The organism is Pseudoxanthomonas fibrivorans (genome assembly GCF_041464125.1).
Lineage (GTDB): Bacteria > Pseudomonadota > Gammaproteobacteria > Xanthomonadales > Xanthomonadaceae > Pseudoxanthomonas.
In genome coordinates this window covers 393,577-614,029 of the sequence record NZ_JBGNUG010000002.1, presented here as the reverse complement: position 1 = coordinate 614,029, position 220,453 = coordinate 393,577, and the positions used below count along the sequence as shown (strand labels likewise).

At 71.7% G+C, this 220,453-nt stretch carries 198 protein-coding genes, 5 tRNA genes, 2 pseudogenes and 1 riboswitch (1 of these 206 cut by a window edge); of the genes and pseudogenes, 83 read left to right on the top strand and 122 right to left on the bottom strand.

The genetic code is table 11. The features are described 5' to 3' along the window. Window positions 1-175: 175 nt before the first annotated feature. The 11 genes from ACA089_RS16275 to ACA089_RS16225 all read right to left on the bottom strand — a co-directional run bounded on the left by ACA089_RS16275 (window position 176) and on the right by ACA089_RS16225 (window position 7,596). Window positions 176-251: transfer RNA gene (locus ACA089_RS16275), tRNA-Thr, on the bottom strand. A gap of 40 nt (window positions 252-291) precedes the next feature. Continuing rightward, window positions 292-365: transfer RNA gene (locus ACA089_RS16270), tRNA-Gly, on the bottom strand. Between the two features lie 61 nt (window positions 366-426). Further along, window positions 427-512, bottom strand: a tRNA-Tyr gene (locus ACA089_RS16265). A gap of 113 nt (window positions 513-625) precedes the next feature. Further along, on the bottom strand, window positions 626-1,717 hold the full coding sequence (gene ychF / locus ACA089_RS16260; RefSeq protein ID WP_372018923.1) for a redox-regulated ATPase YchF: 1,092 nt from the start codon (window positions 1,715-1,717) through the stop codon (window positions 626-628). Window positions 1,718-1,787: 70 nt separating this feature from the next. Then, entirely contained in the window at window positions 1,788-2,369 is a 582-nt protein-coding gene (gene pth / locus ACA089_RS16255) for an aminoacyl-tRNA hydrolase (RefSeq protein WP_372018921.1), read from the bottom strand. A gap of 51 nt (window positions 2,370-2,420) precedes the next feature. Beyond that, on the bottom strand, window positions 2,421-3,041 hold the full coding sequence (locus ACA089_RS16250) for a 50S ribosomal protein L25/general stress protein Ctc (RefSeq protein WP_372018919.1): 621 nt from the start codon (window positions 3,039-3,041) through the stop codon (window positions 2,421-2,423). Window positions 3,042-3,216: 175 nt separating this feature from the next. Beyond that, window positions 3,217-4,176: a ribose-phosphate diphosphokinase gene (locus tag ACA089_RS16245; protein ID WP_372018996.1), complete on the bottom strand. Its 960-nt coding sequence runs from the start codon at window positions 4,174-4,176 to the stop codon at window positions 3,217-3,219. Between the two features lie 117 nt (window positions 4,177-4,293). Continuing rightward, window positions 4,294-4,370 (bottom strand) — tRNA-Gln (locus ACA089_RS16240). A gap of 3 nt (window positions 4,371-4,373) precedes the next feature. Beyond that, entirely contained in the window at window positions 4,374-5,237 is an 864-nt protein-coding gene (gene ispE / locus ACA089_RS16235; protein ID WP_372018916.1) for a 4-(cytidine 5'-diphospho)-2-C-methyl-D-erythritol kinase, read from the bottom strand. Continuing rightward, entirely contained in the window at window positions 5,234-5,860 is a 627-nt protein-coding gene (gene lolB / locus ACA089_RS16230; RefSeq protein ID WP_372018915.1) for a lipoprotein insertase outer membrane protein LolB, read from the bottom strand. Before lolB ends, ispE begins: the two co-directional genes overlap by 4 nt. After that, a complete protein-coding gene (locus ACA089_RS16225; protein WP_372018912.1) occupies window positions 5,857-7,596 on the bottom strand; it encodes a tetratricopeptide repeat protein in 1,740 nt (579 codons plus the stop codon). Before ACA089_RS16225 ends, lolB begins: the two co-directional genes overlap by 4 nt. A gap of 65 nt (window positions 7,597-7,661) precedes the next feature. Between ACA089_RS16225 and hemA the strand changes: the two genes are divergently transcribed. The 4 genes from hemA to ppk2 are packed head-to-tail and all read left to right on the top strand — an operon-like array spanning window position 7,662 to window position 11,461. After that, the gene (hemA, locus tag ACA089_RS16220) at window positions 7,662-8,966 is read left to right on the top strand and encodes a glutamyl-tRNA reductase (protein ID WP_372018909.1); all 1,305 of its coding nucleotides are present in this window, start codon (window positions 7,662-7,664) and stop codon (window positions 8,964-8,966) included. Beyond that, window positions 8,944-10,026 carry a peptide chain release factor 1 gene (gene prfA, locus ACA089_RS16215; RefSeq protein WP_372018906.1) on the top strand — a complete coding sequence of 361 codons (1,083 nt, stop codon included), beginning with the start codon at window positions 8,944-8,946 and terminating at the stop codon, window positions 10,024-10,026. Before hemA ends, prfA begins: the two co-directional genes overlap by 23 nt. A 58-nt stretch (window positions 10,027-10,084) precedes the next feature. Then, complete coding sequence (gene moaB, locus ACA089_RS16210; RefSeq protein ID WP_372018905.1) at window positions 10,085-10,603, top strand: molybdenum cofactor biosynthesis protein B; 519 nt, start codon at window positions 10,085-10,087, stop codon at window positions 10,601-10,603. A 27-nt stretch (window positions 10,604-10,630) separates the two neighbouring features. Beyond that, a complete protein-coding gene (gene ppk2 / locus ACA089_RS16205) occupies window positions 10,631-11,461 on the top strand; it encodes a polyphosphate kinase 2 (RefSeq protein WP_372018902.1) in 831 nt (276 codons plus the stop codon). Between the two features lies 1 nt (window position 11,462). Here the strand turns inward: ppk2 and ACA089_RS16200 are convergent, their stop codons facing one another. The 3 genes from ACA089_RS16200 to ACA089_RS16190 are packed head-to-tail and all read right to left on the bottom strand — an operon-like array spanning window position 11,463 to window position 13,607. Further along, a complete protein-coding gene (locus tag ACA089_RS16200; RefSeq protein WP_372018899.1) occupies window positions 11,463-11,741 on the bottom strand; it encodes an acylphosphatase in 279 nt (92 codons plus the stop codon). Further along, window positions 11,738-12,325, bottom strand: a complete 588-nt coding sequence (locus ACA089_RS16195; RefSeq protein ID WP_372018897.1) for a TlpA family protein disulfide reductase — start codon at window positions 12,323-12,325, stop codon at window positions 11,738-11,740. Before ACA089_RS16195 ends, ACA089_RS16200 begins: the two co-directional genes overlap by 4 nt. Before the next feature lies 1 nt (window position 12,326). Continuing rightward, entirely contained in the window at window positions 12,327-13,607 is a 1,281-nt protein-coding gene (locus ACA089_RS16190) for a YihY family inner membrane protein (RefSeq protein ID WP_372018895.1), read from the bottom strand. A 78-nt stretch (window positions 13,608-13,685) separates the two neighbouring features. Here ACA089_RS16190 and wrbA point away from each other — a divergent pair, with 78 nt between their 5' ends. From wrbA to ACA089_RS16170, 4 genes are all read left to right on the top strand, one after another. Further along, window positions 13,686-14,279 (top strand): NAD(P)H:quinone oxidoreductase, encoded by a 594-nt coding sequence (gene wrbA, locus ACA089_RS16185; protein ID WP_372018893.1) that lies wholly within the window; start codon window positions 13,686-13,688, stop codon window positions 14,277-14,279. Beyond that, window positions 14,279-14,617, top strand: coding sequence for a DUF2069 domain-containing protein (locus ACA089_RS16180; protein ID WP_372018890.1), 339 nt, complete (start codon window positions 14,279-14,281; stop codon window positions 14,615-14,617). The genes wrbA and ACA089_RS16180 overlap by 1 nt, the downstream gene beginning before the upstream one ends. A gap of 148 nt (window positions 14,618-14,765) precedes the next feature. Beyond that, the gene (locus tag ACA089_RS16175; protein ID WP_372018887.1) at window positions 14,766-15,251 is read left to right on the top strand and encodes an asparaginase domain-containing protein; all 486 of its coding nucleotides are present in this window, start codon (window positions 14,766-14,768) and stop codon (window positions 15,249-15,251) included. Window positions 15,252-15,261: 10 nt separating this feature from the next. Further along, a complete protein-coding gene (locus tag ACA089_RS16170) occupies window positions 15,262-15,738 on the top strand; it encodes an aminoacyl-tRNA deacylase (RefSeq protein ID WP_372018884.1) in 477 nt (158 codons plus the stop codon). A 22-nt stretch (window positions 15,739-15,760) separates the two neighbouring features. Here the strand turns inward: ACA089_RS16170 and sufT are convergent, their stop codons facing one another. Next, complete coding sequence (sufT, locus tag ACA089_RS16165; protein WP_372018883.1) at window positions 15,761-16,312, bottom strand: putative Fe-S cluster assembly protein SufT; 552 nt, start codon at window positions 16,310-16,312, stop codon at window positions 15,761-15,763. 120 nt (window positions 16,313-16,432) lie between these two features. Between sufT and ACA089_RS16160 the strand changes: the two genes are divergently transcribed. Beyond that, window positions 16,433-16,861 carry a hypothetical protein gene (locus ACA089_RS16160; RefSeq protein WP_372018880.1) on the top strand — a complete coding sequence of 143 codons (429 nt, stop codon included), beginning with the start codon at window positions 16,433-16,435 and terminating at the stop codon, window positions 16,859-16,861. 27 nt (window positions 16,862-16,888) lie between these two features. On the opposite strand, the gene ACA089_RS16155 is transcribed toward ACA089_RS16160, so the two are convergent. The 3 genes from ACA089_RS16155 to ACA089_RS16145 are packed head-to-tail and all read right to left on the bottom strand — an operon-like array spanning window position 16,889 to window position 19,124. Further along, a complete protein-coding gene (locus ACA089_RS16155) occupies window positions 16,889-18,322 on the bottom strand; it encodes an NAD(P)(+) transhydrogenase (Re/Si-specific) subunit beta (protein ID WP_372018879.1) in 1,434 nt (477 codons plus the stop codon). Continuing rightward, window positions 18,319-18,819, bottom strand: a complete 501-nt coding sequence (locus ACA089_RS16150; RefSeq protein ID WP_372018877.1) for a hypothetical protein — start codon at window positions 18,817-18,819, stop codon at window positions 18,319-18,321. The genes ACA089_RS16155 and ACA089_RS16150 overlap by 4 nt, the downstream gene beginning before the upstream one ends. Continuing rightward, window positions 18,816-19,124, bottom strand: a complete 309-nt coding sequence (locus tag ACA089_RS16145; RefSeq protein WP_372018875.1) for an NAD(P) transhydrogenase subunit alpha part 2 — start codon at window positions 19,122-19,124, stop codon at window positions 18,816-18,818. The genes ACA089_RS16150 and ACA089_RS16145 overlap by 4 nt, the downstream gene beginning before the upstream one ends. Window positions 19,125-19,351: 227 nt before the next feature. On the opposite strand from ACA089_RS16145, the gene ACA089_RS16140 reads away from it, so the two are divergent. The 3 genes from ACA089_RS16140 to ACA089_RS16130 are packed head-to-tail and all read left to right on the top strand — an operon-like array spanning window position 19,352 to window position 20,743. Continuing rightward, window positions 19,352-19,921, top strand: coding sequence for an RNA polymerase sigma factor (locus ACA089_RS16140; RefSeq protein ID WP_372018873.1), 570 nt, complete (start codon window positions 19,352-19,354; stop codon window positions 19,919-19,921). Then, a complete protein-coding gene (locus ACA089_RS16135; protein WP_372018872.1) occupies window positions 19,918-20,289 on the top strand; it encodes a hypothetical protein in 372 nt (123 codons plus the stop codon). The genes ACA089_RS16140 and ACA089_RS16135 overlap by 4 nt, the downstream gene beginning before the upstream one ends. Before the next feature lie 4 nt (window positions 20,290-20,293). Beyond that, on the top strand, window positions 20,294-20,743 hold the full coding sequence (locus ACA089_RS16130) for a DUF3106 domain-containing protein (RefSeq protein WP_372018870.1): 450 nt from the start codon (window positions 20,294-20,296) through the stop codon (window positions 20,741-20,743). 41 nt (window positions 20,744-20,784) lie between these two features. Here ACA089_RS16130 and ACA089_RS16125 read toward each other — a convergent pair whose 3' ends face one another. From ACA089_RS16125 to ACA089_RS16115, 3 genes are all read right to left on the bottom strand, one after another. Beyond that, window positions 20,785-21,891: an NAD(P) transhydrogenase subunit alpha gene (locus ACA089_RS16125; protein ID WP_372018867.1), complete on the bottom strand. Its 1,107-nt coding sequence runs from the start codon at window positions 21,889-21,891 to the stop codon at window positions 20,785-20,787. Between the two features lie 120 nt (window positions 21,892-22,011). Next, on the bottom strand, window positions 22,012-24,330 hold the full coding sequence (locus tag ACA089_RS16120) for a DUF1631 domain-containing protein (RefSeq protein ID WP_372018865.1): 2,319 nt from the start codon (window positions 24,328-24,330) through the stop codon (window positions 22,012-22,014). Window positions 24,331-24,472: 142 nt separating this feature from the next. Further along, entirely contained in the window at window positions 24,473-26,671 is a 2,199-nt protein-coding gene (locus ACA089_RS16115; RefSeq protein ID WP_372018862.1) for a DUF1631 family protein, read from the bottom strand. A 135-nt stretch (window positions 26,672-26,806) separates the two neighbouring features. Here ACA089_RS16115 and ACA089_RS16110 point away from each other — a divergent pair, with 135 nt between their 5' ends. From ACA089_RS16110 to ACA089_RS16090, 5 genes are all read left to right on the top strand, one after another. Then, a complete protein-coding gene (locus tag ACA089_RS16110) occupies window positions 26,807-27,382 on the top strand; it encodes a nitroreductase family protein (RefSeq protein ID WP_372018861.1) in 576 nt (191 codons plus the stop codon). Beyond that, window positions 27,382-28,347, top strand: a complete 966-nt coding sequence (locus tag ACA089_RS16105) for a 5'-3' exonuclease (protein WP_372018859.1) — start codon at window positions 27,382-27,384, stop codon at window positions 28,345-28,347. Before ACA089_RS16110 ends, ACA089_RS16105 begins: the two co-directional genes overlap by 1 nt. Before the next feature lie 9 nt (window positions 28,348-28,356). Then, the gene (locus ACA089_RS16100) at window positions 28,357-28,917 is read left to right on the top strand and encodes an NUDIX hydrolase (protein WP_372018857.1); all 561 of its coding nucleotides are present in this window, start codon (window positions 28,357-28,359) and stop codon (window positions 28,915-28,917) included. Continuing rightward, the gene (locus ACA089_RS16095; protein WP_372018854.1) at window positions 28,895-29,698 is read left to right on the top strand and encodes an N-formylglutamate amidohydrolase; all 804 of its coding nucleotides are present in this window, start codon (window positions 28,895-28,897) and stop codon (window positions 29,696-29,698) included. Before ACA089_RS16100 ends, ACA089_RS16095 begins: the two co-directional genes overlap by 23 nt. 114 nt (window positions 29,699-29,812) lie before the next feature. Continuing rightward, the gene (locus tag ACA089_RS16090; RefSeq protein ID WP_372018851.1) at window positions 29,813-30,523 is read left to right on the top strand and encodes a DUF2242 domain-containing protein; all 711 of its coding nucleotides are present in this window, start codon (window positions 29,813-29,815) and stop codon (window positions 30,521-30,523) included. Window positions 30,524-30,556: 33 nt separating this feature from the next. On the opposite strand, the gene pip is transcribed toward ACA089_RS16090, so the two are convergent. Then, the gene (gene pip, locus ACA089_RS16085) at window positions 30,557-31,498 is read right to left on the bottom strand and encodes a prolyl aminopeptidase (RefSeq protein WP_372018849.1); all 942 of its coding nucleotides are present in this window, start codon (window positions 31,496-31,498) and stop codon (window positions 30,557-30,559) included. Window positions 31,499-31,565: 67 nt separating this feature from the next. After that, window positions 31,566-32,402 (bottom strand): peptide chain release factor N(5)-glutamine methyltransferase, encoded by an 837-nt coding sequence (prmC, locus tag ACA089_RS16080; protein WP_372018847.1) that lies wholly within the window; start codon window positions 32,400-32,402, stop codon window positions 31,566-31,568. A 186-nt stretch (window positions 32,403-32,588) separates the two neighbouring features. On the opposite strand from prmC, the gene ahpC reads away from it, so the two are divergent. The 4 genes from ahpC (at window position 32,589) to rnk (ending at window position 36,646) form a co-directional block, all read left to right on the top strand. Next, window positions 32,589-33,152: an alkyl hydroperoxide reductase subunit C gene (gene ahpC / locus ACA089_RS16075; protein ID WP_372018844.1), complete on the top strand. Its 564-nt coding sequence runs from the start codon at window positions 32,589-32,591 to the stop codon at window positions 33,150-33,152. Between the two features lie 235 nt (window positions 33,153-33,387). After that, window positions 33,388-34,977 (top strand): alkyl hydroperoxide reductase subunit F, encoded by a 1,590-nt coding sequence (gene ahpF, locus ACA089_RS16070; RefSeq protein ID WP_372018841.1) that lies wholly within the window; start codon window positions 33,388-33,390, stop codon window positions 34,975-34,977. A gap of 123 nt (window positions 34,978-35,100) precedes the next feature. Then, the gene (gene oxyR, locus ACA089_RS16065) at window positions 35,101-36,066 is read left to right on the top strand and encodes a DNA-binding transcriptional regulator OxyR (RefSeq protein ID WP_372018838.1); all 966 of its coding nucleotides are present in this window, start codon (window positions 35,101-35,103) and stop codon (window positions 36,064-36,066) included. Between the two features lie 148 nt (window positions 36,067-36,214). Continuing rightward, a complete protein-coding gene (gene rnk / locus ACA089_RS16060) occupies window positions 36,215-36,646 on the top strand; it encodes a nucleoside diphosphate kinase regulator (RefSeq protein ID WP_372018835.1) in 432 nt (143 codons plus the stop codon). 110 nt (window positions 36,647-36,756) lie between these two features. Here rnk and ACA089_RS16055 read toward each other — a convergent pair whose 3' ends face one another. The 4 genes from ACA089_RS16055 to gap all read right to left on the bottom strand — a co-directional run bounded on the left by ACA089_RS16055 (window position 36,757) and on the right by gap (window position 43,573). Then, on the bottom strand, window positions 36,757-37,947 hold the full coding sequence (locus tag ACA089_RS16055; RefSeq protein ID WP_372018832.1) for a phosphoglycerate kinase: 1,191 nt from the start codon (window positions 37,945-37,947) through the stop codon (window positions 36,757-36,759). Between the two features lie 120 nt (window positions 37,948-38,067). Then, window positions 38,068-39,444, bottom strand: a complete 1,377-nt coding sequence (locus tag ACA089_RS16050; RefSeq protein ID WP_372018828.1) for a DUF3999 domain-containing protein — start codon at window positions 39,442-39,444, stop codon at window positions 38,068-38,070. A 25-nt stretch (window positions 39,445-39,469) separates the two neighbouring features. After that, complete coding sequence (locus ACA089_RS16045; RefSeq protein ID WP_372018993.1) at window positions 39,470-42,256, bottom strand: DUF2339 domain-containing protein; 2,787 nt, start codon at window positions 42,254-42,256, stop codon at window positions 39,470-39,472. A 312-nt stretch (window positions 42,257-42,568) separates the two neighbouring features. Further along, on the bottom strand, window positions 42,569-43,573 hold the full coding sequence (gap, locus tag ACA089_RS16040; protein ID WP_372018826.1) for a type I glyceraldehyde-3-phosphate dehydrogenase: 1,005 nt from the start codon (window positions 43,571-43,573) through the stop codon (window positions 42,569-42,571). A gap of 192 nt (window positions 43,574-43,765) precedes the next feature. Here gap and ACA089_RS16035 point away from each other — a divergent pair, with 192 nt between their 5' ends. The 5 genes from ACA089_RS16035 to modC are packed head-to-tail and all read left to right on the top strand — an operon-like array spanning window position 43,766 to window position 47,492. After that, complete coding sequence (locus ACA089_RS16035) at window positions 43,766-44,389, top strand: OmpW/AlkL family protein (RefSeq protein ID WP_372018824.1); 624 nt, start codon at window positions 43,766-43,768, stop codon at window positions 44,387-44,389. 53 nt (window positions 44,390-44,442) lie between these two features. Then, window positions 44,443-45,291, top strand: coding sequence for a S1/P1 nuclease (locus ACA089_RS16030; RefSeq protein ID WP_372018822.1), 849 nt, complete (start codon window positions 44,443-44,445; stop codon window positions 45,289-45,291). 44 nt (window positions 45,292-45,335) lie between these two features. Further along, entirely contained in the window at window positions 45,336-46,118 is a 783-nt protein-coding gene (gene modA, locus ACA089_RS16025) for a molybdate ABC transporter substrate-binding protein (protein ID WP_372018819.1), read from the top strand. Window positions 46,119-46,129: 11 nt separating this feature from the next. Continuing rightward, the gene (gene modB / locus ACA089_RS16020) at window positions 46,130-46,825 is read left to right on the top strand and encodes a molybdate ABC transporter permease subunit (RefSeq protein WP_372018816.1); all 696 of its coding nucleotides are present in this window, start codon (window positions 46,130-46,132) and stop codon (window positions 46,823-46,825) included. Window positions 46,826-46,877: 52 nt separating this feature from the next. After that, window positions 46,878-47,492, top strand: a complete 615-nt coding sequence (gene modC, locus ACA089_RS16015) for a molybdenum ABC transporter ATP-binding protein (protein WP_372018812.1) — start codon at window positions 46,878-46,880, stop codon at window positions 47,490-47,492. 5 nt (window positions 47,493-47,497) lie between these two features. Here modC and ACA089_RS16010 read toward each other — a convergent pair whose 3' ends face one another. Genes ACA089_RS16010 through ACA089_RS16000 form a run of 3 tightly spaced genes read right to left on the bottom strand, consistent with a single transcriptional unit; the run spans window position 47,498 to window position 50,239 of the window. Beyond that, on the bottom strand, window positions 47,498-48,028 hold the full coding sequence (locus ACA089_RS16010) for an energy transducer TonB (RefSeq protein WP_372018809.1): 531 nt from the start codon (window positions 48,026-48,028) through the stop codon (window positions 47,498-47,500). Then, window positions 48,025-49,827: a TonB family protein gene (locus ACA089_RS16005; protein ID WP_372018807.1), complete on the bottom strand. Its 1,803-nt coding sequence runs from the start codon at window positions 49,825-49,827 to the stop codon at window positions 48,025-48,027. Before ACA089_RS16005 ends, ACA089_RS16010 begins: the two co-directional genes overlap by 4 nt. Further along, window positions 49,817-50,239, bottom strand: coding sequence for a BlaI/MecI/CopY family transcriptional regulator (locus ACA089_RS16000; protein ID WP_372018804.1), 423 nt, complete (start codon window positions 50,237-50,239; stop codon window positions 49,817-49,819). Before ACA089_RS16000 ends, ACA089_RS16005 begins: the two co-directional genes overlap by 11 nt. A gap of 104 nt (window positions 50,240-50,343) precedes the next feature. On the opposite strand from ACA089_RS16000, the gene ACA089_RS15995 reads away from it, so the two are divergent. The 4 genes from ACA089_RS15995 (at window position 50,344) to ACA089_RS15980 (ending at window position 54,435) form a co-directional block, all read left to right on the top strand. Beyond that, window positions 50,344-52,296, top strand: coding sequence for an acetyl-CoA hydrolase/transferase C-terminal domain-containing protein (locus ACA089_RS15995; protein ID WP_372018801.1), 1,953 nt, complete (start codon window positions 50,344-50,346; stop codon window positions 52,294-52,296). Between the two features lie 53 nt (window positions 52,297-52,349). Further along, on the top strand, window positions 52,350-52,661 hold the full coding sequence (locus tag ACA089_RS15990) for a BolA family protein (RefSeq protein ID WP_372018800.1): 312 nt from the start codon (window positions 52,350-52,352) through the stop codon (window positions 52,659-52,661). A 117-nt stretch (window positions 52,662-52,778) separates the two neighbouring features. Next, the gene (locus ACA089_RS15985) at window positions 52,779-53,747 is read left to right on the top strand and encodes a L,D-transpeptidase family protein (RefSeq protein ID WP_372018797.1); all 969 of its coding nucleotides are present in this window, start codon (window positions 52,779-52,781) and stop codon (window positions 53,745-53,747) included. Window positions 53,748-53,751: 4 nt separating this feature from the next. Continuing rightward, window positions 53,752-54,435 carry a M23 family metallopeptidase gene (locus ACA089_RS15980; RefSeq protein ID WP_372018795.1) on the top strand — a complete coding sequence of 228 codons (684 nt, stop codon included), beginning with the start codon at window positions 53,752-53,754 and terminating at the stop codon, window positions 54,433-54,435. A gap of 73 nt (window positions 54,436-54,508) precedes the next feature. On the opposite strand, the gene tkt is transcribed toward ACA089_RS15980, so the two are convergent. The 13 genes from tkt to ACA089_RS15915 form a co-directional block, all read right to left on the bottom strand. After that, window positions 54,509-56,509 (bottom strand): transketolase, encoded by a 2,001-nt coding sequence (gene tkt, locus ACA089_RS15975; RefSeq protein WP_372018792.1) that lies wholly within the window; start codon window positions 56,507-56,509, stop codon window positions 54,509-54,511. Window positions 56,510-56,642: 133 nt separating this feature from the next. Beyond that, window positions 56,643-57,956 (bottom strand): dicarboxylate/amino acid:cation symporter, encoded by a 1,314-nt coding sequence (locus tag ACA089_RS15970; protein WP_372018790.1) that lies wholly within the window; start codon window positions 57,954-57,956, stop codon window positions 56,643-56,645. A gap of 54 nt (window positions 57,957-58,010) precedes the next feature. Next, window positions 58,011-59,684, bottom strand: a complete 1,674-nt coding sequence (locus ACA089_RS15965) for a protein BatD (protein ID WP_372018787.1) — start codon at window positions 59,682-59,684, stop codon at window positions 58,011-58,013. Beyond that, on the bottom strand, window positions 59,681-61,444 hold the full coding sequence (locus tag ACA089_RS15960; protein ID WP_372018784.1) for a VWA domain-containing protein: 1,764 nt from the start codon (window positions 61,442-61,444) through the stop codon (window positions 59,681-59,683). Before ACA089_RS15960 ends, ACA089_RS15965 begins: the two co-directional genes overlap by 4 nt. Further along, window positions 61,441-62,457, bottom strand: coding sequence for a vWA domain-containing protein (locus tag ACA089_RS15955; RefSeq protein WP_372018781.1), 1,017 nt, complete (start codon window positions 62,455-62,457; stop codon window positions 61,441-61,443). The genes ACA089_RS15960 and ACA089_RS15955 overlap by 4 nt, the downstream gene beginning before the upstream one ends. After that, window positions 62,454-62,906, bottom strand: coding sequence for a DUF4381 family protein (locus tag ACA089_RS15950; protein WP_372018778.1), 453 nt, complete (start codon window positions 62,904-62,906; stop codon window positions 62,454-62,456). Before ACA089_RS15950 ends, ACA089_RS15955 begins: the two co-directional genes overlap by 4 nt. A gap of 8 nt (window positions 62,907-62,914) precedes the next feature. Then, complete coding sequence (locus tag ACA089_RS15945; RefSeq protein WP_372018775.1) at window positions 62,915-63,880, bottom strand: DUF58 domain-containing protein; 966 nt, start codon at window positions 63,878-63,880, stop codon at window positions 62,915-62,917. Next, window positions 63,877-64,884 carry an AAA family ATPase gene (locus tag ACA089_RS15940; protein ID WP_372018773.1) on the bottom strand — a complete coding sequence of 336 codons (1,008 nt, stop codon included), beginning with the start codon at window positions 64,882-64,884 and terminating at the stop codon, window positions 63,877-63,879. Before ACA089_RS15940 ends, ACA089_RS15945 begins: the two co-directional genes overlap by 4 nt. A 98-nt stretch (window positions 64,885-64,982) precedes the next feature. After that, the gene (locus ACA089_RS15935) at window positions 64,983-66,887 is read right to left on the bottom strand and encodes a type IV pilus secretin PilQ (protein ID WP_372018770.1); all 1,905 of its coding nucleotides are present in this window, start codon (window positions 66,885-66,887) and stop codon (window positions 64,983-64,985) included. A gap of 15 nt (window positions 66,888-66,902) precedes the next feature. Then, window positions 66,903-67,445, bottom strand: a complete 543-nt coding sequence (locus ACA089_RS15930) for a pilus assembly protein PilP (protein ID WP_372018991.1) — start codon at window positions 67,443-67,445, stop codon at window positions 66,903-66,905. Between the two features lie 2 nt (window positions 67,446-67,447). After that, the gene (locus ACA089_RS15925) at window positions 67,448-68,128 is read right to left on the bottom strand and encodes a type IV pilus inner membrane component PilO (protein ID WP_372018767.1); all 681 of its coding nucleotides are present in this window, start codon (window positions 68,126-68,128) and stop codon (window positions 67,448-67,450) included. Then, the gene (locus ACA089_RS15920) at window positions 68,125-68,931 is read right to left on the bottom strand and encodes a PilN domain-containing protein (RefSeq protein ID WP_372018765.1); all 807 of its coding nucleotides are present in this window, start codon (window positions 68,929-68,931) and stop codon (window positions 68,125-68,127) included. The genes ACA089_RS15925 and ACA089_RS15920 overlap by 4 nt, the downstream gene beginning before the upstream one ends. Beyond that, on the bottom strand, window positions 68,931-69,989 hold the full coding sequence (locus ACA089_RS15915; RefSeq protein ID WP_372018762.1) for a pilus assembly protein PilM: 1,059 nt from the start codon (window positions 69,987-69,989) through the stop codon (window positions 68,931-68,933). The genes ACA089_RS15920 and ACA089_RS15915 overlap by 1 nt, the downstream gene beginning before the upstream one ends. A gap of 220 nt (window positions 69,990-70,209) precedes the next feature. On the opposite strand from ACA089_RS15915, the gene ACA089_RS15910 reads away from it, so the two are divergent. Further along, window positions 70,210-72,675 (top strand): penicillin-binding protein 1A, encoded by a 2,466-nt coding sequence (locus ACA089_RS15910; protein WP_372018759.1) that lies wholly within the window; start codon window positions 70,210-70,212, stop codon window positions 72,673-72,675. Window positions 72,676-72,765: 90 nt separating this feature from the next. Continuing rightward, entirely contained in the window at window positions 72,766-73,413 is a 648-nt protein-coding gene (locus ACA089_RS15905) for a hypothetical protein (protein ID WP_372018756.1), read from the top strand. Window positions 73,414-73,520: 107 nt separating this feature from the next. Here the strand turns inward: ACA089_RS15905 and ACA089_RS15900 are convergent, their stop codons facing one another. The 7 genes from ACA089_RS15900 to ACA089_RS15870 form a co-directional block, all read right to left on the bottom strand. Then, window positions 73,521-74,810, bottom strand: coding sequence for a citrate synthase (locus tag ACA089_RS15900; protein ID WP_372018753.1), 1,290 nt, complete (start codon window positions 74,808-74,810; stop codon window positions 73,521-73,523). 260 nt (window positions 74,811-75,070) lie between these two features. Continuing rightward, window positions 75,071-75,319 carry a type B 50S ribosomal protein L31 gene (locus ACA089_RS15895; protein ID WP_372018751.1) on the bottom strand — a complete coding sequence of 83 codons (249 nt, stop codon included), beginning with the start codon at window positions 75,317-75,319 and terminating at the stop codon, window positions 75,071-75,073. A gap of 86 nt (window positions 75,320-75,405) precedes the next feature. Next, complete coding sequence (locus tag ACA089_RS15890; RefSeq protein WP_372018748.1) at window positions 75,406-76,347, bottom strand: nucleoside hydrolase; 942 nt, start codon at window positions 76,345-76,347, stop codon at window positions 75,406-75,408. 103 nt (window positions 76,348-76,450) lie between these two features. Further along, complete coding sequence (recG, locus tag ACA089_RS15885; protein ID WP_372018745.1) at window positions 76,451-78,586, bottom strand: ATP-dependent DNA helicase RecG; 2,136 nt, start codon at window positions 78,584-78,586, stop codon at window positions 76,451-76,453. Between the two features lie 46 nt (window positions 78,587-78,632). Then, the gene (locus ACA089_RS15880; protein ID WP_372018743.1) at window positions 78,633-79,013 is read right to left on the bottom strand and encodes a RidA family protein; all 381 of its coding nucleotides are present in this window, start codon (window positions 79,011-79,013) and stop codon (window positions 78,633-78,635) included. 77 nt (window positions 79,014-79,090) lie between these two features. Further along, a complete protein-coding gene (locus ACA089_RS15875; protein ID WP_372018741.1) occupies window positions 79,091-81,262 on the bottom strand; it encodes a RelA/SpoT family protein in 2,172 nt (723 codons plus the stop codon). Between the two features lie 94 nt (window positions 81,263-81,356). After that, a complete protein-coding gene (locus ACA089_RS15870) occupies window positions 81,357-83,534 on the bottom strand; it encodes a RelA/SpoT family protein (protein WP_372018738.1) in 2,178 nt (725 codons plus the stop codon). Between the two features lie 53 nt (window positions 83,535-83,587). Between ACA089_RS15870 and ACA089_RS15865 the strand changes: the two genes are divergently transcribed. Next, window positions 83,588-84,142: a hypothetical protein gene (locus tag ACA089_RS15865; protein WP_372018737.1), complete on the top strand. Its 555-nt coding sequence runs from the start codon at window positions 83,588-83,590 to the stop codon at window positions 84,140-84,142. A 24-nt stretch (window positions 84,143-84,166) separates the two neighbouring features. Here ACA089_RS15865 and hrpA read toward each other — a convergent pair whose 3' ends face one another. Beyond that, window positions 84,167-88,384: an ATP-dependent RNA helicase HrpA gene (hrpA, locus tag ACA089_RS15860; protein WP_372018734.1), complete on the bottom strand. Its 4,218-nt coding sequence runs from the start codon at window positions 88,382-88,384 to the stop codon at window positions 84,167-84,169. A 100-nt stretch (window positions 88,385-88,484) separates the two neighbouring features. Between hrpA and ACA089_RS15855 the strand changes: the two genes are divergently transcribed. Then, window positions 88,485-89,054 carry a Dps family protein gene (locus ACA089_RS15855; RefSeq protein WP_372018731.1) on the top strand — a complete coding sequence of 190 codons (570 nt, stop codon included), beginning with the start codon at window positions 88,485-88,487 and terminating at the stop codon, window positions 89,052-89,054. Window positions 89,055-89,163: 109 nt separating this feature from the next. On the opposite strand, the gene clpB is transcribed toward ACA089_RS15855, so the two are convergent. After that, window positions 89,164-91,749 (bottom strand): ATP-dependent chaperone ClpB, encoded by a 2,586-nt coding sequence (clpB, locus tag ACA089_RS15850; RefSeq protein ID WP_372018728.1) that lies wholly within the window; start codon window positions 91,747-91,749, stop codon window positions 89,164-89,166. Between the two features lie 134 nt (window positions 91,750-91,883). Here clpB and ACA089_RS15845 point away from each other — a divergent pair, with 134 nt between their 5' ends. Then, window positions 91,884-92,183 carry a GIY-YIG nuclease family protein gene (locus ACA089_RS15845; RefSeq protein WP_372018726.1) on the top strand — a complete coding sequence of 100 codons (300 nt, stop codon included), beginning with the start codon at window positions 91,884-91,886 and terminating at the stop codon, window positions 92,181-92,183. A 26-nt stretch (window positions 92,184-92,209) separates the two neighbouring features. Next, entirely contained in the window at window positions 92,210-93,400 is a 1,191-nt protein-coding gene (locus ACA089_RS15840; protein ID WP_372018723.1) for a saccharopine dehydrogenase family protein, read from the top strand. Here the strand turns inward: ACA089_RS15840 and ACA089_RS15835 are convergent. The 6 genes and pseudogenes from ACA089_RS15835 to ACA089_RS15810 form a co-directional block, all read right to left on the bottom strand. Continuing rightward, window positions 93,396-93,846 (bottom strand): annotated as a pseudogene (locus ACA089_RS15835) (thiol-disulfide oxidoreductase DCC family protein); the annotation flags it as partial. The gene ACA089_RS15840 and the pseudogene ACA089_RS15835 overlap by 5 nt on opposite strands. Further along, window positions 93,788-94,174 carry a DUF4166 domain-containing protein gene (locus ACA089_RS15830; RefSeq protein WP_372018721.1) on the bottom strand — a complete coding sequence of 129 codons (387 nt, stop codon included), beginning with the start codon at window positions 94,172-94,174 and terminating at the stop codon, window positions 93,788-93,790. The pseudogene ACA089_RS15835 and the gene ACA089_RS15830, both read right to left, overlap by 59 nt. A 57-nt stretch (window positions 94,175-94,231) precedes the next feature. Then, entirely contained in the window at window positions 94,232-94,381 is a 150-nt protein-coding gene (locus tag ACA089_RS15825; RefSeq protein WP_372018719.1) for a hypothetical protein, read from the bottom strand. Between the two features lie 128 nt (window positions 94,382-94,509). Continuing rightward, window positions 94,510-96,093, bottom strand: coding sequence for a SulP family inorganic anion transporter (locus ACA089_RS15820; protein WP_372018717.1), 1,584 nt, complete (start codon window positions 96,091-96,093; stop codon window positions 94,510-94,512). Between the two features lie 74 nt (window positions 96,094-96,167). Then, on the bottom strand, window positions 96,168-98,432 hold the full coding sequence (locus ACA089_RS15815; protein WP_372018714.1) for a TonB-dependent receptor: 2,265 nt from the start codon (window positions 98,430-98,432) through the stop codon (window positions 96,168-96,170). 87 nt (window positions 98,433-98,519) lie between these two features. Beyond that, entirely contained in the window at window positions 98,520-98,984 is a 465-nt protein-coding gene (locus ACA089_RS15810; RefSeq protein WP_372018711.1) for a DUF3574 domain-containing protein, read from the bottom strand. Between the two features lie 136 nt (window positions 98,985-99,120). Between ACA089_RS15810 and otsB the strand changes: the two genes are divergently transcribed. From otsB to otsA, 3 genes are all read left to right on the top strand, one after another. Next, entirely contained in the window at window positions 99,121-99,894 is a 774-nt protein-coding gene (otsB, locus tag ACA089_RS15805) for a trehalose-phosphatase (RefSeq protein ID WP_372018708.1), read from the top strand. Between the two features lie 61 nt (window positions 99,895-99,955). Then, window positions 99,956-101,737, top strand: coding sequence for a glycoside hydrolase family 15 protein (locus tag ACA089_RS15800; RefSeq protein WP_372018988.1), 1,782 nt, complete (start codon window positions 99,956-99,958; stop codon window positions 101,735-101,737). Then, the gene (gene otsA / locus ACA089_RS15795) at window positions 101,734-103,101 is read left to right on the top strand and encodes an alpha,alpha-trehalose-phosphate synthase (UDP-forming) (RefSeq protein ID WP_372018705.1); all 1,368 of its coding nucleotides are present in this window, start codon (window positions 101,734-101,736) and stop codon (window positions 103,099-103,101) included. Before ACA089_RS15800 ends, otsA begins: the two co-directional genes overlap by 4 nt. 19 nt (window positions 103,102-103,120) lie before the next feature. Here the strand turns inward: otsA and pgeF are convergent, their stop codons facing one another. Together pgeF and rluD are read right to left on the bottom strand one after the other, a co-directional pair. After that, window positions 103,121-103,912 (bottom strand): peptidoglycan editing factor PgeF, encoded by a 792-nt coding sequence (gene pgeF, locus ACA089_RS15790; protein WP_372018702.1) that lies wholly within the window; start codon window positions 103,910-103,912, stop codon window positions 103,121-103,123. A gap of 7 nt (window positions 103,913-103,919) precedes the next feature. Next, window positions 103,920-104,900, bottom strand: coding sequence for a 23S rRNA pseudouridine(1911/1915/1917) synthase RluD (gene rluD / locus ACA089_RS15785; protein WP_372018700.1), 981 nt, complete (start codon window positions 104,898-104,900; stop codon window positions 103,920-103,922). Between the two features lie 101 nt (window positions 104,901-105,001). On the opposite strand from rluD, the gene ACA089_RS15780 reads away from it, so the two are divergent. Continuing rightward, complete coding sequence (locus ACA089_RS15780; protein WP_372018698.1) at window positions 105,002-105,877, top strand: outer membrane protein assembly factor BamD; 876 nt, start codon at window positions 105,002-105,004, stop codon at window positions 105,875-105,877. Window positions 105,878-105,946: 69 nt separating this feature from the next. Here the strand turns inward: ACA089_RS15780 and ACA089_RS15775 are convergent, their stop codons facing one another. The 6 genes from ACA089_RS15775 to sucC all read right to left on the bottom strand — a co-directional run bounded on the left by ACA089_RS15775 (window position 105,947) and on the right by sucC (window position 114,502). Further along, window positions 105,947-107,584 (bottom strand): NAD+ synthase, encoded by a 1,638-nt coding sequence (locus ACA089_RS15775; RefSeq protein WP_372018696.1) that lies wholly within the window; start codon window positions 107,582-107,584, stop codon window positions 105,947-105,949. A gap of 69 nt (window positions 107,585-107,653) precedes the next feature. Beyond that, window positions 107,654-108,316 (bottom strand): hypothetical protein, encoded by a 663-nt coding sequence (locus tag ACA089_RS15770; RefSeq protein WP_372018693.1) that lies wholly within the window; start codon window positions 108,314-108,316, stop codon window positions 107,654-107,656. A gap of 18 nt (window positions 108,317-108,334) precedes the next feature. Next, window positions 108,335-108,865, bottom strand: coding sequence for an RNA polymerase sigma factor (locus ACA089_RS15765; protein ID WP_372018690.1), 531 nt, complete (start codon window positions 108,863-108,865; stop codon window positions 108,335-108,337). Window positions 108,866-108,989: 124 nt separating this feature from the next. Next, on the bottom strand, window positions 108,990-111,893 hold the full coding sequence (locus ACA089_RS15760) for a TonB-dependent receptor plug domain-containing protein (protein ID WP_372018688.1): 2,904 nt from the start codon (window positions 111,891-111,893) through the stop codon (window positions 108,990-108,992). A 484-nt stretch (window positions 111,894-112,377) separates the two neighbouring features. Continuing rightward, window positions 112,378-113,253: a succinate--CoA ligase subunit alpha gene (gene sucD, locus ACA089_RS15755; protein WP_372018687.1), complete on the bottom strand. Its 876-nt coding sequence runs from the start codon at window positions 113,251-113,253 to the stop codon at window positions 112,378-112,380. 85 nt (window positions 113,254-113,338) lie between these two features. Beyond that, complete coding sequence (sucC, locus tag ACA089_RS15750; RefSeq protein WP_372018684.1) at window positions 113,339-114,502, bottom strand: ADP-forming succinate--CoA ligase subunit beta; 1,164 nt, start codon at window positions 114,500-114,502, stop codon at window positions 113,339-113,341. Between the two features lie 212 nt (window positions 114,503-114,714). On the opposite strand from sucC, the gene ACA089_RS15745 reads away from it, so the two are divergent. The 5 genes from ACA089_RS15745 (at window position 114,715) to ACA089_RS15725 (ending at window position 119,947) form a co-directional block, all read left to right on the top strand. Beyond that, window positions 114,715-116,316 carry a sensor histidine kinase gene (locus ACA089_RS15745; RefSeq protein ID WP_372018681.1) on the top strand — a complete coding sequence of 534 codons (1,602 nt, stop codon included), beginning with the start codon at window positions 114,715-114,717 and terminating at the stop codon, window positions 116,314-116,316. Between the two features lie 49 nt (window positions 116,317-116,365). Then, entirely contained in the window at window positions 116,366-117,766 is a 1,401-nt protein-coding gene (locus ACA089_RS15740) for a sigma-54-dependent transcriptional regulator (RefSeq protein WP_372018679.1), read from the top strand. A 76-nt stretch (window positions 117,767-117,842) separates the two neighbouring features. Continuing rightward, the gene (gene rsmA, locus ACA089_RS15735; protein ID WP_372018677.1) at window positions 117,843-118,622 is read left to right on the top strand and encodes a 16S rRNA (adenine(1518)-N(6)/adenine(1519)-N(6))-dimethyltransferase RsmA; all 780 of its coding nucleotides are present in this window, start codon (window positions 117,843-117,845) and stop codon (window positions 118,620-118,622) included. A 79-nt stretch (window positions 118,623-118,701) separates the two neighbouring features. Further along, a complete protein-coding gene (apaG, locus tag ACA089_RS15730; RefSeq protein WP_372018675.1) occupies window positions 118,702-119,085 on the top strand; it encodes a Co2+/Mg2+ efflux protein ApaG in 384 nt (127 codons plus the stop codon). Between the two features lie 10 nt (window positions 119,086-119,095). Then, the gene (locus ACA089_RS15725) at window positions 119,096-119,947 is read left to right on the top strand and encodes a symmetrical bis(5'-nucleosyl)-tetraphosphatase (protein ID WP_372018673.1); all 852 of its coding nucleotides are present in this window, start codon (window positions 119,096-119,098) and stop codon (window positions 119,945-119,947) included. Between the two features lie 13 nt (window positions 119,948-119,960). Here the strand turns inward: ACA089_RS15725 and ACA089_RS15720 are convergent, their stop codons facing one another. The 14 genes from ACA089_RS15720 to mrcB all read right to left on the bottom strand — a co-directional run bounded on the left by ACA089_RS15720 (window position 119,961) and on the right by mrcB (window position 132,706). Then, window positions 119,961-120,458, bottom strand: a complete 498-nt coding sequence (locus ACA089_RS15720) for a dihydrofolate reductase (RefSeq protein ID WP_372018985.1) — start codon at window positions 120,456-120,458, stop codon at window positions 119,961-119,963. 8 nt (window positions 120,459-120,466) lie between these two features. Further along, on the bottom strand, window positions 120,467-121,261 hold the full coding sequence (locus tag ACA089_RS15715; protein ID WP_372018671.1) for a thymidylate synthase: 795 nt from the start codon (window positions 121,259-121,261) through the stop codon (window positions 120,467-120,469). Beyond that, on the bottom strand, window positions 121,258-122,151 hold the full coding sequence (gene lgt / locus ACA089_RS15710) for a prolipoprotein diacylglyceryl transferase (RefSeq protein WP_372018670.1): 894 nt from the start codon (window positions 122,149-122,151) through the stop codon (window positions 121,258-121,260). The genes ACA089_RS15715 and lgt overlap by 4 nt, the downstream gene beginning before the upstream one ends. Window positions 122,152-122,237: 86 nt before the next feature. After that, window positions 122,238-122,723 carry a TPM domain-containing protein gene (locus tag ACA089_RS15705; RefSeq protein WP_372018668.1) on the bottom strand — a complete coding sequence of 162 codons (486 nt, stop codon included), beginning with the start codon at window positions 122,721-122,723 and terminating at the stop codon, window positions 122,238-122,240. 5 nt (window positions 122,724-122,728) lie between these two features. Continuing rightward, window positions 122,729-123,646 (bottom strand): TPM domain-containing protein, encoded by a 918-nt coding sequence (locus ACA089_RS15700; protein WP_372018665.1) that lies wholly within the window; start codon window positions 123,644-123,646, stop codon window positions 122,729-122,731. 13 nt (window positions 123,647-123,659) lie between these two features. After that, window positions 123,660-124,328, bottom strand: a complete 669-nt coding sequence (locus ACA089_RS15695; RefSeq protein ID WP_372018663.1) for a LemA family protein — start codon at window positions 124,326-124,328, stop codon at window positions 123,660-123,662. Window positions 124,329-124,462: 134 nt separating this feature from the next. Next, window positions 124,463-125,212 (bottom strand): TerC family protein, encoded by a 750-nt coding sequence (locus ACA089_RS15690; protein ID WP_372018661.1) that lies wholly within the window; start codon window positions 125,210-125,212, stop codon window positions 124,463-124,465. Window positions 125,213-125,240: 28 nt separating this feature from the next. Then, window positions 125,241-125,621: a diacylglycerol kinase gene (locus tag ACA089_RS15685; protein WP_372018659.1), complete on the bottom strand. Its 381-nt coding sequence runs from the start codon at window positions 125,619-125,621 to the stop codon at window positions 125,241-125,243. A gap of 189 nt (window positions 125,622-125,810) precedes the next feature. Further along, window positions 125,811-126,191, bottom strand: coding sequence for a VOC family protein (locus tag ACA089_RS15680; protein WP_372018657.1), 381 nt, complete (start codon window positions 126,189-126,191; stop codon window positions 125,811-125,813). Window positions 126,192-126,278: 87 nt separating this feature from the next. Beyond that, the gene (locus ACA089_RS15675; RefSeq protein WP_372018654.1) at window positions 126,279-126,881 is read right to left on the bottom strand and encodes an RNA polymerase sigma factor; all 603 of its coding nucleotides are present in this window, start codon (window positions 126,879-126,881) and stop codon (window positions 126,279-126,281) included. Between the two features lie 8 nt (window positions 126,882-126,889). Continuing rightward, a complete protein-coding gene (tsaB, locus tag ACA089_RS15670; protein WP_372018651.1) occupies window positions 126,890-127,597 on the bottom strand; it encodes a tRNA (adenosine(37)-N6)-threonylcarbamoyltransferase complex dimerization subunit type 1 TsaB in 708 nt (235 codons plus the stop codon). 55 nt (window positions 127,598-127,652) lie between these two features. Then, window positions 127,653-129,692, bottom strand: a complete 2,040-nt coding sequence (locus tag ACA089_RS15665; protein WP_372018648.1) for an ATP-dependent DNA helicase — start codon at window positions 129,690-129,692, stop codon at window positions 127,653-127,655. Window positions 129,693-129,752: 60 nt separating this feature from the next. Further along, complete coding sequence (locus ACA089_RS15660) at window positions 129,753-130,271, bottom strand: hypothetical protein (RefSeq protein ID WP_372018646.1); 519 nt, start codon at window positions 130,269-130,271, stop codon at window positions 129,753-129,755. Window positions 130,272-130,279: 8 nt separating this feature from the next. Then, window positions 130,280-132,706 (bottom strand): penicillin-binding protein 1B, encoded by a 2,427-nt coding sequence (gene mrcB / locus ACA089_RS15655; protein ID WP_372018644.1) that lies wholly within the window; start codon window positions 132,704-132,706, stop codon window positions 130,280-130,282. A gap of 98 nt (window positions 132,707-132,804) precedes the next feature. On the opposite strand from mrcB, the gene ACA089_RS15650 reads away from it, so the two are divergent. Continuing rightward, on the top strand, window positions 132,805-134,913 hold the full coding sequence (locus tag ACA089_RS15650) for a glycosyltransferase (RefSeq protein WP_372018642.1): 2,109 nt from the start codon (window positions 132,805-132,807) through the stop codon (window positions 134,911-134,913). A 9-nt stretch (window positions 134,914-134,922) separates the two neighbouring features. Here the strand turns inward: ACA089_RS15650 and ACA089_RS15645 are convergent, their stop codons facing one another. The 4 genes from ACA089_RS15645 to ACA089_RS15630 all read right to left on the bottom strand — a co-directional run bounded on the left by ACA089_RS15645 (window position 134,923) and on the right by ACA089_RS15630 (window position 138,516). Next, window positions 134,923-136,338 carry a hypothetical protein gene (locus ACA089_RS15645; protein ID WP_372018639.1) on the bottom strand — a complete coding sequence of 472 codons (1,416 nt, stop codon included), beginning with the start codon at window positions 136,336-136,338 and terminating at the stop codon, window positions 134,923-134,925. Window positions 136,339-136,569: 231 nt separating this feature from the next. Further along, a complete protein-coding gene (gene rpoZ / locus ACA089_RS15640; RefSeq protein WP_162378582.1) occupies window positions 136,570-136,869 on the bottom strand; it encodes a DNA-directed RNA polymerase subunit omega in 300 nt (99 codons plus the stop codon). Between the two features lie 166 nt (window positions 136,870-137,035). Further along, the gene (gene gmk, locus ACA089_RS15635) at window positions 137,036-137,650 is read right to left on the bottom strand and encodes a guanylate kinase (protein ID WP_372018983.1); all 615 of its coding nucleotides are present in this window, start codon (window positions 137,648-137,650) and stop codon (window positions 137,036-137,038) included. A 5-nt stretch (window positions 137,651-137,655) separates the two neighbouring features. Further along, complete coding sequence (locus ACA089_RS15630) at window positions 137,656-138,516, bottom strand: YicC/YloC family endoribonuclease (protein ID WP_372018636.1); 861 nt, start codon at window positions 138,514-138,516, stop codon at window positions 137,656-137,658. Between the two features lie 127 nt (window positions 138,517-138,643). Here ACA089_RS15630 and rph point away from each other — a divergent pair, with 127 nt between their 5' ends. The 6 genes from rph (at window position 138,644) to pepQ (ending at window position 145,396) form a co-directional block, all read left to right on the top strand. Continuing rightward, on the top strand, window positions 138,644-139,372 hold the full coding sequence (gene rph, locus ACA089_RS15625; RefSeq protein WP_372018633.1) for a ribonuclease PH: 729 nt from the start codon (window positions 138,644-138,646) through the stop codon (window positions 139,370-139,372). Window positions 139,373-139,398: 26 nt separating this feature from the next. Beyond that, window positions 139,399-140,007 carry an RdgB/HAM1 family non-canonical purine NTP pyrophosphatase gene (gene rdgB / locus ACA089_RS15620; RefSeq protein ID WP_372018630.1) on the top strand — a complete coding sequence of 203 codons (609 nt, stop codon included), beginning with the start codon at window positions 139,399-139,401 and terminating at the stop codon, window positions 140,005-140,007. 52 nt (window positions 140,008-140,059) lie between these two features. Continuing rightward, entirely contained in the window at window positions 140,060-141,217 is a 1,158-nt protein-coding gene (gene hemW / locus ACA089_RS15615; RefSeq protein ID WP_372018627.1) for a radical SAM family heme chaperone HemW, read from the top strand. A gap of 84 nt (window positions 141,218-141,301) precedes the next feature. Further along, complete coding sequence (locus ACA089_RS15610) at window positions 141,302-143,653, top strand: DUF1631 domain-containing protein (RefSeq protein ID WP_372018624.1); 2,352 nt, start codon at window positions 141,302-141,304, stop codon at window positions 143,651-143,653. Further along, on the top strand, window positions 143,650-144,000 hold the full coding sequence (locus ACA089_RS15605; protein ID WP_372018621.1) for a PilZ domain-containing protein: 351 nt from the start codon (window positions 143,650-143,652) through the stop codon (window positions 143,998-144,000). The genes ACA089_RS15610 and ACA089_RS15605 overlap by 4 nt, the downstream gene beginning before the upstream one ends. 70 nt (window positions 144,001-144,070) lie before the next feature. Beyond that, a complete protein-coding gene (pepQ, locus tag ACA089_RS15600; protein WP_372018618.1) occupies window positions 144,071-145,396 on the top strand; it encodes a Xaa-Pro dipeptidase in 1,326 nt (441 codons plus the stop codon). Window positions 145,397-145,477: 81 nt separating this feature from the next. On the opposite strand, the gene ACA089_RS15595 is transcribed toward pepQ, so the two are convergent. Then, window positions 145,478-146,080, bottom strand: coding sequence for a TetR/AcrR family transcriptional regulator (locus ACA089_RS15595; RefSeq protein WP_372018615.1), 603 nt, complete (start codon window positions 146,078-146,080; stop codon window positions 145,478-145,480). A 152-nt stretch (window positions 146,081-146,232) separates the two neighbouring features. Here ACA089_RS15595 and ACA089_RS15590 point away from each other — a divergent pair, with 152 nt between their 5' ends. The 4 genes from ACA089_RS15590 (at window position 146,233) to ACA089_RS15575 (ending at window position 150,646) form a co-directional block, all read left to right on the top strand. Then, on the top strand, window positions 146,233-147,177 hold the full coding sequence (locus tag ACA089_RS15590; RefSeq protein ID WP_372018612.1) for an alpha/beta fold hydrolase: 945 nt from the start codon (window positions 146,233-146,235) through the stop codon (window positions 147,175-147,177). Further along, window positions 147,174-149,645, top strand: a complete 2,472-nt coding sequence (locus ACA089_RS15585; protein ID WP_372018609.1) for an acyl-CoA dehydrogenase — start codon at window positions 147,174-147,176, stop codon at window positions 149,643-149,645. The genes ACA089_RS15590 and ACA089_RS15585 overlap by 4 nt, the downstream gene beginning before the upstream one ends. Before the next feature lie 123 nt (window positions 149,646-149,768). Continuing rightward, window positions 149,769-150,248 carry a hotdog fold domain-containing protein gene (locus ACA089_RS15580; protein WP_372018607.1) on the top strand — a complete coding sequence of 160 codons (480 nt, stop codon included), beginning with the start codon at window positions 149,769-149,771 and terminating at the stop codon, window positions 150,246-150,248. Between the two features lie 17 nt (window positions 150,249-150,265). Further along, complete coding sequence (locus ACA089_RS15575; RefSeq protein ID WP_372018605.1) at window positions 150,266-150,646, top strand: hypothetical protein; 381 nt, start codon at window positions 150,266-150,268, stop codon at window positions 150,644-150,646. Between the two features lie 4 nt (window positions 150,647-150,650). Here ACA089_RS15575 and ACA089_RS15570 read toward each other — a convergent pair whose 3' ends face one another. After that, complete coding sequence (locus ACA089_RS15570; protein WP_372018603.1) at window positions 150,651-152,012, bottom strand: NTP/NDP exchange transporter; 1,362 nt, start codon at window positions 152,010-152,012, stop codon at window positions 150,651-150,653. A gap of 221 nt (window positions 152,013-152,233) precedes the next feature. Here ACA089_RS15570 and ACA089_RS15565 point away from each other — a divergent pair, with 221 nt between their 5' ends. Further along, window positions 152,234-153,823, top strand: coding sequence for a GMC family oxidoreductase (locus ACA089_RS15565; protein ID WP_372018600.1), 1,590 nt, complete (start codon window positions 152,234-152,236; stop codon window positions 153,821-153,823). Window positions 153,824-153,838: 15 nt separating this feature from the next. On the opposite strand, the gene ACA089_RS15560 is transcribed toward ACA089_RS15565, so the two are convergent. Continuing rightward, window positions 153,839-155,731, bottom strand: coding sequence for a M48 family metallopeptidase (locus ACA089_RS15560; RefSeq protein WP_372018597.1), 1,893 nt, complete (start codon window positions 155,729-155,731; stop codon window positions 153,839-153,841). A gap of 52 nt (window positions 155,732-155,783) precedes the next feature. Continuing rightward, window positions 155,784-156,386 (bottom strand): LemA family protein, encoded by a 603-nt coding sequence (locus tag ACA089_RS15555; protein ID WP_372018595.1) that lies wholly within the window; start codon window positions 156,384-156,386, stop codon window positions 155,784-155,786. A 158-nt stretch (window positions 156,387-156,544) separates the two neighbouring features. Here ACA089_RS15555 and ACA089_RS15550 point away from each other — a divergent pair, with 158 nt between their 5' ends. Beyond that, window positions 156,545-157,840 (top strand): serine hydrolase domain-containing protein, encoded by a 1,296-nt coding sequence (locus ACA089_RS15550; protein ID WP_372018980.1) that lies wholly within the window; start codon window positions 156,545-156,547, stop codon window positions 157,838-157,840. 145 nt (window positions 157,841-157,985) lie between these two features. On the opposite strand, the gene ACA089_RS15545 is transcribed toward ACA089_RS15550, so the two are convergent. From ACA089_RS15545 to ACA089_RS15520, 6 genes are all read right to left on the bottom strand, one after another. Further along, on the bottom strand, window positions 157,986-158,423 hold the full coding sequence (locus tag ACA089_RS15545; protein ID WP_372018592.1) for a hypothetical protein: 438 nt from the start codon (window positions 158,421-158,423) through the stop codon (window positions 157,986-157,988). A gap of 855 nt (window positions 158,424-159,278) precedes the next feature. Then, window positions 159,279-159,674, bottom strand: coding sequence for a glycine cleavage system protein GcvH (gene gcvH / locus ACA089_RS15540; protein ID WP_372018589.1), 396 nt, complete (start codon window positions 159,672-159,674; stop codon window positions 159,279-159,281). Window positions 159,675-159,776: 102 nt separating this feature from the next. Further along, window positions 159,777-160,883 (bottom strand): glycine cleavage system aminomethyltransferase GcvT, encoded by a 1,107-nt coding sequence (gcvT, locus tag ACA089_RS15535; protein WP_372018586.1) that lies wholly within the window; start codon window positions 160,881-160,883, stop codon window positions 159,777-159,779. 44 nt (window positions 160,884-160,927) lie between these two features. Continuing rightward, window positions 160,928-161,566: a cation transporter gene (locus ACA089_RS15530; RefSeq protein ID WP_372018584.1), complete on the bottom strand. Its 639-nt coding sequence runs from the start codon at window positions 161,564-161,566 to the stop codon at window positions 160,928-160,930. Window positions 161,567-161,591: 25 nt separating this feature from the next. Next, window positions 161,592-162,023, bottom strand: a complete 432-nt coding sequence (locus ACA089_RS15525; protein WP_372018582.1) for an NfeD family protein — start codon at window positions 162,021-162,023, stop codon at window positions 161,592-161,594. A 3-nt stretch (window positions 162,024-162,026) separates the two neighbouring features. Further along, window positions 162,027-162,992: an SPFH domain-containing protein gene (locus tag ACA089_RS15520; protein WP_372018580.1), complete on the bottom strand. Its 966-nt coding sequence runs from the start codon at window positions 162,990-162,992 to the stop codon at window positions 162,027-162,029. Between the two features lie 150 nt (window positions 162,993-163,142). On the opposite strand from ACA089_RS15520, the gene ACA089_RS15515 reads away from it, so the two are divergent. The 3 genes from ACA089_RS15515 to ACA089_RS15505 are packed head-to-tail and all read left to right on the top strand — an operon-like array spanning window position 163,143 to window position 165,519. Continuing rightward, a complete protein-coding gene (locus tag ACA089_RS15515) occupies window positions 163,143-163,793 on the top strand; it encodes an RNA polymerase sigma factor (RefSeq protein ID WP_372018578.1) in 651 nt (216 codons plus the stop codon). After that, on the top strand, window positions 163,786-164,478 hold the full coding sequence (locus ACA089_RS15510; protein ID WP_372018576.1) for a hypothetical protein: 693 nt from the start codon (window positions 163,786-163,788) through the stop codon (window positions 164,476-164,478). Before ACA089_RS15515 ends, ACA089_RS15510 begins: the two co-directional genes overlap by 8 nt. Before the next feature lie 21 nt (window positions 164,479-164,499). Then, window positions 164,500-165,519 (top strand): PDZ domain-containing protein, encoded by a 1,020-nt coding sequence (locus ACA089_RS15505; protein ID WP_372018573.1) that lies wholly within the window; start codon window positions 164,500-164,502, stop codon window positions 165,517-165,519. A 98-nt stretch (window positions 165,520-165,617) separates the two neighbouring features. Here the strand turns inward: ACA089_RS15505 and ACA089_RS15500 are convergent, their stop codons facing one another. The 4 genes and pseudogenes from ACA089_RS15500 to ACA089_RS15485 form a co-directional block, all read right to left on the bottom strand. After that, window positions 165,618-165,920, bottom strand: coding sequence for a hypothetical protein (locus ACA089_RS15500; protein WP_372018570.1), 303 nt, complete (start codon window positions 165,918-165,920; stop codon window positions 165,618-165,620). Between the two features lie 127 nt (window positions 165,921-166,047). Further along, window positions 166,048-166,338: pseudogene (locus ACA089_RS15495) on the bottom strand (DUF6607 family protein); the annotation flags it as partial. A 15-nt stretch (window positions 166,339-166,353) separates the two neighbouring features. After that, window positions 166,354-166,545 (bottom strand): hemin uptake protein HemP, encoded by a 192-nt coding sequence (hemP, locus tag ACA089_RS15490; protein ID WP_372018567.1) that lies wholly within the window; start codon window positions 166,543-166,545, stop codon window positions 166,354-166,356. 73 nt (window positions 166,546-166,618) lie between these two features. Beyond that, entirely contained in the window at window positions 166,619-167,593 is a 975-nt protein-coding gene (locus tag ACA089_RS15485) for an aldo/keto reductase (RefSeq protein WP_372018565.1), read from the bottom strand. A gap of 190 nt (window positions 167,594-167,783) precedes the next feature. Between ACA089_RS15485 and ACA089_RS15480 the strand changes: the two genes are divergently transcribed. The 4 genes from ACA089_RS15480 (at window position 167,784) to ACA089_RS15465 (ending at window position 171,650) form a co-directional block, all read left to right on the top strand. Continuing rightward, the gene (locus tag ACA089_RS15480) at window positions 167,784-169,082 is read left to right on the top strand and encodes a NupC/NupG family nucleoside CNT transporter (protein ID WP_372018561.1); all 1,299 of its coding nucleotides are present in this window, start codon (window positions 167,784-167,786) and stop codon (window positions 169,080-169,082) included. Window positions 169,083-169,163: 81 nt separating this feature from the next. Further along, entirely contained in the window at window positions 169,164-170,129 is a 966-nt protein-coding gene (locus tag ACA089_RS15475; protein ID WP_372018558.1) for a ribokinase, read from the top strand. An 8-nt stretch (window positions 170,130-170,137) separates the two neighbouring features. Next, entirely contained in the window at window positions 170,138-171,136 is a 999-nt protein-coding gene (dusB, locus tag ACA089_RS15470) for a tRNA dihydrouridine synthase DusB (protein WP_372018555.1), read from the top strand. A gap of 172 nt (window positions 171,137-171,308) precedes the next feature. Beyond that, window positions 171,309-171,650, top strand: a complete 342-nt coding sequence (locus ACA089_RS15465; protein WP_372018552.1) for a hypothetical protein — start codon at window positions 171,309-171,311, stop codon at window positions 171,648-171,650. Window positions 171,651-171,661: 11 nt separating this feature from the next. On the opposite strand, the gene ACA089_RS15460 is transcribed toward ACA089_RS15465, so the two are convergent. Continuing rightward, on the bottom strand, window positions 171,662-172,711 hold the full coding sequence (locus ACA089_RS15460; RefSeq protein WP_372018549.1) for a metal-dependent hydrolase: 1,050 nt from the start codon (window positions 172,709-172,711) through the stop codon (window positions 171,662-171,664). A 65-nt stretch (window positions 172,712-172,776) separates the two neighbouring features. After that, window positions 172,777-173,598 carry a UDP-2,3-diacylglucosamine diphosphatase gene (locus ACA089_RS15455; RefSeq protein WP_372018546.1) on the bottom strand — a complete coding sequence of 274 codons (822 nt, stop codon included), beginning with the start codon at window positions 173,596-173,598 and terminating at the stop codon, window positions 172,777-172,779. A gap of 375 nt (window positions 173,599-173,973) precedes the next feature. Here ACA089_RS15455 and metK point away from each other — a divergent pair, with 375 nt between their 5' ends. After that, window positions 173,974-175,194: a methionine adenosyltransferase gene (gene metK, locus ACA089_RS15450; protein WP_372018543.1), complete on the top strand. Its 1,221-nt coding sequence runs from the start codon at window positions 173,974-173,976 to the stop codon at window positions 175,192-175,194. A 92-nt stretch (window positions 175,195-175,286) separates the two neighbouring features. Here the strand turns inward: metK and ppc are convergent, their stop codons facing one another. Next, entirely contained in the window at window positions 175,287-178,016 is a 2,730-nt protein-coding gene (ppc, locus tag ACA089_RS15445) for a phosphoenolpyruvate carboxylase (RefSeq protein ID WP_372018541.1), read from the bottom strand. Window positions 178,017-178,157: 141 nt separating this feature from the next. Then, window positions 178,158-180,596 (bottom strand): prolyl oligopeptidase family serine peptidase, encoded by a 2,439-nt coding sequence (locus tag ACA089_RS15440; RefSeq protein ID WP_372018977.1) that lies wholly within the window; start codon window positions 180,594-180,596, stop codon window positions 178,158-178,160. 254 nt (window positions 180,597-180,850) lie between these two features. Continuing rightward, window positions 180,851-180,975, top strand: a riboswitch (S-adenosyl-L-homocysteine riboswitch). Between the two features lie 35 nt (window positions 180,976-181,010). On the opposite strand from ACA089_RS15440, the gene ahcY reads away from it, so the two are divergent. Beyond that, complete coding sequence (gene ahcY, locus ACA089_RS15435; RefSeq protein ID WP_372018539.1) at window positions 181,011-182,453, top strand: adenosylhomocysteinase; 1,443 nt, start codon at window positions 181,011-181,013, stop codon at window positions 182,451-182,453. Window positions 182,454-182,539: 86 nt separating this feature from the next. Here ahcY and ACA089_RS15430 read toward each other — a convergent pair whose 3' ends face one another. From ACA089_RS15430 to ACA089_RS15420, 3 genes are all read right to left on the bottom strand, one after another. Continuing rightward, entirely contained in the window at window positions 182,540-183,253 is a 714-nt protein-coding gene (locus ACA089_RS15430) for a hypothetical protein (protein WP_372018536.1), read from the bottom strand. A 159-nt stretch (window positions 183,254-183,412) separates the two neighbouring features. Further along, window positions 183,413-183,970 carry a DUF3228 family protein gene (locus tag ACA089_RS15425; RefSeq protein ID WP_372018533.1) on the bottom strand — a complete coding sequence of 186 codons (558 nt, stop codon included), beginning with the start codon at window positions 183,968-183,970 and terminating at the stop codon, window positions 183,413-183,415. Between the two features lie 30 nt (window positions 183,971-184,000). Further along, complete coding sequence (locus tag ACA089_RS15420) at window positions 184,001-185,542, bottom strand: methyltransferase regulatory domain-containing protein (RefSeq protein ID WP_372018530.1); 1,542 nt, start codon at window positions 185,540-185,542, stop codon at window positions 184,001-184,003. Between the two features lie 140 nt (window positions 185,543-185,682). Here ACA089_RS15420 and metF point away from each other — a divergent pair, with 140 nt between their 5' ends. Genes metF through ACA089_RS15405 form a run of 3 tightly spaced genes read left to right on the top strand, consistent with a single transcriptional unit; the run spans window position 185,683 to window position 188,235 of the window. Beyond that, complete coding sequence (gene metF / locus ACA089_RS15415; RefSeq protein ID WP_372018527.1) at window positions 185,683-186,504, top strand: methylenetetrahydrofolate reductase [NAD(P)H]; 822 nt, start codon at window positions 185,683-185,685, stop codon at window positions 186,502-186,504. A 45-nt stretch (window positions 186,505-186,549) separates the two neighbouring features. Further along, the gene (locus tag ACA089_RS15410; protein ID WP_372018525.1) at window positions 186,550-187,263 is read left to right on the top strand and encodes a hypothetical protein; all 714 of its coding nucleotides are present in this window, start codon (window positions 186,550-186,552) and stop codon (window positions 187,261-187,263) included. A gap of 60 nt (window positions 187,264-187,323) precedes the next feature. Beyond that, the gene (locus tag ACA089_RS15405) at window positions 187,324-188,235 is read left to right on the top strand and encodes a branched-chain amino acid transaminase (protein WP_372018522.1); all 912 of its coding nucleotides are present in this window, start codon (window positions 187,324-187,326) and stop codon (window positions 188,233-188,235) included. 4 nt (window positions 188,236-188,239) lie between these two features. Here the strand turns inward: ACA089_RS15405 and ACA089_RS15400 are convergent, their stop codons facing one another. The 6 genes from ACA089_RS15400 to ACA089_RS15375 form a co-directional block, all read right to left on the bottom strand. Then, complete coding sequence (locus tag ACA089_RS15400; RefSeq protein WP_372018520.1) at window positions 188,240-189,604, bottom strand: sensor histidine kinase; 1,365 nt, start codon at window positions 189,602-189,604, stop codon at window positions 188,240-188,242. Then, entirely contained in the window at window positions 189,591-190,274 is a 684-nt protein-coding gene (locus ACA089_RS15395) for a response regulator transcription factor (RefSeq protein ID WP_372018519.1), read from the bottom strand. Before ACA089_RS15395 ends, ACA089_RS15400 begins: the two co-directional genes overlap by 14 nt. A gap of 18 nt (window positions 190,275-190,292) precedes the next feature. After that, window positions 190,293-190,784 carry a hypothetical protein gene (locus ACA089_RS15390; RefSeq protein WP_372018516.1) on the bottom strand — a complete coding sequence of 164 codons (492 nt, stop codon included), beginning with the start codon at window positions 190,782-190,784 and terminating at the stop codon, window positions 190,293-190,295. A 299-nt stretch (window positions 190,785-191,083) separates the two neighbouring features. Beyond that, complete coding sequence (gene rimK, locus ACA089_RS15385; RefSeq protein WP_372018513.1) at window positions 191,084-191,974, bottom strand: 30S ribosomal protein S6--L-glutamate ligase; 891 nt, start codon at window positions 191,972-191,974, stop codon at window positions 191,084-191,086. Between the two features lie 75 nt (window positions 191,975-192,049). Continuing rightward, window positions 192,050-192,123: transfer RNA gene (locus tag ACA089_RS15380), tRNA-Gly, on the bottom strand. Window positions 192,124-192,190: 67 nt separating this feature from the next. Further along, the gene (locus tag ACA089_RS15375; protein ID WP_372018511.1) at window positions 192,191-193,990 is read right to left on the bottom strand and encodes an autotransporter outer membrane beta-barrel domain-containing protein; all 1,800 of its coding nucleotides are present in this window, start codon (window positions 193,988-193,990) and stop codon (window positions 192,191-192,193) included. Between the two features lie 133 nt (window positions 193,991-194,123). Here ACA089_RS15375 and thiS point away from each other — a divergent pair, with 133 nt between their 5' ends. From thiS to ACA089_RS15355, 4 genes are all read left to right on the top strand, one after another. Next, the gene (thiS, locus tag ACA089_RS15370; protein WP_372018508.1) at window positions 194,124-194,324 is read left to right on the top strand and encodes a sulfur carrier protein ThiS; all 201 of its coding nucleotides are present in this window, start codon (window positions 194,124-194,126) and stop codon (window positions 194,322-194,324) included. 62 nt (window positions 194,325-194,386) lie between these two features. Beyond that, complete coding sequence (locus ACA089_RS15365; RefSeq protein ID WP_372018505.1) at window positions 194,387-195,181, top strand: thiazole synthase; 795 nt, start codon at window positions 194,387-194,389, stop codon at window positions 195,179-195,181. Window positions 195,182-195,189: 8 nt separating this feature from the next. Next, on the top strand, window positions 195,190-195,954 hold the full coding sequence (trmB, locus tag ACA089_RS15360; RefSeq protein WP_372018502.1) for a tRNA (guanosine(46)-N7)-methyltransferase TrmB: 765 nt from the start codon (window positions 195,190-195,192) through the stop codon (window positions 195,952-195,954). A 91-nt stretch (window positions 195,955-196,045) separates the two neighbouring features. Then, window positions 196,046-197,905, top strand: a complete 1,860-nt coding sequence (locus ACA089_RS15355; RefSeq protein ID WP_372018498.1) for an SLC13 family permease — start codon at window positions 196,046-196,048, stop codon at window positions 197,903-197,905. Between the two features lie 9 nt (window positions 197,906-197,914). On the opposite strand, the gene ACA089_RS15350 is transcribed toward ACA089_RS15355, so the two are convergent. Then, window positions 197,915-198,271 carry a Rieske (2Fe-2S) protein gene (locus ACA089_RS15350; RefSeq protein WP_372018495.1) on the bottom strand — a complete coding sequence of 119 codons (357 nt, stop codon included), beginning with the start codon at window positions 198,269-198,271 and terminating at the stop codon, window positions 197,915-197,917. 69 nt (window positions 198,272-198,340) lie between these two features. Here ACA089_RS15350 and ACA089_RS15345 point away from each other — a divergent pair, with 69 nt between their 5' ends. From ACA089_RS15345 to ACA089_RS15325, 5 genes are all read left to right on the top strand, one after another. Next, window positions 198,341-198,625, top strand: a complete 285-nt coding sequence (locus ACA089_RS15345; RefSeq protein WP_372018492.1) for a hypothetical protein — start codon at window positions 198,341-198,343, stop codon at window positions 198,623-198,625. 69 nt (window positions 198,626-198,694) lie between these two features. After that, the gene (locus ACA089_RS15340) at window positions 198,695-199,408 is read left to right on the top strand and encodes a fumarylacetoacetate hydrolase family protein (protein WP_372018489.1); all 714 of its coding nucleotides are present in this window, start codon (window positions 198,695-198,697) and stop codon (window positions 199,406-199,408) included. A 71-nt stretch (window positions 199,409-199,479) separates the two neighbouring features. Further along, on the top strand, window positions 199,480-199,884 hold the full coding sequence (mscL, locus tag ACA089_RS15335; RefSeq protein WP_372018487.1) for a large-conductance mechanosensitive channel protein MscL: 405 nt from the start codon (window positions 199,480-199,482) through the stop codon (window positions 199,882-199,884). An 87-nt stretch (window positions 199,885-199,971) separates the two neighbouring features. Beyond that, entirely contained in the window at window positions 199,972-201,384 is a 1,413-nt protein-coding gene (locus ACA089_RS15330) for a M28 family peptidase (protein ID WP_372018485.1), read from the top strand. 107 nt (window positions 201,385-201,491) lie between these two features. Further along, window positions 201,492-203,525: a glycoside hydrolase family 97 protein gene (locus ACA089_RS15325; protein ID WP_372018483.1), complete on the top strand. Its 2,034-nt coding sequence runs from the start codon at window positions 201,492-201,494 to the stop codon at window positions 203,523-203,525. 17 nt (window positions 203,526-203,542) lie between these two features. On the opposite strand, the gene ACA089_RS15320 is transcribed toward ACA089_RS15325, so the two are convergent. The 8 genes from ACA089_RS15320 to cysD all read right to left on the bottom strand — a co-directional run bounded on the left by ACA089_RS15320 (window position 203,543) and on the right by cysD (window position 214,612). Beyond that, complete coding sequence (locus ACA089_RS15320) at window positions 203,543-204,346, bottom strand: class I SAM-dependent methyltransferase (RefSeq protein WP_372018482.1); 804 nt, start codon at window positions 204,344-204,346, stop codon at window positions 203,543-203,545. Next, complete coding sequence (locus ACA089_RS15315; protein ID WP_372018479.1) at window positions 204,343-205,278, bottom strand: TrmH family RNA methyltransferase; 936 nt, start codon at window positions 205,276-205,278, stop codon at window positions 204,343-204,345. The genes ACA089_RS15320 and ACA089_RS15315 overlap by 4 nt, the downstream gene beginning before the upstream one ends. A gap of 1 nt (window position 205,279) precedes the next feature. Then, a complete protein-coding gene (locus ACA089_RS15310) occupies window positions 205,280-206,779 on the bottom strand; it encodes an alanine/glycine:cation symporter family protein (protein ID WP_372018476.1) in 1,500 nt (499 codons plus the stop codon). A 108-nt stretch (window positions 206,780-206,887) separates the two neighbouring features. Next, a complete protein-coding gene (locus ACA089_RS15305; RefSeq protein ID WP_372018474.1) occupies window positions 206,888-207,439 on the bottom strand; it encodes a GNAT family N-acetyltransferase in 552 nt (183 codons plus the stop codon). Further along, window positions 207,432-210,566 carry an efflux RND transporter permease subunit gene (locus ACA089_RS15300; RefSeq protein ID WP_372018473.1) on the bottom strand — a complete coding sequence of 1,045 codons (3,135 nt, stop codon included), beginning with the start codon at window positions 210,564-210,566 and terminating at the stop codon, window positions 207,432-207,434. Before ACA089_RS15300 ends, ACA089_RS15305 begins: the two co-directional genes overlap by 8 nt. A 3-nt stretch (window positions 210,567-210,569) precedes the next feature. Beyond that, on the bottom strand, window positions 210,570-211,667 hold the full coding sequence (locus ACA089_RS15295) for an efflux RND transporter periplasmic adaptor subunit (RefSeq protein ID WP_372018470.1): 1,098 nt from the start codon (window positions 211,665-211,667) through the stop codon (window positions 210,570-210,572). Between the two features lie 114 nt (window positions 211,668-211,781). Continuing rightward, a complete protein-coding gene (gene cysN / locus ACA089_RS15290) occupies window positions 211,782-213,701 on the bottom strand; it encodes a sulfate adenylyltransferase subunit CysN (RefSeq protein WP_372018469.1) in 1,920 nt (639 codons plus the stop codon). Then, complete coding sequence (cysD, locus tag ACA089_RS15285; RefSeq protein WP_372018468.1) at window positions 213,701-214,612, bottom strand: sulfate adenylyltransferase subunit CysD; 912 nt, start codon at window positions 214,610-214,612, stop codon at window positions 213,701-213,703. The genes cysN and cysD overlap by 1 nt, the downstream gene beginning before the upstream one ends. A 230-nt stretch (window positions 214,613-214,842) precedes the next feature. Between cysD and ACA089_RS15280 the strand changes: the two genes are divergently transcribed. From ACA089_RS15280 to ACA089_RS15270, 3 genes are read left to right on the top strand one after another with little or no spacing between them, the layout of a single operon-like run. Continuing rightward, complete coding sequence (locus ACA089_RS15280) at window positions 214,843-216,696, top strand: assimilatory sulfite reductase (NADPH) flavoprotein subunit (RefSeq protein ID WP_372018465.1); 1,854 nt, start codon at window positions 214,843-214,845, stop codon at window positions 216,694-216,696. Window positions 216,697-216,734: 38 nt separating this feature from the next. Continuing rightward, window positions 216,735-218,459, top strand: coding sequence for an assimilatory sulfite reductase (NADPH) hemoprotein subunit (cysI, locus tag ACA089_RS15275; RefSeq protein ID WP_372018463.1), 1,725 nt, complete (start codon window positions 216,735-216,737; stop codon window positions 218,457-218,459). 36 nt (window positions 218,460-218,495) lie between these two features. Next, the gene (locus ACA089_RS15270; protein WP_372018461.1) at window positions 218,496-219,239 is read left to right on the top strand and encodes a phosphoadenylyl-sulfate reductase; all 744 of its coding nucleotides are present in this window, start codon (window positions 218,496-218,498) and stop codon (window positions 219,237-219,239) included. Window positions 219,240-219,329: 90 nt separating this feature from the next. Here ACA089_RS15270 and ACA089_RS15265 read toward each other — a convergent pair whose 3' ends face one another. Beyond that, complete coding sequence (locus ACA089_RS15265) at window positions 219,330-219,713, bottom strand: DUF6165 family protein (protein ID WP_372018459.1); 384 nt, start codon at window positions 219,711-219,713, stop codon at window positions 219,330-219,332. A gap of 109 nt (window positions 219,714-219,822) precedes the next feature. On the opposite strand from ACA089_RS15265, the gene ACA089_RS15260 reads away from it, so the two are divergent. After that, complete coding sequence (locus tag ACA089_RS15260; protein WP_372018457.1) at window positions 219,823-220,356, top strand: hypothetical protein; 534 nt, start codon at window positions 219,823-219,825, stop codon at window positions 220,354-220,356. Between the two features lie 21 nt (window positions 220,357-220,377). On the opposite strand, the gene ACA089_RS15255 is transcribed toward ACA089_RS15260, so the two are convergent. Next, window positions 220,378-220,453 carry the end of a LysR family transcriptional regulator gene (locus tag ACA089_RS15255; protein WP_372018456.1) on the bottom strand. It continues 908 nt past the right edge of the window, so 76 of the gene's 984 nt are visible here — the last part of the coding sequence; its start codon lies beyond the right edge, outside the window; it ends in the stop codon at window positions 220,378-220,380.

Here is a 220,453-nt window from a genome sequence, read left to right as displayed (position 1 = left end):
CTTGCCGTGGTCAACGTGACCGATCGTGCCCACATTCACGTGCGGCTTGGTGCGCTCGAACTTACCCTTGGCCATGGCTGCCTATCTCGCTGACGGTTGTAGATGGATTGCTGCGGTTCTTGGTGTAGCACCCCGCTCATGGGAGCCGGGCTGTAGCGGACGGATCCGCCGAAGATGGTGCTCACGAAAGGAATCGAACCTTCGACCTCCTCCTTACCAAGGAGGTGCTCTACCGACTGAGCTACGTGAGCGTGAAGCCTGTTACTGCACGGAACAACCTGGGCGGTGCAATGGAGCGGGAGACGGGAATCGAACCCGCACCATCAGCTTGGAAGGCTGAGGTTCTACCATTGAACTACTCCCGCGAGGGGAACCGCTTCCCGGCCTGACGCTCCGGGCCTTGCCTTGCTGTTGCCGCTTTGAAACTGGTGGAGGGAGGTGGATTCGAACCACCGAAGGCGTAAGCCAGCAGATTTACAGTCTGCCCCCGTTGGCCGCTTGGGTATCCCTCCGGGACCTGCCACCGCGACCCGTACAACCGAAACGTACGACCGGGGTGAAACAGCCCGCAATTCTGACCATCCCCGCCGCGGCTGTCAACGTTCCGGCGGTGACTTTTTCCGGATCAGACGTTGAAGCGGAAATGGAGGACGTCGCCCTCCTGCACCCGGTACTCCTTGCCCTCCAGGCGCATGCGCCCGGCCTCGCGCGACCCGGCCTCGCCCCGGTAGCGGATGAAGTCGTCGAAGGCGATGGTTTCGGCGCGGATGAAGCCCTTCTCGAAATCGGTGTGGATGACCGCCGCCGCCTGCGGCGCGGTGGCGCCGGCCTTGACCGTCCACGCCCGGACCTCCTTGACGCCCGCGGTGAAGTACGTCTGCAGCCCGAGCAGGCGGTAGGCCGCTCGGATCACGCGGTTCAGGCCGGGCTCCTCGAGGCCGAGGTCGGCCAGGAAGGCGTCACGGTCGGCGTCGTCCAGCTGCGCCAGCTCCTCCTCGATGGCCGCCGATACCGGCACCACCTCGGCCCCCTCGGCCGCCGCCCGCGCCCTGACCGCCTCGAGCAGCGGATTGTCGTGGAAGCCGTCTTCCAGCACGTTGGCCACGTACATGACCGGCTTGAGGGTCAGCAGGAACAGGTCGCGGACCAGGGCCCGCTCCTCGTCGTCCAGCCCCAGCGCACGGCCGGGCCTGCCCTCGCTCAGGCCGGCATGCAGCTTCTGCAGCACGGGCTTGCGCGCGATCGCGTCCTTTTCGCCGGCCTTGGCCGACCGTTCGGCGCGGTTCAACGCCTTTTCCACGCTATCCAGGTCGGCCAGGGCGAGCTCGGTATCGATCGTTTCGATGTCCGAGATCGGATCGACGTTGCCCGCGACATGGATGATGTCCGGATGGTCGAAGCAACGCACCACATGCGAAATCGCGTCCACCTCGCGGATGTGGGCCAGGAACTTGTTGCCCAGCCCCTCGCCGCTGGCGGCGCCCGCGACGAGGCCGGCGATGTCGACGAACTCGACCGCCGTGGCCACCACCTTTTCCGGCTTCACGATCCCGGCCAGCTGGCCCAGGCGCGGGTCCGGCACCGGCACCACGCCCACGTTCGGCTCGATCGTGCAGAACGGGAAGTTGGCCGCGGCGATACCCGCCTTGGTCAGCGCGTTGAAAAGGGTCGACTTGCCGACGTTGGGCAGGCCGACGATGCCGCATTTGATGCCCATGGGTTTCCGGTTTCACCGCAGGAGATTGGGGGCTGGGCACCGGTCGCGCCGGATCCCAGCCCGCAGCCTCCTAGGGCCTTGGCGTATGCAGGCGCTTCATGGCCTCGTTGAAGTCGCCGGCCACCGCAAGCGGCAGCGCCGCGATCGCGTCATCGATCGAGCGGTCGATCAGCACCGCATCATCCTTGCCTGCACGACCCAGCACCCAGCCGGTGACCCGGTCCTTGTGCCCGGGGTGGCCGATGCCGATCCGGAGGCGGTGGAACCTGCCATGGCCGAGATGCTGGATGGTGTCGCGCAGCCCGTTCTGGCCGCCATGCCCGCCGTCGAACTTCAACCTCGCCGTGCCCGGCGCCAGGTCGAGTTCGTCATGCACGAGCAGCGCCTGCTCCGGCTCGATCTTCCAGTAACGCAATGCCGCGGCCACCGACTTGCCCGACAGGTTCATGTACGTGGCCGGCTTCAGCAGCCAGACGCTGCGGCCACCGATGTCGACCTTCGCGGTCTCGCCGAACAGCTTCGACTCCAGGCCGAAGCGCACGCCGGCGCTCCCGGCCAGCGCGTCGACCAGGCGAAACCCGGCGTTGTGCCGGGTGTTCGCGTGTTCCGGGCCGGGATTGCCCAACCCGACGATGAGTCGAAGTTCCGCCATCGCTGACGCGGCCGACGTCCCGCCCGGAGGACCGGGCGGGAACGCAGCGCCTTACTTCTTCTCTTCGCCGCCTTCGGCCGCCGGCTCTTCCTCGACGCGGGCGTGCTTGGCGATCACCACGGCCAGGTCGTGGTCGGCGCCCAGCTTCAGCTCCGGGATTTCCACGCCGGCCGGCAGCTTCAGCGCCGACAGGTGGATGACGTCGCCGACGGCGAGGTCCGACAGGTCGACCTCGATGGCCTCCGGCAGGTCCTTGGGCAGGCACGACACGGTGACTTCGTTGAGCTCGTGGGTGATGACCACGCCCGCCGACTTGCCGGCCGGCGACTTCTCGGCGTTGACGAAGTGCAGCTGCACGGCGGCGCGCAGGACTTCGTTGTCGTTCACGCGCTGGAAGTCCAGGTGCATGACCAGCTGCTTGTACGGGTGACGCTGCATGTCGCGCAGCAGGACGCGCTGCACGTCGCCGTTGAGGCTCAGGTCCAGGATCGACGAGTAGAACCACTCGTTCTGCTGGGCCAGCCAGACCTGCTCGTGGTCGAGCTGGATGTTGACCGGGTTCAGGTCGCCACCGTAGACGATGGCCGGAATCTTGCCGTCGCGACGCAGGCGGCGGCTCGCACCCTTGCCCTCGTCCTCGCGACGCTCGACGTTGATCACATGAGTTGCCATTTCACTATCACTCTTCAGGTTTGGGGGCTGCCTCGCGGCATCCCGGATGACTCGTCCGCGACCAGACGAGCCTTGCGGTTCCCGGGGATCGGGAATCCGGAACCGGCGCTTCCGGTTCCGCATTGCCGTCCCCCGGCGGCCGGCATCCTGCCGGCGCGGGCATTCGGTCGACGACTCAGTCGACGTAGAGCGAGCTCACCGATTCGCCGAAGGCGATGCGGCGGATGGTCTCGGCCAGCAGCTCCGCCACGCTGACCTGGCGGATGCGGTTGCAGGCCCTGGCCGCCGGCGACAGCGGGATGGTGTCGGTGACCACCAGCTCGTCGAGCTGGGAGCCCGTGATGTTGTCCACCGCCGGGCCCGACAGCACCGGATGGGTGCAGTACGCGGCGACCTTGGTCGCGCCCTGCGCCTTCAGCGCGGCCGCGGCGGCGCACAGCGTGCCGGCGGTGTCGACGATGTCATCCACCAGCACGCAGGTCTTGCCGGACACGTCGCCGATGATGTTCATCACCGTGGACACGTTGGCGCGCGGGCGGCGCTTGTCGATGATCGCCAGGTCGGCATCGTCCAGGCGCTTGGCCACCGCGCGGGCGCGGACCACGCCGCCCACGTCCGGCGAGACCACGATCAGGTTCTCGGTGCCATGCGCGCGCCAGATGTCGGCCAGCAGCAGCGGCGAGGCGTAGACGTTGTCGACCGGGATGTCGAAGAAGCCCTGGATCTGGTCGGCGTGCAGGTCCACGGTCAGGACCCGGTCGGCGCCCACCGCGGTGAACATCTTCGCCGCGACCTTGGCCGTGATCGGCACGCGCGAGGAACGCAGCCGGCGGTCCTGGCGCGAATAACCGAAATACGGCACCACCGCGGTGACGCTGGCGACGCTGGCGCGCTTGAGCGCGTCGATCAGCACCAGCAGCTCCATCAGGTTCTCCGCGGCCGGCGCACAGGTCGGCTGGACGACGAAGACCTCCTGGCGGCGCACGTTCTCCTCGATCTCGACCTGGACCTCGCCATCCGAGAAGGTCGACACCAGCGCCTTGCCGGGACGCACGCCCAGTTCACGGCAGATGCTCTCGGCCAGCGCGCGGTGCGCATTGCCGGAGAAGACAAGCAGGCTGCGGTCGTCTTGCATCTTGGTCATCCCGGCGGCGACTCGGATCTGGGTGGACATCGGGGAACGCCGCGATCCGTGCGGTGTTCCGGCTGGGGTTCCCGCGCTGGATCCGCGGGCTCTGGCGAGCAGTCGCAATGGCAGGGGCGGCAGGATTCGAACCTGCGGATGCCGGGATCAAAACCCGGTGCCTTGGACCTCTTGGCGACGCCCCTGTGTCAGTTCCACGACGGGCGCGCCAGCGCACCACGCAATGGCGAATCCGACACGCCGGCGGCGACCCAGGCGCGCAACGGCCGCGGCAAGCGCGCCAGTGCTTCCTGCGCCGCGTCCGGGTGGGCGAACTCGACGAAACAACCGCTGCCGGTGCCGGTCAGGCGTGGCCGACCGATCCGCGCCAGCTCGGCGAAAACCGCCTCGACGGCCGGCTCGCGGCGGCGCAGGACCGGCTCGAACGCATTGTCGAGGACCGCTCCGGCAGCGAAGTCCGATATTTTCGCGGGCGGGGAATCCCGCGTCAAATCCGGGGACTGGAACAGCGCGGCGGTCGGCACCTGCACGCCGGGGTCGGCGAGCACGTACCAGGCGGGCGCCAGTGCCAGCGGCTGCAACCGCTCCCCCACCCCCTCGGCCCAGGCGCTGCGCCCGCGGACGAACACGGGAACGTCGGCCCCCAGGCGCAGGCCGAGGTCGGCCAGCCGGTCCTCCCCCAGGCCCAGGCCCCAGAGGCGGTCCAGTGCGCATAACACGGTGGCGGCATCGGAGGATCCACCGCCAAAGCCGCCGCCGGCCGGAACGTTCTTTTCGACGAAAATGTCCGCGCCATGACGGACGTTCGCGACCTCTTTCAAGAGGAGCGCCGCCCGGACTGCCAGATCCTGCGGGTCGTCCACGCCTGGAAGGCGATCGCCATGGCGCACGATCAGGCCGTCTGACCGGGGGCGCAGCCGGATCCGGTCGCCCCAGTCGAGCAGGCGGAACACCGTCTGCAGCTCGTGGTAGCCGTCGGCCCGGCGACCGGTGATGCGCAGGAACAGGTTGAGCTTGGCCGGGGCCGGCCAGTCGCTCCAGCCGTCGCTCACGGGCGCGCCTCCCAGCCGTCCGTGACCAGCCGGACCCGCACCCCCTCGCGGCTCGCCTGCAGCCGCCGCGGCATCTCCGGCCACCCGCCCCCGGCGGGCAGCCACTCCTGGTACTCCACCGTCCAGCCGTCCGCGTGCAGGGAGCGGAGGCGGCCATCGGGGCCGAACACCGCCGCCTCTCCCGCGCTGGACGGCAGCCCGCGCACCCACGCCGCCAAGGCGTCGACCGGGATCGGCCAGCCGGTGGCGGACTGCAGCAGGGCGCCGCCATCCGGCCCCGAGCGGGGCCCGCCCTCGAGCCCTTCCAGCGTCGCACCGCCCGGTTCGCCGGACAGTTGCCAGCTCTGCCGCGTCACCGGCGCGCTCAGGGAGATGCGGTAAGACACCCCCTGCTGGCGCCAGTCCAGCCGGCCGCTGCCACCCTTGTCGCCGACACTGACCGCGATCCGGCCCTGCATCGACCAGTCGGTCATGGCGTCGAGCTGCAGGCGGCGCGCCTCCTGGCGGGCCTGCGCCTCGGTCGCATCGATGGCCGGGCCGGGGGCACGCACCGGCGCGGTGCCGCAGCCGGCAAGCAGTCCCATGGCCAGCGCCAGGCCGGCCCGCCACGCTCCCCGGCTCACGGCGCCGGATCCTGCGCGGGCGCCGGCATCGGCAGGCCCAGCTTCTCCAGGGTCCGGCGCAGCGAGCGGTTGTCCGCGTCGAGCTTGCGCGCCTCCTCGAAATAGCGCTGCGCTTCCTCGCGGCGACCGAGGACCCAGAGCACCTCGCCCACGTGCGCGCCGATTTCCGGGTCCCTCATGAGGCCCCATGCGCGACGCAGTTCGACCAGCGCCTCTTCCTTGCGGCCGAGCCGGTACAGCACCCAGCCGTAGCTGTCGACGATGGCCGCGTTGTCCGGTTCGGCGGTGCGCGCCCGGTCGATCAGCTCGAGCGCTTCCTGGTAACGATGGGTGCGGTCGGCAAGGGTATAGCCGAGCGCATTGAGTGCGGCCACGTTCTCCGGGTCGGCCACCAGCACCTTGCGCAGGTCGGCTTCGGCGCGGTCGATCCGGTCCTGCCGCTCCCATGCCAGCGCCCGCGCGTACAGCAGCGCGCCGTCGTCGGGATAGGCGGCCAGGCCGCGCCCCAGCGCTTCGATCTCGCCCTCGGCGTTGCCCTCGCGCTGGCGCAGCTCGCCCTCGAGCAGGTAGGCGTTGCGGCGCGCCTCGTCGTCGCTGCCGGCGTCGTTCTGCAGGGCGCGGGCCTCGGCGTAGGCCTCGTCGCCGCGCCCGAGTTCGTACAGCGCCGCGGCCATGCGGATCCGCGCCTCGGACCGCTCCGGCCCACCCGGCACGCCGCGGTACCAGTCGACCGCTTCGCCCGGCCGCTTGAGGAATTCGGCGATCCGGCCGAGCAGCATGCGCCGCGCCGGATCGGGCTTGCCGCCATCGGCGGCCGACAGTTCGTCGTACAGCGCCGTCAGGGTGCCGGTGTCGTCGCTGCGCGCCAGCAACGAGGCGCGCATGCCGTAGCTCTGCGTGTTCTGCGGCCCGAGCGACATGACCCGCGCCGCCGCGCCGTAATCGGCCAGCGCCTCGTAGGCCATGGCCAGCATCGCGCGGATTTCCGGGTCGGCCCCCGCACGCGGCTCGACCTGGACCAGCATCGCCCGGGCCGCCTCGGCCTCGCCGGCCTGCTGCAGCTGGCCCGCGCGCATGACCGCCACCCGCGGCTCGCCGGGGAAGCGCCTGACCATTTCGTCGACGATGCGGGCCGCCAGCCGCGGCTGGTCCAGGCGCAGCGACAGGCGGCCGAATTCCTGCCAGGCCACCAGCTCCCCCGGGATCACGCCATCGTCGACGAGCTGCTCCATGACCCGCGCGACCACCGCCGGGTCGCGCCCTCCCGCCAGCCCCGCCAGCGCATAGCGCCAGGCGCGCGGATCGGGCGCCTGAAGCAGCTGGACCAGTTCGCGGCGGGCCTTTCGGACCTGGCCCTTGCGCAGGGCCAGCGAGGCGGAGGCCGCCTGCAGCGCCAGCGACCCGGGCGCGCGCTGGCGCCACAGCCGCAGCGCGGCCTCGGCACGGGCGTCGTCGTTGGCGAGCATCGCGATGCGGGTGGCCCGCTCGGCGGTCAGGATGTCGCCGTCGGCCTGCCGCGCGGCTTCCAGGTACCAGTGCGCGGCATCCGCCAGCTGGCCGGCCTGGAGCGCATATTCCCCGGCCATCACCTGTTCGAGGGGCACGTCCACCGCGGGCGCGGCCTGCGCCGGGGCGGCGAGCGACAGCAGGACCAGCAGCCCATGCAGGGCGCTGCGGCACTGGAAACGCGGACGCGGGCGTCCGGTTGCAGGGACGGAAAGCTCGGATTCGGGCATTGGCACCCACCGGGCCGTAAAATGGCGGCCCAAAGAAGCCAGCAGATTAACGCAAGCAACTGAACATGACGCTTTGGCTCCTCGGCCTCAACCACCAGACCGCGCCGGTCGACCTGCGCGAACGTGTGGCGTTTGCCGGCGATGCGCTGGGCCAGGCCCTGGCGTCGTTGCGGGCCCTGCCGGAAGTCTCCGAAGCCGCGCTGCTGTCGACCTGCAATCGCACCGAGGTCTATGCGGTCGCCTCCGACGGCGAGGCGCTGGCCGCCTGGCTGGACCGGCACGCGCAGGGCCTGGGGGCCTACCTGTACCGCCACCACGATGCCGATGCCGTCCGCCACCTGTTCCGCGTGGCGACCGGGCTCGATTCGATGGTGCTGGGCGAGCCGCAGATCCTCGGCCAGGTGAAGGACGCATGGGCGGCGGCCCGCGAGACCGGGGCGCTGGGGACGCGGCTGGACCGGCTGTTCCAGCAGACCTTCGCGGTCGCCAAGCGCGCGCGCACCGACACCCGCATCGGGGTCAACCCCGTGTCCGTGGCCTCGACCGCGGTGCGCCTGGCGCAGGATTCCTTCGCCAGCCTGCCGGACTCCACCGTGCTGCTGGTCGGCGCCGGCGAGACCATCGAGCTGGCGGCCCGGCACCTGGCCAAGGGCGGCGTCCGCCGCCTGCTGGTGGCCAACCGTACCCTCGCCCACGCCCAGGACCTGGCCACGCGCCATGGCGGCTATGCCCTGCCCCTGGCGGACCTGGACCGGCACCTGGCCGAAGCCGACGTCGTGTTCTCCGCCACCGCCAGCCGCGAACCGGTGCTGCGCCAGGTCCAGGTCGAGGCCGCGCTCGCGGCGCGCCGGCGCAAGCCGATGCTGCTGTTCGACCTGGCCGTGCCCCGCGACATCGAGGCCGGCGTGGCCGGCCTGGCGGATGCGTACCTGTACACCGTCGACGACCTGGAACGCGCGGTCGAGGACAACCGCCGTGGCCGCCACGAAGCGGCCGAGGCGGCCGAGGCGATCATCGACCTGCAGGTCGCCCGCTACATGGAAACGCTGCAGGCCGGCGCCCGCCAGGAGACGCTCAAGCGGCTGCGCGCCCTCGGCGACAGCACCCGCGACGAACTGCTGGCGCGCGCGCGCCAGCAACTGGCCGGCGGCCGCGATGCGGACGAGGTCCTGCAGTTCCTCGCCCACACCCTGACCAACCGCCTGCTGCATCCGCCGACCGCCGCGCTGCGCGAAGCCGCGCTGGCCGGCGACGCCGAACTGGCCCGCGCGGCCGAGCGGCTGTTCCCGGCGAAGGCGCCGTACAGCCACCCGCACGCCCCTTCCCTCCCCCCGTCCCCGCTGCCCGATGACCCCGAGCCTGCGCCGTAAGCTGGAAGCGCTGGCCGAGCGCCGCGAAGAACTGGAACGCCTGCTCGCCGATCCCGGCGTGCTGGCCGACAACGCGCGTTTCCGCGACCTCTCGCGCGAGTTCGCCCAGCTCGAGCCGGTCGCCACCGCGCTGGCCGCCGAAGCGCGGGCCAAGGCCGACCTCGCCGCCGCCGAGGCGATGCGCGGCGATCCCGAGCTGGCCGAACTGGCCGAGGAGGAGATCGCCAGTGCGCGCGGGAGGCTGGACGCGCTCGACGGCGAACTGGCCCTGCTGCTGGTGCCCAGGGACCCGCGCGACGAAGGCAACCTGTTCCTGGAAGTGCGCGCCGGCACCGGCGGCGACGAGGCGGCGATCTTCGCCGGCGACCTGTTCCGCATGTACGCGCGCTACGCCGAGCGCCAGGGCTGGAAGGTGGAGGTCGAGTCCGAGAATCCCGGCGAGCACGGCGGCCACAAGGAAATCGTGGCCCGCGTGGTCGGCCGCGGCGCGTACTCGCGGCTGAAGTTCGAGTCGGGCACGCACCGCGTGCAGCGGGTGCCGGCGACCGAGTCGCAGGGCCGCATCCACACCTCGGCGGCGACCGTGGCGATCATCCCCGAGGCCGACGAGGTCGAGGAGATCGCGATCAACCCGGCCGACCTGAAGGTCGACACGTTCCGTTCCTCCGGCGCCGGCGGCCAGCACGTCAACAAGACCGATTCGGCGATCCGCATCACCCACCTGCCGACCGGCGTGGTGGTCGAGAGCCAGACCGAGCGCAGCCAGCACGCCAACCGCGACAAGGCGATGAAGCGGCTGAAGGCGCAGCTGCTCGACGCCGAGCGCAGCCGGCAGCAGGCCGCGCAGGCCGAGTCGCGCCGGTTGCAGGTGGGAAGCGGCGACCGCAGCCAGCGGATCCGCACCTACAACTTCCCGCAGGGGCGGATCACCGACCACCGGGTCGAAGGCCTGACCCTGTACGACCTGCCCAACATCCTGGAAGGCGAGCTGGACCCGCTGGTCGTGCGCCTGCAACAGGAATACCAGGCCGACGAACTGGCGCGGCTGACGTCGGAGTAAGGCGGCGCGCGCCGGCAGGCGCCCGGCAGCGCGGCACCGGCCGGTATAGGCTATGCCCATGACCGCCGGAACCGACTTCATTCCCCTCCAGCTGTGCGTGCTGACCGTCTCGGACACGCGCACCCCCGCCAACGACAGTTCCGGCGACTACCTCGCCGGCGCGCTCGCCGATGCCGGCCACGCGGTCCACGCGCGCGCGCTGCTGCCCGACGACCGCTACCGCCTGCGCGCGATCGTCTCGCAATGGATCGCCGACCCCGCGGTCGACGGCATCCTGGTCACCGGCGGCACCGGCTTCACCGGCCGCGACTCCACGCCCGAGGCGCTGCTGCCGCTGCTGGACAAGCAGATGCCCGGCTTCGGCGAGCTGTTCCGCGCGGTCAGCGTCGCGGAGATCGGCACGTCCTCGCTGCAGTCGCGCGCCTTCGCCGGCATCGCCAACGCCACTTTCCTGTTCGCCCTGCCCGGCTCGACCTCGGCCTGCCGCACGGCGTGGGAGCAGATCATCGTCCAGCAGCTGGACGCGCGCACGAAGCCCTGCAACCTGGCGACGCTGCGGCCGCGGCTGCGCGAGTAATCCGCCCTCTGGCACCGGGAGAACGGCATGGCCGATCGCGGCAAGCACGGGAAGAAGCGCAAGGCGGCGTCCGGCGCGCTCGGCAAGGGCGAGTACAAGGATCTGCTCGACCCGCTGCAGCTGGAACTGGTGCGCATGGCCGAATGGCTGCAGGCCACCGGGCGGCGACTGGTGGTGCTGTTCGAGGGGCGCGACACCGCCGGCAAGGGCGGCGCGATCAAGGCGCTCTCCGAACACCTCAATCCGCGCCAGTGCCGCGTCGTCGCCCTGCCCAAGCCGACCGAGCGCGAAGCCACCCAGTGGTACTTCCAGCGCTACGCCGCGCACCTGCCCGCCGCCGGCGAGATGACCCTGTTCGACCGCAGCTGGTACAACCGTGCCGGCGTCGAGCGGGTGATGGGCTACTGCAGCGACGCGCAGTACCTGGCATTCCTCGAGCAGGCGCCGCGCTTCGAGCGGATGCTGGTGGACGACGGCATCCTGCTGTTCAAGTACTGGCTGTGCGTGGACCAGGCCGAACAGGAGCAGCGTTTCGCCGAACGCCAGGAGGATCCGCTCAAGGGCTGGAAGCTCTCCCCCGTCGACCTGAAGGCGCGCGCGCACTACGCGGATTACGCGCGGGCGCGCGAGGAGATGCTCGCCGCCACGCATGCCGCGCAGGCGCCGTGGACCCTGGTCGATTTCAACGACCAGCGCCGCGGCCGGCTGACCCTGATCCGCGACCTGCTGGACCGGCTGCCCGACGTGGCCGTCCCCGGCGAGCTGCCGGAACTGGCGCCGCTGCAGGGCAAGCCCCGGCGCGAGCGCTACACCGTGCTCAGGCCGATTCCGCCCTACCCGCCCGGCAAGGGCGACTGAGTCAGGCGGTCACGAAGCCGGGGGCGACATCGTCCACCACCGGCAGGGATTCGATCGCGTCGACCCGCGCCTGCGGCGGCCCCTGGCGCAGCCAGGCTTCCAGCGCCGCCAGCGCGTCCGGCGCACCGGACGCGACCACGTCCACCCGGCCGTCGGCCAGGTTGACCGCACTGCCGTCGAGCCCGAGGCGCAGCGCCTGTTCGCGCGTGGAGGCCCGGAAGAACACACCCTGCACGCGGCCGCTGACGCGCCAGCGCAGCACCGCGCGCGGCGCGCTCATTCGAGCCTGCCGCCGCCGGCCTCGACCGCGGTCTCGATGTCGTAGGCGGTCACCGGGCCGAGGAAGTGGCGCGCGACCTTGCCGTCCGGCGCCAGCAGGTAGGTCGTCGGCAGGCCGCGGGGCGTGGCGAAATCCTGCGGCGGACTCATCGGATCGAGGATGACGACCGGATACGACACCGGGTGCTCGTGCAGGAACGCGCGCATGTCCTCCACGGTGATGTCCTCGTAGGCCAGGCCGACGACCTCGATCTGCTCGCGCATGGTGTGCAGCGCGGCCAGCTCGGGCATTTCCTTCAGGCACGGCCCGCACCACGTGGCCCAGAAGTTGACCACCACCCAGCGGCCGCGATGCTTGGCCAGGTCGTACAGGCTGCCGTCCACGGCGGTGCCGGCGAAGCGCGGCACCTCCGCGGTGCGCTCGACCACGCCCGGTTGCGCCACGGGCGCGGTGCCGGCGTCCGCGGCCGGCGTCGCGGGCGCCGCTGCCGGGGCCGGAGCCGGGGCGGCAGGTTCCACCGGCGCGGCCTCGCGCTGGCAGGCGGAGAGGGCCAGCAAGGCCGGCAACAGCAGGAATAGGCGCATCTCAGGTCCCGGTAGGTTCGAGGCTTGGGGGATAAAGGTCGCCGACGCGGCGCTTGAGCGCATCGCGCAGCGGCAACCGCAGGTCGTCGAGCACCGCATGGACCGCCTTGCCCAGGTCATCGTCGCGGCACGGCAACCACGCCTCGCCGATCGGCACGCGCAGCTGGCAGGCCTCGTACAGCTCGGCCAGGGTGAGGCTGTCGAGGTCGCGCGCGAGGAGCCATTCGCCGCGCTCGTCGCGCCGCACCAGGCGGATCGCGTCGAGCTGGCACAGGAATTCCTGCAGCAGCGAATCGGTCAGCATCGGCTCGAGCGCCAGCATCTCGTTCGTGTGCAGGCCACGGCCGTCGCGCCTCGCCTGCTGGAAACGGCCGATCAGGCGCAGCAGCGCATAGCCCTCGTAGCCCTGCGGCAGGCGCATGGACGCGGGCTGGTAGCGGAAGGCGGCCATCGACGAAGCCAGCGACGCCCCGAGCAGGATCGAGACCCAGCCCAGGTAGATCCACAGCATCAGGATCGGCACCGCGGCCAGCGTACCGTACAGCTTCTGGTAGCTGCGGAAGCTGCCCAGGTAGAGCCCCAGGCCGGCCTTCACCGCCTCCAGCAGGATCACCGCGAGCAGCGCGCCGGCGAAGGCGTGCCGCCATTGCACGGTGTGGTGCGGCACCACCCGGTAGGCGACCATCACCACCGCCAGTTCGATCAGCATCGGCGTCATCCCCAGGCTCAGGTTGACCAGCCACTGGCCACCGGGAGACGCGAACACGCCGGACGCGAAGAAGCTCGCCGAGACCGACAGCGACGCGGCCGCCAGCAGCGCGCCCAGGGTCAGGACCGTCCAGTACACCAGGTAGCGCGACAGCCGCGGGCGCGCGCTCGCCACCCGCCAGATCCGGTTGAAGGTGGTTTCCACGCTGTGCAGGGTGACCAGCAGGGAAATCACCAGCGCCACGGTGCCGGCGGCGGTGAGCTCCTTGATGTTGACCTTCAGCTCGAGCAGCCTGGATTCGATCGCCCGCGCCGAACTCGGGACGAAGTTGGCGAACACGTAGTCGATGAGGTCCTGGCTGAGGCTGTCGAACACCGGGAACGCGGCCAGCACCCCGAGCACCACCACCGCCAGCGGCACCAGCGCGAAGGCGGTGGTGTAGGCCAGCGAGGCGGCGGCCTGGAACAGGTTGTCGTCGAGGAAACGGCGCCACAGGAAGCGCGCGAACGTGGCCGAGCGCGCGCGGTCGCGCACGCGTTCCCTCCACCGGGCAGCGATGTCCGCCATGCTCATCGGCGCAAGCCTACCCGATGCGCGCCCACCGCCGCATCGTCGATACTGGCAGCCCCTCGCCACCGACATGGACGGACGATGCCGGAGATCCTGGTCCTCTACTACAGCCGCGGCGGCGCGGTCGCGCGCCTGGCCCGGCAGATCGCCCGCGGGGTCGAGGAGGTGCCGGGCATGCAGGCGCGCCTGCGCAGCGTGCCGCCGGTGGCCGCGGTCACCCAGCAGGCCGCCCCCCCCGTGCCCGACGACGGCGCGCCCTACGTGCAGGCCAGCGACCTGGCCGAATGCGCCGGCCTGGCGCTGGGCAGCCCCACCCGCTTCGGCAACATGGCCGCGCCGGTGAAGCATTTCCTCGACGGCCTCGGCGCCGAATGGGCCAGCGGCACCCTCGCCGGCAAGCCGGCGGCGGTGTTCACCTCGACCGCGACCCAGCATGGCGGCCAGGAATCGACCCTGCTCACCATGCACGTGCCCTTGCTGCACCACGGCTGCCTGATCGTCGGGATCCCGTTCACCGAACCGCTGCTCAGTTCCACCCGCAGCGGTGGCACGCCCTACGGCGCCAGCCACGTGGCCGGCTCCCAGGGCGACCCGCAGCCGACCGACGAGGAAGCCGCGCTGGCCCGCGCCCTCGGCCGCCGCCTGGCCGACATCGCCGCCCGGCTGGTGCGCTGATGGCGGCCACCTCCCCGCTCCGCCTCGCCGGCGTGGCGCTGCTGGCACTGGCAGCCCTGTTCGTGGCCTGGTTCCATGACGACCGCCACGCCGTGGCCGCGCTGCTGGTGTTCGCAGTGCCGCCGCTGCTGCTGGCCGTGCCCACCCTGCGCGGCGGCCGGCGCGCGGCGTTCTGGGCCGGCGTGCTGGCGCTGTTCTGGTTCAGCCACGGGGTGATGGTCGCCTGGACGCGCCCCGGAGAAGCCCTGTTCGCCTGGGGGGAGATCGTCCTGTCGCTGCTGGTGATCGGCGCGACCAGCTGGAACGGCCTGCGCGCCCGCTTCGCCCGGCGCGGCTGAGCCGCGCGCCTGCGTACCCCGTCGCCGCGGCGGTGCCCGGCATCGCGATCGCCGATAATGCCGGCACTCCGTGGCGCGCGATGGTCCCGTCCCGCGCGCCCTTCCCCTTTCCGCACCGCGCGCCTGGCGCCGGGCAGAGGACACCGACATGGACGAACTGCTGATCGTCACCACCGGCGGCACCATCGACAAGATCTACTTCGACGACAAGTCCGACTACCAGATCGGCGAACCGCAGATCGGCACGATCCTGCGCGAACTGGGGGTGACCTTCCGCTTCAGCGTGATCCCGATCCTGCGCAAGGATTCGCTGCACATCACCGACGAGGACCGCGAACTGGTCCGCGCCACCATCGCCGCCCAGCCGACCCGCCACGTGCTGGTCACCCATGGCACCGACAGCATGGTCCAGACCGGCATGGTGCTGCGCTCGATCCCGGACAAGACCATCGTGATGACCGGCGCGCTGAGCCCGGCCCGCTTCCGCGGTTCGGATGCGGAATTCAACATCGGCTGCGCGATCGGCGCGGTGCAGTCGCTGCCGCGGGGCGTCTACATCGCCATGAACGGGCTGATCTGGGATCCGGCGAAGGTGCGCAAGAACGTGGCCGCGAACCGCTTCGAACCGGCCTGAGGCCGTCCCGGTGTCGATGGCCACCCGCGCCACCCGCATGCTCGACGGCGCGGGCGTGGCCTACCGCCTGCATCCCTACGACTACGAGGGCGACGCGGCGATCGGCAAGGGATTGCAGGCGGCCACCGCGCTGGGCCTCCCGCCGGACCGCGTACTGAAGACGCTGATGGCATGGGTCGACGCGCGAGCGGTGTGCGTGGTGATCCCGTCCGGGCGGCAGCTGCAGCCCAAGGCGCTGGCGGCGGCCTGCGAAGGCAAGGCGGCGCGGATGATGGAGGTCGTCGAAGCCGAACGACGCAGTGGCTACAGGGTCGGCGGCGTCAGCCCGTTCGGCCAGCCGCGGCCGGTGCCGGTGTGGTTCGAGCGGGACGCGATGGCGCATCCGGCTGTCTGGATCAACGCCGGCCAGCGCGGGCTGCTGCTGGAGATCGACCCGGGCGACGCGGTGCGGGTCCTGCAGGCGTCGAGCGCGGCGATCAGCCGCTGACCCGGCGGGCCCCGCGGCGGCCTCAGAACATCCCGGTTTCCAGGCGCGCGGCCTCGGACATCATGTGCCGGCCCCACGGCGGGTCGAACACCAGTTCGACGTCGGCCTCGGCGATGGTCGGGATCTGCTCGAGCTTGCTGCGCACGTCGTCGACCAGGATCTCGCCCATGCCGCAGCCGGGCGCGGTCAGGGTCATCTTCACCTCGACCATGCGCTGGCCGTCGTCGCGCGGCTTCAGGCTGGCCTCGTACACCAGGCCCAGGTCGACGATGTTGAACGGGATTTCCGGGTCGAAGCAGGTGCGCAGCTGGCGCCAGACCATCGCCTCGACCTCGTCGTCTCCGGCATCGGCCGGCAGCTCGAGCTCGGCGGGCGTCTCCTTGCCGATCGCGTCGGCGTCCTTGCCGGCGATCCGGAACAGGTTGCCCTCGACGAAGACGGTGTAGCTGCCGCCCAGGCCCTGGGTGATGTAGCCGACGCTGCCGGCCGGCAGGGTCACGGCTTCGCCCTGCGGCACCATGACGGCGGCGCAATCGCGCTCGAAACGGACGGGTTCGCTGCTGCGGGAATACATGCGGACGATATGGGGCCGTCGGACGGCGCGGACAAGGCACGGCGCCGCGGTACGGCGTGGAGGCAGGATTCTAGCCGATGCGGGCTGCGCGTATTCTTGGCGGCCCACCAGGTCCACGCCATGACACCGGTCAAGCCCCGCCCCACCCCCGCCCGGTCCACCGCGTGGCTCTGGCCGTTCATGCTGCTGCTCGGAAGCGCCACCCTGGTCGTGGCCTGGAGCTCGCTGACCCTGGCCACCGGCCGCCAGCATGGCTGGGTGGCGCTGCTGGCGGCGCTGGAAGCGGCGTGGATGCTGCGCCTGGGCGGGATGGCCGCGGGCTGGCCGCGCCGCCTGCTGGCCGCGGGCGCGACCCTGGCGATGGCCGCGGCGGTGCAGTGGCTGGCCGTGTCCGGCCACATCGGCGCGCAGATGGGCCTGGCCCCATGGGAGGCCGCGCCGAAGATGGGCGCGTTCTACGTCTGGACCCTGGCCCGGCTGGCCAACACCTGGCTGGACCTGCTGTGCATCGGCCTGGCGCCGCTGCTGGCGCTGCGGGCCGCGCGCTGAGCGCCCGCCCGCGCGCGGCGTCGCGCCTCAGTGGCCGCCGCCGTCCAGCGCCTTCAGCTCGCTGACCAGCGCGCTGGCCATCTCGGCGCCATCGCCGTAGAGCATGCGGGTGTTGTCGGCATAGAACAGCGCGTTCTCGATCCCGGCGAAGCCCGTGCCCTTGCCGCGCTTGATCACGATCGTGTTCTTCGACTCGACCACGTCCAGGATCGGCATGCCGTAGATCGGGCTGGCCGGGTCGGTCTTGGCCACCGGGTTGACCACGTCGTTGGCGCCGATCACCAGCGACACGTCGGTGTTCGGGAACTCGGGATTGATGTCGTCCATGTCGGCGATCAGGTCGTAGGGCACGCCGGCTTCGGCCAGCAGCACGTTCATGTGCCCGGGCATGCGCCCGGCGACCGGGTGGATCGCGAACTTCACCTTCACCCCGCGATCGATCAGCCGCTGCGCCAGTTCCCATATCTTGTGCTGGGCCTGGGCCACCGCCAGGCCGTAACCCGGCACGATCACCACGCGCTCGGCGTAGGCCATCATCGCGGCCACGTCGCCGGCCTCGATCGGCTTCTGCGCGCCGGTGATCTCCTGGGCCTGGCCGCCGCCGCCGAAGCTGCCGAACAGCACCCCGGTGATCGGCCGGTTCATCGCCTTGGCCATCAGCCGGGTCAGCAGGATGCCCGCCGCGCCGACCATCATGCCGGCGATGATCAGCGCCTCGTTGCCGAGCACGTAGCCTTCGAACGCCACGGCCAGGCCGGTGAATGCGTTGTACAGCGAGATCACCACCGGCATGTCCGCGCCGCCGATCGGCAGCGTCGTCAGAACGCCCAGCGCCAGCGCGACCAGGAAGAACGCGACGATCGCCCAGGGCTGCAGCGTCGCCGCCGCGACCACGCCCAGCACCACCATCGCCAGCGCGACCAGCAGGTTGAAGGCCTGCTGGCCCGGGAACACCACCCGCCGGTCGAGACGGCCGTCGAGCTTGGCCCAGGCGATGATCGAACCCGACAGCGACACCGCACCGATCGCCGAGCCGAGCACGGCGAGGGTCAGCACCACCACGCCGGGCCCGGCACCTTCCGGCGCCGGCGCTCCGCCGTGCACGAGCGCGGAGAAGCGCAGCAGTTCCACCGCGCCGATCGCCGCGGCCGAGCCGCCGCCCATGCCGTTGTACAGCGCGACCATCTGCGGCATGTCGGTGATCGCGACCTTCTTGCCGGAAATCCACGCCGCCACCGTGCCCAGCACCAGCGCCGTCACGATCAGCGGCATGTTGTGCAGGCCCGGCAGCAGGAACGTGGCCGCGGTGGCGATCAGCATGCCCCAGCCCGCCCAGTGGATGCCGCTGCGCGCGGTCGCCGGCGAGGCCATGCGCTGCAGGCCGAGCAGGAACAGCGTGGCGGCCACCAGGTAACTGGCGCCCACCAGCCAGACGCGGATGTCGAACGTGCCTTCAATCATGCTGCTTCCCCCTGGATCGCCGCGGGCCCGGCCCGCGACGGATTCCTGTCAAGTCGATGGTTCTCGAACATCTCGATCGCGGTCTTCAGCAGCCCGAACAGGCCCAGTCCCAGGCCTACCAGGCCCATCGCCAGCTGCGACCACGGCGATTCGCCGGCCAGGTACAGCCCTGCCAGGCCTCCGGCCAGGGCCAGTACCACGACCGCGGCGATGATCCCGATCGCCCAGCTGCCCTTGCGCGGGTCTTCCCACACCTTGCGCGAGAACTCGTTCTGCGTCGTCGTCGGATCCTGCAGCGAGGAGAAGCCGATCCCCACGCCGGCGTGCAGCAGGGCCAGGTTGAAGTCCCCGAAGATCGAGTCGAAGCCGTTGAAGTACGGCCTGGCCACGTAGAAGCAGGCCAGCGCGATGAACGGATACTGCAGGTAGCTCGCCGCGTGGAACAGCCGGCGCGGGCTGCGCCAGCCGGCGCCGCCTGGCGCCCGCCCGGGGCTCACTTGCCGCCGTCCCGCGCGGGCGGCTTCTTGCTGCTCTTGAACATCTCGAGCATGCGCTCGGTCACCACGTAGCCGCCGGCGGCGTTGCCGGCGCCGAGCACGACGGCGACGAAGCCGATCGCCTTCTCCAGCGTGGTGTCCGCGTGGCCGAGCACGACCATCGCGCCGATCAGGACGATGCCGTGGATGAAGTTCGAGCCGGACATCAGTGGCGTATGCAGGATCACCGGCACACGCGAGATGATCACGTGGCCGGCGATCGCCGCCAGCATGAAGATGTACAGCGCAACGAATCCGTCGGTCATGACTGCCGCTCCCCGGGGCATGGCGCCCGTGGCGATGATAACCGCGGCATGAACGGATCGCAGCCCGGTCAACCGGTTACATCCGCATGCGTTTCCAGTGGTATCGAATCGCCGGAGAGGCCCATGCACCGCAACCCGCGAGCCCCCACCACCCGGCCGGCCCGGGCGCGTCGCGCGCCGGTCGCCGGAAGCGTGGGCGGCACCCGTGCCGACGGTGCGGCTAAGCTGTGCTGGTGACCACGCCCCTGGATCCCGGCTGGGAAGCGCGCGCGACGCCCACGTGGGCGTCGCTGGACGCGTTCCTGGCCGAGGTGGGCCCGCGCGCCTTCCGCTTCGCCGAGGCCGGCCTGCGCCATCACGACGATGCGCTGGACGCGGTCCAGGACGCGATGATGAAGATGCTGGCCTACCGCGAACGTCCTGCTGGCGAATGGACGCCGCTGTTCTGGAGCATCCTGCGGCGCCGGATCATCGACCTGCAGCGCCGCGCCCGGTTCCGCCTGCGCTGGCTGCGCCCGGCGACCGACACGGCCGGGGGCGAGGACGGCGGCATCGACTGGGCCGATCCCGGCCACGGCCCGGCGCAGGCGCACGAACAGCGCCAGGCCTATGCGCGGCTGGTCCAGGCCTTGCGTGCGCTGCCCGCGCGCCAGCGCGAGGCATTCACCCTGCGCGTACTGGAGGAGCTCGACGTGGCCACCACCGCGCGGGCGATGGGCTGTTCGGAGGGTTCGGTGAAGACCCACCTGTCGCGCGCCCGTCAGGCGCTGCAATCGCAACTGGAGGACGTCCGATGACGACCGCACACGACCACCACGAATCCCTCGACCGCCATGCGCGGCAACTGCACGCCTCCGCGCTGGCGAACGTGTCGGCGCCGACGCTGGCGCGGCTGCGCGCAGCCCGGCGCGATGCCGCCACCTCCCGCCCATGGCCCGGACTCGCACCCTGGCTGGCCGGCGGGGCGATGGCCGCGGCGGTGGCGGTGGCGGTCCTCGTACAGCCCGGGGCGCCCACGACGTCGCCCGCGGCCGGGACCACCGCACCCGTGGTCGCCACGGCCGGCCCAGCGCCGGCGACCGAACCGGTCGAACCGCTGCAGGACGACCCCGGGTTCTACGTGTGGCTGGCTTCGGTCGACGCCACCGCCCTCGCAATGGAGTAAGGCCATGAAGCCGCTACGTCTCGCCGCCTGCCTGCTCGCCGCGCTCCTGCCGGCCGTGGCCCTGGCCCAGGCCACCAGCCCGCCACCCGGCGCGGCCCGGCCCGCCAGCACCACCCTGCCCGCGTGGGAGCAGCTCACGCCCGAGCAGCGCGAAGCGCTGATCGCGCCGGTGCGCGAACGCTGGAACGACTCGCCACAGGAGCGCCAGCGCATGCTCGACCACGCCCGGCGCTGGAAGTCGATGCCGCCGGAAGAGCGCGAGCGGGCGCGCCGCGGCATGCGCCGCTTCGAGGACATGACCCCGGAGCAGCGCGACAAGGCACGCGCGATCTTCGAGCAGACCCGCGACATGACCCCGGAACAGCGCCAGGCGTTCCGCGAGAACTGGCGGAAGATGACCCCGGAACAGCGGCAGGAGTGGCTGCGCACGCACCCCTCGCCGCCGCGCCCCTGACCGGCGTTTTTCGCGCGGGAGGGACGGCGAGGTCCCGGCGCTCAGGCCGCGGCGGGCGCCTGCTCCGGTGGCGCCGGCCAGGCCGTCTTCGCCAGCAGTTCGTCGCTCCAGTCGAACGACAGCGCGCCGTCCTTCAGCAGCAGCGCGACGAAGTTGTACACGTTGCGCGCGTACATCTCGCTGGCGTGCACCGCGCCCATGCTGGCCAGGTCGAGCGGCCCGGCGATCGTCACGCCGTCGCGCTCGTAGCTTTCGCCCGGCCGGGTGAGCTCGCAGTTGCCGCCGGTCTCGGCCGCCAGGTCGACGATCACGCTGCCGGGCTTCATGCCGGTGGCCATCGCCGCGGTGATGATCTTCGGTGCCGGGCGGCCTGGCACGGCCGCGGTGCAGACCACGACGTCGATCCCGCGGAGGTGGTCGGCGAGCCGGCGCTGCTGCTCCGCACGCTCCTCCTCGGTGAGCTGGCGCGCATAGCCGCCCTCGCCCGCCGCGCTCACGCCGAGGTCGAGGAACTTGCCCCCCAGCGATTCGATCTGCTCGCGCGTCTCCGGGCGCACGTCGAAGCCTTCGACCTGCGCGCCGAGCCGGCGCGCGGTGGCGATCGCCTGCAGCCCGGCCACGCCGGCACCGACGATCAGCACCTTCGAGGGACGGATGGTGCCGGCCGCGGTGGTCAGCATCGGGAAGAACCTCGGCGCCAGCTGCGCGGCGATCAGCACCGCCTTGTAGCCGGCCATGCCGGCCTGCGAGCTGAGCACGTCCATCGCCTGCGCGCGCGTGGTGCGCGGCAACCGTTCCAGCGGGAAGGCCTTGATCCCCCGCGCCTGCAGCGCGGCCGCGCGGGCCTCGTCGGCCTGGGGATGCAGCACCCCGACCAGGGTGGCGCCCTGCTTCAGTCCGGCGATGGCCTCGGCCGGTGGCGGCTGCACGCACAGCAGCAGTTCCGCGGAGGCGCGCGCCTGCGCGTCGGCCAGTCGCGCACCGGCATCCAGGTAGGCCTGGTCGGTGATGCCGGCGCCGAGCCCGGCGCCCGCCTCGACCTGGACCTGCGCGCCGGCCGCGAGCAGCTTCTTCACCGTCTCCGGCGTGGCGGCCACGCGCTTCTCGCCGCGTGCGCCTTCCTTCAGCACCAGCACATCGACCGCCATGAATCCCCTCGCCGTGGTCCGGAACGATGGCGATGCTAGCAAAACGCGCCCGCGGAACGGACGCGTGCGAATGGTTTCATGCGAATCGCTGCACCGCCCGCCACCGCGACGGGCGCGGGCTCAGTGCAGGGTCACCGGCTCCGGCGCCTGCGGCATGTCCAGGCGCTCGATCACGCCCTGCATCGCGCTGTCGAACGCGCCGTCGTCGGCCACGTGCATGCGCAGGCGACCCAGGCGCACCATCACCGCCAGCTCTTCCGGCGAGGCCACGCAGAAGCGGACGCCGCGGCGGTTGACGAACAGCAGGCGCGAGGAGATCGGGCTGATCCACGACAGCTTGCCCGCCTGCACGCGCCCGTCCTTGTCGATGAAATCCAGCCAGGTGCCGACCGGCAGCGCGCGGATGCGCTCGGCGTCGGCATTGTCGAAATCCAGGGTGTCGGTCCCGGCCACGATCTCGATCGCGCTGTGCTCGACCGGCGCCGGCTGCGGCAGCGCCACCGCCGGCAGCTCCGGCAGCGGACGCTCCATTTCCGGGCGGGCATCGGCGACCGCCTGCAAGGTGTCGTGCAGGGCGCCGATCGCGGCGTCCGCCGCGTCGCCGTGCAGGCCGACGCTGGCGAATACCTTGCGCAGTCCCGTCTGCCAGTTCTGCAGCCACAGCTTGCCGACGATGTGGCGCTGCGCCTCGGCGACCTCCTCGAGGATGCCGTCGGCAAGTTCGAGCGACTCGGTGAACACGTCGCCGACCTCGCCCTCGCGCAGCAGCGCCAGGGTGACGTGGTGCTGCCACGGGTTGCGCAGGAACTCGGCCACCGCCTGCGGCAGCGGCCGGCCGTCCAGGCGCGAGGCGAGCTCGAACTCGGCGCGGTTGCGGGCCAGCTCGAGCCGCTCCTGGCCACGCTGGATCTCGGCGGCGCGACGCTCGGTGATCTCGATCCGGCGTCGGTGCTGCTCGAGGAAGTCGCGGAATTCCTCCTCGAGGGTCATGAAGATCGCCAGGTTCTCGTTGAACTCGGCCACCAGCCGCTGGATGATCTCCTCGACCTTGGCCAGCAGCGTGCGCTCGGCCGCGCTCTCGCCCTGGTTGCCTTCGCAGGCCTCGGCCAGCGCGTTGAGCAGGCGCCGCGCCGGGTGGGTCTTCTGCACGAACATGCGGCGGTCCAGCAGCGCGACCTTCACGAACGGCACGACCAGCCGCCCGATCAGCTCGCGCGGGCGCCCGGCCAGGTCGCGCTCGTCCAGCAGGACGTCGAACAGCATGCCGACCAGGTCGATCGCGTCCTCGTCCTTGGGGTCCAGGCGGGTGCTGGAGGGATCGACGCCGAGCTGGCTGGCGTTGGACAGCACTTCGCTCTTCAGCCGCTGGGACAGGGATTCCTGCTCGTTGCCGATGGCCGCGCTCAGGGTCGCGCTGGGCGTGGCCTGCAGCAGCGAAAGCACCGACAGCATCTCGCGCTGGCTCAGGGGCCGCTGGTCGACGGCACCGCCGCCCGCGCCGGAGGCCGTGGGTTCGGCGCCCCCGCCGCGCAGTTCGCGGCTCTGCTGCAGCAGCTGGTGCAGCGCGTCCAGCAGGACACCCGGGTTGCCTGCCTGGCCGCCGGTGCCGGGGAGGCCTTCGGGAACGTCGAAACCGTGCGCCTGCATCGCGCCACGGGTTTCCTGCCAGCGCTGCATGAAGCGCGCCGCCCAGGCGGGGGAATAGTCCTCGGCCGCGTCGCCCCAGCCTTGCGCGGGCTGCAGTGGATCCTGGCCGCGCGGCCGGGCCTGGCCGCGCGCGGCGGCGGGAGCGCCGGGCAGCACGCCTTCCCGGACCAGGCGCAGGTCCAGGGCCTCGTACAGCTTGGCCACGATCGTCGTCAGGTCACGCTCGCACAGCTTGAACAGCACCAGGCGCACTTCAGGCGCCAGTTCGGAGGTGGCGAACGCCTCGTGCACGGCGACGCCGATGTGTTCGGGACCGATCGGGTTGCTGTCGGCCTCCAGTTCCAGGCCGCCGGCGATCCAGCCCAGGCGCCGGTCGAGCCGCGCCAGCACCGGCTTGCATTCGCGCAGCATCACGCTGGCCAGGTTGCGGACCGCCAGGCGCGACTCCAGTTCGTGCTCGGCGACCAGGCTCAGCGCACCGGCCTGGCTGGACAACGCGGCCTCGGCCGACAGTGGCGCGCCGACCTCCAGCGCCTGCCAGGCCAGCGACAGCTGGCCGCGGAAGCGGCTGGCGATCTCCTCGCGGCGGCGGCGCAGTTCGCGCATGCCGTCCAGGAACAGCAGCTGGGAGCCTCCGGCCCGCTCGGCCCGGTCGAACAGCACGTCGTCGTAGCGCGCCACGGACGCGGCGAACGCATCCGCCAGCGGCGGCAGGAACGCATTGCGGACCGACGCGAGCAGGCGCGGGTCACGGGCGTGGTGCTGGGTCGGGTCTTGCTGGGTCGGGCTCATGCGCGCGGCTCCGGCGCGGACACAGGGAACAGGGGACTGCGGCTCCCCATGGCCGCCCGTGCATCGTACGGTGCCCCGGGTGGGGCGACCGTGACCCAGTGGGCAGTTCCTGCCGCGCAGGGGCAATCCCGGCCCATCCCGGTCATCCGCCCGCAGCCGGCGCGTCGAGCCGGTCGACGACCGCCTGCATCGCGCTGTAGAAGGCGTCCTCGTCGCGGTGCAGCCGCAGCCGGCCCAGGCGGACCATGGCCGCCAGCTGCTCGGGCGAGGCCACGCAGAAGCGCGCGCCGCGGCGGTTCACGAACATGCGCCGGCCCGAGATCGGACTGATCCAGGACAGCTTGCCCGGCTGCACCCGGCCCAGCCGGTCCACGAAATCCAGCCAGGTTCCCAGCGGCAACGCCTCGAAGTAGTCGGCGGTATCCACGTCGAACCCAATCTGCTCCGGCGGCTCGTCGGGCAGCGGCGAGGCCTCTTCCTCGACGGTGGCCGGGCTCGGCGGCGCCGGCGGCAGCTCGGGCAGGGGCATGCCGGCGTCCTGCCGTCCACGGACCAGGTCCAGCAGGCCCGCCGAAGCTTCCGCCGCCACCGCCGGCGCCAGTCCCGCCTCGCCGTAGATGCGCTGGAGCAGCGGCCGCTGGGCTTCGAGCCCGGCCTCGTCGAGGTCCCCTGCGCCGGTGGCGGCCGCCACCAGCCGGTCCGCGACGGCATACGCGGCCGCCATTACCGGACCGTCGCTGGCGCCGTCGCGCAGCGCTGCGCGTTCCAGGTGCTGCGCCCACGGCCGGCGCAGGAACGCCTCCAGCGCCGCCGGCAACGCCCGGCCGCGCAGGCGCTCATCCAGCGCGCCGGCGGCAAGCTGGCGCGCCGCGGCGCGGCGCTCCTCGGCGCGCTGCAACTCGGCGGTGCGCCGCTCGGCGATCTCGACCCGGCGGCGGTACTGCTCGAAATAGGCGCCGAACTCGGACTCGGCCTGCAGGAACACGCCCAGGTGCTCGTCGAAGTCCTGGGCCACCCGCGCGGCGACCGCCTGCACCTGCGCGAGCAACGCCAGCTCGGCGGCGGTTTCGGCAGGATTGCCGTCGCAGGCGTCCGCCAGCATGTTGAGCAGCCGGCGCACCGGGTGGCTCTCGCGCACGAACAGGCGCGGATCCTGCAGCGCGACCTTGGCCACCGGCGCCAGCAGCTGCCCCAGCACCGGCCTCAGTTCCGGACGCAGCTGCGATTCCGAAAGCATGGCCTGGAACAGCATGGCGACCAGGTCCAATGTGTCGGCGTCGGCCGGATCCAGCCGCACCGAACGCGGGTCGACGCCCAGCCGGGCCGCATGCGCGAACACCTCCTGGCGCAGGCCGGCGCGCAGGTCGCTGGCCTGGTCGATTTCGTCGAAGCCCCCGTGGGGCCCGGTCTGCAGCAGCGACAGCGCCGACGCCAGCTCGCGCGGCGAAAGGGTCCGGGCGCCCGCGCCCGACTCTTCCCCTCCCGCCCCGCCGCGCGCGTCGCGCAGGAGCCGGTGCAGCTCGCCGGGCAGCAGTTCGTGGTCGCCACGGGCATGCACGTCGATCGCACCGCCCGCCACGGCCGCCTGCTGGCCTCCCTGCCACTGGCTGAAGAACCGGCCGATCCAGTCGTCCGTCCCGGCCTTTCCGTCCGCCTGCCCGGGGATTCCGCGGCGCCGGCTGCGCCCCTCGGGCATGTCCACGTTGCGCGCGATGGCGACCAGCTGCCGCTCCAGCGCCGCATAGAGCACGCCGACCCTCTCCACCATGCCGGGTTCGGCCAGGCGCACCGCCGCCAGCTGCGCCCGGATGGCGATCCGCGAGCCGGAGACGGCGCTGTAGACCGCCGTGCCCAGGTGTTCGGGGCCGATCGGATTGGTATCGCCGTCCAGCCGCAGCCCGCCGGCGATGAAGCCGAGGTAGCGGTCCAGCCGCATCAGTTCCGGGCGCCACTGCTGCTGGATCGCGCCGGCCAGGTTGCGCACCGCCAGCCGCACTTCGAGTTCGTTGTCCGCGACCAGGGTCAGGTCGTTGCCGCGGGCCAAAGTCCGCTCCACCGACAGCGGCCGCCCCGCCTCCAGGCCCTGCCAGGCCCTGGCCAGGTGCATGCGGAACCGGGCGACCAGCGATTCGCGCTCGCGGCGCAGCTCCTGCACCGCATCCAGGTAATCCTTCTGCAGCGCAGGCGACGCCTTGTCCGCCAGCTGGAACAGGCCGCCCCCGAGCGCGTCCAGTTCGGCGGCGAACGCATCGGACAAGGGCAGCAGGATGTCCTCCCGGACCTGGTTGAGCAGGTCCAGGTTGCGACTGGGCAGGTCGTCGGCGAAAGGCGGGGTCTGCATCGGCCTCTAGTTCAAAGGCGCGCACATGAACCGCGCGTGCAGTCCGGGTGCGTCCCGACCCCGGGGCATGCGGGGCACGGCGCCTATACTTTGGTCTTTCGGCCGGTCGTGGCCGGACTTTAGCGATCTGGGATTATGCGCACACTTTCCGGGCTACAGGCCCTCGACCAGCGCCGCTCGGTGCCCTCCCTGCAGCTCGGGGAACCGGGGCCGGACGAGGCCACCCTGCTGCGCATGCTGGCGTCCGCGGTGCGGGTACCCGACCACGGCAAGCTGGTGCCGTTCCGCTTCCTGCGCATCGCCGGCGAGGCCCGCCATGCGCTGGGCGCGTTCCTGGCGCAGCGTGCGGTCGAACGCGATCCGCAGGCGCCGCCCCAGGCGGTGGACAAGGACCGCCAGCGCTTCTCGCATGCGCCGGTGGTGGTCGCGGTCATCGCCCGGCTGCAGGCCGGGCACAAGGTGCCCGAACAGGAGCAGCTGCTGACCGCAGGCTGCGTGTGCTTCGCCCTGCTCCAGGCCGCGCAGGCCTGCGGCTTCGGCGCCCAGTGGCTGACGGCCTGGATGGCCTACGACCCCGGGGTCGCGCGCGCGCTCGGCCTCGCAGATGGCGAGCGGGTCGTGGGCTTCATCCACATCGGCACGCCACGGCAGGAGGCGCCCGAACGCGAACGACCGGACCCGGCCGCCCTGCTGTCGGACTGGACCCCGTGATGCCCGGCGACGCCACGGCCCCCGCAGCGGCACGCGCGCCGCTGCACCTGGTCGATGCCAGCCTGTACGTGTTCCGGGCCTGGCATTCGATGCCCGACGAGTTCCGCGACGCGCACGGCTGGCCGACCAACGCCGTGCACGGTTTCGCCCGCTTCCTGCTCGACCTGCTCGAACGCGAACGGCCGCGGCACATCGCCATCGCCTTCGACGAGGCGCTGGACAGCTGCTTCCGCCATCGCATCTACCCGGCCTACAAGGCCAACCGCGAGCCGGCGCCGGAAGAGCTGCGGCGCCAGTTCGCCCACTGCAAGGCGCTGTGCGCCGCGCTGGGGCTGGCGGTGCTGGCCGACCACGACTACGAAGCCGACGACCTGATCGGCAGCGCCCTGTACCGGGCCCGCCCGGCCGGCTACCGCGGCATCATCGTGTCCGCCGACAAGGACCTGTCGCAGCTGCTCGCCGACGACGACGAACAGTGGGACTACGCCCGCGCCCAGCGCTGGGGCGCGGCCGGGGTCAAGGCGCGGCACGGCGTGCACGCGCACCAGGTCGCCGACTACCTGGCGCTGACCGGCGATGCGGTCGACAACATCCCCGGCGTGGGCGGGGTGGGCGCCAAGACCGCGGCGGTGCTGCTGGGCCACTTCGGCAGCCTCGACGCGCTGCTGGAGCGGATCGACGAGGTGGCCTTCCTGCGCCTGCGCGGCGCGGCCCAGGTCGCCGTGCGCCTGCGCGAGCAGCGCGAGCACGCGCTGCTGTGGCGCCAGCTGACGACGATCGCGTGCGACGCCCCGCTGGGCTACGACGGCCCGGTCGCCGCGCGCGCCGAAGCCGACCCGGAAATGCTCGACGCGCTGGCCACGACCCTGCGTTTCGGGCCGATGACCCGGCGCCGGCTGCGCACGGCGGCCGGGCTGGACGCCGGCGCATCCGGTGACGCGCATCCGTCACCGCTTCCGGCTTAGCATCCGACCATGGCCCACGACTCCCGCAGCGACGAACCCCGCACCGTCTACGAAGGCCGCTACCAGCGCATGGTGGTGCGCGGCTCCTGGGAATACTCCGAGCGCACCCACGCCGGCGGCCTCGCGGCGATCATCATCGCCGTCACCCCGCAGGACAACGTGCTGTTCGTCGAGCAGTTCCGGGTGCCGCTGCAGGCGCGCACGATCGAGATGCCGGCCGGCCTGGTCGGCGACATCGACGCCAGCGAGTCGATCGAGCAGTCCTCCATCCGCGAGCTCGAAGAGGAAACGGGCTGGACCGCCGAGCATGCGGAAGTGCTGATGGTCGGCCCGACCTCCTCCGGCGCCAGCAGCGAAAAGATCGCCTTCGTCCGCGCCACCGGCCTGCGCAAGGTCGGCGAAGGCGGCGGCGACGCCAGCGAGGACATCACCGTGCACGAGGTCCCGCGGCCGCAGGCCGCCGCCTGGCTGGCGCGCAAGCTCGGCGAGGGCTACGAACTGGACGCCAAGCTCTGGGCCGGCCTGTGGATGATCGACCACGACCTCGATGGCAGCCCGCGTGGCGCCTGAGGCCTCCGCGCCGCCGGCGCTGCTGCAGGCCGGGGACCCGGCGCCGTTCGAGCTGCTCAATCCCGACGGCGCATCGACATGGCTGTTCGTCGTCGACCATGCCGGTCAGGCGATCCCGCGCGCGCTGGGCGACCTCGGCCTGCCACCGGGCGAGATCGACCGGCACATCGGCTGGGACATCGGCATCGCCGGCGTGGCCCGCCGGCTGGCGGCGAACCTGGATGCGTGGACCGTCCTGCAGGCGTATTCGCGGCTGGTGATCGACTGCAACCGGCCGCTGGATTCGCCGACCCTGGTGGTCGAGCGCAGCGACGGTACGGCCGTGCCGCGCAACGCGGCGCTCGAAGCGGCGGCTCGCCAGGCCCGCGTGCGCGAGATCTTCGCGCCCTACCACGCCTGCATCGCGCAGGCGCTCGACCGGCGCCAGGCCGCGGCCCGGCCGACCCTGCTGGTCACGCTGCACAGCTTCACCCCGGCGATGGGCGGGATCGCGCGCCCGTGGCACTGCGGCGTGCTCTACCACCGCGACTCGCGCCTGGCCCATGCGCTGCGCGATGCACTGCTGGCCGAGGGCGACCTCGTGGTCGGCGACAACCAGCCCTACGCGGTGAGCGACACCAGCGATTACGCGATCCCGGTCCACGGCGAGCAGCGCGGCCTGCCGCACGTGGAACTGGAGATCCGCCAGGACCTGATCGCCGACGACGCGGGCCAGCAGCTGTGGGCGCAACGGCTCGCGCGGCTGCTGCATGCGCTGGAGCCACGCTTCGTTCCAGGCTGAGCCGGGAATGAATCCGTGACCGGCGCCACTGGAAACGGTACCACCGGCGTGCGTTCACGCCCTGCCCGATCCGGCATACTCGCCCGGTTCCCCCGAATCCCCACGATCCGCACGATGCCCGCACCGCGCCCGATCCTACTGCCACTGCTGCTGGCCGCCTCGCTCGGCGGCTGCTCGATGGGTGGAAGCACCAAGCCCTCCCAGAGCGCCTACGAGGCCTTCGATTCGTCCAATACCTATTCGCGCAGCCTGGACCATTCGCCGGCGCAGGCCTGCGAGGCCGTCCGGCGCGCACTGCTGAGCCAGGGCTTCGTGGTCGGCCGCGCCGAAACCGACGTGGTCGAGGCGCGCAAGTATTTCCAGCAGGAGGAAAGCCACGAGCAGGTGGAGTTCCGGGCGGTGTGCATGCCGCAGTTGCGCGGCGACCAGCAGACCGTGGTCTTCGTCAACGCCGTGCAGGACCGCTATGCGCTGCGCAAGAGCAACACCAGCGCCAGCGTGGGCGTGAGCGCGCTGGGCTCGCTGTCGCTGCCGATCGGCTCCAGCGACGATTCGCTGGTGAAGGTCGCCAGCGAAACGCTGCAGGATCCCAACTTCTACAAGCGCTTCTTCGCCGTGCTCGACCGCTTCCTCCCGGAGGAGATCGAGCGGCCGGCCAAGCCGGCAGCCGCGACCCAGGCACAGCCGACGCTGTTCCCGGTCCTTCCGTACCCACAGCCGGTGCCGGCGGAACTCCCCCCCGAGCAGCCGGCCGCCACGGGCCTGCCCGCCGCGCCGCCGGAAGCGCCGGCCACCCCGCCCCCGCAGCCGCCTGCCGGCGGCTGAGCGACCCGCGCCGCACGACGCGGCGCGCCTGCGTCAGGCGAACGCGTGGGTCGCGCGCACCAGCGCGTCGATGTTTTCCGGCTCGAACGCCGAGTGGCCGGAGGCCGGGGTGATTTCCAGCTTCGAAGCCGGCCACGCCTTGTGCAGCTCCCAGGCGCTCTGCAGCGGGCAGACCACGTCGTAGCGGCCGTGCACGATCACGCCGGGGATGCCCGCGATCCGGTGCGCGTCGCGCAGCAGCTGGTCCTCGACCTCGAAGAAGCCGCCGTTGACGAAGTAGTGGTTCTCGATCCGGGCGAACGCCAGGGCGAACTGCGCGTCCTGGTGGCTGCTGACGAAGTCCTGGTCGACGTGGAGGAAGCTGGTCGCCCCCTCCCACACGCTCCACGCCCGGGCGGCGGCCAGCCTGACCGCTTCGTCGTCGCTGGTCAGGCGGCGGTGGAAGGCGGAGATCAGGTCATGGCGCTCCACCGGCGGGATCGCGGCGACGTAGTGCTCCCATGCGTCGGGGAACAGGCGGTTGGCGCCTTCCTGGTAGAACCACTCCAGCTCCCAGCGGCGCAGCATGAAGATGCCGCGCAGCACGAGCTCGGTCACCCGTTGCGGATGGGCCTGCGCGTAGGCCAGCGCCAGGGTCGAGCCCCAGCTGCCGCCGAACACCTGCCAGCGGTCGATGCCCAGCGTCCCGCGGAGCTTCTCGATGTCGGCGACCAGGTCCCAGGTGGTGTTGTCGACCAGGTCGGCATGCGGCCGCGAGCGGCCCGCGCCACGCTGGTCGAACAGCACGATCCGGTACTTCGCCGGATCGTGGAAGCGGCGCATCTTCGCGCTCGAACCGCCTCCCGGCCCGCCGTGGAGCAGCACGACCGGCTTGCCCTGCGGGTTGCCGCACTGCTCGTAATGCAGCTCGTGGCGGGCATCGACCTTCAGCGTGCCGGTATCGAACGGCTCGATCTCGGGATAGAGCGTGCGCATGCGCGGATCCTTGCGGCGGAAAGCGACATTGTATCGGCCGCGCCGCGGCCGATCCCGTGTCCCTTGCCTATCCCGGCAGCCGCCCGAGCGTGACCCGGTCGCGCTGCTCGAGGTCGTGCGCGGTGTGCACCTCGACCATCCCGGCCTGTTCGAGCAGGCCACGCACCGCGGCGCCCTGGTCCAGGCCGTGCTCCAGCAGCAGCCAGCCTCCCGGCACCAGGTGGCGCGGCGCGGCGGCGGTGATCGTGCGGATCGCATCGAGCCCGTCGGGGCCGGAGGACAGCGCGCGGGGCGGTTCGTGCCGGAGGTCGCCCTGCTCCAGGTGGACGTCGCCCTCGGCGATGTAGGGCGGGTTGCTGGCGATCAGGTCGAAGCGGTCGTGGCCCAGGGCCGCGGTCCAGTCGCCGCGCCGGAACCAGACATTGTCGAGCGCATGCGCCTGCGCGTTGGCCACGGCCACCGCCAGGGTCGCCTTGGCCACGTCGGTGGCCACCACCACCGCCTGCGGGCGTTCGCGGGCGATCGCCAGGGCGATCGCCCCGCTGCCGGTACCCAGGTCGGCCACCCGCGCCGGGGCGTCGGCCGGGATGCGGGCCAGTGCCAGCTCCACCAGCAGTTCGGTTTCCGGGCGCGGGATCAGGGTGTCGGGGGTGACCTGCAGGTCGAGGGTCCAGAACCCGCGGCGGCCGGTGAGGTACGCCACCGGCTCGCCGGCCTCGCGCCGGGCGACCAGCGCGCGGAAGGCCCCGGCCACCCCGGCATCCACGGGTTCCGAGCCATGGGCGAACAGCCAGGCGCGATCCCGGCCGAGCGCGTGGAGCAGGAGCGGCTCGGCGTCTTCCCGGCCGATGCGGGCGGCGGCCTCGCGCAACAGCAGGTCGGGGCGGGAGGGAGGGACGTTCATCGGCGGCCACGATGGACCAGCCAGGGCGGAGTGCCAAGCCCTGACGCAGCGCATCAAAGAGCGGCTGTTGATTTTTGATAGGCAATAGCTATCTATGCAATTCCATCAATTGATTTGATCTGTCTATCGAGGCGGCCTAGCATGGCCACCATCGATTCCACCCACCCCCAGCGAAAGGACCCCTCCATGTCCCTGATCAACACCCCGATCAAGCCGTTCAAGGCCACCGCCTTCCAGAACGGCGAGTTCATCGAAGTCACCGACGCCACCCTGAAGGGCAAGTGGTCGGTCCTGATCTTCATGCCGGCCGCCTTCACCTTCAACTGCCCGACCGAGGTCGAGGACGCCGCCAACAACTACGCCGAGTTCCAGAAGGTCGGTGCCGAGGTCTACATCGTGACCACCGACACCCACTTCTCGCACAAGGTGTGGCACGAGACCTCCCCGGCGGTGGGCAAGGCCCAGTTCCCGCTGGTCGGCGACCCGACCCACCAGCTGACGCGCGCCTTCGGCGTGCACATCGAGGAAGAAGGCCTGGCCCTGCGCGGCACCTTCATCATCAACCCGGAAGGCGTGATCAAGACGCTGGAAATCCACAGCAACGAGATCGCCCGCGACGTGTCCGAGACCCTGCGCAAGCTGAAGGCCGCGCAGTTCACCGCCGCCAACCCGGGCCAGGTGTGCCCGGCCAAGTGGAAGGAAGGCGCCCAGACCATCGCCCCGTCGCTGGATCTGGTCGGCAAGATCTAAGCGTCGTACCCGTCCTCCCCGCGCCGCGGGGAGGACACCCTCGCTCCCGCAATGGACCGCGGGAGTGGACCGGAGCCATCGCCCCACGCCGCCGCCGCTCGCGGCACGCCACGCAGGACGCGTCGGCTCCGGTCCACTCCCTCGCAAGCGGCGCCCGCAACGCGGACGCCACGGGCCCGGCTTGCCCGCATTCCGGCCCCGCCATGCCTATCCACCTCCCCCAAGGAGCCGCGCCATGTTGGATGCCAGCCTCAAGACCCAGCTCCAGGCCTACCTGGAGCGCCTCACCCGCCCGGTGCACCTGGTCGCTTCGCTCGACGACGGCGACAGCTCGGCGCAGATGCTCGCGCTGCTGCAGGACATCGAGGCGCTCTCGCCGAAGGTCAGCCTCGAGGTGCGCCGCGACGGCGCGCAGCGCACGCCGTCGTTTGCGGTGACCAGCCCTGGCCACGACATCTCGCTGGCGTTCGCCGGCCTGCCGATGGGCCACGAGTTCACCTCGCTGGTGCTGGCCCTGCTGCAGGCGGGCGGGCATCCGTCCAAGGCGGCCCCCGAGGTCATCGAGCAGGTGAAGTCGCTCGACGGCGAATACGTGTTCGAAACCTATTTCTCGCTGTCCTGCCAGAACTGCCCGGACGTGGTCCAGGCGCTGAACCTGATGGCCGTGCTCAACCCGAAGGTCAGGCACGTGGCGATCGACGGCGCGCTGTTCCAGCAGGAAGTCGAGTCGCGCCAGGTGATGTCGGTGCCGGCGGTGTTCCTCAACGGCGAGCTGTTCGCCTACGGCCGCATGGGCCTGGAGGAGATCGTCGCCAGGCTCGACACCGGTGCCGAAAAGCGCGAAGCCGAGAAGATCGCGAAGAAAGCCGCGTTCGACGTGCTCGTCGTCGGCGGCGGCCCGGCCGGCGCGGCGGCGGCGATCTACGCGGCGCGCAAGGGCATCCGCACGGGCGTGGCGGCCGAACGCTTCGGCGGCCAGGTGCTGGATACCATGGCGATCGAGAACTTCATCTCGGTGCCGCACACCGAGGGGCCGAAGCTGGCGGCGCAGCTGGAACAGCACGTGCGCGAGTACGAGGTGGACGTGATGAACCTGCAGCGCGCCACCGCGCTGGTGCCGGCCGGCGACGACGGCCTGGTCGAAATCCGGCTCGCCAGCGGCGCCTCGCTGAAGTCCAAGACCGTGGTGCTGTCCACCGGCGCGCGCTGGCGGCAGATGAACGTGCCCGGCGAGGACGAATACCGCAACAAGGGCGTGGCCTACTGCCCGCACTGCGACGGCCCGCTGTTCAAGGGCAAGCGCGTGGCGGTGATCGGCGGCGGCAACTCGGGCGTGGAGGCGGCGATCGACCTGGCCGGTATCGTGTCCCACGTCACCCTGGTCGAGTTCGACGGCAAGCTGCGCGCCGACGAGGTGCTGCAGCGCAAGCTGCGCAGCCTGCCCAACGTGCGCGTCATCACCAGCGCGCAGACCACCGAGGTCCTGGGCGACGGCCAGAAAGTCACCGGCCTGGTCTACACCGACCGCGCCGGCCACGACTCGCACCGCATCGACCTGGAAGGCGTGTTCGTCCAGATCGGCCTGCTGCCCAACACCGATTGGCTCAAGGGCACCGTCGAGCTGAGCCCGCGCGGCGAGATCGTGGTCGACGACCGCGGCCAGACCAGCGTGCCGGGCGTGTTCGCCGCCGGCGACTGCACCACCGTGCCGTACAAGCAGATCGTGATCGCGATGGGCGAAGGCTCCAAGGCCGCGCTGGCGGCGTTCGACCACCTGATCCGCAGCCCGGCGCCGAAGGCCACCGCGGTCGCGGAGGCGGCGTGAGCGTTCCGCTGCGGGTCCGGTCCCGCAGCGGCTCCGCACACACGGTAGAGTGGGCGCCACGGGCGGGCCGGCGCATCCGGCGTCCAGGCCGACCCGACGCGCATTCCGGGAGGGCGACCGGCAATGAACCTGCGTGACCTGAAGTACCTGGTGGCGCTGGCCGACCACAAGCATTTCGGCCGGGCCGCGGCGGCGTGCTACGTCAGCCAGCCCACGCTCTCGACCCAGATCCGCAAGCTCGAGGACGAACTGGGCGTGCCCCTGGTCGAGCGTGCGCCGCGCAAGGTGATGCTCACGCCCGCCGGCCGCGAGGCCGCGGAACGGGCGCGGCGAATCGTGGCCGAAGTCGAGCAGATGAAGGAAGCCGCGCGCCGCAGCCAGGATCCGGAAGCCGGCACGGTCAGGCTCGGCATCTTCCCGACCCTGGCGCCGTACCTGCTGCCGCACGTGGTGCCGCGGGTCCGCGCCCGCTTCCCGCAGCTGGAACTGCTGCTGGTGGAGGAGAAGAGCGACGAACTGCTGTCGCGCCTGCGCGAGGGCCGGCTCGACGCCGCGGTGCTCGCCCTGCCGGTGCACGACGAGCAGCTGCATGCGGAGTTCCTGTTCGAGGAGCCCTTCGTGCTGGCCGTGCCGGAAAACCATCCGCTCTCGCACCGCGACGCGCTGACGCTCGACGAACTGGCCGAGCAGCGCCTGCTGCTTCTTGAAGACGGCCACTGCCTGCGCGAGCAGGCGCTGGACGTGTGCCGCCTGTCCGGCGCGCACGAGAAGACCGAATTCCGCGCCACCAGCCTGGAGACGCTGCGGCAGATGGTCGCCGCCAACGTCGGCGTCACCCTGCTGCCCACCCTGGCGGTGAAGCCGCCGGTCGCGCGGTCGGAGAACATCCACCTGCTGCGCTTCGCCGATTCGCATCCCAGCCGCAGCATCGCCATGGTCTGGCGGCGCAGCTCGGCGATGGCGGCGTTCCTGGCCCGGCTCGCGCAGGTGTTCCGCGACCTGCCCGAAGGCCTGCTGTCCCCGGGCGAGCCGGCGGCACCACCGGTGCAACGCACCGTCGCGCCCCCGCCACGCAGCGAGTGGGGCTGAACCGGCCCCCGGCGCGGCGCCCGCCCGCGGTTGAAACACGGCCGGTTCCGGGCTACGGTTTCCCCACAAACCAGTGAACCGAGGCGGAGCGGAGACGCGCCGCCTTTTCTTCATGCGCGCGATGCGCGCCCGACCCTCGAGGAACACCATGCCTGCCCAGCCCACCAGCGGCCTGCCGCCTTCCCTGATCGTCTCCAGCCGCGACCTCGCCCGGCTCGAGGCCCTGCTCGACTCCCCGGTGCTGAGCCGCCATCCGGCCGCGCTCGCGCTGATGGACGAGCTCAACCGCGCCGAAGTCCTGCCGCCGGACCAGATTCCCCCCGACGTGGTGACGATGCATTCGCGGGTCGAATGCGAGGACGTCGCCAACGGCGAAGAACACGTGCTGACCCTGGTCTATCCCAACGAGGCCGACGTGGAGCGCGGGCGCGTGTCGGTGCTCGCCCCGGTCGGTACCGCCCTGCTCGGCCTGTCGGTCGGCCAGAGCATCGACTGGCAGGCCCCCGGCGGCCGCCCGCTCAAGCTGCGGGTCAAGTCGGTCCGCTACCAGCCCGAAGCGGCGGGCGATTTCCACCGCTGACCGCCAGACCACCGCGCCGGCCGTGCCACGAGCCGCCGCTGCGCGCGGCACCACCGAACGACAAGCGGCCCGTCACCGGGCCGCTTCGCGTTGCCGATGGATCCGCCGCGTCAGCCGCCGCGTGCCGCCAGCGCCGCCACCGCCGGCAGGGTCTTGCCCTCGAGGAATTCGAGGAAGGCGCCGCCGCCGGTGGAGATGTAGCTGACGTCCTGCTCGATGCCGAACTTGTCGACCGCCGCCAGCGTGTCGCCGCCGCCGGCGATCGAGAACGCCTTCGACCCGGCGATCGCGCGCGCCACCGCCGCGGTGCCGCCGGCGAAAGCGTCGAACTCGAACACGCCGACCGGACCGTTCCAGACCACCGTGCCGGCGTCGGCGACCAGTTGCGCGTAGCGCGCGCCGGTCTGCGGCCCGATGTCCAGGATCAGGTCGTCAGCGGCGACCTCGTCCAGCGCCTTCACCGTGGCTTCGGCATCGGCGGAGAACGCCTTGGCCACCACCACGTCGCTCGGCAGCGGGATCTCGGCGCCGCGCGCCTTGGCGTCGGCGAGGATCTTCTTCGCGGTGTCGAGCAGGTCGGGCTCGTACAGCGACTTGCCCACCGGATGGCCGAGCGCGGCGAGGAAGGTGTTGGCGATGCCGCCGCCGACGATCAGCTGGTCGACCTTGCCGACCAGGCTGGTCAGCAGTTCGAGCTTGGTCGAGACCTTGCTGCCGGCGACGATCGCCAGCAGCGGCCGCGCCGGGCTGGCCAGCGCCTTGTCCAGCGCGTCGAGCTCGGCCATCAGCAGCGGGCCGCCCGCGGCGACCGGGGCGAAGCGGATCGCGCCGTGGGTCGAGGCCTGCGCGCGGTGCGCGGTGCCGAAGGCATCCATCACGAACACATCGCACAGCGCGGCGTACTTCTTCGACAGGGCTTCGTCGTCCTTGCCCTCGCCGACGTTCATGCGGCAGTTCTCCAGCAGCACGACCTGGCCCGGCTTAACCTCGACGCCGTCGACCCAGTCGCGTACCAGCGGCACGTCCACGCCCAGCAGCTGCGACAGGCGGGCGGCGACCGGCGCCAGCGAATCGGCTTCGCTCCACACGCCTTCCTTCGGCCGACCCAGGTGCGAGGTGACCATCACCGCCGCGCCCTTCTGCAGCGCCAGCCGGATGGTGGGCACCGAGGCGGTGATGCGCTGCTCGGAGGTGATGCGGCCCGGCTGTCCGTCGACGTGCTCGATCGGCACGTTGAGGTCTTGCCGGATCAGCACGCGCTTGCCGGCGAGGTCGAGGTCGGTCATGCGGACGATGGACATGAGGCGGGCTCGTTGCGTTGGGGAGAAGTCATGGCCGCGCGGGGTGGCGCTCCGCGGCGGCGCGGACCGGCATTGTCCCGCCCATGCGCCGACGCGGCAAACCGTCCACCGCGGGACGGCTCAGTCCGCGCGCGGGCGTTGCCGCAGCAGGCTCAGGCCCAGCGCGGCCACCAGCACCGCGCCACCGACCAGCAACGCCCACAGCAGCAGGCTCTTCCAGTCGACGGTCCGCTGCGCCTGCAGCGCACGCTCGCCGGCCAGTTCCTCCGCGTCCCCGGACAGGTACGCGGGCGCGGGCTGCCAGCCGGCGCCGCGCTGGCCGCGCAGGGCGTCCAGCAGTGCGGGAATCGGCGCATCGGCGCGGCGCGCACGGGCGCTGCCCGCGGCCAGCGCATACGGCGGCGCGCCCTGGGCCAGGAACACCACCACCTCCGGCCGGTAGCCCAGGCGCAGCACCGGCTGCGCGGTGCCCACCGCACTGCCGGCGCCCAGCCGCCACTGGCGGTCGCGCACCACCATCGCCAGCGGCCGCGGATCGGAATGGCTGGCCCCGCCCGCACCGCCCACCTGGAACGCCATCCACGGCCCGGCGCGCCAGATCCACGAGGCGTCGTCGCGTTCGCGGCTGTGCAAGGTCCACTCCACCGCGTTGTTGCCGGGCAGGCGGACATCGGCGCGCTCGACCGGGAAGCGTCCGGGCAGGTCGAACTCGAAGAACTCGCGGCCGCCTTCGCTGCGGCGCCGGCCTTCGATTTCCACCCATTCCCAGCGCGCTTCCGGCGGCGGCGGCGCCAGTTCGGCCACCACCCCGCGCAGCACCGGCGCCGGGCCGGGCCGCACCGGCAGCAGCCGCAGGTAGCGGGCCTGGCCATCCAGCTCGATCCGGCCCTGGCGCAGGCGTTCGCCCCCGCGCTCGAGGTCCAGCAGGGTCGTGCCTTCGTTGAGCGTGCGCCACTGGCGCAGGTCGTTGCTGCCCTCGACCCGGTAGCGCGCCTGCAGCGACTCGCGCGGCACGTCCCAGTCCAGCAGCAGCGCGCGCACCGGTTCGCGCAGGCGGCTGGCGTCGACCAGCCACTGCCCACCGGCGGTGGAGGCCGGCGTCGACGGGCCGATGCCGGCCTCGATGCGGACGATGCCTCCCTCCGCGTCGCGCTCGGCGACCAGGCGCAGGTCGCCGCCGCCAGCAGCCGGATCCAGCGTCGGCAGCGGGAACCACGGCAACGCCAGCGTGCGCGGCGCCTGCGCCAGCGGCTGGGCCTGCGACAGCAACGCGGCGGGCAATGACTGGCCCTCCGCGTTGAACACCTCCACGTCCGCCAGCGCGGCATCGGCGGCGCTGCGGTACACCGCCTCGTCCAGCAGCACGCGATAGGCGCCGCTCTCTTCCTGGCCCAGGGTCAGCGGCCACTGCCGCGCATATTCGTCGCGCGCTCCCGCCGCGGCATCGGCCGCCACCGACAGCGACAGCACCAGGGCCAGCCAGCCTGAGATCCTCATTCCCGTCACTCCGATGCGATGGCGATCATGCATGCGACCCGGCCGGCGCCGACGTGCGCGGCGGGGCCGGCGCCAGGTAGCCGACGATCGTGCACAGCACGCCGTAAGCGATGAAGGAAACGATGCCGAGCATCCCGCCCAGGTGCTGGCGATCGACCAACAGCAGCTTGGCCAGGACCACCCCCATCAGCAGCGCGCCGGCCAGCCACAGGCCGCGGCGGCCGCGGCGCGAACCGGTGATCCAGCCGATCACGCCGAGCACGCTCCACACCACGGTCAGGCTGGTCTGGGCCAGGCTGCTGGACAGCAGGTCCGGCTCCCAGGCCACGCCGCCCCAGTGATGCACGCCGCGCAGGGTGCTCGCGCTGAGCAGCACGAACCCGACGGCGGCGACCAGGCCGATGCGCATTGGTCGCAGCGCCGGTGGCGCCGAAGGCGACCACAGCCACGCCGCGGCCAGCAGCAGGGCCAGCGAATGGACGAGCTCGGCCGGATTGAGCAGCGGCAGCCACGGCAGCGGCGAGGCCGGCGCGGCGTGGCGCAATGCCAGCAGCCAGTCCAGCGCGACCACCGCGAACGCGACGCACAGCAGCGGCGTGCGCACGGCATCCGCCAGGGCGCCGCGCGGCATCGCCAGCCAGGGCCAGCGCCACAGCGCCAGCGCGACCAGCACCAGCCACGGCCCGATGCCCAGCGCGAGATGCCAGCCCTGCGCCAGGCCGGCGTCGGTCGACCACCAGCCGGCCCACAGCGACAGCACCGTCGTCCACGCCAGCCACCAGGCGAACTGCGCCAGGCTGGCGAGCCGGCTCCCGTCCCCGCGCAGGCAGGCCAGGCTGCGCAGGCCCAGCAGCGCGAACGCGGCCCAGGCCACCAGCCCGTAGTCGCCGCCGAACGGGTGGGCGTGCGCGGCGTGCTGCACCAACGCCAGCGGCAAGGCCAGCACGAACCCGCCCGCCACGGTCCACGCCAGCGCCCGCGCCGGACGCAGGCGGTGCACTTCCGCCGCCAGCCAGGCGGTGACGATGGCGAACACCAGCAGCGCGTCCGCCCGCGCCACGGGCTCGACGAAGCGGTCGATCTCGTGGATGCCGTTTCCGCACCACCAGGCCAGGCCCCACAGGTAGAACGCGGCCGCACGCAGGCCTGCACCGTGCGGGCGTGCGGCCCACGCGCTGGCGAAGCCGGCCAGCGCGATCAGCAGCGCGCCCATCGCGGTCGGATTGAACAGCGGGCGGAGGTCGCCGCCGGCATCGTCCAGCGCCCCCACCAGCAGCGCGCACGCGGCCAGCAACTGCAGCGCGGTCCCGGAGAACACCGGCAGCGCGCGCCCCTGGCGCAGGCCGAGCCACACCAGGCCCGCGCCTTCCAGCGCGAACACGCTGGCCGTCGCCCGCGCGGTCAGGGCCAGCGGCACCGCCAGGGTGGCGAAGCCGACCGCGAGGATCGCGTGCGACTGGCCGAGCACGCGGTAGCCGGTGCGCCGGAGCAACGCCCATGCCAGCGCGGCATGGAGCGCGCCCAGGCCGAGCGCGCACAACGCCAGCGGCATGCGGCTCGCCTCCGGGTAGAGCCCATCCAGCAGGCCGGCCTGCATCGTGAAGGCCACCAGCGGCGTGCCGAACACCAGGCAGCCATCGACCAGGTCGCGCCGTCCTTCCGGCCGGCGTCGCGCGAACAGGATCGGCACCAGCAGGTAGAAGACGAAGAACAGCACCAGGAATGGCTGGGTGCTGCCGTACTTCTCCGGCGCATAGCCGGTGACGCCCCACAGCCCGCCGATGCCGAAGGTGAAGGCGAAGCCCAGCAAGTTGAGGATCCGCCACGCCTTGAACCAGGCGATCGCCACGATCGCCGCGTTGAGCACCGCGTAGTACGAGAACAGTGCCACGTGGTTGCCGCTGCCGGTGGACAACCACAGCGGGGCGAGGAAACCGGCCAGCAGCGCGAACACCGCCAGCGCCTTGGCATCCTGCAGCACCGCCAGCAGGCCCATGCCCGCCACCAGCACCACGCTCAGCGCGAACGCCGCGCCGGCCGGCAGCACGCCGTACAGCTTGAAAGCCGCGTACACGGTCAACAGCAGCACGCCGATCGCGCCGCCCTGCAGGCTCAGCGCGAACACCCGGTTGCTCTCGCGCCGGCGCCAGGCGAAGCCCAGCGCGGCCAGCGCCACCGCGGCCACGCCGGCCAGGCGCAGCTCCATCGGCACCACGAACAGGCCCTGGTCGCTGGCGTACTTGAGCAGCGCGGCCACGCCGGCCAGCAGCACCAGCATGCCGATCTTCACCGGCACGTTGCCGACGGTGAACCAGCGCTTGACCGTGCGCAGCAGCGCCGCTCCCGGATCGGGCCGGCCAGGAGGGACGTCATGGGGGCGCGGCGGCGGCGGCAAGGGAGGCGGGCCTGCCGCGTGCGTGGCGTCGGCCACCGGTGCTGCCGGTGCCACGGGACCGCGCACCGACGCTGGGGGCGCCGGCGCCGGCACCGCCGCCGGAGCGGCCGCGACCGGCAAAGGCGGCGCCGGGGATTCCGTCGCCGGGCGCTGGCGCATCAGGTCGGCCAGCGTCGGTTCCACGCCGGCGGCCGGCGCGACGGCATCCGCGAGCGGCCCGGCGGACTCCCGCGCGGGGATCGCATCCGGGCCGGGGGCACGCCCCGGCACGCCATGCCGCAGTTCGGCGAGCGCGCGCTCGAGCACGCCTACCCGTTCCTTGAGCGCCGACAGCGACAGCAGCGCCATGACCAGCAGCACCGGCATGGCCAGCATCGCCAGGCCCAGCAGCACCAGGATCCCCACCAGTCCGTCCATCCGTCCCCCGTCCGTCGTCGTCCCCGTACGTTCCGCAGCGGCCNACAGCAGCGCCATGACCAGCAGCACCGGCATGGCCAGCATCGCCAGGCCCAGCAGCACCAGGATCCCCACCAGTCCGTCCATCCGTCCCCCGTCCGTCGTCGTCCCCGTACGTTCCGCAGCGGCCGCCGGCGTCTCCCTGCCGGCGCGGTCCCGGCAGCGTCGGCGAAGCGCCGACGCTTTGCAAGGCGCGCCCGGGCGCGCCGAAACGCCTGCACCGGCGCAAAGAAAAGGGCGCCCGGGGCGCCCTTTTCGTTCACGCGTTGCCGCTTACTTCGCGGCGACGACCCGGACCATTTCCAGGCACTTGTTCGAGTAGCCCCACTCGTTGTCGTACCACGCCACCAGCTTGACGAAGGTCGGGTCGAGCTGGATGCCGGCATCGGCGTCGAAGATCGAGGTGCGGGTGTCGCCGACGAAATCGGTCGCCACCACCTTGTCCTCGGTGTAGCCCAGGATGCCCTTGAGCGCGCCTTCGCTCTGCGCCTTGATCTCGGCCTTGATCTCCTCGTAGCTGGCCGGGTTCTCGAGTTCGGCGGTCAGGTCGACCACCGACACGTCCGACGTCGGCACGCGGAAGCTCATGCCGGTCAGCTTCTTGTTCAGCGCCGGGATCACCACGCCGACCGCCTTGGCCGCGCCGGTGGACGAGGGAATGATGTTCTCCAGGATGCCGCGGCCGCCGCGCCAGTCCTTGTTGCTCGGGCCGTCGACCGTCTTCTGGGTGGCGGTGGCCGCGTGCACGGTGGTCATCAGGCCGCGCTTGATGCCCCACTTGTCGTGGATGACCTTGGCCAGCGGCGCCAGGCAGTTGGTGGTGCACGACGCGTTGGAGACGATCGCCTGGCCGGCGTAGGTCTCGTGGTTGACGCCGAACACGAACATCGGCGTGTCGTCCTTCGACGGCGCCGACAGCACGACCTTCTTCGCGCCCGCGTCCAGGTGCTTCTGCGCGGTGGCCTTGTCCAGGAACAGGCCGGTCGATTCGATGACCACTTCGGCACCGACCTCGTCCCACTTCAGGTTGGCCGGGTCGCGCTCCTGGGTCAGGCGGATCTTCCTGCCGTTGACGACCAGGGTGTTGCCCTCGACCTTCACCTCGCCCTTGAAGCGGCCGTGCACGGAGTCGTACTGCAGCATGTAGGCCAGGTAATCCGGCTCGAGCAGGTCGTTGATCGCCACGATCTCGATGTCGTCGCCGAAATTCTGCACCGCCGAACGCAGCACGTTGCGGCCGATGCGGCCGAAGCCGTTGATGCCAACCTTGATCGCCATTGCTGAGGACTCCTGACGCCGCGGCGAGCGCGGCCCGTGGTGGAAAAAAAGGACTGAACGGAACTGGAACAGGGCCGCCATTCTAGCACCGGGCCCTGCGCCGCCCCCGTCCGTCTTGACTGCAATCAAGGCGTGCCCGGGGCATGGGCCGGAAACTGGCGCCAACCTCCACGAGCCCACGAGCACTTGCCCATGAAACAGAAGCGCCTCCCCGCCCTTGTCGCCGCCAGCCTTGCCTTCGCCGCCGTCCCGGCCTTCGCCCAGTCCGCCGGCGACTGGACCGTCGGCATCGGCGTCCACCAGGTCGACCCCACGTCGGACAACGGCGCGCTGGCCGGCGGGACGCTGCCGCTGTCGATCGACAGCGACGCCAAGCCGAGCGTGACCTTCGAATACTTCGTCCGCGACAACCTCGGCATCGAGGTGCTGGGCGCGCTGCCGTTCAAGCACGAAATCGCGGTCAAGGGCGTGGGCAAGGTGGGCGAGACCAAGCACCTGCCGCCCACCTTCACCCTGCAGTACCACTTCAACAGCGCCGGCAAGGTATCGCCGCTGCTGGGCATCGGTCTGAACTACACCACCTTCTTCAGCGAGGACACCACCGGCGCGCTGGCCGGCACCGACCTCGAACTGGAGGATTCCTGGGGCTTGGCCGCCCATGCCGGCCTGGACTTCAAGGTCAGCGACCGCGGCGCGCTGCGCGTGGACGTGCGCTGGGCCGACATCGACACCAGGGTGAAGGTCGACGGCGCCAGCCTGGGCACGGCCAACATCGACCCGCTGGTCTACGGCGTCGCGTACGTGCACAACTTCTGAACCTTGCTGGCGGGCAGGGGGAGGGCTGCGGGCGGGTCGGTTAAAGTGCCGGCATGACCCCCATCCCTCCCCGTTTTCCGTCCAGCCGTCCCCTCCGGCGCCGCCCGTCTCCCTGGCTGGCGGCCCTGCTCGCGTGTTCGGTCGCGCTGCCCGCGCAGGCATGGGGCCCGCTCGGGCACCGCCTCGTCGCCCGCCTGGCCGAGGACGCGCTGACGCCGCAGGCCCGCGCCGGCATCGACCGGCTGCTGCAGGCCGAGCCGGACCCGGGCCTGGCCGGCATCGCCAGCTGGGCCGACGACTTGCGTGCCACCGACCCTGGCCTGGGCAAGCGCTCGGCGCGCTGGCATTACGTCAACATCGGCGACCCGGGTTGCGCCTTCGACGCCGACCGCGACTGCCCCGGTGGCGACTGCGTGGTCGCCGCGATCGAAACCCAGGCGCGCATCCTCGCAGACCGCAGCCTCAGCGATGCCGAACGGCGGCAGGCGCTGAAGTTCGTCGTGCACTTCGTGGGCGACGTGCACCAGCCGCTGCATGCCGGCCACGCGCACGACCGCGGCGGCAACGACTACCAGGTCAACTGGCGCGGCAAGGGCGGCAACCTGCACTCGCTGTGGGACAGCGGCATGCTCAACGCGCAGGGCCTGGACGAGGACGCGTGGCTGGCGCGGCTGCGCGCCCTGCCGGCGCCGGCCGCCGTGTCGCCGCTGCCGGCGCGCGCGCCCCAGCGGTGGGCCGAGCAGTCCTGCCGCGTGGTGGTGGCGCCCGGCTTCTATCCCGGCGGGCATGTGATCGACCAGGGCTACGTCGATGCGCACCTGCCGGTGGCCGAGGCGCAGCTGCGGCTGGCCGGCGCGCGCCTGGCCGCCACCCTCAACGCCGCGTTCGCCGCCCCGCGCTGACCCGCCCGCCCCACGCCGTACCCCGTCCCCACCGGAGAACGACGATGCCCGTGCTGAACATCCCGCTGCTCCGCCGCCTCGCGTTCGTGCTGCTTGCCGCCTTCGCGGCGGCGCCGGGGCACGCCGCCGACCGCGCGCCGCTGACCGTGTTCGCCGCAGCCAGCCTGAAGGAGTCCCTGGACGAGGCGGCGACCGCCTACACCAGGGCCACCGGCACGCCGGTGCGCGTGTCCTACGCCGCCAGTTCGGCGCTGGCGCGCCAGGTCGAGCAGGGTGCGCCGGCGCAGGTGTTCGCCTCGGCCGACATCGAATGGATGGACCACCTGCAGCGACGCGGGCTGCTCGATGCCGGCAGCCGGCATGACCTGCTCGGCAACCGGCTGGTCCTGGTCGCACCGCGCTCCGGCCCCGCCACGGTCGACCTGTCCAGGCCGGGCGCCATCGCCACCGCGCTCGGCCAGGGCCGCCTCGCCATCGGCCAGACGGCGACCGTGCCGGCCGGCAAGTACGCGCGCGCCTCGCTGGAATCGCTCGGGCAATGGGACGGCGTCAAGGGCCGGCTGGCCGAATCGGAAAGCGTGCGCGCGGCGCTGATGCTGGTGGCGCGGGGCGAGACGCCGCTCGGCATCGTCTACGCCTCCGACGCGAAGGCCGAACCGCGCGTGCGCGTGGTGGCGACCTTCCCCGAGGGCAGCCATCCGCCGATCGTGTATCCGGTGGCGGCGCTGCGCGGGGCGCCGGCGTCGGCCCGCGATTTCGTGCGCTGGCTGTCGTCGCCGGCCGCGCGCGCGATCTTCGAGCGTCGCGGCTTCGACGTGCTGGACTGAGCCCGCCCCTGATGGAGTGGTTCTCGCCCGCCGAAACGACCGCCATCGGCCTCAGCCTGAAGGTCGCCGTGGTCGCCGCGCTGGCCAGCCTGCCGTTCGGCGTGGCGGTGGCTTGGCTGCTGGCGCGCCGGCGCTTCCCCGGCAAGGCCCTGCTCGATGCGCTGGTGCACCTGCCGCTGGTGCTGCCGCCGGTGGTGATGGGCTATGCGCTGCTGGTGATGTTCGGCAACCAGGGGCCGCTCGGCCGCTGGCTGCACGACACGCTCGGCATCACCCTGGCCTTCCGCTGGACCGGCGCGGCACTGGCCTGCGCGGTGATGGGGTTCCCGCTGATGGTGCGCGCGATCCGGCTGTCGATCGAGAACGTGGACCGCCGGCTGGAACAGGCCGCCGCCACCCTCGGCGCCGCGCCCTGGCGCGTGTTCCTCACCGTGACCCTGCCGCTGGCCTGGCCGGGCCTGGTGGCCGGCGTGGCGCTGGCCTTCGCCAAGGCGCTGGGCGAGTTCGGCGCGACCATCACCTTCGTCTCCGCGATCCCGGGGGAAACCCAGACGCTGTCCTCGGCCATCTACGGCCTGATGCAGGTGCCGGGCGCCGAGGCCGGGATCTGGCGGCTGGCGGCGGTGTCGCTGCTGATCTCCCTGGGCGCGCTGCTGCTGTCGGAATGGCTGGTGCGGCGCCAGCGTCGCGCGGAGGACGAGGAATGAGCGCCGCACAGGACCGCATGGCGCGGCCACGCGCACGGGCGGGGGCCGGGCGATGCTGAGCATCGACCTGCAGCTGCGCCGCGGCGGCTTCCGGCGCCACGTGCGGATCGAGGAGCAGGCGCGCGTGGTCGCGCTGGCCGGCCCGTCCGGGGCCGGGAAGACCACCGTGCTCAATGCGATCGCCGGACTGGTGCGGCCGCAGTCGGGCCATATCCGCATCGACGAACGCGTGCTGTACGACAGCGCGCATGGCGTCGACCTGCCCGCGCACCGCCGGCGCATCGGCTACGTGTTCCAGGACGCACGGCTGTTCCCGCACCTGGACGTGCGCCGCAACCTGCGCTACGGCCGCCACGGCGGCGCGCAGGCCCGGTTCGGCTTCGAGGCGGTGGTGGAGCTGCTCGGCATCGGCCACCTGCTGGCGCGGCGCACCGCCAACCTTTCCGGCGGCGAGGCGCAGCGCGTGGCGATCGGTCGCGCCCTGCTGTCGCAGCCGGCGATCCTGCTGTTCGACGAGCCGCTCACCGCGCTCGACCAGGCGCGGCGCGAGGAACTGATCCCCTACCTGCAGCGGGTGCGCGACGAGGTGCGCCTGCCGATGCTCTACGTCAGCCACCATCCCGACGAGGTGCGGCGGCTGGCCGATGCGGTGCACGTGCTGGAGTGAGCCGCCTAGTCTGCGCGCCGCGCGGCACCCACCCGCTGGCGTCCATTGCGTACCTCGAAAGTGAAGGCATACGCCAGCGTGACCGCGACCGGCATGGCCTCCTCCACTGCACCCGCGCAGCCATTCCCGTTCCAGTCGCGGTTTCGCGTGTCCGCATCGGGATAGGTGCAGAACATCGCCGGCTGGTAATGCCATTCCGAGACCGCCGCGACTACAGTCGCCCCAAGCTGCGGCTGCACTCCGGGATCGGCGCAACCCGGATCCCGCAGCAACCTCACGTGGCGCACGACACCGGTCACATCGACGACGAAGCTCGCGCAGAGCGTGGTCGGCGGCAGTTCGCGCGGCTCGAAGGCGCCCGGAAAGCCAGGCGCCGCATTGCCTGCCGGTACCGGGAACACGAACGCCTGGTGATCCGCCAGTTCGTAGCGTGCGCTGCCTTCAGGAAGGATCAATCGCTGGTCGACGGCAGCCGTGCGGGTGGCGCAGGCCGCGAGCAGGCAGGCGAACGACGCAACCGCCAGGAAGCCCCTCATCGCGCTGCGGTGCTCTTGCGGATGCCGCAGTAGACGTCTCCGGCTTCGTCGCCAGCACTGCTGGCCCGGACGATGTCGCATGCGGCGGCCGCCACGCTGTCTTTTGGAACCCGCATCCACTGGTAATCAACGAAGTCCGTCCCGGTCACCGGCGAGGGCTTGTCGTTCGCAGGCGCGGCGGAAAACGTGATCGGGATGCGCACCCGCCCTTCAACCGGCCGACCATCCTGCATGGCCGGCTGATATACCCACTTGCGCGCCGCCGCAAGCGATACCTCGTCGAACACACCTTGCGGCTCAGCGCTCTCTATCTGTACGTCGCGCAACGTTCCATCCGCTGCCACGGTTGCCAGCAGCATCACCTTGCCGCCGATGTACTGCCTGGCCGCCTCAACCGGGTAGTGCGGCGGTGGCATGCGTTGATTGACGGTTGCCGAGGCCACAACTGGATGCTCGTCGGCTCGCGCAGGCTGGACTCCGTCCGCTGCAGCTTCGCCGGCCGGTCCGGCTTCGCCCTCCGCCAGCAGCTGGCGCATGCGCTCCTGCGTCTCCGCGCCGGCCCCGTTGACCGGCAGCACCCGGAACACCACGCGGTACACGATCGTGCCTGCGTCGTCGCGCCGCTCGATGGCGCCGGCCTCGCCGTCACGGACCAGGACTGAAGGCTGCGCGACACGCACGCCCGGATCACCCTGCTTGAGCTCGAAGCGCAGGTAGGTGGTTCCCGGCTCTTTCCCCGCCGTGGCCACCACCGTGCTCGTCCACTGATCTTCGCCGCTGCCCACTATCGAAGTCGCGGGTTCGCCCGCTGCCACTTGCTGGACGAGCAGTCCACCGGTCACTCCTCCATGGGTGGCCTGCCTGGCGATCACGAATTCACCGGTACCACCCGCAGCTGCAGGTGCATCGCCTGGCTGCGCCGCCCATGCCACGTATCCGGTCGATGCACTCAGACCTGCCGCAAACAGCAGTGCCGCCATCCAGTGCAGCGGCGTGGGCGTGGGACGCTTGAGCATGTCGATGCGCTCCTGGATCGGATGCCGCGCCTGCCAGTGGCAGCCCAGCGGAAGGGGACGTTCGTCGAAGTGGGTCTTGAGCATGGCTTCGCCGTAGTGGCGGCGTGCGCGCGGGTTGCGGGCGATCACCCACTCGTCGCAGGCCAGTTCCTGGTCCAGGCGGAAGCGGCGCAGCGCGAAAGGCAGCAGCGGGTTGAACCAGAACACACAGCACAGCGATGCGGCCAGCGCATTGACGACGAGGTCGCCGCGACGCACGTGGACGCGTTCATGCTGCAGAACGAGCGCCTGTTGCCGCGGCGAGTAGCGTCGCTCGAAATCGGCGGGCAGCAGGATGCGCGGGCGCAGCACACCGGCGACGGCAGGCAGGCCGGCGGTCGCGGTCGTCGATTCGAACAGGCCGTCGGCGCGGCGTCGCAGGGTGCCGAGGCTCCGATGGAAGCGGCGCTGCTGCAATCCCAGAAGCGCGACCGAGCCCAGCACCCCCACCAGCCATGCCAGCACCGCCAGTTCGCGCAAGCCCATGCCCACGCGTGGCTCCGACGCCGGGACCACGACCATCGCCGGTGCGACCTGCCAGGCCACGGGCAGGCCCAGCGGCACGTCAACGCCGCGCGGCAGCAGCACCGCCAGCAGCGCGGCCGGCACGCACAGCCACAACGCATAGGCGGCCGTCGCGCCCAACGTGGCGCGTACCGGCCGGCGCAGGGCCAGCACGAGCAGCAGCGCGGCGCTGCCCGCCAGCGTGGTTTCAACCAGCGGCGCGAAGAGGTCAGCGTCCATCGCGCGACTCCTCCTGATCCGCTCCGGTCTTGCCGGGTTCCCCGTCGTCCAGCTCGGATACCAGCCGCTTGAGCTCGGCGATGTCTGCCGCCGACAGCTGTCCGCGCTCGCTGAAATGCGCCACCAGCGGCGCCACGCGACCGCCGAACAGTCGCGCCAGCAGGCCTTCGCTCTGCTGCTGCACCCAGGCGTCGCGCTGCAGCACCGGCGAGTACAGGTAACGCCGGCCCTCCTTCTCGGCGCTGATCGCGCCCTTGTTGAGCAGGCGGTTGAGCAGGGTCTTGATCGTCGGCTCGGCCCAGCCCGTGCGTGGCCCCAGGGCGGCGATCACCTCCTCGGCGCTGCGCGGGCTGGCGTCCCACAGCACGTCCATGACCGTGGCTTCCGCTTCGCTGATCGGCGTGGTGTCCATGGCTTTCCGTTTACGCGTGTAAACACGGTTCGATTACACGCGTAAATTCTCAGCCTGTCAACTGGACGGCAGGCGTGCGCGGGGCGATGCCCTAAGCTCCCCGCATGGCCATCCATTTCGACGACATCGACGCAGCCCTGGACCACGTGCTGGAGCGACTGCCCGCCGATCTGCGCGTCGCCGCACCGCTGGGCCTGGGCAAGCCGCACCGCCTGCTCAACGCCCTGTATGCGCGGATCGAACCCGACCCGTCGCGTGCGCTGCACCTGTACACCGCGCTGTCCCTGGATCCGCCCTCGCCCGGCACCGGCCTGCAGGCGCGCTTCCTGCGGCCGTTCCTCGCACGCCACTTCGGCGGGGATTTCCCGCGCCTGGCCTACGTGCAGGCGATGAAACGCGACGCGCTGCCGGCGCACGTGGAAGTCGAGGAGTTCTACCTGCAGTCCGGCGCACTGCTGGACTCGGGCCAGACCCAGCAGCGCTACGCCAGCCTCAACTACACCCATGTCGCCGCGGCGCTGGCCGACCGCCGCCTGCACCTGATCGTGCAGAAGGTCGCGCGCGAGCCCGGCGGCGAACGCCTGTCGTTCTCCTGCAACACCGACCTGACCGCCGACACGGTCGACGCGCACCTGGCCCGCGGGCTTTCACGGCCGCTGATGGTGGCGGAGATCGATCCGCACCTGCCCTGGCTCGGCGGCAGCGCGGTGGCGCCCGAGGGCTTCTTCGACGTGGTCGTCGAACCGCCGGGCCCGCATCCGCACCTGTTCGGCCTGCCGCGGCAGCCGGTGACCGACGCCGACTACGCGATCGGCCTGTACGCCAGCGCCCTGGTGCGCGACGGCGGCACGCTGCAGGTCGGCATCGGCGCGCTGGCCGACGCGCTGTGCCACGCACTGGTGCTGCGGCATGCGGACAACGCCCGCTACCGCGCGGTGCTCGCCGCGCTGGACCCGGAGCTGGAGTCGCATCCGGCGGTGCGCGAGAGCGGCGGGCTGGGCCCGTTCGAGACCGGCCTGTACGGCTGCAGCGAGATGATCAACGAGGGCTTCAAGCGCCTGGTCGAGACCGGGGTGATCCGCCGCAAGGTGGCCGACGACGCGGCGCTGATGCAGCGGCTGGCCGACGGTACCGCCAACCTGGGCGACCATGCGCGGCTGGAGCGCGACGGCGAGTACCTGCACGGCGCCTTCTACCTCGGTTCGCCGGAGTTCTACGCCTGGCTGCGCGGATTGCCGGACGACCAGCGCCGCGCCATCGGCATGCGCCGGATCCACCAGGTCAACCAGCTTTACGGCAACGACGAGGGCCTGGAGCGGCTGCAGCGCCGCGATGCGCGCTTCTTCAACAGCTGCATGATGGCCACCGCGCTGGGCGCGGCGGTATCCGACGCGCTTGAGGACGGGCGCGTGGTGTCCGGCGTGGGCGGGCAGTACAACTTCGTGGCCATGGCCCATGCGTTGCCGGATGCCCGCTCGGTGCTGATGTTCCGCGCGGTGCGCGAGGCGCGCGGCCGGGCGGAGTCGAACGTGCGCTGGAACTACGGCCACACCACCATCCCGCGCCACCTGCGCGACCTCTACGTCAGCGAGTACGGCATCGCCGACCTGCGCCACGCCAGCGACGCGGACTGCATCGTGGCGATGGCCGGCATCGCCGATGCGCGCTGGCAGGCCGGGCTGCTGGCGCCGGCGCAGGCGGCACGCAAGCTGCGCGCGGGCTTCGTCGCGCCCGCGCACTGGCAACGCAACACACCGGGGCGCCTGGCGCACGCGCTGGCACCGTTCCGTCTCGACGGCACGCTGCCCGACTATCCGCTGGGCAGCGACTTCACCGCGGTCGAGCAGCGCATCGTGCGCGCGCTGGGCTGGCTCCAGGCCAGTACCGCCACGCCCGCCGGCAAGCTCCGCACCGTGCTGCGCGCCCTGGCCGGCACCGGCGCCGGCGACGAGGAGGCGCTGCGGCGCATGGAGCTGCACGCGCCCGCCGGGATCGGCGCGCGGCTCGAAGCGCGCCTGCTCGGCCTGGGCCTGCGCATGACCGCGCGCGCCCATTGATCCGGCGCCTGCGCGCCTCCAGATCATCCATCCACGCTGCACCGGAATCCGCCATGAGCACCCGCGCCGACCAGATCCGCCAGGCCCTGTCCGCCCTCCAGCCGCTGCACCTGGAGGTGACCGACGAAAGCCACATGCACAGCCGCGGGCTGGAGACGCACTACAAGGCGGTGATCGTCAGCCCGCTGTTCGAAGGCCGGCGCGCGATCCAGCGCCACCAGGCCGCATACGCGGCCATCGGTCCGCTGATGCAGCAGATCCACGCGCTTGGGCTGCACACCTACACGCCGGCGGAATGGGACGCCGATGCACAGGTACCGGATTCGCCGGCCTGCCGCGGCGGCAGCAAGCACGACCTCGGCTGAGGAGTCCGCCCGCTTTCGCGTTGCGTCGACGACGCTGAACGCCCCCGGGCGGGCCTTCACGCGGGCGCCGCGCATCATTGCGCAGCGTGGCCGCACCTCCACTGCGTGCCGATGCCCATGCGCCCTGCCCCGCTGCTGCTCGCCTTCCTGCTCGTCCCCGCCTCCGGAAGTGCACTCGCGCAGGCCGGTCCGCCGGCCACCGCAACGCTCGCCCAGGCGGCCGAGGACCGCGCCACCCGGGACGGCGAAGGCGCACTGCTGCGCCTGCAGGTGCTGCTGGACCGTGCGCGCTTCTCCCCCGGCGAGATCGACGGGCTCGAAGGCTCCAACCAGGCCCGCGCGCTGCGCGGGTTCCAGGAAGCGCGCGGCCTGCCGGTGACCGGCAAGCCTGACGCGGCGACCTGGGAAGCGCTGGACCGCGATGCGGCGCCGGTGCTGGCCGACTACACCGTCACCGCCGCCGATGTCGCCGGCCCCTATGTGACACTGCCCGACGACATGATGAAGAAGGCCGGGCTGCCGAAACTGGGCTATTCCTCGCTGATGGAAGCGCTGGGCGAACGCTTCCATGCGAGCCCCGCGCTGCTGCAGCGGCTCAACCCGGACGCCGGCCAGCCGCGTGCCGGCACGGTGCTGAAGGTGCCCGCCACCACCACGCCGGCGCCACTGCCGAAGGCGGCCAAGGTCGTCGTCGATCGCAGCGACTCGGTGCTGCGCCTGCTGGATGGCGGCGGCAAGCTGCTCGCCCAGTACCCGGCGTCGACCGGCAGCGAGCACGATCCGCTGCCGATCGGCGAGTGGAAGATCGTCGCCATCGCCCCGGATCCGACGTTCCACTACAACCCCGACCTGTTCTGGGACGCCGATCCGGCGCATGGCAAGGCCAAGCTCGCATCCGGACCGAACAACCCGGTGGGCACGGTGTGGATCGACCTGTCCAAGCCGCACTACGGCATCCATGGCACGCCCGAGCCGCGCGGCGTCGGCAAGCGCCAGTCCCACGGCTGCATCCGCCTGACCAACTGGGATGCGACCGCCGTGGCGGCCGTGATCGGCACGGACGTGCCCGTCACCCTGCAGGAATGACCGCATGCGGCTGCTGGCCGGGCTGATCCTGTGCGTGTTGCTGGCGCTGTTCGCGCTGACCCGCCTCGACGGCCGGGGCGAGCGCGCCGTGGTGCAGGTCGCGCCGACCGTCGCAGGCGCCGTGGACGGCGGGCGCGGGACGGCAGGCGTGCCGTCGGGTGAAGCGGCGCGGCCCGCCGCCGCGTCCACGCCTGTACCGGCACCGGCGCCGGCGGCCCGCCCGCCGGCCCCGGCGATGTCGACGGCCCCCGGCGCCTTGTTGATCCCCGTCCAGGGGATCGGGATCGACCAGCTGCAGGACACGTTCACCGACGCGCGCAGCGAAGGCCGGCCGCATGACGCGATCGACATCATGGCCCCGGCGGGCACGCCGGTGCTGGCGGTGGCCGACGGCACCGTCGAGAAGCTGTTCGACAGCCAGCGCGGCGGCCTGACCCTCTACCAGTTCGAGCCCAGCGGGCGACTGGCCTACTACTACGCCCACCTGGAGCGCTACGCGGACGGCATCGCCGAAGGCCAGGCCGTGCGCCGCGGGCAGGTGATCGGCTACGTGGGCTCCACCGGCAACGCCAGTCCGGAGGCGCCGCACCTGCACTTCGCGATCTTCGTGCTCGGCCCTGAACGGCGCTGGTGGGAAGGCACCGCGGTCAACCCCTATCCCGTGCTGCGCGGTGAAGGCATGCCATGACGCAGGCGCCGGAAACGCACAGGCCGGGCATTGCCCGGCCTGTGCGTGGATCGACCGCGGTGGGCAGCGCCGGTCAGAGCGCCTTGGCCGCCTCGACGACCTTCTCGGCGGTGATGCCGAAGTAGGCGTACAGCTCGCCGGCCGGCGCCGAGGCGCCGAAGCGGTCGAGCCCGACCACCGCGCCATCGAGGCCGACGTACTTGCGCCAGAAGTCGGTCACGCCCGCTTCCACGGCCACGCGCTTGCGCACGGCCTTGGGCAGGACCGACTCGCGGTAGGCCGCATCCTGGCGGTCGAACACGTCGGTCGACGGCAGCGAGACCACGCGCGTCTTCAGCCCGGCGGCATCGAGCGCCTTCTTCGCCTCCACCGCCAGCGAGACTTCCGAGCCGGTGCCGATCAGGATCACGTCGGGCGCGCCGCCCTCGGCATCGGCCAGCACGTAGCCACCGCGCTCGATCAGCCTGACCTGCTCCTCGCTGCGCGGCTGGTGCGGCAGGTTCTGGCGGCTGAACACCAGCACGCTCGGGCCGTCCTGGCGGGTGATCGCCGCCTTCCAGCTCACCGCCGACTCGACCGCGTCGCACGGGCGCCACACGTCGTTGTTAGGGATGTAGCGCAGCGACGCCAGGTGCTCGACCGGCTGGTGGGTCGGGCCGTCCTCGCCCAGGCCGATGGAGTCGTGGGTGTAGACGTGGATCACGTGCGCCGGGATCAGCGCGCTCATGCGCAGCGCGTTGCGCGCGTAGTCGCTGAACACCAGGAAGGTCGCATCGAACGGCAGGAAGCCGCCATGCAGCGCGATGCCGTTGGCGATCGCGCTCATGCCGAATTCGCGCACGCCGTAGTGGACGTAGTTGGCGTTCGGATCGACCTCGGTGACCGACTTGCTGGCCTTCCACTGGGTCAGGTTGGACGGGGCCAGGTCGGCCGAGCCGCCGATGATCTCCGGCAGCAGCGGGGCGAAGGCGCCGATCGCGTTCTGCGAGGCCTTGCGCGAGGCGATCGTCGCGCCTTCGGCCTGGACCTTGGCGATGTACTCGTCGGCGGCGGCGGCGAAGCCTTCCGGCAGCTCGCCGCGGGCGCGGCGCGCGAACTCGGCGGCCGCTGCCGGATGCTGCTGCGCGTAGCGGTCGAACAGCTGCTGCCACTGCGCCTGCTGCTGCGAGCCGGCCGCGTTGGCGCGCCAGCCGTCGTAGATCGCCTGCGGCACCTCGAACGCGGCGTGCGGCCATTCCAGCGCCTTGCGCGCGCCTTCCAGCTCGTCCTTGCCCAGCGGGGCGCCGTGCGACTCTTCCTTGCCGGCCTTGTGCGGCGCGCCGAAGCCGATGATGGTCTTGCAGCAGAGCAGGCTCGGCTTGTCGGTGACCTGCAGCGCGGCCTCGATCGCGGCCTTGATCGCCTCCGGATCGTGCCCGTCGACGTCGCGCACCACGTGCCACCCGTAGGCCTCGAAGCGCGCCGGGGTGTCGTCGGTGAACCAGTCGTGGACCTCGCCGTCGATCGAGATGCCGTTGTCGTCCCAGAACGCGGTCAGCTTGCCCAGGCCCCAGGTCCCGGCCAGCGACGCGGCCTCGTGCGACACGCCTTCCATCAGGCAGCCGTCGCCCATGAACACCCAGGTGCGGTGGTCGACGAGCGCCAGGTCGGCGGTGTTGTAGCGCTGCGCGAGCAGCTTCTCCGCCAGCGCGAAGCCGACCGCGTTGGCCAGGCCCTGGCCGAGCGGGCCGGTGGTGGTCTCGACGCCCGGGGTCTCGTGCCGTTCCGGGTGGCCGGCGGTCTTGCTGTGCAGCTGGCGGAAGCGCTTGAGTTCGTCGATCGGCAGGTCGTAGCCGCTCAGGTGCAGCAACGCGTAGTGCAGCATCGAACCGTGGCCGTTGGACAGCACGAAGCGGTCGCGGTTGGCCCAGTGCGGATCGGACGGGTTGTGCCGCAGGTAGTCGTTCCACAGCACTTCGGCGATGTCGGCCATGCCCATCGGCATGCCCGGGTGTCCGGACTTGGCGGCTTCGACCGCATCGGCGGCGAGGAAACGGATGGCGTTGGCCAGCTGGCGGCGGGTGGGCGTCGTCATGTCGGGAGGCAGGTTCGCAAGGCACCCGCGGCGGTGCGGGCCGCCCATTGTCCCATCCCTTGTCCACTCCTGTCCCGCAGTGCGGCAAAAAAAGCCGCGTGCGGACCGGGCCGCATGGTTGGCCGTGAAACGGTCAGGCGGCGGCGCGGTCCCGCATGGCGTCCGCCGACGATGCGTCCGACTCGCCGTGCGCCACCAGCGTGGCCAGGGTCAGGTCGCCGCTGACGTTGAGCGTGGTCCGGCACATGTCCAGGAAATGGTTCACGCCCAGGATCAGGCCGATGCCAATGGGGTTCACCCCGACCATCGCGCAGATCAGGGCCACCACCGGCAGCGAACCGGACGGCACGCCGGCGGTGCCGATGCCGCCGAGGATGCACACCAGCATCACCATGAACTGCTGGCCCAGGCTGAGGTCCACGCCGAAGAACTGGGCCAGGAAGATCACGGTGACGCCTTCGAACAGCGCCGTGCCGTTCTGGTTGGCGGTGGCGCCGACCGTGAGCACGAAGCGCGAGACCTTCGGCGGCAGGCCCATCCGGTCGGCCACGCGCAGCGCGGTGGGCAGGGTCGCGTTGCTGGAGGCGGTGGAGAACGCCATCACCGCCGCCTCCTGGATCTCGCGGAAGAACTTCACCGGCGAACGCCCGACCATGCGCACCGCGATCGAGTAGGTGCCGAACATGTGCAGCGCCAGCGCCAGCACGACCACGCCGACGTACGCCCCCAGCCTCACCAGCAGGTCGAAGCCGAACAGCGCGGCCAGGTTGAACATGAAGCAGAACACCGCGTACGGCGCCAGCCGGATGACCAGGTTGATGAGGGTCATCGAGATCTCGAACACGCCCTCGATCCCGCGCTTGAGCGTGGCGACCTTGTCGTCCGGGGTGAGCACCATGCCCACGCCGAACATCACCGCGAAGAACATCAGCGCCAGGATCGAGCCGTTCTCCGAGGCCGCCTGGACCACGTTGCTCGGCACGATCGACAGCAGCATGTCCATGCCGCGCGGCTGGGTGTCGACGCTGGCGACGATCTCGCGGCTGCGTTCGGCGTTCTGCGCGAGCAGCTGCTGCGCCAGCGTGGGATCGACGCCCGCGCCCGGCTTGAACGCGTTGACCAGGACCAGGCCCAGCAGCACCGCCACGCCGGACAGGACCACGGTATAGGCCAGGGTCTTCCAGCCGATCCTGCCGAGGGCGCGGATGTCGCCCATCTCGGCGATGCCCATGACCAGCGCCGAGAACAGCAGCGGCACGATCAGCATGAAGATCAGGTTGAGGAACAGGCGCGAGGCCGGCGTGGTCACCCAGGTGGTGAAGGCCTGGACCCAGTCCGCATCCGCACCCACCGTCAGGTGCACCACCAGGCCCAGCACGAGGCCCAGGCCGAAGCCCAGCCCCATCTTCCACGGCATCGGCCAGGGGCGGCGTGCGGTCGCGGTCATGCGTGGATTCCCGGAAAAAGCAGCGGGCAGCTTAGCAAACCGCCGCGCCGCGACTCAGCGTCGCGGGTACAGCGGCGGCAACGGCGCTGTCGCCACCGCGGCGGCCGGGCGCCAGCGCGGCCCGTCGCGGAACGCGGCCCGCAACGCGGCCCGCGCCGCCGCCGGCTCGCCCTCGCCGGACCACAGGGCGCGCCGCATCGCCTCCAGCGCCTGTGCCTGCGCCGGATCGTCCAGCCGCGCGATCACCGCGTCGAGGTCGGCGAGCGGCTCATCGGCCATCCGCCGGAGCAGCTGCACCGCCTCCTCGAAGCTGCCGGCATCCAGCACCCGACGCAGCGCGGCGGGATCGGGCCGGACGGACGGCAGCGGCGCTTCTCCGTCGCGCCGGGGGCGCACGCGACCGCCACGGGAGCGGAACAGCAGCGCGCCCAGCGTCAGCAGCCAGAGCAGGGCGAAGGCGGCCGCCAGCCAGGCGCAGCCGCGACCTGTTGCACCGGCCCCGGGCGGATCCACCGCGAGCGTGCCGCCCGCAGGCGCCGGCACCGGCGCGGGGGGAGCGGCGACGGCATTCGGCGGAACCGCTCCGGCCTCCACCTGCAGGCGCAGGTCCGGCAAGGCCGCCACCTGGGCGCGCCCGGCCTGCGCATCCCACCAGTCCATCCGCGGCCCGGGCACGCGCAGTTCACCGGCCCGCAGCGGCACCACCGAGTACCGGCGCACCGCGGTCAGCTGCGGTCCGCCATCGACGAAGCGCTCGGTGGTCTCCGCGCGTTCGGCGAACACCTGCGCCCCGTCCACCTGCGGCACCGGGATTTCCGGGAACTGCGCGGCGGTCGCGCCCTGGGCCACCGCTTCGACCACGATCTCGACCGCCTCGCCGCTGCGCGCCTGCGCCGGCGCGGCCACGTAGCGCAGGCGCAACCCGCGCAGCGGCAACCACGGCTGCGGGGCGCCGTCGGGCTGGGCGCGCACGTCCAGCACCACGGCGGGACCCTGCGCGGCCAGGTTGCGGTCGGTGCCGAAGAAGTCGTCGAAGAAGCCTCCGGCGCCCTGGCCACGGAAGCGGGCCGGCGGCAGCTCCAGCCGGCCGCTGCGCTCGGGCACCAGCAGGTAGCGGCGCTCGACGACCTGGTAGCGCCGGCTGCCGACCTGGCGGCTGCTCTGCACGTCGTCGCCGATCCGTTGCAGCGAGGCGCCGTCAGGCGCTTCCTGGGTCAGTTCGCCCGACAGCAGCGGCGTGGCGTAGTACAGGCGCACGGTCAGTCCCACGCTCTGCTGTACCGCGGGCGTGGGCACGTCCACCCGCGACTCGAGGAACACGTCGCCGCGCGGCACGCTCGCCTGCGCCGGCGCCACCTCGAGCCGCTGCGGGGCGGTGCGTTCGGCGCCCACCTGCAGGGCGGGGATCGCCAGGGTGCCGGTGCGTCGCGGGGTAAGCGCGACCCCGAACAGCGTGCGGTCGCCGGAAGGCGCGGCGCTGCGGTACGGGGGACCGAGCACGAAGTCGCCGTGCAGCGGCCGGTAGTCCGGCGCCACGCCGCGCTGGTCGGTCTCGATGTTGAGCGTGACCGCCTCGCCTTCGGTGGTGCTGGCGCGGTCGAGCCACGCACGCGTCTCGGCGCGTGCCAGCGGCAGCGTCGCCACCGTCGCCAGCAGGCCGGCGAACAGCCGCGCCATCCATCCGCCGGGAGCGGCAGGAACGACGGCAGGACGGACATCGAGGCTCATCGGCCCTCCTGCTGGCGACGTTCGTATTCGAGGCGAAACTTGGCGCGCAGCAGGCCGCCGGGGTCGTCGGGCACGCGCCGCAGCCAGGCTTCGCGCGCCTGCCGTTGCTCGCGGGCGTGTGCGTCCCCGGCGGCGGGGCCTGCCGGGTCCGGTTGCCCGCCTTGCTGCCGCCCGTCCTGCAATGCCTGCTGCATGCGCTGGCGCTGCTCGCGGTCGGCCTGCTCCTGCCGCGCACGCGCCTGCGCGTCCTCGGCCTGCGGCGGCGGCGTGGCCTGCGTGCCATCGCCCTGTTGCGGCGGCGGCTCCGCGGGTCGCTGCGGCGATGCGCGCCCATCCGCACCCCCGCCCTGCCCGTCCTGCGGGCTGGCGCCGCCTTCGCCGCGCGGCGGGTTCTGTCCGTCCTGGCCCTTTCCGCCCTGGCCCTGCCCGCCCTTGGGCGGCTGGCGCCGGCGCGCCTCGTCGACCACCCTGCGGTTGGCGATCGCGTCTTCCATGCCCGGCGCCTGCGCAAGCGCGCGGTCGTAGGCGGTGATCGCCTCGTCGTAGCGTCCCTGCCGCGCCAGCGCATTGCCGAGGTTGTAGGCGGCCTCTGCGCCGCGCGCGCCGGCCTCGGAAAACGCCTGCCCGGCCGCGGCGAAGTCGCCACTCCGGTACGCATCCACGCCTGCCGCGATCCGCGCTTGCGCCTGCTGGTCCGGACGGCGCCACCAGCCGCCGCCTGCGGTTTCGCCGGCCTGCGCCGGCGATGGCCACGACAGCATCACCGCCAGCGGGAGCGCGGCGAGCACCCCGGCGCCCCGGCGGAACGCCAGCGCCGCCAGCACCAGCACCGGCAGCAGCAGCCAGTAGCCCTGGTCCAGCCAGACGCGCGGGCCCGCCTCGCGTCCGGCCGCGCCTTCGGCGGAAGGATCGAGCACGCCGAGCGCGTGCAGGTCGCGGTCGTCGATCGCCAGCGTCGCATAGCGGCCCTGCCCGGCCGCGGCCAGGGCGCGCAGCGTGGCGTCCTCCCGCCGCGCCGGCTGCATCGCACCGGCACGGTCGCGGTACATGCCGCCCGCGGGCGTACCCAGTCCCAGCACCGACACGCGGTAGCCCTGGGCCGCCACGCCCGCGGCGATGCCGGTCGAGGCGGCGTCCGCCTGCCCGGTCACCAGCAGGATGTCGCCGCGCTCGAACCCCGCCTGGTGCAGCAGCGTGGCCGCGTGCGTGATCGCGCGCTCGGGACGCCGGCCATCGACCGGCATCACCTCCGGTCCCAGCGCATCGAGGAACAGCGCGATGTTGCCTGCGTCCGTGGTCAACGGGGCGACGGTGTACGCATCCTCGGCCCACGCGACCAGGCCGACTTCGCCGCCCTTGCGTTCGCGCAGCAGCGTGGCGACCTTCGCCCGGGCCTGCGCCAGGCGCGTCGGTGCCAGGTCCGGCGTCTGGATCGCCGACGACAGGTCGAGCGCGATTACCAGCGGCGCACGCGTTTCCCATTGCGGGCGCGGCTCCTGGCGCCAGCCCGGACCGGCGAGGGCCAGCACCGCCAGCAGCAGTCCCACCGAAGCACCCGCCAGGCGCAGTCCGGCGCGCCCACGCGCAGGCTCGAGCAGGTGCGGCAGCAGGTGCGCATCGACCGCATCGCGCCAGCCCTGGCGCCGGCGTCGGCGCCATGCCAGCCACAACAGCGGCAGCAGCAGCAGCGCCCACAGCCAGAGCGGGCGGTGGAAATGCAGCGCGGGAACCTGCGCCAGGCCGGCCAGCCAGCTGCTCATGCGCCGCGCCCCCGTCGTGCCAGACGCTGCAGCGGCCAAGCGACGATCGCCAGCGCCAGCGCCGCCGCCAGCGGCCAGGGATAGCGTTCGATCCGCGGACGCACCGGCGCGGCCGCCACGTCCACCGGCTCGAGCCGGTCGAGCTCGGCGTAGATGCCGGCCAGCTGCCCGGTGTCGCGCGCGCGGAAGAACCGGCCGCCGGTCATCGTCGCCACTTCGCGCAGCGTGTCCTCGTCCACTTCCTCGCCGCCCTGCACCGGGATCGGCATGCCGAACAGGGACATGCCGCCGCCACCGCCGAAGGCGATGGTATGCACGCGCACGCCCTCGGCCTGCGCAAGCTCGGCGGCCTTGAGCGGATCCAGCACGCCGGCGGTGTTGACGCCGTCGGTCAGCAGGATCAGCACGCGCTGGCCCTCGGGCTGCTCGCGCAGGCGCTTGACCGCCAGGCCGATCGCGTCGCCCAGCGCGGTCTCGCGCCCGGCCAGGCCGGCCACGCTGTCGCGCAGCTGCATCCGCACCGAGTCGCGGTCCAGGGTCAGCGGAGCGAGCATGTAGGCCCGCTGGCCGAACACCAGCAGGCCGACGCGGTCGCCCGCGCGACGCTGCAGGAAATCGGCGATCACCGACTTGGCGGCGGTCAGCCGGTCGACGACCTGGCCGCCGAGTTCCATGTCGGTCTCGCTCATGCTGCCGGACAGGTCCACGGCCAGCAGCATCTGGCGGGCCTGGTGCGGCGGAGCCTGCGCTTCGCCGAGCTGCTGCGGGCGCGCCGCGGCCGCGCACAGGCAGAGCCACGCCAGCGCTGGCAGCAGCAGCGCCGCGCGCGCGCCGGCGAGGCCCGGCGCGGCCACCGCGTCCAGCCGCCCGTCCCATGGCACCCGCAACGCCGGCTCGCTGCTGCGCCGCGGCGGCAGCAGCAGGCGCACCAGCAGCGGCAACGGCAGCAACGCCCAGGCCCACGGCCAGGCGAAGCCGGCGAAACCTTCCTGCACCGCCCACCAGCCGCTCACCTGCGGCCCTCCATCAGCTCGATGAAGCGCCGTCGCGCGAGCCGGCGCGCCGCGGCGAACGCATCGGGATCCAGCTCCGCGCGGAAGCCGCCGTCGAGCAGCAGGCGACCGGCCCCCGCCGAGAATTCCGTCCCCTGTTGCCCGTCGAGGAAGCGCAGCCAGGGCTCGCCCTCGAGCAGTTCGCTGCCGGGTCGACGCCGGCGCGCGGCGCGGCGCAGCATCGCGGACACCGCGGCCAACTGTTGCGGGGCCGTGCCCGCGGCGCTCTCCGCGTCGAACCAGCGCAACCAGCGCCGACGCCGCGCCCGGCGCCATGCCGCCCGTCCCAGCCATGCGACCAGCACGAGGAGCACGATCGCCCCCAGCCACCACCACCCCGGCGCCGGGGGCCACCACGGTGGCGACGGCGGCAGGTGCACGTCGCGCAACGGCAGCCTGGTCGGGTCCATGGGCGTGGTCAGCCTGCCGCCGGAACGGCGCCAGTGGCGAGGCCGCCGCCTGCAGGCGGCGGCGGTGCATCCGCTGCGCGCAACCAGTCACCCGCGCCGGCATCCGTGGACAGCACGCTCACCCGCCAACCCTGCGCGGGCAGCGTGCGCGCCAGCGCCCGCGCGGGCTCGACGAAGGCCTCGTTCCAGCGGGCACGCGCGCCATCGCCCTCCAGCCCCAGTTCGATCCGGCGCGTGCCGGTGCGGAACGCGAGCGTGCGCCGCGGCGGGTCGCGTTCGAGCGGGTCCTGCAGCAGGACCAGGGTGGCCTGGTGGTGCCGCGCCAGCGCGGTCCAGCGCAACGCCGGCACCGCCGCGGCGGCCGATGCATCGGCCAGCACGACCAGCTGCGCGCCGGGGCGCAGCAGCCGCTGCGCATGCTCGAGCGCGACCGCCAGCCCGGCATCCTCCTGCGGCGGGCGCGCGTACCAGCGGGCGAGCGCGTCGAGCACGCGCATCGCGCCGCGCAGTCCGCTGGCGGGAGGGATGGCCGGCTCGCCGCCGCGCAGGGCGGCGATCCGGTCGCCCGACTGCAGGGCCGACCACACCGCCACCGCCCCGGCGCGCGCGGCCTGCACCGACTTGAAGCGCACGCGGGTGCCGAAATACAGCGAGGGGGCGGTATCGGCCACGAGCAGCGTCAGCCGCTCGCGCTCGGCCTGGAACAGCTTGGTGTGGGCGCGGCCGGTCCGCGCGGTCAGGCGCCAGTCCATCCGCCGCACGTCGTCGCCGATCGCGTACTCGCGCGATTCGGCGTACTCCATGCCGCGTCCGCGCAGCGACGAGGGGGCCGGGCCGTGCACGCCGTGCCGGCCGCGTCGCGGCTGTGGCGCGCGCTGCACCTGGGCGCGCAGCGCCACCAGTTCGGCCAGCGTCGGCGCGATGCCCTCCTGCGCGGCATCGGCCACGGCAGGCGCCGGGCCGCGGGTGCTCACGGTGGCGGGACCTTTTCCAGCAGCGCCGCGACCAGCCGCTCGCCGTCCCAGCCCTCGGCCAGCGCCTCGTAGCTGGGCAACACGCGGTGGCGCAGCACGTCGGGCGCCACCGCGCGGACGTCCTCGGGGGTGACGTAGTCGCGACCGGCGAGCCAGGCGCGCGCGCGCGCGCAGCGCTCCAGCGCGATCGAACCACGCGGGCTCGCACCCCAGGCGATCCGGCGGCCGAGCGCGGCGTCGTAGCGCGCCGCGTCGCGCGAGGCCAGCACGAGCTCGACCAGGTAGCGTTCCAGCGCTGGCGCCACGTGCAGGTCGAGGATCCGTTCGCGCGCGGCGAACACCTGCGCCTGCGGCATGCGTTCGAGCGGCGAGGCCGGCGCGTGCAGCGACTGCCTGGCCCGGTCGCGCGCCAGGCGCAGGATCTCGGTTTCCATCGCCGCATCCGGGTAGCCGATGCGCACGTGCATCAGGAAGCGGTCCAGCTGCGCTTCCGGCAGCGGGAAGGTGCCTTCCTGCTCGATCGGGTTCTGCGTGGCCATCACCAGGAACAGCGGCGGCAGCGCGTAGGTATGGCGCCCCACCGTCACTTGCCGTTCGCCCATCGCCTCGAGCAGCGCGGACTGGACCTTGGCCGGCGCGCGGTTGATCTCGTCGGCCAGCAGCAGCGGATGGAACACCGGGCCGGGCTGGAATTCGAAGCGCCCCTCCTGCGGCCTCCAGACTTCGGTGCCGGTCAGGTCGGCCGGCAGCAGGTCGGGGGTGAACTGGACCCGGGCGAAATCGGCGTCCAGGTGCGCGGCCAGCGTACGGATCGCGGTGGTCTTGGCCAGGCCGGGCGCGCCTTCGACCAGCAGGTGGCCGTCGGCGAGCAGCGCGACCAGCAGGCGTTCGACCAGTGCCGCCTGGCCCACGATTTCCGCCGAGAGCTGGTCACGCAGGCGGATGAAGGCCGCATGCAGGCCGGGGCCGGCGGCGGGACTGGGAGCAGCGTCGAGAGTATCCATGTCCCGATTCTGACCGATCCGGCACGCCTGCGGTTCCCGGCGCCGGGCCCCGAAAACCGGACCCCGGAACGTGAAACGGGGCCCGAAGGCCCCGTTTCCTATCCGCGCGGCTGCCGCGCCTCGAGCATCTGAGCCTGCGGTATCCCACCGCGCTTCTCGACCCGCATGACCTTCGGGGTCAGGAAGATGAGCAGTTCGGCCTTTTCCTTCGAGCGGCTGGTCTTCTTGAAGAACGCGCCGAGGAAGGGGACGTTGCCCAGGAACGGCACCTTCGAGACGCTGTTGGCGTCGGTGAATTCGTAGACGCCACCGATCACCACCGTCTGGCCGTCGTCGACCAGCACCGCGGTGTTGATCTCGCGGGTGGCGATTTCCGGCACCTGGCCGATGCTGGTGTCGATGTAGCGCAGGACCTCGTCCTTCAGCACGTTGACGGCCATGAACACGCGGTCGTCGCTGGTGATGGTCGGGGTGACCTTGAGCTCGAGGACCACGTCCTTGAACTGCACGTTCGGGGTCGGGAACGCCTGGTTGCCGCCGCCGGTCAGGGTCACGTAACCGATCTCGCGGCCCTGGCGGATGATGGCTTCGCGCTGGTTGGAGGTCACCACGCGCGGGTTGGAGAGCACCTCGCCGCGGCCTTCCTGCTGCAGCGCGGACAGCTCGATGTCGATGGCGAAGTTCGCGCCCAGCAGGGTGTAGGCCAGCGCACCCACGTTGGCGCCGTTGGCGGTGGTCGCCGGCAGGTTGAAGTTCAGGCCGCCGGGCAGCTCGTACTCGCCGTTGTCGATGATGTTGTGCGTTTCGGTCAGCGAGCCGCTGATGGCGCGCGAGTTGTTGCCGATCTCGCGGCCCTGCACGCCGAAGCGGGCGCCCAGGTCGCGGGCGAACGAGTCGGTGGCGATGACGATGCGGCTCTCGATCAGCACCTGGTCGACCGGGCGATCGATCACGTTGATCAGCTCGCGCATCTGCGCGACCTTCTTCGGGATGTCGCTGATCATCAGGGTGTTGGTGCGCTCGTCGGCGACGATGCGGCCACGCGGCGACAGGAAACCGTTCTCCTGGTTGTTGCTGCTGCCCTGACCGCCGATGCCCTTGGCCTCGGTCAGCGCCTTGAAGATGCTCGCGGCGCTGTGATAGTTCACCTGGATGTAGTCGGTGACCAGGTCGACGCGGTTCTCCAGGTCGATGCGCGCGTCTTCCTTGGCCTTCTCGAACGCGGCCAGCTCGGGCTGCGGGGCGACCCAGATGACGCTGCCGTCACGGCGCTTGTCCAGGCCCTTGGCGCGCAGGACGATGTCCATCGCCTGGTCCCACGGCACGTTGACCAGCCGCAGGGTCACGTTGCCCTGCACGGTGTCGGACGCGACGATGTTGAGGTTGGACTCCTCGGCGATCAGCTGCAGGACGGTGCGCACCGGCACGTCCTGGAAGTTGAAGGTGACCGGACGCCCGGAGTAGCCCGGCTTGGCGACGCGGGCCTGCGCGCTGGTCACGGCGGCGCCGCTGACAGCACCGACCGCGGCCGCACCTGCGCGAGGCGTGATCTCCACGACGTACTCGTTGCCGGTCTGGTAGGCCAGCGACTCGAACTCGCCGCGGGTGGCCAGCACCAGCTGGGTACCGCCGGCGTACGGCTTGGCGTCGATGCGCTGGACCGGGGTCGCGAAGTCGGTGACGTTGAGCGGGCGCTGCAGCTCGGCCGGCAGGGTGGCGTTCGCCACGTCCACCACGACGCTGCCGTCCTGGTTGCGCAGGTCGGCGACGGCGCCTTCGCCCTCGAAGCGGAGGATCAGCCGCCCCGCGCCGCCGTCGCCTCGCTTGAAGTCGATCTGCGACACCTTGGACTTGGCGGCCGCGGGGGCGGCCGCCGGCGCGGCGGGCGTGGCCGCGACCGCGAGGAAGGGCGTGGTCAGGGCCAGCGCGAGCCCCAGGCCGCAGGCCCGGATGATCGCCGGGCGCCGACAGGTGCGCAGGCTCTGGGCATTGGAAAAGGTCATCGTGCTATCCCCTAATCATTGATCTTCGAGCGCGATGGAGGCCGGACGTTCCAGCCAGCCGCCTGCGCCATCCGGCACCAGTTCAACCAGTTCGATCTTGTCTTCGTGCACCGAGGTGACCCGGCCGTCGCTCTGCCCCAGGTATGCACCCGGGCGGATACGGTGGGTGACCCGGTCAGGCGCCATCACCAGCGCGACCAGGCCCGGACCGGTGCCGATCGTGCCGATCATGTCCAGGCTGTCCAGCGGGTACTGCTCCAGCGGTTCCTTGCGCCGGTTCGGATCGGGCCGCAGGCCCGAACCACCGTCCGGATTGCTCCAGGCGTCGCTGAACGGATCGCGCATGTCCTGCGCGGCGTACTCGAAGGTTTCGAACTGCTGCATCACCGGCAGCGGGTCCAGCGGCGGCGCCGGGCGCGCGCGCACGTCCGCCACCCACTTCTTCAGGTTCGGCGCCTCGCCCGGCGTGCTGGTCACGCTGCGGCCGCAGGCCCCGAGGCTGAGCACCAGGAGCGCGGCCCCCAGCCAGCGCAGCCCGGCGGAGCGGTCGATTGCCATGCTCATGCGCCGCCCCCCTTCTTCTTGGATCCGCCCTTCTGGCCGGCAGCGGCCTGCTCCTGCTCGGCGATTTCCATGTCATCCAGGTAACGGTAGGTCTTCACCGTGCCGGACAGTTCCAGCGCGCCGCCGCGGCTGATCCCCTTCCCGTCGCGGGGCTGGAGCTGGATGTCGTGCATGGTCAGGATGACCACGCGCGGCAACGATGCCACGCCGCTGACGAAGGCCCCGAACTGGTGGTAGTTGCCGACCATGCGCAGGGAGATCGGCTTCTCGGCGTAGAACTCCTTCGGCGTCTCCGGGCCCGGCTGGAACAGCTCGTTGGCCAGGCCGCTGGACAGCGCGGTCTGCGAGATGTCGATGATCAGGTCCGGCATCTCGGTCTTGCTCGGGAGCTGGCGCAGCATCTGCTGCAGCACCTGTTCCATCTGCGCGAGCTGCTGGCGCAGGGGCTCGAGGTTGGCCGCCTTGCCCTGCTCGCGCTCGAAGTCCGCGCGCAGGCCGCTTTCCTGGCGCTCGAGGCCGTCAAGCTCCTCGACCTTGCCGCGGATCAGCAGGAAGTAGGCGACGAGCAGGATCAGCAGCACCATGACGATGCAGAAGCCGATCTTGGCCTGCTGCGGCCAGCCGCCGATGTTGTTGAAGTCCAGATCGCTGATCTTGACCTTCTTCTTCTGGCTCATGACGCCGGCCTCCCCTCGGTCTGCGCGGCCGGTTGCTGCGGCTGGGTGGTGGTGTCGGCCGGCGGGCTGGCCGGCGCGGTGGCGGGCGCAGGCGCGGCCGGGGCTGCCGCGGGCGCGGCCTCGGCGGCCGGGGCTGCGGCAGGCGCGGCTTCGACGGCCGCGGCGGCGTCGCCCGAGGCGACGTCGGCCGTCGGCTCGATCGTGGCGGGCACTTCGCCTTCGGCGGTGGTCGCGTTGGGGTTGGCCAGCTGCACCTTCAGGCTGAAGGTGTAGGGCAGCGTCCGGCTGGCGCTGGTGACCGACGCCTTCCGCTCTTCCTTCTTGACCTCGATGATCGACAGGTCCGGCTTGGTCATCCAGCCCGAGACCTCGAGGTTGCGCATGTAGGTACTGACGCGCGCATTGGACTGGGCACTGCCACGCAGGGTCAGGACTTCGCCTTCCTGCTTGATCGAGTTCAGCGTCACGCCATCGGGAATGGTGCGGACCAGCGAATCGAACAGGTGCACCATCTGCGAACGGTTGGCCTGGAGCTCCTCGATGACCTTCTTGCGCGCCAGCAGGCGGTCCTTCTTGGCATCGAGTTCCTTGATCTCCTCGTTCTGCTTCTCGACCTTGGCGATCTCTTCCTTCAGGAACGCATTGCGGTCCTGCTGGCCGGCGATCTGACGGTCGTAGTAGAACCAGATCAGGAACGAGAGCAGCACGCCCGCCAGGGCGGCCATGCCGAGCATGCCCTGGAACTCGCGCTGGCGCTGCTTGCGGCGCTCGGCGCGCCAGGGCAGAAGATTGATTCTGGCCATCAGTCGAAGCTCCTCAGGGCCAGGCCGGTGGCGATCATCAGCGCCGGCGCATCCTGGGCGAGGGCGTGCGCCTGCACGCGCGGGCCCAGGGTCATCTGCGCCAGCGGGTTGGCCACCTGGGTCGGGACGCCCAGTTGCTCCTCCACCATTTCCGGCAGGCCGAGGATCGAGGCGCAACCGCCCGCCAGCACGACCTGGTCGACGCGGTTGAACTCGCTGCCCGCGTAGAAGAACTGGAGCAGGCGGCTGATCTGCTGGACGGTCGCTTCCTTGAAGGGTTCGAGCACCTCGACCTCGTAGGTCTCGGGCAGGCCGCCCTGGCGCTTGGCCTGGCCAGCTTCCTCGTAGGTCAGGCCGTAGCGGCGCATGACCTCGTCGGTCAGCTGCTTGCCGCCGAAGACCTGCTCGCGGCTGTAGAGGCTGCGGCCGCCGCGCAGGACGTTCAAGGTGGTCATCGTCGCGCCGATGTCCACCAGGGCGACGACGCCGTCGCGGCCCACGGGCAGCTCGTCGGCGATCAGGGCGAAGGCGTTCTCGACCGCGAAGGCCTCCACGTCCATCACCTTGGCGGTCAGCCCCCCCAGCTCCAGCGCCGATTCGCGCAGCTCGACGTTCTCCGAGCGCGACGCGGCCAGCAGCACCTGGACCATCTCCGGGTTGCTGGGCATCGGCCCGAGCACCTCGAAATCGAGGTTCACTTCCTCGATCGGGTACGGGATGTAGTTGACCGCCTCGAGCTCGACCTGGGCTTCCAGTTCGCTCTCGTCGAGCTCGGCCGGCATCGGGATGATCTTGGTGATCACAGCCGAACCCGCGACCGCGGCCGCGGCACCCTTGGCCTTGGTCCCCGAGCGGTTGACGGCGCGGCGGATGGCCTCGCCGACCGCCTCGACCTCGACGATGTTCTTCTCGACCACCGCATTGGGTGGCAACGGCTCGACCGCGTAATGCTCCACGCGGTAACGGTTGCCGCTGCGCGAAAGCTGCAGCAGCTTTACCGCAGTCGAACTGATGTCGACGCCAATGAGCGGCGACTGACTTTTCGGGATGAGCCCCACGGTTTCTCCCCTGCCGACGGGCACTTGGCTGAACTACCTGTGCCCGCGCATTAGATAACGGTTTTTTCAGGCTTGGCAACACCCCCTTATGCAGGCTGGGATGCCTGTCACGGGTGGTCTCGGCCGATGCCCCCTTGCTGTCCCCCGGACATCCCCCCTGTGGATGCCCTTGCCTCATCTATACTCTGCGGCCGCGAAATCTGCAATCGGACGTCACTCGATGCCCCGTCTCCGCCGCCTGCTGCGCTGGGCGCTGATCGCCTCCGCAGGCCTGGCCCTGCTCGCCGCCATCGGCCTGGGAACCCTCTACGTGGTGGTGTCGGCGCGGCTGCCGGAGGTGGAGTCCCTGCGTCAGGTCGAGATGCAGGAACCGCTCTACGTCTACACGTCCGACGGCCGGCTCATGGCCGTGTTCGGCGAGAACCGGCGTTACCCGGTCGCCATCGGGGAGGTGCCCGAGCGCCTGCGCCAGGCCTTCATCGCGATCGAGGACGCCCGCTTCTACGAGCATGGTGGCGTCGACTACAAGGGCGTGGCCCGTGCAGTCTGGCTGCTGGCCACCACCGACGACAAGCGCGTCCCGGGCGGCTCGACCATCACCCAGCAGGTCGCGCGCCAGTTCTTCCTCAGCTCCGAATACAGCTACCAGCGCAAGCTCGCCGAGATGCTGCTGGCGATGAAGATGGAGCGGGCGTTGAGCAAGGACGAGATCCTGGCGCTCTATCTCAACAAGAGCTTCTTCGGCAACCGCGCCTATGGCGTGGCAGCGGCCGCCGAGTACTACTACGGCAAGAAGCTGGGCGAGCTTTCGCTGGACGAGATGGCTTCGCTGGCCGGCATCCCCAAGTTCCCCTCCAGCGGCAACCCCATCAGCAATCCGGAGCGGGCCCGCATCCGCCGCGACTACATCCTGGACCGGATGGCCGAGCTGGACTTCGTCAGCGCCGCGGAGGCCGCCGCGGCCAAGGCGGTGCCGATGCACGCCACGCCGCACGAACCCCCCGTGGAAGTGTCGGCGCCCTACGTCGCGGAGATGGTCCGCCAGGAGATGATCGCCCGCTACGGGCCGGAGGCGGTCACCCGCGGCTACCACGTCACCACCACCATCCAGTCCGAACTGCAGACGGCGGCCGACCAGGCCCTGCGCGACGGCCTGCACCTCTACGACCACCGGCACGGCTGGCATGGCGTGGAGCGCCAGGCCGAGGTGGCCGGGGGCGACGACGACGCGGCCCTGGCGAAGGCCCTGTCCGGCACCCCGGCCCAGGGCGCGCTGCTGCCGGCCGTGGTCGCCGGTACCGCCGCCGACGGCAGCGCCCGCGTGGTCCTCGCCGACGCCAGCAGCGTCACCCTGCCGGCCGCCGCCTCGCGCTGGACCGGCAAGAGCCCGGCCACCCTCCTCAAGCGCGGTGACGTGGTCCGGGTCCGCCGCGGCGAGAAGGACGGCGAGTACCTGCTCGACCAGGTGCCGCGCGGCCAGTCGGCGCTGGTCTCGCTGGATGCCGACAGCGGTGCCCTGCGTGCGCTGGTGGGCGGTTACAGCTTTGCCGGCAACAAGTTCAACCGTGCCACCCAGGCCCGGCGCCAGCCCGGCTCCAGCTTTAAGCCGTTCGTCTACGCGGCGGCGTTCGAGAAGGGCTTCAACCCGGCCTCCATCGTCCTCGATGCGCCGGTGGTGTTCCGCGACCGCCGCGGCAACACCTGGTCGCCGCAGAACGACGGCGGCGGCTTCAAGGGCCCGATGCGCCTGCGCGAAGCGCTGGTGCAGTCGCGCAACCTGGTCTCGGTCCGCCTGCTGGACGCGATCGGGGTCAATTTCGCCCGCACCTACATCGCCCAGTTCGGATTCGACGAGGCGGAGCTGCCGCCGAACCTGTCGATGTCGCTGGGCACCGCTTCGCTGACGCCGCTCTCGGTCGCCCGCGGCTACGCCGTGTTCGCCAATGGCGGCTCGCGCGTGGAACCCTGGTTCATCGACGAAGTGCGCGATCGCAGCGGCCAGGTGCTGTTCAAGGAGGCGCCGGCGTTCGCCTGCCGCGGGTGCGGCGCGGTGGCAGGTGCCGCCTCCGCGGCCCAGCCGCAGGTCGTGGACGGGTTCAACTTCGGCGCGCCCGCGCCCGCCCCTTCCGCTCCAGCGCCCGCCGGATCCGCGGCCGCGCCGGCTCCGGCGCCGGCTCCCCCCACCCTGCCGCCCGACGCGAAGGTCGCCCCGCGCGCGATCGACGAACGCACCGCCTACCAGCTGGTCTCGATGATGCGCGACGTCGTCCAGCGCGGCACCGGCACCGCGGCCAAGGTCCTCGAGCGCGAGGATGTCGGTGGCAAGACCGGTTCGACCAACGACCACCGCGACGCGTGGTTCTCGGGTTTCGGCGGGCCATACGTCACCACGGTGTGGGTCGGTCGCGACGATTTCCGCTCGCTCGGCTACCGCGAGTACGGCGGCAAGGCCGCGTTGCCCATCTGGATCGACTACATGCGGGTGGCGCTGAAGGACAAGCCGATCGCCGCCAACGAGCCGCCGGCGGGCATGGTCAAGGTCTACGTCGACGGCTCGGGGCGGATGTCCACCGAGGGCGGCGGGCTGGCCGAGTTCGTCAAGGTCGAGGACCTGGAGCGGATGCACAACAACCTGGACTTCCTGGGCCCCGAGCAGAGCGACGAGGAAGCGTTCGACATCTTCTGAGGCCGGGCGTCGCAGGGGCTGCGCACGGCGTGACCGCCCCGTCACGCCGATGCGCTACAGTCGGGCCAGGCCTCGTCCGGGAATGTCGCCATGCATCGCGCCCGCCAGCATGCCGAGACCCGCACCCGCGAACGGCGCCATCGCCTGGCCCACGAGGCGGCCCGCTTGATGGCGGAGGGCGGCATCCGCGACTTCCACCAGGCCAAACTCAAGGCCGCCGCGCGGCTGGGCATCCACGACGACGCTTCGCTGCCGCGCAACCGCGAGATCGAGGACGCCCTGCGCGAGTACCAGCGCATCTTCCTCGGCGACAGCCAGGCCCGCGCCCTGAGGCAACGGCGCGAGGCCGCGGCCCGGGCGCTGGAATTCCTGGGCCCGTTCGAACCGCGGCTGGTCGGGCCGGTGCTCGACGGCACGGCCGATGCGTCCTCCCCGGTCCTGCTGCACGCCTATACCGACGACGCCGACGCGGTGGCGCGGTTCTTCGACGAACACGGCATCCCCGCCGAGTCGCGGGTGCGCCAGTTGCGCCTGGACCGGGAGCGCCGGGCGGACCTGCCGGTATGGGTGTTCAGCGCCGAGGACCTCGCCTTCGACGTCACCGTCCTGCCGCTGCATGCCCTGCGCCAGGCGCCCCTGTCGGCGGTGGACGAGCGGCCGATGCCGCGCGCCTCGCTCGCCCAGTTGCAGCGCCTGCTGGCGGAGGAAGAGATCGCCGGGTACGAGGGCGGTAGCTGACGCGGATCCGGTCATGCACCGCTCCCCACCGGCGTGCCGATGCCAGGGCCGCAGAAAAGAAACGCCCCGCGTCAGCGGGGCGTTTCGATCGGGGCCCGCCACCGCGGTCAGCGCTGGTCGACGCCCTTGTAGTCGCGCACGTCGTGGCCGGTGTAGATCTGGCGCGGACGGCCGATCTTGGCTTCCGGGTCGACCTGCTGCTCCAGCCAGTGCGCCACCCAGCCGGCGGTGCGGCCGATGGCGAACATGACGGTGAACATCTCGGTCGGGATCTTCAGCGCCTTGTAGATGATGCCGCTATAGAAATCGACGTTCGGGTACAGCTTGCGCTGGATGAAGTACTCGTCCTTCAGCGCCGCCTCTTCCAGCTTCATCGCCACTTCCAGCAGCGGGTCGTTGACGCCCAGCTCGCCGAGCACCTTGTGGGTCATCTCGCGGATGATCTTGGCGCGCGGGTCGAAGTTCTTGTAGACGCGGTGGCCGAAGCCCATCAGGCGGAAGCCGGACTCCTTGTCCTTGGCCTTGGCGATGGCGCTCTCGACCTTGTCGGGGGTGCCGATCTCCTCGAGCATCTTCAGCACCGCCTCGTTGGCGCCGCCGTGGGCCGGGCCCCACAGCGCGGTGATGCCGGCGGCAATGCACGCGTACGGGTTGGCGCCGGTCGAACCGACCAGGCGGACGGTCGAGGTCGAGGCGTTCTGCTCGTGGTCGGCGTGCAGGATGAACAGCAGGTCCAGCGCCTTGGCCACGACCGGGTTCATCTCCAGCGGCTCGCTGGGCACCTCGAACATCATGTGCAGGAAGCGGCTGACGTAATCGAGGTTGTTGCGCGGGTAGCGCGAGGGCCAGCCGATCGAATAGCGGTACGCGGCGGCGGCCAGGGTCGGCACCTTGGCGATCAGGCGGATCGCGGCCTGGCGGCGCTGCTCCGGATCGTTGAGGTCCAGGGTGTCGTGGTAGAACGCCGACAGCGAGGCGACCGTGCCGGCCAGCATGGCCATCGGGTGCGCGTCGTAGTTGAAGCCCTGCAGGAAGTTCTTCAGGGACTCGTGCATCATCGTGTGATGCGTGACCTCGTGTTCGAACTTCTGGAACTCGCCCTGCGTCGGCAGTTCGCCGTTCATCAGCAGGTAGGCCACTTCCAGGAAGCTCGAGTGCTTGGCGAGCTGCTCGATCGGGTAGCCGCGGTACAGCAGCACGCCGTTGTCGCCGTCGATGTAGGTGATGGCCGACTTGCAGCTGGCCGTGGCGGTGAAACCGGAGTCGTAGGTGAAAAGACCGGTTTCCCTGGTCAGCTTGGAAATGTCGATGCAGTCGTTGCCCAGCGTCGGCTTCAGCACCGGCAGGGCTACCGACTTGTCGCCGGCATTCAACGTGACCTGGTCGAGATTGGACACGGTGTGCGCTCCTCTGTGGGGTAGGCGTCGCGCCTCGCGCGGGTGAGGCGCTCGGAGCGGTTGCGAGGGAGTCCGCGGCCACGGCCGCGAAGCCTCGGGATTATCGCATACCCCACCGTCCAGAATCCCTTGGACGGAAGTCGCAGGTGGCGCGGCGGGCGGAATGCCGCGGCATCGCGCACAGCAGAACGGCCGCGCAAGCGCGGCCGTCCGGCGTCATCGGTACCCGTGCCGCCCGGGGGGCGGCGCGGCGACGTGGCTCAGCGCGCGTAGCGGCGCTGGAACTTGTCGATGCGGCCGCTGGTATCCATGACCTTGTGCTTGCCCGTGTAGAACGGGTGCGAGGCCGAGGAGATTTCGATCTTCACCAGCGGGTATTCATTGCCGTCTTCCCACTTCACGGTTTCCTTGGCGCCGCCGGCGAGCGTCGAGCGGGTCAGGATCTTGAAATCGGACGTGACGTCATGGAAGACGACTTCGCGGTAATCGGGGTGGATGCCGGTCTTCATGGCGTATACCGTGGACAGTTGGCGGAACAGAGCCCGGCATTCTAGCCGGGCGGCGGTGCCCGGCGCAAGACCGGGGACCGGGCGGGTCATCCGGCGGCCAGCGCGGCCTCGACCCGGGCCTCGAAGCGGGGCTGGTCGTACCGCAGCAGGATCCGGGCGTTGTCCGGCGCGCCGGTCTGCCGGTTCCAGTCCACCGCGGTGAGGCCCCGGGCCAGGCGGCCCTCCGTCTCGACCGCCAGCGGCCGCTCGACGTGCTCCAGCGCGCCGTCCGGCTCCAGCGCCCAGGCCATGGCCAGGGCGTCGGCCGAGTGCCACAGCTCGCCACGGCGGTCTTCCGACCACAGCCGGGTCTGCCGGGAGATGGCTTCGTAGAAGCGGGCGCGCGGAGCGTCCGCGGCCAGCCACGCTTCCGCGCGGCGGTGGTGGAAGCCGTGGGCGATGGTCGCCTCCCAGTCGGCGAGGTCGTACCTGGGGAATCCGGACAGGACCACATGGGCCGACTCCGGATCGAATCCGACGTTGAATTCCGCGACCGGGGTGATGTTGCCGTGCGCGGTCACCGCACCGCCCATCACCACCAGCCGGGCCACCCGCTGCGGCAGGGTGGGATCCAGCCGCAGGGCCAGCGCCAGGTTGGTCAGCGGACCCAGCGCGACCAGCAGCAGGCGGCCGGCATGCTCGTGCGACAGCCGCAGGATGGCCAGGGCCGCGTGCTCGTCGGCCGCGCGGCCGGGCGGGTCCGGGTAGCCGATATCGCCGAAACCATCGCGTCCATGCACGTGCGCCGCGTCCTCGCGCGGCACGTGCACCAGCGGCCCCCCGCAGCCGGGGAAGACCGGCACGTCCGGACGCTCGACCACCTCGCGCAGCTTCAGCGCATTGCGGACGGTGTGCGCCAGGCCGACATTGCCGGCGGCGATGGTCAGCCCGACCACCTCGTGGGCATCGGAAGCGAACGCCATCAGCAGCGCCAGCGCGTCGTCGACGCCCGGATCGGTGTCGATCAGCAGCGGGATCTTCTCAGTCATGCGCACGGGTCCGGCGATCGGGTACGGCCGGCCAGTGTCGCCATTCCCCTCGGGGAGAGCAAACCGCCGGCAGGCACGGCTCGACCGCCTCGCGTGGTGCCCCTCAGGCGCCGGCGTAGCGCGAGGCGCTGCCGATCCAGCGTGCGACCAGGCGATCGGCCACGCCGTCGTCACGTTCCAGCAGGTCGTCGGCAAGCACGCGCACCTGGGGCAGCAGGCCCGCGTCGCGGGCAAGGTCGGCGACCCGGAAGGCCGCCAGCCCGGTCTGCCGCGTGCCCAGCAGTTCGCCCGGCCCCCGCAGTTCCAGGTCCTTCTCGGCGATCAGGAAGCCGTCACCGGTCTGCCGCAGCACGTCCAGGCGCTGGCGCGCCAGCGCCGACAGCGGTGGCTGGTAGAGCAGCACGCAGGTCGATGCCGCGACGCCCCGGCCGACGCGCCCGCGCAGCTGGTGCAGCTGCGCCAGGCCCAGCCGCTCGGCGTTCTCGACGATCATCAGCGACGCGTTGGGCACGTCGACCCCGACCTCGATCACCGTGGTGGCGACCAGCAGGTCGATCGCCCCGTCCTTGAACCCGCGCATGACCGCCAGCTTCTCGGCCGCCTTCAACCGTCCATGGACCAGCGCCACGCGCACGCCGGGCAACTGCTGCGAGAGCACCTCGAACGTGCGCTCGGCCGCCTGCGCCTGCAGTTTCATGCCCTGCCCCGGCGTGCCGTCCTCGTCGGGCTCTTCGATCAGGGTGCAGACCCAGTAGGCCTGCCGGCCCTCCGCGCACGCCGCGCGGATCCGCTCGACCAGTTCCGACCGCCGCTCCGCGCTTACCGCCACCGTCTGCACCGGCGTTCGGCCCGGCGGCAGCTCGTCGATCGCCGAAACATCCAGGTCGGCATAGGCGGTCATCGCCAGCGTGCGCGGGATCGGCGTGGCGGTCATGACCAGCTGGTGCGGCACCTGGCCATGCGCCGGCCCCTTGTCGCGCAACGCCAGGCGCTGCTGCACGCCGAAGCGGTGCTGTTCGTCGACCACGACCAGCGCCAGGTCGTGGAAGGCCACGCCCTCCTGCATCAGCGCATGGGTCCCGACCACCACCTGGGCCTGCCCGGAAGCCACCTCGGCCAGTGCCTGCGCGCGTGCCTTTCCGGTGACCTTGCCGGCCAGCCAGGCCACGCGCACGCCCAGCGGCTGCAGCCAGGCGCGCAGGTTGGCCAGGTGCTGTTCGGCGAGCAGTTCGGTGGGCGCGGCCAGCGCGACCTGGCATCCGCGCTCGACCGCCAGGGTGGCCGCCAGCGCCGCCACCACCGTCTTGCCGGACCCGACGTCGCCCTGCACCAGGCGCTGCATCGGCCGCGGCTGCGACAGGTCGGCGCGCACCTGCTCGAACACGCGCCGCTGCGCGCCGGTCAGCGCGAACGGCAGCGTCGCCAGCAGCCGCGCCGCCAGCGCGCCCGGACCATCGAGCGCGCGCGCATGGAGTTGCTGCTGCGCCAGCCGGCGGCGGCGCAGGCTCAGGTGGTGGGCCAGCAGCTCTTCCAGCGCCAGGCGACGCTGTGCCGGATGGGTGCCGGCGGCGAGCGCCGCGAGGTCGGCCTCGCGCGGCGGGCGATGCAGGGTGAGCAGCGATTCGCGCAGGCCCGGCAGGCCGGCGAGCGCGGGCAGCGATGCCGGCAGCAGTTCCAGCACCGGACCGTCGGGCAACAGGTCCAGCGCCAGCCCGATCAGCCGGCGCAACGTCGCCGGCCCTACCCCGTCCACGGCGGGATAGACCGGGTCGAGCGCCTCGCCGAGCCCCGGGTCCTCGCCATCGGCGAGGACCCGGTAGCTGGGATGCACGATCTCCAGCCCGTGCTGCCCCGGCCGCGGCGTGCCGAAGCAGCGCAGCCGCACGCCCGGGCGGAACTGCGCCGCCTGCGCGGCGCGGAAGTGGAAGAACCGGAGCACCAGCGTGGCGTGCGAACCGTCGGCCACCGCCACGCGCAGCACCGGCCGGTAGCGGAAACCGCGCTCGACCGCCTCCACGGTCGCGTCGACCTGGGCCGGCACGCCGGACTGCAGCGCGCGGATCGGCGTGAGCCGGGTGCGGTCCTCGTAGCGCAGCGGCAGGTGCAGCCACAGGTCCTGGACGGTGCCCAGCCCGCGCGCCGCCAGTTTCCCGGCGACCGCCGCCCCGACCCCGCGCAGCGCCGACACCGGGGTCTCGCCGCCGGCGAACGCCGGTGCGGTGGCGCGCACGGCCTTCATGCGCGTGCGCGCCGCAACGGGATCCGGACCGCCCAGCGGTGCCGCCTCAGTCGAGGACCATGACCGCATCGGCCTCGAACGCCACGCCCTTGGGCAGGGCGGACACGCCGATGGTCGAGCGGGCCGGGAACGGGGCGCTGAAGTATTCCTGCATCACCGCGTTGACCGCCGCGAACTGGGACAGGTCGGTCAGGTACAGGCCGAGCCGCACGATCCGGTCGAGCGAGCCGCCCGCCGCCTCGGCAACCGCGCGGAGGTTGTCGAACACCTGGCGCGCCTGCGCGTCGATGTCGCCGGCGACCACCTCGCCGGTCGCCGGCACCAGCGGGATCTGCCCGGAGAAGTACACGGTCGAGCCGCTGCGCACGGCCTGCGAGTAGGGGCCGATGGCGGCCGGTGCGCGGTCGGTCTGGATGATCTGGGACATGCCGGTTCCTGGCTCGGTGGGATACGCGGATTCTAGCCGGTCCGCCCACGCGTCCCGGGAAAAACCGGCACGCCGCGCTACTGCCGGCGGACGCCCTGCACGACGCTGAGCCGGCGCAGCCGGCGGATCACCTCGGCCAGGTGGTTGCGGTCGCGCACCTGGATGGCGAACCGCAGCTGTGCCGCGTTCATGTCGCGGTCCAGGTAGTCCACCCGCTCGATGTTCGACTGGCTCTGGGCCACGGCCGCCGCCAGCTGGGCCAGCACGCCGGTGTGGTTCTCCACGTCCACGATCAGCGAGGTGTCGTAGTCGCCGGTGACGTTCGGATCCCAGTCGATCGGCACCCAGCGCTCGGGCGACTTGCGGAACTCGGCCAGGTTCGGGCAATCCATGCGATGCACGACCACGCCCTTGCCGGCGGTGTGGTAGCCCATGATCTCGTCGCCCGGGATCGGCTGGCAGCAGTTGGCGAAGCTGACCACGCCGCCTTCGGTGCCGTTGATCAGGATCTTTTCCTGCGAATGCTTGGAATGGCCGCCGCCGCGCAGTTCGGCATAGGCCATCAGCGCCTGCGCGGCCTGGCTGGGCATCCAGTTGCCCAGCGCGACCTCGGCCAGGAACGCCTCCAGCCGCGGGAACCGGTGCTCGACCAGGAACGACTCCAGCCGCTTGGAGGGCAGACGCTCCAGCGAGCTGCCCATCGCCTCCAGCGCGCGGTCGAGCATGCGGTGGCCCAGCTGCACCGCGTCCTCGTGCTCGAGCTGCTTGAGCTGGTGGCGGATGGCGGTGCGCGCCTTGCTGGTGACCACGAATTCCAGCCACTGCGGCTTGGGCGCGGCCGACTTGGCGGTGATGATCTCCACGGTCTGGCCGCTCACCAGCTTGGTCCGCAGCGGCACCAGCTTGCGGTCCACCCGCGCGGCCACCGCCCGGTTGCCGACGTCGGTGTGCACCGCATAGGCGAAGTCCAGCGCGGTGGAGTTGCGCGGAAGGGCCAGGATCCGGCCCTTGGGCGTGAACAGGTAGACCTCGTCCGGGAACAGGTCGACCTTGACGTTCTCGAGGAACTCCAGCGAGGAGCCCGCCGCGCGCTGCGATTCGATCAGTTCCACGATCCAGGCATGCGCCCGGCTCTGCGCGCTGTTGGGCGTGTCGCCGCCGTGCTTGTAGGTCCAGTGCGCGGCGATGCCGCGCTCGGCGATCAGGTCCATTTCCTCGGTGCGGATCTGGACCTCGATCGGCGACCCGTAGGGGCCGAACAGCACGGTGTGCAGCGACTGGTAGCCGTTGGCCTTGGGGATGGCGATGAAGTCGCGGAAGCGCCCGTCCAGCGGCTTGTACTGCGCGTGCACCGCGCCGAGCGAGCGGTAGCAGTCCGGCACCCCGCGCACGACCACGCGGAAACCGAACACGTCCATCACCTGGTCGAAGCTTTTGCCCTCGGCCTGCATCTTGTTGTAGATGCTCCACGGGGTCTTGATCCGGCTGACCAGGCGGTGCTCGAGCCCTTCGCGGGCCAGGCCCTGCGACAGCTGGACCTCGACCTGGGCCATCGACTCGCGCCGCACCACCGGCTGGCTGCGGATGTGCTTGTCGATGATCGCGTGTCGCCACGGATGCAGCGCGCGGAACCCCAGGTTCTGAAGTTCGGACTTGACCAGGCTCATGCCCAGCCGCTGCGCGATCGGCGCGTAGATCTCCAGCGTCTCGCGGGCGATGCGCACGCGCGCCTCGCTGCCCTGCGCGCCGAGCGTGCGCATGTTGTGCAGGCGGTCGGCCAGCTTGATCATGATCACGCGCAGGTCGCGCGACATCGCCAGCAGCATCTTGCGGAAGCTCTCGGCGGCCGCCTCCTTGCGGTCGCGGAACTTGAGCTTGTCCAGCTTGGTCACGCCCTCGACCAGGTCGGCGACGTCGCTGCCGAACTGCGAGGCGATGTCCTCGCGCCGCAACGGCGTGTCCTCGATGGTGTCGTGCAGGATCGCCGCGATCAGCGTCTCCACGTCCAGCCCCAGCTCGGCCAGCACGCCCGCCACCGCGACCGGGTGGGTGATGTAGGGCTCGCCCGACTTGCGGGTCTGGCCGGCATGGGCGGCCGCGCCCACGCGCCAGGCCTCGCGCAGCAGCGGCAGCTGCTCGCGCGGCAGGTAGGCGGCGGCGCGCTCCAGCTCGAGGACGTAGTCGGGCACGGGCTCGCCGGCGGGCGGCGGCGCGCTTTCGACTGCCTGGGCGGAATGGCCTGGGTTCATGCGGAAAGACTATTCCAGCGCCCGGTCCGCGGCAAACCGCGCGGCGCATCGATGACGGGATCGGCGGTCGATTGCCGCGCCGGCGCGGCGCCGTTCAGCCCATGCGCTGCGCGTGCTCGACGCCCGGCAGCGCATCGAGCTTGCCCAGGAGGGTGGACAGCTGGCCGTAGTCGGACACGCGCAGGCGCATGCGCAGCTGGACGCGTCCGTCCGGGCGCACATCGCTGCGGATGTCGGCCACGTGGGCGTCCTCCTGGGCGATGACCGTGGTCACGTCCTTCAGCAGCCACTTGCGGTCCACGCCGCTGACCGCCACGTCGACGTCGTAACCGCCCCCGGCGCGCCCCCATTCGACCGGCAGCACCCGCTGCGGCTGGCCCGCGGCCAGCCGCGCGAAGGCCGCGCAGTCGGCGCGGTGCACCGTCACGCCGCGCGCGCGGGTCAGGTAACCGGCGATCGGTTCGCCCGGCACCGGCTGGCAGCAGCGCGCCAGCTGCACCAGCAGGTTGCCCACGCCCTGCACGGTGAACCCCGAATCGGTCTTCTTCTTCCTGGCCTGGCGCGGCACCGGCCGGGCCGTGGCCGGTGGCGGCTGCGGCGCGGCCGCCCGCTCCAGTTCGTGCAGCGCGCGGCCGACCTGGTGCGGACCGACATCGCCGAGCGCCACCTGGATGTACAGGTCGTCGACGGTCTCGGCATGGAACTTCTTCGCCACCGGGGCCAGGTCGGCGTGGTGCAGCCCCAGGCGCTTGAGTTCGCGCTCGAGCATCTCGCGCCCGGCCTGCACGTTGCGCGAGCGGTCCAGCTTGTGGAACCAGGCGCGGACCTTGTCGCGCGAGCGGCCGCTGGCGAGGTAGCCGTTGGCCGGCAGCAGCCAGTCGCGGCGCGGATCGGGCTCCTTGCCGGTCATGATCTCGACCCGGTCGCCGCTGCGCAGGCGGTGGCCCAGCGGCACGATCCGGCCGTTGACCTTGGCGCCGCGGTAGCGGTGGCCGACCATGGTGTGCACGTGGTACGCGAAGTCCAGCGGCGTGGCGCCCTGCGGCAGGTCCACGACCTCGCCCTTCGGGGTCAGCGCGTAGACGCGCTCCTCGACCAGCTCGGCGTCCAGCGCGCCGGCCAGGCCCTCGTCGCGGCCGCCTTCCGACGCCTGTTCCAGCAGCTGGCGCATCCACGCGATCTTGCGCTCGAACGCCCGGCCCGCGCCCTTGCCGGCGGCGCTGCCGCCGGTCTCCTTGTAGCGCCAGTGCGCCGCCACGCCGAGCTCGGCCTGCTCGTGCATCTCGCGGGTCCGGATCTGGACCTCCAGCGTCCGCCCCTCCGGGCCGACCACGGCCGTGTGCAGCGAGCTGTAGCCGTTGGGCTTGGGCCTTGCGATGTAGTCGTCGAACTCGCCCGGGACCGGCGCCCACAGCGCATGGACCACGCCCAGCGCGGCGTAGCACGCGGCGACGTCGTCGACCAGCAGCCGGACCGCGCGCAGGTCGTAGAGCTTGTCCAGCGGCAGGTGCTTCTTCTGCATCTTCCGCCAGATGCTGTAGATGTGCTTGGAGCGGCCGCTGATGTCCGCGGCCAGGCCCTGCGCGCGCAGGGCCTTGTCCAGCTGCACCTTCACCGCGGCGAGGTAGCGCTCGCGGTCGGCGCGGGTCTCGTCGAGTTCGCGCGACAGGTGGCGATAGGTATCGGGCTCCAGGAACCGGAACGCGAGGTCCTCGAGCTCCCATTTCAGCTGCCAGATGCCGAGGCGGTTGGCCAGCGGGGCGTGGATGTCGCGGGTGAGCTGGGCCAGCGCGCGGCGCTCGGCCTCCGGCAGCCGGTCCGCCACCCGCAGCCGCGCGAGCTGTCGCGACAGCAGGATCGGCACCACCCGCAGGTCCTGGATGATCGCCAGCAGCAGCCGGCGCAGGCCCTCGCCGTTGCGCCCGGCCTCGCGCCCTGCATGCAGGGCCCACACCTGGTCGGCCGCGTCCTGGCCGTCGAGCAGTCCCGCGATCGCCGGATGGTCGGCGGCCAGTTCGCTGGCCGCCGCGGCACGCAGCCCGGGCAGGTCGAACAGCAGCGCGGCCACGAGCGCCGACTCGTCGACCCCGAGCGCGGCGAGCGTCCGCATCGTGTCGGCGATGACCGGCCACGGCAGGCGATGGCCGTGGCCGGTGCCCTCACGATCCCAGGCCCCCGCCAGGCGCGCACGCACCGGCGCCGGCAGGAGGTCCGCGTGCGGACCCTGCAGCAGGGCATGCAGACCATCGATGGCGGGGCGGGACACGGCCATTCCGGCGTGTGGGTTGGGACTACACTAGCGGCCTGCCCACGGGAGGAACAAGCATGCAACGTCGTCGGATGCGGGAATGGTTCGTCCTGTCCGTGGTGCTCGCGGCCGCGGCATTCGCCTCGAACGCCTCCGCCCAGTCATCCGGGCCGGCGCCGCTCCAGCAGCAGATGACCCCGGAGGAGTTCCGTGCCGCCGGCCTGCACAAGCTCAGCACGGACGAACTGGCCGCGCTGCAGCAGTGGCTGCGCAGGCAGCCGCACGCGGCGGCGGCGGCGGGCGGCGAGCTCAGCCCGACCGACGTCGAGCGCATCCGCGAGGAAGCGCGCGAACAGGGCCGCCAGGAGGTCAAGGAGAAGAACCGCGGGTTCTTCAGCTTCGACTCGGAGGAACCCATCAAGAGCACCCTGGTGGGCGAGTTCCGCGGCTTCGGCCAGGGCAGGCACTACACGCTGGCCAACGGCCAGGTCTGGGAGCAGGTCGAGCCGGCCAAGCTCAGTGGCGTCATCAAGACCGATCCGCCGGTGACCATCAGGCCGGGCCTGTTCAACACCTGGTACCTGCGCATCGACGGCTATGGCACCGCGGCCAAGGTCAGGCGGATCAAGTAAGCGGGCGCGGGGCGCGGCGCAACGTCATCCCAGCGCCGCCAGGCGCTGGGCCAGCTTCTTCGGCGACACGCCGCCGCGCGAGCCCAGTTCCTGGGCGAACAGCGACACGCGCAGTTCCTCCAGGTCCCAGCGCAGCGCCTGCCAGCCGGGCTCGTCGTCCGTGCCGCGCTCACGCGCGCCCGCCAGCGCGTCGGCGAACGGTTTCAGTTCCAGCATCCGGGCCTGGTCGCGTGCCGGGTCGCGCAGCGCGCGCTCGGCGCGCAGCGACATGCCCTTGAGCCAGCGCGGGAACTGCGCCAGCGCCTCGGCCGGCGTGTGCCGCAGGAACCCCGGATGGACCAGCCCGTCGAGCTGCATGCGCAGGTCGTCCAGGTTGCCGCTGGCCCAGCCCATCAGGGGCGCCTCGAGCTTCGGCTTCAGTTCGGCCACCGCGGCCAGGATCTGCTCGGCCAGCTGCAGGCGGGCCATCGCCTCGCCGAACAGCGCGCGCCCGGCGGCCTCGGCGCGGCGCGCGAACGCGGCGCCATCGCGGAGGTCGTCCAGCCCGTCGGCGAGCACCGCGTTGAGCGCGGCCTCGACCAGGTCGGCGCGCAGCTGTTCCTTCTCCTTCGCCTTGGCCTCCGGCCCTGGGCCGAATTGCTCGATCGCCGCGTACAGCAGGCCGAGCTTGGGCGACACCGGCAGCTGCCTGCGAGCCTGCCGCGCCTTGTCGGCCAGCGCGATCCGCAGCAGCCGCTCGACCCCGCGCGGATGCGCGGCCTCGGCCTGGGCGCGGTCGGCGAACACCCGCAGCAGCGCATGGTCGCCGGCATCGACCAGCGCGGGCCAACCCGGCACCCCCGCCTCGCCGGCCACCTGCAGCGGGATCGGCTCGACCGGGAACTCGCGCAGTTCGGCGCTCGCCGCGGCCAGGGCGCGCCCGGCCCGCGCGGCGAAGGCGCGCCCGGCGCGTTCGCCGAACTGCGCGCGCAGCGCGTCCAGGTCGCGCGATTCCGCCAGCACGCGGCCGCCCTGCGAAGGGTCTTCGCGCAGGCGCAGGTTCATCCGCAGGTGCGGTTCCAGCGCGGCCTCGTCGAAGTCCAGCGCCGCCACCTGCACGCCGGTCGCGCGCGACAGGAACCGGGCCAGCTCGCCGGTGACCGCATCGGCCGAGGGCTGCGGGAACGCCTCGAAGAACGCGCGGCCGAAGTCGGGCGCCGGCACGTAGTTGCGGCGCATGGCCTTGGGCAGGCCGCGGATCAGCCCGGCCGCCTTGTCGGCAACGAAGCCCGGCGCCAGCCAGGACAGGCGCGCCGGATCCAGCGCGTTGAGCAGCGGCAGCGGTACTTCCAGGGTCACGCCGTCGTCGGCCGCGCCCGGTTCGAAGCGGTAGTGCAGCGGCAGCCGCGCATCGCCGAGCGGCAGGTACTTCGGGAACAGGTCGTCCTGCCCGCCTTCGCCCGGCAGCAGGTCGGCCGCCGACCAGCGCAGGCCGCGCCGGTGCGCGTCGTCGAGCCGGCGGTACCACGCATCCAGGCCGGTCGCGGAGTGGATCTCGCCCGGCACCCGGTCCAGGTACCAGCGCGCCTGCCACTGCTCGTCGGCGACCAGGCCGGCGCGGCGCAGCTTGGCCTCCTCCTCGCGCGCCTGCTCCAGGGTCTTCAGGTTGGCGTCGACGAACGAGGCCTTGGTGTCGATCTCGCCGGTGACCAGCGCCTGGCGGACGAACAGCTCGTGCGCGCCGGCGGGGTCGATGCGGCCGTAATGCACCGGCCGCTTCGGCGCCAGCACCAGTCCGAACAGGCTGATCTGCTCGGAGGCCAGGACATTGCCCTGCGCGCGCGACCAGCGCGGGTCGAAATGCTTGCGCGCGAGCAGGTGCGGCAGTTCGGCGATGGCCCAGTCCGGCTCGATCGCCGCGGCGGTCAGGCCCCAGACCTTCTGCGTGTCCAGCAGGGTGGCGACCAGCACCCACGGCGGCGGCTTCCTGGCCAGCGGCGACGCCGGGAACAGCTGGAAGCGGCGCTGGCGCGGGGCCTGGTAGTCGCCCTTCTCGGTGCGGTGGCCGACCTGGGTCGGCAGGCCGGCCAGTAGCGCGCGGTGCAGCGACTGGTAGGCGGCGGCGCGTTCGCGGGCGCCGAAGCGCGAAGCGGCTTCAGGCGCAGTGCTTTTCTCCCTGGTCGCGGCCGCCTTGGCGACCGGTGCCGGCCCATTCGCGGCGCCCTTGCCGTCGCGCGCCAGGCGCGCGGCCCGGTGCAATTCGCCACGGGTCGGCCGATCGGATGCGGCGCGCTCGTCACCGGCCGGCGCGCCGGCCAGCAGCGGCAGCACCGACTGTTCGACGGCTTCCTCGCGCCAGCCCAGTTCGTCGCACAGCAGCTTGAGCTGGCGATGCAGCTCGCGCCATTCGCGCATGCGCAGGAAGCCGAGGAAGCGCTTGCCGCACCAGTCGCGCAGCTTCGACTGGGTCAGCTCTTCGTGGGCGGTATCGTAGGCCTGCCACAGGCGCAGGATGCCGACGAACTCCGAACGCGCATCGGCGAACTGCGCATGCGCGTTGTCGGCGGCCTCGCGCGCTTCCGGCGGGCGTTCGCGCGGATCCTGCACGCCGAGGAAGGCGGCGATCGGCAGCATCGCGCGCAGGCAGCCGTGGGCCTGCGCGGACACCAGCATCCGCGAGAGCTTCACGTCCACCGGCAGGCGCGCCATCTGCCGCCCGGTGGCGGTCAGGCGGCGCTGGCCATCGGCCTCCTCGATCGCGCCCAGTTCGACCAGCTGCTGCCAGCCGTCGGCGATGGCGCGCTCGTCCGGCGGTTCGAGGAACGGGAAATCCTCGATTCGCCCGAGGCCCAGGTGCAGCATGCGCAGGATCACGCCGGCCAGGCTCGAGCGGCGGATCTCCGGGTCGGTGAACTCTGGCCGCGACTGGAAATCGGCCTCGGCGTAGAGGCGGTAGCACACGCCCTCGGCGATGCGCCCGCAGCGGCCCTTGCGCTGGTTGGCGCTGGCCTGGCTGATCGGCTCCACGTGCAGGCGGTCAATCTTGGAACGCGGGCTGTAGCGCTTGATCCGCGCCTCGCCCGGATCGACCACGTAGCGGATCCGGGGCACCGTCAGCGACGTCTCGGCCACGTTGGTGGCCAGCACGATGCGCCGCTGCGGGCCGGGGTTGAACACCCGGTCCTGGTCGCGCGCCGACAGCCGCGCGTACAGCGGCAGCACCTCGGTCGAGCGGTACTGGCGCCTCTCCAGCGCACGGTGCAGGTCGCGGATCTCGCGCTCGCCGGGCAGGAACACCAGCACGTCGCCGCGCGGGTCGGCGGCGGTGATCTCGTCCATCGCGGCGGTGATTGCGGCCAGCGGATCGAGCTCGCGGGCCGCGTCGGCTTCGCGCCTGCCCCGGCCGGGCCGCGCAGCCCTGCCGGTCGCGGCCCCGGCCTGGGCAGCGGAAGCGGCTTCGTCGCCCTCGCCGCCCGGCGGCCGGTAGCGCACCTCCACCGGATAGGTGCGGCCGGCCACTTCCACCACCGGCGCGTCGTCGAAATGCCTGGAGAAGCGCGCGGTGTCGATCGTGGCCGAGGTGACGATGACCTTGAGGTCGTCGCGCCGGCGCAGCAGCTGCTTCAGGTAACCGAGCAGGAAGTCGATGTTGAGGCTGCGCTCGTGCGCCTCGTCGATGATGATCGTGTCGTACGAAGAGAGCCAGCGGTCGGAGGCGATCTCGGCCAGCAGGATGCCGTCGGTCATGAACTTGACCCGGGTGTCGGCGCCGACGTTGTCGGTGAAGCGCACCTGGTAACCGACCTGCCCGCCCAGCGGGGTCTTCAGCTCCTCGGCCACGCGCGCGGCCACCGCGCGGGCGGCGATCCGGCGCGGCTGGGTGCAGCCGATCGTGCCGGCCACGCCGCGGCCGGCGGCCAGGCACAGCTTGGGCAACTGGGTGGTCTTGCCGGAGCCGGTCTCGCCGGCCACCACCACCACCGGGTGTTCGCGGATCAGTTCGACGATGCGTTCGGCCTCGGCCGCGATCGGCAGCGCCGTGTCGACGCTCACCGCGGGCACGCTGCCGGCCCGCGCCCGGCATGCCGCGACCGATGCCTGCAGCGCCGTTTCGAACCGTCCACGCAGGTCCGCGTCGGCCGGCTTGCCGCGCCAGCGCGACCACAACCTGTGCAGCCGGCCGCGGTCGCGGCTCAGCGCCTGCCCGATCCCGTCGCGGCCGGCTTGCAGCTGCGTGCGCAGTTCCTGGGGAGTCGATTCCATCAATGCGGCCGTGTGAAACTTTGCATAACGCGTCGGGGTTTAACGTCTATTGTGACAGCCCCATCTCCCCCCTGTGGACCCACCCCCGAAGGAGCCGTTCATGGCCAAGACCAAGACCAGCAAGACGAACAAGACCAGCAAGGGCGAAGCGCCGGCCGCCAAGGCCAAGGGCATCAACCCGGTGGCGTCGACCTCGCGCATCGACATCGGCATCGCCAGCGGCGACCGCAAGGAGATCGCCGAGGGCCTGTCGCGCTACCTGTCCGACGCCTTCACCCTGTACCTGAAGACCCACAACTTCCACTGGAACGTGACCGGGCCGATGTTCAACTCGCTGCACAACATGTTCGAGCAGCAGTACACCGAGCAGTGGAACGCCCTGGACGAGGTCGCCGAGCGCACCCGCGCGCTGGGCTTCAACACCCCCGGCTCCTACGCCGAGTTCATCCGCCTGACCTCGATCCGCGAGGAGCCGGGCGCGGACGGCGTGCCGGACTGGAAGGGCATGGTCCAGCAGCTGGTCGCCGGCAACGAGGCGGTGTGCCGCACCGCGCGCGCGGTGCTCAAGACCGCCGACGACGCCGGCGACGACCCGACCGTGGACCTGCTCACCCAGCGCCTGCAGACCCACGAGAAGTACGCCTGGATGCTGCGCTCGCTGCTCGAGTGACCGCGTGCGGGGCGGCCGGAAGGCCGTGCAGTTCCGCGCCGCGACGGCCGCCTCCGGGCGGCCGTCGTCGTCTGGCGCCGCGCTACCGCCGCGCGCCCGGCTCGCCGGCTCAGCCCCTGGCGAACACCAGTTGCCCGCCGCCGGCGTCCACCCTGACCGTGTCGCCGTTGCCGAACTCGCCCGCCAGGATCTTCTGCGCCAGCGGGTTCTCGATCTGGGCCTGGATCGCGCGCTTGAGTGGCCGCGCGCCGTAGACCGGGTCGAAGCCGACGTTTCCGAGCAGCTCGAACGCCTGTTCGGACAGGTCCAGCTTCAGCCCGCGCTCGCCCAGCCGCTTCTCCAGGCCGCGCAGCTGGATCCGCGCGATCGACTTGATCTGCTGCTTGTCCAGTGGGTGGAACACGACGATGTCGTCGAGCCGGTTGATGAACTCCGGGCGGAAGTGCGCCTGGACCACGCCCATCACCGCCGCCTTCATCTGCGTGTAGGCCTCCGCGCTGCCGTCGCCGCTGAGCTCCTGGATCTGGTGCGAGCCCAGGTTGGAGGTCATCACGATGACGGTATTGCGGAAGTCGACTGTGCGGCCCTGGCCGTCGGTCAGGCGGCCGTCGTCCAGCACCTGCAGCAGGATGTTGAACACGTCCGGGTGCGCCTTCTCGACCTCGTCGAGCAGGATCAGCGAATACGGCCGGCGGCGCACCGCCTCGGTCAGGTAGCCACCCTCCTCGTAGCCGACGTAGCCGGGAGGCGCGCCGATCAGGCGGGCCACCGAGTGCTTCTCCATGAACTCGCTCATGTCGATCCGCACCATCGCGTCGGACGAATCGAACAGGAACTCGGCCAGCGACTTGCACAGTTCGGTCTTGCCCACGCCGGTGGGGCCGAGGAACAGGAACGAGCCGATCGGCCGGTTCGGGTCGGACAGCCCGGCGCGCGAACGGCGCACCGCGTCGGAGACCACCCGGATCGCCTCTTCCTGGCCGACCACGCGCCGGCCCAGGTCCGATTCCATCCGCAGCAGCTTCTCGCGCTCGCCTTCCAGCATCCGGTTGACCGGGATGCCGGTCCAGCGCGAGACCACCTCGGCGATCTCCTCGTCGGTCACCCGGTCCTGGACCAGCCTGAATTCCTTCTGCTCGGCTTCCTGAGCGGCAGCCAGCTGCTTTTCCAGCGACGGCAGCGTGCCGTACTGGATCTCGCTCATCCTGGCGTAGTCCTGGCGGCGCTGCGCGCCTTCCAGCTCCAGCCGGGCCTGTTCGATCTGCTCCTTGATCTTGGTCGCGCCCTGCAGTGCGGCCTTCTCCGACTTCCAGACCTCGTCCAGGTCGGAGAACTCGCGCCCGAGCTTGTCGATGTCGCTTTCCAGGTCGGCCAGGCGCTGCCGGCTGGCGTCGTCCTTCTCCTTCTTCAGCATCTCGCGCTGGATCTTGAGCTGGATCAGCCGGCGCTCCAGGCGGTCCAGTTCCTCGGGCTTGGAGTCGATCTCCATGCGGATGCGCGAGGCGGCCTCGTCCATTAGGTCGATGGCCTTGTCCGGCAGCTGGCGGTCGGTGATGTAGCGGTTGGACAGCGTGGCCGCGGCGACGATCGCCGGGTCGGTGATCTCCACGCCGTGGTGGACCGCGTAGCGCTCCTTCAGTCCGCGCAGGATCGCGATGGTGTCCTCGACGCTGGGCTCGCCGACGAACACCTTCTGGAAGCGGCGCTCCAGCGCGGCGTCCTTCTCGATGTACTGGCGGTACTCGTCCAGGGTGGTGGCACCGATGCAGTGCAGTTCACCCCTCGCCAGAGCAGGCTTGAGCATGTTGCCCGCGTCCATCGCGCCATCGGCCTTGCCGGCGCCGACCATGGTGTGCAGTTCGTCGATGAACAGGATGATCTGGCCTTCGTTCTTGGCCAGGTCGTTGAGCACGCCCTTCAGCCGCTCCTCGAACTCGCCGCGGAACTTGGCGCCGGCGATCAGCGCGCCCATGTCCAGCGAGAGCACGCGCTTGCCGCGCAGGCCCTCGGGCACCTCGTCGTTGATGATGCGCTGGGCGAGGCCTTCGACGATGGCGGTCTTGCCCACGCCGGGCTCGCCGATCAGCACCGGGTTGTTCTTGGTCCGCCGCTGCAGGACCTGGATCGTGCGGCGGATCTCCTCGTCGCGGCCGATCACCGGGTCGAGCTTGCCCGACTCGGCGCGCGCGGTCAGGTCGATGGTGTATTTCTCCAGCGCCTGGCGCTGGTCTTCCGCATTTTCGGACTGCACGGTCTCGCCTCCCCGGATCTTCTCGATCGCCGCCTGCACCTTCGCCTTCGTCGCGCCCGCCGCCTTCAGCGCCTGCCCGACCGGGCCGCCATCCTCGACCGCCGCCAGCACGAACCACTCGCTGGCGATGAACTGGTCGCCGGCCTGCTGGGCCAGTTTGTCGGTCAGGTTGAGCAGGCGGGTCAGGTCGTTGCCGACCGACAGGTTGCCGGCCTGGCCGGATACCTTCGGCAGCTTCTCCAGCACCTCGCCCAGGCGTTCGCGCAGCAGCGGCACGTTGACCCCGGACTGGGCGAGCAGCGGCCGGGTGCTGCCGCCGGCCTGCTCCAGCAGGGCAGTGAGCACGTGTGCCGGCTCGAGCAGGGTGTGGTCGCGGCCCACGGCCAGCGACTGCGCGTCGGCCAGCGCCTGCTGGAAACGCGAGGTGAGCTTGTCCATCCGCATCGGGGATCCCTCGTATCAGAGCGGCCGGCGGTGCCGGCAATGCTACCCAGATGAGGTTGCGAAGGGGTGTTTCAAGATGGCGTGAGATCGATGTTCAGCGGAACGGCGGCGCGGACGCGACGGATAATGCGGCGATGCCCGACGCCCGCCCCTGGTACCTCTACCTGCTGCTGTGCCGCAACGGTGCCTGGTACGCCGGCATCACCCCGGACCTGGACGCGCGCTTCCGCGCCCATGCCGCCGGCACCGGCGCCCGCTACACCCGGGCCAATCCGCCGGTGCGCCTGCTCGGCAGCCGCGCCTATCCCGACCGCGCCGCGGCCTCGCGGGCCGAATGGACGATCAAGCGGCTGCCGCGGGACCGCAAGCTGGCGTTCCTGCTGGACGGCGTGGGGGATGCGACCGGCAGCGGGCAGGCCGGCCGGGATCCGTGACGCCGGCGCGCCCGGCGGAAGCGGAGGTGGACATCGCGGCACGCGCGCAGCCTGCGCGCGACTACCATGCCGGCATGCGCATCATCGTCCTCGGCGGGTACGGCCACTTCGGCGGCCGCATCTGCCACACGCTGGCGGCCGACGGCCGGTTCGAGGTGCACGTGGCGGGACGCGACGAGGCGCGCGCACGCGCCTTCATCGCGGCCAGCGGCGACCGTGCCGGCGCGATGCGGCCGCTGCGCCTGGACGCCGGCGCCGCCGGGCTCACCGCGCGCCTGGCCGCGCTGGCGCCCGACCTGGTCATCCACACCGCCGGCCCGTTCCAGGGCGCCGGATACGGCGTCGCCCGCGCCGCGCTCGCCGCCGGCGCGCACTACGTCGACCTGGCCGATGCCCGCGACCACGTGGCCGGCTTCGCGGCGGCGCTCGACGCGCCGGCGCGCGCGGCCGGCCGGCTCGCCGTCGGCGGCGCCAGCAGCGTGCCGGGCCTCAGCGGCGCGGTGGTGCAGGCGCACCTGCACCGGTTCGCGTCGCTGCAGTCGCTGGACATCGGCATCAGTCCCGGCAACCGCACGCCGCGCGGGCTGGCCACGACCGAGGCGATCCTGGGCTATGTCGGCCGGCCGTTCCCGCTGCGGCGCGAGGGCGGCTGGCGCCGGGCGCACGGCTGGCAGTCGCTGCGCCGCGAGCGCTATCCGGGGGTGGGCGTGCGCTGGCTGGCCCGCTGCGACGTGCCGGACCTGGCGGTACTGCCGGCGCGCCATCCCGGCCTGCGCGACTGCGATTTCCGCGCCGGCCTGGAGCTGCGCCGCATGCACTTCGGCCTGTGGCTGGCGAGCTGGGCGGTGCGCGCGGGCGTGGTGCGGCGCCTGCCGGCATGGGCCGGGCCGCTGCTGCGCCTGAGCGGGCGCTGGCTCGACGAAGGTTCGGACGTGGGCGTGATGCACGTGGACATGCGCGGGACCGGCGTCGGCGACGGCCATCCCCTCGCCCTGCGCTGGCTGCTGGTGGCCCGCGGTGGCGATGGCCCGCAGATCCCCTGCACGGCGGCGATCGTGCTCGCACGGATGCTGGCGGAGGGCCGGCTCGCGGACACCGGCGCGCGCGCGTGCCTGGACCTGTTCACCCTCGACGATTACCTGGACGCGCTGCGCGGCTTCGACATCCAGGCCACCCTGCTCGGGCCGGACCCGGCACGTCGCCGGGTCGTCCGATGAAGCGGTCCTCTTCGCCGGGCCGCGGCACGCGACACGCCGGGCGCCGGCCGGACCAGCGGTAGCGGTTGCGCGCCAGCCAGCGGTACGCCATGTCGCGCAGGCGGCGGGGCAGCACGCGCGCGACGGTCGCGGCCCTCCATGCGCCGCCCAGGCCGGCAAGAACGCGCACGATCGCATCGCTGCCGGTATGCGCGCACTCGCCGTCCAGCAGCAGGAACGAGGCCGGGTCGTCGGGATCCAGGCCGTGTGCGGCCAGCAGCCCGCGTCCTGCCGGCGACTGCATCGCGGCATAGCGGTACCGCGCCTGGCGGTCGCGCGCGAGCACGAGCGATCCAGCCGTTGCACAGCACGCAGGCCGCATCGAAGACGATGACCGCGTGGCCGGCCTCAGGCACCGGCGCCGTCCAGGCGGCCCCCGCCTTCGACCGGTTCGAGCCAGCCCTCATAGCGGACCAGCGGGCCGAGCAGCGGCAACTCCGCGTCCACCCGGAACTCGTAGCGGCCCGCATGCTCGCGCTCGCGGCACTGCACCCGTCCGAACAGTGCCGCGGGCAGCGGCAGGATCCCGAGCAGGCGCACGCCGGCCACGTTCCAGTAGATGGCGCCGTCGGCGGTATGCAGGAGGAAGCGGAACTGCAACGGCCCGAGCCGTTCGCAGAGCAGGCCGCTGCGGCACTTGAGCTTCGAGGACATCGGGTGGCCGCCGAAATCGCGGCGCCAGGTCTCGCTGCGGGCATCGGCGGTGAACTCCACCCGCAGCGGCGCATCGGCCATCGCCGGCGGCAGGCCGGCGATGGCACCGCAGAAGCGCGCCAGCGGATTCGCACCGCGCTAGATGTCGACCCGGCCTGCGTACGTGGCACGCCCGCGGACCGAGTGCAGCGCGCGCAGGCTGTCGGGCAGGTTGAAGAACGGCGCGCGCAGCACCTGCTGGAACACGGTCGGCTCGATGGCGGGCGGGAGGGCGGACGGCTTGGCCATGGACGGGGCATCGTGGGATGCGGACAGGATAAGCCGCCACCCGCCGGCGGCGGCAGCCGCCCGCCGCCCCGCGGCGCCGGCCATCCGCCCCGGCCTGCCCTCTCCCCGGGCGGACCGGTCGGCCGGGGTCAGCCGCTGGCCCGCGGCTTCTGCAGCGACAGCAGCGCCAGCAGCACCGCCAGCGCGGCGTAGGCGGCGGCGAACTGCCAGGCGATCAGCTTCGGCAGCCCTTCCAGGGTCCACGGCAAGTAGATCCCGCCGCGCGGATCGACCGAATGCACGAAGCCGAACAGGGTCAGCGCCGCGGCCAGCAGCAGCACGCCGGCGGCGCGCCGCACGTGGCCGTCGACCAGCGCCACCAGCGCGGTGCCCCAGAGCATGGCGGTGATGATGAAGCCGTTGCCCAGGGTCACGATCGCGGCCAGCTCCGAGAGCCCGTGGCCGTCGCCCGCGGCATACAGCACGGCATGCTGCGCCGGGGCGATCCACGCCGGGTTGCCGAGCTTGATCGCCAGCAGGTAGGCGACCGACGGCAGGAATGCCAGCGCCACCGCCGGCGCATGCCGGCGCTCGGTGGCGTGGAACGCCTGCACGGTGATGTCCAGGCCGACGTACACGATGATCGGCGCCAGCACCGCCACCGGCAGCCACTGCACCAGCCCGGCGAGGTAGCCGAACACACCGCCGAGGCCGATGAACAGTCCCGCCAGCAGCGTGTAGCCGTGGCGCGCACCCATGTGCTTGTACGCGGGCTGGCCGATGTAGGGCGTGGTCTGGGCGACACCGCCGCAGGCACCGGCCAGCAGCGTGGCCAGCGCCTCGACCAGCAGCACGTCGCGGGTCCGGTAGTCGTCGCCGGCCGCGCGCGCGCTTTCGGCGACATTGATCCCGCCCACCACCATCAGCAGCCCGAACGGCAGCAGCAGCGGCAGGAACGGCACCGTGGCCGGCAGCCCGGCGATGAAGCCCGCGTTCGGCAGCGGCAGCGCGAACGCCAGGGTCACGCCCTGCGGCAGGCCGAAGCCGGGCATGCCCAGGCCCGCCAGGCCCAGCCCGTAATACAGCGTGGTGCCGACCAGCAGCGCGACCAGCACGCCGGGCAGGCGCACCGGCAGGCGGCCGCGCGCGACCAGCACGTACAGCAGCAGGCCGAGGGTGACCAGGCCGGCGACCGGCGAGCGCAGGGTTTCGATCAGCGGCAGGAAGCCCAGCAGCGCCAGCGCCGCGCCACCGATCGAGCCGAGCAGCGCCGCGCGCGGCACCGCGCGGGTGATCGCGTCGCCGCAGAACGACAGCACCAGCTTGAGCGTGCCCATCACCACCAGCGAGGCCATGCCCAGTTGCCAGGTGGCGATCGCCGCGGCCTGTTCGTCCATGCCCTGCTGGCGGAACGCGAGGAAGCCGGGGCCCAGCACCAGCAGCGCCATGCCGATGCTGGTCGGCGCATCCAGGCCGAGCGGCATCGCGGTGACGTCGTCGCGGCCGGTGCGCATGGCCAGGCGCCGCGCCATCGCGGTGTAGGCGAGGTTGCCGGCGAGCACCCCCAGCGCGGTGCCGGGGAACATCTTCGTGTACACGACCTCGGCCGGGAACCCGAAGATCCCGACCAGGGCCAGCGCGATGAAGCCCAGGATCGACAGGTTGTCGAGCACCAGGCCGAAAAAACCGTTGAGGTCGCCGGCGACGAACCAGCGCGGACGTGATGGCGCCATCGGCGGCTACCTGCGTTGGGGGGGAGAGACGGAGCGTCCGGCCGGCGCCCCGGGCGCCGGCCGGTATCCCGGGCTCAGAAGCTCCAGCGGAACTCGGCACCCCACGTGCGCGGCTCGTTGATGAAGCCGGTCAGGTTGTTGAAGTCGATGCCGCCGACGATCCGGGTCTGGTCGGTGATGTTGCGGCCGAACAGGGCCAGGTCGTAGGCGCCGTCGCCCCAGCCGTAACCCACGCGCAGGCCGCCTTCGACCGAGGAGCGGCCGCGGAACTCGGCCGACTCGTACAGGAAGAAGTTGACCTCGCTGCGGTAGGCCCAGTCGGTGAAGAAGTACAGCTCGCCCTCGCTGAGCGGGATGCCCCAGCGCAGGGTCAGGTTGTGGATCCACTCCGGCGCCTGCGGCAGCGAGTTGCCGTCGATCAGCGCGTAGGTGCCGCCGCCGATGGTCACGGTCGGGTCGGTCACGGTGCAGCCGCCGCCGCAGACCGCCACGGCCAGGTCCTCGTCGTCGATGCGCGTGCCGTTGTAGCTGCTGCCCCAGGTCAGCAGCAGGCCGTCGGCCAGCCACGCCTCCAGGTCCAGCTCGACGCCCTGTCCCACCGTCTTGTCGGCGTTGAGCAGGGTGGCGATGTTGGCGCCGCCGCCGACCGCGATCAGCTGCTGGTCGCTGACCTCGTAGCGGAACAGGTTGAAGCCCACGCGCGCGCGGCGGTCGAACAGGTCGGCCTTGATGCCGGTCTCGTACGAGATCACCGACTCCGAGTCGGCGGTGGACACGCCGCCGTTCGGCGCGGCGGCCGAGGCGAACAGCAGGCGACCCTGGATCGACGGTGCGCGGAAGCCCTTGGCCACGCGGCCGTAGAGGTTCACCGCCTCGTTGACCTCGTACACCGCGCTGGCGTCCCAGCTGACGTCGTCCACGTCGGTGTCGACCGTGTACGGGCCGCCCACCGGCGCCCCGAACGGCGCGCCCTCCAGCACGCTGGCCGAGAAGTCCTTCTCGTCCCTGGTGTAGCGCACGCCGCCACGCAGCTTCAGCTTGTCCGTGGCCGCGTATTCGGCCGAAGCGAACACCGCCCACGCGGTGTTCTCCTGCTCCTGCACGGCATGGCCGGCCTGCGGGTTGCCGGGCGCCAGCGAGTCGTAGTTGAAGCTGTCGATGGTCAGGTCTTCGCGGTACCAGAAGAAGCCGGCCTGCCAGTCGAAGCGGCCGCCGTAGTCCGATTCCAGGCGGAACTCCTGGGTGACCTGCTTGTGGTCCGGGATGCCGTCGGCCGACTCGGAGGCGAACGGGATGAAGCCCGGGCCGGACATGCCCGGGGGCAGGAACGCCGCGCCATAGCCGCCGTCGATGTCGCCGCGGTTGAGCGACTCCAGGGTCTCGTAGCCGGTGATCGAGTGCAGGCTCAGGTTGCCGAAGTCCCAGCGCAGGCGCGCGCTGCCGCCCCAGGTCTCCAGGTCGGAGAAGTTGACGCCGTCCAGCGCCACCTCGTCCTTGTCGAAGCCCGGCACGAAGCGGTTGCTGCCCGGCTCGATGATGTTGGCGCGGAACAGGCGCGCGGTGCCGTTGAGGTCGCGCCGGTGGAGGTTGAACAGGGCCTCGAAGGCGTCGCCCTCGTACAGGAACTGCACGCGCGCGGCCGATTCGTCGTACCCCTCGAAGCCGTCGTTCGGGCCCGGGTAGGTATTGGTCACCCAGTCGTCGCGGCGCTGGTACAGCGCCGACACACGGGCGGACCAGTTGCCGCCGAGGGCGCCACCGACCGCGCCTTCGAAGTTGACCATCGCGTCGCTCCCGTAGGCCAGCTGGGCGTAGCCGTCCAGCTCCTGCGACGGCCGTACCGAATCGAACTTGACCACGCCGGCCGGCGTGTTGCGGCCGAACAGCGTGCCCTGCGGGCCGCGCAGCACTTCCACCCGCTCGATGTCGAACACCGGGAAACCCTTCAGCAACGGGTTCTCCTGCACGACGTCGTCATACACCAGCGATACCGGCTGCGACGCGTTGAGGTCGAAGTCGGTGTTGCCCAGGCCGCGGATGTAGAAGCGCGGGAACGCGCGGCCATACGACGATTCGATGTTGAGGCTGGGCACGCGCGCCGACAGGAAGCGGATGTCGGTGCCGCCGGAGCCGAGCACGTCCAGCTTCTCGGCGTTGATGCTGGTGATGGACACCGGCACGTCCTGGATGTTCTCGACCTTGCGCTGCGCGGTGACCTGCACCGCGTCCAGGGTCGTGGCCGAGTCCTGGGCGAAGGCGGCGGGCGCGGCGAAGGTCAGGGCGATGGCGAACGCGAGGGTGGAGCGTGACGGCACGGCGAGGCGCGGCGACCGGCTCATGGCGGATGTCCTGGGCGTTGGGTGGAGGGAGGAGTTAACGATAATGCAACATCTGCCGGCCGGGCGGGCGACTGCGGGCCGGGCGCCTCAGAACGACACCTCGGCCGGCTGCAGCGACCAGAGGACGGATTCGTGGCCGGTGGCCCGCTTCCACGCGCTGCGGATCGCCTCGATGTCGGCCCGGCGCCGCGGGGTGTCCTCGTGCAGGATCACCAGCACCCGCGCACGTTGCCGCTCCGGGGCGGGCGCATCCCGGTGACGCCACTGGCCGTAGGCCTCGAACACGGTGAGGCCGTCCGGGAACCGCGGCGTGACCTCGGCGTCCAGGAAGGCACGCCAGCGCGCCGCGTCGACGGCCAGCGCCGCGGCGTCGGCGTCGGCGGCCGGTGTCGCGCCGAAATAGAGCTCGCTGCGCACCCAGCGCGTCGCCGGTACCGGGGTGGCCGCGGCCCGTGGCGGCGCATGCGCGCCAGCGGCGTGCGGGGGCGCGGAGGCGCAGGCGGCGAGCAGGAGAACCAGCAGGGGCGACAGATGGAGCAGGCGCGGCGTCATGGCGATTCCCGGCGAGGTCGGCAGCGTGTGCGGGCGCATCGCGGCCGGCAAACAACGACGGGGAATATGCTCATGCCGCGCGCCGCCGTCCACGTCCGTGAACGGGCGTCGACGACGGCCCACGTAGAATGCGCCCATGGCCGACGCGAACTCCCCACGCCCGTCGCCGCCGCCGCTCGACGACGCTTCCGCGTTGTTCCTCGACGTGGATGGCACCCTGGTCGGCTTCAGCACCGACCCCGACGCCGTGCGCGTCTCCGCCCTGGTGCTGGAGGCCCTCGGCGCCATCAGCGACCGCCTGCACGGCGCGGTCGCGCTGGTCAGCGGGCGCCCGCTGGCCCAGCTCGACGCGCTGTTCTCGCCACTGAAGCTGCCCGCCGCTGGCCTGCACGGACACGAGTTCCGCGGCGACGCGGCCGCCGCGCACGACATTCCCGAGGCCACCTCCACCTTCCTGCACGACCTGCACCGCGCGGCCACCCACCTGGCCGCCGCGCATCCCGGCGTGCTGGTCGAGGACAAGGGCGTAAGCGTGGCGCTGCACTGGCGCGCCGCGCCGCATGCCGCGGACATCGTCTCCGGCTTCGCCCGCGAGCGCCTGGCCGGGCTGGCCGGCTACCGGCTGCAGCCGGGCGACCACGTGGTCGAGTTCGTGCCCGAGGGCGCGGACAAGGGCCGCGCGGTGGAACGGATGATGGCGCGCGCACCGTTCGCCGGGCGCGTGCCGGTGTTCGTCGGCGACGACCTCACCGACGAATTCGGTTTCGCCGCCGCGCACCGCCTCGGCGGCTGGAGCGTGCTGGTCGGCGCGCGCGAACCCAGCATCGCCGGCCACGGGCTGGCAGGCATCGAAGCCGTGCAGGACTGGCTGCTGGCCAACGCACGGCGTGCGGAGGGCGCCACGCCGTAGCGCCCGCGCGCCACGGCCCGCACCGACGGACGGACGAACACACGAAGGGACAGGAATGCACATACACGAGTCGAACCTGCAACTGGGCGTGATCGGCAACGGCAGCTTCGGCGCCCTGGTCGACGGCCGTGGCCGCGTGGTCTGGGGCTGCCTGCCGGCCTTCGATGGCGACCCCGCCTTCTGCGCCCTGCTCTCGCCCAGCGAGCACGAGGGCGGCGACTTCGGCATCGAACTGGAGGACTTCGCCCGCGCCGAGCAGGCGTACGTGCCGAACACCGCCGTGCTGCGGACGGTGCTGCACGACCGGCACGGCGGCGCGGTGGAAATCCTCGACTTCGCCCCGCGCTGGCGCCAGAACGGGCGCTTCTACCGCCCGGTGTCGATCATCCGCCGGATCACGCCGCTGTCGGGCAATCCCCGCATCCGGGTGCTGGCCCGGCCACTGGCCGACTGGGGCGCCCGCGTCCCCGAGCACACCTGGGGCAGCAACCACGTGCGCTGGCTGCTGCCCGGCTTCACCCTGCGACTGACCACCGACGTGCCGGTGCGCTTCGTGCGCGAGGGCCTGCCGTTCGTGCTCAGCCACCGCCTGCACCTGGTGCTCGGCCCGGACGAGCCGCTCTCCCGCTCGATTGCCGGCTACGTCGAGGAGGCGGTCGCGCGCACGCTCGAGTACTGGCGCGAGTGGGTCCGCTACCTGTCGATCCCGCTGGAGTGGCAGGACGCGGTGATCCGCAGCGCGATCACCCTGAAGCTGTGCCAGTACGAGGACAGCGGCGCGATCATCGCGGCGATGACGACCTCGATCCCGGAGGCGCCGGGCTCCTCGCGCAACTGGGACTACCGCTACTGCTGGCTGCGCGACGCCGCCTTCGTGGTGCGCGCGCTGAACCGCCTGGGCGCGACCCGCAGCATGGAGGAATTCCTCCGCTACATCTTCAACATCGCCACCCACGACGGCACCCTGCAGCCGCTGTACGGGATCGGCTTCGAGGAAAAGCTCGAGGAACACGAGGTACCCTCGCTGGCCGGCTATCGCGGCATGGGCCCGGTGCGGCGCGGCAATCTGGCCTGGATCCAGAAGCAGCACGACGTCTATGGCAGCGTCGTGCTGGCCTCGACCCAGCTGTTCTTCGACCAGCGCCTGGTCGATCCCGGCGACGCCCACACCTTCGCCCGGCTCGAACCGCTGGGCGAGCGCGCCTTCGCCCTGCACGACGTGCCCGACGCCGGCCTGTGGGAATTCCGCGGCCGCGCCGAAGTCCACACCTATACCGCGGCGATGTGCTGGGCCGCCTGCGACCGCCTGGCCAAGATCGCGCTGCGGCTCGGCCTGGACGAACGCGCCGGCTACTGGCGCGGGCGCGCCGACACGATCCACGCCACCACCCTGGCCCGCGCCTGGCGCGAGGACGCCGGCCACTTCAGCGCCTCCTTCCAGAGCGACTACCTCGATGCCTCGCTGCTCCTGCTGGCCGACATCGGCTTCGTCGCGCCGGACGACCCGCGCTACGTCGCCACGGTCGAGGCGATCGGCCGCGAGCTGCGGCACGGCGACGGCGTGTTCCGCTACGTGGCGCCGGACGACTTCGGCACGCCCGAGACCAGCTTCACCATCTGCACGTTCTGGTACATCGACGCGCTGGCCGCGATCGGGCGCATGGACGAGGCGCGCGAGCTGTTCGAACGCGTGCTGGCCCGCCGCAACCGGCTGGGCCTGCTGTCGGAGGACATGGCATTCGAGGACGGCGAAGGCTGGGGCAACTTCCCGCAGACCTATTCGCATGTCGGACTGATCATCGCCGCGATGCGCCTGTCGCGTTCCTGGCAGGAGGCCTCGTGAGCCGGCTGGTGGTGGTGTCCAACCGGGTGGCCATCCCCGGCGAGAACCGCGCCGGCGGCCTGGCCGTGGCGTTGCAGGCGGCGCTGGGCGAGCGCGGCGGCCTGTGGTTCGGATGGAGCGGGCGGACCGTGCGCGGCGACAGCGGCGAGGTCCACGAACAGCGCGAGGGCGACATCCGCTACGTCACCGTGGACCTCAACCGCACCGACCTGGATGGCTACTACAACGGCTTCTCCAACCGCACGCTGTGGCCGCTGCTGCACTTCCGCCTGGACCTGGTCGACTACGACCGCGCCACCCGCGAGGGCTACCGCCGGGTCAACGCGCTGTTCGCCGACCGGCTGGCGCCGCTGCTGCGCGAGGACGACACGGTCTGGATCCACGACTACCACCTGATCCCGCTGGCGGCGCTGCTGCGCGAGCGCGGCATCGGCTGCAGGATCGGCTTCTTCCTGCACGTGCCGGTGCCCTCGGCCGACCTGCTGATGGCCATGCCCGACCACCAGCGGCTGATGTCCACGCTGTACGCCTACGACCTGATCGGCTTCCAGACGCGGCGCGACAAGGACCGCTTCCAGTCCTACGTGCGCCTGTACGGCGGCGGCCGGATCCTCGATGACGACGTGCTGGAGGCGCCCGGTGGCCGCCGCTTCCGCACCGGCGCGTTCCCGATCAGCATCGACACCCGGCACATCGCCCGCCAGGCGGCGTCGGCGATGGCCAAGCCGGCGGTGCGCCAGCTGCGCACCAGCCTGGAAGGACGGATGCTGGCCATCGGCGTGGACCGGCTGGACTACTCCAAGGGCCTGCCCGAGCGTTTCCACGGCTTCGAGCGCTACCTGCAGCGCCATCCCGACCAGCGCGGCAGCCTCACCTACCTGCAGATCGCCCCGGTGTCGCGCGGCGACGTCGGCGAGTACCAGCAGCTGCGCAGCCAGCTGGAACAGATCGCCGGCCATATCAACGGCGGCCACGCCGAACCGGACTGGACGCCGCTGCGCTACGTCAACCGCAATTTCCCGCACGGCACCCTGACCGGCTTCTACCGCAGCGCGCGCGTGGGGCTGGTCACGCCGCTGCGCGACGGCATGAACCTGGTGGCGAAGGAATACGTGGCAGCGCAGGACCCGCAGGACCCGGGCGTGCTGGTGCTCTCGCTGCTGGCCGGCGCCGCGCAGGAGATGACCGACGCGCTGCTGGTCAACCCGCACGACCTGGACGGCGTGGCCGACGCGATCGCCACCGCCGCGGCGATGCCGCTGGCCCGCAGGAAGGAGCGCTGGCAGGCGATGATGGAACACCTGCTGCGCCACGACATCCATGCCTGGCGGCGCGACTACCTGCACGCGCTGGAGGCGTGCTGATCCGGGTGCCGCGGAAGGATCAGGCGCGGTAGACCAGGGTGGCCATCCGCCCGGTGCGCGGGTCGCGCCGGTGGGAGTAGAAGCGCCCGGCGTCGCCGATCGTGCACAGCCCGCCGCCGTGGATCGCATCCGCGCGGACGCCCGCGGCCTGCAGGCGCCGACGTGCCAGCGCGTACAGGTCCACGCGCCAGTGCCCGGGCCGCGTGGACGCGAATGCCTCCTGCGCCGCGGGATCCCCGGCGACGAACGCCTCGCGCACCTCCGCGCCGACCTCGTAGGCCAGCGGTCCCGCGGCGGGACCCAGCCATGCCAGCAGGTGCCGGGGTGGCGTGCGCATCGCCGCGACGGTGGCCTCGAGCGCGCCGGTGGCCAGCCCGCGCCAGCCGGCATGCGCCGCGCCGACCTCGCTGCCATCGGCCGCGGCAAACACCACCGGCAGGCAGTCGGCGGTGAGGATCGCCAGCACCACGCGCGGGGTGGCGGTCACCGCCGCGTCGGCCTCCGGCTCGTCGTCGATTGCCGACGCGGACCGGGCCGGGGCCTCGAAGCGCAACACGCCGGTGCCGTGGACCTGGCGCAGCCAGTGCGGCGGCGAAGGCAGGCCGGCCAGCCGCACCAGCGCCTCGCGGTTACCGGCGACCGCCTGCGGATCGTCGCCGCTGCGCGCGCCGAGGTTGAAGGTGTCGAACGGCGCGGCCGAATGCCCGGCGCCATGGCGCACGGTGGTGAACGCCACCACGCCGGGCGGCGCGGGCCAGTCGGCGGGCAGGAGGCCGTGCGCCCCGGACGTCGCGGCGGGCATGGCGCTCATCGCCGGCTCAGCGCCGCTGGCTCTCGTCCCATGCGCGCGTGTCCTCGCGGAGCACGCGCAGCAGGTCGACCATGTCGGCCGGCACCGGCGCCGAGACGCGCACCCGTTCGCCGTGCACGGGGTGGGCGAACTCCAGGGTTTCGGCATGCAGGGCCTGGCGCCTGAATCCGCGCAGCTGGCCGGCGAGGTCGTCGCTGGCGCCCTTGGGCAGCTTCAGCGGGCCGCCGTAGAGCGGGTCGCCGACGATGGGGTGGCGCAGGTGCTGCATGTGCACGCGGATCTGGTGGGTGCGGCCGGTCTCCAGCCGGCACTCCAGCGCGGTGTGCGCGCGGAAGCGCTCGCGCAGGCGGAAGTGGGTGACCGCGTCCTTGCCGTCCTCGCGCACCGCCATGCGCAGGCGGTCGCGCGGGTGGCGGTCGATCGCCGCATTGGCGGTACCGCCGGAGACCAGCGCGCCGACCACCACGGCGAGGTACTGGCGGTGGACCTCGCGCGCGGCCAGTTGCGCCACCAGGCCGGTGTGCGCCGGCAGCGTGCGGGCCACGACCATGACCCCGCTGGTGTCCTTGTCCAGCCGATGGACGATCCCGGCGCGCGGCAGCAGCGCCAGGCCGGGGTCCCGGTGCAGCAGGGCGTTGACCAGGGTCCCGGCCGGGTTGCCCGCCCCGGGATGGACGACCAGGCCGGCCGGCTTGTCCAGCACGAACAGGTCGGCGTCCTCGTACAGGATGTCCAGCGGGATGTCCTCGGCCACCGCCTCGGTCTGGACCTCGGCCACGGCCGCCAGGGTCACCCGTTCGCCCCCGCGGACCAGGTCGCGCGGGCGAGCGGGCTGGCCGGCGAGCAGCACGTCGCCGGACTTGATCCAGGACGACAGCCGCGACCGCGAGTACTCGGGGAACAGTTCGGCCAGGACCGCGTCGAAGCGGCGGCCGGCGGCCTCGTCGGGGACGGTGGCCTGGCGGGGGGATTCGGAAGGCAGGGACATGGGGAACGCCGGTGCGGGGACGGTCCGGGCGCGGGAGTCAGTCGCCGGACAGGCCACTAGGCTATCATCGGCCCTTCCGTTTCCGCGCCGCCTGCCTTCCGATGGCCCACCGCCCCCGCTTCGCCCTCCCCGCTCCGCTGCGCCTGGCCGCCCTGCTGCTGGCGCTGGCCTTCCTGGCCACCGGCTGCGGCCGCAACAGCAAGGAAGACGCCGACGAGGGCCTCCCGGTCACCGAGCTCTACGACAAGGCGCACGGCCAGATGCAGGCCGGCAACTGGTCCGACGCGGAGAAGACCTTCAAGCGCCTCGTCGCGCAGTACCCCTACGGCCCTTACACCGAACAGGCGCTGATGGAAACGGCCTACGCGCAGTTCAAGGCCGGCAAGCACGAGGACGCGGTCGCGACCATCGACCGCTTCATCCGCACCTATCCGACCCACCGCAACATCGCCTACTTCTACTACCTGCGCGGCCTGTCCAACTCCAACCGCGACGCGGTGTTCCTGCAGCGCGTCTGGTCGCTGGACCCGGCCCGCCGCGACCTGGCCTCGCCGCAGCAGGCCTACGACGACTTCTCGCGCGTGGTCCAGCGCTACCCGAACAGCCGCTACGCCGCCGACGCCCGCCAGCGCATGGTCGAGCTGCGCGACCTGTTCGCCCGCCACGAGATGGACACCGCGCTGTACTACATGCGCCGCGGCGCGTGGCTGTCGGCGATCGGCCGCGCCCAGTACATCCTGGAGACCTACCCCCAGAGCTCGTACCAGAACGACGCCGTCGCCGTGCTGGCCGCCGCCTACACCGAGCTGGGCAACGAGACCCTTGCCGCCGACGCCCGGCGCGTGCTCCAGCTCAACGACCCGCAGCACCCGCTGCTGCACGGCGACTGGCCGGACTACCCGATGGCGATCCGCAAGCTGAATCCCTTCGCCGGCGAGGTGTCGCCGACCGGCCAGCGCAACGCGACCCGCGACTGACGGGGCCCACCCGGGCGGGTTCGAAGACAGGCGCACTCCGGTGCGCCTGTCGCGTTTCAGGCGCCGCGATCAGCCGGCAAAACCGTTGCTGATCGGATAGCGCCGCTCGCGGCCGAACGCGCGGCGCGACACCTTCGGCCCCGGCGCGGCCTGGTGGCGCTTCCACTCGCTGGTCCGCACCAGCCTCAGCACCCGGTCCACCACCTCCGCGGCGTAGCCGGCGGCGACGATCTCGTCGCGCGACTGCTCCTGGTCGACGTAGCGGTACAGGATGCCGTCCAGCACGTCGTAGGCCGGCAGCGAATCCTGGTCGGTCTGGTTGGCGCGCAGTTCGGCCGAAGGCGGCCGCGCGATCACCGCCGGCGGGATCACCGGCGCCCCGCCCACCGTGTTGCGCCACTTGGCCAGGCCGAACACCTCGGTCTTGTACAGGTCTTTCAGCGGCGCGTAGCCGCCGCACATGTCGCCGTAGATCGTGGCGTAGCCGACCGCGTACTCGCTCTTGTTGCCGGTGGTCAGCAGCAGCCCGCCGAACTTGTTGGACAGCGCCATCAGCAGCGCGCCGCGGCTGCGCGACTGCAGGTTCTCCTCGGTCGTGTCGGGCTCCTGGCCCTCGAACATCGCGTCCAGCGCCTGCAGGAAGCCGGTGAAGGCCGGCTCGATCGCGATCGTCTCCAGCTTCACCCCGAGCGCGGCGCACTGCTCGGCCGCCAGGTCGTTGGACAGGTCGGCGGTGTAGCGCGACGGCAGGCGCACCGCGGTGACGTTGGCCGCGCCCAGCGCGTCGACCGCCAGCGCCAGCACCAGCGCCGAATCGATCCCGCCGGACAGGCCCAGCCACACCTTCGAGAAGCCGTTCTTGCCGCAGTAGTCCTGGAGGCCGCGCACCACCGCGCGCCAGGCCAGCGCGTCCATGCTCTCGTCGCCATCGTCCATCCACTGCACCGGCACGAAGCGGCGGCTGGCGGCGTCGTAGTCCACGACCAGCCACTGGTCGGTGAACGCGGCCGCGGCCGGGTGCACGGTGCCGTCGCCGTCGGCCACCACCGAGGCGCCGTCGAACACCACCGCGTCCTGGCCGCCGACCAGGTTGAGGTAGGCCAGCGCCGCCCCGGACTCGCGCGTGCGCTCGGCCAGCAGCGCGTCGCGCTGGGCGTGCTTGCCGCGCTCGAACGGCGAGGCGTTGGGCACCAGCACCAGCTGCGCGCCGGCGCGCACCGTGTCGGCCAGCGGCTCGGCGAACCACAGGTCCTCGCAGACCAGCACGCCGACCGGCACGCCGCCGACCTCGAACACGCATGGCCCGCCGTCCGGGTCGACCTCGAAGTAGCGGCGCTCGTCGAACACCGCGTAGTTGGGCAGCTCGCGCTTGCGGCAGGTCTGCTCGACCCGTCCGTCGCGCAGCACGCTGGCGGCGTTGTAGAGCACGCTGCCGGCCGACTCGGGCCAGCCGACCACGGCCACGATTCCGGTCGCCGCCTTCGCCACGTCCTGCAGCGCCGCCTCGCAGGCGGCCAGGAACGACGGGCGCAGCAGCAGGTCCTCCGGCGGATAGCCGCTGATCGCCAGCTCGGGGAACAGGACCACGTCGGCACCGAACTCGTCGCGGGCCTCGGCGATCATCTCCGCGATCCGGGCCGCGTTGCGCGCCACCGCGCCGACCGGGAAGTCGAACTGGGCCATCGCGATGCGCAGGGAGTCCTTCATGGCGGCATTCCGTTCGTGGGCTGGGCCCATGATACCGGCGACGGCATCAACGGCCCGGCACGGGCGCGGTCAGTCGCGTTCCAGCTCCGCCAGTTCGTCCAGCAGCGCGCGCCCGCGGCGGATCGCGCTGCTCTCGTCGAACCCGCGCCCGTCCCGCCGCGCCGTGCGGCGGCGGCGCACGCGCCAGTTCCAGGCGTACATCGCCACCAGCCCCAGCGCGCTCACGGCCAGGCTCCACCAGATCCACGGCGGCGTGCCGGCCGCCGGGTCGACCGCGCCCAGGCCCGCGAAGGCCACCGTCACCGGCAGCCACATCACCATCCATGGCGCCCCGCACACGTTGGAATTGAAGGCGTAGAAGCACTGCAGCCGCGCCATCTGCTTCTGGATCCGCACCACCGGCGCCGAGTAGTCGATCGTCCCGGCCAGGCCGAGGGTGATGCCGGCCAGCGCCGCATGGGCCACGCCGAAGCCGTGGACCAGCACGCCGGCCCAGAACATGCCGGGCACGGCGGTATTGCGTGTCCAGCAGGCCACGCCGAGGGCGATCAGGCCGATGCCGAGCAGCGCCTGCAGGACCTGCCCCCACGTTAGCGACCGCAGGCTGTGGCGCACGCCTTCCAGCTTGCGTTCGCGCAGCAGGTGCCATTGCAGCAGTTCCTGCCGTTCCAGCTGGCGGCCCAGCACCTGCCAGGCCTGCTTGAGTTCGTCGAGTTCCATGGTGGCGTCCATTGATGGCGGGTATCCGGGTCAGTCGCGGAGGTGGTCGGCCGCGAATTCGCGCAGGCGCTGCCTGAGCCGGCCGATGCGGGTGGTGACGTTGCTCTCGCCGATGCCGAGCACCTCGGCCATCTCCCGGCCGCTGCGTTCCTCCAGGTAGAGCAGCAGCAGGGCGCGGTCGAGCGGCCCGAGCGTGGCCATGAACCGCTGCAGCACGCGCAGCCGCTCGTGGGTTTCAGGATCGAAGCCGCGCTCGTCGGCGAGCTCGTGCAGGTGGTCGTCCAGCGGCACGGCGCCGCGTTGCGGCTCGGCCTGCCCGCGCAGGAACGAGATCGCGGTGTTGAGCGCGATCCGGTACATCCAGGTCGAGAAGCTGCGCGAGGGGTCGTAGGACGGCCAGGCCCGCCACAGCTGGGCCGCGATCTCCTGGGCCAGGTCGGCGCGGTCCTCGGCGCCGCGGGCGTAGCTGCCGGCGACCTTGTGGACGATGCCGCGGTGCCGCTGCAGCAGCACGGCGAACGCCTGGTCCGGGGCTTCGGTCATGGCGGTGGCGAGGTCCATGCAGGCGCGCTTCCGTGGTCATTGTGTCCAATGCACGGGTGATTCGCACACGCAGGCGGTTTGTCACACCGGAAAAGACAACGGCCCCGGAAGGGGCCGCTGCCTTGGTCGGATGGACCGCCCGTCAGAACCGCTGCTGGTAGCTCATGTAGAAGAACCGGCCCGGGACGAGGTACTGCGCGTCGTACGAATTGGCGAACGCGTCCGAGGAGAACGGCGGATCGGTATCGAACAGGTTGCGGATGCCGAGCGTGACCTTGCCATCCCACGGGGCCGACCAGCCGGCCTGGACGTGGGTGTAGGTCACCGCCTTCAGCTCGTTCTCCGGACGACGCGAGGGAACCGCGACGACGTCGGTGGTGCCCGGCACGAACTGGTAGTCGTCGATGATCCGGTTCGGGTCCGAGCACAGGTTGACCAGGTCGAGGTAGGCCGGGTCGCGTGCGCCGAGCGCGATGGCGGTGTTGTACACGTTGTTGCAGCTCTCCTGGACCCGGCTGCGGTACTCGAACGTGATCGAGGCATCCACGGCGCCCATGCTCCATGCCGCGGTCAGGTTCGACCGCAGGCGGTGGCGCGGCGCGCCCGTCGAGGAACCCGACGGCAGGGTGCCGACGGTGTTGCCGCTGGAGATGCGGCCGTCGCCGTTCAGCTGGCCGCGCGCCGGCTCGTCCACGTCGCCGTAGTAGGACACGTAGGTGTTGTCCAGGCGGAAATGGAAGCGGCCCCAGTCGCCCGGTTCGAAGTGGTAGGACGCACCGAAGTCGAAGCCCTCGGTCTGCAGGCCGCCGACGAAGTTGCGGTTGACCGCCTGGATGCCGGAGATCTCGCCCGGGTTGCCGTTGACCGCGCCGACCTGGTCGCGCGTGATCAGCGCGCAGCTGCCCGCATTGGCCTGCAGGTAGCACTCGTTGATGATCGTCTGCGCCGTCAGGGCGCCGATCGCGTTCTCGATGACGATGTGGTACCAGTCGACGTAGGTTTCCAGGCCCTCGGCCCAGTCAGGCGAGTAGACCAGGCCGACGGTCTTGGTCTCGGAGGTCTCGGGCTTGAGGTCCGGGTTGCCGCCCGTGGTGGCGTAGGTCTGCGAGAGCTGGCTGCGGAAGCCCACCGGGACCCCGTTGGCCTGGCACTGCGACCTGACCGCGGCGCTGCCGACGAAGTTGGGGTTGTTGTTGCTGCACACGTCCTGGAAGGACGGGCGCCCCGTCGCGAAGCCCTGGTACAGCTCGGTCACCGACGGAGCACGGAAGCCCTCGCCCCACGAGCCGCGGACCAGCAGCGTGTCGCTGACCTGCCAGCGCAGGCTCACCTGCGGGTTGGTGGTGGTGCCGAAGGACGAGTAGTCGGAGTAGCGCGCGGCCAGGTTCAGCTCGAGGGCCTTGGCGAACGCCGCGTCCGCCAGGATCGGCACCTGCAGCTCCAGGTACGCCTCGTCGACGCTGTAGCTGCCTTCGGTGGGCAGGAACGGGTTGTCGCCGAGGACCAGGCCGGCCGCGGTGAGCGGATCCGGCTCGCTGGAGCCGGACTCCTTGCGATGCTCCAGGCCGAAGGCGAAGCCGGCCGTGCCCGCCGGCAGGCTGAACAGGTCGCCGCTGAGGTTGGCCACGAACGACTCGGACGTGGACTTCATCAGGTTCTTGGGATTGACCGCGATGTAGTCGTACATCTCCTGGGTGAAGCCGGCAGGGCCGCCCATGACGTTCATCGGCACGCAGTCGGCGATGATCGCGGTCGGGGTGCCGCACCGCGCCACGCCGCCGGCGTCGATGAACGAGGGACCGGTGGCCTGCGCGACGCGGGTCGAGAAGTAGAAGCCGTTCTTCGGCTGCAGCTGCTTGTTGGACGCGTAGGTGTAGCCGGCGTCCCAGTCGAAGATGCGGTCGCCGATCTCGAAGATGCCGTCGAAGGCGCCGGAGAAACGCCACGTATCCTGCTCCTGGCCGAACACGCGCGGGAAGTTCGTGGGCCGGAAGGCGCCGCCGGTGATGTTGACGCCGAACGGGTTGTAGATGCTCTGCGCCGAGATGGTCAGCGGGGACAGCGGCTGGGCCGCCAGCTGCGCGTCGCCGACGCGGTTGTTGTAGAAGACCTCGGTGCTGAAGCGGACGTCGTCGGTCAGCTCGTAGCTGGCGGTACCGAACAGCGAATAGGTGCGCTGCGGCTGGACCAGGTGGTTGTCCGGCGCGAAGTTGTAGCCGTCGGTGAGGAAATTGAACGGACGGAAATCGGCCGCGGTAGCGGTGGTGCAGCGCTGGTTCGGCAGGCAGCCCGGGCGGCTGGGGTCGAGGATGATGTTGCCGCGGCCGGTCACGGTGAAGTTGCCGTAAGGGCCGGTGGGGCTCGCGCGGCCCGGGGTCGAGACGGTCGCCGGGAAGCCGTACAGCGGCACCGCGGAGATCTCGCGGTCGCCCGCCGAGACGGCTTCCTGCTCGGTGAACGCCAGGTTGATCAGGCCCGAGAAGCGGTCGGTCGAGCCGCCCAGGGTGAAGTCGTAGGCCTCGCGCCCGCCGTCGCCGGCGTCGTACTGGCCGTAGTAGGCGTTGAACTGGGCGCCGTCGAAATCGCGGCGGGTCTGGATGTTGACCACGCCGCAGATCGCGTCGGAACCGTACAGCGCCGAGGCGCCGTCGCGCAGCACCTGGATGTTCTCCACCGCCGCCATCGGGATGGAGTTGAGGTCGACCGCGCCGCCCAGGCCGTTGTCGCTCGCCCAGCGGCGCCCGTTCACCAGCACCAGCGTGCGGTTGGAACCGCAGTTGCGCAGGCTGATGGAGGAATTGCCGCTGGTGTTGCCGTTGTTGGTGTTGAGGCTGAGCGAGGGACCGGCGACGGTCAGTTCCCGCAGCACGTCGCTGACCTGGGTCAGGCCGGTGCGATCGAGGTCCTCGCGGGTCAGCGACAGGACCGGCTGGGCCGTCTCGATGCCGGCACGCTTGATGCGCGAACCGAGCACCTCGATCTTGTCGAGCGTCTGTGTGGCCTGGGCCTCGCCGCTCTGGGCCGAGGCGACCGCGGGTGCGGCCATGGATACGGCGCCCGCGACGAGCGCATGGGAAATAGCATCCCGCAACCTGGTGGTCTTGAAATTCATCTCGCTGATCTCTCCGAATGTGGTGTTCGGTACATCCCCTGGGTTGGCCCGCCGCTTCCACCGGATGAACACACGGTGAACCCCTCGGCGCGCCAGTTTCAAACATAACTGAATGTCACAGGAAATTAAACATCCGTTAACTCCAGTGTCATAAGTCATTGGGCCCACTGGACTTCCGGCACATGCACACCCCGGATCCGGCCGTCCCTCCCGTGTTGGGCGCGCGATCTGGCCGATCGCCCCAAAGAGAAAGGCCGCCCCCAAGGCGGCCTCTGGCTGTCCTGCGTTCCGTGCTTCCGGCGCATGCCTCCCGACGGGATGCGCAGGTTCATTCCCTGCGAGCAGGCGCCACCCCCGGACGGCGCCCAAAGAAAAAGCCGCCCGGAGGCGGCTTCTTCCGTGTGCATGCCGGGGGGGATCAGCCGCCCAGGCGAGCCTTGATCGCCGCGCCCAGGTCGCCCGGCGAACGGACCGTGGTCACGCCCGCCGCTTCCATCGCGGCGAACTTGCCTTCGGCCGTGCCCTGGCCGCCCGACGCGATCGCGCCGGCGTGGCCCATGCGCTTGCCCGGAGGGGCCGACGCGCCGGCGATGAAGCCGACGACCGGCTTCTTGACGTGCTGCTTGATGTACTCGGCGCCCTCTTCCTCGGCGCTGCCGCCGATCTCGCCGACCATGATGATGCCCTCGGTCTGCGGGTCCTCGTTGAACAGCTTGAGGCAGTCGACGAAGTTCAGGCCGTTGATCGGATCGCCGCCAATACCAATACAGGTCGACTGGCCCAGGCCCACGTCGGTGGTCTGCTTGACCGCTTCGTAGGTCAGCGTGCCCGAACGCGAGACGATGCCGATCTTGCCCGGCTTGTGGATGTGGCCCGGCATGATGCCGATCTTGCACTCGCCCGGGGTGATGATGCCGGGGCAGTTCGGGCCGATCAGGGTCACGCCCTCGTAGCCCTTCAGCACGTTCTTCACGCGCAGCATGTCCAGCACCGGGATGCCCTCGGTGATGCAGACGATGACCTTGATGCCGCCGGCGGCGGCCTCGAGGATCGCGTCGGCCGCGAACGGCGGCGGCACGTAGATGACCGATGCGTCGGCGCCGGTGGCCTTGACCGCGTCGGCGACGGTGTTGAACACCGGCAGGCCGATGTGGGTCTGGCCGCCCTTGCCCGGGGTGACGCCGCCGACGACCTGGGTCCCGTACTCGACCATCTGCTCGGCGTGGAAGGTGCCCTGCTGGCCGGTGAAGCCCTGCACGATCACCTTCGTGTTCTTGTTAACGAGGACGCTCATTTTCTAATCCTTGCTCGTCGCGGGTCGCTTCCGGCGCGCCGCGTGACCGCGGCTCGACCGGTGGCGGATTCCCGCAGGAATGGGTTCAGGCGGCGACCGCGGCGACCGACTTCTTGGCGCCGTCGTTGATGTCGTCGGCGGGGATGATGGCCAGGCCGCTTTCCTTCAGCAGCTTCTTGCCTTCCTCCACGTTGGTGCCTTCCAGGCGCACGATCACCGGCACCTTGACGCCCACGTCCTTGACCGCGGCGATGATGCCCTCGGCGATCATGTCGCAGCGGACGATGCCGCCGAAGATGTTGACGAAGATCGCCTTGACCTTGTCCGAGGACAGGATCAGCTTGAACGCGGTGGTCACGCGCTCCTTGGTGGCGCCGCCGCCGACGTCGAGGAAGTTCGCCGGCTCGCCGCCGTTGAGCTTGATCACGTCCATGGTCGCCATCGCCAGGCCGGCGCCGTTGACCATGCAGCCGATGTTGCCGTCCATGGTGACGTAGTTGAGGTCGTGCTGGCTGGCCAGCACCTCGGTCTCGTCTTCCTGGCTCTTGTCGCGCATGGCGACCAGGTCGGCGTGGCGGAAGCTGGCGTTGTCGTCCGAGTTGACCTTGCCGTCCAGCGCGTACAGGTCGCCGCTGTCGAGGATGGCGAGCGGGTTGAGCTCGACCAGGGCCAAGTCCTTCTCGTTGAAGAGGCGGTACAGGCCGGTCATGATCTTGACCAGCTGGCCGGTCTGCTTGGCGTTCAGGCCCAGCGCGAAGCCGACGTCGCGCGCCTGGTACGGCTGCAGGCCTTCGACGAAATTCACGTTGAGGGTCTGGATCAGGTGCGGGGTTTCCGCCGCGACCTGCTCGATGTCCACGCCGCCTTCGGACGAGGCGATGTAGGTGATCGACTTGCTGCCGCGGTCGACCAGCACCGACAGGTAGAGTTCCTTGGCGATCTCGCCGGCTTCGGTGACCAGCACCTGGTTCACCGGCAGCGCCACGCCGCCGGACTGGTAGGTGGCCATCCTGGTGCCGAGCATGCCGATGGCGGCGTTGAACACGTCGTCGGTCGTCTTGCAGAACTTGACGCCGCCGGCCTTGCCGCGCCCGCCCGCGTGGATCTGGGCCTTGACCATCCAGGGGCCGCTGCCCAGGGCCTTGGCCGCATCGACCGCTTCAGCCGGCGTGGACGCGACGCGCCCGGCCGGGACCGGAATGCCGTAGTCGGCAAACAGTTGTTTCGCCTGGTACTCGTGGAAATTCATGCTTCACCAGTGGGGTGGGGACGGCCGCCGGGCGGGCCCTGGGTCCGGGCCGGGTGGCCGGGGGCTTGCGGGGCGGGGGCAGTATTGTCGCCGACAAGCCTGCGGCGGTGCAAAAAGCCGGCCCGGCGGGGCTTTGCGGGACCCGGCGGACGTCCGCCGGGCGCGCCAGGGACTGTGCCTATACTGGCGCCGGCCGCCACGGGAGCCATGGATTGTCCCCCCCTTCGCTCATCGAACGCCTCGAATCGATCCCCCGGCGCGAGCTCTACTTCTTCAGCCTGTACCGGGTGCTGGAAGCCGGGATCATGGCCGCGCTGGTGTTCAGCCCGGTCGCCACGGTCATCGGCGACCCCCGCAGCGCGGCCATGGGCGGGGCGGTGGCCGTGGCCTACATGGTCGCGGCCGTCGCCCTGCTGCTGCTCGGGCGCAACGAACGCTGGCTGGTGCCGCTGGTCTTCGGCGGGGCCTGCATCGACATCCTCGCCGCCACGCTCGCCACCCACGCCCTGCCCCCGGTCGCGGCCGGCATCGCGATGATGCTGCTGTTCAACGTCGCCGCCGCCGCCATGCTGCTGCCGCTGCGCTACGGCATGACCGTCGCCTGCCTGGCCAGCGTGGCGCTGGTCCTGGAATACCTGTGGTCGGCGCTGGCCGACGGCCAGCCGCCCCGGTCGCTGGCCGAGCTCACGATGTTCGTGACCAGCTACCTGGCGCTGGCCTGGCTGGGCAACCAGATCGGCCACCGCGCGCGCTCCAGCCAGCGGCTGGCCGAACAGCGCACCGCCGAAGTCGCCAACCTGGTCGAGATCAACGAGCTGATCATCCGCCGCATGCGCACCGGCGTGCTGGTGGTCGACGCCGACAACCGCATCACCCTGGCCAACGAGGCGGCATCGCTGCTGCTGGGCGATGGCGGCGAGGCCGGTGCGGCCGGCCTCAACCACGTCGCGCCCGAACTGGCGCGCCGGCTGCAGCGCTGGCGCGGCGGCTGGCAGGTGGACGACACCCCCCTGCAGCTGTTCCCCGACCAGCCCGAGGTGCAGCCGCGCTTCGCCCGCCTGCTGGCGGACAGCGACCTGACCCTGGTCTTCCTCGACGACACCACCGTCGTGTCCCGCCGCGCCGAATCGCTGACCCTGGCCGCGCTGGGGCGGTTCTCGGCCAGCCTGGCCCACGAGATCCGCAACCCGCTGGCGGCGATCAACTACGCGGTGCAGCTGCTGGAGGAGTCGCGGAACGTGGACGACGCCGACCGGCGCCTGCTGCAGATCATCCACCAGCAGTGCCTGCGCACCAACGGCATCGTCGAGAGCGTGCTCGGCCTGGCCCGGCGCGAGCGCGCCAATCCCGAGAACCTCGACCTGGGCGGCTTCGTGCGCCGCTTCGTCGACGACTACCGGCAGACCCTGTCGATCGAGACCGACAGCCTGGAGGCGATCGTCCCGGCGCAGCCGGTGCAGGCGCTGGTCGATCCCCGCCACCTGCAGCAGATCCTCACCGCGCTGGTCCACAACGCGCTCAAGTACGGGCGGATCATGGACGAGCCCTCGCGCGTGCGCCTGCGCGTGTTCCAGGACGGGCGCAATGCGTTCGTGGACGTGCTGGACCGCGGGCCGGGCATCCCCGAAGGCGTGGTCGCGCAGCTGTTCCGGCCGTTCTTCACCACGTCCGAGCACGGCACCGGGCTGGGCCTGTACATCGCCCGCGAACTGAGCCGCGCCAACCAGGCCACGCTGGACTACGTGCCGGTCCCCGGCGGCGGTGCCTGCTTCCGGGTCGGCCTGCCGGGGCCGAACACCATCCTGTCTTTGTGACGTCCGTCCCAGACTTGGCCCGGTTCCCCGACTCGGCTATCGTTCCGGCATGAGCCAAAACCGCAGTGCCCTGATCGTCGACGACGAGCGCGATATCCGCGAACTGCTGGTACTGACGCTGGGCCGGATGGGCCTGCGCGTGGACACCGCGGCCAACCTGGCGGAGGCCCGCGAGCTGCTCGCCGGCAGCCGCTACGACCTGTGCTTCACCGACATGCGCCTGCCCGACGGCAGCGGCATCGACCTGGTCGGCGAGATCTCGCGCAACTACCCGCAGACCCCGGTGGCGATGATCACCGCCTTCGGCAGCATGGACCTGGCGGTGGAGGCGCTGAAGGCCGGCGCCTTCGACTTCGTCAGCAAGCCGGTGGACATCAATGTCCTGCGCGGCCTCGTCCGGCACGCGCTGGAACTGAACAACGCCGAGCGGCCCAAGCCGCCGCCACCGCCGCCGGAGCAGGCCAGCCGCCTGCTGGGCGATTCCTCGGCGATGGCCACCCTGCGCGCGACCATCGCCAAGGTGGCCCGCAGCCAGGCCCCGGTCTACATCCTCGGCGAGTCGGGCGTCGGCAAGGAACTGGTCGCCCGCACGATCCACGAGCAGGGCGCCCGCGCGGCCGGGCCGTTCGTGCCGGTCAACTGCGGCGCGATCCCGGCCGAGCTGATGGAAAGCGAGTTCTTCGGCCACAAGAAGGGCAGCTTCACCGGGGCGCACGCCGACAAGCCGGGCCTGTTCCAGGCCGCCAGCGGCGGCACCCTGTTCCTGGACGAAGTCGCCGAACTGCCGCTGCCGATGCAGGTCAAGCTGCTGCGCGCGATCCAGGAGAAATCGGTGCGTGCGGTGGGCGCGGCCAGCGAGGTGGCCGTGGACGTGCGCATCCTCTCGGCCACCCACAAGGACCTCTCCGGCCTGGTCGCCGATGGCCGCTTCCGCCACGACCTGTACTACCGCATCAACGTGATCGAGCTGCGCGTGCCGCCGCTGCGCGAACGCACCGGCGACCTGCCGCAGCTGGCGGACGCGATCCTGCAGCGGCTGTCCGCCGGGCAGGGCCGCCCCGCGCCCGAGCTGACCGCCGCGGCCATGTCGGCCCTGGCCGGCTATGCCTTCCCCGGCAACGTGCGCGAACTGGAAAACGTGCTCGAACGGGCGCTGGCGCTGGCCGAGGGTGACCGCATCGACGCCCCGGACCTGCACCTGCCCCAGGCCGGGCCGGCGCGCACCGGTGCCGAGCCCAACGGCCAGGCGGCCCCCGCGATCCAGGCCGAAGCCGTGCTCGACATCGATCCGGGCACCGGTGCCCTGCCCTCCTATATCGAGCAGCTCGAGCGCGCGGCGATCCAGAAGGCCCTGGAAGAGAACCGCTGGAACAAGACCCGGACCGCGGCGCAGCTGGGCATCACCTTCCGCGCCCTGCGCTACAAGCTCAAGAAGCTGGGCATGGATTGAGCGGCCGGGCGGCGGCGTCCGCGCCGCCATCCGCTGCCGGGGCTCCGGCGAGGCGCGCGCCCGGCGATAATGGCGCATGAGCACCAGCCACCAGCCCAAGAAGTCCCTCGGCCAGAACTTCCTGCACGAACGCGTCTATATCGAGCGCATCGTCCAGGCGGTGGGCCCGCAACCGGGCGAGCGGGTGGTGGAGATCGGCCCGGGCCAGGGCGCGATCACCCTGCCGCTGCTGCGCCACCATGGCGCGCTGACCGTGATCGAGTTCGACCGCGACCTGATCGCCCCGCTCACCGCGATGGCCGACGGCGTCGGCGAGCTGACCATCGTCCACCGCGACGTGCTGCAGGTGGACTTCACCGCGCTGGCCGCCGGCACCCCGATCAAGCTCTGCGGCAACCTGCCCTACAACATTTCCTCGCCGATCCTGTTCCACGCGCTCGACCATGCCGCGGCGATCCGCGACATGGTCTTCATGCTGCAGAAGGAAGTCGTCGACCGGATGGGAGCCGGGCCCGGAACCAAGGTCTACGGGCGCCTGAGCGTGATGCTGCAGGCCTACTGCCAGGTGCAGCCGCTGTTCGTGGTGCCGCCCGGCGCATTCCGGCCGGCGCCGAAGGTCGATTCGGCCGTGGTGAGGCTGGTGCCGCGCGACCCGGCCGGCGTGGGCATCGAGGATCGCGCGCGCTTCGCCGAGGTGGTCCGGGCCGCCTTCGGCCAGCGCCGCAAGACCTTGCGCAACGCGCTCGCCGGCGTATGCGGCCCGGCCCAGTTCGAGGCCGCCGGCGTCGCCCCGGATGCCCGCGCCGAGCAGCTCGAGGTGGCCGCTTTCATCCGTCTGGCCAACGCCCCGGCGTAGCCGCCGCGCGGCCGCGCGCATGCGCGCGCGTGGCCGCTCGTGGTCTCGGCCCTCACGGCCTTCGCTTACACTTGCCTCCATGCAACAGGACATGCCCTACGTGATCGACGTGGACGTCGAACCGCGCTTCCTCGCCGACCAGTCGGAACCGGACGCCGGGCGCTACGTGTTCGCCTACACGATCCGCATCCGCAACCGTGGACGGGTGGCCGCGCGCCTGCTGGCGCGCCACTGGGAAATCACCGATGGCAACGGCCGCACGGAGGAAGTGCACGGCGACGGCGTGGTCGGGGAGCAGCCCTGGCTGGAACCGGGCGAGGACTACGAATACACCTCCGGCGTGGTCCTCGAGACCAGCGACGGCGCGATGCAGGGACGCTACGACATGCTGGCTGCCGACGGCACCCGCTTCGACGCCCCCATCGCCCCGTTCCTGCTGACCGCGCCGCGGACCCTGCACTGAGGCCGCCGCGATGAGCACCTGGGCCATCGGCGACCTGCAGGGCTGCTACGACGCCACCCAGCGCCTGCTGGAGGCGATCCGCTTCGATCCGGCGGCCGACACCCTGTGGTTCTGCGGCGACCTGGTCAACCGCGGCGGGCAGTCGCTGGAAACCCTGCGGCTGGTCCATTCGCTGCGCGAGCGCAGCGTGGTGGTTCTCGGCAACCACGACCTGTCGCTGCTGGCCATCGGCGAACGCGCCCCGGCCGAGAAGCGCAAGGTCAACCCGGACCTGCAGCGGGTGGTGCTGGCCGACGACGCGACCGAACTGCTGGGCTGGCTGCGCAGGCAGAAGCTGGTGCATGCCGACCGCGCACTGGGCTGGATGATGGTCCACGCCGGCCTGGCGCCGCAGTGGACCACCCAGAACGCCGAGCAGTACGCCGCCGAAATCGAGCAGCAGCTGCGCGGCGACGGTTACCGCGGGCTGCTGCGCAACATGTACGGCGACCGCCCCAACTGGTCGCCGGGACTGCGCGGGCACGACCGCTGGCGCGCGACCATCAACTGGTTCACGCGCGCGCGCTACTGCACGCCGCGCGGTCGCATCGCGATCGAGGAGAAGGGCCCGCCGGGAACCCAGGCCGCCGGCCTGTATCCGTGGTACGAGGCCCCGGGCCGGGTCGAGCGCGACCTGAAGGTCGTCTGCGGGCACTGGTCCACCCTCGGCCTGACCATCACCCAGGGCATCCATGCGATCGACACCGGCGCGGTGTGGGGCGGCAAGCTGACCGCGCTGCGCCTGGACACCGATGAACTGCACGTGGTGCAGGTGGCCGGCCGCGACGTGCAGGCGCTGCCGCCGCACCTGCGCAAGGACTAGCCGCCCCGCGCGGTCATCCGCGCGGGAAGCGGCGGTATTCGACGAAGTCGAACGCCCAGGCGTGGCGGGCATCGGCGGGATGCGCCTGCCGCGCGGCTTCGCGCCACTGCCGCCGGTCCCAGTCCGGGAAGAACGTGTCGGCGTCGACGACCACGGTATCCACTTCGGTCAGCTGCAGCACGTCGGCGCGCGGCAGGGCCAGGGCGTAGACCTCGCCTCCGCCGATCACGCACAGCTCGCCGGCCGCTTCCGCGCGCGCCACCTCGAGCGCCGCCTCCAGCGAGGCGACCGCGCGCATGCCCTCGAACGGCACCGCGCCGCTGCGGGTGAGCACCAGGTTGGTCCGGCCCGGCAGCGCGCGGCCGAGCGACTCGGCGGTCTTCCGCCCCATCAGCACCGGCTTGCCCAGGGTCAACGCCTTGAACCGCTTCAGGTCGTCCGGCAGCCGCCACGGCAGGTCGTTGCCGCGGCCGATGCCGCCACGGCGGTCGAGCGCGGCGACCAGCGACACCTCGACGCTCACACCGCCACCGGGGCCTTGATCGCCGGCAGCGGGTCGTAACCCTCGATCGCGATGTCGTCATGGGCGAACGCGAACAGGTCGGTCACCTGCGGGTTCAGCCTCAGCACCGGCAGCGCGCGCGGCGTGCGTGCCAGCTGCTCGCGCGCCTGTTCGTAGTGGTTCGAGTACAGGTGCGCGTCGCCGAGCGTGTGCACGAAGTCGCCGACTTCCAGGCCCGTCACCTGCGCGACCATGTGGGTGAGCAGTGCATAGCTGGCGATGTTGAACGGGACGCCGAGGAAGATGTCGCCGCTGCGCTGGTACAGCTGGCAGCTCAGCCGGCCGTCGGCGACGTAGAACTGGAACATGGTGTGGCACGGCATCAGCGCCATCTTCGGCAGGTCGGCCACGTTCCAGGCGCTGACGATGAGACGCCGCGAATCCGGATTGCGGCGGATCTCCTCCACGACCCAGCGGACCTGGTCGATCTCGCTGCCGTCGCTGCCGGCCCAGCGCCGCCATTGCTTGCCGTAGACCGGGCCCAGCTCGCCGTCCGCGTCGGCCCACTCGTCCCAGATGCTGACCCGGTTGTCCTTGAGGTAGGCGATGTTGGTCTCGCCCTTCAGGAACCACAGCAGCTCGTGGATGATCGAGCGCAGGTGCAGCTTCTTGGTGGTCACCAGGGGGAAGCCCTGGCGCAGGTCGAAGCGCATCTGCCAGCCGAACACGCTGCGCGTGCCGGTACCGGTACGGTCGGCCTTCTCGGTGCCGTGCTCGAGGACGTGCCCCAGCAGCTCTAGGTACTGCCTCATGGCGTCGCCCCGCGCGCCGGGGCGACGGGCTGCGGCTGCAGCACCGGCGCGGTATGCGAGCGCCACAGCAGGAACAGCCCCAGCGCGACCAGCGGCAGGCTCAGCACCTGGCCCATGGTCAGCCAGCCGAAGGCCAGGTAGCCCAGCTGCGCATCGGGCACGCGCACGAATTCGACCAGGAAGCGGAAACCGCCGTACAACAGGGCGAACATGCCCGATACCGCGTAGCGCGGGCGCGGGCGCGCCGAGAACCACCACAGCACCGCGAACATCACCAGGCCTTCGAGGAAAGCCTGGTAAAGCTGCGAGGGATGGCGCGCGAAGGCGTCCAGCGCACCGGCGTCGAACTGCGCCTTGAGCGCCGCCGGGTCCAGCCCGCGGTATGCCTCCGGCAGCCCGGTCGGGAACACCACGCCCCAGCCGGCCTCGGTGTACTTGCCCCAGAGCTCGCCGCCGACGTAGTTGCCCAGCCGGCCGAAGCCCAGCCCCGGCGGCACCAGCGGGGCGATGAAGTCCATGGTGTCGAAGAAGTGCAGCTTGCGCGCACGCGACCACAGCCAGGCGGCGACCAGCACGCCGATCAGGCCGCCATGGAAGCTCATGCCGCCGTCCCACACGCGCACGATCATCAGCGGGTCGCGCACCAGTTCGCCGAGCCCGTAGAACAGCACGTAGCCCAGGCGCCCGCCGAGGACCACGCCGAGCATCGCGTAGAACAGCAGGTCGGAGAACGCGTTGCCGTCCACGCCGGGCAGGCGGCCGGCGCGGATCCGCCGGTGGCCCAGCCACCACGCCGCGAGGAACCCGAGCAGGTACATCAGCCCGTACCAGTGCACCCGCACCGGCCCCAGCGAGATGGCGATCGGATCGATCTGGTGCAGGACGATCATTGCGCGACCCTTCGAGCGGAAGGCCTATTGTGCCCGAGCGGCATGGCACGGTGGTCGCGGGCGGCGCCCACGCCAGCCCGGGTGCGCTACAGCAGCACCGGACCGTCGGGCAGCTCGTCGCCCGCGTCGCCACCGGGCGGGAAATGCCGGGCCAGCAGGTCCGAGATCCGGGCGACGCCGTCGGCCACCGCGCGCTCGGCGTCGCCATCGGCCAGTGCGGCCGCCACCGCGCTGCAGATCTCCGCCCACTGAGCGTCCCCCACCCGCCCGTGCAGGCCGCGGTCGGCCACGATCTCGATGGCGTGGTCGGCGAGCAGCAGGTACAGCAATACGCCGTTGTTGGCGTCCGTGTCCCACACCCGCAGGCGCGCGAACACGTCCTCGGCCCTCGCCCGCGGCGTGGTGCCGGCGGCCAGCGCGGCCCAGGACAGGCCGGCCTCGACCGCGAACACCACCTCGCCGCCATGCAGCCGCTCGCCGGCGGCGACCGCCTCGCCGATGCGCGCCAGCGCCGGCGCCGGAAAGCGGCCGGCCGCCGAGGGCGCGAACAGGTGGCGGAGCCAGCGCGCCAAGGCCATCACCAGCGCCCCGAAGCGCCGCCGCCACCGGACATGCCGCCACCGCCCGACCAGCCGCCGCCACCGCCGAAGCCACCGCCTCCTCCGAAACCGCCTCCGCCCCAGCCTCCTCCGAAGCCGCCGCCGCCCCAGCCACCGCCGCGGCCGGACCGCACGTAGCGCCCCGCCTTCAGGCTCGACAGCCCGATCACCAGGCCGACCATCGCGCCGAGGCCGGCGGCGACCAGGCTGGAGGCGATCCACCAGCCGATCGCGCCGCCGGCCAGGGCGACCAGCGGGCCGCGCAGCAGCGCCGGCAGCCAGCCGAGGACCGCCCGCAACACGTTGGCGACGACGAATGCGATGAACAGCGCCGGCAACCACGCGCCACCCCGACGCTCCTCGCCCGCGCGGTGGCGGCTGACCGGCTCGGGCAGCGGTTCGCCGTCGACGAGTTTCACCAGCACCGCGGTGGCGTCCTCGATGCCGCCGCCGAAATCGCCGGCGCGGAACCTGGGCACGAGGTATTCCTGGATCACCCGGTTGGCGACCGCGTCGGGAATCGCGCCTTCCAGCCCGTAGCCGGTCTCGATCCGGACCGCGCGGTCGTCCTTGGCCACCAGCAGCAGCACGCCGTCGTCCACCCCGGCGCGGCCGAGCTTCCACGCCTCGAACACGCGCACCGCGTACTGCTCGATGCTGTCCGGTTGCGTGGTCGGTACGACCAGCACCTGCAGCTGGCTGCCCTTGCGCTGCTGCAGCGCGCGCGCCTGCGCGTCCAGCCGCTGTACCGTGGCCGCGTCGAGCGTGCCGGTGGTGTCGACCACCGGCGCGTCCAGCGGCGGAATCGCCGCCGGCGGAGCGGGCTGGGCCGACGCGGACGCAGCGCCCGCCAGCAGCAGCCACGCCGCGACCAGCCGCACGGCCAGTGCGCGCATGCCCGTCACCGGCTCAGTTGGCCGGCGCCGGCGGCGGGGGCGTCTGCTGCGGTGCCGGCGGGGGTGTCTGGGGCGCCTGCGGCGGCGTGGTGCCGAAATCGACCGCGGGCGCGCGCTGGATCTGCGCTTCGTTTTCCACGCTGAAGTTCGGCTTCTCGCGATGGCCGAAGATCTTGGCGGTGATCAGCTGCGGGAACGAGCGGATGAAGGTGTTGTAGTCCTGCACCGCGGCGATGTAGCGCCCGCGGGCCACGGTGATCCGGTTCTCGGTGCCTTCCAGCTGCGCCTGCAGGTCGCGGAAGGACTGGTCGGCCTTGAGCGTTGGATAGTTCTCGCTGACCACCAGCAGGCGCGACAGGGCCGAGGACAGCTCGCCCTGGGCGGCCTGGAACTGCTGCAGCGAGGCCGGATCGTCGGCGTTGACCTGGATCTGGCCGACGCGCGCGCGCGCCTCGGTGACGTCGGTCAGCACCTGGCTCTCGTGCGCGGCGTAGCCCTTCACCGTCGCGACCAGGTTGGGCACCAGGTCGGCGCGGCGCTGGTACTGGTTCAGCACCTCAGACCAGCCGGCCTTGACCGCCTCGTCCTTCTGCTGGATCGCGTTGTAGCCGCAGCCGGACAGCAGCATGGCGACAGCGGCGAGGAACGCGAAGGCGGCTCCCCTGCGGAGAATCCCTTGCATGGCACGGCTCCTGTGTCCGGGTGGCGCTGCCGGCCATGGCCGGCGCCGGGCCATTGCAGCACCGGCCCGGAGCCCGCGCAAGCGGTGCCGGGCCGGCGATGCGGCGCGTGCCCCGGCGATGCCGGGGCCGGGACTCAGAACTCGCCGGCGCCCGGCACGTGCCTGCGCGCGGCGTTGCGGCGCATGAACAGGTTGAGCGTCTCCACCAGCACCGAGAAGGCCATGGCGAAGTAGATGTACGGCTTCGGCACGTGGACCTCGAAGCCGTCCAGGATCAGGACCACGCCGATCAGCAGGATGAAGGCCAGCGCCAGCATCTTGATGGTCGGGTTGGCGTCGATGAAGCGGCCCAGCGGGTTGGCCGCCAGCAGCATGATGGCCACCGCCAGCAGGATCGCGAAGATCATCACCGGGATGTGCTGGGCCATGCCCACCGCGGTGATCACCGAATCCAGCGAGAACACGATGTCGATGATCGCGATCTGCACGATCACCATCCAGAACACCTGCGAGCTCTTGGTGGTGCGCGGGTCCTCGTCGTGGCCGCCGGTGATCAGCTCGCGGATCTCCATCGCGCCCTTCACCAGCAGGAACGCGCCGCCCAGGATCAGCACCAGGTCGCGGACCGAGAAGCCCATCCCGCCGATCGTGAACAGGTCGTGCTGCATGCGCGCCAGGAACGCCAGCGACACCAGCAGCGCGATGCGGGTGATGCACGCCACCGCGATGCCGAACTTGCGCGCGAAGGCGCGCTGGTGCTCGGGCAGCCGGCCGACGGCGATCGAGATGAACACCAGGTTGTCGATGCCCAGGACGATCTCCAGGGCGCTGAGGGTCACCAGGGTCAGCCAGACGTTCGGGTCGGCCAGGAATTCGAGGTTCATCGTGGATCGTTTCCTACGGTCGGTTCATTCAAAGCAGGCGGGGAAGCAGGACCAGGGCCCAGACCGCCAGCACGTTCATCATCAGCACGAACACCGCCGCCGAGCCCATGTCCTTGGCCCGGCCGGCGAGTTCGTGGTGCTCGGCGCCATAGCGCTCGATCACCGCCTCCACCGCCGAGTTCAGCAGCTCGGCCGACAGCACCAGCACCATCGAGCCGACCAGCAGCGCCCGTTCCACGCCATCGGCCCCCAGCCACAGGGCCAGCGGGGCGAGGACCACGAACAGGTAGACCTCGAGCCGGAACGAGGACTCGTGCAGCCAGGCCGCGCGCAGCCCCTGCAGCGACCAGATCGTGGCCTTTAGGATGCGGTCGGGGCGGCGCGGCAGGTGCCCGGTCTCGTCGGCCACGGGTCAGGCCCCTGCGGCGGCGTGCGCGGCCAGGCCGGCACGGGTCGTCGGGGGCGGGACGGGGGAAAGCGGCATGGCGGGGGTCGGACGGCGATGGACCGGGGATTTTGCCACATCGGCCCCGGGCCACGGCCGCGATGCCCGGAAACCACCCTGCGCGCGCGCCGCAGGCCCGCGCAGGGTGGCGGCTCAGCGCCTGCGTGGCGCATCCGCCGGCTGGTAGAGGCTGAGCAGGTTGCCGTCCGGATCGAGGAAATCGAGGGTGAGCCCGCCATCGGGGGCCTCGCTCACCGGCACCACGATTTCCACGCCCTTCGCAGCCAGCGCCTCGGCGCAGTCGTCGATCCCGCCCGGCAGGGTGAAGACGCAGACCGGGCTTTCGCCGGCGCGCGCCGCGCGCTCGATGAAGACCAGCGTCACCGCACCTGCGCGGGCGGTGGCATACGGCCCTTCATGCCCGTCCTCGACCGGTGCCACCGCCAGGCCGAGGGTGTCGCGGTAGAAGGCCACGCTGCGTGCGAGGCGCGAGACGAAGAAGACGACGGTGTCGAGGGTGCAGCCTGAAAGCATGGGAGGCTCCTGTCGGGAATGGACCACCGGCGCCGCCGGCGGGGCCCGGCGCTTCGCCGGTGCATCCATCCCGTTGCCGCCGCAGGCTCAGGCGTGACCGCCGCGGACGACGATCAGGTGCCCGTCCGGATCGTGGGTGCCCAGGGCCTGCCCGCGCAAGGCGGCCTTGAGCGCACGCCGCAAGGGGCCGAACGCCAGGTCCGCCGCGCGCACGGGGGCACGGGAGGCCGCCGCGGACACGGCGTGGCGGGCGTCGGCGTCCAGCCCTTGCAGGGCGCGTCGCAGGCGCACGATCCGCTGGCGCAGCGAAGCCGGGTCCAGCCGCAGGATCCAGCGGACCTCGCCGGCATCCAGGCCATGCAGCACCAGCACCGCCAGCCGGCGCGACGCCGGCGGGAGCGCCTGCAGGATGCGCTGCGGGGGCAATCCGGGTTCCTCGGGCATGGCCCGGTCGCGGCGGGTGCCGGCCCAGTCCGCCTCGCGGCGGCGCCGCCGCATCTCGGTCCGCGCGCGCAGCGCCGCCTGGCGACGCATCACCCCGGCCAGCCAGGCGCCGTCGGCACGCGGGTCGGTGCGTCCCTGCTCCACCGCCACCCGCAGCGTCTCCTGGACCAGGTCGGCCGCTTCGGCCGCGTTGCGCGACAGGCGACGGGCCTGGGCGAGCAGTGCCGCATAGGCGGTGCGATCCACCGCCGCCGCTACTTCGTCGCGCGCAGCGCCTGCTGCTCGGCCAGGGTGAGGGCGACGTTGTCGCGCAGGTACGCCGGCTCCACCCGTTCGGGCGCGGAGACCTCGCCGCGGGCGAAGGCCGCCGCGGCCAGTCCGGCGAGCACGCCGGCGCGGGGCAGCGCCGCCGCGTCGACGCGGACCAGCGCCGCCGCCAGCTGCCGGGCGAGCAGGCCTTCGGCGGCCGCGAACCCGGTGCCCACGCCCTGCCAGTCGCCGGGCTGGCCCGCCGGGAAGAACACCGCGTCGGGCGCGCGCACGCGTTCGGCATCCAGTGCCACCAGCGTCCCGGCCTCGCGGCGGAAGGCGCCGGCGTAGACCTCGCCCATCCGCGCATCGATCGCCGCCAGGATGCGTGTCGGCCCGTCGGCGGGCGCACCGGCGGCCAGCACCTCGAGCGTGGACACCGGCACCACCGGCCGGTCCAGCGCCAGCGCGATCCCCTGCGCCAGCGCGATCGCCAGGCGCACTCCCGTGAACGCGCCCGGGCCGCGGCCGACCGCGACCGCATCCAGCTGCGCGCGGGCCACGCCGGCTTCGGCGAGCAGCGCATCGGCCCACGGCAGTGCCAGCTCGGCATGCCGGCGCGGCGCGACCTCGAAGCGCTCGCGCACGTCGCCGTCCACGTACAGCGCGACGGAACAGGCCTCGGTGGCGGTTTCGAAGGCGAGCAGCTTCATCGGGAACGGATTCCGGCAGGCAGGCGCGCAGGGTAAACGATGGCGCGCGCCGCGCTCATCCCCCGGCGAAGAACGCCTGCACGTCCTCGATCCGCCGGGTCACGGTGAACGCGGGCAGCGACTCCATGAACACCCGGCCGTAGGGCTTGCCGGTCAGGCGCGGGTCGCACAGCACCAGCACGCCGCGGTCGGACTCGGTGCGGATCAGCCGGCCCACGCCCTGCTTGAGCGCGATCACCGCCTGCGGCAGCTGCTCGTCGCGGAACGGGTTGCCGCCGCGGCGGCGCACCGCGTCCAGCCGCGCCTCGAACACCGGATCGTCCGGCGCGGCGAACGGCAGCTTGTCGATCACCACCACGCTCAGCGCGTCGCCGGCCACGTCCACGCCCTCGCGGAACGTCGCCGAGCCCAACAGCACGCCGTTGCCCGATTCGCGGAAGCGGCGCAGCAGCTCGGCCTTGGGCGACTCGCCCTGCACGAACAGCGGCCATGGCGCGCCGCGCAGGCCCTCGGCCGCCTCGCGCAGCGCGCGGTGGGAGGCGAACAGCAGGAACGCGCGGCCATTGGACGCTTCGAGCACCGGGCGCACCGCTTCGAGCATGGCCGCGCCGAAGGTCCGCACGTTCGGTTCGGGAAGGTTGCGCGGCAGGTAGCACAGCGCCTGCCGCGGCCAGTCGAACGGACTCGGCTCGAGCAGCGTGTCCGGGTCGAACAGGCCGAGCTTGCGGCCGACGTGGGTGAAGCCGCCGCCGACGGCCAGCGTCGCCGACGTGAAGATCCAGGCCGCGTGCGAGCGCTCGCGGTGCGCGCGCAACGGCGCCGACACGTCCAGCGGCGTGCGCTGGCAGCGGAAGCCGCGCGCGCTCAGTTCGTACCAGTAGACCTCGCCGCCCTTGGCGGCCGCCGCAGCCAGCCGCGCGCGATCCAGCGAGCCTTCGGCATCCGCGCCCGCTTCGCCGGCGACCGCATCGACCAGCGCCGCCGCTTCGTCGCCCTCGAACGCGTCGGAGGCCGCGCCGCCATCGCGCCAGCGCTCGAGCCGCTCGCGCAGGTCGCGAGCGCGGGCCACGCAGGCATCGAAACCCGGCGAGGTGGTGGCCAGCGGCGCCATCGCTTCCTCGAGCGTGGCCAGCGCGTCGGCCAGGACGTCGAAACCGTCGGCCACCGCCGGCAGGGTCAGCGCGCGGTAACGCGTGCCGCGCGGCGGCAGCGCTTCCATCGACGCGCGCAGTTCGCGCAGCGCCTGCTCCAGCGCGCGCACCGGGACCTGCAGGACCGCCAGCGCACCGGTGGTCTGCTTGCACTCGGCCAGGCAGTCGCGGCCCAGCTCCTGCAGCTGGCGGCCGCCGAAGCCTTCGCCGAAGAAACTCGCGGCCAGCTCCGGCAACTGGTGCGCTTCGTCGATCACGAACGCCTGCGCGCCCGGCAGGATCTCGCCGAACCCCTCCTGCTTGAGCGCCAGGTCGGCCAGCAGCAGGTGGTGGTTGACCACGACCAGGTCGGCGGCCTGCGCGCGCTGGCGCGCCTGCACGACGAAGCACTCCTCGTAGAACGGGCATTCGCTGCCCAGGCAGTTGTCGACCGTGGAGGTGACCAGCGGCAGCAGCGGCGAGTCGTCGGGCAGGCCTTCCAGCTCGGCCATGTCGCCGAAGCGGGTGCGCCCGCCCCAGGCGACGATGCGCTGGAACTGGGTGGCCTGCTCGGGGCTGGAGAAACGCGCGTCGCCCTTGGCCTGGTTCATCCGGTACAGGCACAGGTAGTTGGCGCGGCCCTTGAGCAGCGCGCTGCGCAGGCCGACGCCCAGCGCCTCCCGTACCCGGGGCAGGTCGCGGTGGTAGAGCTGGTCCTGCAGCGCGCGGGTGCCGGTGGAGACGATGGTCTTCAGGCCCGACAGCAGCGCCGGCACCAGGTACGCATAGGTCTTGCCGGTGCCGGTGCCGGCTTCGGCCAGCAGCACTTCGCGCTGGTCGATCGCCTCGGCCACCGCCGCGGTCAGGCGCTGCTGCGCGGGACGGGCGACGAACCCCTCCACGCGCCCGGCAAGCGCGCCGCCGTCGCTGAGCGCTTCGCGGCTGGCATGGGCAAGGCGTGACATGGGACGCGGCGCGGAGCAGCGGCGCGGCATCGCATCCGCGGGGATGCGTGCCGCGGCGGGCTACATGCGCTTCAGGCCCGGAACCGTGCAGCCGGCGATCTGCACCTGGGCCGAGGCCGCGTTCTCGGCCTGCCCGCGCGCCAGCCGGGCCTGCTCGATCGTGGCCCAGTGCCGGCGGCACAGCGGACCGACCCTGGAGCCGACGTCGTAGGCCTTGCGCGACAGCGTTTCGGCGCGGTCGTACTGGCCCTGCAGCAGCGCCACCTCGGCGCGCTCCTGCAGCACCGCCGGGTCGTCGGGGACGATCAGCAGCGCCTGGTTGAGCGCGTCGGCGGCGGTGGCGGCATCGTTGGCGGCCAGTGCGCGCGCGGCCTTCGCGCGCAGGTCCTCGACCTGCGGGTCACGCAGCGGCTGCACGTCCAGCTCGGTGTCGTCCGCGCCGGCGGCCGCGTGCACGGCGGCCAGGCGCTCCTGCGCGCTCGGTCCGGGCGCCGGCGCAGCCGGCTGCACGGCAGGGCCGCAGGCGGCGAGCAACAGGCACAGTGCGGCCGCGGCGACGGAATGCGTGGGGAATTTCATGGCCGCCATTATGGCGCAGGCGGCGTCGCCGGCTGTGCAGGTTCGGCCGGCGGCGGATCGGCGGGCCTGTCGCGACCGAACAGCCGGCTCCAGAAGCCGCCACCGTCCTCGCCACCGCCTTCGACGGGGTCCGGGTAGGCGGGCGCGCAGGGCGCATAGGCCGGCGCGGCCCCGGCCACGAACGCGAACCGGCGGGCACCCGGGCAGTCGGCATCGGTGACCGACGTGCCCTGCGGCAGCACCCACTGCCAGTCCAGGCCCTTGCCGGAAACGCGCAGCGGCGCGCTCGGCAGCCGCGTGAACAGCCCGGACCAGACCCGCATCGCGCCGGTGGCGCCGTACAGGCCGGTCTGTTCGTTCTGGTCGTTGCCCATCCACACCACCGCCAGGTGGTCGCCGGTGTAGCCGGCGAACCAGCTGTCGCGGCCGTCGTTGCTGGTGCCGGTCTTGCCCGCCGGCGACAGCCTGCCGAGGCCATCGGCGAGCAGGCGGCGGCCGGTGCCGTCGCTGACCGCCTGCTGCAGGGCCACGGTCACCAGGTTGGCGGCGATCGAATCGCCCTCCTGCGCCGGCGCCGGCTCGGTGTCGTAGCGCTTGAGCAGCTTGCCCTGCGGGTCGAGCACGCCGCGCACCGCGCGCAGCGGCTGGATCTCGCCGCCCGAGGCGAGGAACTGGTAGAGCTGCGCCATCGCGTACGGGCTCTGGTCGGTCGCGCCCAGGATCAGCGACGGGTTCGGTTCGGCCTCGATCCCGGCCAGCACCTTCACCAGCTGCGCGAGCCGCTCCGGGCCGACCTGCATGCCGATCCGCACCGTGGCCTGGTTGTACGACCGGGCCAGCGCATCGACCACCCGCACCGTGCCGTGGCTGGTGTTGTCGGAATTGTCCGGCGACCAGGTCTTGCCACGCGCCAGCTGCACCGTGACCGGCGTGTCCTCGACGAAGCTCGCCAGCGAGAAGCGCTGCGGCTGGGCCAGCGCCAGCAGGTACACGTAGGGCTTGAGCAGCGAGCCGACCGGGCGCCTGGCCTCCACCGCGCGGTTGAAGCCGTGGGTGGCCGCGTCGCGGCCGCCGACCACGGCCAGCACGTCGCCGGCGTGCACGTCGGTCACCACCACGCCGGCCTGCAGCGGCGGGCGCTTGCCGGTCTGCAGCGCTTCGGCCGCGCGCGTCACCGCGCCTTCGGCATAGGCCTGCGCCGCCGGGGACATGCCGGTCAGCACGGTGAGGCCCGCGCCCTGCAGGGCGCTTTCCGGATAGTCGTTGGCCAGCTGCCGGCGGACCAGGTCGATGTAGGCGGGGAAGCGGTTGGCCGCGGCCACGCCGGGCTGCGCGGTCACGCCCAGCGGCGCCTTGCGCGCGCGCTCGTATTCGGCATCCTCGAGCAGGCCGGTGTCGTGCAGCATCGACAGCGCGATGTTGCGCCGCTCCAGCGCGCGTTCCGGGTGCCGGCGCGGGTCGTAGTAGGACGGGCCCTTCACCAGGCCGATCAGCAGCGCCATCTGCTCGGTGGTCAGGTTCCCCAGTTCGCGCCCGAACCAGAATTCCGCGCCCGAGGCCACGCCATGGATCGCCTGGCCGCCGCGCTGGCCGAGGTAGACCTGGTTGAGGTAGGTCTCCAGGATCGTGCGCTTGTCGTAGCGCGCCTCGAGGATGATCGCGTACAGGATCTCGTTGAACTTGCGCGTGTAGGTCTGCTCCTTGCCGATCCCGAGCAGGCCGCTGCGCGCCAGCTGCTGGGTCAGGGTGCTGGCGCCCTGGCGCTTCTCGCCCGCCAGCAGGTTGACCCAGACCGCGCGGGCCATGCCCGACAGGTCGATGCCGTGGTGGTGGGCGAAGTCGCGGTCCTCCACCGCCTGCAGGCCGGTGACCAGCAGTTCGGGCACCTCGTCGATCCGCACCAGCCGCCGTTCCTCCTGGCGCTGGCCGTAGAGCGTGGCGATGCGCGCCGGATCCAGCCGCGCGGCCTTGACCGCCTTGCGCGTGCCTGCTTCGCGCAGCCCGGCCACGCGGCCGCCCGACAGGGTGACCTCGAGCCGCCGCGCCGGCACCTGGCCGTCGACGTCGGAATAGCCCCGGCTGGAGATCGTGAAGCGGCCGCCCTCGGCCTTGTAGCTGCCGGGGCGCTCGCCGGCGCCGTCGTCCTGGTAGCCGGCCGCGTCCAGTTCGGTCTTCAGCGTGCGCGCATCCATCGCCAGCTGCGGGCGCAGCTGCAGCGGACGCGCGTACACGCGGGTCGGGATCTGCCACTGCAACGCGGCGAAGCGCTCGCTGACCTGGTGGTTCAGGTACAGCATGTAGGGGATCAGGAACCCGGCCGCGAGCGCGGCCGCCGCCAGTACCGCGGTCAGCAGGTGCCTGCGCCAGGCCGGCGTGGCGGTGCCGTCGTCGTCCTCGAGGTCGTCGATGTCGTCCGGTTCGTGGCGTCGGGGCACGGGGATGCGAGAATGCCGAAGTCGGCCGAGTCTAGCGCAGCCTCCCCGGGGCGCCGCGGCGGCCGTTCACCTTCCTTCAGTCGGAGTTGCGAACCGGGATGCCTTCCACGCCGCTGGCCGACGTCCGTTACTGGCTGGCGCACATGCGCGGCCTGCTGCGCCGCGGGCTGTCCAGCCTGCGCAGCCGCGGCTGGCGGGCGACGTGGGAACGGACGCTGGTGCAGCTGCGCCCACCCCCGCCGCCGCCGCGGATCCCGCTGTACCGGCCGGACGCGGGGCCGTTCGCGCCCTTCGCCGTGCCTGCGGCGCCCGCGGGCACCGCGCCGCGCGCCAGCATCGTCATCCCGGTCTACAACCACGTGGACGCGACGCTGGCGTGCCTGCGGGCGCTGGCCGCCCACCCGCCGGAAAGCGCGTGCGAGGTGATCGTGGTCGACGACGGCAGCCGCGACGCCACCGCCGAATGGATGCCGCAGGTCGAGGGCCTGCGCTACCACCGGCGTGCAGCCAACGGCGGCTTCATCGCCGCCTGCAACGACGGCGCCGCGCTGGCCCGTGGTGCGTTCGTGGTGTTCCTCAACAACGACACGATCCCGCAGCCGGGGTGGCTGGACGCGCTGCTGGACACCCTGGCCGCCCGGCCCGACGCCGGCCTGGCCGTGGCCCAGCTGCTCTATCCGGACGGACGCCTGCAGGAGTCCGGCGGCGTCGTGTTCGCCGACGGCACCGCGTGGAGCTACGGCCGCTTCGAAGCCGCCGACGATCCCCGGTACGCCTACCTGCGCGAAACCGACTACGGCTCCGGCGCGGCCCTGGCCGTTCCGCGCGCGCTGTTCGAATCGCTCGGCGGCTTCGACCCGCGCTACGCCCCCGCGTACTACGAGGACACCGACCTGGCCTTCGCGGTGCGCGCCGCCGGTAAACGGACCTGGGTCCAGCCGGCCGCGCGCGTGCTGCACGACGAGGGCACCACCGCGGGCACCGACACCGGCAGCGGGGTGAAGGCCTACCAGGCCCGCAACCGCCACGTGTTCGCCGACAAGTGGTCCGGGGCGCTGCGTGGTCGTCCCGCGCCGGGCACGGTGCCCGGTCCCGCGCTCCTGCACGCGCGCCAGCGGCGCGTGCTCGTGCTCGACGAGGCGGTGCCGCGCCCCGACCGCGACTCCGCCTCGCTGCGCCAGTTCAACCTGCTGCGCATGCTGCTCGCCGAAGGCGCGCACGTGGCCTTCCTGCCCACCCGGCTGGCCCATGCCGGCGCGGCGACCGAGGCGCTGCAGCGGATCGGCGTGGAAACCTGGTACGCGCCGTTCGCGCGTTCGGCACCGGCCTGGCTGCGCACGCACGCGCGGCGTTTCGACGTGATCGTGCTGACGCGCCACCACCTCGCCACCGCGTTCCTGCCGCTGCTGCGCCGGCACGCCCCGGGGGCGCGGCTGGTGTTCGACACGGTCGACCTGCACTACCTGCGCGAGCGGCGCGGCGCCGAGCTGGCCGCCGACGCCGCGGCGCTGCGCGCGGCAGCGGCCACGCGCCAGCGCGAACTGGCGGCGATGGCCGCCGCCGACGTGACCCTGGTGGTCAGCGCGGAGGAACGGGCGCAGCTGGCCGTCGATGCGCCGTCGGCGCGGGTGGAGCTGCTGTCCAACCTGCACGAGGTCGCCGGGCGCGGCGCGGGTTTCGACGAGCGGGTCGACCTGGTGTTCGTGGGCGGCTTCCGCCATCCGCCCAACGCCGATGCCGTGCTCTGGTTCGCGCGCGAGGTGTTCCCGCGCATCCGCCAGCGCCTGCCGCAGGTCCGCTTCCACTGCATAGGCGCCGATCCGCCGCCCGCCGTCCTGGCGCTGGCCGCCGAGCCGGGCATCGTCGTGCACGGCCATGTCCCCGACCTGGGCCCGTACATGGACGGCAGCCGCATCGCGGTCGCCCCGCTGCGGTTCGGCGCGGGGGTCAAGGGCAAGGTCAACCTGAGCATGGCCCACGGCCAGCCGGTGGTGGCCACGTCCTGCGCGGTGGAAGGCATGCACCTGGAGGACGGCGTCGACGTGGCGGTCGCCGATGACGCGGCCGCCTTCGCCGACGCGGTCGTGGCGCTCTACCAGGATCGCGAGCGCTGGCAGCGGCAGGCCGACGCCGGCCTGGACAACGTCGCGCGCCACTTTTCGCTGGAAGCGGCCGCCGCGACCGTGCGCCGCGTGTTCTTCGACTGATCGCGCCGATCAGGGGGCGCCGGCGCGTGCGCGCGACAGCCGGCGCTCCAGCTCGTCCAGCCCCTGGGTGCGCGGATCGATCCGCCGCGCCGACCCCAGCGCGCGCGATGCCGCGTCGAGTTCGCCCGCCCGCAGCCGCTCCTCGCCCACCGCCAGCCAGCGCTGCGCCAGGCGTGCTCCGGCCGGGGCCAGCGCCCGGTCCGCCGGCGCCAGCGAGCGCCACGCGTCGTGGCACTCCTGCGCGGAGCGCAGGCGGTTGCCGCGCAGGCCGTCCTCGACGCAGGCCGCGGCCGCCGCCTGCATCCGCCGCGAAGCGGCGTGCACGCGCGGATCCTGCGGCGAGATCGCCTGCGCAGCGCGCAGGCGGTCATAGGCGCTGGTGCCGGGCGGCTCGATGAGGTCGCCGGCGGCGAGGGATTCCTCGAAGGCGGCCAGCGCGGCACGCAGGGCCAATGCTCCGCCACGCCCGCCCGCCGTGGCCGGATGCAGGCGCGACTCGGCGGCCCGCGCCCGCTCGAGGTCGCGCGTCGCCGCCGCGACCTCGGCCAGGTCCGGCGCAAGCCGGCGCGCCAGGTCCAGCGCACGACCGGCCGCCTCGAAGCGGAAGTCGGCGGCCAGCCGGCGCGCGTCGCCTGCCAGGACCGACGCGGTCCGGCGGGCGCCCTCGGCAACGGCCGGGTCCTCCGGCGCGACGGCGCGCAACAGCACGAACCGCGCGCCCGCGGCGTCCGCCTCGCCGCGGGCCAGCGACCGTTGCGCGTCCCGGACCTGGTCCGACAGGGCCTGCGCATAGGCCGCCTGCAGGTCGGGCAGTTCGACGTGGCCCGGATCGTGCCGCCGGGCCGTCGCCAGCCAGTGCGCGGCGGCGGCGAGGTCGCCCGCCTGCAATGCCACCGGCACCCGTTCGAGCAGCAGCGACAAGGCGTCTTCCCGGCCCTCCAGGGCCACCGCGTCGCCGGGCACGGCCGCCAGCCATCGCGCGTACAGCGGCAGCGCGCGCTCGGGATCGCGTGCGGCGAGCGCGGCCGCGGCCCGCTTGCCCAGCGCGGCCGGATCGACATCGGCCAGCTCGACCTCACGCAGGCGCCGGGCCACCGCGTCGCGCTGCGCGCGCGGCACCTGCAGCTCGGCCGCCAGCGCCAGCCAGCGCCCGGCCTCGACCGGACGACCCGCCGCGATCGCGGCATCGGCGCGCGCGAGCGCCTGGCGTCCGACCCGCGCAAGCCCGGCGCGGGCCTCGCCGCGGTCGCTGTCGAGGGCCTGGGCCGCTTCGTATTTCTGGCGCGCCCCGCCGCCATCGGCCTGGTCGAGCCGCCCTTCCGACAGGGCCTGGTCACCCTCCGCAAGCAGCCGGTCGATCCGCGCCTGCGGCCATAGCCGGTCGGCCAGCGGTTGGCGCAGCGCGAGCAGCAGCGCCCCGAGCACCACGACTCCCAGCAGCGGCCAGCGCCAGCGGGGATGCCGGCCGGGCCGCGGCGTCGACGCAGGGCGGCGCGGGTCCACGCTCAGGACGCGATGGGAAACTTCACCGCCGCAGCTTACCGCGGGGTCGTGGAGGGACCGTCAGGCGCGGCACCTCCCCGGAAAACGCGAACGGCCCGCGCGATGGCGGGCCGTCGTAGGACTGCCTGGGCGGGGCAGCGCCCCGCGCCGGGCTCAGTCGTCGCCCTTGGACAGGTCGTCGTCGGCCACCACTTCGGCCGCGGCCCACTCCAGCGCCTCGCGCTCGGCGCGCTCGCGCTCGGCCTTCTCGACTTCGTCGATCAGGGCGTTGTCGATGGTGCGGGCGGCGATTTCGCGCAGGGCCAGCACGGTCGGCTTGTCCTCGCTCTCGCTGTTGTCCAGGGTGGCCGGCACGCCGTTGGCCAGCTGGCGGGCGCGCTTGGAGGCCATCATGACCAGTTCGAAGCGGTTGTTGACCACTTCCAGGCAATCTTCGACGGTGATACGGGCCATAGGAGTTCCAGGCGACTGCGGTCGCCGCTCGTGAAAGGGGGATCGGGCGCGGAGTGTACGCCCGCCGCGCCTGCAAGGGCAAGCGCGGAGGCTGAACAGCCCTTTTCGATCAAACAGTTAGGCGACCCCGGGCGCGTGGCGCCGGACACCGCCCGGCTGCAGTGGGCTATTCCGCGAGCAGGGCGCCGATCAGCGCGCCATGGCGGGCCTGCTGCTGCGCCTGGCGCAGCCGGCTGGCGACGAATACCGCGCACATCTCGTCCACCGCGGTGTCGAAGACCTCGTTGACGATCACGTAATCGAATTCGCCGTAGTGCGACATCTCCTCGCGCGCGGCCGCCAGCCGCTGCGCGATGACCGCCTCGCTGTCCTGGCCGCGGTGGCGCATGCGCTGTTCCAGCGCCTGCCGCGACGGCGGCAGGATGAACACGCTGACCGCATCCGGCACCTTGGCGCGCACCTGCGCCGCGCCCTGCCAGTCGATTTCCAGCAACACGTCGTGGCCGGCGGCCAGCTGCGGCTCCACCGACTGCCGGGCGGTGCCCTTCCAGTCGCCATGCACGCGGGCGTACTCGAAGAAGTCGCCGGCGTCGATCATCGACTGGAACTCGTCGGCCGAAACGAAATGGTAATGCTGCGCGTGGCGTTCGCCCGGGCGCGGCGCGCGCGAGGTGAACGAGATCGACAGGCGGATCTGCGGGTCGCGCGCCAGCACCGCGTTGACGATGCTGCTCTTGCCGGCGCCCGAGGGCGCGGCGACGACGAATAGGGTGCCTCGCATCTGGCTCATTCGATGTTCTGTACCTGTTCGCGGACCTGGTCGATCAGCACCTTGAGCTCGACCGCGGCGGACGAGGTGCGCGCATCCACCGACTTGGAGCCGAGGGTGTTGGCTTCGCGGTTGAACTCCTGCAGCAGGAAATCCAGGCGCCGGCCCACCGGCTCGCGCTGGCGCAGCACGCGGCGGATCTCGACGATGTGGCTGTCGAGGCGGTCGAGTTCCTCGTCCACGTCCAGCTTCTGCAGCCACAGCACCAGCTCCTGCTCGGCGCGGCCGGGGTCGACCGGGTGCGGCAGGTCGGCCAGGCGCGCGGCCAGCTTGGCGCGCTGGCCGTCGCGGATCGCCGGGATCAGTTCGCGCACCTGCCCGGCGATGCGCTCGATCGCGTCCACGCGCTCGGAAATGGCCGCGGCCAGCTTGGCGCCCTCGCGCTCGCGCGCGGCGACGAACTCGCCCAGCACCTCGTCGAGCAGCTCCAGTGCCTGCGCCTGCAGCGCCTCGCCATCGGCGGCGGCGACCTGCAGCACGCCCGGCAGTTGCAGCAGGTCGGTGAACTCCACCCGAAGCTGCGGGAACTTCGCATCCAGTCGCTGCGCCAGCGCGCCCAGCTGGTCCAGCAGCGCTTCGTTCACCGCCAGCGATACCGCCGACTCCGGCGCGCGCAGGCGCACGACCAGGTCGAGCTTGCCGCGCTGGACCCTGGCCGCCACCCGCTCGCGCAGCACCGGCTCGAGTGCGCGCAACTCGTCGGCCAGGCGCAGGCCGGTCTCGAGGAAGCGGTGGTTGACCGAGCGCAGCTCGCAACCCAGCAGGCCCCACGGAGTGCCGCGTTCGCCGCTGGCGAAGGCGGTCATGCTACGGATCATGCGTATTCCTGGGCGGCGGGCGCCGGTGGCAAGGCGCGAATGTTAATCTAGCCGGCCCTTCGCGGCACGCCGCCGCCCGCCGGCGGCCCATTGCGTGCCGCCGCCCTCCCCCACGGAATCCCATCGCATGACCGTCGTCCGTCCCAGTGGCCGCGCCCCCGACCAGTTGCGCGAGGTGCGCATCGAGCGCGGCTTCACCCGCCATGCCGAGGGCTCGGTGCTGGTCAGCTTCGGCGAGACCCGCGTGCTGTGCACCGCCAGCGTCGAGAACCGGGTCCCGGCCTTCCTGCGCGGCAAGGGCGAGGGCTGGGTCACCGCCGAGTACGGCATGCTGCCACGTTCCACCCATACCCGTTCCGACCGCGAGGCGGCGCGCGGCAAGCAGGGCGGGCGCACCCTGGAGATCCAGCGCCTGATCGGCCGCACCCTGCGCGCCTGCGTCGACCGTGGCGCGCTCGGCGAGCGCACCATCACCCTGGACTGCGACGTGCTTCAGGCCGACGGCGGCACCCGGACCGCCGCCATCACCGGTGCCTACGTCGCCCTGGTCGATGCGATCCGCTGGCTGCAGAAGCGGCGCGAGATCGGCCGCGACCCGGTGTTCGGCGCGGTCGCGGCGGTGTCGGTCGGCATCTACCAGGGCGTGCCGGTGCTGGACCTGGACTATGCCGAGGACAGCGCCTGCGACACCGACATGAACGTGGTGATGAACGACGGCGGCGGTTTCATCGAGCTGCAGGGCACGGCCGAAGGACATGCCTTCCGCCGCACCGAGCTCGATGCGCTGCTGGCGCTGGCCGAGCACGGCATCGGCCAGCTGCTCGCCGCCCAGCAGGCGGCGCTGGCGCAGGCCTGACGCCATGACCGCCGGGCGCGACTGACATGACCCGCCTCGTCCTGGCCAGCGGCAATGCCGGCAAGCTCGCCGAACTGCGCGCGCTGCTCGCCGACAGCGGCGCGCAGCTGCTGCCGCAGTCCGAACTGGGGATGGACGACGCGGAGGAAACCGGGCTGACGTTCGTCGAGAACGCGCTGCTCAAGGCGCGCCATGCCGCCCGCGCCACCGGCCTGCCCGCGCTGGCGGACGATTCGGGGCTGTGCGTGGATGCGCTGGGGGGCGCGCCCGGCCTGTACTCGGCCCGCTATGCCGGCGGGCACGGGGACAGCGCGGCCAACATCGCCCGGCTGCTGCGCGAACTGGAAGGCCTGAACCCGCAGTGGCGCACCGCCCACTTCTACTCGGTGATCGTGCTGCTGCGCCATGCCGAAGACCCGCAGCCGCTGGTCGCCGAAGGGGTCTGGCCGGGGCTGATCCTCGATGCGCCGCGGGGCGGCGGCGGCTTCGGCTACGACCCGGTGTTCCTGGACACCGAACACGGCCTGTCCGCCGCCGAACTCGATCCGGCGCTCAAGAACCGCATCAGCCACCGCGGCCGGGCGCTGGCCCAGCTGCGCGCACGCCTGCCGGCCGCACTGGCCGCGCTGCGCTGAGGCGCGCCGTCGCCCCCAGCCGCCCGCGCGGTGCCACGCCCGTCGATCCCGCATGACCCCTTCCCTGATCCCGCCGCCGCTGTCGCTGTACGTCCACCTGCCCTGGTGCGTGCGCAAGTGCCCGTACTGCGACTTCAATTCGCATGCGGGCAAGGGCGCGCTGCCGTTCGGCGACTACGTCGATGCGCTGGTCCGCGACTTGGAGCACGACCTGCCGCTGGTGTGGGGCCGCACCGTGCACAGCGTGTTCTTCGGCGGCGGCACGCCGAGCCTGTTCCCGCCGGAGGCGATCGACCGGATCCTGCAGGCGGCCAGCGCGCGCCTGCGGTTCGCCCCCGATGCGGAGATCACCCTGGAAGCCAACCCGGGTACCGCCGAGCACGGCCGCTTCGACGGCTACCGCGCCGCGGGCGTCAACCGGGTCAGCTTCGGCATCCAGAGCTTCGACGACGGCTGCCTGCAGCGGCTGGGCCGGATCCATGACAGCGGCGAGGCGGAGGCGGCGGTGAAGCTCGCCCAGGACGCCGGCTTCGACAACCTCAACCTGGACCTGATGTACGCCCTGCCCGGCCAGGACCTGGCCATGGCCGAGCGCGACCTCGAACGTGCCTTCGCCCTGCAGCCGGCGCACATCAGCCACTACCAGCTCACCCTGGAACCGAACACCGTCTTCTTCGCCCGGCCGCCGCAGGGGATTCCGGACGACGACGCCGCCTGGGACATCCAGGAGCGCTGCCAGGCCATGCTCGCCGCCGCCGGCTACGCCCACTACGAGACCAGCGCCTACGCGCGGCCCGGGCGGCAGTGCGCCCACAACCTCAACTACTGGCGCTACGGCGACTACCTGGGGATAGGCGCGGGCGCGCACGGCAAGATCACCCTCGGCGCCGAACAGTCGATCCTGCGGCGCTGGAAGCACAAGCACCCCGCCAGCTGGATGGCGGCCGCCGGTGGCGTGGAGGCGATCGGCGGGGACGATCGCATCGACCCGGCGCGGCGCCCGTTCGAGTACATGCTCAATGCGCTGCGCCTGGAGGAAGGCTTCGCCCTGTCCGACTTCGAATCCCGGACCGGATTGTCCCGCGACATCATCCAGCCGGCGCTGGACACCGCGCGGGAACGGGAATGGCTGTGCCTTTCGGACAGCCGCGTGGCCCCGACCGCGCTCGGCCGGCGCTTCGCCAACGACGTGATCGGCCTGTTCCTCTGACGGACGGGAAAAAACCCGGCACTGCTGTGGCCGCTCCGCCGCAAACATGCTAAATACCCGGAGACAGGGGAGCCGGGCCACCGGATGTCATCGACCGCACGTCCAACATCGAACCTCGGCGCCGCGCCGCGCACGCTCGCGGGCGCGGCGTTGCCTCCGCGCGTGCGCCACATTCTCGAGGCGGTGAACGCGCTGGCCGCGCAGACCCTGACCACCTCGCTCAACCTCGCGCTCAACGAATTCGAACGCCAGCTGTTCAAGCAGGCGGACCGGGCCCGCAGCAGCCAGCACCAGTCCGAGCACTTCGCCGAACTGCAGCGCCTGCGCCAGCACCGCGCCGACGTGGTGCCGCGCTATCTCGCCGGGCTCGAAGCCTCGCTGGCGCGCCTGCGCGAGCTGCCGGAGGCCGAACCTGCCGAGGAGCCGGCCCGGGATCCGCTGCAGTTCCAGCGGCTGACCCTGGTCGAGGACACCGACCTGGACCGCGACATCGTCCTGCGCGAGATCGGCAAGCGCGAAGCCCTGCGCGGCGGCACCCCGCTGCTGCTGCTGGGACAGCGCTTCGGCGTGCTCGCGGGTCGGCCGGCCTTCGACGCCGAGCACCTGCCGATCGGTCCGTACGCGCTGTGCCGCGTGCTGCGCGACGCCGGCGAGACGCTGCACATGAGCCTGGATGCGCAGCTGCTGCTGTACCGGGTGTTCGAACGGCAGGTGATGGAGCGCTACGGCGAGCTGGTCGAACGGCTCAACGTGCTGCTGACCCACGAGGGCATCCTGCCGGGGCTGGTGTACCTGCCGTACCGGCCGCGCACCCAGGGCCAGAGCCGCGGGCGCGGCAGCGCTCCCGGCTCGGCCGGGGCGGTCAGCCAGCGGCCGCTCACCGGCTGGCATGGCCAGGCCAGGCCCTCGGCCTGGAGTGGCGCGCTGATGGCGGGACTGGCTTCGCGCCAGCCCCAGCCCGGCGGCGAAGCACCCGGTGGCGGCGTCGCCGATGCCGCGCAGCCGCCGGCGGGCGAGCTACCCGAGCAGGCGGTATTCGCCGCCCTGCAGGGCATGCTCTCCGACCGCCGCGGCGACCTGCCCGGGATCGCCGGGCCGGCCCCGGGCGTGATCCTGCCGCTGGATGCGGTGGTCAACGTGCTGGGCGCGATGCAGGCGGCGCCCCCGCCCAAGCGTGGAACCGGGCGCCCCCGGCGCACCGTGGACGACCTGCGCCAGGTCATGCTGGCGCGCATGCGCGAGGCGCACGGCCCCGACGCGGGCCTGTCGCAGGAACACAGCGACACGTTCGAGCTGCTGGGGATGCTCTACCGCGAGATCGGCCGCGAGGTGCACGAGGATGCCCCCGCCCAGGACCTGCTGGAGAAACTGCAGGTGCCGGTGGTGCGCGCCGCGGTCCAGGACCGCAGCTTCTTCGTCCGCGACCAGCACCCGGCGCGCGAGCTGCTCAATTCGGTGGCCGAGTCCGGTGCCACCTGGCTCGCCGACGACGATGCCGATCCGCAGCTGGTCCTGCGCCTGGAGCAGGCGGTGGACAAGGTCGTCGAGGAATACAACGGCGACGAGACCGTGTTCGAGCGCGCCAACCGCGAAGTGCAGGAGCACTATCGCGCGCAGGCGCACAAGGCCGAGGTCAGCGAGCGCCGCCAGGTCGAGGCCGCGCGCGGCCGCGACCGCCTGGAGACGGCCAAGCGCAGCGCCGCGGCGGCGATCGCCGTGCGGCTGGGCGAGCGCAAGCCCCCGCAGTTCGTGCAGGCGCTGCTGAACCAGGCGTGGGCCGACGTCCTGACCCTCACCGCACTGCGCCACGGCGAGGAGTCGCCCGAATGGCGCGAGCGCGAGGAGGCGACCGCGCGGATCATCGAGATCACCTGCGCGACCGATGCGCCCTCCGATCCGGAACTGGCCACGCAGGTCGACACCGCCCTGCGCCAGGTGGGATACCACGAGGACGAGGCCAGCGCGATCGCGCGCCGGCTCTCGCGCAGCGACGACGACGAGGCGACCTCGCGCACGGAGCTGACCGCCAAGCTCAAGGCGCGCGCGCGGCTCGGCGAAGGAGACCCGAACGACGCCAAGAAGGTGAAACTGCCGCAGCGCACGGCAGACGAACAGGGCTGCTACGAGCATCTGCGCACCCTGCCGTTCGGCACATGGTTCGAGTTCGTGCACAACCAGCAGGGCGACGTGCGCCGCCAGCGCCTGTCTTGGTACAGCCCGGTCACCGACAACGCGCTGTTCGTCAACGCGCGCGGGCACAAGGTCGGCGAGCACTCGCTGGACAGCCTGGCCCGGCTGATGGCCCAGGGCCAGGCGCGGATCGTGACCGAAGACAAGGGCCGGCTGATCGACCGCGCATGGCACGCCACGCTGCGCATGCTGCGCGGGCTGACTGGCCAGGCCAACAACGGCGCGATGGGGGCCGCAAGCGCATGATCCACGACGCCCGCCGCGCGCCACGACGCCACGTCACCGAGAGCGTGCCGGTGATCGACACGATGACCGACGAAGTGATCGGCCAGCTCGGCAACCTCTCCGAGAGCGGCATGCTGCTGATCGCATCGGCATCGCTGGTGGAGGACGCCCTGTACCAGCTGCGCTTCCATCTCGGCGGGCGCGGCCTGGCCTCGCCGGTCGGCGTGGGCGTGCACCTGCTCTGGGCCGTGCCGGCCAACACGCCGGGCCAGAGCTGGTGCGGGTTCCGCTTCCTGACCATCTCCGAGGAGCAGCGCGGGGCGATCCGCGAATGGGTACGGGCCGGCGAGGAAGCACCGGCCGGCTGAAGGCGCCCGTTCAAGGAGGCGGTTCGACGGATCGGGCACACTGTGCGTTTCCGCAGCCCCGGATCCACCGATGCAGCTCCCCGACCCCGCCCCGCTCTACCCCCAGCACCTGGCCACGTTGCGCGCGCGCGCCGACGAGGCGCTGGCGCGCAGCGGCCACGACCACCTGCTGGTGGCGAGCGGCAGCCGCCATTACCAGCTGTTCGACGACCGCGACTATCCGTTCGCGGTCAACCCGCACTTCAAGCACTGGCTGCCGCTGACCCGGGTGACCGACAGCTGGCTGGTGTACACGCCCGGCCAGCGGCCGAAGGTGATCTACCTGCAGCCGTTCGACTACTGGCACGTGGTCCCGGACGCGCCGTCGGGCTGGTGGGTCGCGCACTTCGACGTGCACGTGATCCGCACGCCGGAGGAGGCACTGCCGCTGCTGCCCGGTCCGGCGGCGCGCTGCGCGATCCTCGGCGAGGCCAACGGCGCGCTCGGCGACTACGCGCCCAACAATCCCGCGGACGCGCTCGACTACCTGCACTACCAGCGCTCGTACAAGACGCCGTACGAAGTCGCGCTGATGCGGGTGGCCCAGCGCAAGGCCGCGCACGCGCACCGCGCCGCCGAGCGCGCGTTCCGTGCCGGGGCCGGCGAGTTCGACATCCACATGGCGTACTGCGAGGCGGCCCGCCAGGATGCGACCGAGGTGCCGTACCAGAACATCGTCGCGCTCAACACCCACGGTGCGGTGCTTCACTACACCGAGCTGGACCGCGATCCGCCGTCCGAATCGCTCAGCTTCCTGATCGACGCCGGCGCAAGCCACCACGGCTACGCCTCGGACATCACCCGCACCTACGCGGCCGACCGCGGCAGCGAGTTCCAGGCGATGATCGACGCCGTCGACGCCGCGCAGCAGGCGATGTGCGCCGGCGTGCGTGCCGGCGCCGACTACCGCCAGCTGCACGTCGACGCGCACCTGTCGCTGATGGGCATCCTCAAGGACTTCGGTGTGCTGAAGGTGTCGCCGGAAGCGGCGCTGGCCACGGGGGTGAGCGCGGCGTTCTTCCCCCACGGGCTGGGCCATCCGATCGGCCTGCAGGTCCACGACGTGGCCGGCTTCGCCGCCAGCGACCGCGGCGGCACGATCCCCCGCCCCGATGGCCATCCCTACCTGCGCATGACCCGCGTGCTCGAGCCGGGCATGGTGGTGACCATCGAACCGGGCCTGTACTTCATCGACATGCTGCTGGACGAGGTGAAGAAGGACGGCCACGGCGCCAGCGTCGACTGGGCGCGGGTGGACGCGTTCCGCCCCTATGGCGGCATCCGCATCGAGGACGAGGTGCTCTGCACCGGCGACGCCGCGGACAACCTGACCCGTCCGGCCTTCGCCGGCCTGTGACGCAGGGCCACCGCGCCTGCCCGGCCGCGTGCGCCGGGCGGGCGCGTGCGGGCCGACCCGCGGCGGGCCGTCCGCGCCCTGCTACACCGGAATCAGCGTATTGATCACGTGCTCGAGGTACTCCTCGAACTCCTCGTGGGTCATCTTCGGCTGGTGCGGCCGCAGCTGCAGGAAGCCGACGTACGCCGCGTAGGTGAGCCGCGCGCGGTTCTGCGCCTCGGTGCGACCGAGCCCGGCCTGGCGGAACGAGGCGGTCAGGTACTCGAGGCGACGCTGCGACACGCGCTGGATCACCGGGGCGACCGCCGGATGCTCCAGCGCCTTGAGCAGCTCGCTGTAGATGGCGTGCGGCTTGGTCTCGTGGCCGACCAGCTGGAACAGCATGCGCAGCCGCTCGCGCGGGTCCGGCACCTCCTCCAGGCTGCCGAACACCTGTTCCTGCTCGACCTCTTCCCAGCGCTCCAGCGCGGCCTGCAGCAGCGCGTCGCGCGACGGGAAGTGCCAGTAGAAGCTGCCCTTGGTGACGCCCAGGCGCCGCGCCAGCGGTTCGACCGCGACCGCGGCCACGCCCTGCTCGGCGATGACGTCCAGGGCCACCTGCGCCCAGTCGGCCGCACTCAGGCGACTGCTGCGGGCCGGGGCCGGCGAAGGGGAGGAAGGAGGTGCCGTCGGGGTCGGGTTCATGCCCGGATTTAACCATACGCCGCAGTGCGTTGCAGTACGCCGTTACGCCCGAAACCGTGCCGGATCAACCCTCCGCCGGCGTCACGCCGCGGGCGACGCCGGCCATACGCATTCGTATTGACTTTGCTGCGCCCTCATCCATACCATCTGGTATGGACCCGGCCGCCACCCTCGCTCCGCCGAACGACGCGCTGCACCTGCAGGGGGCGGGCCTGATGCTCGCCGCCAGCCGGCATGCACCCCCGGGGCAGGCCATCGCGCCATCGGTGCTGTACGCGCACGGCTTCGGCCAGACGCGCCGGGCCTGGGCCGCCACCGCGCAGGCGCTTGCCGGACACGGCCATGCCGGCCTCGCCTACGACGCGCGTGGACATGGCGGCTCGGACCGCAATGCCGAGGGCGAGCCTTACACGGGCCACCAGTTCACCGACGACCTGATCGTGCTGGCCGGCGAAATGCCGCGTCCGCCGGTGCTGGTCGCCGCGTCGATGGGCGGCTTGTTCGGGTTGCTCGCGGAATCGCGCTGGCCCGGCCTGTTCCGGGCCATGGTCCTGGTCGACATCACCCCGCGCTGGGAAACGGCCGGCGTGCAGCGCATCCTCGGCTTCATGACCGCGTTCCCGGACGGCTTCGGCTCGCTGGAACAGGCCGCCGACAGCATCGCCGCCTACCTGCCGCACCGCCGCCGCGAGGGCGGCCGCTCGCCGGACTCGCTGCGCGAGCTGCTGAGGCAAGGCCCCGACGGCCGCTGGCGCTGGCACTGGGATCCGCGGCTGGTCGACGAGCTGGCCCGCGACAGCGAACAGCACCAGGACGACATCGCCACGGCGACCCGCGGCGTGCGCTGCCCGCTGCTGCTCGTGAGCGGCGGCCGCAGCGACCTCGTATCGGAGCGCACGGTCGCCGATTTCCTCGAACTGGCCCCGCACGCGCACCACGTGCAGCTGGCCGACGCCACGCATATGCTGGCCGGGGACGACAACGACCGGTTTACCGCCACCGTGCTGGAATACCTGGCTGAACTGGACCGGACCGAGGGGACCGGCAGTTCCGCCATGCAAAGGGCGCCCGCGCCCGTCATCGGAGCAGACCCATGAGCATCGCCGCGCCTATCCTGGCCTTCCTGTTGATCGGCGGATTCGCCGCCTACCACCGGCTGCGGCTGGCCAGCTGGGCCGCGCTGCTGGCCGTGGCCCTGGTCGCCTGCTGGCTGCTGGGCGCGCACCGCCCGACCGTGGCGGTGATCGGCATCCTTTCGGCGCTGGTGGCCGTGCCGCTGCTGATCCCGGCCATCCGCAAGCCGCTGATCGTCGCGCCGCTGCTCAACGTGTTCCGCCGGATCCTGCCGCCGCTGTCGCAGACCGAGCGCATCGCGCTGGAGACCGGTTCGGTCGGCTTCGAGGGCGAGCTGTTCACCGGCGACCCGGACTGGAACACGCTGCTCAACTATCCCAAGCCGCAACTCACCGCCGAGGAGCAGGCCTTCCTCGACGGCCCGGTGGAAGAGCTGTGCAGGATGATCAACGACTGGGAAATCACCCACGTCCACGCCGACCTGCCGCCCGAGATGTGGGACTTCATCAAGAAGAACCGCTTCTTCGGCATGATCATCCCCAAGCAGTACGGCGGCCTGGGCTTCTCCGCGCTGGCCCACCACAAGGTGATCCAGAAGATCGCCTCGGTCTCCAGCGTGGTCAGCTCGACCGTGGGCGTGCCCAATTCGCTGGGCCCGGGCGAGCTGCTCAACCACTACGGCACCCAGGAGCAGAAGGACTACTACCTGCCGCGCCTGGCGATCGGCCAGGAAGTGCCGTGCTTCGGCCTGACCGGCCCGTTCGCCGGCTCGGACGCGACCTCGATTCCCGACTTCGGCATCGTCTGCAAGGGCGAGTGGAACGGCGCCAACGTGCTGGGCGTTAGGCTGACCTTCGACAAGCGCTACATCACCCTGGCGCCGGTGGCCACGCTGGTCGGCCTGGCGTTCCGCATGTACGACCCTGATGGCCTGATCGGCGACACCAAGGACATCGGCATCACCCTGGCCCTGCTGCCGCGCGAGACCCCCGGCGTGGAAATCGGCCGTCGCCACTTCCCGTTGAACTCGCCGTTCCAGAACGGCCCGATCCGCGGCCGCGACGTGTTCATCCCGCTGAGCCAGCTGATCGGCGGCGCCGAGCTGGCCGGCAAGGGCTGGAACATGCTCAACGAGTGCCTGGCGGTGGGCCGTTCGATCACCCTGCCCTCGACGGCCTCGGGCGGCGCCAAGTTCGGCGCGCGCGTGACCGGCGCCTACGCCCGCATCCGCAAGCAGTTCGGCCTGTCGGTCGGCCGCTTCGAGGGCGTGGAGGAAGCGCTGGCCCGGATCGGCGGCAAGGCCTACACGATCAGCGCGCTGTCGCAGGCCACCGCGGCGGCGGTGGACCGCGGCGACGTGCCGTCGGTGCCGTCGGCCATTGCGAAGTACCACTGCAACAACATGGGCCGCGAAGTCATCTCCGACGTGATGGACGTGATCGGTGGCAAGGGCATCATCCTGGGCCCGCGCAACTTCGCCGGCCGCAGCTGGCAGGCCGCGCCGATCGGCATCACCGTCGAAGGCGCCAACATCATGACCCGCAGCCTGCTGATCTTCGGCCAGGGCGCGATCCTGTGCCATCCGTGGGTGATGAAGGAAATGAAGGCGGCGCAGGAGCCCGACCGCGCCCTCGCGCTGGACAGCTTCGACGAGAGCCTGTCGGGCCACGTGCGCTACGGCATCTCCAACGCGTTCCGCTCGTTCTGGTTCGGCCTGACGGGGTCGAAGGTCGGCGGCGCCCCGGGCGACGACTACACCCGCCCGTTCTTCCGCAAGCTCGACCGCTACGCCGCCAACCTGGCGCTGATGGCCGACGTGTCGATGCTGCTGCTCGGCGGCAAGCTGAAGTTCAAGGAGTCGCTGTCCGGCCGCCTGGGCGACGTGCTCAGCCACCTGTACATGGCCGGCGCGGTGCTCAAGCGCTACCACGACGAGGGCACGCCGGAAGCCGACAAGCCGCTGCTGGCATGGAGCATGTACAACAGCTTCCACGTGATCGAGACCGCGCTGTCCGACGCGCTGCGCAACTTCCCGATCCGGCCGGTCGGCTGGGCGCTGTGGGCGCTGGTGTTCCCGCTCGGCCGCCGCGCCGAGGCCCCGGGCGACCGCCTCAACCACCGCGTCGCCTCGCTGCTGATGACCCCCAACGAGGCGCGCGACCGCCTGGGCGTGGGCGTGTTCCTGACCCCGTGCCCGAACAACCCGGGCGGCCGCATCGACAGCTACCTCGCCAAGGCCGTGCAGGCCGAGCCGGTGGAGCGCAAGTTCCTCAAGGCGCTCAAGACCAAGGGCATCGAGGCGCTGGAGTTCCCGGCGCAGCTGGACGAGGCCGTGGCCGAGGGCGTGATCACCGTCGAGGAGCGCAAGCTGCTGGAAGAGCTGCGGGCGCTGACCCTGGAGACGATCACCGTCGACGACTTCGACGTCCACGAGCTGCGCGCCGCCAGCTACTACGACCAGCCGCGCCCGGGCGCGCGCGAAGCGGCCTGACGGCCCGCGCGCACCACGAGCGACACAAGTGGCGGCGGGCTTCGGCCCGCCGTCTTCGCATCCGCCCCGGGGCGGATCGCGACAGGCCCGCCCGACACCCGACGCACCGACAGGACGCATCCGATGGCCAACCGCCTGCTCGACACCTGGCACCGCCTGCAGCGCTGGCCCGCCGGCGACTGGCTGTTCTCGCGCGCGGTCTGCTTCAAGGCGCCCTACTTCGCGACCATCGCCCCGCGCATCACCCGGCTCGAGCCCGGCCGCTGCGAGGCCACGATCCGCCATCGCCGCAAGGTGACCAACCACCTCGGCACCGTGCATGCGATCGCGCTGTGCAACCTGGCCGAGCTGGTCGCCGGGGTCATGACCGACGCCAGCCTGCCCGGCTCGATGCGGTGGATCCCGCGCGGCATGACCGTCGAATACCTGAAGAAGGCGAACGGTCCGATGCATGCGGTGGCCACCCCGGACGTGGCGCTGGTGGAGGCCGCCGCCGGCTATGACCTGCCGGTCGGCGTCGTGGTGCGCGACCGTGACGGCGAAACCGTGTTCCGCGCCCGCATCGCCATGTGGGTGTCGCCCAGGCCCGCCCGCAAGGGCTGAGCCGGCGCCGGGATGCCATGGCCAGCGACGTTCCGCTGCTGCTCTGCGCCCTCCACAGCTTCGGCTTCGCCGCCTTCCACCTCGCGTTCTGGAAGCTGTTCGGCTGGAAGCGCGAGCTTGCGCGGGTCGGGCTCGCCACGCGCGCGATCACCCAGATCCTCAACCTGCGACTGGCCTATGTCTTCCTGGGCGTGGGCACGCTGTGCCTGCTGTTCCCGGCGGAGCTGCGCGGCACGCCGCTGGGCCGCGCCCTGCTGTGGTTCATGGTCGTGTTCTGGGCCGGACGCACGGTCGAGCAGTTCGTGTTCCTGCGGGTCAACCATGCCGCCGTCCATGGGCTGACCGCGCTGTTCGTGCTCGGCTCGCTGCTGTTCGCCCTGCCACTGTGGCGGGCCTGAGCGGTCAGGCAGGCTCGCCGTCCACCACGGCCGCTTCGCGGCTCCCCGGCAGCTGCTTCTCGCGTCGCAGCAGCTTCACCGCGGAGAAGGTCATCAGGCTGGCGACGAGGACGCCGAAACCGAACACCGCGCCCGAGCCGAACACGGACAGCCCCTTGTGCAGCCAGACGAAGGTCAGGTCGGCGCCGCGATAGATCACCGTGTCGATCGCCGCACCGGCCTTGTAGCGCCACTCGCGCCCGACCCGGGTGTAGATGGTCTCGCGCGCCGGCTTGGCCAGCGAGAACTCGCTGGCGCGGGTGAACACCTGCACGACCGCGACCATCATCGGCAACGGCGACGCGGCCAGGACCGAGAAGCCCAGGATGATCGCGCAGCCGGGGATCAGTAGCGCCGGGGCGATGCCGAAGCGCGACATCAGCGCGCGGGTGACCAGCAGCTGCACCACCAGGGTGAGCAGGTTGACCGCCAGGTCCAGGGTCGAGAAGAACGCGGCGCGCTCCTCGGCGGTGGCGAAGGCAGTGCGCGCGATCCGGTTCTGCTCGTTGTAGAGCAGCGTGCCGATGCCCACGCCCAGCACCACCAGCAGCGCCAGCCAGCGCAGCAGCGGTTCCCGGGCGACCAGCCTCAGCCCGGCCAGGATCTGGCCGCCCATCGGCTGCTCGCCGCTGGCCAGCCCGCGCTCGCCCTCTCGCGCCACCGCGTACTGGCGCAGGCGCGCGATGCACACCACGCAGGCCACCAGCAGCGCCGCCGACACCAGCATCATGTTGGCGATGCCGACCCGTTCGACCAGGACGCGGGTCAGCACCGGCCCGAGGAACGCGCCGAGCGTGCCGGCCGCGCCGATGTAGCCGTAATAGCGCCTGGCCTCCGCGTTGCTGTAGATGTCGGCCATGAAGCTCCAGAACACCGCCACCGCGAACAGGTTGAACACGGTGATCCAGAGGATGAAGGCCAGCCCGCGGCCGGCCATGCCGCTGTCGAAGATCACGTAGAACAGCAGCAGCGTGGCGATGAAGAAGCCGTAGATCGCCGGCAGGAACACCCGCCGCGGGAACCGGCTGACCAGCCAGCCGTACACCGGCTGCAGCAGCAGCATGATCAGGAACACCGCGGTGAAGATGAACTGCAGGGTGAACTCGCCCAGGGCCACGCCGCGCTCGGCGAAGAAGCCGATGAGCGCCGGCGGGAACACCGCCTCGATGTCGCTGGAGGCCGCCATCGCCTCGCGCACCGGCCGCAGCACGTAGTAGCCGCTGAGCAGGCAGAAGAAGTACACGAACGACCACAGCAGCGGCGGCGACTCGGCCAGCGCCGAGCGGAGCCGGCCGGGCCGGGAATTAGCCGTGTCTGCGGCGGTCATGGCAAGGCGTTCCTCGGGTCATGCCGGCCGGGCGCGCAGCCCCGGCCTTGGCGCGCACGGTATCCGATGCACTGCAACATCGCCAGCCTCCGGCGCTCCTCCGGACCCCGCGGCGCAAGCGACGGTCGCGCATTGCGCCGCGGGGACTTGCGCCGAACCGCGTGCAGCCGACAGCATCCGACCGCGGCCCCACGGCACCGGCCGCCATCCATGGGGCATCCGTGTACGACTACATCGTGATCGGCGCCGGCTCGGCCGGCTGCGTGCTGGCCGCCCGCCTCAGCGAGGACCCGGCCTGCCGCGTGCTGCTGCTCGAGGCCGGCCCGAGCGACTGGAACCCCCTGATCCACATGCCCGCGGGACTGGGCCGGCTGGTCAACGACACCTCGATCAACTGGGACTACCGCACCGAACCGGAGCCGCAGCTGCTGGGGCGCCGGCTGTGGTGGCCGCGCGGCAAGGTGCTCGGCGGCTCCAGTTCGATCAACGCGATGTGCTACACCCGCGGCACGCCGGACGACTACGACGAATGGGCCCGGGCCGGCGCCGCCGGCTGGGACTGGAACGCGGTCCTGCCGTACTTCCTGCGCGCCGAAGGCAACACCCGCGGCGGCGGGACCCTGCACGGCGACCGCGGCCCGCTGTGCGTGTCCGACCTGCGCCACGTCAATCCGCTGTCGCGTGCCTTCGTCGACGCCGGCGAGCAGGCCGGCTGGCCGCGCAACGACGACTTCAACGGGCCGTCCCAGGCCGGCATCGGCCTCTACCAGGTGACCCAGCGCGATGGTGCCCGCTGCTCCGCGGCCGCCGCCTACCTGGGCCCGGCGCGCGGTCGGCCGAACCTGGTGGTGGCGACGGGGGCGCGGGTGCGCCGGATCGTGATCGAACGCGGGCGCGCCGCCGGCGTGGAGTACCTGCGGGGCCGACGGCGGCACCATGCGGCGGCGGTGGCGGACGTCCTGCTCTGCGGCGGCGCGGTCAATTCGCCGCAGCTGCTGATGCTGTCGGGCATCGGGCCGGCCGCCGAGCTGGCCCGGCACGGCATCGCGGTCGCGGCCGACCTGCCGGGCGTGGGCGGCAACCTGCAGGACCACCTCGACATCTGCACCCTTCACCACTGCCCGCCCGGGCTCAGCTACGACCGCGCCAGCGAACTGAAGATCGCATTCGACTGGTTCCTGCGCGGGCGGCGCGGCGCCGGCAGCAGCAACATCGCCGAGGCCGGCGGCTTCGTGCGGTCGGCGCTCGCCGCCGACGGCAGGCCTGACGTGCAGTTCCACTTCGTGCCGGCGATGCTCGACGACCACGGCCGCAACCGCCTGCCCGGCGACGGCTTCACCGTCCATGCCTGCTTCCTGCGCCCGCGCAGCCGCGGCCGCATCCGCCTGCGTGACGCCGATCCCGGGTCGCCGCCGCGGATCGAGGCGAACTACCTGTCCGACGCGGAAGGATTCGACCTGCGCATGATGGTGGAATGCGCGAAGCTCTCGCGCGAAGTGCTGCGACAGCCCGCGCTGGCGCGCTGGCGTGGCGCGCCGATCTTCCCGTCGCGGCCGGATCTGTCCGATGCGGAGCTGGCCGGGTTCGTCCGCGCCAAGGCCGAAACCATCTACCACCCCGTCGGCACCTGCCGGATGGGCGACGACGCGGACGCGGTGGTCGACCCGCACTTGCGCGTGCGCGGCATCGACAACCTGCGCGTGGTCGACGCCTCGGTGATGCCCAGCCTGGTGGGCGGCAACACCAACGCGCCCACGATCATGATCGCCGAGCGCGCCGCGGACCTGGTCCGCGGCCATCGCGCGGCCTGACGCGCGTCGCCGTGCTCAGCTGCGCTCGAGCAGCGCAGGCAGCGGGCAGTGCAGCACCGCGCACACCGTGCGCAGCAGCTCGGCCTCGGCCACGCTGACCCGCTGGTCCTGCGACACCGCGTCGACCAGGGCCTCGACCAGCATCTCCTTGGCCGCCGGGGCGAGCGCGTCGAGCGGCTCCCAGACCGCGTCCAGCGCCTGCACGCCCCCGGCCGGCGGCAGGTAGGGCAGGTGGTCGCGCGGCAGCACCCGCTGCAGGCCCGCCAGGTAGGCACGCTGCGCCTGCATCGGCGAGTCCGGATGCCCGGCCTGCGCCATCACCGCCAGCAGCGTGGCGAACTCCTGGCGCACGCCAGTGGCCTTGGTCCTGCCGAACCGGGCGTGCCGCCCGGGATCGAGCGCCTCGCGCACCTGCACCTGCAACAGCCGCGAGAGGCAGTACTCGAACACCGATACCCGGCCATCGGTGTGGACCATGGCGTCGATGGTGTCGAGGAAGGCGTCCAGTTCCGGCCGCGGGCGCTGGCGCAGCGTCGGGAACGCCAGCGACGCCAGCGGCAGCCGCAATGCGGGATGCAGCGCCGCCAGGCGCGGCTGGCGCAGCTCGAAGGCCTGCTGCGCCATCGCCTCGCCGCAGCGGGCCACCATCTCACTGCGCTGGCGCGAAGCCACCGCCGGGTCCGCGTCGAGCAGCAACCCGAACAGCAACGGCATCACCGCGTCGCGCTGGCGGGCCAACGCGCGCAGGTCGTCGCCGACCCCCTCGACCAGGGCGTGTGCGCGGCGGTAGTCGTCCTCCGCCGGTGCCGCCACCTGGCCGGCCACCATGGGCGGCGTGACCAGGACCGGCGCCTCCGCGGGCGGCAATGGCGGCGGCACGCCGTCGCGGGCGGCCAGGCCGAGCGCGACGTCCTCGGCCAGGCCGTCCGGTGGCGATGCCCGCCAGCGCGCTTCCAGCGCTTCCAGCTGGCGCAGATCGAAGGTCGGCTCCAGCCGGCGGATGCGCTCCACCAGCGGTGGATGCGTGGCGAACAGGCCGGACAGCGCCACCCCGGGCCCGAACAGCATGTGGCTGACCTCTTCGGCGTCGGCCCGGTCCTGCAGCTGCGAACCCGCCTGCAGTCCGCCGATCTTCTTCAGCGCGCCGGCCAGTCCGCGCGTCTGCCGGGTGAACTGCACGGCGGAGGCATCGGCGAGCAGCTCCCGCTGGCGGCTGACGCCGGCCTTGATCATGCGGCCGAAGAACACCCCGATCGCCCCCACCGCCATCGCCACCAGCGCCGCCACCAGGATCGGCATGCCGTCGCGGCTGCGGCCGAGGCGCCCGTAGATCAGCACCCGCTGGCCGACCAGGCTGAGCATCAGGATCCCGAACAGCAGCCCGATCAGGCGGATGTTCAAGCGCATGTCGCCGTTGAGCACGTGGCTGAACTCGTGCGCGATCACGCCCTGGAGTTCGTCGCGGTTGAGCCGTTCCAGCGCGCCGCGGGTCACCGCGATGGCCGCGTCCGACGGGCTGTACCCGGCGGCGAAGGCGTTGATGCCCGCCTCCTGCTCCATCACGAACAGCCGGGGCACCGGCACCCCGGAGGCGATGGCGATCTCCTCGACGACGTTGCGCAACCGCCTCAGCGCGGGGTCGGTGGTGTCCTCGGCCACCGCGGTCCCGCCCATCTGCGCGGCCACCACCGCGCCACCGCCGCGCAGCGACGCGATCCGGTAGAGCGAGCCGAGGCCGATCACGGCCAGGGTCGCGACCGTGGCGGCCAGCGTCGCCCCGACGCTGCCGGTGAGCACCACCACGACCAGGTCCACCGCGACCACGATGCCGGCCACGGCCAGGCCGAACAGCAGCACCAGCCGGCCCGAACCGCGCCGGGCGGCCGCCTGGTGTTCGAAGAAGTTCATCGCCCGCCGCTCCCCAGCGCCCGCGCCACGCCCGCCCCCGGCAGCACCGGGTTCAGAACTGGACCTTCGGTGCCTCGCGCACCTGGGCCTTGTCGGCAGGGATGTCCAGCAATGCCGCAGGGTCGAACCGGAACATGCCGGCGACGACGCTGGACGGGAAGGTCTCGCGCTTGTTGTTGTAGACCATGACTGCGTCGTTGTAGGCCTGGCGCGCGAACGCCACCCGGTTCTCGGTCGAGGACAGTTCCTCCGACAGCTGCATCATGTTCTGGTTGGCCTTGAGGTCCGGGTAGGCCTCGGCGACCGCCATCAACCGGCCCAGCACGCCGTTGAGCTGGCCCTGGCTGGCGGCAAGCTGGGCCATGGCCGCCTCGTCGCCCGGGTGCGCCTTGGCGGCGGCCAGTCCGGACTGGGCGGCCGAACGCGCCGCGATCACCGCTTCCAGCGTCTCGCGCTCGTGGCCCATGTAGGCCTTGGCGGTCTCCACCAGGTTGGGGATCAGGTCGAAGCGCCGCTGCAGCTGGACATCGATCTGGGCGAAGGCGTTCTTCCAGCCGTTGCGGCTGGTCACCAGTCCGTTGTAGATGCCCACCGCCCACAGGGCGAGGCCGGCGATGAGGGCCAAAAACACCAACAGGATCAACAAACTGCCCATTCATCTTCTCCTGGTTTGTGCGCACACGAAAACCGGCGCTAGAATCGGTCGCAGCGGTAGCTTACAGGCATCGAATCATGAAAGACGGGCGCGTCCGGCCGGCCAGGCCTCGGGGAATCCGACCGCTTACTGTGGGCTCGCTGGCATTGCTGCTGGCGATGGCCCTCCCCTCGACGGCACAGACTCCCACGCTCGCACCGGGCGCGTTGCCGCCGCCCACCCAGCCGCTGCCCTACCGGACCTACGCCAGCACCGCCGCGGTGCCGGTCGCCAGCGGTTTCGACGTCGCCCGCTTCGAAGCGCTCGCCGAACAGCTGGTCCAGGGCCAGCGCGTGCCCGGCATGGCGATGGCGATCGTGCAGAACGGCCGCATCCTCAGCGCGCGCGGCTACGGCGTCACCGACGTCAGCCGTCCGCAGCCGATCGACGCGCACACCGTGTTCCGCCTGGCCTCGCTGTCCAAGGCGTTCGCCGGGACCATGGCCGGCCTGCTGGTCAACGATGGCAGCCTGCGCTGGGACAGCAAGGTCGCCGACTACGTCCCCGGCTTCCACCTGTCCGACCCGGGGTACACCCGCCAGGTCACCGTGGCGGACATCCTCAGCCACCGGGTCGGCCTGAAGGCGCACAACGCGTTCGACCGCGACATCGAGGGCAACGCCGAGTACTACCAGGTTTCCCAGAAGCTCGGTTCGGCGGCGCTGACCTGCGCCCCGGGCCAGTGCTACGCCTACCAGAACGTCGCCTTCAGCCTGGTCGGCGACGTGGTGTTCGCCGCATCCGGCAGCTTCTACGAGCAGTCGGTGCAGCGGCGCATCTTCGAACCGCTGGGCATGAACGACGCGAGCATGGGCCTGGCCGGCATCGAGTCCAGCCCGCACTGGGCACGGCCGCACGTGCGCAGCCGCAACGGCTGGGTCTCGATCAACCCCAAGCCGACCTACTACCGCCTGCCGCCCGCCGCCGGCGTCAACGCCAGCATCAGCGACATGGCGCAGTGGCTGCTCGCCCACACCGGTCACCGTCCCGACGTGCTGCCCGCGCCGCTGCTGGCCACGCTGCACGCGCCCGTGGTGTCCACGCCCGGGGAAATGCGTTCGGGCTGGCGCCGCGACCGGGTGGACGCGGCCAGCTACGCGCTCGGCTGGCGGGTGTTCGACTACGCCGGCGAAGAAGTGGTGTTCCATGCCGGCGCGGTGCAGGGCTACCGCGGCATGACCGCGCTGCTGCCCGGGCGCGACCTGGGCATCGCGATCCTGTGGAACAGCGAAAGCTCGCTGCCCAGCGGCATGCTGCCGACGATCATCGACCGGGCGATCGGCCTGCCGGCAGAGCGCTGGCTGGACGTCGACACCGACTTCGGCGCCGACAACCTCATGGCCGACGGCACGCCGTCGCCGGAGCCTGCCGCGCGCGGCGCGTCGTCCTCCGCTTCGGTCGCTTCTCCCGACTGACGCCGGCGGGAGGCACCGCACCCGCATCCCGGCCGACCCGCGTCCGGGGTGCCGGCGCCACGGCGCTTGCGATCCCCACATAAAAAAACTCCCTCCCCGCTGGGCATCGGGGAGGGAGTCATTCGGTACGGCTATCGGGGTTTGATCAGATCAGCGGAGCCGGGGTAGCCGGCAGCGCGACCGGGGCCGCCTTCTTCTTGGCGACTTTCTTCTTGGCGGCCTTCTTGGCCGGCTTCTTGGCGGCAGCCTTCTTGGCCGGCTTCTTGGCGGCGGCCTTCTTGGCGACCTTCTTCTTGGCGACCTTCTTCACCGCCTTCTTGGCGGAGGCCTTCTTCACCGCCTTCTTGGCGGTCTTCTTAGCAGCCTTCTTGGTGGCCTTCTTGGCGACCTTCTTGGTGGCCTTCTTGGCAGCCTTCTTCGCCGGCTTCTTGGCGACCTTCTTGGCGACCTTCTTGGCCGGCTTCTTGGCGGCGGCCTTCTTGGCGACCTTCTTCACCGCCTTCTTGGCCGTGGCCTTCTTGGCGACCTTCTTCACCGCCTTCTTGGCGGCGGGTTTCTTCTTCGCAGCTTTCTTCGTTGCCATGGTTGGCTCCTCGTCAGTGAACTACGGATTGGGTAACGCCCAGTGCGAAAACCCGCGGCGGTGACCGCCGGGGGGAGTCCGTCGGCGCGATACGCACGTCGATACGGATACGGTGAGACCCGCGCATTGCGATCGCGCGGGCGGTAGATCGGGGGTTCGCTGCTTTTCTTGGAGGGAAGCGGTCCTGCTCCACCGTCTGAAGGTTCCTGGCGGATGACCGAGTTGTGCTTCGCGTTGTGGTGTTGATTCGACTCACTCGCTTCGGCAGGCAGCGTCTGCTGGGCGAAACCTAATCACGGTTTTTTTCACTGTCAACACCCGCCCGCTTTTTTTTTCCGGCCGCCGACGGCACCACCGGCGCCGGACCGCGCGCCCGGACGCACGCGCAGCGACGCGGCCGACGGCCCGGCTCGCAACCGCATTTCAATCCAGCGCGGAAAACAAGCGCTTTTCTGAAACAGCATCCGCGCACGTGCGCTCCTCGATGCGCGACGCGCGCCCGGCGCGGGCGGCGCGAACCACCCTTGGACGGCAGCGAACACGTCCAAAAAAAAATCGCGGGCGACGCTTCCGTTTCGCGTCGCACAAGCCGATTTGCGCAGAACTGCGCGAACGTTTCCCGCCTCCCGCGACGCTTCTCGCCTCCACGCGCCGTCGACATCGCGTCTGCCGGATGCCGCGCGGGGGCATCGTCCCCGCCACCCGAGCGGACCCGGCGCGGCACGCGCTCATGGCGCGAAGGCATCTGCTCATGGCCGCATCGCCGCGCCGCCGTGCCGACCTCGCGGCAACGCAGGCGCAAAAAAAAGGCCCGCCGGGTGGCGGGCCTGGTGTGCGATGGAAGGCGCGACGCGATCAGTCGTCCTCGCCCTCGATCAGCTCGGCGTAGTCGTCGGGTGAAAGCAGCTCGGCCAGCTGGTCGGCGTCGCTGGCCTCGACCACGAACAGCCAGCCTTCGCCGTAGGCGTCCTCGTTGATCGTCTCCGGCTTGTCGGCCAGGGCCGCGTTGACCTCGACGATCCGGCCGCTGACGGGGCTGTAGACGTCCGAGGCGGCCTTGACCGATTCCACGACCGCCACCGCATTGCCGGCTTCGGCGCTGTCGCCGACGTTGGGCAGCTCGACGTAGACCAGGTCGCCCAGCAGGCCCTGGGCGTGGTCGGAAATGCCCACGGTGACGCGGCCATTGCCTTCGACGCGGGCCCACTCGTGGGACTTGAGGAACTTGAGGTCGCCGGGGATCTCGCTCATGGGGGCTCCGGTCACGCGCTGGGTCTGGAATGGGTGGCTAGTTTAGCGGAGGACTCCGCCGGTCAGTAAACGCAGGCCGCGCTGCACGGCGGCCCCGCCCCGTCAGCCGAGCACGCCGGGCTGGGCCTGGCCTTCGCGCACGAACGGGAACTTCACCACGCGCACCGGCACCTCGCGGCCACGGATGTCGACGCGGACCTCACCGGGTTCGCCGGCGGGCACGCGCGCGAACGCGATCGCCTTGCCCAGCGTCGGCGAGAAGGTGCCGGAGAGGATCTCGCCCTCGCCCTGCGCGGTCAGCACCTTCTGGCCGTGGCGGAGCACGCCCTTCTCGTCCATCACCAGGCCGAGCAGCTGGCGCGGCGTGCCGGCCGCCTTCTGCGCCTCCAGCGCGGCGCGGCCGACGAAATCGCGTCCCTCGTCCAGTGCGACCGTCCACGCCAGCGCCGCTTCCCATGGCGTGGTGGACTCATCCATGTCCTGGCCGTAGAGGTTCATGCCCGCCTCCAGCCGGAGGGTGTCGCGCGCGCCCAGTCCGGCCGGCTTCACCCCGGCGGCCAGCAGCGCGTCCCAGAACGCCACCGCCTCGCTTTCGGGCAGCACGATCTCGAAGCCGTCTTCGCCGGTATAGCCGGTGCGCGCCAGGAACAGCGGCACGCCGGTACCGGTCTGCGCCTCCATCGCCGCGAAGCGCCCGAGCTTGCCCGCCCCGGCCCGGTCGGCCTCGCGCAGCAGGCCGATGACCGCGTCCCGCGCCCGTGGCCCCTGTACCGCCACCATCGCGAATTCCGGACGCTCGCGCACCTCCACGCCGAAGGCGGCGGCCTGCCGCTGGATCCAGGCCAGGTCCTTGTCGCGGGTGGCCGCATTGACCACCAGGCGGAAGAAGGTTTCGTCCAGGTAGTAGGCGATCAGGTCGTCGATCACACCCCCGCGCTCGTCCAGCATGCAGGAGTACAGCGCCTTGCCCCGCAGCTTCAGCTTGTCCACCGAGTTGGCCAGCAGGTGGCGCAGGAATTCGCGGGTCCGCTCGCCGTGCAGGTCGACCACGGTCATGTGGCTGACGTCGAACACGCCCGCTTCGCGCCGCACCAGGTGGTGCTCGTCCAGCTGCGAGCCGTAGTGGATCGGCATGTCCCAGCCGCCGAAGTCGACCATCTTGGCGCCGAGCGCGCGGTGGGTGTCGTTGAGGACGGTCTTGCGGGTCATGGCGGTCTCGCGGGAAGGAAAGCGGCCATTATCCCAGAGTCCTTTCAGTCGCAACCGCCCGCCCCGGCGGCGGCCTCCCGCAGCGCGCGCCGCGCCGCCCGGAACACGCGCAACGCCGACCGCAGGAATACGCCCAGCAACAGCGCCGCGACCAGCAGGTCCGGCCAGCCCGCGCCGGCCCACCACACGCCCGCACCGGCGGCCAGCACCGCCAGGCCGTCGGCGATGTCGTTGCGCGCGCATTCGTAGGCCGAGGCCAGGTTGACGTCGCCGTGGCGGTGCGGCCGCAGCAGCCACAGGCAGGCCAGGTTCGCCGCCAGGTTGACGCCGCCGGCCCAGCCCATCGTCTCGAAGACCGGCACCGCCGGGTCCACGACCAGGCGCCAGGCGATGGACGCCGCCACCACCAATGCCGCGATCGCGATCAGTGCTGCCTTGAACAGCGCCACCCTGGCCTTGGCCGGCAGCGAGGCACCGACCACCAGCAGGCTCAGCCCGAAGGTCAGCGCGTCGCCCAGGTTGTCCAGCGCGCCCGACAGCAGCGCGCTGGAACCCGCGTGCAGGGACGCGGCGACCATGCCGGCGAAGGTCGCCGCGTTGATCGCCAGCACCGCCCACAACACCCGCCGCTGCCGCGCCTGCAGGCGCCGCACCTCGACCTCGCAGCCACAACACCCGCCCATGGCCGCCGCGCGCCGCGCCCGGCGCTCAGGCCTCCTGGACCTTCAGGACCATGCCGTTGACCGCGACCACGCGCACGGCGGTACCGGCCGCCAGGTCCGGTCCTTCCACCACCCAGAAGGCATCGCCCAGCTTGATCCGTCCGCGTCCACCGACGATCGGCTGGTCGAGCGGCGCGACCAGGCCGACATTCTGTTCGGCCCGCCGGTTGAGCAGCGGCTGGTCGCTTTGCCGGGCGGCCTTGCGGAACCATTTGCGGTAGACCTGGATGGAAATGAAGCTGAGCACCACGAAGGCCGCCACCTGCGCCAGCAGCGGGATCCCCGGCACCAGCAGCACGACGGCGAATACGGCCACCGCCGCGAACCCCATCCACAGCAGGAAGGCGCCCGGCGCCAGCGTCTCGGCGGCGATCAGCAGCAGCGCGGCCACGGCCCAGCCGGTCACGTCCCAGCGCATGGCTCAGTCCCCCAGGCGTGGCGGCTGCGGCCGCGCGGCAGCTGCCTTCTGCTGCTGGCCACCGAGCGCTTCGCGCGCCAGCTCGGCGATGCCGCCGATCGAGCCGATCACCCCGCTGGCCTCCATCGGCATCAGCACGAACTTCTGGTTCGGTGCGGTGGCCAGTTCCTTGAACGCCTCCACGTACTTCTGGGCGATGAAATAGTTGATCGCCTGCACGCTGCCCTGGGCGATCGCGTCGGACACCATCTGGGTCGCCTTCGCCTCGGCCTCGGCCAGGCGCTCGCGCGCCTCGGCGTCGCGGAACGCGGCCTCCTTCCGGCCCTCGGCCTCCAGCACCGCGGCCTGCTTCTCGCCGTCGGCGCGCAGGATCTCGGACTGGCGCAGGCCCTCGGCCTCGAGGATCTGCGCGCGCTTCTCGCGCTCGGCCTTCATCTGCCGGGCCATCGAGTCGACCAGGTCGCGCGGCGGCTGGATGTCGCGGATCTCGATCCGGGTGACCTTCAGGCCCCACGGGTTGGTCGCGTGGTCGACCACGTTCAGCAGCTGGGCATTGATCGTCTCGCGCTGGCTCAGCGATTCGTCCAGGTCCATCGAGCCGATCACGGTGCGGATGTTGGTCTGGACCAGGGCGATCATCGCCACCTCCAGGTTGGACACCTCGTAGGCCGCCTTGGCCGCGTCCAGCACCTGGAAGAACACCACCCCGTCGACCTTGACCACCGCGTTGTCCTTGGTGATCACCTCCTGGCTGGGCACGTCCAGGACCTGCTCCATCATGTTCACCTTGCGGCCCACGCCGTAGATGATCGGGATCAGGAAATGCAGGCCGGGGTCCAGGGTATGGGTGTACTTGCCGAAGCGCTCGACCGTCCACTCGTAGCCCTGCGGCACCATCCGCACGGTCTTGAACAGCACGATGACGCCGGCCACCAGCAGCACCACGGCGACGAAACCCGATGAGAACATCCCCCTGCTCCTTGGCCGCGCGCGGCCTCTCCCATGCCTGGGGACCAGTATAGGCGCGTCCGGCCGCGGAACCGCCCGGGCAGGCCGGTGGTCGCAGCTGGACGGCATGGGCTGCGACGCTTTCGCCGCCGCCGGCATCCAGATAGCGGTATGACGACCGACACCCCCCTGCTCGCCCCCGCCAGCTGCCTCGCGCTCGCACCGGCCGTGTCGGCGGCCGACCTGCGCGCCGGCGGGGAAGGTCCCCGCTCGGGTTTCGCGATCGAGGTGCCCGAGGCGTTGCTGGCGCGCGCGCGCGGTGGCGAGCGCGCCGCCTTCGAACAGCTCTACCGCTGGTTCGAGCGGCCGGTCTTCACCCTGGCGCTGCGGTTGTGCGGCGATCGCGACGAAGCGAGCGAAGCGCTGCAGGAAACGATGCTCAAGCTGCTGCGCCGGGTGGGCGAGTACCGCGGCAGCGGGCCGTTCTGGGGCTGGCTGCGGCAGATCGCGATCAACGAGGCGCTGCTGCGCCTGCGCCGCAGCCGCCGGATCGAGGACACCTTGCCGCTGGACGGCCACGAGTTCGAGGACGCCGGCGCGCCTCCGCCGGCCGCGGCCGACGCCGCGCTCCTGCTGCGCGCCCTGGTCGCGCTGCCCGCCGCCACCCGGAGCGTGCTGTGGCTTTACCACGCCGAGGGGTACACCCACGAGGAAATCGCGGAACTGATGCAACGCACGCCCAGCTTTTCCAAGTCGCAACTGTCGCGCGGCACGCGCCGCCTGCGCGCGCTGCTGCAGGTCGAGGAACCCGCCCATGTCTGACCACCCTCCCCGCGTCCCCGCGGACTGGCACGAGGCCTTCGCCATCCTGCCGCTGGAAGCGCCACCCGCCGACGGGTGGCGGCGGATCGCCTCCAGGCTCGATGCGGAACGGGCCCGACGCCCGGCCTGGCCGTGGGCACTCGCGGCCGCCATCGCCTGCCTGGCGATCGTCCCCGCCGTCACGCTGCTGCGTGGGCCGGTCGGCGCGGACGACGCGGCCGGGGGCGACATCACCGCGGGGATGCGCGTCGACCTGCCGGCCGGCACGCTCGCCGCCGGCCCACGAGCGGACGGTCCCATCGCACCGCCGGAATCCACCACGGCGACCGCTGCCGTGCGAGCAGCTCCGGCGGACGTGCACCCCACTCCGGCCGACGCCGCTGGCCATCACGACGCGAGCCTCGAACGGATGTATGCCGAGTCCGCACGCCTGGAGAGCCTGCTGGGCCGCGTGCAGGGGCCCCGCGCCACCAATGCCGGCATGGAGACCGCCACGCAGCAGGTGGCGGGCGCGATCGGCGCCATCGACGCGGCACTGGCCGACGCCACGCTCGACACGCGGGGTCGGCAGGCGCTGTGGCAGGAACGCAACGCCCTGCTGGAGCAGATGCTCACCCTCGAACTCCAGCACGACCTGCTGTCCAGGCAGGCCGCCACTCCCTTCGACTTCGCCCAGGTCAACTGAGCGCGCCACGAGGTACCTGCCATGTTCCGCACATATTCCTTCCTGACGCTGGCCCTGTGCCTCGCGGTTTCCGCGGCGAACGCGGGCGAACCGGGCACGCCGCCTCCGCGCGACGCGCCTGCCGGCACCCCGCAGCCGGGAATGCCGCCGCGGATCCACACCGAAGTCGTGCGCGTGGGGCCCAGGGACGCGCGTCCGGTCGTCGGCGTCCTGCTCGGCGAAAGCGCCGGCCATGGCGTGAGGATCGTCGGCGTCACCCCGCAGGGGGCGGCCGCCGGGGCGGGGGTGCGCAGCGGCGACCTGCTGCTCTCGGTCGACGGCGCCGCGATCTCGGGCAAGGACGGCGCCGGCCGGGTCGCCAGCGCACGCCACCTGCTGCGCGACCTCGATCCGCAACGCCAGGTCGTCCTCGGCCTGTCGCGCGGGGGCGCGCCGCTCTCCGTCACCGTGACGCCGCGCGTGGCAGCGACGGTGTCGGTGGTCGACAACCTGGCCATCCTCCCGGACGACATCCGCCAGATCGTCCTGCGCAGCACCCGCGACATCGACCCGAAGGTGGTCCTCCCCGATGACATCGGAAGGCGGGTCGAGGTGATCCGCCGGGGCGCCGGGCCATGCGAGGGCGACGCTTGCCGCCGGTCGCTGTGGAGCGAGGCGCTGCGCTGGAACAACCTCTCGCTGATCGCGCTCGAGCCGCGGCTGGGGCGCTATTTCGGCACCGACCGCGGGGTGCTGGTCCTGGCACAGGGCGCCCTCCCGGGGCTCGAAGCAGGCGACGTGATCCAGAAGATAGAGGGCACGCCCGTCGCCAGCCCGCGCGACGCGATGCAGGCGATGAACGCCAGGCAGCCCGGCCAGCAGGCCCGCTTCACCGTGCTGCGCGACCGGGTGGTGCGCGAGGTGGACGTCGCCGTTCCCGCGGCCATGCCGGCCAGGCTGGAGTTCGTGCCCGCGCCGCCGGTACCCCCCGCTGCACCGGTGCCGGCGCCGCGTCCGCCTTCGCCTCCGCCCGCCCCCGCCACGGCCGCCCTGCAACGCTGAGGGTGAGGGGCACGACGTCCCGCGAACCGCACACGCGCCGGATCCAACCGGCCTTTCCCCTCCCCCGCTGGATGCGGGGGACATTTTTTCTTCCGGGTTCAGCGGGCCGGCTCGACCCGCTCGGCGAACACCTCGTCGATCGTCGCATCCGCCACCTTCCTGCCGTCCTCTTCCTCGGCCGCCCGGGTGAACCGCAGAATCATCGCCATGCCGTCGTCCTTGGCCTCCCGGCGCAGGGCTCGGCGGCCGCGACCGGAACCGGTCCCGGCGCGCGCGCGCTCCTGCGTGTCCTTCCAGAAGACGTGCGCCGGCGCAAAGTCGACGCCGGTGCCCGGCTGGTAGTCGTTGAAGCCGAGCCCGCGGGCGATCTCCGCCTGGGTGCCATGCGGGTGGTGCAGCACTTGGTACTGAGCTGCTCATGGATCCAGCCGCCGGGCGTGTGCCGGATGACCACCGGCAACGCGTTGCAGTTGCTGCGCCGGGTGGACTCGCGACGCGGCAGCGGCCGCCAGACAGGTCGCCGGTCCAGGTCGCGGTGCCGTTCTCGCATGTCCAGCGACCAGTGCCGCAGCAGCGCGGCCCATCGCTGACCTCGTAGACGCACTGGGTCCGGGCGCCGCGGGTCAGTCCGGCCGAAAGCGGGCGCACGCGCCGGGCGGCGTCGGTGAATTCGGACCGAGGCGGCGCCTTGTAGCGCCAGTCCTTGCGCCAGTGCTGGTGGCGTGCCCGCGCTCGGGATCGACCAGGATGGGCTGGCGCACGACCTGGCCGGGCGTGTCCTCGACCACGACGACCACCTCGACGACGACGCCGCGCGATCGACGGCGCGGCGGGCTACTTGGTCAGGATCAGCTTGTCGTTGCTGGTATGGCGCAGGCGGTACAGCTTGTCGCCATGCCGGATCAGGATCTCGCGGCGACCGCGTAGCAACTGGTCGCTGGCCATCACCAGGTCTTCGGCGTGCGGCGCCGGGACGGGTGCGCGGGCGGGTTCGACATGCGGCAGGGTCAGGCGGTGCACGTTCATGGGCAGGGCTCCAGCGGTAAGGGACGTGGAACCCGTTTAATGATAATTATTCGCATTAACCTGTCAAGCGCCGTCAGCGTGCCGCGGCAACCTCCAGCCGCCGCCACACCGGTTCATCATGGCGCCTGGCGACGTCCAGCGCCGTCAGGTTCTCGAGCAGCTGCGGGACGCTGCTCGCGCCGAGGATCACGCTGCTGACGTGCGGGTTCCGCAGGCACCATGCGATGGCCAGCGGGGCGGGCGGTTCGCCGAGCTCCGCCGCGACCCCGACGAATCGCTGCGCGCGCTCCAGCCGCCGCTCCTCGCTGTGCCCGACGACCAGCCGCTGCAGCCACCCGGCGTCGGCCTGCGCCAGCCGGCCGCCAGCCGACAGTCCGGCCGCGTACTTGCCGGTCAGCATGCCGGACGCGAGCGGGGACCAGGTGGTCGTGCCCAGCCCCAGTTCGGAATAGAGCGGTGCGTACTCGAGTTCGACCCGCTCCCGGTGCAGCAGGTTGTATTGCGGCTGCTCGACCACGGGCAGCGCCATGTGCTCGCTCCTGGCGAACTTCGCCGCCTCGCGGATCAGCCCTTCGGGCCACTCGGAGGTGCCCCAGTACAGCACCTTGCCCTGGCGCACGAGCAGGTCCATGGCCGCGACCGTTTCCTCGACCGGCGTGTCCGGGTCCGGACGATGGCAGTAATAGAGGTCGAGGTGTTCGACCCGCAGCCGCTTCATCGCGGCGTGGCAGGCCTCCACGACGTGCTTGCGCGACAGGCCGCGCTGGGTCGGGCGGGGATCCTCGGCCGCGCCGAAGAACACCTTGCTGGACACGCAGTAGCCGTCGCGCGGCAGCCGCAGGTCGGCGATGACGTCGCCCATGACCCGCTCCGCCTCGCCGTTGGCGTAGGCCTCGGCGTTGTCGAAGAAGTTGATCCCGTGGTCCCAGGCGGCGGCCACCAGTTCGCGGGCCTGGCCGCGGCCCACCTGGCGGCCGAAGGTCATCCACGCGCCGAACGACAGCGCGGACAGCTGCAGGCCGGTGGCGCCGAGGCGTCGGTATTGCATGGCGGGACTCCGCGGATGGAACGCGCAGTCTAGTGGTTGCGGCGCCGCCGCCGGGCGCGTCGATCCGGGCAGGCCCGTGCCGGCCGCCGGGAACCTGTCACTGAAGGCGTTCAGCTGCGCGGGGCGTACGGACGGATTCGCCTCCGACCTGCTAGGCTTTCGCAATTATTTAACATCCGCAGGGGATTCCATGTTCGAAGCACTGGGTCGGATCGGCTTCGGCCTGTTCGGGTTGGCCGTGCTGATCGGCATCGTCTGGCTGTTCTCGAACAACCGCCGTGCCGTGGACTGGAAGCTGGTCGCCACCGGCGTGAGCCTGCAGATCGCCTTCGCCGCGCTGGTGCTGCTGGTACCGGGCGGCCGCGAGGTGTTCGACTGGCTGAGCCACGGCTTCGTCCGCATCCTCGGGTTCGTCGCCGAAGGCTCCAACTTCATCTTCGGCAGCCTGATGGACCTGGAGAAGAACGGCTTCATCTTCGCCTTCCAGGTGCTGCCGACGATCATCTTCTTTTCGGCGCTGATGGGCGTGCTCTACCACCTTGGCGTGATGCAGGCCGTGGTGCGGGCGATGGCGTGGGCGATCACCAAGGTGATGCGCGTGTCCGGCGCGGAGACCACCAGCGTCTGCGCCAGCGTGTTCATCGGCCAGACCGAGGCCCCCCTGACCGTGCGGCCGTACATCGGCAAGATGACCCAGTCCGAGCTGCTGACCATGATGATCGGCGGCATGGCGCACATCGCCGGCGGCGTGCTGGCCGCCTACGTGGGCATGCTCGGCGGCGGCGATCCGGAACAGCAGGCCTTTTTCGCCAAGCACCTGCTGGCCGCCAGCATCATGGCCGCGCCGGCGACGCTGGTGATCGCCAAGATCCTGGTGCCCGAGACCGGCGAACCGCTGACCCGCGGCACGGTGAAGATGGAGGTCGAGAAGACCACCGCCAACGTGATCGATGCGGCCGCGGCCGGCGCCGGCGACGGCCTGCGCCTGGCGCTGAACATCGGCGCGATGCTGCTGGCCTTCATCGCCCTGATCGCGCTGGTCGACGCGCCATTGAAGTGGTTCGGCGAGGTCACCGGGCTCGCGGCGGCGATCGGCCAGCCGACCAGCCTATCGACCATCCTGGGCTACCTGCTGGCACCCATCGCCTGGGTGATCGGCACGCCGTGGGCGGACGCGACCACGGTGGGCGCGCTGATAGGCCAGAAGATCGTGCTCAACGAGTTCATCGCCTACAGCCAGCTGTCGAACATCATCAATGGCCAGGTCGAGGGGGTCGCGCTGAGCCCGCAGGCGACCCTGGTCGCGACCTACGCCCTGTGCGGCTTCGCCAACTTCAGTTCGATCGCGATCCAGATCGGCGGCATCGGCGGACTGGCGCCCGAACGCCGCCAGGACCTGGCCCGCTTCGGCCTGCGCGCCGTGCTCGGCGGCTCGGTGGCCACCTTCATGACGGCCACCATCGCCGGCGTGCTGACCCACTTCGGCTGAGCCGGCGCCCGGCCCACCCGGCGGGCCCGTGCGGCCCGCCGTTTCCGTTTTTCCGTTGAACCGTTACGCCGCAGAGGTTGCATGAATTCCGTCATCGTCGTCGGCTCCTTCAACGTGGACCATGTCTGGCGCTGTGCCGAACTGCCGGCGCTCGGGGCCACCATTGCCGGCCAGTACAGCACCGGTCCCGGCGGCAAGGGATTCAACCAGGCCGTCGCCGCGGCGCGGGCGGGCGGGCAGACCGCGTTCGTCTGCGCCCTCGGCGACGATGCCGGCGGTGCGCTGGCGCGCCAGCTGGCCGGCGTCGACGGCATCGACCTGCGCGCGGAACCGAGCGACCAGCCGACCGGCACCGCGGGCATCTACGTGGACGCGCGCGGCCGCAACAGCATCGTCATCGGGGCGGGCGCCAACGGCACCCTGGGCGTGTCGCACGTCGGCGCCGACCCCGCGCTGCTGGCGGACGCCACCGTGCTGCTCGCCCAGCTGGAATCGCCGGTCGACACGATCGAGGCGGCGCTGGCACTGGCACGCGAGGCCGGGGTGGTCACCGTGCTGAACCCGGCGCCGGCCAATGCCCAAAGCAGCATCGGCCTCCTCCGACTGGCCGACCTGCTGACCCCGAACGAAACCGAGTTCGCCGCCCTGCTCGCCCGCCACGTCGGCGAACGCATCGAGGCCGAGCAGGTCGCGGCGCTCGATGGCGCCCGGCTCCACGCCCTGTGCCGGCTGCTGCTGCCGCACGGCACGGTGGTGGTCACGCTCGGGTCGGTGGGCGTGTTCGTCTCGCACGCCGAGGACCAGCTGCGCGGAGACGGGCAGCCGTACTACCGGATCGGCGCCGAAAGCGTGACCGCAAGCGATACGACCGGCGCCGGCGACGCGTTCAACGGCGCCCTGGTCGCGGCCCTGGCGCGGGCGCCGGACGCGCCGTTCGCGGCGCACGTGCGCTACGCCAACCGTTTCGCGGCCCTGTCCACCGAGCGTCCCGGGGCGGCGGCGTCGATGCCCGACCATGCCGCCGTGCTGGAGCGCTTCGGCGCCTGAGCGGCAGCGTGCGCATCGGCCACCATCCCGTGGAGCCGCGCGTGGTCCTGGCGCCGATGGCCGGGGTCACCGACAAGCCGTTCCGGCTGCTGTGCAAGCGGATGGGCGCCGGGCTGGCGGTGTCGGAAATGACGATCAGCGACCCGCGCTTCTGGAACACGCCCAAGTCGCTCAGGCGCATGGACCACGCCGGCGAGCCGGACCCGGTCAGCGTGCAGATCGCGGGCACCGAACCGAAGCTGCTGGCCGAGGCGGCGCGTTACAACGTCGACCACGGCGCGCAGATCGTCGACATCAACATGGGCTGCCCGGCCAAGAAGGTCTGCAACGCCTGGGCCGGTTCGGCGCTGATGCGCGACGAGGCGCTGGTGGCGCGGATCCTCGACGCGGTCGTCGCCGCGGTGGACGTGCCGGTGACGCTCAAGATCCGCACGGGGTGGGATGCGGCCAACCGCAATGCGCCGGCGATCGCCCGCCTCGCCGAAGCGGCCGGCATCCAGGCGTTGACGGTGCATGGCCGCACGCGCGACCAGCACTACACCGGCCACGCGGAGTACGACACGATCGCCCGGATCAAGGCGGACGTCTCGATGCCGGTGATCGCGAACGGGGACATCGATTCGCCGCAGCGCGCGGCACGGGTGTTGCGCGACACCGGCGCCGACGCGGTGATGATCGGGCGCGCCGCTCAGGGCCGGCCGTGGATCTTCCGCGAGGTCGGCCATTACCTCGCGACCGGCGAGGAGCTGCCGCCGCCGGAGATCGCCGAGGTGCGCGACATCCTGCTCGGGCACCTGCAGGCGCTGCACGAGTTCTACGGCGAAGAACAGGGCGTGCGCATCGCGCGCAAGCACCTGGGCTGGTACGCCAGGGACCGGCCCGAGAACGCGGCGTTCCGGGCCGTGGTCAACCGCGCCCAGACCGCACGCGAACAGGTCGCGCTGACGCGCGGATACTTCGATGCACTCGACGCCGGCGTGGCGCCGGCGTTGTACGACGCTGCTTAGTTGCGCTTGCGTACGGTTGCTTCATGTAACCGTCCAACGACTAAACGTGACCTGCGGCACCCTGCATATCGGCACTGTGAGTCGCGGCGCCCGGGGGTGACGCTGGCCAGGCCGGAATCCCGGCGCGCCAATCCCGGCACAGCGAGCCGGGTACCTGCATCAGGAGGCTGTCATGTTTGCACGCATCGCCGTTGTCGCGGCCGCGCTGGCTGCCGCTCCTTCCGCTTTCGCCGCCGATTCCACGGTCGCCGATCTTTCGCGCGACACCGGCGTCAGCGAACGCCACATCCGCATGGTCGTCGGGGCGCGCACCCCGTACCCCGAATACCGCGTCGTGTTCAACCGCGTGGAGCGCCAGCTCAAGTCCGCGCTCGGGCAGGACGGCTTCGAGCGGCTGCTTGATGGCGACATCGCCGCGGCCGCCGAGATCCGCCGCGCGAGGCTGGCGGAGGAAGCCGCCGTCGCGGCGAAAGCCGGGCCACCCGCCGCGGCGCCGCAACGCCAGGACGGCTGACGCCGCGCGGCCTAGTCGGCCACGGACGCCGCCTGGTCCTGCATGGCGGTGGCGGCCGGCGCATGCCAGATCCGCTGCCACATCGCGCCCAGGCGGCGGCGCGCCTCCCATGGTGGACGGATCTGCTCGGGCGGCATGGCGCGCCAGCCGCCCGCCTCGCGCCGGGCGACCTGGAACACGAACGAATAGTCCGGCTCGGCGCCCATGCGCAGGTCGGTCACTTCCAGGGTGCCGTCCCGCTCGCGTGCCTTCATGAAACCGTGGTTGAACCACGCCAGCCGCTGCACGGCTGGCAGGTGCCCGGCTTCGGCCAGCGCCTGGGTGTTGGACGGATAGCCACGGAATTCCATCCGTCCGCGGTCCGCCCACAGCGAACGCTCGCCCTCGACGAACCCCGAGGGCGTCATCGCGACCACGCGCCACAGCAGCGTGTTGAATGGCATCGGCACCGAGAAGCGCGGCGCGTCGCCGAGGTCCATCGCCGCCAGGCTGCGCTGCGCCTCGCGGTCGACCATGCCCTTGGCGACCAGCGACCAGCCCAGGTAGGCGCTGCTCAACGCCAGCCCGACGACCAGCGCGCGTTGCGCGAGGATCCGCCCGCGCGCGAACCACGCCACGACGCAGGCCACGAGAAGCCAGAGGGTGTAGCCCGGGTCGATGATGAACACGCTCGACCACATGGTCGGCGGCACCGGCAGCGGCCACCACAGCTGCGTGCCATAGACGGTGAAGGCGTCGAGCAGTGGATGGGTGACCAGGGCCAGCTGGATCGCCCAGAACCAGCGACGCGGCGCTTCGGCCACGCGGCCGCGGCCGAAGCGCAGGAACAGCCACCAGACCAGCCACCCGACCAGCGGGAGCACGAACAGGGAATGGCTGAAACTGCGATGCACGGTCATCAGGGTCACCGGATCGTCGCTGGCCAGCATGATCGGCAGCGAATCCAGGTCCGGCAGCGTGCCCAGGGCCGCACCCGCGAGCAGGGCGGCGCGGCGGTGGCGGGCGGGCGCGATGGCGGCGGCGACGGCGGCGCCGAGCAGAATCTGGGTCAGGGAATCCATGCGACGAATGCTAGCAGCCGGCCCGGTGCGTCCCCCTGCCCCGCCGGAGCGCGTGGGCGCCCGGTTCAGGCCACGTGCGGGACCGCCGGCGATGGCGGACGCATGCGCGCAGGCAGCATCGCCTTCGCCTCGCCGGCGTGTCCCAGCAGTCTCAATCCGCCGTCGGCATCCTCGACGAGCGCGGTGAGGCTTTCGACCCAGTCGCCGTCGTTGGCGTACACCAGCCCGTCGCGTTCGAACAGGCCGGCCCGGTGGATGTGGCCGCAGACGATGCCGTCGAGCCCGCGGCGCCGGGCATCGTCGAGCCCGGCCTGGACGAAGCGGTCGATGTAGCGCTCGGCGGCACCGCTGCGGCGCGTGATCCAGTCGGCCAGGGACCAGTAGCGCAGGCCCAGGTGCCGGCGCGCGGCGTTGGTCAGCCGGTTGCCGGTGAGGATGCGGTAGTACAGCCAGTCGCCGAAGCGCTCCTGCAGGCCGCCGAAGTGGGTCACCGCGTCGTAGTCGTCGCCGTGCACGACCAGCAGCCGGCGCCCGTCGGCCGTGGTGTGGATGGCCCGCCGGCGCACCTGCATCGCCGGCAGCACCAGCCCGCAGTAGCGCCGGACCGGACGGTCGTGGTTGCCGGGCACGTAGACCAGTTCGGTGCCTGCGCGCGCCAGCGCGTGCAGGGCGTCCACGACCCGGTGCTGGGCGGGGCCCCAGGCCGCGCGGCGCTGGGCCATCCACCAGAAATCGACGATGTCGCCGACGAGGTAGAGCTGGCCGCAGCGCAGTCCGCCGAGGAATGCGGCCAGCTCGGCCGCGTGGCAGTGGCGCGAGCCGAGGTGGACGTCGGAGATGAAGACCGCGCGATGCCTCGGGGGAAGCGTCGCGACGGCCGGGTTCACCGGTCCGTCCCCGCCGCGGGCTCGTGGAAGGCCGCGGCCGCGGGCACCGGCAGCGCCAATCGTCGCGCCCCGGGCGTCCGGCGCAGCCGGATCCGCTCCCGATCCACCGCACGCAGGCACCGGCCATGGGCATGCGCCGGTGGCGGCGGACTCTCGAAGGACGTACGGTCAAGCGGCATGGGGGGGCGGCTCCGCGTGGTGGGCGCAGCGTGCACGTCCCCGGCGACAGCCGTGTTGCAGCGCGGCTGCCGCCGCATGACGGGGCGCTCACCGTCTTAACGACGGGCCAACCCGGCCCCTGCCACCATGCACCCCGCCGCGCGGCCGTGTATCATGCGCGGCCATCTTTTCATCCGCATACAGGGATATAGCCGAATGTCCAGCTATCTCTTCACCTCCGAGTCGGTCTCCGAAGGCCATCCGGACAAGATCGCCGACCAGATCTCCGACGCCGTCCTCGACGCCATCCTGGCCCAGGACAAGCGCGCCCGCGTCGCCTGCGAGACCCTGGTCAAGACCGGCGCGGCGATCGTCGCCGGCGAGGTCACCACCAGCGCCTGGGTGGACATCGAGGGCCTGGCCCGCTCGGTGATCAACGAGATCGGCTACAACAATTCGGACGTCGGCTTCGACGGCCACACCTGCGCGATCATCAATATGCTCGGCAAGCAGTCCCCGGACATCGCCGCCGGCGTGGACCGCAAGAAGCCGGAGGAACAGGGCGCGGGCGACCAGGGCCTGATGTTCGGCTACGCCTGCAACGAGGCGCCGGAGTTCATGCCGGCCCCGATCTACTATTCGCACCGCCTGGTCGAGCAGCAGGCCAAGGTCCGCAAGAAGAAGAACTCGCCGCTGCCGTGGCTGCGCCCGGACGCCAAGTCGCAGGTCACCCTGCGCTACGACGACGCGCACAAGGTGGTGGGCCTGGACGCGGTCGTGCTCTCGACCCAGCACGACCCGGGCGTGAAGCAGAAGGACCTGGTCGAGGGCGTGTACGAGCACATCCTCAAGCCGGTGCTGCCGAAGAAGTGGCTGGAAACGCTGCCGAAGAAGAAGGTCCACATCAACCCGACCGGCATCTTCGTGATCGGCGGCCCGGTGGGCGACTGCGGCCTGACCGGCCGCAAGATCATCGTCGACAGCTACGGCGGCATGGCCCGCCACGGTGGCGGCGCGTTCTCGGGCAAGGATCCGTCCAAGGTCGACCGATCGGCCGCCTACGCGGCCCGCTACGTGGCCAAGAACATCGTCGCCGCCGGCCTGGCCGACAAGTGCGAGGTGCAGGTCTCCTACGCCATCGGCGTGGCCGAGCCGACCTCGATCTCGGTCACCACCTTCGGCACCGGCCGGATCCCGGACGCGCAGATCGAGAAGCTGATCCGCAAGCACTTCGACCTGCGGCCCTACGGCATCGTCAAGATGCTCGACCTCATCCACCCGGTCTACCAGCTGACCGCCGCCTACGGCCACTTCGGCCGCAAGCCGCAGCAGGTGACCTACACCGACGGCGCCGGCAAGAAGCAGGCCGCCACCGCCTTCTCGTGGGAGAAGACCGACCGCGCCGAGGCACTGCGCGCGGACGCGAAGCTGAAGTAAGCGCCGGCAACGGTGCGAAAGAGTGGAAAGGGCCGCGAAAGCGGCCCTTTTCCTTTGCCGGCCGGTGGGCCCGCTCGGCGGGACCCTGTGGATCAGCCGGTGTTCTGCACGCCCTGCGAGACGCCGTTGACGCTGGCCACCAGCGCGCGCAGCAGCGCCTCGTCCTCGCGCCCGCTGGCGCGCCAGCGCTTGAGCAGGTCGGCCTGGATCACGCTGATCGGGTCCACGTACGGGTTGCGCAGGCGGATCGACAGGGCCAGGCGCTGGTCGTGCTGCAGCAGGAACTCGTTGCCGTTGAGCCGCAGCACCCACTGGCGGGTGAGCGCGTGCTCGCCTTCGATGCGCGGGAAGAACGCGCCATGCAGTTCCTCGCCGGCCAGGTGCGAGAACATCCCGGCGATGCCCATGTCGCCCTTGGCCAGCACCATCGAGATGTCGTCGAGGAACGTCTTGAAGAACGGCCAGTCCCGGCCCATCTCGCGCAGCACCTCCTCGCCGTGCCGCTCGACCGCCGCCTGCAGGCCGCTGCCGACGCCATACCAGCCGGGGATCACCGCGCGCGCCTGGCTCCAGGCGAACACCCAGGGGATGGCGCGCAGGTTGCCCAGCGCCGCGTCCTGGCCGAGCCGCCGCGACGGCCGCGACCCCAGCGTCATCCGCTCGATCACGTCGATCGGCGTGGCGCCGCGGAAGTAGTCCATGAAGCCGGGGGCTCCGACGAAGGCGCGGTAGGCGCGGCTGCTGGCCTCGGCGACGGTGGCCATCACCTCGCGCCACGCCGCTTCGCGCGGCTCCGGATCGCGCGGCCGGATGCTGGAGGCGAGCACCGCGCCGGTGGCCTGTTCGAGCGAACGCAGCGCGAGCGCGCGGATGCCGAACTTGCGGTGGATCGCCTCGCCCTGTTCGGTGACGCGCAGCCGGCCATCGACGCTGCCGCGCGGCGACGCCTCCACCGCGCGCGTGGTCTTGCTGCCGCCACGGCTGAGCGAGCCGCCACGGCCATGGAAGAAGGTCAGGCGGATGCCGAGTTCCTCGGCCGCCTGCATCAGTTCGACCTGGGCGCGCTGCAGGCCCCAGCGCGAAGCGGCGATGCCCCCGTCCTTGCCGCTGTCCGAATAGCCCAGCATCACCATCTGCACGTTGCCGCGCGCGGCCAGGTGGGCACGGTAGACCGGGTCGGCGAGCAGGTCGCGCAGCGTGTCCGGGCCGTGGCGGAGGTCGTCCACGGTCTCGAACAGCGGGGCGATGTCCAGCGGCACGTGGCCGTTCGGGTTGGACCCGTCGGCATCCACCAGCCCGCCCCGTCGCGCGAGCGCGAGCACCGTCAGCACGTCGGCGCGGCTGCGCGCCATGGAAATGATATAGGCGCCCAGCGCGTCGGTGCCGTGCCGCCGGCGGGCATCGCCGAGCGCGTCGAACACCGCGTCCAGGCGCGGGTTGCCCGCGTCCTCGGTCCGCGCGAGGGTCTTCGCGCCGCTGGCGTAGGCCCCGAGCACGCCGGCCTGCTCGACCGGATCACGCGCCTCCCACTGGCCGTCGCCGAGCGCGGCCGCCACCGCCCGGGCATGCACGCTGGACTCCTGGCGCACGTCCAGGCGCGCGAGGTGGAAGCCGAACGTGCGCAGGCGCCACACCAGCCGGCGCACCGAGAACCAGCCGGCGTGCACGCCGCGATGGTGTTCCAGGCTCTGCCGGATCAGGTCGATGTCGGCCGCGAAATCGCCCGGGGCGGCATAGCCCTCGGGGCGGTCGTCCAGCGTCGCCTGCAGGCGCGCGCGCATCAGGTCGATGAGCAGCCGGTACGGCATGTCCGCGTGGCGCGGCCGCGCGGCCGCGGCGGCCTGCGGCAGCAGGGCCCGATAGGCCTCCACGCGCTCGAGCACCTGCGGATCCACCCCGACCACGCCGGTGGTCTGGGTCAGCACGCGGGTCAGCTGCTGCAGCTCGGCCAGGTACTTGCCCAGGATCGCGCGGCGCTGGGCATCGAGCGTGCTGCGGATGGTGTGCGCGTCGACGTTCGGGTTGCCGTCCATGTCGCCACCGACCCAGGTCCCGAAGCGCAGCAGCCTCGGCAGGTCGGTGGCGATGCCGAACGCCTCGCCAATGGCGTGCTCGAGCGTCTCGTAGAACGCCGGCATCACCCGGTACAGCACCTCGGTCAGGTAGAAGCCGACGTGCTCGCGTTCGTCCTCCACGCCCGGGCGCACCGGCGAGGAATCCGCGGTCTGCCAGGCCGAGGTCAGCGCCATCCGGAAGCGGGCGATGTCGGCCGCGCGCTCGCCGGGGGTGCGTCCGCCGTCGAGGTCGTCGACCAGCGCCGCCACCATGATCTGTTCCTTCTCCAGCAGCGCACGCCGCACCGCTTCGGTGGGGTGGGCGGTGAACACCGGCTCGATGTCGATCCGCTCGAGCCAGTCGCGCAGTTCCTCGGGCGAGACCTGCTTGTCCTTCAGGCGGAGCAGCGCGTCGTGCAGGCTGTCCGGCTGCGGGCGGCCGGTATCGGCGCGCTGGTAGTCGCGGCGGCGCCGGATCCGGTGCACGCGCTCGGCGATGTTGACCACCTGGAAGTAGGTGCTGAAGGCGCGCACCAGCGATTCGGCGTGGGCCGGCGGCAGGCCGTCCAGCAGCGCCGACAGCGACTCCATCGCGCCGCCGTTCTGCCGGCGCGCGATCGCGGTGGTGCGCACCCGTTCCACTTCGTCGAGGAAGGCGGGCGACACCTGCTCGGCGAGCATGTCGCCGACCAGGGCGCCCAGGCGGCGCACGTCGTCGCGCAGCGGCAGGTCGGGCGGGGCGAAATCGAGCTGGCGGGGAGCATTCATCGACGCGCGGCGTTCTGGGAAGGCAACACCCGAGCTTAGCCGCGTTTTGTGCGCCGCCGCAAAAGTTTCAGCAGTACCGGATCCGCGGCCCTGGCGGACGCGGGCTGCGGCCCGCCATGGCGGCGGACCGCACCTGCGGCGTCAACGGGCGGCCTGCGCGTCCGCCGGCGCCTGGCCCACGTGCTGCTGCAGCCAGTCGTCGGTTTCGGCGAGCATGTGCAGGATCGACTCGCGTGCGCGGTAGCCGTGCGACTCGTTCGGCAGCATCACCAGCCGCGCGTTGCCGCCCAGGCCCTTGACCGCGGCGAACATCCGCTCGCTCTGGATCGGGAACGTGCCGGAGTTGTTGTCCTGCTCGCCGTGGATCAGCAGCAGCGCATCCTTGATCCCGTCCGCGTGGTTGAACGGGGACATCGCCTGGTAGGTCTCGGGTGCCTGCCAGAAATTGCGCTCCTCGGACTGGAAGCCGAACGGCGTGAGCGTGCGGTTGTAGGCGCCGCTGCGGGCGATGCCGGCCTTGAACAGGCGCGTGTGCGCGAGCAGGTTGGCGGTCATGAACGCGCCATAGGAATGGCCGCCCACCGCCATCCGCCCGCGGTCGCCCACGCCCCGGCGGACGAGCTCGTCCACCGCCGCCTGCGCGCTGGCCGCTAGCTGGGCGACGTAGGTGTCGTTCGGTTCGGCATCGCCCTCGCCCACGATCGGCATCGACGGATCATCGAGCACGGCGAACCCGCGGGCCAGGAACGGCAGCGGGCCCCAGTAGCTGATCCGGTTGAAGCGGTACGGCGAATCGGTGACCTGGCTGGCCGCCTGCGCGGACTTGAACTCCTGCGGGTAGGCCCACATCAGCACCGGCAACGGGCCATCGCGCCGGGCGTCGTAGCCGGCAGGCAGGTACAGCGTGCCGGTCAGCTCCACGCCATCGGCGCGCTTGTAGCGGATCTGCTCCTTGCTCACCTCGCGCAGCTGCGGGGTCGGATGCGGGAAGCGGGTCAGCGCGCGCAGCGGCTCCGCCGCGCCGGCATCGCGCACGTAGTAGTTGGTCGGTTCGGTCGGGGATTCACGGGTGAGCAGCAGGCGCGTTCCGGTGTCGTCCAGCAGGGCCTGCGGCGCCTCGTAGTACGGGGCCTGCGAGTGGAACAGGCGTTCCGCCCTGCCGCTGGCCAGGTCGTAGCGGTCGACGAAGGGACGGTCGCCCTCGGGCGAGGCACCGTCGCCGACCAGGAACAGGCTGCCGCCGTCGGCGCTGGTGAGCAGGCGCTGGCGGCCGGTAGCGTCGGCCACGGTCGCCGGCGACCCCGGGTCGGCGTAGCGATCCTCGTAGGACCGGTCGACCAGCAGCTGGGGCGCGCGCGCGGGATGGTCCGGCTGGATGCGCCAGGTCCTGGTGCGACGCGTCTTCCACCATGCTTCGTCGAGCAGCGCCAGGTCGCCGCGGCCCCAGGTGATGCCGGCATAGCGGGAGCCGAGCCCGGCCAGCCGCAGCGGGGCGGTGGCGAACGGCGCGGCCTGCATGAAGACCGCGTCGCGCACCTCGGCCTCGCGTGCCGGATCGCCGCCGTCCTGCGCCTCGGCCCAGACCAGGGTGGCGGGCGCGTCGCTGCGCCACGCCACCGAGCGCACGCCGGTGGGGACCGCATCGTTGCCGGTCGGCAGGCCTTCCACCAGCGGCAGGCGGGCGACCGTGTGCTGTGGTCTGCCGGTGCCGGCGTCGAGCACCTCGATCACGCGCGGGAAGCGCTGCAGCGGCGCCAGGTAGGAGAACGGGCGCTCGACCCGTTGCGCCAGGACGTGGCGGCCATCGGGGGAGAGCGAGGTCGAGGTGTACAGGCCCGGCGCGCCGGTGTTGCGCACCTTGCCCCGCAGGTCCACGCGCGCCGGCTGCGACACCAGGTAGTGCTCCAGGACCAGCGCGTCGTTCTCGTTGCGCAGCAGGTCCTGGTAGGTGCGCACCGAGCGCACGCCGGCACCGGCGTCGGTCCGCTGCACGCTCGGGCCGGTCGGCACCGCGTCGGCCGGCGGCAGCGGACCGGGATTGGCCGCCTGCAACCGCACCAGCAACCCCTGGCTGTCGGGCATCCAGCTGTAGCCGGGACCTGCGACGGTGTTCAGTCCGCCGACCAGGCGGCGCGCGCTGCGGTTGGCCACGTCGACCAGCCACAGCTCGTTGGCGCCAGCGGCGCGGTCGATCCGGTTGAAGGCGATGTACCGCTGGTCCGGCGACCAGGCCATGCCGGCCAGGCCCAGCGGCTGCGGCAGGCCGGCGATGCGCCGCTCGCTGCCGCTGGCCACGTCCAGCAGCCACAGGTCGCTGCCGAACGCGAACTGGCTGGTGGCATGCACGCGCGGATGGAAGCGCAGGCCAGCCAGCTTCAGCTCCGGCTGGGCGACGACATCGATCCCGGGCAGGTCGGGCATCTGCACCAGCGCGGCCAGGTCGCGGCGCGGCGACAGGGTCAGCTGCGGCGCACGGGGCGCATCGACGATCGCGCGCAGTTCGGCGACCGGCTCGCGGTAGGTCGAGCTGCCGGCAGCCGGGGCGGCGGTCCCCGCGGCCTGGGCGGAGGCGGCCGGCATCCAAGCCCAGACCGCAGTCGACACGGCCAGCAGCGGCAGGCCGGCGCGCAGGGCCAGGAAAGGCAGTCGGCCCGGGCGCTGCGTGCGACGGGCGGGGGCGAAGGTCTTCGGTACGGTCATCGGCAGGTTCCCCTTGGAGCGATCGGACTGGATAGCACGGCTCCCGGCCTGCGACCCGTGGCGAAAGTCCCTGGCGGACGGTCACGCGTCCCGATTCATCCATCGATCCCGATGGACCGATATAATGCGCGCCGCCCGCCGAGGGGCGCTGCGACCATGGACACGCGGACTTTCCGCAGAAGCCCGCACCTGCCGTGCGGCCTTCCGATCCACGGCCAGGCTCGGCACGGCATCCACGTGACAACGGCGCCCGGCGACAGCGAGACCCCGTCTCGCCATAGACCCGGAGCACACATGAACGCACTGCCCAAGACCTTTTCGACCGAGGGCGACTACAAGGTCGCCGACATCTCCCTGGCCGACTGGGGCCGCAAGGAGATCGACATCGCCGAGCACGAGATGCCCGGCCTGATGTCCATCCGCCGCAAGCACGCCGCCGCGCAGCCGCTCAAGGGCGTGCGCGTGACCGGCTCGCTGCACATGACCATCCAGACCGCGGTGCTGATCGAGACGCTGAAGGACATCGGCGCCGACGTGCGCTGGGCCTCGTGCAACATCTTCTCGACCCAGGACCACGCCGCCGCGGCGATCGCCGCGTCGGGCACGCCGGTGTTCGCGTGGAAGGGCGAGACCCTGGAGGAGTACTGGGACTGCACCCTGGACGCGCTGACCTTCACCCTGGCCGACGGCACCCTGACCGGTCCGGAGCTGGTGGTCGACGACGGCGGCGACGTGACCCTGCTGATCCACAAGGGCTACGAGCTGGAGAACGGCAGCGACTGGGTCAACACGCCGTCCGGCAACCACGAGGAGCAGGTGATCAAGGACCTGCTCAAGCGCGTGGCGAAGGAGCGCCCCGGCTACTGGGCGCGCGTGGTCAAGGACTGGAAGGGCGTCTCGGAAGAGACCACCACCGGCGTGCACCGCCTGTACCAGCTGGCCGAAGCCGGCACCCTGCTGGTGCCGGCGATCAACGTCAACGACTCGGTCACCAAGTCCAAGTTCGACAACCTTTACGGCTGCCGCGAGTCGCTGGCCGACGGCCTCAAGCGCGCGATGGACGTGATGCTGGCCGGCAAGGTCGCGGTGGTCTGCGGCTACGGCGACGTCGGCAAGGGCTCGGCGCACTCGCTGCGCGCCTACGGCGCCCGCGTGATCGTCACCGAGATCGATCCGATCTGCGCGCTGCAGGCGGCGATGGAGGGCTTCGAAGTCGCCACCGTCGAGGACAGCCTGGGCACGGCCGACATCTACGTCACCACCACCGGCAACAAGGACATCATCACCCTGGCGCACATGCAGGCGATGAAGGACCAGGCCATCGTCTGCAACATCGGCCACTTCGACAACGAGATCCAGGTCGATGCGCTGTACGCGTCCGGCGCGGTGAAGACCAACATCAAGCCGCAGGTGGACAAGTTCACCTTCGGCAACGGCAACAGCATCTTCCTGCTGGCCGAGGGCCGCCTGGTCAACCTGGGCTGCGCGACCGGCCACCCGTCGTTCGTGATGTCCAACAGCTTCTCAAACCAGACCCTGGCCCAGATCGACCTGTGGGCGAACAAGGACACCTACGAGAAGACCGTGTACCGCCTGCCGAAGAAGCTGGACGAAGAGGTGGCGCGCCTGCACCTGGAGAAGATCGGGGTGAAGCTGACCCGGCTGACCCAGTCCCAGGCCGATTACCTCGGCGTGGCCGTGGACGGCCCGTACAAGCCGGAGCACTACCGCTACTGAGCGGCGGCGCGCGGCTTCGCTGGACACGGAACGGGCGCCGCAAGGCGCCCGTTTCCGTTCAGGTGGCCGGCCGTGCCGGTGTCGGGTCAGGCCGTCGCGCCTGCGGCCACGGCAGGCACGGGACGGGAACCGGCGCCATCGGGCGCCGGCGCGGTCTTCATCACGATCGCGCGCATCGCATCGCTTACCCCGCCGAGCGGGACCTGGGTGGCCAGGCGCTGGAAGCTGGCGCGGCTGTCGTAACCCGAGCCGTCCTTGAGATAGGCGTCGTACATCGACAGCAGTTCCTCGCATGCGGCTGCCAGCGCGCGCTGGCTGCCGCCGGCGAGCGCCTTGCCGACCCGGTCGAAGGTATGCAGGCAGTCGGCCAGCCAGAGCAGGTCGTAGCGCGCGTGGGGCGACTCCAGGCCGTGGTGTCCGCGCGTGTACGCGCTGTGGGTGCGCACCGCGACCGCCACGCGCGCGACATGCTCGAACAGGCTGCCGATCTCCCCGGACAGGTCGAGGCTGTCGATCACCACCAGCGGCAGCGGCGGCTCGGCCGGTTCGCGCCCGCCGGCTTCGCTGGAGCGCTTGAGCTCCAGGTACTCGCGATGCAGCGCGTCGAACCGGGCCAGGCTCGCGGCGGCATGCTCCTCCAGCCGGCGCACGGCGGCGCGGTAGCGCGCATTGAGCGCCTGCGCGTCTTCGTGGTCCTGGCGCGTGCGCCGCAACCGGCCCGCCCAGGCGACCGCCAGCACCGTGGCCAGGATCGCCCAGCCCGCCAGCACGGTCATGAGCAGGATCAGGAAGATGTTCATCGGCACCGGGCAGCTTGGACGGGAACGCCCGTTCCCGCGGCGACGCGGCGCGTCCGACGGGCAGGCCAAGGGTAGATCGGCCGCCGGCGCCGGATCCTGAGCCCGGCAGGGAGCAGGCGCGGGGCCTGCCAGGCGACCGCACCCGTTCCAGCCGCGGGGTCAGGGTCGCCAGTTCGCGTTGGCGTCCCAGAACTCGACGCTGCGCCGGTAGGCCTCGCGGTCCAGCGGCACGCCCGAACCGCCCTCCTCCACCCCCAGGGCGTTGCGCATCATCGTCACCGGCGCCATCGGGATCTCCTCAGGCCGCATCGTGTACAGGCAGCCGACCACGCCCCAGTCCGCGTCGACCGGCGCGCCTTCCTTCGCCAGCTGCTCGCGGCTGTACAGGATCACCACCAGGTACTCGGCGACCGGCGGCTGCACGCCCTCGAACCAGCGCACCAGCACCGGCAGCTCCCCGCGCGAGCGCGCTTCGTAGGCGGTGCGCAGCTGGTGCCGGTTGGCATCGGTGACCGGGATGGTGAGGCAGCGGGTACGGGTCCAGTTGCGATGGACGTGAAGTCTGCAGAACGGGGCGTAGCCCTCGAGGACGGCCAGCGGCGCGTGGTCGTTGAGGTGGCGCTCGAACTGCGCGGCGGTGCAGTCCTGGATCGCGTTGCCGCGCGCCTGGCGCGGAAACAGGCGCGTGCGCGCGAAGGGAGTGAGGACGATCGACATGGGTAGGGGACCGCGGGCGGAGCCTGACCGTCAGCCGGCGAGCAGGCCGCGACGGGCAGCCGCGTCCAGCCGGGCCTCCAGCGTCGACCCGTCGCCGGGTGCGCCGGTCTCGTCCTGCAACCGCTGCCAGGTCCGCTGCAGCGCGTCGATGCCGGTCCTGCCATCGAGATGGGGATACAGCGCGCGGTCGAGGGCGTCGATGTCGACGCCCTCGTGCCATCGGCTGGTCACCACCTGCTCTTCCGCGCCGGCCGCGAGGCTGGCCCGCACGCAGGCGTCGACCATGGGCGCCTCGCCCCACGTCGGCCGGAGTGCCACCGGCTCCAGCCGGTAACGGGCCAAACCGCGGATCACCAGGAACTCGACGATCTCGTTGACGACGGTCGCGGCGAGGCGTTCGTCGCCGCCAGCCGCGCCGTGGGCGGCGACCGCCTGGACGAGGGCGGAGTGGGCGATGGTGCCTGGCCAGGCGCGGTCGATCTCCTGCGCGGCGAGCTTGGCGAGCGGATGCCGCAGCTGCAGGCTGACGCCGCCTTCCACGCCGAACGCCTGGGTCGATCCGTCCAGGCGGACGGCACCGTCGCGGCATGGCAGCTGCGCCGACAGGTGCAGGCGGGACAGGCGGCTGCCATCCCCGCGGCGGTAGCCGGGCGCGGCCACCCCGCCGTCACGGAACAGCAGGCTCTGCCGGAAGGACCGGTTGACGGCGAAGTCCAGGTACTGGCCCAGCATCACCGGGTCGGAGGCCAGGTCCTGCAGGGGCGCGACCACGTCCGCGGCGTAGCCCTCCGGGAACATCCGGCCCAGGTCGGCTTCGCCGAGGTAGCGCATCGACGCCGCACCCGCCTCGTCCACGAAGTCGCGCAGGTAGAAGGGCCGGTTGAACGGCTCCAGGTAGTCGTGGGCGAGGTAGTCGGCGCCGGTCCGGCTGAGGATGTAGATGTTGTCCTCCACCACCTTGCGCAGCAGGCTGTCGGCCGGCGCGACGTGGCGCAGGTAGCCCACCATGCTCCGGGCATACGTCAGCTTGCCGGCCGCGTCGGCCTGGTCGCGCGCATGCAGCAGCATGGCATCGCGCATGATCTCCTTGGCCTTCCAGCCCGGATAGGTGTTGTAGCTGATGTATGCGATGCCGTTCGGGGCCAGCAGGCTCCGGCAGACGCGCCACGCTTCGGCGCGCGCGGCGTCCGGGATCCAGCTCAGCACGCCGTGGCAGACGATGTAGTCGAACTCGCCGTATTCCTCGCGCGTGACGGACGCCAGATCGTCCTCGCGCAAGGACATGTTGCGCAGGCCGAGCGCGGCGACGGCCTGCTGGCCGCGGCGGATGTGCGAACCGGACAGATCGAATCCCACTGCCTGGGCCCGCGGGTTGCGCAACGCGAACGGGATGATGTTGCCGCCCGACGAGCAGCCGATCTCGAGCACCCTGGCGGTCTCCGGCGGCGGCGGCTCGGCACCGAGCAGCATGGCGGTGGCCGCGATGTGCTCGGGAGACGCATGGAAATACGCATGCGAGGCATACGGCGCGGCCTCGTAGTGCGCGCGCAGCTGCTCGTTGTGCTGGTTCATGAAGCCGGTACCGGAATGCTGTCGCCGCATACTGCAGAAGCCCCCGGTGCCCCGCAACCGGCGGGCACGGCGCCGGCCGCCCTGTTCTCATTCATCGCGATAAAGAGATATTATGTCGGCGCCCCGCCGAGCCCGCCGCGATGACCCCGATCAGTTTCGAGTTCTATCCGCCTAAGACCGAGGAACAGCGCACCCAGCTCGACCGGGCCGCGGTGAAGCTTGCCAGCCATGCGCCCGACTACGTCTCCTGCACGTTCGGGGCCGGCGGATCGACCCTGAGCTACACCTCCGAGACCGTGCGCCACCTCAACCAGCACCACGGCTTCGAGGCCGCCCCGCACCTGTCCTGCGTCGGCGGCAACCGCGAGGAGATTCGCGAACTGCTCAAGCTCTACCGTGCGATCGGCTGCCGCCGCATCGTCGCGCTGCGCGGCGACCTGCCTTCGGGCATGGGCCACCCTGGCGACCTGCGCTACGCCGCGGAGCTGGTCGAGCTGATCCGCGCCGAGCACGGCGACCGGTTCCGCATCGAGGTGGCTGCCTACCCGGAGACCCACCCCCAGGCCGAGGACGCCCTGGCCGACCTGCGCCACTTCAAGGCCAAGGTCGACGCGGGGGCCGATGCGGCGATCACCCAGTACTTCTACAACGCCGACGCCTATTTCCGCTTCGTCGACGACGCGCGTCGGCTCGGCGTGGAAATACCGGTCGTCCCCGGGATCATGCCGATCTCGAATTTCGCCCAGCTGCGCCGCTTCTCCGAGGCCTGCGGCGCGGAGATCCCGCGCTGGATCGGCAAGCGCATGCAGGCCTACGGCGACGACGCCGCGGCGATCCGCGAGTTCGGCGCGGACGTGGTGGCCTCTCTCTGCCGCCGGCTGGTCGAGGGCGGCGCCCCGGGGCTGCACTTCTACACGCTCAACCTCGCCAAGCCCACCGAGGCGGTGCTGCAGCGGTTGTGACCGCGGTACTTCTTCCCTCACGCCGCTCCGGCTAGGCTGCGGCGCATGCACGTGACCCCGCGGCTCCTGCCCTGCCTGATGCTCTGCGTGGCCGCGGCACTGCCGGCGCCCGCCGCCTCGCAGGTGCAGCGCTGCATGGGCCCGGACGGCCGGGCGGTCTACACCGACCGGCGCTGCGACGACGTCGGCGCCGTCGAGCGGCTGCCGGGCCCGTCGGCCGCCGAGGCGCCGCGCCTGTTCCGTGGCGGGTGCCCGCGGGTGCTCAGCCAGCTGGTCGGCGAGATCGGCGCGGCGATCCAGGGCCGCGACGTGAACCGCCTCGCCGGGATCTACGACTGGCGTGGCGTGTCCGATGCGTCGGCCTCGCGCCTGCTCGACCGCCTCGAAGCGGTGGTCGAGCGTCCGCTGGTCGACATCGCGCCGGTCTACGCGGAGTCACCGGTATTGCCGCTGCCGCCCCTGCCCGCACCCCCGCCCGCAACGACGGCGGCCACGCACGACGATCCGCGCGCCCGGCCGGAGCAGGCGGGCGGGCCCTCGGCATGGATGCCCAGCTGGTCCACCGGGCAGCCGGGTGAAGCGCAGCCGCCGGCGACAGCCATGCCATTGCCACCCGATGCCGCCCCCGCCGTCCTGTCCCCTTCCCGGCCGCGCCCGGTCGCCCTGCGCATCGAGCAGACCCTGGCCGGCAGCGCCACCCCGGCGCGTACCGTGTTCGGCCTGCGGCGCGGCTACGGGTGTTTCTGGATCACCCTGTAGCGGCACGCCGTCCGCGGCCGCGTGCGGCAGAATGTCCGTTCCCCGCCGTGGAGCAGGCCGATGCGGTTCCCGGAGAAGATCTGGCACAACGGTACGATCAAGCCGTGGGCGGAGGCGACCACCCACGTGATGGCCCACGCGATCCACTACGGTTCCTCGGTGTTCGAGGGCATCCGCGCCTACGACACGCCGCGTGGCACGGCGATCTTCCGGTTGACCGACCACACGCGGCGGCTGTTCAACTCCGCGAAGATCTACGACATCGCCATTCCCTACACGCTGGACGAGATCGACGCCGCGTGCCGGGACATCGTCCGGGCCAACGGGCTGCGCGCGGCCTACCTGCGGCCGGTGGCGTTCCGCGGCGTCGGCGGCGTGGGCATCGCCGCCGACACGCCGATCGACGTCGCCGTGGCGGCGCTGGACTTCGGTCGCTACCTCGGCGCCGAGGCGCTGGAACAGGGCATCGACGCCTGCGTGTCGAGCTGGCAGCGGTTCGCCCCCAATACCGTGCCGGCCGGGGCGAAGGCCGGCGGCAACTACCTGTCCGGCCAGCTGGTCACGCGCGAGGCGCGCCGGCACGGTTACGGCGAAGGCATCGCGCTGGCCTCCACCGGCCTGCTGAGCGAAGGGGCCGGCGAGAACCTGTTCCTGGTGTTCGACGGGGTGCTGCACACCACGCCGGCGAGCGCGTCGATCCTCACCGGCATCACCCGCGACTCGATCATCAGGCTGGCCCGCGATGCGGGCATCGAGGTGGTCGAGCGCGACATCCCTCGCGAGTACCTGTACCTGTGCGACGAGCTGCTGATGTGCGGCACCGCGGCGGAGATCACCCCGCTGCGATCGGTCGACGGCAAGCCGGTCGGCGAGGGCGTGCCCGGGCCGGTGACACGGCGGCTGCAGCAGATGTTCTTCGGCCTGTTCGACGGCAGCACCGCCGACACGCGGGGCTGGCTGGACTACCTCTGACGCCTCAGCCGGCGGACGCCGTGGCGCCGCCGCCGCCGAACGACAGCGTCGCCACCACGCCGTGCTGGCCCTCGCCGCGCGGACGCACGCCGACGTCCCAGCCGTAGAGGTCGCAGAGCCGGCCGACGATGGACAGGCCGATCCCGGCGCCCTGCGAGTGGCCCGCGTGGGTGCCCCGGTAGCCGCGCTGGAACAGCCGGGCCGCGTCCTCCTCGCTGAGCCCCGGTCCGGTGTCGAGCACCTGCACCCCGTCGGGCAGCAGCTGCACGAGCACCTCGCCCTGCGGGGTGTACTTCACGGCGTTCCCGATCAGGTTGCCCAGGGCCACCGACAGCGCCGCTTCCGGCGCATCGATCACCAGCCCCGGTTCGCCGGCCAGGCGCAGTTCCAGCGGCTTGCCGCCCAGCTGCGCGCGGTGCGAGTCCAGCAGCTGTTCGGCCACCTTGGCCACGTCGCTGCGCCCCTGCCCGCGCTCGTTGCGCGAGAGCAGCAGCAGCGAGCCGATCAGGTCGCTGCACTGCTGCTCCGCACGCTGGATGCGCTGAAGCCGCGCGCGCGTGCGCTCGTCCAGGTCCGGCCGCGACAGCAGCAGTTCGACCGCGCCCTTGATCACCGCCAGCGGCGTGCGCAGCTCGTGGCTGACGTCGGCGTTGAACTCGCGGTCGCGCTGGACCACCTCGGTCAGGCGCAGCGCGTAGTCGTCCAGCGTCTCGGCCAGCTGGCCGACCTCGTCCTCGGGAAAGTGCGTGGCCAGCCGGCGCGGGTGGCTGCTGCCCCGGTAGGCGCGCAACCGCGCGGCCAGCTCGGTCACCGGCCGCATCACCCGCGACGCCGACCACCAGCCGATCACCAGCGAGAGCCCGCTGAAAAGCAGGATCGACAGGTACAGCGCGCGCTTGAGCTGCGCCTCGCCGCGCAGCGTCTGGGTCATGTCGTAGGCGAGGAAGAACCACTCGTCGGGGGTCTTGCGCACCGCAAGCTTGTAGGCGAACGCCTCGCCGTTCGGGTCCTTGCCGGTGATGTTGTGGATGCCGTCGGGCAGTTCGTACCAGTCCGGCTCGTCCACCCGCAGCTGCTCGAAGTCCGCGCGCCGGACCACCCGCCCGTACATCTGCTGCACCGGGATGTCGGGGTTGCGGCTGGGATCGACGTAGAACCGCCGCGCGAACTCGTCGATGTTGCGGTTCATCACGTCCTCGACCAGCTGGCTCTCGACGCGCTGGCGCGAGTAGTCGGTGAGGAACGCGAACAGCGCCGTCAGGCCGGTGCCCAGCAGCAGGAACGAGAGGATGATGCGGGTGCGCAGCCGGCGGCGGAACCGCCGGGGGTTGCGCGCCGCGGGCGCCTGGACGCCGTCAGTTGGCGCCATCGGGAGCCGCGATGCGGTAGCCGATGCCGTGCCGGGTCTGGATGTAGGGAACGGGGAACGGCTTGTCGACCACGGCGCGCAGGCCATGGATGTGCACGCGCAGCGAATCCGAATCCGGCAGCTCCTCGCCCCAGACGCGGGTCTCCAGCTCCTGACGCGTCACCACGGCCGGCGAAGCCTCCATCAGCGCCTGCAGGATCTTCAGCGCGGTCGGGTTGAGCTGCAGCAGGCGGCCCTCGCGGCGCACCTCGAGCGTATCGAGGTTGTACTCCAGGTCGCCGGTGTTGAGCACGCGGGTCTGCACGCCCTTGCCGCGCCGGGAGAGCGCGTTGAGGCGGACTTCCACCTCCTGCAGCGCGAACGGCTTGATCAGGTAGTCGTCCGCGCCGGAATCGAAGCCGGCCAGCTTGTTCTCGAGGCTGTCGCGCGCGGTCAGCATCAGCACCGGGGTCTGCTTGCGCGCCTCGTTGCGCAGCTTGCGGCAGACCTCGATGCCGTCCATCCCCGGCAGGTTCAGGTCGAGCACGATGGCGTCGAAGTCGTGGACGACCGCCAGGTGCAGGCCGGTCACGCCGTCGGCGGCGAAATCCACCGTGTGGCCGCGGTCCTCGAGGTAGTCCCCGAGGTTGGCGGCGATGTCGCTGTTGTCTTCAATGACGAGGATGCGCACCGTGGTGTCCCCTCCCGATTACGGGTTGGCGCCGTTGATCGGGCGGTGCTGCAGCTGCTGCAACTGCTGCTGCGAGTTGTCCTGGGCGCGCCGGCGCTCGGCCACGGTCATGCACTTGCTGACCGGGCGGTGCGAGCCGACCGGCTTCTCGCGGGTGCACAGCAGGCGGCTGTCACTGCGCGCGCGGGTCAGCAGCGTGTTCACGCGTTCCTGCTCGTTGAACACCTCGAGCCGGTCCGCCTCCGAGAGCTGGGTGGGGCTGGCGCTGGCGCCGAGGAGCCCGGAGATCCGGTCCAGGGACGCGACCACCTGCTGGCGGTCGGCGGGCGAGATCTCGCTGTAGGTCTTGCCGTCCTTCAAGGCCGCCAGGATGGCCGAGTGCTGGGCCGCGAACGAGGTGCTCAGGTCCAGTCCCTTGTCCGGCGAGAAGGTGCCGCCTTCCGACGGGATGTGGGCGGACGCCGCCATCGGTGCCACGGCAAGGACGGAAAGCAGGAGCAGCTTGTACATGGGACCTCGCAGGAAAAGGAAAGGGGGGCCGTCGGGCACGGCACGGGGCTTCGGTTCGATTCTGCCTGCCCGTCCGGAGTCGGGCAAACGGCCAGGCGCGGATACAAAAAGGCCCAGGCTGGGGAGACCGCCTGGGCCAAGGATTGCCCCGATTACCGTATTCCGTTGACTGCCGTGACGGCCTGGCCACCCCGGCTGACGATGGAGCTGCGGTCCGACGGAGCCTAAGCCGGAATCGATTAAAGGGGTGTTAAAAATCGCGCCGCAACCGGGTCCGCCTGCCCCGCCGCCCTGGCAATTTATTGAATCTCAACGGTTTTTTTCAGCTCGTACACGTAGTCGATGATGGCCCCTGCGACGTCCACCCGGCAGGCCCCTTCGACCCCCTCCAGGCCGGGGGTCGAGTTGACTTCGAGGACCAGCGGCCCGCGGGCCGACCGGATCAGGTCCACGCCGGCCACGCCCAGGCCGAGCGCCTGGGCCGAGCGCACTGCCACCGCCTGCTCCTCGACCGTGGCCTCGGCCGCCGAGCCCTCGCCGCCCCGGTGCAGGTTCGAGCGGAACTCGCCCTCCGCCGCCTGGCGGCGCATCGCCGCCACCACCCGGTCGCCGACCACGAAGCAGCGCAGGTCGGCGCCTCCGGCCTCGGCCACGAACTCCTGGACCACGAAGCTGGCATACAGGCCGCGCAGCGTCTCGACCACGGCACGCGACGCGGAGACCTTCTCGGTGAGCATCACCCCGGCGCCCTGGGTGCCCTCGTTGAGCTTGACCACGTGCGGCGGCGGACCAAGCAGCTTGAGCAGGTCGTCGGTGTCGTCGGGGTTGTCGCCGAACACCGTGGTCGGCAGGCCGATGCCCTGCGCCGCCAGCAGCTGGTGCGCGCGCAGCTTGTCGCGCGCGCGCAGGATGGCGTCCGACGGATTGGGCGTGCGGCTGCCCATGAGCTCGAACTGGCGCAGCACCGCGGTGGCGTACCGGGTGATGGAGGTGCCGATGCGCGGGATCACCACGTCGTAGCCGCTCACCGGCTTGCCCTTGTAGCGCATGGAGAACCCGTCCGGCGCCAGACGCAGGTAGCAGCGCAACGGATCGAGCACGCGCACGCTGTGGCCGCGGTGGCGCGCGGCTTCGACCAGCCGGCGCGTGGAGTACAGGGAGGCGTTGCGGGAGAGGATCGCCAGCTTCATCGGTGCGCCACCGGGCCGGGTTTGTGTCCTTGAACGCGAAACGCCGCGGAAACTTCCGCGGCGTCCGGCGATGGTTGGAGCGGGTGATGGGAATCGAACCCACGCTAGCAGCTTGGGAAGCTGCAGTTCTACCATTGAACTACACCCGCCGATGCCCGGCAGTCTATGCGCCCGCGGGCCGCCGGCGCAACGCCGGCCCGCGGTCGGCCCGCATGTTCAGAAGCTGCCGCCGAGGCTGACGAACACCCCGGTGTCGCTGCCGCCGGTCTGGCCGGCCGTGGCGCGGGCGCCCACGTCGGCCGACAGCCCGAACAGGCCGAAGCGCGCGCCCAGGACCACCGTGCCGAAGTCGCCGTCGAAGTCGACCCCCGGCACCGCATAGTCCAGGTCCGGCAGGGTCTGCAGGCGCGCGAACACCTCCTCCTGCCCGTCCTCGAATTCGTGGTCCCAGGTCGCGCGCAGGTAGGGCTCCCAGCTGCCGGCGTCGTAGCGCGCCTGCCAGCCCAGGCTGCCCACCAGCGAATCGACCGACTGGTCGGCGTAGGTCAGTGCGGTCGAGGACAGGTTGTCCTCGCCGTAGCCGTCCACGTCGATGGCCTGCCACAGCAGCCCGGCGACCGGGCCGTGGCGGAACGCACCGGCGCCGAATTCGTAGCCGCCGTTGACGCCGAAGCTGGTGTTGCTGCCGTCGGTCGAGCCGCCGTGGCGGCGCATCGCCGGGCCCATGCGCACGTCGCGGGTCACGTCGTAGTCCAGCGAGGTGTAACTGGCCTGGGCGTTGACCCAGCCGTGCGTGCCATACCAGCCCAGGAAGCCGCCGAAGGTCGCGTCGGTCTGCTCGAAGTCGCCGCGATTGCCGCCGAAATCGGCGTCCATCCGGCCATAGCCGAGGAAGCCGCCCGCGACCAGGCCGTTGCCGTTGGCCCAGTCGAGGCCGAACAGGCCGGCGGGGGCCAGCCCGTCGTAGAGGTCGGCGTGGTCGTAGCGCTGGTAGTCGCCGCGCAGCCCGCCCCACCAGCGCAGGCCGGCCGCGTCCGGGACCTGGGCCAGGTGGTAGGCGACCTGGTCGGCCCGGCTGCGGCCGATGACCTGGGCCGAGTGCGGCAGGATCCCGATCAGCTGCGGACCCTCGAGCACCGACACCGCGTAGTCGGCCAGGATCGCGTGGGCGGCGGCGCTGGGATGCACGCCGTCGGCGAACAGGAAGGTGCTGGCCGCGTCAGGCGCGCGCAGGGAGGACGGGTTGCAGGTCAGCGAGCTGCCGGTCGGCGGCAGGCAGGCGGTCTGGGTGACGTTGCGCAGGCCGTAGGTCGCGGGGCTCGCGACCACCTCGCGCAGCATGCTGAAGGTGTCCAGCGGGATCACCCGGTAGCCGTTCTGCGCCAGCGCGCCGTACATCGCGGCGTTGTAGGTCGTGGACAGCTGGGTCAGCGCCGCCTGCCCGGCCGGGCCGGCGGCGATCGCGTTCGGGGTGATGCCCATGTCCGGCAGGCTGGGCACCAGGATGTAGCGCGCGCCGGCCGCGTCCAGCGTGCCGACGATCTGGACCACGCCGCCGACCGCGGTGGCGATGGTCTGCTGCGGCGGCGCGCCGGCGCCGGCGATGGCGAAGATGTCGTTGGCGCCGGTCCACACCGTGTACAGCGTGTCCGCATTGGCCTGGCCGCCGTTGGCGGCGAGATAGCGGCTCACCTGCGACACGGTGGATTCCGCCGCCCCGTTCTGCACGGTCACGCGCGAGCCGCCCTGGGCATAGTTGTCGCCGCCCTGGTTGGCGGTGCGCCCGTCGCCGTCGTAGCGCTCGGCCAGGTACTCCGCCCAGACCCAGGCCGGGTTGGTGGTGAACTTGCCGGTGATCGGGCGGACATTGGCCGGCAGCTGGCTCTGGAAGTGGCCGGAATCGGTGAGGCTGTCGCCGAAGAACACGGCCCCGTCGAACTCCCCCGCCAGCGCCGGGGCGGCCGCGAGGGCCAGGGCGACGGCGAGCGTCGATCGGATCGGGCGGAAAGCGGACATGGAATCTCCTGTTGGGTGGCAGTCCGGGTCGGGCAGCCCACGTACGGCTGCGCATGGTCGCCATGGTCCGCGCAAGCCGGTGCGCGTTCACGCTGCGCTGCGGCAAGGCCGCCGGCAGTGCGACAATCGCGCCATGGAGATCGTCCTCAACGGAACGCCGCGCACGGTCGCGGCCCCCATCACCCTGACCGGCCTGCTCGAGGCCGAAGGCCTGGCCGGCCGCCGCGTGGCGGTGGAGGTGAACGGCGAGATCGTCCCGCGCGGCCGCCATCCCGAGCACGCGCTGGCCGAGGGCGACCGCGTCGAGGTCGTGCACGCGCTCGGCGGCGGCTGAGGGCCGGTTGCCGCGCGGCGCTTCGCCTGTTCGGCCAAGGCGCGGCGGGCCATAATCGCGGGATGGACAACACCCCCACGCACGACCCGCTGGTGATCGCCGGCCGGACCTTCCACTCGCGCCTGCTCACCGGCACCGGCAAGTTCAGGGACCTCGACGAAACCCGCCGCGCCACCGAAGCCGCGGGCGCGCAGATCGTCACCGTGGCCATCCGCCGCACGAACATCGGCCAGAACCCGGGCGAACCCAATCTGCTCGACGTCCTGCCGCCGGAGCGCTACACCATCCTGCCCAACACCGCCGGCTGCTACACCGCCGAGGACGCGGTGCGCACCTGCCGCCTGGCGCGCGAGCTGCTCGACGGCCACACCCTGGTCAAGCTCGAGGTGCTGGGCGACCAGCGCACCCTGTATCCGGACGTGGTGCAGACGCTCAGGGCCGCCGAGCTGCTGGTCGCCGACGGTTTCGACGTGATGGTCTACACCAGCGACGACCCGATCCTGGCCCGCCAGCTCGAACAGATCGGCTGCTGCGCGGTGATGCCGCTGGCCGCGCCGATTGGCTCTGGCCTGGGCATCCAGAACCGCTACACGCTGCTGGAGATCATCGAGAACGCGAAGGTGCCAATTATTGTCGACGCCGGCGTGGGCACCGCCTCGGACGCGGCCATCGCCATGGAGCTGGGCTGCCACGGCGTGCTGATGAACACCGCCATCGCCGGCGCGAAGGACCCGGTGCTGATGGCCAGCGCGATGCGCAAGGCGGTCGAGGCCGGGCGCGAGGCGTTCCTGGCCGGTCGCATCCCGCGCAAGCGCTACGCCAGCGCGTCCTCGCCGGTGGACGGGTTGATCGGCTGAAGCCTGCGATGACCGACCCGTTCAACAGCGACGGCGCCAAGGCCCCGCCCAAGCCCTACACCGCCAGCGAAGGCCGCCGCGAGATCCGCAGCTTCGTCCTGCGCCAGGGCCGCTTCACCCCGGCCCAGCAGCGCGCGTTCGACGAGGCCTGGCCGCGCTTCGGCCTGGACTACGCCGGCACTCCGCGCGACCTGGACGCCGCCTTCGGCCGCACCGCGCCCAAGGTGCTGGAGATCGGCTTCGGCAACGGCGAGGCGCTGCGCTTCGCCGCGCGGCAGGACCCGTCGCGCGACTACATCGGCCTGGAAGTGCATGCCCCCGGCGTCGGCCGCCTGCTCAACGCCCTGGCCGAGGACGGCAGCGACCACGTGCGCGTGTACCACCACGACGCGGTCGAGGTGCTGCGCCACGAGATCGCCGACGGCGCCCTGGACGAGATCCGGATCTACTTCCCCGACCCGTGGCACAAGAAGCGCCACAACAAGCGCCGCCTGGTCCAGCCGGACTTCGCCGCGCTGCTGGTGCGCAAGCTGCGACCCGGCGGGCGGCTGCACCTGGCCACCGACTGGGAGCCGTATGCCGGACACATGTGGGACGTGCTCGAGGCGACCCCCGGCCTGGCCAACCGCGCCGGAGCGCGCGGCCACGTGCCGCGGCCGGAATGGCGACCGGAGACACACTTCGAGCGGCGCGGGGTCAGGCTCGGCCACGGCGTGTGGGACCTGCTCTATGACCGCACCGGGGACCCGGCGCTAAACTCGACCCCAGCATGAGCAGCGCGCCGCCCGAACCAGAACCGGCGCCGCCGGCCACCGCCGGTCGCGCCCGCCGCCCCTCCGCCTCGCCCTAAGGACCCGGCGCGCAATGGAATCCGGCCTGACCCTGACCAACGACATGCGCCTGGTGCTCGGGCTGGTCGGGTTCACGATGGCCATGTTCCTGTTCGAGCGCATCCGCGCCGACCTGGTCGCGCTGGTGGTGCTGGTCGTGCTGGGCGTCACCGGCCTGATCGCGCCGGAGGAGATCTTCAGCGGCTTTTCCGGCAACGCGGTGATGAGCATCATGGCGACCATGATCCTCGGCGCCGGGCTGGACCGGACCGGCGCGCTGAACCGGCTGGCCGGCTGGCTGCTGCGCCGCGGCCACGGCAAGGAACAGCGGCTGCTGACCCTGACCACGCTGATCGCCGGGCTCAATTCCTCGTTCATGCAGAACCCGTCGGTGATGGCGCTGTACCTGCCGGTGGCCGCACGGCTGTCGGGCCGCAGCGGGCTGTCGCTCAAGCGGCTGCTGCTGCCGCTGTCGGCCGCGATCGTGATGGGCGCGGCGCTGACCATGGTCGGCAACTCGCCGCTGATCCTGCTCAACGACCTGCTGGTGTCGGCCAACAACAACCTGCCCTCCGGCATGGCGACGCTCGAGCAGTTGCCGATGTTCGCGCCCGCGCCGGTGGGCGTGGTCCTGCTGGCCGCCTCGCTGCTGTACTTCCGCTTCTACGGCAACCGCAAGCTGGCCGAACTGGAGGACGGCGGCGGCGAGAACGTGACCCCGGCGCGCACCGAAAGCTACTTCGCCCGCACCTACGGCATCGAGGGCGACGTGTTCGAGCTGGTGGTGAGCGCCGAGAGCCCGCTGGTGGGCATGTCGGTGGCCGAGGCCGAGTCGATGCACGACGCGCCGCTGCTGCTGGCGCTCAAGTCCGGCAACGACACCCGGCTGGCGCCACCGGCGGACATGCGCATCTGGGTCGGCAGCGTGCTGGGCGTGATGGGGCCGCGCCAGCAGGTCGCCGACTTCGCCCAGAACCACTTCCTGCGCATGTCCTCGCGCCTGCGCAACCTGGGCGACCTGTTCAACCCGGCGCGCGCCGGCATCTCCGAGGCGGTGGTGCCGCCGACCTCGCGCTACATCGGCAAGAGCGCGCGCGAGCTGCGCCTGCGCCAGCAGGCCGGGATCAGCCTGCTGGCGATCAACCGCGACAAGCAGGTGATCCGGGACGACGTGCGCTCCACCCCGCTGCGGGCCGGCGACATGCTGGTGTTCCACAGCATCTGGCAGGACCTGGCGCGCGCGGCGGAGAGCCGCGACTTCGCCGTGGTCACCGACTACCCCAAGGGCGAGCAGCGCCCGCACAAGTTCAAGATCGCGATGGCGATCTTCGCGGTCACGATCGTGATCGCGCTGACCGGCAAGCTGCCGGTCGCGCTGACCCTGATGACCGGCGTGGCCGGCATGCTGCTGGCCGGGGTGCTGAAGATGGACGAGGCCTACGCGGCGATCAACTGGAAGACGGTGTTCCTCACCGCCGGCCTGATCCCGCTGGGCTGGGCGATGGACAGCAGCGGCGCGGCCGCGTGGGTGGCCGGGCATACCCTCGACAAGCTGCCCGACGGAACCCCGCCGTGGGCGCTGCAGATCGTCGTCGCACTGCTCACCACCGCGTTCTCGCTGGTGATCAGCCATGTCGGCGCGACCATCGTGATGGTGCCGATCGCGATCAACCTGGCCCTCGCCGTGGGCGGCAACCCGACCGCGTTCGCCCTGATCGCCGCGCTGTCGGCGTCCAACAACCTGATGACCGCCTCCAACCCGGTGATGTCGATGATCACCGGCCCGGCGGACTACTCGGCGCGCGACCTGTGGCGCGTCGGCGCGCCGCTGTCGCTGGTCTACACGGTGGTGGCGGTGACGGTGGTCAACCTGATGTTCTGGGGCGCGCGCTGACCGTCGGCATCACGCGCCAGCGGGCGCAACCAGCCAGACCGCGCCATCGCGCACCTCGACGGCGACCGCCCGCAGCGCATCGCCGCGGCAGGGCCCGGCCACGCACTGTCCGCCCTGCAGTTCGAAGGACGCGCCGTGCGCGGCGCAGACCAGCAGGCCCTCGCGGCTGCGCAGGAACTGGCCCGGCGCCCAGTCCAGGCGACGGCCCGCGTGCGGGCAGACGTTGAGCCAGGCCCGCACGCCGGCGCCCTCGCGATACAGCAGCAGCGACTCGGGATCGCCGCCGAGCCTGGCCTCCACCTCGACGAGGGCGCCGTCGGCGAGCGACTCGAAACTGAGCAGCGCATCCTCGTTTAACGAACTCATCACAACCCCGATGGCACGCAGGCCGATACTTCGCATCTCGAGCCATTCTGGCACGCGTGGATTCACCCGATGTACGCACGATCCTTCCGCTTCGATTCGCCCCACCTGCAGGGCCTGCTGTCCCCCCGCAAGCCGCGCACGCCGCTGCTGCGCCTGCTGCTGGGCGTGACCGGGCTGCTGGTCCTCGCCGTGCTGGTCTTCTTCGGCCTGTTCATCGGCGCGGCGATGCTCGCCGCGGGCGTGGCGTGGCGCCTGCTGGCCCGCCGGCGCGCGCAGGCCAAGGCCGCCCCGCACCAGGTCGTCGACGCCGAATACCGCGTGCTGCGCAAGGCCGAACTGCCCACGCCGCGCTGACCCGCCGCGGCACGGAGCGCGCCCTCGCGCTCCGCTAGACTGGCGAGCCTCCCGATTCCCGGCTCCGCCATGACCGACGCGCCCGACGACGTGTTTCCCGCCCCGACCGTCCCGCGCGTGCCCGTGCGTGGCGGCGGCAGCTTCCCGGTGCGCCGCATCTACTGTGTCGGCCGCAACTTCGCCGACCACGCGCGCGAGATGGGCGCCACCGCCCCGGCCTCGAAAGCCGAACGCGGCACGCCGGTGTTCTTCATGAAACCCGCCGACGCGATCGTCACCGGCCCGTCGGTGGCCTATCCGCCGGCCACCTCCGACCTGCACCACGAGGTCGAGCTGGTCGTGGCCGTGGGCCACGACGCGCCCGCGGGCGTGCTGCCGGTGGAACAGGCGCACGCCCTGGTGTTCGGCTACACGGTCGGGCTGGACCTGACCCGCCGCGACCTGCAGGCGGCGGCCAAGGCCAAGGGCCTGCCGTGGGACACGGCCAAGGGTTTCGACCAGTCCGCGCCGATCGGCGAGCTGGTGCCGCTGGCGGACGCCGGCGCGCTCGACGCCCGCGTGCTCACCCTGCATGTCAACGGCGAGCTGCGCCAGCGCGCGCCACTGTCGGACCTGATCTGGGACGTGCCCGAGATCCTCCACGAACTGTCCAGGCTCTACGCCCTGCGCGCCGGCGACCTGGTGTACATGGGCACCCCCGCCGGCGTGGCCGCGCTGCAGCGCGGCGACCGCTTCGAGGCCTCGCTCGACGGCATCGCCACCCTGGCGGGCACGATCGCCTAACCCGGCCGCCACGGCCGCCGGGTTAGGCTAGGCGCGCACCCGGGCCGGGTGACCGAAACCAGGAGACACGCATGGGCATGCTCGCCGAGTTCAAGGAATTCGCGATGCGCGGCAACGTGATCGACCTCGCCGTGGGCGTGGTGATCGGCGCCGCCTTCGGCAAGATCGTCACCGCACTGGTGGAGAAGGTCATCATGCCGCCGATCGGCCTGCTGATCGGCGGCGTGGACTTCTCCAAGTGGACCTGGACGCTGAAGGAAGCCAGCGTCGACGCGGCCGGCAACGTGGTGCCGGCGGTGGGCATCGGCATCGGCGACTTCCTCAACGCCATCATCCAGTTCGTCATCGTCGCCTTCGCGATCTTCATGCTGGTCAAGGCGATCAACCGGATCGCCCGCCGCGAACCGCCGGCCCCGGCCGCGCCGACCGAAGACGTGCTGCTGCTGCGCGAGATCCGCGACTCGCTCAAGCGCTGACGCCCGCCATGCCGCTCCCGTGACCATGCGCACGGGAGCGCGGTCGCCGCGTTTGCTAGGCTCGGCGGATTGCCCGCCGGAGTCCGTATGCGCCTCGCCCTGCCCGCCGCCCCGATCGCCTCGATCCTGCTCGGTCTCGCCGCCACCGCCACCGCCGCCGAGACCCGCATCCCCGAACGCGCCCTGGCGCAGGCCGAACAGCTGCGCGAACGCGCCCTGGCCGACGACACCGGCTGGAAGGTCACCGAGTCGCTAACCACCGAGGTCGGCCCGCGCCTGGCCGGCAGCGAGGCCGACGCCCGCGCGGTGGCGTGGGCCACCGCCAAGTTCAGGGAGCTGGGCTTCGACCGGGTCTGGACCGAGCCGGTGACGTTCCCGAAGTGGGAACGCCGCAGCGAGAGCGCGGCGGTGGTCGGCGCGCATGCGCAGCCGCTGGCGATCACCGCGCTGGGCGGCAGCCCCGCCGGCACCGTGGAGGCCGAGATCGTGCGCTTCGCCGACCTGGCCGCGCTGGACGCCGCGCCCGACGGTTCGCTGGCCGGCAAGATCGCCTTCGTCGACTACCAGATGCCCGCCGCGCGCGACGGCAGCGGTTACGGCAAGGGCGGCGCGGTGCGCTCGAAGGGACCGTCGGCCGCGATCCGCAAGGGCGCCAGCGGCTTCCTGATGCGCTCGGCCGGCACCGACAACCATCGCGTGCCGCATACCGGGATCACCCGCTACGACGAAGGCCTGACCCCGGTGCCGTCGGCCGCGCTGAGCATTCCCGACGCCGACCAGCTCGCGCGCCTGGTCGCGCGCGGCCCGGTCAGGGTGCGGCTGGCGATCGACGCCGGCTGGGACGGCCAGTACACCTCGCAGAACGTGATCGGGGAAATCACCGGGCGCAGCAAGCCGAAGGAAGTCGTGCTGATCGGCGGCCACCTCGATTCCTGGGACCTGGGCACCGGCGCGATCGATGACGCCGCCGGCGTCGGCATCACGATGGCCGCCGCCAAGCTGATCGCGCAGATGCCGCGACGCCCGGCGCGCAGCATCCGCGTGGTCGCCTTCGCCAACGAGGAACAGGGCCTGCACGGCGGCAAGGCCTATGCCGCCGCGCATGCCGCCGACGCCGGGCGGCACCAGCTGTCGGCCGAGAGCGACTTCGGCGCCGGCCGCATCTACGCCTTCAACACCGGCGCGCCGGAACATGCGCGCGCGGCCACCGCGCAGATCGCGCAGGCGCTGGCGCCGCTGGGCATCGAGTACGCGCCCGGCAAGGGCGGCGCGGGGCCCGACATCGGCCCGATCGCGGCCAGGGGCGCGACCTGGGCGTGGCTGGCGCAGGACGGCACCGACTATTTCGACCTGCACCACACCGCCGACGACACGCTCGACAAGATCGACCCGGCGGCGCTGGCGCAGAACGTCGCCGCCTACGCGGTGTTCGCCTACCTGGCCGCGGAGGCCGAGGGCGATTTCGGCAGCACCGTGAAGCCCGGGGCCAAGACCCCCTGACCAGGCGCGATGCGGGCGGCGTATGCCGCCCGCGTCGCACCGGTATTCCAGACGCGGCGCGCATCGGCGGTTTACCCTCGGCAGCCTGTCCTGGAGGGGATGCGGAAATGCCTGTTCGCCGTGCGCTGCTGCTTGCCACCTGCCTGCTGGCGTCCACTCCCGCGGCCCGGGCCGCGCCCGGCGAGACGTTGCGGCTGCACTCGCCCGATGCGCGCGCGAGCGTGGAGGTCTCCCTGGATGCCGAAGGACGCGCGCGCTACGCGGTAGCCTGGAACGGCACGCCGGTGCTGCTGCCCTCGCCGCTCGGCGTGCAGCTGGGCGAGGACGACCGCATCGACCGCGGCCTGCGCGTGGCCGCCGTGCGCGAGCGCGAATCCGACACCGCTTACGAGCTGGTCGCCGGCAAGGCCCGGCACGTGCGCGACCACTACCGCGAGCTGGACATCGACCTGGCCGATGCGCAGGGGCGCGTGCTGGGCGTGGTCCTGCGCGCCTACGACGACGGCGTCGCGCTGCGCTACCGGCTGCCGCTGCCCGCCACCGGCGACCTGGAGGTCAGGGAGGACCTGACCGGTTTCCTGTTCCCGCGCGACTACGCCTGCTGGGCGCTCAACCTCGGCCGCTTCGGCACCAGCCACGAAGGCGAGTACGACCCGGTCGCCGCCTCGAAGCTGCGGCCGATGCACCTGGTCGAGCTGCCGCTGGTCTGCGGCACCGGCGAGGGGACCACGACCTTCGCCATCGCCGAGGCGGACCTGGACCGCTATGCCGGCCTGTACCTCAGCGGCCGCGGCGACGGCGAGCTCGGCGTGGAAGCCAGGCTGTCCCCACGGCTGGACGCGCCGCAGCTGGCCGTGCGCCTGCCGCGCGGGGAGGTCGCCCGCACCGGCCACCTCACGCCCTGGCGCGTGCTGATGCTGGGCGACAGCCCGGGGGCGCTGGTCGAATCCAACCTCATCTCGAGCCTCAACCCGCCCACGCCGATCACCGACACCTCGTGGATCCGGCCGGGCAAGACCGCGTGGGACTGGTGGTCCGGCGGGCTGGCACCCGACGTGCCCGGCGCGGGGATGAACACCGCGACGATGAAGCGCTACGTCGACCACGCCGCGGCGCTGAAGCTGGAGTACATGCTGGTCGACGACGGCTGGTACGTCGGCAGCACCGGCAACGGCCGCTACAACGCGGGCGCCGACATCACCCGCGCGATCCCGGCGCTCGACCTGCCGGCGGTGGTCGACTACGCGCGCGAGCGCGGCGTCGGCATCTGGCTGTGGGCGCACTGGCGTTCGCTGGAACCGCGGATGGACGCGGTCTTCGCGCGTTACCGGGACATGGGCATCAAGGGCGTCAAGGTCGACTTCATGGACCGCGACGACCAGCAGATGGTGGAGTTCTTCCACCGCATGATGCGCAGCGCGGCCGACCACCGGCTGATGCTCGACCTGCATGGCGCCTACCGGCCGACCGGGCTCAACCGCACCTGGCCGCACTTCCTCACCCAGGAAGGCGTCCTCGGCGCCGAATACAACAAGTGGAGCCGGCGGATCACGCCCACCCACAACCTGACCCTGCCGTTCACCCGTATGCTGCTGGGGCCGATGGACTACACGCCGGGCGGCTTCCGCAACGTGACGCCGGAGCAGTTCCAGTCTTCCTTCAACGGCCCGCAGGTGATGGGCACCCGCGCCCACCAGCTGGCGATGTTCGTCGTCTACGAAAGCGCGCTGCAGATGGTCGCCGACAGCCCGGACGTCTATGCGGACGGGAAAGGCGGACTCGCGCCGGGCGCCGACTTCCTGTCGCTGGTGCCCGCCACCTGGGACGAGACCCGCGTGCTGGCCGGCGAAATCGGCCAGTACATCGTGGTGGCCCGGCGCAGCGGCCGCGACTGGTACATCGGCGCGATGACCAGCGAACAGCCGCGCACGCTGCGGATCCCGCTGGATTTCCTGCCCGCCGCCGACTACCAGGCCACGGTGTGGCGCGATGGGGGATCGCCGGTGCAGGTGGTGCGCGAAAGCCGGCGCGTCGACGCGGACAACCGCGGGCTGGAACTGGAGTTGGCGGCAGGCGGCGGCGCCGTGGTGCGGCTGGTCCCGCCGTCACCGCGGATCGCCGGAACCGCCAGGTCCGAGTAGGCCCGGGTATGCGCAGGTCAGCGCACGGCACGGACCAGCCAGATCCCGCGCGGCAGTCCATGCTCCGGCTGCCAGGCGCGGACCATCGCCGCGTCGGCGAAACCTGACCGGCGCAGCATCTGCAGCAGGTCCCAGCCGAAATGATGGAAGCAGGGGACGCCGTGGCCGCGCGGGTCGCCGTGGTATTCGGGCGCGCCGAAGAATTCCACCGCGCCGTCGGGCCCGACGCGCGCGATGGTCTCGCCGCACGGCTGGTCCTCGTAGAACGGCACCGTGAACAGCAGCACCCCGCCCGGCCGGAGCACGCGCGCGAATTCGGAAAGCGCGGCCTCGTGGCGCGGCACGTGTTCGAGCACGTCCAGGCTGGCCACCGCATCCAGCGTGGCGTCGGCGAAATCCAGCGCGGTGACGTCGCGCTGCCGGATCCATGCCGGGACGCCCCGTCGCGCCAGCCAGGCCGCCATGCGCAGTCGCCGCAACCACGGCGTGCCGAATTCGCTTCCTTCCAGCCGCGGCAAGCGCCGGCGCAGGGCCACGAACAGCGCGCTGGCCTGCTCGGTCAGGAATACGCGGGCCTCCGGCGCCGGCGCGCCGCCGAGCAGCGCCGACGCGACGGCACGCTGGCGTGCATTGCAGCCGCATGCGAGGCAACGCAGTCCTTCGCGCGTGTCGACCGGCGGCTGGGCGGCGAAGCCGCGCGGGCTGCCGCACAGCGCGCAGCAACCGGCCAGCACGCCTTCGGGGACGGCGATGGCATCCTCGGCGGCGCGTATGCCGGCGGCTTGCGCCCGCCATTCGTCCAGCGACCTCCAGGCCCTCACCGGCCCCGCCGCCACTGCGCGAGGAACACCGCCGTCGCCGCTGCGACGTTGAGGCTCTCGACCGCGCCACTGCCGGGGATCGACAGGCGCCGGTCGCAGGCCGCGGCCAGCGTCGCGTCCATGCCTTCGCCTTCCGCACCCATCACGTAGACCAGTCGCGGCGCGGGCGGGGCGGCGAACAGGTCGTCGCCACCACGCACGACGGTCGCGGCGAGGATGAAACCGGCCTCGCGCAGCCGCGGGAGCGCCTGCGCCGGCTCCGGCAGCCGCACCAGCGGCACCGACTCGGCGCCTCCCTCGGCCACCCGCGCGGCCGCGCCGGACAGGGCCAGCGGCGAGCGCGCCGGCAGCAGCACCGCCGCGCCGAAGTGCGCGGCCGAGCGCAGGATCGCACCGAAGTTGTGCGGGTTGCCGACGCCATCCAGCCAGATCGCCAGCGCCGGCGCACCGCCCGGCAGGCCGCGCAGCCAGGCCTCCAGCGGCACCGGCTCGACCCGCAGCACGTCGGCGACCACACCTTCGTGGTGCGAGCTGGCCGCGAGCCGGTCCAGGTCTTCCTCCTCGACCACCCGGTAGCCGACCCGGTGCTTCACGCACCAGGCCAGCAGCGGCTTGAGCGCATGGATGCGCGACTGCGCCAGGTAGACCTTGCGGATCGCCTCGGGCCGGCGGTCGAACACCGCCTGCACGGCGTTCAATCCGTACAGCCGCAGTTCGTCGCGGCGGGTGGCATGGCCGTGGCCGCCGCGCTCGTGCGCGCCGTGCGACGGCTCGGCTGCCGCGCGTCCCGCCTCGTCGCGTGCGGGTTCAGGCGCGGCCGCCCGCGATCGCGGGCGGTCCGGCGACGGCGCGGCGCGATCGCCCGGTCCACGCGGCCCACCGCGCGGGGGTGCGGGCCGTCGCGGCGGGCGGTTGTCCCACGGTCCGCCCATGTCAGCCGCGCTTGGTCCAGAAGCCGGCGTTGCGGATGCCCAGGGCGTCCGGATCGAAGGTCGGATCCAGGCCGAGCTTCTTCTGCCGCTCGTAGTCGCGCAGCGCCAGCAGCGCCGGCTTCTGCAGGATCAGGATGGCGATGATGTTGAGCCAGGCCATCAGGCCCACGCCGATGTCGCCCAGGGTCCAGGCCATGGCCGCGTTGTGGTACGCGCCGAACACCACCATGCCGACGATGCCCAGCCGCAGCAGCAGGGTCGCCAGCGGATGGGTCTTCTTCACCCCGGCGAGGTAGGTGAGGTTGGTCTCGGCCATGTAGTAGTACGCCATGATCGTGGTGAAGGCGAAGAAGAACAGCGCCAGCGCCACGAAGCCCGCGCCCCAGCCGGGCAGCACCGATTCCACCGCCGCCTGGGTGAACTGCGCGCCCTCGGAGGGCTGCACGCCGGGCACGCCGGAGAAGATCTCGACCAGGGTTTCCTTGCCGCCCTCCTTGACCACCTGGAAGGTGTTGTACATGCCCGTGGACAGCAGCAGGAACGCGGTCGAGGTGCACACCAGCATGGTGTCGAAGTAGATCGCGAAGGCCTGCACGTAGCCCTGCTTGGCCGGGTGCGAGACCTCGGCCGCGGCGGCGGCGTGCGGGCCGGTGCCCTGGCCGGCCTCGTTGGCGTAGATGCCGCGCTTGACGCCCCAGGCGATCGCCTGGCCGATGATCGCGCCGAACGCGGCGTGCGCGCCGAATGCGCTGGAGAAGATGTCGGCGAACATCGCCGGGACCTTGCCGGCGTTGAGCGCCATCACCACCACCGCCATCAGGATGAAGCCCAGCGCCATGAACGGCACCACGACCTCGGCGAAGTTGGCGATGCGCTTGATCCCGCCGAAGATGATCACCGCCAGCACCGCGGCCACCGCCAGGCCGAGCCACAGCTTCATCGCGGCGGCGCCGCCGACCGCGGCACAGCCGTCGCCGGCGCACAGGACGTTGCTGGCGCTGTCGGCGATGGCATTGGCCTGCACGCCCGGCAGCAGCAGGCCGGTGGCGACGACCGTGGCCACCGCGAAGGCCACCGCATACCACTTCAGGCCCATGGCCTTCTCGATGTAGTAGGCCGGCCCGCCGCGGTAGCGCCCCTCGGCGTCCTTTTCCTTGTAGATCTGCGCCAGGGTGGACTCGACGTAGGAGGTGGAGGCGCCCAGGAAGCCCATCACCCACATCCAGAACACCGCGCCCGGGCCGCCATAGGCGATCGCGGTGGCGACGCCGGCGATGTTGCCGATGCCCATGCGCCCGGCCATCGAGATCGCCAGGGCCTGGAAGGACGAGACGCCCGCCTCGGACTTCTGCCCGGACACGGTCAGCCGGCACATCTCGGCGAAGCCGCGCACCTGCATGAAGCGGGTGCGGAAGGAGAACCACAGGCCGGCGCCCAGGCACAACGCGATCAGCGCGTTGCTCCAGATGATGCCGTTGATCCAGGCAAAAAATGCTTCCACGGGGATGGGTCTCCGGCCGTCGTGTCGCGGGAATGGGATCGGCGGCCAATGCCGCCGGTGGCTGAAAGATACCTGCAACCTGCGCCGCTGCGCAGTCCCGCGCCGTCCTCAGCCGGGCCAGAGCCGGCCGAACAGCCGCAGGTCGTGCGGCCCGTCGGGCTTGAGCACCGCCGCCCTGCGCACGCCTTCCTCGACGAAGCCGTTCTTCTCCAGCACCCGCGCCGAGGCCGGATTGCCGTCCAGCACGTTGCCTTCCACCCGGCGCAGGCCCAGCGCGGGCACCACCCAGTCCAGGTAGGTGGCCACCACCCGGGTCATGTGGCCGCGGCCCCAGTGGCGCCGGCCCAGCCAGTAGCCCAGTTCGGCCCCGTGGCCGCGTTCGCCGTGCCCGGGGCGGACGGCGATGCTGCCGCAGGCTTCGCCGTCGATCTCGATCGCCAGCACCGGGCCACGCAGGTCGACCACCTTGCCGGCCAGGAAGGCCTCGCCGTCGGCCCGCGTGTACGGATGCGGGAAGCGGTCGCTGAGCCCGCGCGGCACCTGCGGGTCGTCGGCATGGAGGAGCAGCGCGTCCAGGTCGCCCGCGTGCCAGGCCCGCAGGACGAAGCCTTCCCCGGCCAGGCGCACGCCCGCGTACGGGCGCGCGCCGGCCTCAGCCATGACCGCCGACCGGCGGGGTATCGGCCTCCAGCCGCGCCAGCTCGTGGGCCAGCGCCTCGGGCGAGCGCGTGTACGGCGCCAGCAACGCATAGAACGCCGGCACCACGTACAGCGACAGCAGGGTGGAGAAGGTGACGCCGAAGATGACGACGATGCCGATCGTCGCGCGGCTGGCCGATCCCGGGCCGCCGGCCAGCACCAGCGGCACCGCGCCCATGACCGTGGCCACGGAGGTCATCAGGATCGGGCGCAGGCGCACCTTCGCCGCCTCGGCGATCGCGTCGCCTACCGCGGCGCCCTCGTCGCGCAGCTGGTTGGCGAACTCCACGATCAGGATGCCGTTCTTGGCCGCCAGGCCGATCAGCATGACGATGCCGATCTGGCTGAACAGGTTGAGCGTGCCGCCGGTGACCCACAGCCCGAGCAGCGCGCCGAGCACCGCCAGCGGCACCGTCAGCATGATCACCAGCGGATGCAGGAAGCTCTCGAACTGCGCGGCCAGCACCAGGTAGACGATCAGCAGCGCCAGGGTGAAGGTCAGCAGGATCGCGCCGCCCGCCTCCTGGTACTCGCGCGACTCGCCCTTCCAGTCGACCTGGGCGTAGTCCGGCAGCTCCTCGGCGACCACCTGCCGGGTCCACTCCAGGGCCTCGCCCATCGAGTAGCCGGGGGCGAGGCCGGCGCTGATCGTGATCGCGCGCAAGCGGTTGAAGCGGTTGAGGCTGCCCGGCTCGGCGATCTCCGAGAGCGTGACCAGGTTGGACAGCGGCACCAGTTCGCCACCGGCGCCCCGCACGTAGGTCTGCGCCAGGTCGGACGGGTCGACGCGGTTCTCGCGCCCGGCCTGCAGCATCACGTCGTACTCCTCGCCGTTGTCCACGTAGGTGGTCACCTGGCGCGAGCCCATCATGGTTTCCAGGGTGCGGCCGATCTCCTGCACCGGCACGCCCAGGTCGGCGGCGCGCTCGCGGTCGATGTTGACCCGCATCTGCGGCCGCGTCTCCTTGTAGTCCGAGTCCGGGTCCTGGATGCCGGGGTTGCCCTCCATCCGCTGCAGCACCCGGTCGCGCCACTGCGCCAGCTCGGCGTAGTCGGGGCCACCGAGCACGAGCTGGTAGCGCTGGCCACGACTGCCCACCAGGCCGCCCGGCACGTTGGCGCGCACCTGCACCCCCGGCAGCTTGGCGAACTCGGCGCGCAGCGTGTTGACGACCTGGTCGGTGGGCACGTCGCGTTCGTGCCAGTCCTCCAGGAACACGATCACCTGCCCGGTGTGCATGTCCTCGCTGCCGCCCCAGCCGCGCGGAACGCGCGAATTGGCGCGCTGGATCGGCTTGCCCTCGCCGACCTCGGCCAGCACGATCTTCTCGACCTGCTGCATCTGGCCGACGGTGTAGTCGAAGCCCGCGCCTTCCGGGCCGTCGACCATCACGAAGAAGCGGCCGCGGTCCTCGGCCGGCGCCAGTTCGCTGGGCACGTACAGGCCCAGGGCGACGATCGCCGCCACGCACAGCGCCATCGCCGCGGCCAGCAGCACCAGCAGGCGCCGGCCCGGCACCGCGACGAGCCGGCCGACCTGCCCGCCATAGCCGTCGCTGATGCGGGTCAGGGTGCGCTGGGTCCACTTGTTCAGCCCGCGCGGGGTGCCGTGCGGGCGCACCAGCTTGGAGGACATCATCGGCGTGAGCGTCAACGCGACGAACGCGGAGATCGCCACCGCGGCCGCCAGCGCCACCGACAGTTCGCGGAACAGGCGCCCGGTGTTGCCCTCCATGAAGCCGACCGGCAGGAACACCGCCACCAGCACCGCGGTGGTGGCGATCACCGCGAAGGCCACCTGGCGGGTGCCGCGGCGCGCGGCCACCAGCGCCGGCTCGCCCAGGTCGGCGCGTCGCTGGATGTTCTCCAGCACCACGATCGCGTCGTCGACCACCAGGCCGATGCACAGCACCAGCGCCAGCAGCGTGAGCAGGTTGATCGAGAACCCGAAGGCATACAGCGCGATGAACGCCGCCACCAGGCACACCGGCACGGTGACCGCCGGGATCAGCGCAGCGCGCAGGCTGCCCAGGAACAGCCAGATCACCAGGAACACCAGCACCATCGCCTCGCCCAGCGTCCAGTAGACCCGGTCGATCGACGCCTCGATGAAGGTGGTGCTGTCGAAGGCGATGAAGATGTCGGTGCCCTCGGGCAGGGTCTGCTGGATGACCTCCGCCTCGGCGCGGGCCGCGCGCGCCACGTCCAGCGCGTTGGCCGTCGAGGTGCGGACGATGCCCAGGCCCACGTTCGGTACGCCGTTGCTGCGCAGGTAGGCGCGGCGCTCCTCGGCGCCCAGCTCCACCCGCGCCACGTCGCCCAGGCGGACCACGTAGCCGTCGGCGCCCTTGCGCAGCGGCAGCTGCGCGAACTGTTCCGGCTGGCGGTAGCCGCGCTCCACGCGCAGGGTGAAGTCGCGCGTTTCCGACTCGATGCGCCCGGCCGGCAGTTCGACGTTCTGCGCGCGCAGCGCCGTTTCCACGTCGGAGGTGGTGATGCCGCGCGCGGCCATCGCCTCGCGGTCCAGCCAGATCCGCATCGCGTAGCGCTGGCCGCCGCCGAGCTGCACCCGGGCCACGCCGTCCAGCGAGGACAGCCGGTCGACGACGTAGCGGTCGGCGTAGTCGGTCAGCTCCATCGTGTCCATCACGGTGGAGCGCATGTTCAGCCAGACGATGACCTCGGCGTCGGCCTCGACCTTGGAGATTTCCGGCGGATCGGCCTCGTCGGGCATGCGGTCCATCACCCGGCTCACGCGGTCGCGCACGTCGTTGGCGGCGGCCTCGATGTCGCGGGTGAGGTTGAACTCGATGGTGACGTCGGAGCGGCCGTTGCGGCTGGAGGACTGGATCGTCTTGATGCCCTCGATGCCGGCCAGCCCGTCCTCGAGGATCTGGGTGACGCGGGTCTCGACCACCGCGGCCGAGGCGCCGGGATAGTTGACCTCCACCGACACGATCGGCGGATCGATGTTGGGCAGCTCGCGCAGGGTCAGGCGCATGAACGACATCACGCCCAGCACCACCAGCAGCAGGCTGACCACCACCGCGAACACGGGGCGCTTGATCGACAGGTCGGACAGGTTCATCGGTCAGTCCCGCGGGGTGGCGGGCACGTCCTGCGCCTGGCGGGCGTCATCGCCCGGTTTTCCCGGCCGCGGCGCATCGGCCACGGTGACGCCGGGCCGCAGCTTGCCGGTCCCGTCGACGACGATCCGGTCGCCCGCCTCCAGGCCTTCCAGGATCTCGGCGCGACCGTCGCGGCGCACGCCGGTCCGGACCGTGGCCTGTTCGACCTTGCCGTCCTGCCCGACCCGGTACACGAACGAATCGCGCCCGACCTGCACGACCGCGATCTCGGGGACCACGATCGCCTGGCGCTCGGGGCGGTACAGGTGCACGTCCAGCAGCATGCCGGGACGCAGCAGGGCCTCGGGGTTGTCGAACGCGGCGCGCACGGTCACCGCGCGCGTGCCCGGGTCGATCCGCGCGTCGGTCGTCTGGACTTCGCCCTCGAACTGCCGGCCCGGCCAGGCCGCGGTGTTCGCGGTCACCCGCGCGCCGGGGACCATCGCCGACAGCGCCGCTTCCGGGACCTGGAAGTCGACGTACATGCGCGAGATGTCGTCCAGGGTGGCGATCACCGAGTTCGGGGTCAGCAGCGCGCCGGGGCTGACCTGGCGGATGCCGAGCACGCCGGCGAACGGCGCGCGCACGTGGCGGTCGCGGATGTCGGACTTCATCTGGCGCACGCGCGCGGCGGCGACCTCGCGCAGCGCGCGCTGCGCGTCGAGGGTGGACCGGGCCACCAGCTGCTGCTCGGCCAGGCCCTGCAGGCGCCGGTATTGCTGGTCGGCCTCGGCCAGGGTCGATTCGGCCTCGCCCAGCGCCGCCTCCTGGGCGTCCACGCGCAGCGTCACCAGCGGCTCGCCGGCGCGGACCTGCTGGCCGCTCTCGAAATGGACCTGGTCGACGATCTCGCTGACCTTGGCGGTCAGGGTGACCGATTCACGCGCCTGCGCGGTGCCCAACGCCTGGACCGTGTCGCTCCAGGCGACCGGCTGGACCAGGGTGGTCGTGACCGGGATCGCCGCCGGGGCGGATGCCGTCCCCTCGGGCTGGCGGTCGCATGCCACCAGGCCCAGAACACCCGCCAGGACCAGACCCCTGGCCAGGAAACGTGACGCCATCGACCGCCTCGCTGCTTTCATACACACCAACCGCCGAGTGTAGCGAGCGATTGTTAACGCCCGTATGTGCCGTTGGTTGACGTGGGCGCCGGCGCGACCCGGCGGGCGGCCGCCTCAGAGCCAGGAGGTGCCTCCCGCGCTCCAGTCCAGTTCCAGCGCCTCCAGCACGCGCGCGACCTGGGCCTCGGCCGGCGTGGCCGCCGCGTCCAGGTGGACCTCCGGGTCCTCCGGGGCCTCGTACGGCGAGTCGATGCCGGTGAAGTTCGGGATCAGCCCGGCCCGCGCCTTGCGGTAGAGGCCCTTCACGTCGCGCGCCTCGGCCACTTCCAGCGGCACGTCGACGAACACCTCGAGGAACTCGCCCGGCGCGAACAGCTCGCGCGCCATCCGCCGCTCGGCGCGGAACGGGGAGATGAAGCTCACCAGCACGATCAGGCCGGCGTCCGCCATCAGCCGGGCGACCTCGGCCACGCGGCGGATGTTCTCGACCCGGTCCTCGTCGGTGAAGCCGAGGTCCCGGTTGAGCCCATGGCGGACGTTGTCGCCGTCCAGGACGAAGGTGTGGTACCCCAGCGCGTGCAGGCGCTTGTCGACCAGGTTGGCGATGGTCGACTTGCCGGCGCCGGACAGGCCGGTGAACCACAGCACCTTCGGCGCCTGGCCCTTGATCCGGGCGCGCGCGGCCCGGTCCACGTCCAGGTGCTGCCAGTGCACGTTGTCGGCGCGGCGCAGGGCGAAGTCGAGGGTGCCGGCGGCGACGGTGTCGTTGTTCTGCCGGTCGATCAGGATGAAGCCGCCCAGCGCGCGGTTCTCGGCATAGGGCGCGAAGGCGACCGGCTCCTCCAGGCTGAGGTTGCAGTAGCCGACCTCGTTGAGCTCCAGGCGCTTGGCGGCCAGGTGCTCCTGGGTGTTCACGTCGACCCGGTGCTTGATCTCGCTGACGCTGGCGGCCACGGTGCGCGCGCCGATCTTCAGCCAGTAGGGACGCCCGGGCAGCAGCGGCGCGTCGCTCATCCACAGCACGTGCGCGGCGAACTGGTCGGCGACCGCGGGAGGATCGCCGGCGGCGGCGATGACGTCGCCGCGGCTGACATCGACCTCGTCGGCCAGCGTCACGGTCACGGCCTGGCCGGCGAACGCCCGCTGCACCGGGCCGTCGCTGCCGAGGACCTGGGCCACGGTCGAGCGCCGCGCCGAGGGCAGCACGACGATCCTGTCGCCCGGCGCCACGTCGCCGGCGGCGATCGTGCCGGCGAAGCCGCGGAAGTCCTGGTTGGGCCGGTTCACCCATTGCACCGGCAGGCGCAGGCCGGTCGCGGCTTCGCCGCCCTCCAGCCCCACCGTTTCCAGGTGCGGCAGCAGGGCCGGCCCGCGGTACCACGGGGTGCGTGCGGACGGCTGCAACAGGTTGTCGCCCTCCAGCGCCGACAGCGGGATGGCCTGCACGTGCGGGATGCCCAGCTGCGCGGCCAGCGCGCGGTAGCCCCCGGCGATGCCGTCGAACACCGCCTGGTCGTAGCCGACCAGGTCCATCTTGTTCACCGCCAGCACCACCTGGCGGATGCCCAGCAGCGAGACGATGTAGCTGTGGCGGCGGGTCTGCGCCAGCAGGCCCTTGCGCGCGTCGACCAGCACCACCGCCAGGTCGGCGGTGGAGGCGCCGGTGGCCATGTTGCGGGTGTACTGCTCGTGGCCCGGGCAGTCGGCGACGATGAACTTGCGCTTCTCGGTGTCGAAGTAGCGGTAGGCCACGTCGATGGTGATGCCCTGCTCGCGCTCGGCGGCCAGTCCGTCGAGCAGCAGCGCGTAGTCGATCCGTTCGCCCTGGGTGCCGTGGCGGCGGCTGTCGGCTTCCAGCGCGGCGAGCTGGTCGTCGAACAGCCGCTTGCTCTCCCACAGCAGGCGCCCGATCAGGGTGCTCTTGCCGTCGTCGACGCTGCCGCAGGTGATGAAGCGCAGCAGCGGCTTGTCCTCGTGCTGGCGCAGGTAGGCGGCGATGTCGGTGCCGGCCGCGCCGGTCGCGTCGGCGGCCATCAGAAGTACCCCTCCAGCTTCTTCTTCTCCATCGAGGCGGTCGGGTCGTGGTCGATGACCCGCCCCTGGCGTTCCGAACTGGTGGCCACCAGCATCTCGGCGATGATCTTCTCCAGCGAGTCGGCCTCCGACTCGATCGCCCCGGTCAGCGGGTAGCAGCCGAGCGTGCGGAAGCGCACCTTGCGCAGCTGCGGGACCTCGCCGGGCCGCAGCGGCAGGCGCGCGTCGTCGACCATGATCAGCGCGCCGTCGCGCTCGACCACCGGGCGTTCGGCGGCGAAGTACAGCGGCACCACCGGGATCTTCTCGCGGAAGATGTAGAGCCACACGTCCAGTTCGGTCCAGTTCGAGATCGGGAACGCACGCACGCTCTCGCCCTTGCGGATGCGCGCGTTGTACAGGTTCCACAGCTCCGGGCGCTGACGCTTGGGGTCCCAGCGGTGGTGCTCGTTGCGGAACGAGAACACGCGTTCCTTGGCGCGCGACTTCTCCTCGTCGCGGCGCGCGCCGCCGATCGCGGCGTCGAACTGGTACTGGTCCAGCGCCTGCTTGAGGCCCTGGGTCTTCATCACGTCGGTATGGACCGTGGCGCCGTGGCTGATCGGGCCGATGTCCTGGGCGATGCCGTCCGGATTGATGTGCACCCGCAGGTCGACGCCGGTTTCGGCGGCGCGGCGGTCACGGAAGGCGATCATCTCGCGGAACTTCCAGCGCGTGTCCACGTGCAGCAGCGGGATCGGCGGCGGCGCCGGCGCGAACGCCTTCAGCAGCAGGTGCAGCAGCACCGAACTGTCCTTGCCGACCGAGTACAGCAGCACCGGGTTGCGGAACTCGGCGGCGACCTCGCGCAGGATGTGGATGCTCTCCGCCTCCAGGCGGTCGAGGTGGGACAGGCGGTGGGCGAGGCTCATCGGATAGGCGTGGTCGGAACGGGGCGGGCCCGCGGGACCTCCGGCGTGGAGGCCGGCCGCGTGCCGGTCGGGACCGGGGTCTTCGGGACGGCGAGTATTCGGGCGCCGCCCCCGGCCGACGAAATAAGCCCAGAGCATAAGCGAATAACCACAAGCCGTTTCAGTGGCGCTTTCGGCTTTCCTAACATCGGTGGCCCGTCGAAGCTGCGACGATCCGCCGAGCCGCCCGCATGACCGCTGCGCCCACCGCGCTGCCCCCCAGTCCGCTCAACGAGGACCGCAAGGTCCTGCTGGGCCGGCTGGTCGACGGACTGGACGGCCCGTCGCTGTGGTGGCTGTCCGGCTATACCGCCGGCCTGGCCCAGGCCCACGCCACGCCCCAGCTGGCGGTCCTGCCCGGTGGCGGCGCGGGGGCGGCCCCCCAGGCCGGCCAGCGCCTGACCGTCCTCTATGGCAGCCAGACCGGCAACGCCCGCCGCGAGGCCGAGAAGCTGGCCCAGGCCGCCGAAGCCGCCGGCCTGGCCGTGCGCCTGGTCCGCACCGATGGCTACGCCACCCGCGAACTGGCCGGCGAGCGGCTGCTGTACCTGGTGATCAGCACCCAGGGCGAGGGCGACCCGCCGGACGACTCCATCGGTTTCACCGAATTCCTGCTCGGCAAGCGCGCACCCAAGCTGCCCGAACTCAGGTTCGCGGTGCTGGGCCTTGGCGACACCAGCTACGCCGACTTCTGCGGGATCGCCCGCAAGCTCGACGCCCGCCTCGCCGAGCTGGGCGCGCAGCGCGTCGCCGAGGTGGGCCAGGCCGACCTGGACATCGACACCGTCGCGACCCCGTGGCGCGAGCAAGCGCTGGCCCAGGCCCGCGAGCTGCTGAAGACCGCGCCGGCGCCGGCCGCCGCGCACCTGGCCACGGTCACGCCGCTGCGCCCGGCGGCGGCCTGGTCGCACGAGCGCCCGTTCCCGGCCGAGGTACTGGCCAACCAGCGCATCAGCGGCCGCGAGTTCAAGAGCGTGGGCTTCCTGCAGTACGGCCCGGTCGACAAGGACGTGCGCCACCTCGAACTGTCGCTGGAAGGTTCGGGCCTGGCCTACGAGCCGGGCGACGCGCTGGGCATCCGCCACCGCAACCCGCCGGCGCTGGTCGATAGCGTGCTCCAGGCGACCCGCCTGGACGGTCATGCCGCGGTCACCTCCGGCGAGCAGACTCTGCCCCTGTCCGAGTGGCTGGCCACCCGCCGCGAGCTGACCCGGCTGTCGCGGCCGTTCCTGGCCGCGCACGCCGAACGCTCCGGCGCGGCGGCGCTGAAGCAGCTGCTCGACCCGACCCAGTCCGCCGGCCTGGCCGCGCTGCTGGCCGACCACCAGCTGGTGGACGTGCTGCGCCGCTGGCCGGCGGATTGGGACCACGACGGCCTGGTGGCCGCCCTGCGTCCCCAGGCCCAGCGCCTGTACTCGATCGCCTCCAGCCGCAAGCGCGTGGGCGAGGAAGCGCACCTGACCGTCGACATCCTGGGCTACCACGCCCACGGCCACGACCACGGCGGCGCCGCCAGCGGCTTCCTCGCCGCGCTGGACGAGGGCGGCCAGGTCCCGGTGTACATCGAGCCGAACGAGCGCTTCCGGGTGCCGGCCGACGGCAGCCGCGACATCATCATGGTCGGTCCCGGCACCGGCGTGGCCCCGTTCCGCGGCTTCGTCCAGGAGCGCGCCGAAACCGGTGCCTCCGGCCGCAACTGGCTGTTCTTCGGCGCCCAGCACTTCAATACCGGCTTCCTCTACCAGGTCGAGTGGCAGGACGCCCTGCAGCGCAAGGAACTGCATCGCCTCGACCTGGCCTTCTCCCGCGACCAGGCCGACAAGGTCTACGTCCAGCAGCGCCTGCGCGAGCGCGGCGCCGAGGTCTACGACTGGCTGCAGAACGGCGCCCACTTCTATGTCTGCGGCGCGATCTCGATGGGCAAGGACGTCCATGCCGCGCTGGTCGACATCGTCGCCGCGCACAACGGCGGCGATGTCGAAGCCGCCGCCGAGTACCTGACCCGCCTGCAGACCGAAGGCCGCTACGGCCGCGACGTCTACTGACCGACGCACGCGCCCACCACCGGACTCCAGCCGACGCCATGAGCCATCCTTCCGTCGAAGACATCAAGATCAACAGCCGCGGCCTGCGGGGCACGCTGCTCGAAGGCCTGGCCGACCCGGTCACCGGCTCGCTGTCGTTCGAAGACCAGCGCCTGGTCAAGTTCCACGGCACCTACCAGCAGGACGACCGCGACATCCGCGACGAACGCCGCCGGCAGAAGCTCGAGCCCGCCCACCAGTTCATGATCCGGATCCGGGCGCCGGGCGGGGTGTTCACCCCCGAGCAGTGGCTGAAGCTGGACGCGATCGCCACCACCCATGCCAACCACTCGCTGCGCGTCACCACCCGCCAGACCTTCCAGTTCCATGGCGTGATCAAGCGCGAGCTGAAGGCGACGATGCAGGCGATCCACGCGGCGGCGCTGGACACGATCTCGGCCTGCGGCGACGTCAACCGCAACGTGCTCGGCGCCAGCAACCCGTTGCAGTCGCGCCTGCACGCCGAGGTGCACGAGTGGGCGCGGCGGCTGTCGCTGGAGTTCCTACCCAGGACCCGCGCCTACTACGAGATCTGGCTCGACCAGGAGAAGCTGGCCGACAGCGGCGAGGAGGAGGATCCGGTCTACGGCAAGGCCTACCTGCCGCGCAAGTTCAAGATGGCCGTGGCGGTGCCGCCGGTCAACGACGTGGACATCTTCGCCAACGACTTCGGCCTGGTCGCGGTCGTCGGCGACGACGGCGGCCTGGCCGGCTTCAACGTGACCATCGGCGGCGGCATGGGCGCCGCCCATGGCGATGCCAAGACCTATCCGCGCCTGGCCGACGTGATCGGCTTCGTGGCCCCGGACCGGGCCATCGCGATCGCCGCCGCGGCGCTGGCCGTGCAGCGCGACCATGGCGACCGGGTCGAGCGCAAGCACGCCCGTTTCAAGTACACGATCGACGACCTCGGCCTGGACGCGGTGGTGTCGAAGATGGAAGCGCACGCGGGCTTCCACCTGGAGCCTGCGCGCCCGTTCCATTTCGAGCACAACGGCGACCGTTTCGGCTGGGTCGAGGGCGAGGACGGCCGCTGGCACCTGACCCTGTCGCTGCCGTCCGGCCGCATCGCCGACCGCCCGGGCACCCCGCACCTGACCGGCCTGCGCGAGATCGCCAACGTCCACCGCGGCGAGTTCCGGGTCACCGCCAACCAGAACCTGGTCATCGCCGGCGTGCCGGCGGGCGAGCGCAAGCGCATCGACGCGCTGGTCCATGCCCACGCGCTAGACCGCGAGAACGGCGCGCCGACCGCGCTGGCGCGCACCGCGATGGCGTGCGTCGCGTTGCCGACCTGCGCCCTGGCCATGGCCGAGGCCGAGCGCTACCTGCCCGACTTCGCCGCCAAGCTCGAGCCGCTGCTCGACCGCCACGGCCTGCGCGAGGCGCCGATCCTGCTGCGCATCTCCGGCTGCCCGAACGGCTGCTCGCGCCCGTACCTGGGCGAAATCGCGCTGGTCGGCAAGGCGCCCGGCCGCTACAACCTGATGCTCGGCGCCGACCACCGCGGCCAGCGCCTCAACACGCTGTACCGCGAGAACATCACCGAGGGCGAGATCCTGGAAGCGCTCGAGCCGCTGTTCGCGCGCTATGCCGGTGAACGCGAGCCGGACGAACGGTTCGGCGACTTCCTGCATCGCGCCGGCCTGGTCGCGCTGCCGCCCTACCCCACCCATGTCCTGGTCGACCCGGTGCGCACGCCCGCGCTCGGCGAAGCCGCCTGACCCACGCCGCTGCAGGACCCGCGTCCGGAGTTCACGATGAGCCTGACCGCCCCCCAAGCCCCGCAGGAAGCCGCCAACAGCGATGCCGCGCCCGCGCGCGACCTGGCCGAGCTCAACGCCTGGCTGGAGACGCTGGATGCCGAACGCCGCGTCGAATGGGCACTGGCCCACGGCGGCGGCAACGCCGCGCTGTCCTCCAGCTTCGGCGCCCAGTCCGCGGTGGCGCTGCACCTGGTCAGCCAGCAGCGGCCCGACATCCCGGTGATCCTGGTCGACACCGGCTACCTGTTCCCGGAGACCTACCGCTTCGCCGACGAGCTGGTCGACGCCCTCAAGCTCAACCTGCAGGTGTACCGCCCGCTGGTCAGCCGTGCGTGGATGGAAGCGCGCCACGGCCGGCTGTGGGAACAGGGCGTGGAAGGCCTGGACAACTACAACCAGCTGCGCAAGGTCGAGCCGATGCGCCGGGCCCTGGACGAACTGGGCATCGGCACCTGGTTCACCGGCCTGCGCCGCAGCCAGTCGGCCAGCCGCGCCGACACGCCGATCGTCCAGCAGCGCGGGCCGCGGTTGAAGATCAGCCCGATCGCTGACTGGACCGACCGCGACGTGTGGCAGTACCTCAAGAAGCACAACCTTCCCTACCACCCGCTGTGGCACGAAGGGTATGTCTCCATCGGCGACTTCCACACCACCACGCGCTGGGAGCCGGGGATGAAGGACGAGGACACCCGCTTTTTCGGCCTCAAGCGCGAGTGCGGGATCCACGAGGACATCTGACGGCGGGCGCCTGTGGCGCGGCTGGCGCGGGCACCGCCGTCCCGTCGCAGACCAGGGGCGGGGCCTCCACCACCGGGCTTGGCGGACGGCTCAGCGGTACTGCTTTTCCTCGACGAACTGCGAACCGGCCAGCCGGTTGATCTCGTTCTTGACGGCCACGCGCTCGCCGTTGCGCGCCGCCACCGCGCGCGCGAGGTCGATGAATCCGGCGCCGAAATCCTGCGCCGCCTCCTTGGCGCGCAGCGCGTCCTGCACGTCCCACATGCGCTCGTTGATCCCGCGCAGGCTGGCCTTCAGCCCTTCCAGCGCCGGTGACTGCGCCAGCAGCTCCCGCCACAGCGGCAGCAGGCCCTCGAGCTCGACCAGCACGTTGCGGCGGCGGTTTTCCTGGCTGATGCGCTCGGCCTTGATCTCCAGGATCGTGATCTTGTCGATGAGCTCCCCGACCGAAACGGGGACCATGATGGTGTTCATGCCGGGATCCTGAGGCTCGCAGGCCCGCGATTCTACCGGCCGTGGTCGGCCCCGGCATCCGCCGCGCGGATCGGGCACCATCATCGCCTGCCCGCCAACCGGTTGCGCCATGCAGGGAATGAAGGTCGTCTACAGCGGTCCGGTCGATGTCAGCTACGGGCAGCTCTACGCCGTTTCGCCGGGGTGCACGCCGGCGCCCCTCGAACGGACTCTGGCCGGCCAGGAAAACGGCCTGTGCGGGGCGCGCGTGCCCGGCTGCCTGATGCTGATGTGCGGCCTGCACAGCGGCCAGGTACAGCTGGAGGTCCTGAGTTTCCCGGCCGAGCCGCCGCTGGAGGCTTCGTGGCCGGACGTGGTGGAGGTCCCGTTCGCGTTCCTGTCATCGCCGGTGGTGCTGCAGGACTGGGAGGGACGCCCCATCTGCAACCTGCCGGTCGATGGGCCCGGATACATGGTGCGCTGGTGCGCGCGCAACTTCGGCCAAGCCGAAGATGCCGGCCGCGTCGACGACGGGGAGCCGTTCGAGGAATACGCGCTGCAACTGTGGCCTTCGACCAGCCCGGTCGAACGCGTGGTCAGGCAGGCGGACGACAAGGCAGGCTACTGGCACCGCTATGCGCGGTCGCTGCCGGCCCCAGCCTGACCTGGCGCGCCGCGCCGTGGCTCAGCTGGTGATGGTCTGGGTCAGGGATTCCCAGCTCGGCGGCTCCGGCCAGTCCGGGTCCTGGTTGCCGTCCAGC

Coding starts and splice junctions, on each gene's coding strand:
- ACA089_RS15260 (WP_372018457.1), top strand. CDS start 219,823: ATGCAGGGAATGAAGGTCGTCTACAGCGGTCCGGTCGATGTCAGCTAC.
- ACA089_RS15980 (WP_372018795.1), top strand. CDS start 53,752: ATGCGGCTGCTGGCCGGGCTGATCCTGTGCGTGTTGCTGGCGCTGTTC.
- ACA089_RS15810 (WP_372018711.1), bottom strand. CDS start 98,984: ATGACGCCGCGCCTGCTCCATCTGTCGCCCCTGCTGGTTCTCCTGCTC.
- ACA089_RS15590 (WP_372018612.1), top strand. CDS start 146,233: ATGGACCCGGCCGCCACCCTCGCTCCGCCGAACGACGCGCTGCACCTG.
- ACA089_RS15460 (WP_372018549.1), bottom strand. CDS start 172,711: ATGGATTCCCTGACCCAGATTCTGCTCGGCGCCGCCGTCGCCGCCGCC.
- ACA089_RS15855 (WP_372018731.1), top strand. CDS start 88,485: ATGGCCAAGACCAAGACCAGCAAGACGAACAAGACCAGCAAGGGCGAA.
- ACA089_RS16160 (WP_372018880.1), top strand. CDS start 16,433: ATGACACCGGTCAAGCCCCGCCCCACCCCCGCCCGGTCCACCGCGTGG.
- ACA089_RS16000 (WP_372018804.1), bottom strand. CDS start 50,239: ATGGACACCACGCCGATCAGCGAAGCGGAAGCCACGGTCATGGACGTG.
- rph (WP_372018633.1), top strand. CDS start 138,644: ATGACCGTCGTCCGTCCCAGTGGCCGCGCCCCCGACCAGTTGCGCGAG.
- ACA089_RS15315 (WP_372018479.1), bottom strand. CDS start 205,278: ATGGGCGGACCGTGGGACAACCGCCCGCCGCGACGGCCCGCACCCCCG.
- ACA089_RS15740 (WP_372018679.1), top strand. CDS start 116,366: ATGAGCCAAAACCGCAGTGCCCTGATCGTCGACGACGAGCGCGATATC.
- rluD (WP_372018700.1), bottom strand. CDS start 104,900: ATGTCCCTGCCTTCCGAATCCCCCCGCCAGGCCACCGTCCCCGACGAG.
- ACA089_RS15295 (WP_372018470.1), bottom strand. CDS start 211,667: ATGGCGTCACGTTTCCTGGCCAGGGGTCTGGTCCTGGCGGGTGTTCTG.
- ACA089_RS15690 (WP_372018661.1), bottom strand. CDS start 125,212: ATGAACCTCGAATTCCTGGCCGACCCGAACGTCTGGCTGACCCTGGTG.
- ACA089_RS16050 (WP_372018828.1), bottom strand. CDS start 39,444: ATGAGGATCTCAGGCTGGCTGGCCCTGGTGCTGTCGCTGTCGGTGGCG.
- ACA089_RS15765 (WP_372018690.1), bottom strand. CDS start 108,865: ATGGACCTCGCCACCGCCATGACCGAAGCCCCGGACCAGGCGTTCGCC.
- ACA089_RS16035 (WP_372018824.1), top strand. CDS start 43,766: ATGAAACAGAAGCGCCTCCCCGCCCTTGTCGCCGCCAGCCTTGCCTTC.
- hemA (WP_372018909.1), top strand. CDS start 7,662: ATGACGCTTTGGCTCCTCGGCCTCAACCACCAGACCGCGCCGGTCGAC.
- ACA089_RS16200 (WP_372018899.1), bottom strand. CDS start 11,741: ATGAGCGCGCCGCGCGCGGTGCTGCGCTGGCGCGTCAGCGGCCGCGTG.
- ACA089_RS15350 (WP_372018495.1), bottom strand. CDS start 198,271: ATGAGTTCGTTAAACGAGGATGCGCTGCTCAGTTTCGAGTCGCTCGCC.
- ACA089_RS15425 (WP_372018533.1), bottom strand. CDS start 183,970: ATGTCGATCGTCCTCACTCCCTTCGCGCGCACGCGCCTGTTTCCGCGC.
- ACA089_RS15995 (WP_372018801.1), top strand. CDS start 50,344: ATGGCCATCCATTTCGACGACATCGACGCAGCCCTGGACCACGTGCTG.
- ACA089_RS15580 (WP_372018607.1), top strand. CDS start 149,769: ATGGCCAACCGCCTGCTCGACACCTGGCACCGCCTGCAGCGCTGGCCC.
- ACA089_RS15505 (WP_372018573.1), top strand. CDS start 164,500: ATGTTCCGCACATATTCCTTCCTGACGCTGGCCCTGTGCCTCGCGGTT.
- oxyR (WP_372018838.1), top strand. CDS start 35,101: ATGAACCTGCGTGACCTGAAGTACCTGGTGGCGCTGGCCGACCACAAG.
- ACA089_RS15905 (WP_372018756.1), top strand. CDS start 72,766: ATGCATCGCGCCCGCCAGCATGCCGAGACCCGCACCCGCGAACGGCGC.
- ACA089_RS15265 (WP_372018459.1), bottom strand. CDS start 219,713: ATGAACACCATCATGGTCCCCGTTTCGGTCGGGGAGCTCATCGACAAG.
- gcvT (WP_372018586.1), bottom strand. CDS start 160,883: ATGACCCGCAAGACCGTCCTCAACGACACCCACCGCGCGCTCGGCGCC.
- ACA089_RS16225 (WP_372018912.1), bottom strand. CDS start 7,596: ATGCCCGAATCCGAGCTTTCCGTCCCTGCAACCGGACGCCCGCGTCCG.
- ACA089_RS16250 (WP_372018919.1), bottom strand. CDS start 3,041: ATGGCAACTCATGTGATCAACGTCGAGCGTCGCGAGGACGAGGGCAAG.
- ACA089_RS15875 (WP_372018741.1), bottom strand. CDS start 81,262: ATGAACCCAGGCCATTCCGCCCAGGCAGTCGAAAGCGCGCCGCCGCCC.
- ACA089_RS15935 (WP_372018770.1), bottom strand. CDS start 66,887: ATGACCTTTTCCAATGCCCAGAGCCTGCGCACCTGTCGGCGCCCGGCG.
- ppc (WP_372018541.1), bottom strand. CDS start 178,016: ATGAATGCTCCCCGCCAGCTCGATTTCGCCCCGCCCGACCTGCCGCTG.
- tkt (WP_372018792.1), bottom strand. CDS start 56,509: ATGACGACGCCCACCCGCCGCCAGCTGGCCAACGCCATCCGTTTCCTC.
- gmk (WP_372018983.1), bottom strand. CDS start 137,650: ATGCGAGGCACCCTATTCGTCGTCGCCGCGCCCTCGGGCGCCGGCAAG.
- ahcY (WP_372018539.1), top strand. CDS start 181,011: ATGAACGCACTGCCCAAGACCTTTTCGACCGAGGGCGACTACAAGGTC.
- ACA089_RS15930 (WP_372018991.1), bottom strand. CDS start 67,445: ATGGCAATCGACCGCTCCGCCGGGCTGCGCTGGCTGGGGGCCGCGCTC.
- ACA089_RS15725 (WP_372018673.1), top strand. CDS start 119,096: ATGAGCACCTGGGCCATCGGCGACCTGCAGGGCTGCTACGACGCCACC.
- ACA089_RS16105 (WP_372018859.1), top strand. CDS start 27,382: ATGCCCGGCGACGCCACGGCCCCCGCAGCGGCACGCGCGCCGCTGCAC.
- ACA089_RS16090 (WP_372018851.1), top strand. CDS start 29,813: ATGCCCGCACCGCGCCCGATCCTACTGCCACTGCTGCTGGCCGCCTCG.
- moaB (WP_372018905.1), top strand. CDS start 10,085: ATGACCGCCGGAACCGACTTCATTCCCCTCCAGCTGTGCGTGCTGACC.
- ACA089_RS16190 (WP_372018895.1), bottom strand. CDS start 13,607: ATGAGCATGGCGGACATCGCTGCCCGGTGGAGGGAACGCGTGCGCGAC.
- ACA089_RS15305 (WP_372018474.1), bottom strand. CDS start 207,439: ATGGCTGAGGCCGGCGCGCGCCCGTACGCGGGCGTGCGCCTGGCCGGG.
- ACA089_RS15525 (WP_372018582.1), bottom strand. CDS start 162,023: ATGCGCTGGGACGTGACCGGCTGGGCCGTGGCCGCGCTGCTGCTGATC.
- rsmA (WP_372018677.1), top strand. CDS start 117,843: ATGAGCACCAGCCACCAGCCCAAGAAGTCCCTCGGCCAGAACTTCCTG.
- rdgB (WP_372018630.1), top strand. CDS start 139,399: ATGACCCGCCTCGTCCTGGCCAGCGGCAATGCCGGCAAGCTCGCCGAA.
- ppk2 (WP_372018902.1), top strand. CDS start 10,631: ATGGCCGATCGCGGCAAGCACGGGAAGAAGCGCAAGGCGGCGTCCGGC.
- ACA089_RS15890 (WP_372018748.1), bottom strand. CDS start 76,347: ATGACTGAGAAGATCCCGCTGCTGATCGACACCGATCCGGGCGTCGAC.
- sucD (WP_372018687.1), bottom strand. CDS start 113,253: ATGAGCGTCCTCGTTAACAAGAACACGAAGGTGATCGTGCAGGGCTTC.
- ACA089_RS16005 (WP_372018807.1), bottom strand. CDS start 49,827: ATGGACGCTGACCTCTTCGCGCCGCTGGTTGAAACCACGCTGGCGGGC.
- clpB (WP_372018728.1), bottom strand. CDS start 91,749: ATGCGGATGGACAAGCTCACCTCGCGTTTCCAGCAGGCGCTGGCCGAC.
- ACA089_RS15695 (WP_372018663.1), bottom strand. CDS start 124,328: ATGCAAGGGATTCTCCGCAGGGGAGCCGCCTTCGCGTTCCTCGCCGCT.
- ACA089_RS16195 (WP_372018897.1), bottom strand. CDS start 12,325: ATGCGCCTATTCCTGCTGTTGCCGGCCTTGCTGGCCCTCTCCGCCTGC.
- ACA089_RS15830 (WP_372018721.1), bottom strand. CDS start 94,174: ATGGCCGATGCGCCGCTGCGGGTGGAGTTCACCGCCGATGCCCGCAGC.
- pepQ (WP_372018618.1), top strand. CDS start 144,071: ATGCAGCTCCCCGACCCCGCCCCGCTCTACCCCCAGCACCTGGCCACG.
- ACA089_RS15960 (WP_372018784.1), bottom strand. CDS start 61,444: ATGAGCAGCTGGCTGGCCGGCCTGGCGCAGGTTCCCGCGCTGCATTTC.
- ACA089_RS15530 (WP_372018584.1), bottom strand. CDS start 161,566: ATGGGCGGGTGTTGTGGCTGCGAGGTCGAGGTGCGGCGCCTGCAGGCG.
- ACA089_RS15555 (WP_372018595.1), bottom strand. CDS start 156,386: ATGGGCAGTTTGTTGATCCTGTTGGTGTTTTTGGCCCTCATCGCCGGC.
- ACA089_RS15550 (WP_372018980.1), top strand. CDS start 156,545: ATGGCCCTCCCCTCGACGGCACAGACTCCCACGCTCGCACCGGGCGCG.
- ACA089_RS15760 (WP_372018688.1), bottom strand. CDS start 111,893: ATGGCCGCACCCGCGGTCGCCTCGGCCCAGAGCGGCGAGGCCCAGGCC.
- ACA089_RS15815 (WP_372018714.1), bottom strand. CDS start 98,432: ATGAGCCGGTCGCCGCGCCTCGCCGTGCCGTCACGCTCCACCCTCGCG.
- ychF (WP_372018923.1), bottom strand. CDS start 1,717: ATGGGCATCAAATGCGGCATCGTCGGCCTGCCCAACGTCGGCAAGTCG.
- modC (WP_372018812.1), top strand. CDS start 46,878: ATGCTGAGCATCGACCTGCAGCTGCGCCGCGGCGGCTTCCGGCGCCAC.
- thiS (WP_372018508.1), top strand. CDS start 194,124: ATGGAGATCGTCCTCAACGGAACGCCGCGCACGGTCGCGGCCCCCATC.
- ACA089_RS15340 (WP_372018489.1), top strand. CDS start 198,695: ATGACCGACGCGCCCGACGACGTGTTTCCCGCCCCGACCGTCCCGCGC.
- prfA (WP_372018906.1), top strand. CDS start 8,944: ATGACCCCGAGCCTGCGCCGTAAGCTGGAAGCGCTGGCCGAGCGCCGC.
- ACA089_RS15270 (WP_372018461.1), top strand. CDS start 218,496: ATGAGCCTGACCGCCCCCCAAGCCCCGCAGGAAGCCGCCAACAGCGAT.
- ACA089_RS15990 (WP_372018800.1), top strand. CDS start 52,350: ATGAGCACCCGCGCCGACCAGATCCGCCAGGCCCTGTCCGCCCTCCAG.
- ACA089_RS15825 (WP_372018719.1), bottom strand. CDS start 94,381: ATGGCCAAGCCGTCCGCCCTCCCGCCCGCCATCGAGCCGACCGTGTTC.
- ACA089_RS15570 (WP_372018603.1), bottom strand. CDS start 152,012: ATGACCGCCGCAGACACGGCTAATTCCCGGCCCGGCCGGCTCCGCTCG.
- ACA089_RS15820 (WP_372018717.1), bottom strand. CDS start 96,093: ATGGCGCCATCACGTCCGCGCTGGTTCGTCGCCGGCGACCTCAACGGT.
- ACA089_RS16030 (WP_372018822.1), top strand. CDS start 44,443: ATGACCCCCATCCCTCCCCGTTTTCCGTCCAGCCGTCCCCTCCGGCGC.
- rimK (WP_372018513.1), bottom strand. CDS start 191,974: ATGAAGCTGGCGATCCTCTCCCGCAACGCCTCCCTGTACTCCACGCGC.
- ACA089_RS15280 (WP_372018465.1), top strand. CDS start 214,843: ATGACCGCTGCGCCCACCGCGCTGCCCCCCAGTCCGCTCAACGAGGAC.
- sufT (WP_372018883.1), bottom strand. CDS start 16,312: ATGTATTCCCGCAGCAGCGAACCCGTCCGTTTCGAGCGCGATTGCGCC.
- trmB (WP_372018502.1), top strand. CDS start 195,190: ATGACCGACCCGTTCAACAGCGACGGCGCCAAGGCCCCGCCCAAGCCC.
- ACA089_RS15465 (WP_372018552.1), top strand. CDS start 171,309: ATGTTTGCACGCATCGCCGTTGTCGCGGCCGCGCTGGCTGCCGCTCCT.
- mscL (WP_372018487.1), top strand. CDS start 199,480: ATGGGCATGCTCGCCGAGTTCAAGGAATTCGCGATGCGCGGCAACGTG.
- ACA089_RS15430 (WP_372018536.1), bottom strand. CDS start 183,253: ATGAACATCTTCCTGATCCTGCTCATGACCGTGCTGGCGGGCTGGGCG.
- ACA089_RS15480 (WP_372018561.1), top strand. CDS start 167,784: ATGTTCGAAGCACTGGGTCGGATCGGCTTCGGCCTGTTCGGGTTGGCC.
- metF (WP_372018527.1), top strand. CDS start 185,683: ATGACCCCGATCAGTTTCGAGTTCTATCCGCCTAAGACCGAGGAACAG.
- rpoZ (WP_162378582.1), bottom strand. CDS start 136,869: ATGGCCCGTATCACCGTCGAAGATTGCCTGGAAGTGGTCAACAACCGC.
- ACA089_RS15520 (WP_372018580.1), bottom strand. CDS start 162,992: ATGTTCTCATCGGGTTTCGTCGCCGTGGTGCTGCTGGTGGCCGGCGTC.
- ACA089_RS16120 (WP_372018865.1), bottom strand. CDS start 24,330: ATGAGCCCGACCCAGCAAGACCCGACCCAGCACCACGCCCGTGACCCG.
- ACA089_RS15400 (WP_372018520.1), bottom strand. CDS start 189,604: ATGGCGCCAACTGACGGCGTCCAGGCGCCCGCGGCGCGCAACCCCCGG.
- pip (WP_372018849.1), bottom strand. CDS start 31,498: ATGCGCACGCTCTATCCCGAGATCGAGCCGTTCGATACCGGCACGCTG.
- ACA089_RS16095 (WP_372018854.1), top strand. CDS start 28,895: ATGGCAGCCCGCGTGGCGCCTGAGGCCTCCGCGCCGCCGGCGCTGCTG.
- pgeF (WP_372018702.1), bottom strand. CDS start 103,912: ATGAGCGCCATGCCCGCCGCGACGTCCGGGGCGCACGGCCTCCTGCCC.
- ahpF (WP_372018841.1), top strand. CDS start 33,388: ATGTTGGATGCCAGCCTCAAGACCCAGCTCCAGGCCTACCTGGAGCGC.
- ACA089_RS15680 (WP_372018657.1), bottom strand. CDS start 126,191: ATGCTTTCAGGCTGCACCCTCGACACCGTCGTCTTCTTCGTCTCGCGC.
- ACA089_RS15560 (WP_372018597.1), bottom strand. CDS start 155,731: ATGAACTTCTTCGAACACCAGGCGGCCGCCCGGCGCGGTTCGGGCCGG.
- ACA089_RS15345 (WP_372018492.1), top strand. CDS start 198,341: ATGTACGCACGATCCTTCCGCTTCGATTCGCCCCACCTGCAGGGCCTG.
- ACA089_RS15775 (WP_372018696.1), bottom strand. CDS start 107,584: ATGAAGGACTCCCTGCGCATCGCGATGGCCCAGTTCGACTTCCCGGTC.
- ACA089_RS15475 (WP_372018558.1), top strand. CDS start 169,164: ATGAATTCCGTCATCGTCGTCGGCTCCTTCAACGTGGACCATGTCTGG.
- ACA089_RS15510 (WP_372018576.1), top strand. CDS start 163,786: ATGTCTGACCACCCTCCCCGCGTCCCCGCGGACTGGCACGAGGCCTTC.
- ACA089_RS15375 (WP_372018511.1), bottom strand. CDS start 193,990: ATGTCCGCTTTCCGCCCGATCCGATCGACGCTCGCCGTCGCCCTGGCC.
- ACA089_RS15895 (WP_372018751.1), bottom strand. CDS start 75,319: ATGAAGACCGGCATCCACCCCGATTACCGCGAAGTCGTCTTCCATGAC.
- ACA089_RS15665 (WP_372018648.1), bottom strand. CDS start 129,692: ATGTCACGCCTTGCCCATGCCAGCCGCGAAGCGCTCAGCGACGGCGGC.
- ACA089_RS15925 (WP_372018767.1), bottom strand. CDS start 68,128: ATGAGCCAGAAGAAGAAGGTCAAGATCAGCGATCTGGACTTCAACAAC.
- apaG (WP_372018675.1), top strand. CDS start 118,702: ATGCAACAGGACATGCCCTACGTGATCGACGTGGACGTCGAACCGCGC.
- ACA089_RS15545 (WP_372018592.1), bottom strand. CDS start 158,423: ATGGCAACGAAGAAAGCTGCGAAGAAGAAACCCGCCGCCAAGAAGGCG.
- gap (WP_372018826.1), bottom strand. CDS start 43,573: ATGGCGATCAAGGTTGGCATCAACGGCTTCGGCCGCATCGGCCGCAAC.
- ACA089_RS15575 (WP_372018605.1), top strand. CDS start 150,266: ATGGCCAGCGACGTTCCGCTGCTGCTCTGCGCCCTCCACAGCTTCGGC.
- cysD (WP_372018468.1), bottom strand. CDS start 214,612: ATGAGCCTCGCCCACCGCCTGTCCCACCTCGACCGCCTGGAGGCGGAG.
- ACA089_RS15300 (WP_372018473.1), bottom strand. CDS start 210,566: ATGAACCTGTCCGACCTGTCGATCAAGCGCCCCGTGTTCGCGGTGGTG.
- lgt (WP_372018670.1), bottom strand. CDS start 122,151: ATGATCGTCCTGCACCAGATCGATCCGATCGCCATCTCGCTGGGGCCG.
- hemP (WP_372018567.1), bottom strand. CDS start 166,545: ATGAACGTGCACCGCCTGACCCTGCCGCATGTCGAACCCGCCCGCGCA.
- ACA089_RS15865 (WP_372018737.1), top strand. CDS start 83,588: ATGCAACGTCGTCGGATGCGGGAATGGTTCGTCCTGTCCGTGGTGCTC.
- prmC (WP_372018847.1), bottom strand. CDS start 32,402: ATGAACGTCCCTCCCTCCCGCCCCGACCTGCTGTTGCGCGAGGCCGCC.
- sucC (WP_372018684.1), bottom strand. CDS start 114,502: ATGAATTTCCACGAGTACCAGGCGAAACAACTGTTTGCCGACTACGGC.
- ACA089_RS15405 (WP_372018522.1), top strand. CDS start 187,324: ATGCGGTTCCCGGAGAAGATCTGGCACAACGGTACGATCAAGCCGTGG.
- ACA089_RS15330 (WP_372018485.1), top strand. CDS start 199,972: ATGCGCCTCGCCCTGCCCGCCGCCCCGATCGCCTCGATCCTGCTCGGT.
- metK (WP_372018543.1), top strand. CDS start 173,974: ATGTCCAGCTATCTCTTCACCTCCGAGTCGGTCTCCGAAGGCCATCCG.
- cysI (WP_372018463.1), top strand. CDS start 216,735: ATGAGCCATCCTTCCGTCGAAGACATCAAGATCAACAGCCGCGGCCTG.
- ACA089_RS15700 (WP_372018665.1), bottom strand. CDS start 123,646: ATGCGCGCACTGGCCGTGCGGCTGGTCGCGGCGTGGCTGCTGCTGGCG.
- ACA089_RS16110 (WP_372018861.1), top strand. CDS start 26,807: ATGCGCACACTTTCCGGGCTACAGGCCCTCGACCAGCGCCGCTCGGTG.
- ACA089_RS16100 (WP_372018857.1), top strand. CDS start 28,357: ATGGCCCACGACTCCCGCAGCGACGAACCCCGCACCGTCTACGAAGGC.
- ACA089_RS15420 (WP_372018530.1), bottom strand. CDS start 185,542: ATGAACCAGCACAACGAGCAGCTGCGCGCGCACTACGAGGCCGCGCCG.
- ACA089_RS15780 (WP_372018698.1), top strand. CDS start 105,002: ATGGCCCACCGCCCCCGCTTCGCCCTCCCCGCTCCGCTGCGCCTGGCC.
- ACA089_RS15920 (WP_372018765.1), bottom strand. CDS start 68,931: ATGGCCAGAATCAATCTTCTGCCCTGGCGCGCCGAGCGCCGCAAGCAG.
- ACA089_RS16010 (WP_372018809.1), bottom strand. CDS start 48,028: ATGAGGGGCTTCCTGGCGGTTGCGTCGTTCGCCTGCCTGCTCGCGGCC.
- ACA089_RS15880 (WP_372018743.1), bottom strand. CDS start 79,013: ATGTCCCAGATCATCCAGACCGACCGCGCACCGGCCGCCATCGGCCCC.
- ACA089_RS15390 (WP_372018516.1), bottom strand. CDS start 190,784: ATGTACAAGCTGCTCCTGCTTTCCGTCCTTGCCGTGGCACCGATGGCG.
- ACA089_RS15950 (WP_372018778.1), bottom strand. CDS start 62,906: ATGGACCCGACCAGGCTGCCGTTGCGCGACGTGCACCTGCCGCCGTCG.
- ACA089_RS15845 (WP_372018726.1), top strand. CDS start 91,884: ATGCCCGACGCCCGCCCCTGGTACCTCTACCTGCTGCTGTGCCGCAAC.
- rnk (WP_372018835.1), top strand. CDS start 36,215: ATGCCTGCCCAGCCCACCAGCGGCCTGCCGCCTTCCCTGATCGTCTCC.
- ACA089_RS15325 (WP_372018483.1), top strand. CDS start 201,492: ATGCCTGTTCGCCGTGCGCTGCTGCTTGCCACCTGCCTGCTGGCGTCC.
- ACA089_RS16155 (WP_372018879.1), bottom strand. CDS start 18,322: ATGATTGAAGGCACGTTCGACATCCGCGTCTGGCTGGTGGGCGCCAGT.
- ACA089_RS16045 (WP_372018993.1), bottom strand. CDS start 42,256: ATGGACGGACTGGTGGGGATCCTGGTGCTGCTGGGCCTGGCGATGCTG.
- tsaB (WP_372018651.1), bottom strand. CDS start 127,597: ATGAAGCTGCTCGCCTTCGAAACCGCCACCGAGGCCTGTTCCGTCGCG.
- ACA089_RS15410 (WP_372018525.1), top strand. CDS start 186,550: ATGCACGTGACCCCGCGGCTCCTGCCCTGCCTGATGCTCTGCGTGGCC.
- ACA089_RS16175 (WP_372018887.1), top strand. CDS start 14,766: ATGGACGAACTGCTGATCGTCACCACCGGCGGCACCATCGACAAGATC.
- ACA089_RS15940 (WP_372018773.1), bottom strand. CDS start 64,884: ATGGATACTCTCGACGCTGCTCCCAGTCCCGCCGCCGGCCCCGGCCTG.
- recG (WP_372018745.1), bottom strand. CDS start 78,586: ATGAAGGCCGTGCGCGCCACCGCACCGGCGTTCGCCGGCGGCGAGACC.
- ACA089_RS15660 (WP_372018646.1), bottom strand. CDS start 130,271: ATGAAATTCCCCACGCATTCCGTCGCCGCGGCCGCACTGTGCCTGTTG.
- ahpC (WP_372018844.1), top strand. CDS start 32,589: ATGTCCCTGATCAACACCCCGATCAAGCCGTTCAAGGCCACCGCCTTC.
- ACA089_RS15610 (WP_372018624.1), top strand. CDS start 141,302: ATGTCATCGACCGCACGTCCAACATCGAACCTCGGCGCCGCGCCGCGC.
- ACA089_RS15485 (WP_372018565.1), bottom strand. CDS start 167,593: ATGCAATACCGACGCCTCGGCGCCACCGGCCTGCAGCTGTCCGCGCTG.
- hemW (WP_372018627.1), top strand. CDS start 140,060: ATGACCCCTTCCCTGATCCCGCCGCCGCTGTCGCTGTACGTCCACCTG.
- ACA089_RS15650 (WP_372018642.1), top strand. CDS start 132,805: ATGCCTTCCACGCCGCTGGCCGACGTCCGTTACTGGCTGGCGCACATG.
- ACA089_RS16055 (WP_372018832.1), bottom strand. CDS start 37,947: ATGTCCATCGTCCGCATGACCGACCTCGACCTCGCCGGCAAGCGCGTG.
- ACA089_RS15595 (WP_372018615.1), bottom strand. CDS start 146,080: ATGAACCCGACCCCGACGGCACCTCCTTCCTCCCCTTCGCCGGCCCCG.
- ACA089_RS15970 (WP_372018790.1), bottom strand. CDS start 57,956: ATGACCGCGACCGCACGCCGCCCCTGGCCGATGCCGTGGAAGATGGGG.
- ACA089_RS16130 (WP_372018870.1), top strand. CDS start 20,294: ATGAAGCCGCTACGTCTCGCCGCCTGCCTGCTCGCCGCGCTCCTGCCG.
- ACA089_RS15910 (WP_372018759.1), top strand. CDS start 70,210: ATGCCCCGTCTCCGCCGCCTGCTGCGCTGGGCGCTGATCGCCTCCGCA.
- ACA089_RS15585 (WP_372018609.1), top strand. CDS start 147,174: ATGAGCATCGCCGCGCCTATCCTGGCCTTCCTGTTGATCGGCGGATTC.
- ACA089_RS16135 (WP_372018872.1), top strand. CDS start 19,918: ATGACGACCGCACACGACCACCACGAATCCCTCGACCGCCATGCGCGG.
- modA (WP_372018819.1), top strand. CDS start 45,336: ATGCCCGTGCTGAACATCCCGCTGCTCCGCCGCCTCGCGTTCGTGCTG.
- ACA089_RS16115 (WP_372018862.1), bottom strand. CDS start 26,671: ATGCAGACCCCGCCTTTCGCCGACGACCTGCCCAGTCGCAACCTGGAC.
- modB (WP_372018816.1), top strand. CDS start 46,130: ATGGAGTGGTTCTCGCCCGCCGAAACGACCGCCATCGGCCTCAGCCTG.
- ACA089_RS16125 (WP_372018867.1), bottom strand. CDS start 21,891: ATGGCGGTCGATGTGCTGGTGCTGAAGGAAGGCGCACGCGGCGAGAAG.
- ACA089_RS16145 (WP_372018875.1), bottom strand. CDS start 19,124: ATGACCGACGGATTCGTTGCGCTGTACATCTTCATGCTGGCGGCGATC.
- hrpA (WP_372018734.1), bottom strand. CDS start 88,384: ATGGAATCGACTCCCCAGGAACTGCGCACGCAGCTGCAAGCCGGCCGC.
- ACA089_RS15355 (WP_372018498.1), top strand. CDS start 196,046: ATGGAATCCGGCCTGACCCTGACCAACGACATGCGCCTGGTGCTCGGG.
- ACA089_RS15630 (WP_372018636.1), bottom strand. CDS start 138,516: ATGATCCGTAGCATGACCGCCTTCGCCAGCGGCGAACGCGGCACTCCG.
- gcvH (WP_372018589.1), bottom strand. CDS start 159,674: ATGAGCGAGATCCCCGGCGACCTCAAGTTCCTCAAGTCCCACGAGTGG.
- ACA089_RS16180 (WP_372018890.1), top strand. CDS start 14,279: ATGGCGGCCACCTCCCCGCTCCGCCTCGCCGGCGTGGCGCTGCTGGCA.
- ACA089_RS15965 (WP_372018787.1), bottom strand. CDS start 59,684: ATGAGCCTCGATGTCCGTCCTGCCGTCGTTCCTGCCGCTCCCGGCGGA.
- ACA089_RS15715 (WP_372018671.1), bottom strand. CDS start 121,261: ATGAGGCAGTACCTAGAGCTGCTGGGGCACGTCCTCGAGCACGGCACC.
- ACA089_RS15515 (WP_372018578.1), top strand. CDS start 163,143: ATGACGACCGACACCCCCCTGCTCGCCCCCGCCAGCTGCCTCGCGCTC.
- ACA089_RS15365 (WP_372018505.1), top strand. CDS start 194,387: ATGGACAACACCCCCACGCACGACCCGCTGGTGATCGCCGGCCGGACC.
- ACA089_RS16245 (WP_372018996.1), bottom strand. CDS start 4,176: ATGCAAGACGACCGCAGCCTGCTTGTCTTCTCCGGCAATGCGCACCGC.
- pth (WP_372018921.1), bottom strand. CDS start 2,369: ATGGCGGAACTTCGACTCATCGTCGGGTTGGGCAATCCCGGCCCGGAA.
- cysN (WP_372018469.1), bottom strand. CDS start 213,701: ATGGCCGCCGACGCGACCGGCGCGGCCGGCACCGACATCGCCGCCTAC.
- wrbA (WP_372018893.1), top strand. CDS start 13,686: ATGCCGGAGATCCTGGTCCTCTACTACAGCCGCGGCGGCGCGGTCGCG.
- ACA089_RS15985 (WP_372018797.1), top strand. CDS start 52,779: ATGCGCCCTGCCCCGCTGCTGCTCGCCTTCCTGCTCGTCCCCGCCTCC.
- ACA089_RS15605 (WP_372018621.1), top strand. CDS start 143,650: ATGATCCACGACGCCCGCCGCGCGCCACGACGCCACGTCACCGAGAGC.
- ACA089_RS15870 (WP_372018738.1), bottom strand. CDS start 83,534: ATGGCCGTGTCCCGCCCCGCCATCGATGGTCTGCATGCCCTGCTGCAG.
- ACA089_RS15770 (WP_372018693.1), bottom strand. CDS start 108,316: ATGGACGCCACCATGGAACTCGACGAACTCAAGCAGGCCTGGCAGGTG.
- ACA089_RS15440 (WP_372018977.1), bottom strand. CDS start 180,596: ATGCCGGCCGCCTCCGCCCAGGCCGCGGGGACCGCCGCCCCGGCTGCC.
- otsB (WP_372018708.1), top strand. CDS start 99,121: ATGGCCGACGCGAACTCCCCACGCCCGTCGCCGCCGCCGCTCGACGAC.